This window comes from Pseudomonadota bacterium, from assembly GCA_039033415.1.
GTDB lineage: Bacteria > Pseudomonadota > Gammaproteobacteria > Xanthomonadales > SZUA-38 > JANQOZ01.
In genome coordinates this window covers 57672-221586 of record JBCCCR010000007.1, presented here as the reverse complement: position 1 = coordinate 221586, position 163915 = coordinate 57672, and the positions used below count along the sequence as shown (strand labels likewise).

General features: G+C 60.4%; 147 protein-coding genes, 3 tRNA genes and 1 riboswitch (1 of these 151 running past the window's edge). Of the genes, 82 read left to right on the top strand and 68 right to left on the bottom strand.

What is annotated here, in order from left to right; all coding sequences use genetic code 11:
* Positions 1–394: hypothetical protein (locus AAF358_07970; GenBank protein ID MEM7705470.1), on the top strand; the 394-nt coding region annotated here is incomplete at its 5' end.
* Positions 357–1793: a hypothetical protein gene (locus AAF358_07965; GenBank protein ID MEM7705469.1), complete on the top strand. Its 1437-nt coding sequence runs from the start codon at positions 357–359 to the stop codon at positions 1791–1793. The genes AAF358_07970 and AAF358_07965, both read left to right, overlap by 38 nt.
* Positions 1794–2014: 221 nt before the next feature.
* Here the strand turns inward: AAF358_07965 and AAF358_07960 are convergent, their stop codons facing one another.
* Both AAF358_07960 and AAF358_07955 read right to left on the bottom strand, forming a co-directional pair.
* Positions 2015–4351, bottom strand: coding sequence for a serine/threonine-protein kinase (locus tag AAF358_07960; protein MEM7705468.1), 2337 nt, complete (start codon positions 4349–4351; stop codon positions 2015–2017).
* Positions 4351–4938 (bottom strand): ECF-type sigma factor, encoded by a 588-nt coding sequence (locus AAF358_07955; GenBank protein ID MEM7705467.1) that lies wholly within the window; start codon positions 4936–4938, stop codon positions 4351–4353. The genes AAF358_07960 and AAF358_07955 overlap by 1 nt, the downstream gene beginning before the upstream one ends.
* A gap of 1441 nt (positions 4939–6379) precedes the next feature.
* Between AAF358_07955 and AAF358_07950 the strand changes: the two genes are divergently transcribed.
* From AAF358_07950 to AAF358_07865, 18 genes are all read left to right on the top strand, one after another.
* A complete protein-coding gene (locus AAF358_07950; GenBank protein MEM7705466.1) occupies positions 6380–7240 on the top strand; it encodes a phage integrase N-terminal domain-containing protein in 861 nt (286 codons plus the stop codon).
* 735 nt (positions 7241–7975) lie between these two features.
* Entirely contained in the window at positions 7976–8590 is a 615-nt protein-coding gene (locus AAF358_07945) for a hypothetical protein (protein ID MEM7705465.1), read from the top strand.
* Between the two features lie 10 nt (positions 8591–8600).
* Positions 8601–10061: a zinc-dependent metalloprotease family protein gene (locus AAF358_07940; protein ID MEM7705464.1), complete on the top strand. Its 1461-nt coding sequence runs from the start codon at positions 8601–8603 to the stop codon at positions 10059–10061.
* A 641-nt stretch (positions 10062–10702) separates the two neighbouring features.
* Positions 10703–11404 carry a hypothetical protein gene (locus tag AAF358_07935; GenBank protein MEM7705463.1) on the top strand — a complete coding sequence of 234 codons (702 nt, stop codon included), beginning with the start codon at positions 10703–10705 and terminating at the stop codon, positions 11402–11404.
* Positions 11401–13350: a conjugative transfer system coupling protein TraD gene (gene traD / locus AAF358_07930; GenBank protein MEM7705462.1), complete on the top strand. Its 1950-nt coding sequence runs from the start codon at positions 11401–11403 to the stop codon at positions 13348–13350. The genes AAF358_07935 and traD overlap by 4 nt, the downstream gene beginning before the upstream one ends.
* 79 nt (positions 13351–13429) lie before the next feature.
* A complete protein-coding gene (locus tag AAF358_07925; GenBank protein MEM7705461.1) occupies positions 13430–14023 on the top strand; it encodes a DUF4400 domain-containing protein in 594 nt (197 codons plus the stop codon).
* 10 nt (positions 14024–14033) lie between these two features.
* The gene (locus AAF358_07920) at positions 14034–14273 is read left to right on the top strand and encodes a hypothetical protein (protein MEM7705460.1); all 240 of its coding nucleotides are present in this window, start codon (positions 14034–14036) and stop codon (positions 14271–14273) included.
* Positions 14273–14704 (top strand): hypothetical protein, encoded by a 432-nt coding sequence (locus tag AAF358_07915; protein MEM7705459.1) that lies wholly within the window; start codon positions 14273–14275, stop codon positions 14702–14704. The genes AAF358_07920 and AAF358_07915 overlap by 1 nt, the downstream gene beginning before the upstream one ends.
* Positions 14701–15060 (top strand): DUF3487 family protein, encoded by a 360-nt coding sequence (locus AAF358_07910; protein MEM7705458.1) that lies wholly within the window; start codon positions 14701–14703, stop codon positions 15058–15060. The genes AAF358_07915 and AAF358_07910 overlap by 4 nt, the downstream gene beginning before the upstream one ends.
* Positions 15042–15692 (top strand): TIGR03746 family integrating conjugative element protein, encoded by a 651-nt coding sequence (locus AAF358_07905; protein ID MEM7705457.1) that lies wholly within the window; start codon positions 15042–15044, stop codon positions 15690–15692. The genes AAF358_07910 and AAF358_07905 overlap by 19 nt, the downstream gene beginning before the upstream one ends.
* Complete coding sequence (locus AAF358_07900; protein ID MEM7705456.1) at positions 15685–16449, top strand: DUF3438 family protein; 765 nt, start codon at positions 15685–15687, stop codon at positions 16447–16449. Before AAF358_07905 ends, AAF358_07900 begins: the two co-directional genes overlap by 8 nt.
* 32 nt (positions 16450–16481) lie before the next feature.
* Positions 16482–17756, top strand: a complete 1275-nt coding sequence (locus AAF358_07895; GenBank protein MEM7705455.1) for a TIGR03752 family integrating conjugative element protein — start codon at positions 16482–16484, stop codon at positions 17754–17756.
* Positions 17749–18117 carry a hypothetical protein gene (locus tag AAF358_07890; protein MEM7705454.1) on the top strand — a complete coding sequence of 123 codons (369 nt, stop codon included), beginning with the start codon at positions 17749–17751 and terminating at the stop codon, positions 18115–18117. The genes AAF358_07895 and AAF358_07890 overlap by 8 nt, the downstream gene beginning before the upstream one ends.
* The gene (locus AAF358_07885) at positions 18117–20828 is read left to right on the top strand and encodes a conjugative transfer ATPase (GenBank protein ID MEM7705453.1); all 2712 of its coding nucleotides are present in this window, start codon (positions 18117–18119) and stop codon (positions 20826–20828) included. Before AAF358_07890 ends, AAF358_07885 begins: the two co-directional genes overlap by 1 nt.
* Complete coding sequence (locus tag AAF358_07880; GenBank protein MEM7705452.1) at positions 20825–21238, top strand: DUF1525 domain-containing protein; 414 nt, start codon at positions 20825–20827, stop codon at positions 21236–21238. The genes AAF358_07885 and AAF358_07880 overlap by 4 nt, the downstream gene beginning before the upstream one ends.
* Positions 21210–22139, top strand: a complete 930-nt coding sequence (locus tag AAF358_07875; GenBank protein MEM7705451.1) for a TIGR03756 family integrating conjugative element protein — start codon at positions 21210–21212, stop codon at positions 22137–22139. Before AAF358_07880 ends, AAF358_07875 begins: the two co-directional genes overlap by 29 nt.
* Positions 22136–23476 carry a hypothetical protein gene (locus tag AAF358_07870; protein MEM7705450.1) on the top strand — a complete coding sequence of 447 codons (1341 nt, stop codon included), beginning with the start codon at positions 22136–22138 and terminating at the stop codon, positions 23474–23476. The genes AAF358_07875 and AAF358_07870 overlap by 4 nt, the downstream gene beginning before the upstream one ends.
* On the top strand, positions 23473–25038 hold the full coding sequence (locus AAF358_07865; GenBank protein ID MEM7705449.1) for a conjugal transfer protein TraG N-terminal domain-containing protein: 1566 nt from the start codon (positions 23473–23475) through the stop codon (positions 25036–25038). Before AAF358_07870 ends, AAF358_07865 begins: the two co-directional genes overlap by 4 nt.
* Here the strand turns inward: AAF358_07865 and AAF358_07860 are convergent, their stop codons facing one another.
* On the bottom strand, positions 25039–25227 hold the full coding sequence (locus AAF358_07860) for a hypothetical protein (GenBank protein ID MEM7705448.1): 189 nt from the start codon (positions 25225–25227) through the stop codon (positions 25039–25041).
* 269 nt (positions 25228–25496) lie between these two features.
* Here AAF358_07860 and AAF358_07855 point away from each other — a divergent pair, with 269 nt between their 5' ends.
* Positions 25497–26585, top strand: a complete 1089-nt coding sequence (locus AAF358_07855; protein ID MEM7705447.1) for a tyrosine-type recombinase/integrase — start codon at positions 25497–25499, stop codon at positions 26583–26585.
* Positions 26586–26617: 32 nt separating this feature from the next.
* Here the strand turns inward: AAF358_07855 and AAF358_07850 are convergent.
* The 3 genes from AAF358_07850 to AAF358_07840 form a co-directional block, all read right to left on the bottom strand.
* A tRNA-Asn gene (locus AAF358_07850) sits at positions 26618–26693 on the bottom strand.
* Between the two features lie 41 nt (positions 26694–26734).
* Positions 26735–27280 (bottom strand): GspH/FimT family pseudopilin, encoded by a 546-nt coding sequence (locus AAF358_07845; protein ID MEM7705446.1) that lies wholly within the window; start codon positions 27278–27280, stop codon positions 26735–26737.
* A 111-nt stretch (positions 27281–27391) separates the two neighbouring features.
* Complete coding sequence (locus AAF358_07840; GenBank protein ID MEM7705445.1) at positions 27392–28564, bottom strand: pyridoxal phosphate-dependent aminotransferase; 1173 nt, start codon at positions 28562–28564, stop codon at positions 27392–27394.
* 138 nt (positions 28565–28702) lie between these two features.
* Between AAF358_07840 and uvrB the strand changes: the two genes are divergently transcribed.
* The 10 genes from uvrB (at position 28703) to AAF358_07790 (ending at position 38572) form a co-directional block, all read left to right on the top strand.
* Positions 28703–30727, top strand: a complete 2025-nt coding sequence (gene uvrB / locus AAF358_07835; protein MEM7705444.1) for an excinuclease ABC subunit UvrB — start codon at positions 28703–28705, stop codon at positions 30725–30727.
* Between the two features lie 216 nt (positions 30728–30943).
* Positions 30944–31020, top strand: a tRNA-Val gene (locus AAF358_07830).
* A 141-nt stretch (positions 31021–31161) separates the two neighbouring features.
* On the top strand, positions 31162–33093 hold the full coding sequence (thrS, locus tag AAF358_07825) for a threonine--tRNA ligase (GenBank protein ID MEM7705443.1): 1932 nt from the start codon (positions 31162–31164) through the stop codon (positions 33091–33093).
* Between the two features lie 35 nt (positions 33094–33128).
* Complete coding sequence (infC, locus tag AAF358_07820) at positions 33129–33647, top strand: translation initiation factor IF-3 (GenBank protein MEM7705442.1); 519 nt, start codon at positions 33129–33131, stop codon at positions 33645–33647.
* 275 nt (positions 33648–33922) lie between these two features.
* Positions 33923–34117: a 50S ribosomal protein L35 gene (rpmI, locus tag AAF358_07815; GenBank protein ID MEM7705441.1), complete on the top strand. Its 195-nt coding sequence runs from the start codon at positions 33923–33925 to the stop codon at positions 34115–34117.
* Between the two features lie 12 nt (positions 34118–34129).
* A complete protein-coding gene (gene rplT / locus AAF358_07810; protein MEM7705440.1) occupies positions 34130–34489 on the top strand; it encodes a 50S ribosomal protein L20 in 360 nt (119 codons plus the stop codon).
* Positions 34490–34554: 65 nt separating this feature from the next.
* Positions 34555–35535, top strand: a complete 981-nt coding sequence (pheS, locus tag AAF358_07805) for a phenylalanine--tRNA ligase subunit alpha (protein MEM7705439.1) — start codon at positions 34555–34557, stop codon at positions 35533–35535.
* Positions 35536–35554: 19 nt separating this feature from the next.
* On the top strand, positions 35555–37933 hold the full coding sequence (pheT, locus tag AAF358_07800; protein MEM7705438.1) for a phenylalanine--tRNA ligase subunit beta: 2379 nt from the start codon (positions 35555–35557) through the stop codon (positions 37931–37933).
* A gap of 2 nt (positions 37934–37935) precedes the next feature.
* Entirely contained in the window at positions 37936–38235 is a 300-nt protein-coding gene (locus AAF358_07795; protein ID MEM7705437.1) for an integration host factor subunit alpha, read from the top strand.
* The gene (locus tag AAF358_07790; protein ID MEM7705436.1) at positions 38216–38572 is read left to right on the top strand and encodes a MerR family transcriptional regulator; all 357 of its coding nucleotides are present in this window, start codon (positions 38216–38218) and stop codon (positions 38570–38572) included. The genes AAF358_07795 and AAF358_07790 overlap by 20 nt, the downstream gene beginning before the upstream one ends.
* A 31-nt stretch (positions 38573–38603) precedes the next feature.
* On the opposite strand, the gene AAF358_07785 is transcribed toward AAF358_07790, so the two are convergent.
* The 3 genes from AAF358_07785 to AAF358_07775 all read right to left on the bottom strand — a co-directional run bounded on the left by AAF358_07785 (position 38604) and on the right by AAF358_07775 (position 41448).
* Entirely contained in the window at positions 38604–40277 is a 1674-nt protein-coding gene (locus AAF358_07785) for a D-aminoacylase (protein MEM7705435.1), read from the bottom strand.
* A gap of 106 nt (positions 40278–40383) precedes the next feature.
* A tRNA-Pro gene (locus tag AAF358_07780) sits at positions 40384–40460 on the bottom strand.
* 61 nt (positions 40461–40521) lie between these two features.
* On the bottom strand, positions 40522–41448 hold the full coding sequence (locus AAF358_07775; GenBank protein ID MEM7705434.1) for a hypothetical protein: 927 nt from the start codon (positions 41446–41448) through the stop codon (positions 40522–40524).
* Between the two features lie 71 nt (positions 41449–41519).
* Here AAF358_07775 and AAF358_07770 point away from each other — a divergent pair, with 71 nt between their 5' ends.
* Positions 41520–44681, top strand: a complete 3162-nt coding sequence (locus tag AAF358_07770) for an Ig-like domain-containing protein (GenBank protein ID MEM7705433.1) — start codon at positions 41520–41522, stop codon at positions 44679–44681.
* Positions 44682–44691: 10 nt separating this feature from the next.
* Here the strand turns inward: AAF358_07770 and AAF358_07765 are convergent, their stop codons facing one another.
* The 3 genes from AAF358_07765 to mutS form a co-directional block, all read right to left on the bottom strand.
* The gene (locus AAF358_07765; GenBank protein ID MEM7705432.1) at positions 44692–46374 is read right to left on the bottom strand and encodes a mucoidy inhibitor MuiA family protein; all 1683 of its coding nucleotides are present in this window, start codon (positions 46372–46374) and stop codon (positions 44692–44694) included.
* Between the two features lie 97 nt (positions 46375–46471).
* Complete coding sequence (locus tag AAF358_07760) at positions 46472–47671, bottom strand: toxic anion resistance protein (GenBank protein MEM7705431.1); 1200 nt, start codon at positions 47669–47671, stop codon at positions 46472–46474.
* A gap of 94 nt (positions 47672–47765) precedes the next feature.
* Positions 47766–50384, bottom strand: a complete 2619-nt coding sequence (gene mutS / locus AAF358_07755) for a DNA mismatch repair protein MutS (protein ID MEM7705430.1) — start codon at positions 50382–50384, stop codon at positions 47766–47768.
* Positions 50385–50467: 83 nt separating this feature from the next.
* Here mutS and AAF358_07750 point away from each other — a divergent pair, with 83 nt between their 5' ends.
* From AAF358_07750 to AAF358_07705, 10 genes are all read left to right on the top strand, one after another.
* The gene (locus AAF358_07750; protein ID MEM7705429.1) at positions 50468–50971 is read left to right on the top strand and encodes a nicotinamide-nucleotide amidohydrolase family protein; all 504 of its coding nucleotides are present in this window, start codon (positions 50468–50470) and stop codon (positions 50969–50971) included.
* A gap of 96 nt (positions 50972–51067) precedes the next feature.
* Entirely contained in the window at positions 51068–52102 is a 1035-nt protein-coding gene (gene recA, locus AAF358_07745) for a recombinase RecA (protein ID MEM7705428.1), read from the top strand.
* A gap of 128 nt (positions 52103–52230) precedes the next feature.
* A complete protein-coding gene (locus AAF358_07740; GenBank protein MEM7705427.1) occupies positions 52231–52593 on the top strand; it encodes a regulatory protein RecX in 363 nt (120 codons plus the stop codon).
* A gap of 15 nt (positions 52594–52608) precedes the next feature.
* Entirely contained in the window at positions 52609–55251 is a 2643-nt protein-coding gene (gene alaS / locus AAF358_07735; protein MEM7705426.1) for an alanine--tRNA ligase, read from the top strand.
* A 91-nt stretch (positions 55252–55342) separates the two neighbouring features.
* Positions 55343–55720: a helix-turn-helix transcriptional regulator gene (locus AAF358_07730; protein ID MEM7705425.1), complete on the top strand. Its 378-nt coding sequence runs from the start codon at positions 55343–55345 to the stop codon at positions 55718–55720.
* Positions 55720–56145 carry an ArsI/CadI family heavy metal resistance metalloenzyme gene (locus AAF358_07725; GenBank protein MEM7705424.1) on the top strand — a complete coding sequence of 142 codons (426 nt, stop codon included), beginning with the start codon at positions 55720–55722 and terminating at the stop codon, positions 56143–56145. The genes AAF358_07730 and AAF358_07725 overlap by 1 nt, the downstream gene beginning before the upstream one ends.
* Positions 56146–56192: 47 nt before the next feature.
* Entirely contained in the window at positions 56193–57266 is a 1074-nt protein-coding gene (gene arsB / locus AAF358_07720; GenBank protein MEM7705423.1) for an ACR3 family arsenite efflux transporter, read from the top strand.
* 123 nt (positions 57267–57389) lie between these two features.
* Positions 57390–57713 (top strand): helix-turn-helix transcriptional regulator, encoded by a 324-nt coding sequence (locus AAF358_07715; GenBank protein MEM7705422.1) that lies wholly within the window; start codon positions 57390–57392, stop codon positions 57711–57713.
* A complete protein-coding gene (locus AAF358_07710; protein ID MEM7705421.1) occupies positions 57710–58249 on the top strand; it encodes an SRPBCC domain-containing protein in 540 nt (179 codons plus the stop codon). The genes AAF358_07715 and AAF358_07710 overlap by 4 nt, the downstream gene beginning before the upstream one ends.
* A gap of 9 nt (positions 58250–58258) precedes the next feature.
* A complete protein-coding gene (locus tag AAF358_07705) occupies positions 58259–58801 on the top strand; it encodes a DUF5655 domain-containing protein (protein ID MEM7705420.1) in 543 nt (180 codons plus the stop codon).
* Between the two features lie 32 nt (positions 58802–58833).
* Here the strand turns inward: AAF358_07705 and kbl are convergent, their stop codons facing one another.
* From kbl to AAF358_07670, 7 genes are all read right to left on the bottom strand, one after another.
* Positions 58834–60015 carry a glycine C-acetyltransferase gene (kbl, locus tag AAF358_07700; protein MEM7705419.1) on the bottom strand — a complete coding sequence of 394 codons (1182 nt, stop codon included), beginning with the start codon at positions 60013–60015 and terminating at the stop codon, positions 58834–58836.
* Positions 60012–61043, bottom strand: a complete 1032-nt coding sequence (tdh, locus tag AAF358_07695) for an L-threonine 3-dehydrogenase (GenBank protein MEM7705418.1) — start codon at positions 61041–61043, stop codon at positions 60012–60014. The genes kbl and tdh overlap by 4 nt, the downstream gene beginning before the upstream one ends.
* 33 nt (positions 61044–61076) lie before the next feature.
* The gene (locus AAF358_07690; GenBank protein ID MEM7705417.1) at positions 61077–61820 is read right to left on the bottom strand and encodes an NAD-dependent deacylase; all 744 of its coding nucleotides are present in this window, start codon (positions 61818–61820) and stop codon (positions 61077–61079) included.
* Complete coding sequence (locus AAF358_07685) at positions 61817–62995, bottom strand: VWA domain-containing protein (protein ID MEM7705416.1); 1179 nt, start codon at positions 62993–62995, stop codon at positions 61817–61819. Before AAF358_07685 ends, AAF358_07690 begins: the two co-directional genes overlap by 4 nt.
* Complete coding sequence (locus AAF358_07680) at positions 62995–63846, bottom strand: MoxR family ATPase (GenBank protein MEM7705415.1); 852 nt, start codon at positions 63844–63846, stop codon at positions 62995–62997. The genes AAF358_07685 and AAF358_07680 overlap by 1 nt, the downstream gene beginning before the upstream one ends.
* Before the next feature lie 101 nt (positions 63847–63947).
* Positions 63948–65219 carry an aminotransferase class I/II-fold pyridoxal phosphate-dependent enzyme gene (locus AAF358_07675; protein MEM7705414.1) on the bottom strand — a complete coding sequence of 424 codons (1272 nt, stop codon included), beginning with the start codon at positions 65217–65219 and terminating at the stop codon, positions 63948–63950.
* 9 nt (positions 65220–65228) lie between these two features.
* On the bottom strand, positions 65229–66248 hold the full coding sequence (locus tag AAF358_07670) for a homoserine O-succinyltransferase (GenBank protein ID MEM7705413.1): 1020 nt from the start codon (positions 66246–66248) through the stop codon (positions 65229–65231).
* A riboswitch (SAM riboswitch) is annotated at positions 66242–66348 on the bottom strand. It overlaps the preceding gene by 7 nt.
* Before the next feature lie 209 nt (positions 66349–66557).
* Here AAF358_07670 and AAF358_07665 point away from each other — a divergent pair.
* Positions 66558–67220, top strand: coding sequence for a rhomboid family intramembrane serine protease (locus AAF358_07665; GenBank protein ID MEM7705412.1), 663 nt, complete (start codon positions 66558–66560; stop codon positions 67218–67220).
* An 11-nt stretch (positions 67221–67231) separates the two neighbouring features.
* On the opposite strand, the gene actP is transcribed toward AAF358_07665, so the two are convergent.
* Positions 67232–68857 (bottom strand): cation acetate symporter, encoded by a 1626-nt coding sequence (gene actP / locus AAF358_07660; protein ID MEM7705411.1) that lies wholly within the window; start codon positions 68855–68857, stop codon positions 67232–67234.
* Between the two features lie 35 nt (positions 68858–68892).
* Positions 68893–69216 carry a DUF485 domain-containing protein gene (locus AAF358_07655; GenBank protein MEM7705410.1) on the bottom strand — a complete coding sequence of 108 codons (324 nt, stop codon included), beginning with the start codon at positions 69214–69216 and terminating at the stop codon, positions 68893–68895.
* A 227-nt stretch (positions 69217–69443) separates the two neighbouring features.
* On the opposite strand from AAF358_07655, the gene AAF358_07650 reads away from it, so the two are divergent.
* The 8 genes from AAF358_07650 to AAF358_07615 are packed head-to-tail and all read left to right on the top strand — an operon-like array spanning position 69444 to position 77426.
* On the top strand, positions 69444–69971 hold the full coding sequence (locus AAF358_07650) for a MarR family transcriptional regulator (GenBank protein MEM7705409.1): 528 nt from the start codon (positions 69444–69446) through the stop codon (positions 69969–69971).
* The gene (locus tag AAF358_07645) at positions 69968–71602 is read left to right on the top strand and encodes an AMP-binding protein (protein ID MEM7705408.1); all 1635 of its coding nucleotides are present in this window, start codon (positions 69968–69970) and stop codon (positions 71600–71602) included. Before AAF358_07650 ends, AAF358_07645 begins: the two co-directional genes overlap by 4 nt.
* Positions 71599–72807, top strand: a complete 1209-nt coding sequence (locus AAF358_07640) for a thiolase family protein (GenBank protein ID MEM7705407.1) — start codon at positions 71599–71601, stop codon at positions 72805–72807. The genes AAF358_07645 and AAF358_07640 overlap by 4 nt, the downstream gene beginning before the upstream one ends.
* On the top strand, positions 72804–74057 hold the full coding sequence (locus tag AAF358_07635; GenBank protein MEM7705406.1) for an SDR family oxidoreductase: 1254 nt from the start codon (positions 72804–72806) through the stop codon (positions 74055–74057). Before AAF358_07640 ends, AAF358_07635 begins: the two co-directional genes overlap by 4 nt.
* Entirely contained in the window at positions 74057–74836 is a 780-nt protein-coding gene (locus tag AAF358_07630; protein ID MEM7705405.1) for a cyclase family protein, read from the top strand. Before AAF358_07635 ends, AAF358_07630 begins: the two co-directional genes overlap by 1 nt.
* Positions 74833–75567 (top strand): SDR family oxidoreductase, encoded by a 735-nt coding sequence (locus AAF358_07625; protein MEM7705404.1) that lies wholly within the window; start codon positions 74833–74835, stop codon positions 75565–75567. The genes AAF358_07630 and AAF358_07625 overlap by 4 nt, the downstream gene beginning before the upstream one ends.
* A gap of 40 nt (positions 75568–75607) precedes the next feature.
* Entirely contained in the window at positions 75608–76930 is a 1323-nt protein-coding gene (locus AAF358_07620; protein ID MEM7705403.1) for an aromatic ring-hydroxylating dioxygenase subunit alpha, read from the top strand.
* Between the two features lies 1 nt (position 76931).
* Complete coding sequence (locus AAF358_07615; protein ID MEM7705402.1) at positions 76932–77426, top strand: aromatic-ring-hydroxylating dioxygenase subunit beta; 495 nt, start codon at positions 76932–76934, stop codon at positions 77424–77426.
* A 29-nt stretch (positions 77427–77455) separates the two neighbouring features.
* Here AAF358_07615 and AAF358_07610 read toward each other — a convergent pair whose 3' ends face one another.
* The gene (locus tag AAF358_07610; GenBank protein ID MEM7705401.1) at positions 77456–77896 is read right to left on the bottom strand and encodes a thioesterase family protein; all 441 of its coding nucleotides are present in this window, start codon (positions 77894–77896) and stop codon (positions 77456–77458) included.
* Between the two features lie 204 nt (positions 77897–78100).
* On the opposite strand from AAF358_07610, the gene AAF358_07605 reads away from it, so the two are divergent.
* The 3 genes from AAF358_07605 (at position 78101) to AAF358_07595 (ending at position 82883) form a co-directional block, all read left to right on the top strand.
* The gene (locus AAF358_07605) at positions 78101–79087 is read left to right on the top strand and encodes an FAD-dependent oxidoreductase (protein ID MEM7705400.1); all 987 of its coding nucleotides are present in this window, start codon (positions 78101–78103) and stop codon (positions 79085–79087) included.
* 101 nt (positions 79088–79188) lie between these two features.
* Complete coding sequence (locus AAF358_07600; GenBank protein MEM7705399.1) at positions 79189–81339, top strand: indolepyruvate ferredoxin oxidoreductase subunit alpha; 2151 nt, start codon at positions 79189–79191, stop codon at positions 81337–81339.
* A 5-nt stretch (positions 81340–81344) separates the two neighbouring features.
* Positions 81345–82883 (top strand): indolepyruvate oxidoreductase subunit beta family protein, encoded by a 1539-nt coding sequence (locus AAF358_07595; protein MEM7705398.1) that lies wholly within the window; start codon positions 81345–81347, stop codon positions 82881–82883.
* Between the two features lie 26 nt (positions 82884–82909).
* Here the strand turns inward: AAF358_07595 and AAF358_07590 are convergent, their stop codons facing one another.
* The 9 genes from AAF358_07590 to AAF358_07550 all read right to left on the bottom strand — a co-directional run bounded on the left by AAF358_07590 (position 82910) and on the right by AAF358_07550 (position 91926).
* The gene (locus tag AAF358_07590) at positions 82910–84364 is read right to left on the bottom strand and encodes an NADH:flavin oxidoreductase (protein ID MEM7705397.1); all 1455 of its coding nucleotides are present in this window, start codon (positions 84362–84364) and stop codon (positions 82910–82912) included.
* Between the two features lies 1 nt (position 84365).
* Complete coding sequence (locus AAF358_07585) at positions 84366–86711, bottom strand: bifunctional salicylyl-CoA 5-hydroxylase/oxidoreductase (protein ID MEM7705396.1); 2346 nt, start codon at positions 86709–86711, stop codon at positions 84366–84368.
* The gene (locus AAF358_07580) at positions 86708–87118 is read right to left on the bottom strand and encodes a RidA family protein (GenBank protein ID MEM7705395.1); all 411 of its coding nucleotides are present in this window, start codon (positions 87116–87118) and stop codon (positions 86708–86710) included. The genes AAF358_07585 and AAF358_07580 overlap by 4 nt, the downstream gene beginning before the upstream one ends.
* Positions 87118–88302 (bottom strand): acyl-CoA dehydrogenase family protein, encoded by a 1185-nt coding sequence (locus AAF358_07575; protein MEM7705394.1) that lies wholly within the window; start codon positions 88300–88302, stop codon positions 87118–87120. The genes AAF358_07580 and AAF358_07575 overlap by 1 nt, the downstream gene beginning before the upstream one ends.
* Before the next feature lies 1 nt (position 88303).
* Entirely contained in the window at positions 88304–89119 is an 816-nt protein-coding gene (locus tag AAF358_07570) for an enoyl-CoA hydratase family protein (protein MEM7705393.1), read from the bottom strand.
* Positions 89116–89571, bottom strand: coding sequence for a MarR family transcriptional regulator (locus AAF358_07565; GenBank protein ID MEM7705392.1), 456 nt, complete (start codon positions 89569–89571; stop codon positions 89116–89118). The genes AAF358_07570 and AAF358_07565 overlap by 4 nt, the downstream gene beginning before the upstream one ends.
* Positions 89571–90302 carry an SDR family oxidoreductase gene (locus tag AAF358_07560; GenBank protein ID MEM7705391.1) on the bottom strand — a complete coding sequence of 244 codons (732 nt, stop codon included), beginning with the start codon at positions 90300–90302 and terminating at the stop codon, positions 89571–89573. Before AAF358_07560 ends, AAF358_07565 begins: the two co-directional genes overlap by 1 nt.
* 104 nt (positions 90303–90406) lie before the next feature.
* Entirely contained in the window at positions 90407–91576 is a 1170-nt protein-coding gene (locus AAF358_07555) for a methionine aminotransferase (GenBank protein MEM7705390.1), read from the bottom strand.
* Complete coding sequence (locus AAF358_07550) at positions 91573–91926, bottom strand: MmcQ/YjbR family DNA-binding protein (GenBank protein MEM7705389.1); 354 nt, start codon at positions 91924–91926, stop codon at positions 91573–91575. The genes AAF358_07555 and AAF358_07550 overlap by 4 nt, the downstream gene beginning before the upstream one ends.
* Positions 91927–92116: 190 nt before the next feature.
* Here AAF358_07550 and AAF358_07545 point away from each other — a divergent pair, with 190 nt between their 5' ends.
* Entirely contained in the window at positions 92117–92680 is a 564-nt protein-coding gene (locus AAF358_07545; protein ID MEM7705388.1) for a SprT-like domain-containing protein, read from the top strand.
* 42 nt (positions 92681–92722) lie between these two features.
* Here AAF358_07545 and AAF358_07540 read toward each other — a convergent pair whose 3' ends face one another.
* The 6 genes from AAF358_07540 to AAF358_07515 form a co-directional block, all read right to left on the bottom strand.
* Entirely contained in the window at positions 92723–94096 is a 1374-nt protein-coding gene (locus tag AAF358_07540) for a M24 family metallopeptidase (protein MEM7705387.1), read from the bottom strand.
* Positions 94097–94207: 111 nt separating this feature from the next.
* Positions 94208–94516 carry a hypothetical protein gene (locus tag AAF358_07535; protein MEM7705386.1) on the bottom strand — a complete coding sequence of 103 codons (309 nt, stop codon included), beginning with the start codon at positions 94514–94516 and terminating at the stop codon, positions 94208–94210.
* A 16-nt stretch (positions 94517–94532) separates the two neighbouring features.
* Entirely contained in the window at positions 94533–94841 is a 309-nt protein-coding gene (locus AAF358_07530; GenBank protein ID MEM7705385.1) for a hypothetical protein, read from the bottom strand.
* A gap of 219 nt (positions 94842–95060) precedes the next feature.
* Positions 95061–96659, bottom strand: coding sequence for a response regulator (locus AAF358_07525; protein ID MEM7705384.1), 1599 nt, complete (start codon positions 96657–96659; stop codon positions 95061–95063).
* Positions 96660–96737: 78 nt separating this feature from the next.
* Positions 96738–97778, bottom strand: a complete 1041-nt coding sequence (locus AAF358_07520; GenBank protein MEM7705383.1) for an NAD(P)/FAD-dependent oxidoreductase — start codon at positions 97776–97778, stop codon at positions 96738–96740.
* Between the two features lie 193 nt (positions 97779–97971).
* Positions 97972–98568 carry a DUF998 domain-containing protein gene (locus tag AAF358_07515; protein ID MEM7705382.1) on the bottom strand — a complete coding sequence of 199 codons (597 nt, stop codon included), beginning with the start codon at positions 98566–98568 and terminating at the stop codon, positions 97972–97974.
* 301 nt (positions 98569–98869) lie between these two features.
* On the opposite strand from AAF358_07515, the gene cysQ reads away from it, so the two are divergent.
* From cysQ to AAF358_07500, 3 genes are read left to right on the top strand one after another with little or no spacing between them, the layout of a single operon-like run.
* A complete protein-coding gene (gene cysQ / locus AAF358_07510) occupies positions 98870–99673 on the top strand; it encodes a 3'(2'),5'-bisphosphate nucleotidase CysQ (GenBank protein ID MEM7705381.1) in 804 nt (267 codons plus the stop codon).
* A gap of 33 nt (positions 99674–99706) precedes the next feature.
* The gene (locus AAF358_07505; GenBank protein MEM7705380.1) at positions 99707–100180 is read left to right on the top strand and encodes a DUF2505 domain-containing protein; all 474 of its coding nucleotides are present in this window, start codon (positions 99707–99709) and stop codon (positions 100178–100180) included.
* A gap of 54 nt (positions 100181–100234) precedes the next feature.
* Entirely contained in the window at positions 100235–101170 is a 936-nt protein-coding gene (locus AAF358_07500; GenBank protein ID MEM7705379.1) for a methyltransferase, read from the top strand.
* Positions 101171–101230: 60 nt separating this feature from the next.
* Here the strand turns inward: AAF358_07500 and AAF358_07495 are convergent, their stop codons facing one another.
* From AAF358_07495 to AAF358_07465, 7 genes are all read right to left on the bottom strand, one after another.
* Positions 101231–102487 carry an ABC transporter permease gene (locus tag AAF358_07495; protein ID MEM7705378.1) on the bottom strand — a complete coding sequence of 419 codons (1257 nt, stop codon included), beginning with the start codon at positions 102485–102487 and terminating at the stop codon, positions 101231–101233.
* Positions 102484–103725 carry an HlyD family efflux transporter periplasmic adaptor subunit gene (locus tag AAF358_07490; GenBank protein MEM7705377.1) on the bottom strand — a complete coding sequence of 414 codons (1242 nt, stop codon included), beginning with the start codon at positions 103723–103725 and terminating at the stop codon, positions 102484–102486. Before AAF358_07490 ends, AAF358_07495 begins: the two co-directional genes overlap by 4 nt.
* Positions 103722–104879, bottom strand: coding sequence for an efflux RND transporter periplasmic adaptor subunit (locus AAF358_07485; protein ID MEM7705376.1), 1158 nt, complete (start codon positions 104877–104879; stop codon positions 103722–103724). The genes AAF358_07490 and AAF358_07485 overlap by 4 nt, the downstream gene beginning before the upstream one ends.
* The gene (locus tag AAF358_07480; protein ID MEM7705375.1) at positions 104876–105835 is read right to left on the bottom strand and encodes a hypothetical protein; all 960 of its coding nucleotides are present in this window, start codon (positions 105833–105835) and stop codon (positions 104876–104878) included. Before AAF358_07480 ends, AAF358_07485 begins: the two co-directional genes overlap by 4 nt.
* Complete coding sequence (locus AAF358_07475; GenBank protein ID MEM7705374.1) at positions 105832–106515, bottom strand: ABC transporter ATP-binding protein; 684 nt, start codon at positions 106513–106515, stop codon at positions 105832–105834. Before AAF358_07475 ends, AAF358_07480 begins: the two co-directional genes overlap by 4 nt.
* A 280-nt stretch (positions 106516–106795) precedes the next feature.
* Positions 106796–107062, bottom strand: coding sequence for a YcgL domain-containing protein (locus AAF358_07470; protein ID MEM7705373.1), 267 nt, complete (start codon positions 107060–107062; stop codon positions 106796–106798).
* A 13-nt stretch (positions 107063–107075) separates the two neighbouring features.
* Positions 107076–107522, bottom strand: a complete 447-nt coding sequence (locus AAF358_07465) for a lipocalin-like domain-containing protein (GenBank protein MEM7705372.1) — start codon at positions 107520–107522, stop codon at positions 107076–107078.
* A 179-nt stretch (positions 107523–107701) separates the two neighbouring features.
* Between AAF358_07465 and AAF358_07460 the strand changes: the two genes are divergently transcribed.
* The 8 genes from AAF358_07460 (at position 107702) to AAF358_07425 (ending at position 117579) form a co-directional block, all read left to right on the top strand.
* Complete coding sequence (locus tag AAF358_07460; GenBank protein ID MEM7705371.1) at positions 107702–109396, top strand: class I adenylate-forming enzyme family protein; 1695 nt, start codon at positions 107702–107704, stop codon at positions 109394–109396.
* Positions 109389–110624, top strand: coding sequence for an acetyl-CoA acetyltransferase (locus tag AAF358_07455; GenBank protein MEM7705370.1), 1236 nt, complete (start codon positions 109389–109391; stop codon positions 110622–110624). Before AAF358_07460 ends, AAF358_07455 begins: the two co-directional genes overlap by 8 nt.
* A gap of 65 nt (positions 110625–110689) precedes the next feature.
* Complete coding sequence (locus AAF358_07450; GenBank protein MEM7705369.1) at positions 110690–110989, top strand: autorepressor SdpR family transcription factor; 300 nt, start codon at positions 110690–110692, stop codon at positions 110987–110989.
* Entirely contained in the window at positions 110970–111626 is a 657-nt protein-coding gene (locus tag AAF358_07445) for an SdpI family protein (GenBank protein MEM7705368.1), read from the top strand. The genes AAF358_07450 and AAF358_07445 overlap by 20 nt, the downstream gene beginning before the upstream one ends.
* Positions 111613–112602, top strand: a complete 990-nt coding sequence (locus AAF358_07440) for an alpha/beta fold hydrolase (protein MEM7705367.1) — start codon at positions 111613–111615, stop codon at positions 112600–112602. The genes AAF358_07445 and AAF358_07440 overlap by 14 nt, the downstream gene beginning before the upstream one ends.
* 85 nt (positions 112603–112687) lie before the next feature.
* Entirely contained in the window at positions 112688–113266 is a 579-nt protein-coding gene (locus AAF358_07435; GenBank protein ID MEM7705366.1) for an ECF-type sigma factor, read from the top strand.
* Positions 113266–116127, top strand: coding sequence for a protein kinase (locus AAF358_07430; protein MEM7705365.1), 2862 nt, complete (start codon positions 113266–113268; stop codon positions 116125–116127). The genes AAF358_07435 and AAF358_07430 overlap by 1 nt, the downstream gene beginning before the upstream one ends.
* Before the next feature lie 54 nt (positions 116128–116181).
* Positions 116182–117579: a diguanylate cyclase gene (locus AAF358_07425; GenBank protein ID MEM7705364.1), complete on the top strand. Its 1398-nt coding sequence runs from the start codon at positions 116182–116184 to the stop codon at positions 117577–117579.
* A gap of 31 nt (positions 117580–117610) precedes the next feature.
* Here AAF358_07425 and AAF358_07420 read toward each other — a convergent pair whose 3' ends face one another.
* The 3 genes from AAF358_07420 to AAF358_07410 all read right to left on the bottom strand — a co-directional run bounded on the left by AAF358_07420 (position 117611) and on the right by AAF358_07410 (position 121549).
* Positions 117611–119359, bottom strand: coding sequence for an NADP-dependent isocitrate dehydrogenase (locus AAF358_07420; protein ID MEM7705363.1), 1749 nt, complete (start codon positions 119357–119359; stop codon positions 117611–117613).
* Positions 119360–119454: 95 nt separating this feature from the next.
* On the bottom strand, positions 119455–121302 hold the full coding sequence (locus AAF358_07415) for a CocE/NonD family hydrolase (protein MEM7705362.1): 1848 nt from the start codon (positions 121300–121302) through the stop codon (positions 119455–119457).
* Entirely contained in the window at positions 121295–121549 is a 255-nt protein-coding gene (locus AAF358_07410) for a hypothetical protein (GenBank protein ID MEM7705361.1), read from the bottom strand. Before AAF358_07410 ends, AAF358_07415 begins: the two co-directional genes overlap by 8 nt.
* Before the next feature lie 237 nt (positions 121550–121786).
* Here AAF358_07410 and AAF358_07405 point away from each other — a divergent pair, with 237 nt between their 5' ends.
* Positions 121787–122422, top strand: a complete 636-nt coding sequence (locus AAF358_07405) for a DUF3313 domain-containing protein (GenBank protein MEM7705360.1) — start codon at positions 121787–121789, stop codon at positions 122420–122422.
* Position 122423: 1 nt separating this feature from the next.
* Here the strand turns inward: AAF358_07405 and AAF358_07400 are convergent, their stop codons facing one another.
* Genes AAF358_07400 through msrA form a run of 3 tightly spaced genes read right to left on the bottom strand, consistent with a single transcriptional unit; the run spans position 122424 to position 124589 of the window.
* Positions 122424–123716: a dipeptidase gene (locus AAF358_07400; protein MEM7705359.1), complete on the bottom strand. Its 1293-nt coding sequence runs from the start codon at positions 123714–123716 to the stop codon at positions 122424–122426.
* Between the two features lie 43 nt (positions 123717–123759).
* Positions 123760–124077, bottom strand: a complete 318-nt coding sequence (locus tag AAF358_07395) for a Rho-binding antiterminator (GenBank protein ID MEM7705358.1) — start codon at positions 124075–124077, stop codon at positions 123760–123762.
* The gene (msrA, locus tag AAF358_07390) at positions 124074–124589 is read right to left on the bottom strand and encodes a peptide-methionine (S)-S-oxide reductase MsrA (GenBank protein ID MEM7705357.1); all 516 of its coding nucleotides are present in this window, start codon (positions 124587–124589) and stop codon (positions 124074–124076) included. Before msrA ends, AAF358_07395 begins: the two co-directional genes overlap by 4 nt.
* A 172-nt stretch (positions 124590–124761) precedes the next feature.
* On the opposite strand from msrA, the gene AAF358_07385 reads away from it, so the two are divergent.
* Positions 124762–125202 carry a DUF393 domain-containing protein gene (locus tag AAF358_07385; protein ID MEM7705356.1) on the top strand — a complete coding sequence of 147 codons (441 nt, stop codon included), beginning with the start codon at positions 124762–124764 and terminating at the stop codon, positions 125200–125202.
* Positions 125203–125216: 14 nt separating this feature from the next.
* On the opposite strand, the gene AAF358_07380 is transcribed toward AAF358_07385, so the two are convergent.
* Positions 125217–127226 (bottom strand): autotransporter domain-containing protein, encoded by a 2010-nt coding sequence (locus tag AAF358_07380; protein MEM7705355.1) that lies wholly within the window; start codon positions 127224–127226, stop codon positions 125217–125219.
* A gap of 371 nt (positions 127227–127597) precedes the next feature.
* On the opposite strand from AAF358_07380, the gene AAF358_07375 reads away from it, so the two are divergent.
* Positions 127598–128344 (top strand): glutaminyl-peptide cyclotransferase, encoded by a 747-nt coding sequence (locus tag AAF358_07375; protein MEM7705354.1) that lies wholly within the window; start codon positions 127598–127600, stop codon positions 128342–128344.
* A 21-nt stretch (positions 128345–128365) separates the two neighbouring features.
* On the opposite strand, the gene AAF358_07370 is transcribed toward AAF358_07375, so the two are convergent.
* The 4 genes from AAF358_07370 to AAF358_07355 form a co-directional block, all read right to left on the bottom strand.
* Positions 128366–130513, bottom strand: coding sequence for an acetyl-CoA hydrolase/transferase C-terminal domain-containing protein (locus tag AAF358_07370; GenBank protein ID MEM7705353.1), 2148 nt, complete (start codon positions 130511–130513; stop codon positions 128366–128368).
* Between the two features lie 116 nt (positions 130514–130629).
* Positions 130630–131058 (bottom strand): CBS domain-containing protein, encoded by a 429-nt coding sequence (locus AAF358_07365; protein ID MEM7705352.1) that lies wholly within the window; start codon positions 131056–131058, stop codon positions 130630–130632.
* 97 nt (positions 131059–131155) lie between these two features.
* Positions 131156–132040 (bottom strand): ribose-phosphate diphosphokinase, encoded by an 885-nt coding sequence (locus tag AAF358_07360; GenBank protein MEM7705351.1) that lies wholly within the window; start codon positions 132038–132040, stop codon positions 131156–131158.
* Complete coding sequence (locus tag AAF358_07355) at positions 132040–132177, bottom strand: hypothetical protein (GenBank protein ID MEM7705350.1); 138 nt, start codon at positions 132175–132177, stop codon at positions 132040–132042. Before AAF358_07355 ends, AAF358_07360 begins: the two co-directional genes overlap by 1 nt.
* Positions 132178–132314: 137 nt before the next feature.
* Here AAF358_07355 and AAF358_07350 point away from each other — a divergent pair, with 137 nt between their 5' ends.
* On the top strand, positions 132315–133214 hold the full coding sequence (locus AAF358_07350; protein MEM7705349.1) for an SDR family NAD(P)-dependent oxidoreductase: 900 nt from the start codon (positions 132315–132317) through the stop codon (positions 133212–133214).
* A 30-nt stretch (positions 133215–133244) separates the two neighbouring features.
* Here AAF358_07350 and AAF358_07345 read toward each other — a convergent pair whose 3' ends face one another.
* From AAF358_07345 to AAF358_07335, 3 genes are read right to left on the bottom strand one after another with little or no spacing between them, the layout of a single operon-like run.
* Positions 133245–133832 carry a cysteine dioxygenase gene (locus AAF358_07345; GenBank protein ID MEM7705348.1) on the bottom strand — a complete coding sequence of 196 codons (588 nt, stop codon included), beginning with the start codon at positions 133830–133832 and terminating at the stop codon, positions 133245–133247.
* Positions 133829–135001 carry a CoA transferase gene (locus AAF358_07340; protein MEM7705347.1) on the bottom strand — a complete coding sequence of 391 codons (1173 nt, stop codon included), beginning with the start codon at positions 134999–135001 and terminating at the stop codon, positions 133829–133831. The genes AAF358_07345 and AAF358_07340 overlap by 4 nt, the downstream gene beginning before the upstream one ends.
* Positions 135001–135381, bottom strand: coding sequence for a helix-turn-helix domain-containing protein (locus tag AAF358_07335; GenBank protein MEM7705346.1), 381 nt, complete (start codon positions 135379–135381; stop codon positions 135001–135003). The genes AAF358_07340 and AAF358_07335 overlap by 1 nt, the downstream gene beginning before the upstream one ends.
* 178 nt (positions 135382–135559) lie before the next feature.
* On the opposite strand from AAF358_07335, the gene AAF358_07330 reads away from it, so the two are divergent.
* Genes AAF358_07330 through AAF358_07320 form a run of 3 tightly spaced genes read left to right on the top strand, consistent with a single transcriptional unit; the run spans position 135560 to position 137642 of the window.
* Positions 135560–136408: a phytanoyl-CoA dioxygenase family protein gene (locus tag AAF358_07330; protein MEM7705345.1), complete on the top strand. Its 849-nt coding sequence runs from the start codon at positions 135560–135562 to the stop codon at positions 136406–136408.
* The gene (locus AAF358_07325) at positions 136405–137238 is read left to right on the top strand and encodes an alpha/beta fold hydrolase (protein ID MEM7705344.1); all 834 of its coding nucleotides are present in this window, start codon (positions 136405–136407) and stop codon (positions 137236–137238) included. The genes AAF358_07330 and AAF358_07325 overlap by 4 nt, the downstream gene beginning before the upstream one ends.
* Before the next feature lie 17 nt (positions 137239–137255).
* Positions 137256–137642, top strand: coding sequence for a phosphate-starvation-inducible PsiE family protein (locus AAF358_07320; GenBank protein ID MEM7705343.1), 387 nt, complete (start codon positions 137256–137258; stop codon positions 137640–137642).
* A gap of 36 nt (positions 137643–137678) precedes the next feature.
* Here AAF358_07320 and AAF358_07315 read toward each other — a convergent pair whose 3' ends face one another.
* The gene (locus tag AAF358_07315; GenBank protein ID MEM7705342.1) at positions 137679–139238 is read right to left on the bottom strand and encodes an MFS transporter; all 1560 of its coding nucleotides are present in this window, start codon (positions 139236–139238) and stop codon (positions 137679–137681) included.
* A 172-nt stretch (positions 139239–139410) separates the two neighbouring features.
* On the opposite strand from AAF358_07315, the gene AAF358_07310 reads away from it, so the two are divergent.
* The 3 genes from AAF358_07310 (at position 139411) to AAF358_07300 (ending at position 146903) form a co-directional block, all read left to right on the top strand.
* Positions 139411–140055: a DUF6151 family protein gene (locus AAF358_07310; GenBank protein ID MEM7705341.1), complete on the top strand. Its 645-nt coding sequence runs from the start codon at positions 139411–139413 to the stop codon at positions 140053–140055.
* Between the two features lie 204 nt (positions 140056–140259).
* Complete coding sequence (locus AAF358_07305; protein MEM7705340.1) at positions 140260–142362, top strand: FG-GAP repeat protein; 2103 nt, start codon at positions 140260–140262, stop codon at positions 142360–142362.
* A 188-nt stretch (positions 142363–142550) separates the two neighbouring features.
* Entirely contained in the window at positions 142551–146903 is a 4353-nt protein-coding gene (locus AAF358_07300; GenBank protein MEM7705339.1) for an Ig-like domain-containing protein, read from the top strand.
* Between the two features lie 10 nt (positions 146904–146913).
* Here the strand turns inward: AAF358_07300 and AAF358_07295 are convergent, their stop codons facing one another.
* Positions 146914–147822 (bottom strand): NAD(P)-dependent oxidoreductase, encoded by a 909-nt coding sequence (locus AAF358_07295; protein MEM7705338.1) that lies wholly within the window; start codon positions 147820–147822, stop codon positions 146914–146916.
* Positions 147823–148015: 193 nt separating this feature from the next.
* Between AAF358_07295 and AAF358_07290 the strand changes: the two genes are divergently transcribed.
* Both AAF358_07290 and AAF358_07285 read left to right on the top strand, forming a co-directional pair.
* Complete coding sequence (locus AAF358_07290; GenBank protein MEM7705337.1) at positions 148016–148192, top strand: hypothetical protein; 177 nt, start codon at positions 148016–148018, stop codon at positions 148190–148192.
* A 125-nt stretch (positions 148193–148317) separates the two neighbouring features.
* Positions 148318–150207, top strand: a complete 1890-nt coding sequence (locus AAF358_07285) for a winged helix-turn-helix domain-containing protein (protein ID MEM7705336.1) — start codon at positions 148318–148320, stop codon at positions 150205–150207.
* A gap of 192 nt (positions 150208–150399) precedes the next feature.
* Here the strand turns inward: AAF358_07285 and AAF358_07280 are convergent, their stop codons facing one another.
* The 4 genes from AAF358_07280 to AAF358_07265 are packed head-to-tail and all read right to left on the bottom strand — an operon-like array spanning position 150400 to position 154254.
* The gene (locus AAF358_07280; GenBank protein MEM7705335.1) at positions 150400–151377 is read right to left on the bottom strand and encodes a dipeptide epimerase; all 978 of its coding nucleotides are present in this window, start codon (positions 151375–151377) and stop codon (positions 150400–150402) included.
* A 42-nt stretch (positions 151378–151419) separates the two neighbouring features.
* Entirely contained in the window at positions 151420–151971 is a 552-nt protein-coding gene (locus AAF358_07275; GenBank protein ID MEM7705334.1) for a TRAP transporter small permease subunit, read from the bottom strand.
* Positions 151968–152969, bottom strand: a complete 1002-nt coding sequence (locus AAF358_07270) for a TRAP transporter substrate-binding protein (protein ID MEM7705333.1) — start codon at positions 152967–152969, stop codon at positions 151968–151970. The genes AAF358_07275 and AAF358_07270 overlap by 4 nt, the downstream gene beginning before the upstream one ends.
* Before the next feature lie 4 nt (positions 152970–152973).
* Entirely contained in the window at positions 152974–154254 is a 1281-nt protein-coding gene (locus AAF358_07265; protein MEM7705332.1) for a TRAP transporter large permease, read from the bottom strand.
* Between the two features lie 122 nt (positions 154255–154376).
* Between AAF358_07265 and AAF358_07260 the strand changes: the two genes are divergently transcribed.
* Complete coding sequence (locus AAF358_07260) at positions 154377–155843, top strand: M81 family metallopeptidase (protein ID MEM7705331.1); 1467 nt, start codon at positions 154377–154379, stop codon at positions 155841–155843.
* A gap of 25 nt (positions 155844–155868) precedes the next feature.
* Here AAF358_07260 and AAF358_07255 read toward each other — a convergent pair whose 3' ends face one another.
* The 4 genes from AAF358_07255 to AAF358_07240 form a co-directional block, all read right to left on the bottom strand.
* The gene (locus AAF358_07255) at positions 155869–156408 is read right to left on the bottom strand and encodes a MarR family winged helix-turn-helix transcriptional regulator (protein ID MEM7705330.1); all 540 of its coding nucleotides are present in this window, start codon (positions 156406–156408) and stop codon (positions 155869–155871) included.
* A gap of 212 nt (positions 156409–156620) precedes the next feature.
* Positions 156621–157946 carry an APC family permease gene (locus AAF358_07250; protein MEM7705329.1) on the bottom strand — a complete coding sequence of 442 codons (1326 nt, stop codon included), beginning with the start codon at positions 157944–157946 and terminating at the stop codon, positions 156621–156623.
* Complete coding sequence (locus AAF358_07245; GenBank protein MEM7705328.1) at positions 157943–159211, bottom strand: aminotransferase class III-fold pyridoxal phosphate-dependent enzyme; 1269 nt, start codon at positions 159209–159211, stop codon at positions 157943–157945. The genes AAF358_07250 and AAF358_07245 overlap by 4 nt, the downstream gene beginning before the upstream one ends.
* Before the next feature lie 112 nt (positions 159212–159323).
* Entirely contained in the window at positions 159324–160457 is a 1134-nt protein-coding gene (locus tag AAF358_07240) for a serine hydrolase domain-containing protein (protein ID MEM7705327.1), read from the bottom strand.
* Positions 160458–160538: 81 nt separating this feature from the next.
* Between AAF358_07240 and AAF358_07235 the strand changes: the two genes are divergently transcribed.
* From AAF358_07235 to AAF358_07225, 3 genes are all read left to right on the top strand, one after another.
* Positions 160539–161132 (top strand): TetR/AcrR family transcriptional regulator, encoded by a 594-nt coding sequence (locus AAF358_07235; protein MEM7705326.1) that lies wholly within the window; start codon positions 160539–160541, stop codon positions 161130–161132.
* Positions 161133–161146: 14 nt separating this feature from the next.
* Positions 161147–162274: a dipeptide epimerase gene (locus AAF358_07230; GenBank protein MEM7705325.1), complete on the top strand. Its 1128-nt coding sequence runs from the start codon at positions 161147–161149 to the stop codon at positions 162272–162274.
* A 300-nt stretch (positions 162275–162574) separates the two neighbouring features.
* Positions 162575–163915, top strand: the 5' portion of a protein-coding gene (locus AAF358_07225) for a TonB-dependent receptor (protein MEM7705324.1). 879 nt of this gene lie beyond the right edge of the window; 1341 of the gene's 2220 nt are visible here — the first part of the coding sequence; its start codon is at positions 162575–162577; its stop codon lies off the right edge, out of view.

Here is a 163915-nt window from a genome sequence, read left to right as displayed (position 1 = left end):
GGTGGTCCAGAACGATTTGAGGCGTCCGGCATTTGCCTACCTGGAACGAGTAAGCTGCAACATTGGCGGCGGTAATGTCGCGGCTGGTTCCAACAGCAATTGTCCATCCCTGTCAGACCAGTTTGACGTCAACGCCATCTCCGGCCTGCAGACCCTGCCGCAGGTGATTGCCGACGCGGGTCGGATTTTGGTCGGTCTGGATGACGCTCTGCCCATCGCCTACACACCGACGCTTACGGAGCGGCAATACCTGCCGCTAGAGGACGACGTTGATTCGATGCTGTACGAGGTGGTTTTCGATGCTGTACGAGGTGGTTGTGGTGGGCGCTGGCCTTCAACCGGGCGTATTCAACGAGTTGTCACCAGCACAACAGGAAAAGGCCACCAGTATTAACCGCAACTTCATCGTTCGTGATCTTGTGTTGCCGGTGATCATCAACGTCCTCTTGCCCGGAGAGTCGCAACGAATCGATACCGTTCTCGGCAGCACAGCCGGTGCGGCGCTGGTGCAGGACCTGCTGGGCCTGATCGCCAATGCCGATTTTGAGAATGCGCTGCTCCAGGGCGAATTTGCGGCTGCTGCCCGGATCGGTATCAGTGCGGCGCTGGGGAGCGGCGCTATGCGGCAGCGAATGATCGAGCTACTGTTTGAGGCTCTTCATGTGCGAAATCTGGAAGCTGATGATCTTGAGGGTTATCTCCGGCGCGCGCGCGGCATGCTGCGTGCGTTGGGAATTATTGATGCAGCGCTGACCGGTATCGACGTTACCGTTGCCGGCGCCGCCTTCGGCAACTCCAGCGCCGCCGAACGTTGGAATATTGTTGTCACACCAGCGGACGTCTTTCTAACTGCGCAACAAAGCCGCGCTACCTGCTCAGAAAACGCTGCCTTTACGGCCGGCATCAACGCCGACACAGAGGGTTTGACGGTTCGGTATCGATATCGCGTACCGCCTGACACCGGGCAACTCATTGCTGCTGATGGCAGCGGCCAGTCATCGTTCAGCGAGCTGGTTACCGAGTCAACCATGATTGAGTTTTCGCCCTTCGCTACCGCCGGCAGTGGCTCGGTACCAATTTCGGTGACCGCAGAGGGATTCGATGGGCGCAGATCCGGCCCGCTGGGCGATGCCAGCACCGAAGCTCAAATCGAGGGGCCACTGATCGAGCTCACGCCGCGCGTCAGTAGCGTGCAACCTGGCGCCAGCATTGACCTGACCGGCTCGGTACAGGACTCCCTCAACAGGATGGAAGACTGCACCAATGGTGTTGATCCACGGTTCATTTGGTCATCAACAAGCAGCGTTGGCAACATTGATGTGATCCAGGGGCTGTTGCTGGATCGGGAAACTGTCACCTACACCGGAGACATCAGTCAACAGGGTTCGGACACGGTGACGGTGGAGGTCTACCTGAGCAATATCCTGATTGGCAGCGATACCGCCGAGGTGCGTGTTGAGCAGGATCCCACCATCGTTTTCGGTACTTACACCATCGACACGGAGCCCCGGGATGGCGGCGGGTTCTGCGCTAATGCCACGGTCATAGTGCCGGTGGTACAGGGTGCTACGGGATTCCAGCTCAATGCCTACAACGGTTACGACCCATTTTTCTGGGGGACACGAATCTCCAACAGTGCCCCGCCTTTTGACACGGGCTTCGGAGTACCACTTACACAGGCAGATCGCCGACTGGGGTTATCCGGTCGGTGTGGCGATCTGGAAACCAGCTTGTCCTGGTTCGAGGAACGATTCGGCTCTGGCTGGATCTGGGAGATAGAAGTGACCCGGTAGCAGTCAATCAACGATTCATCCAACGCCCGGGTGGTGCAAAAAGCCGCTCGTCGTGGCAAGCAGTGCCATGTCGTTATCAACACTTTCGAGCGTGAGGGCGAAGGTCGTGCTGCAAATCAGTGTGACCTACGCGGGGCCATAGATCAGCTGGAGTCTCCGGACAACGTTTCCAAGCTGGCGAGAAATAAGGAGTCGTTGGAGGCCAACTGAATGCCCAACCTCTATGGGTTAACGGGTTTCTTTTCTTCGGCCGGCGCGGCTGCCTGCCGGACCTCAGTGATTTCCGTCAGCCAATAGTCGTTGTTGCCCTCAAGTTCTTCGAGCATCATCTCTGCCTCGCTAAGCATGGTTACATAGTCCTGCGCCGATCCTGACTCCTGCAGCCTGGCGGACTCGCGAATCAAAGAAATAGCCAAGTTCAGATGCGCTTCGGGGTAAAGCCTTCGAGCCATCGCTGTCGCCTCCCGGGCCAGAGTCAGCGCGCGATCCGATCTTTCCGCTTTAGCCGACAAAGTAGACAAATTCAGCAAGCCCAGCCAGACGCTAGGGTGGTCGCCCGAGAAACTGACCCGGCGCATGGCCAGAGATTCCTCCATCAGCTCAAGCCCTTCGCGCTGTTGACCCTTGTTAAAGACCAGCTGCCCTCGGTTGTTCAGGTAGGAAGCAAGGTTTGGGTGGGTAGGCGGCAATACCTTGACCGCAAGTGCATACCCCTCCTCATAAAGCGCAAGAGCCTCGTCCACATTGCCTAGGAGGTCATTGCTTCTGGCGAGATTGTTGATGATCGAAGACAGCTCTGTCTCTGGCGTCTTGCTTCCAGGCGACAGCGCGAATCGGCGCGCCTTCTCAAACAACTCAAGAGCACGCTGCGGCTGCTCGTCGTGGGTTAACAGCATCAACCCGTAATCATTGAGCGCCGTCACATAAATCCTGTCGTCGGTGCCCCCAGCGCGCTCTATGTCCGCCAGTGTCTGCTGGTAGCGTTGTCTGGCGGCGCCGTATTTACCTTGATTGACACTCAGCCAAGCCAGAGCGTTGCTGCTGGCGGCGCGCTGCGGCGCTCCCGGCGGAAGCTCCTGCCGCCTAAGCTGATCGGCGCGACTCAGCAACCGTTCAGCCTGCTCCAGGTCGTTGCGGCTCAGGGCTGCGTAGCCAATCGTGTGCCTGACCTCAGCTTCGAGTAATGGGCGATCCGCAAAGCGCTGGTCAATTTCAGTTTCGGCTGCGTACAGAGCCTCTTTTAGGGTGGTTTCACGGCCGGCAGTGAACGGGTCGGCGTTAGCCAGCACATCAATCAAGAACGCGTTCATCTGTTGTGCCGAACTGGCGGAATCAGCCACAGCTTGGTTCTGCCGCCACGTATTCCAGGTTGCGCCCGCGAGCGTTAGCACGACGGCGGCAGACGAAAATACGGCCAACTTGTTGCGGGCAACAAATTTTCGCAGTCGGTACGCCAGAGAATCCCCTCGGGCCTGCACCGGGCGGCCGGCCAGAAACTGCATCAGATCCTGTGCGAAGGCTGTAGCGCTGGCATAGCGATGCTGGGGGTCCTTGTGCATCGCCTTCAGAACAATCTTGTCCAGCTCACCTTTCAGCCGGCGAGGAGGCGCGGCCCGATCAACAGCAGGGGTCCGCATGATAGCCACACTCGGTCGTGGCGGTGCCGTGTCGCAGACCATCCGCTGGGCATCCACTGGGTTGAGTCCGCGTAACTCGTAGGGCCGCTGTCCGCTAAGCAGTTCGTACAGCAATACACCCAGCGAATAGATGTCGCTGGCGGTGGTAATCGGTTCCAGTCTGACTTGCTCGGGGCTAGCGTAAGCCGGCGTCATGGCGCCCATAGCGGTGACTGTCGAGGTTCGGGGTTCGGTGAGCTCGTCCGAAAGAATTTTCGCGATTCCAAAATCCAGCAGCTTGGGCTCCCCGCTTTCGGCTACCAGAATGTTCTCCGGTTTGAGATCCCGGTGCACAATCAGGTTTCGATGCGCTTCGGCCACAGCACCGATGACCTTGATCATGAGACGGAGTACCGCCTCCAAACCTAGCTTGCGGGTTCTCACGTAGCGGGCTAGGTCAGGCCCGTCCACATATTCCATCACCAAGTACGGCTCCTGATCAGAGGTCTGCCCGCCGTCCAGGATGCGGGCAATATTGGGATGGTCGAGGCGCGCCAGAATTTGCCGCTCAGCCTCAAAGCGCTGTACCAGGTTTCGTTTAATTGTGGGCGAGCCTGCCGCCTGTTCCATCCGAATCAGCTTGATGGCCACCCGCTGCTGATAGGTGTCGTCGGCCCTTTGGGCCAGGAACACTGCACCCATTCCGCCTTCGGACAGACGTTCTAACAGACGCCAGGGCCCCAGCAGGTCCGGCATGACTAATGGGGCCTTAGGGGCCAAGAAACCCTGCGATTGCTGGTGAGCATTCAATAATTCGGTCACCGCGCGATTGATCGCCGGGGAGGCGCCCTGTTGTTCCAACCAGGCGAGAAAGTCGGCCGGTTGTGTCTGAAGACCATGCTCGAAGAGGGCCAGCGCCGCGGATTCCAGCTCCAGATCCATCAGCCAGGGCTTGCTGGTAGTTGCGTTGCCTCGGCCCCTTGCCTGCTAAGCTGGCGAAACAACCAGGCCCGGGCGGCCTGCCACTGTCGTTTGGCGGTGGTCGGCGAAATCTCCAGGACCGCCGCGGTTTCGTCGTTGGTCAGGCCACCAAAGAACCGCAACTCCACAAGCTGGCATTTGGTGGCATCAATTTTTGCTAGACGAGTCATGGCGTCATCGAGATCCAGCAAATCCAGCTGACCACCAGTCTCGGGAGACAGCTGTCCCGTTAAGGTTACCCGATACCCCCAGTCCCGCTTTGCAGCGCCCCGACGGCGAGCGTGATCAATCAATACTTCGCGCATGATTCGGGCGCCCATGGCGACAAAGTGAGCCCGGTCCTGCCACTGGATCTGGTCCAGTCGGTAAAGGCGTTCCAGCGCTTCGCTAACCAATGCCGTGGGCTGGAGCGTGTGACCTGGACGTTCATCGACAAACTGACGGCCTGCGATCTGCCGCAGTTCGGCGTATACCTGCTTCCAAAGATCTTCACCAGCCTGCTGGTCGCCGGCCTGCCAGCGGCGAATTAGACTCGCAATATCGTTCAATGCGTGGATCCTATGATCGCTTTCGTTTCTAGTAGCGGACTAAGACTATCTCAACTTAGCTGCAGCGAGCGACGTAGGATGGAAACGCGGAGACAGGAAGAGTAACTCTCAACTCAACTGTCCGAATCAATGGTTGTGATTTAGCATTTCGCTAAATAATTGTTTTCTAAAGGTATTGAAGCAAAACACGCTTCGATGTACTGTAAAGAGGTCGTGGTCGTTCGACCGCGTTCCCTTTTCCCATGTCACGACCCTCAAGCGGGGGAATAGGGACCCGGTCTCATTGAGACCGCTAAGTCCGGTGAGACGTTTTCGGAGTTTTTCCTACCCAAGATGGCCCGCAAGCCTTAAAGAGATCGTGCAGTGGCGCCGCCGATTTTTTTGATGCTGACGACCCATAGGACAGCGGCATCTTGAACGCCGGAAGAGTTTCTAGCATTCTGCTAAATAACTGATTTAATTGAACATATTGACTCCAGATCGGTTTCAATATAGTCTCGTTCCCTTGTGGTCGTCCGACCGCTCCCTTCCCCTTTTTCTGTTCCCGATCCCACGACGGGAGGATATACACCTGTTCTCAATGAGAACAGTAACGCCGTAAACGCCTTCCCTGAGTTTTTTCTCGCCTAAAAGACCTGAAAAAAACTCGATCGGCTCGTTACCGGGCTTTTCGTCGCAGTTTTCGCAACACAGAAAAGATGGACGCGGACCTTAGGCAACCAAAATCTGCCGCTCGCTGAGTCTCCGTCGCCCGGCCCTTACCCGACCAAAATGTGCTTCCCCCGTTAGCTGAGCTTTCTTGGTTCGGTCGCGTTGGTCTCGCTCCCCGATTTCTGTTCGATCTAGACACCCAAACGAATCACACTAGGTTTTGCGGCTGCTAGCCCGCTCGCCGTTCCGCAGATGATTGAGTTCGATTCCCTCGATTCACCGCAGTGACTCGTCAGACTTACCCCTGGTTTGCGAAGACGACGACCTCAACTCTGGCCCGCGTCACTACGCGCGCAGCGTGTAGTGACGCGGGCCGCAACCTTAACAACTGCGTGACATTCGGCCCGGATTTTTCCGGTACGGGCGAGTGATCTGGTCGTATAGTCAATCCCACAACCGGCTCCTCAGCGGCTCTGAGGAACGCTTCGGGCTCATGCCCTATACGGCTTCGGTCGTATCCCAATCGCGCAGATTTTTTGTGCACCTACTATCAAATCGACTTCGGTCTACGTAAAAGGAGGTGATCATTTGTGATGCCAAATTTAACAACTGTGTCCGCAAGGACGCGTGGTTCGCGCCGGAACCATCCTCTACGAGGAGAGCCGGCGTTGCCTGATACTCAGGCACTGTCAGATGGAAGGGGAGTGGTGTCCCCAGACCTTGTCCCATTGGGGTTCGTTCGCTAAGGCGACGGATAGGTCAGAAACACTAACCCAATACTTCTACACCATTGAGAAATCTGAACTACCAATTGAAACAGCTGTGCCGCCGGAATCGAGACGGTAGCCGCTCAACCCAGGTGGGTCGCGAACGCATATTGACCCTCGTCGCCAATGATTTGCACCAGCTGGGTTTTCGAGGACTTCAGGCTAAATCGCTGAAGCCGAAACACGTGGAAGCGCTGACCAAGCACTGGCTGACGTCGAGCGTTTCCGCTGGGACGATTAAGAACCGAATGTCGGCGGTGCGCTGGTGGGCGGAGAAAATCGATAAGCGAAATGTGGTCGCAAGAGAGAACGTCTACTACGGAATTCCTGAACGGAAGACTGGCCGACGGTCGCCGGTGCCAAAACTGGACGACTCAGCACTCAGGCGAATTCCTAACCCGATGGTTCGAATGAGCCTGAGGTTGCAAGCCGCTTTCGGATTGAGGAGGGAAGAAGCCATCAAAATCCGCCCTGCAATGGCGGATCGTGGTGACTGTCTTTGGCTAAAATCGACGTGGACGAAGGGCGGTAGGTCAAGAACCGTTCCTATCGTTTCTCCTGATCAACGAGTTGTTCTTGATGAGGCCAAGTCAATGGCGGGATTGGGCTCTTTGATCCCCTCAGAAGGTAATTACGTAAGACAGCTCCGACGGTATGAACATCAGACTGCCCAGTCGGGGTTTTCGAAACTACACGGACTTCGCCACGCCTACGCGCATGGAAGGTACCGCGAGCTGACGGGTTGGCTCTGTCCTGCTGCTGGCGGATGTAGATCGGCAGAGCTTTCGCCGTCAAAAAAGTCCCGTGATCAGGCGGCAAGATTGATCATTAGTCAGGAGCTTGGGCACAGCCGTATTGCGGTTACACGTATCTACTTAGATTAACGCTATGCCTCTGCAATTGGAGTCGTTTTAGGCACGTCCATTCGTTGGACCAGCGATTGCAGCAGCCAGGACGGCGCAAGGCGAGGTTGTTGCGCGAGTTTTTGACAGGCAGCCCGATTCGCGTGGTCTTTCAGGTAGGTCCCAAATAGTGGGGTAGATTCTGGATGCTGAAGAAACCCCAGAACAGCCTCTTTGCAATTGATCATAGGTTGTGGAATGGGGCTGAGCCGTTCGGCTCAGCCCCGTTCCTGTTGCTTCTTTTACCTCGTATGACAGGCGCTGGCACAGTAATAGCACCCATCCACGTTGGAGTAGTACTGTCTCGCTGCAAGAACAGCACCGTGACACGATGCATGATTACCCAAGGGCTGTCGGTTGTGAGGTGCGGGTAGCCGATTGCAATTGGCTTCCAGGTTATGCACCTCGTGTTCGCCCGAGGGCTGGGCATTTCGATTTACGCAGAATTGCGGCATAAGAACCTTCCTCCGGTTCACTCAATCGGCCGCTGGTCCGCTTCTCCCATCTAACGATTTGTAGGCAAATTCTCCATATTCAAGGGGAAACGCTTTCTCGAGCGTCTTAACAAATGAAATAGATTTCCGATGCTTAGCGACAAATTTGATCAATTATGTACGGCATAAGGACCGGGCTAAAAAACCCTTGGATGGAGGAAAAAAAACCGAAAATGCGTGACGTAAGCACGATCCCGAAGTACATTGAAGTAAAGCACATCGGTTGCTCAGCGTGGCTTCTTTGAGAATCAAAGCCTGCCTCATCTTCTTAGCCGCATTCTTTCCCCTCTTTGCTTCAGCGCAGGGGGATCTCTCTATCGAGGTTATTCCAGACGAGACGTCTCTCAGACCAGCGGGATCTACTGGTTCCGTAATCGTCAGGCTTACTAATCTTGGACCGGAACCAGTAACGGTACCGGCCTCGCGTGTCGAAGTCCCAAACTTCGGTATTTTGCCGGTTGATTTTTTCCAGATACCGGGAGAAAACTGCACCGTTGCGCTTGGCGTGCTCGAACCCTTCGACGTCAACGATCCCATCATCTTCGTCTACACATTCAGCTCACCTGATCTCCCGGCAGGCTCATCAAGTGATTGCCGCGCCAATAATGCCGTCAATCCAAACTTTGAGGGAGAAATCGCCCTAACCTGGGTGATCCGCTCGCTACCGATACAGCCGATCGACCCAGACATTTCAAACAACAGAGCAACTCTAGCTTTCGGTACCCCGTTACCGGTTCAGGTTCCAGCGCTCTTTCCAATGTCTGTGGCATTGATGGTGACCCTTTTTTGTTTGATTGCGACGACCAAAAAAGTCATGAGGAGGCCAACCGGTGACTAGAGGCTCACATTTGCAGTTACGTTTTTTGCTGTTCCATTCACTCGTTCAGGCGGAGTCCAAGCCTGTGTTAAACGAGGCAAGCCCGTTGCGGGTTCCCAACCCAGAGTTTTCTACACTAAACGGCCCCAACTCTCGCGAATTCGACGCAGAAGTAGATTTCCGTGCACTCATTGATTCCGTTGACAATTTGGTGGAACTAGACGCGCGCCGCACAGTCACCCTAAACCTCCCAGGAGAGCAACCGTTCGAGACGTCGTTTAAAGATTTCATCGCTGCTGACTGTTGTTTTGACGAAGATGCCCTTCGCCGCCTGATTGTTCGAGCCGACCCGGACGCACCATTGGAGGATTTCAATTTTACTTGGCGAGGTAAGGGAGAATTTGATGAAGATGTAGTCATTGCAGTGAGAAACGGCCAAGCATCCGGATTCATAACAACGAAAGCCGGAATGTGGCGGGTCTATTACAACCAAGGTTCCGAACGCCATATAGTCCGCTATATCGACGAAACTAACTACCCAAGTGACGGCGTGGGACAGGTGACAATTGGGCGCGGAACAGGGAAGCGATTAGCGTCTCCTATTCTTGCCAATCCAATAAAGGGGAGGCCGTCCCAGAAGGGTACAACGGATCAGAGGCAGATTGACTTGCCGGTGCTGTACACCAATGCAGCCCGGATCGAAGCCGCCACCTTGATCGGTAGTCCTGTTCCCCCGCCAGGAAACACCGCCGCCATCGATGCTGTGATTGATGATTCACTTAATCAAATCAACACTGCGTTTGACAATAGCTTGGTCACATTTGCAAGAGCGAGCATCGCTTCCTCTCAACAGACCGGTTACGTGGAGGGAACGAACTCCTACCCCGACCATTTGGAGATTACGCGAGACGACCCAGGAGTCATTGGGTTGCGCAACGCCAACGAAGCGGACGTAGTTATGCTTGTCGTCAGTGAAGTGGTAGATACCAGCTGCGGATTTGCCTACGTCCAGAGAACCAATAACTGTGGGCAAGGGCTAGTAACGTTTCCCGAAGTTGAGTGTAACGGGATCGGACCCCAATTTGAGTCCTATGCATTCGCTGTTGTAAACGTACAATGCGCTGCTGATCGGGCGGATTTTGCACACGAGCTTGGCCATGTTCTCGGATTGGAGCATGACCCTCAGTCTTTTGCACCGCCGCCAGCGGATGCCTCCTTTCCATGGTCTTTTGGAGCATGCTTTCCCGGAGCGGCACAAGGCGATTTTCGCACCATTCTCGGGAACTTCACGGTAACGCCCTGTGGTGCGCCTAATACTCCAAGGCAATTGTATTTCTCTAGCAACGATCCCAACGTGACGTTTAACGGATTCATGACCGGGGATGCCAATCAGGACAACGCGAGGACGCTGATGATCTCCACTGAGGTGGTATCGCAATACCGTGGCCCCGTGGGGGTTATCTTCAGAGACAGCTTCGAGCAAGACCTCTGATGCCGTTGATCTTCAGTCCAGCGCCGTTCGCTCGGCGCTGGGCTGAAGCCGCTAAGGCGCTCTGCTAACAATTCCAGAGCGGAATATCGAGCAACCGAATCGAAATCGACACAAATGGCGTCGGTCTAAACCTGATTAGTAATGCCTAGCGCCACATGTACTACCGCTCAATGACCTAGTTCACGTTGAACGCAAGCTGTGCTTTGTACTACCACCATTCTCGCGAATGGCTGAAGCTGTCGCTTCATATACAACGCCTAGCTTGGCAAGGGGTCCCGCCGCGCGCCCCCGTTGCATCCCTCGGCTTGTGGCAAAGCCTCGGCATTGAGCCTCATTTCGCCATTAACCGTATCGCCGGTTAACCATTCGCCGTCGTTTGGTCGCTGCCCACTATTCGGGAGGGCCTTCGAGCTTGTCGGCGGTCATCAAATTTTCCCCGATGGCAACTTGTCCGGGCGAAAAAGAGCACCATTGCCCTGGGGTTGGTCCCGCGTTCAGTAGGAAGTGTTCCAATCACCACGGTCCCCTTACTATGGCATAGTTTCTGTTTTTTTAAGTCCGTAACGAAGAATCCGGACTTTTCCGTTCTTCCGCCGAAGAAAGCCTGTTGAAATCCTCCGCGACACCAAAGGTCGCATTCCATGTTTTCAGCTGCTCTGGTCAATCTGTTCTTTTCTCTTGCGTCTCTACAAACGGATGCCGATTCTGAATTGGTCTATTGGCGAGAGCTGGGTCTTCAAGAACAGGATCTTGTGACCTTCGAGAGACTGAAATCCACTCCTGGTCTCGTTTCTTCGAAAATTGTTGATGATCCGATTCTCGTCCTTGGTGTGTTTTCTCAGTCGGACGCAGCGCGTTTAAGATTTGCCCGGCTGTACCTGCGTCGGGAACTTGATCGCGCGGAGCGAGAGCTCGCCTTCTTCCGAGCTTATTCAGAGGTCTATGACAAGGAAGTCGGTCAAAAATCGCTAATCGATCTGTCGACTTTCCGCACCAAACGTGGGGCGGATACACCATCCTCACGCTTAGTGTTGGTCATGGAGACTGACTGCGCTCCCTGCGATCAACTCGTTGACTGGATACAACTTTCTGCGGACCGCAAGCAGATTGCTGGCGCTGACCTGTATTTTCCAAAGGAGCCAGAACCTGACGGGATCCAAGCATGGGCTAAGGCGGTCTCGCTTGATCGCTCTTTAGTCGCGGATGGACGGTTGACCCTCAACGTTGGTGGACCGATCGACTCTCCATCGATAAATTCCAGAGTTCCGCAGATGTTCTGGCGACGTGGCAACGAACTCCAGCCGCTGACGTTGTCTGAACGCCTAAAGCTGGGATCGCCATGAGAGCCTATCCCATCGAAGCGCTGCTGCGTCCCGCGGTTGAATGGCAGTCTGCTATGGTTGCCCTCGCGAGCGCGGCCTTGGTTGCCGTGTATCCCCACTATTTTTTTGTTGAAGCGGTTCCCAGCGCCGTGCTCGCACTCCTCTTGCTCGCTCTTGCGGCGACCCGCGCTTTCCAGTCATGGAAAATCCTTCGATATCGGCATTGCCTAATCGCCCGGCGCGCTTGGCAAATCATGGGGTTTCAATTCGCTCCGCAGGATCCTGTGGATATCGGTCGAGGATTCGACTGGGGCGCCAAACACGTAGCGCGCCTCGCCGACGCACGCTCGGAACGCGGATCCCGCCAGCTTGGACCGGCCGTGGCATCCGATCGCGGCGGTTCCCCGTTCCTCCACGGTGTCGGACTGTTCGAATTCCGGTCCGAAATGCTGATTTCCCTATCAGACGCTGCCAGAGCGGGCAACATGCTAGTGCTGGGCACGACGGGAACCGGCAAAAGCACAGCACTTCAGTACTGGGCCACCCAAGACATCCTCCGAGGCGATGCCGTCATCATCTTCGACCCTAAAAATGACCCCGATGTACTGATATCGGTCTACCAGGCCTGTCAAATCGCCGATCGAGAAGAAGACCTAAGAATCCTCCACCTCGGACATCCCGAGGGGTCTGATCGCTACAACCCTGTAGGCCGCTTCGAGCGAGTCACCGAAGTGGCCAATCGCGTCACCGGAAGACTCTCGTCTGAGGGTGAGAGCGCCGTGTTTCGGGAGTTTGCCTGGGTCTATATCAATACCATCACTCGGGCGATTCAGGACCTGAAACAACCGTTGGACTATTCGGCGTTGCTGGACCACGCTCGCGACATTGGCCCGCTCGCCGAAGAGTACCTGCTAAGTGTTGGCGGCGTAAAACTCAAAGCTCGTCGAAACGACCTGCTTGAGCTCAAGCGCAACGAGCTCGCCGCAGGCGAGCGGGCAGGGCTTCGGGAGTACACCAGCGAGATCCTGGCAACCGTCAAGGCCTACCGAGAAACCAAAACCCAACCAAACGCAGTCGCGGAGAGCCTTATCCGCCTTCTGAACGTGGGTCCTTCTCACCTGGACAAGTTGATTCAGTCGCTCTTTCCGTTTCTGGAACGTTTGTGTACGGGACCTGCGGCCTGGCTGCTTAGCAGCGAGACAGATTCAGGTAGATCTTTTGATTGGGAATCGATCATCCAGGCACGCGGCGTTGTCTACGTCGGTCTGGATGCGCTCACGGACGCTGACGTAGCCAGCGCCGTTGGCGCTGCTATGTTTGCAGACCTGACGGCATTAGCGGGCAAACGTTACAACGCTGCAGCCGCAACGGGTTCACCCCTCAACCAGCCCATCCGTATCTACGCCGACGAGCTCTCCGAGCTGCTCGGCAAGGAGTTTATCCAGTTGGTCAACAAAGGGCGCGGCGCCGGGCTGTCGATTACCGCTTTCGCTCAATCGTTTTTTGATGTGGAAAGCGCGATTGGCAGTCCCGCCCGCGCCCGGGTGGTACTGGAGAACTTCAACAACCTGCTGATGTTTCGGGTTCGCAACGAACAGACTGCCGCCGCCATCACCGATGGTCTGCCTCAGGTCACGATTCAGACGCAAATGGTGGTGTCGTCCACGCAGGATAACCCCAGTCCTGAGACCGACATCGACTTCACAAGCAGCACGCAAATACGGCTCGGCCAGGAACGCATTCCGCTTCTGTCCTCGGCCGACATCAAGCAGCTGCCGCGCGGCGAATGTTTTGGGGACCTGGAGGGCGGTCGCATCGTCAAGCTAAGGCTGCCCTGGCTGAATCGCACTCAAGCCGACCTGCCGCGGTCCCTGAATGAGATGACCGCGCAGATGCGCAAACGCTACCGATCCAGCGAGGCGTGGGCCAATTTTTCCATCGATATTCCGGTTCCCACCAGTGAATAAGCAAAAGCCCAGGGATCCGCGAACACAGGCTCCGGGCCTTGCCCCCAGGCTGGTACGTCTCGCTGTTGGTGTTCCCCTGATGCTCGCCGCGAGTCTGCTTCTATCAATTCTGATCGAAAGCACCGGCATTGCATTGGGCTGGTGGGGTAACGGCCACGCCGCCGAGATGCTGGCGCGCGAGGTTCAACACTTACAGTTTGACCAGCAGCGAGACTTGATCGGTATTCCAGCGCCCGGCAAGACCGCGTTGCGCGTCGTCGAGTTTCTTCAGTCATCAGGTTTATCGCAGGGGCAGTGGCAGTCCCGTTTGACCGCACGAGGCATCAACGAACCCTGGCGGTCTTGGCTATGTGTGCCCGTCGGCGTATTGGGCGTGTTCTCCCTACGCCTTGTGGTGTGTCTCTACTCCGCCGGACTCATGGTGCTTTGCGCCACGGTCGGCCTGCAAGAGGGACTCATGCGCCGTGAGCTCCGCAAATGGGGCGGCGGCGCAGAAAGCGCCTTTCTTTATCACCACCTCAAGCGTTGGCTGCGCCCCTTGCTGATCACTGGCTGGCTGACCTATCTCGCTTTGCCGATTAGCGTTCATCCGAACTGGATTTGGATGCCCCTGGCAGTAGGCCTGGGTCTGGTGCTGATGGCCACCGCCTCGCTGTGGAAACGCCTGACATGAGATTAGCCCAATGAATGAAGCCTTCGAACGAGCTGCCGGTTTTTCGATGGGCTATCTGCAGACCCTGCTGTTTTCCCTGGCCTTGGCGCTCGCCGTCGCCTGGCTGTTTTGGGTGATTCGTCATGCCGGAGAGGCACTCATCAATGACGAAATCGACAACGGCCGCTTTGTCATTGTCGTCAGCCGCGCGTTTTTAGTTTGGACCGCCCTGCTGGCGTTTTCCCTGCCCCTGCTTAATGGAGGAAGTTGATGTTGCTTGATCGTCGTACCCGCTGGACCTTGTTTTTCCTTTTTCTCTCGGTGACTGGCCTCGCTTTTGGCCAGGAGATCGAATTTGATGTGCCGCCAGGCATTGAGGCCGATCCAGAAACCGATCCCATCGGATTCTGGGTCGCCTTGGGCATCTGGATCATCCAGATCGCGCTTTGGCTCGCGGTTGCCTGGGCGCTGCTCTACTTTGTCGCCAAGCTCGCAGACGGCATCCGCATGTGGTGGGCCGACCGTGATGGCGCGGCCGAGACCGTCGGCCGGATCGGCGGCAGCGTCGTGGTCATCGTGATGATTCTGGCGGCGGCCGTATTTGCCAACGGCTTTTTGAACCAGATGCGCGAGAACATCGATGAAGCGGTGGCCATGGCACCGGCGGAGAGCTCGCCAACCGCCACGGGTCAACATGCGTGATTCAGCCTCCGCAACGTCTCGACGTCCCGCCGCCCGTGTTGTTTGGCTGCACCCGCACCGAAATCGGCGTAATCCTGGCGCTGGTGATCGGCAGCGGCCTTGCGCTTCTGCTCCTGACCTGGCCACTGCTGTGGCAGGTCATGGACAGCGGCCTGAGCGCTTTCGTAGTAGCCCTGTTTGTGGCGGTGATGGGAACGCTTCTGAGCGGCTGGCTGGGCATTCGGACCCTGGGGGCACTCAAGAGCCGTCGATCTCCGGAGTGGTTCGATCAACGCCTGGAGCGGATCAAACAGCAGATCGGCTTGGGACATCCCAAGCTGGTCGTGAGGAGCGGTCCATGGCACAACCTTCGCTAGTCGCGCACCCGTTTAAGCGGCAGCTGGATGAAAAAATCCGGCAGATTCTGTTGCGAGAGCGCTTGATCGCCATCTTGCTGGTTCTGTTGACTGGCACGCTCAGCCTTGCCGCCTACCTATCAAAACACATCACGATTCACGTGCAGCCGGGGCTGAACGCGGTGACCACGGTGCAGCGGGATGTGGTGCCGTTGGTGAATGTCTATGGGTTCGCTGAGCGGGTGATGCAGGAGCTGTTTCGGTGGCCTGCAGATGGGGCGCAGGACTATCCACGCCGGATCGCTGGCCTGGCGGCCTACCTCACGCCCCGTTGCCACGAATGGCTGGAGCGTGATGCCGAGTACCGCCAGAACGCAGGCGAATTGCGCGGGCGGCAGCGATCGGTCCAGCCCGCCGCCTGGGCCGACCCCACGGCTCAGGTGACGGTATCGGCCGCGGGGCACTGGTTGGTCGATCTTCAGTTCGACCTTGAGGAGACCAGCAGGGGTCTGGCCGTGAAAGACAGCGGATTTTTGTGGCGCGTGCCCGTGGTCCACCGAGACGTGGATATGGCCAGCAATCCCTACGGCCTGGCGCTGGACTGCCCCTTTGCTGATGGCACACCGATCCGGAGAAAGCCCGCCAATGCGTAGTGTTTTCATGGTCCTCTTGATGGTGTGGCAAGCGGCGACCACCGCCGCAGAACATACCGAGACATTGATCGACACGCAGCGACCGTTGCGCGTCGTACTGGGGCAAGCGGAGCGGTTGATCCGGTTTGACGGGCCGGTCGCGTTCGCGTCCAGGGACGTCAGCGGTCAATACCGCTTAGGTGACTACTTTCATCTAAACAACCTGGGTGCCAATGTGCTGGTCGACGCCAAAAAACCGTTTCCGGCGATGCGCGTGGAAGTGATGCGTCGTGATATCGAGCATCGTTATCTACTCGATCTAGCGTTCGCCCAATCGGCAGCGCCCATGGCGGATTTGGTGATCACGCAGCGGACGCCGGAGCCGCCGGCTCAGCAACCCGTGTCCTGTAAGACGGCATCCTGCCTGTCTGACCCGAGGGCAAGGCTCATACGGTTTGCGGCGCAGTGGTTTTATGGGCCGCAGTCCCTGGTGACTCCGTTACCGGGGATTTCTGCGCAGCTGACTCCAGCATATGCCAACCTACGCATGCCCGATGGACTGCAGCTCAAGGCCGTTGGGCGCTGGTACTGGCGAGGATTCGAGCTTGACGTGATGCGCGTACAGAACGTTCAACAGACGCCTATCCAGCTGGACCCTCGTGAGTTTCGGGGGCTTAAGCCCGGTTCGATGGTCTCGGCGCAGCGTTGGGCCTTGGACCCAACGGATCGTCCGGGTAGCAGCACACTGGTATATCACGCACGTCCGGAGTCTCGCTGATGTACGGGCTAGCCGGTAACCGGCTGATTGTCGTGATCACCGCCGTTGTACTGTTCGTCGCGGGGCTGGGTGCGTTTTCGCTGTTGCAAGCACCATCGGAAACCCAACGTCCCGTTCAGGCACCGAGGCAACCACTGATTCCCACGCAGGATGCCGACACCTACGCCGACACCGTTCAATCCATGGCCATAGAAGTTCAGGGCGTCAAAAACGAGTTCAGCGATGTGGAAGAGACGCTTCGTCGTCAGCAGGTTGCGCTTGAGGAACTTTCGGAGGCAATAAGCCACGGCGACGAGACTGCCAAAGATGATTACGCATCGCTGATGACCGCAGTCGAGGAATTGATCGGTGAGCGGGTAGAGGAGGTGAAAAGCAATCTGCCGGCCGCAGTCCCAGTTATCACTCGACAAACGACCCCCGCTAAGCCAGCCGAACCGCTGTGGATTTTGCCCCGTGAAGAGTCGGTCTTCGAACGTGCCTCGGAGCTTCCTGCCGAAGATGACGATACGCAACAGTGGTTTGGCCAACTGGATGAGCTTATTGACCGTACGACCCGCGGGTTTGAGCCCATCGAAGGCGCGGCGCAGTCGTCGGGCGATGAGTTTTCTACATCGCGCACAGAAGACGACACGACCCCGATTTACACCATTCCTAAGAATGCGACTGCATTCGCCGCCAAAGCAGCCACCGCTCTTATTGGCCGTGTACCGAGGAGCGGCCAGGTCAGCGATCCCTATCGCTTTAAGGTCGTAACCGGTCCCGACCTGCTGGCCACCACCGGCATCATGCTGCCGGGTGTCGTTGCTGGGATGGTCTGGTCGGGCACGGCCGTGGGGGACTGGGGGCTGGGCTGCGTCCGTGGCCGACTCGATTCGGTCACGTTTACTTTCAGTGATAGCCGCATCGTCACGCATGATCAAACGGGCAATCGCGGTATCGGCTGGATTTCTGATGCTTTCGGCAATCCGTGTATTGAAGGGACGCGCGTCTCAAATGCGGGCGCCACATTGTCAGCCAGGGCCATTGGCGCAGGTCTGGAAAGCGGCGCTAGAGCCTATGCAGCGGGGCAAACGGATCAACTGCTCAGCAACGGCGTGGTGGTGAACCGCATTGACGATGCGGGCGCCCTGGCGGCCTTGGATTCGATCGGTGAGGGCGCGCGCGAGCTCAATCGATTTCTGGATCAGCGGCTGCGAGCCATTTTTGATGCGGTTTACGCGCCTAACGGGACGGAAGTGCTGATTCATCTCGAAACAGCCATTCCGATCGACCATGTCCCCAACCAACGACGAGTGTCCTATGAATAAGTGTTTTTTCAGCCTTGGGGTTGCCGGCACGCTCCTGCTGGGCTGTGCCAGCCAGCCAGAGCTGCCGCGAAGCGATCTTACCGTCAAAGCGGTTTTTGAGTCGGTGGCGCCCATCGAGCCGCAGCCTATTGAGGTCTCTTCGGGCGCCACTGACCTTCGTGGGTTCACCCGCAATGCAGCCAATGAACTCCAACAGCTGTTTCCGAAGCTTCCTAACCCCACGCTGCTGATTTATGTGGTGCCGCATCGCTCGGGCGGTTTGCCGGTTCCTGGCTATATGACCGCGATCTCGATGTATACGGCCGATCCCTTTGGATTGCCGGGTGAATGGGTTGGAGTGAGTGGCGAGGTTCAACCCTGATGGGTTTGCGATCGCTGTTCAAGCCACTACCCGCTGGGCTGACCCCGCAGCCTGATGCCTTGAGCCTCAAGGAGTACCGTGCACGGCTGAAGGAGCCGCGATCGGTGGTTCCCTATCTCCCGTTTCAGACCTTCAGCCAGTCAAACCAGCTGTTTCTCTTTGAGGACGGCTGCAACTGCGGCCTGCTGCTCGAATTGACACCGGTGCCTTGCGAAGCGCGAAACGCCGAGCGCATGGCGGAAATCCATGAGCAGATCCACCAGGCGCTGATTCACGGCGTCGATGAGTCTGACCCTCCCTGGGTCCTGCAACTGATCACACAAGCCGAACCGTCCTTGGATCAACTTAGCCGCCATATTGCGGGTTACCCGAACACCAGCCGTTTTGGTCGCGCCTGGAAGCAGGTGCTATTTCGTCATTGCCGGCAGGTGACGCAGCCGAACGGAATCTTTTACGACGACAAGAGCGAACGGATCTGGCGCGGTCAGCAGCAGCGGACGTTTTTGGCGGCGTGGCAAACGGTTCCGAAAAGACCTCTCGTGGAGTCGATTGATGCAACTGAGGCCGCAGCGACGCGAATTCAGGCGGCGCTGTCTGCTGCGGGGATTCAAGTGCGGCGCTGCGACTCTCGAGACGTAATCTCGCTCGTGTTGCCTTGGGTGTCCGCTCGGCCCAATGGCGTCAGTCCCTACGACTATCTCGAAACGCTGCCGCTCCCCGAGGAAGGAGAGGATCTGGCCGGCCACGACCTCGCCGAGATCTGCCTACCGATGTCACCGCGTTCGATGTCTGACGGCAGTTGGCAGGTCGGCCAGGAACATCAGATCTGTTTGCCGGTTCGGGTCCTCACGCGCATGCCAGGACCCGGGCACCTCACAGCAGAGCGCGATTTCGGAGACCGAAAGGGGAGTCTGTTTGAACGATTGCCAACGGGCACCCGATGGGTCACCACGATCGTGTATGCGTCCCAAGCCTCGATTCAAAGACACCTGGGTCATATTGTTGAAACCGCGATCGGCGCCGGGTACGAAGCGGAAATCGCTGCGGAAGAGGCCCAAACAGCGCTCAAACATCTCGCCGGCAAAGAAAAGCTTTACCGCGTCAGCCAAGCCGTCTACCTGAGAGCCGATGCCCCCTCTGAATTGCGCCGCGCCTGTCGCCAGGCCGCCAGCGTGCTGAGGCCAGAAGGCTTGCAGTTGGTCGATCCCGCTGACGACCAGTTACTGATGGACGCCTGGCTGCGTCACTTGCCGTTCGCCTTTGATGCAAAGCTCGACCGGTCGATCACCCGCCGCGCTCGATTGACCTATGGCAGCCATCTTGCCGCTTTGGCGCCGCTCTACGGTCGATCCACGGGTACCGGTCACCCGGCGATCACGTTCTTCAACGCCGGCGGGGAGCCGTTCTGCTGGGACCCCATCCGGGACCGAACGCGGAACGCTCACTTGACACTGTTAGGTCCAAGCGGCAGCGGTAAATCCGCGATTCTGAACTACATGCTGGCGTCCATGATGTGGGCACACAAACCGCGACTCTTCATCATTGATATGAAATGGCCTTACCCATCGTTTGGCCTGCTGGTGGACTACTTTCAATCGCAAGGACTCTCTGTCAACCGTATCCGCTTGATGCCCAATGACGCGCAAGCCTTACCGCCGTTCAGGGATGCCATGCGCCTCCTCGACGACCGGGGCCAACCGATCGCTGACGCTACAGAAACGGATACTGACGACGGATCAGAACAGCGGGATTTGCTTGGAGAGATGGTTTTGTTGGCCGAAACCATGGTCACCGGCGGTGACGCCAGCGCACGGCGCAAATTCACCCGTCCGGATCGACTGCTCCTCAGCCAGGCGATTCTCCACGCCGCAAAAAGCGTATTTGGCCGGCAGGAATACCCACTCACAGAACACGTCGTCGAGGCGCTACGCGATCTGGCCAATCAAGGCGCGGAAGGCATCGATCCGCCGCGTGCTCGATGGATGGCGGCCAATCTGCAGTACTACACCGTGGGCTTGGCTGGCCAACTGTTTAATCGCTATGGCGATCCGTTTCCCGAAGCGGACGTCACCTTGATTGAGCCGGCGGTGATTGGTCAGGAAGGGCATCAAGATGAGCTAACGGTCGCCTTCATGGCCATCTTGCAAAACATCCAGGCGGTGATTACTCGCGATGCGTCCGACAACCGACAAACGATCGTGTTGGCGGATGAAAAACACGTCGTTGCTGCCAACCCTTACCTCGGTCCCTACACCGTGAAAATCGTCAAGGTCTGGCGCTCGGCCGGCACCTGGTACTGGCAGGCGACACAGGACCTGGAGGACTACACCGAGTCCATGCGACCGCTGATCAACAACTCCGATTGGTTTATTGGCATGTCGATGGAGAAAGAGCAGCTGCAACAGCTAAGAGCCTTTAAGTCGCTGACCGACGAGCAGATCGGGCTGATTGAGCAGTGTCGGATCGATCCCGGCAACTATGCCGAGGGAACGCTGATTCACCGAAACTTTTCGTCGATCTTCAGAGCCGTCCTTCCGCCGCTATCGCTAGCGCTAGCCCAATCCGAGCGGGAAGAACGGGCGCACCGGTATGACCTGATGAAGCGCTATGGCTACAAGACCCAGCTGGAGGCCGCGCTACACGTGGCCCGAGAAATTGAGCGGGCGAGAAGCCAGAACGTGCAGGAAGACACCACGGAGGCGCCGCGATGATGGGGCCGATGACGCTCACGCTTTGGCTCACGGCCCAATCGGCACCCAATGTTGAGTGTTTCGCCAATGAGCAGACGCTCTTTCAGCGAGGATCCGTGACCGAGCTCGCAGAGTCCCGGGGCCTGACGATCACTCAGTACCGTCTGTACGACCGCTTCCAGATGGAAAGGCTACTGAGCGTAGGTCTTGGCAGCGATCCAACACGAGCCAAGCAGATTCTTCAATCGCGATTGGACGACAACCCACAGTGGCTCGAGCGACTCACGAATGCAGCGGTCGGGGAGTCCCGAGCGCTGATGCTAAATATCGAGCGTTTTCCGGCCATCGCTATCGATGGGTCGGTCTACTACACCGACGACATTGACCAGGCGCTTGTGCGGCATGGGGAGGCCCAGCACCGTGCTCGCTAAGCTATTGGTCTTGTCGCTCGCTCTTCCCGGTAACTTCACCACGGCACGGCTGTACGAGGCCGCGGTGACCAATCTCGATTGTCTGGATTACTGCATCGTTGGCGTCTGTTTCTGGTTGCGGTGTGCACCGCTCTGCACGCTGGAAACCACCCTCCGCGCCTCCCACCGCAGCCCGGACCTGGTGGTGTCGACCTACAACAATCCAGGGGAGAACCCTTGGATCGAAGCCAATGTACTCTCTAGTGCGATTGGGGGTAATGTGGCCCGACGTTTTGGTCTGTCAGGTGGCCATTCAGAGACTGACCGGGCGCATTCGACGCTCCGAGGGGCTGAGACCCACAGTCTGCAATTCAGCGAAGCCGATGTTTTTGGCGGGATCGGGAGCTCATTTATTCAATGGGCCGATGACGCACTCCCAGTATGTGAGGCCGAAACGACGCTTTTGCGCCCCTATTTCTTGGGCCCGGTCAATTGGTACCCGTGGCGCTATGGCCTGACCGAGCTTCGCTACCCGGCGACCTATGTCCCGGGACTGCGGGAAGTGGGCACCTGGGGTCCGGTTCACCCACGCATCGGTTTTCTGGTTCAGGCCGATGAACCCAACGCCTGTGCCGTGATCGCCCAGCGTGCGGCCGACATCACGACCAGGCGTCGCCAGCCGCATATCTATACCCACGCTGGCGGCCCACAGACCAACGAACGCACCGACCAGTGGCAGCGTGTTCACCCCAACGTTGGCCGGATCTGCGGCCCGTTCGGTCGAGACCCCAACCACTCGCATGGTGATGGCGGTGAACGGGGCCGTTTTGCCTGGCAACTGTGGCGACGATATAGCTGCTGCCAAGACAACCCCGGCGCCGTTTTTCTTTTTCATCAGTCCACCTCACGAGTTTGCCAATGAAGTTCTGCTTGCTGACGACGATTGCGTTGTTCTTGATTCTTGCCCTGCCATCAACCGTTGAGGCCGATGACTTCTACTATCGCATCGGTGGCGCTGAGCCGTTCTCAAGACCCACCGTTCGCCCCGCCCGAAATCTGCGCGTTGGCGCGCGATTTAACGCCGGCGTTGCTTATCACTGCGGCAACTTTGATTTTGACGCTTCGCTAGCGGCGCAAATGGCCAATGCCCGTGATCGGCTGCGCACCGGCATTGTGACCTCGGTGCAGTCGCTGTTTGCCGCACTGCCGGAGCTGCTCCTTCAGCGGATTCGCCCGGACCTATACGACCTCTTCCAAAAGCTCATGGTGCGTGCCGAAGCGGATGTCCGATTCGCCTTCCAAAGCTGTGACGACTGGCTGGAAGCAGGCCGAGAATCCGACGGCCTGGGCAAATTGTTTCGGGAAGCGGTATCAGTCAATTGGGAAACCGAAATCGACCGCAACGGTGAAGACATCTATCAGGCCCAACGCAATATCAACGACAACCCTGCGGGACGGGGCATTCGATGGTGTGATGGGCAGTTTCGAGCCGGAAGCTCAGGCGAAGCCCTTAACCCCGTGTCTGACTCAGCAATTGCGGGCTACAACGCCCTTTTGGGCCGTCGGTGCAATGACCGCTCAGAGCCCGTTTCCAACGAGCCATCGGACGAACCCGGTGCGGCTTGGGCGCAGCTCACGCAGCAGTTCGAGTCGCCCGATGACCTAGAGGAATTTGTTCATCAGGCATTGGGAGACAACGCGTTTCAGGCGGATACCGCCGCGGTTGGGGAGGGCAGGGTGCCGCAGGGCCTTCAAGGACTGCTGGAGACTGCCCACTACCGCGACTACAACCTAATCGAACGCGCAGTATTTGACGACTTCGCGCCACACGGCCCCGAGACCTACGAACCATTCTATGCTGGTGGTTCTCGCCTGACGCCAGACCTCATCTCAGCGCTCCGGCAGATCGAACCGGGGCGTCGCCGCGTGCTGTCAGCTCGATTCGCTCGTGAAGTCGCCGCAGCGCGAGTCGTCGATCAAGCGCTGCAGGTCCTGAAATCCCTCGCTGCCGCTCGAACCATACCAGAGCTGCGCTCATCCGATTTTGTGGTCAGTGAGATTGACCGCGCCATGGCCGATCTCAAGCGCCAGATCGAGGAGCTGATGTTCGAGCGACGGGTGAGGCAGTCGCTGGTGACCGACTTGGCGCAGATGATTCTCGCGGAAGCCGACGCGATCACCACGCGCAACACGGACCAGGTGCCCGCCAACGTGTCCCCGCTTCGTGTTGAGGACGGCGGAGTGATCGACCAACGATGATTACTGCGGATTCCTACATGGAGCTCTACGGGACGCTCATCGGCTGGTATTTCTATGACCGTGCCTGGGAGCTGGTGGTGGGATCGGGGCTGATTTTCCTCTTGGCCTTCTACTGGGTGTACATCAACTGGCGTGGGCCAGCGACCTCTCAGGAAGCCAGAGCGGGCTTTGCGACGAGCGTCGCCAAGATGGAATGGGAGGTTTATACAGGCATCATTTTGATTGCGCTGTTTGCCTGGCCCGTTGTACCGCTCAGCGTGACCCAGATCGAGTTTGAGCTGGAAAACGGACAGCGGGTGAACGCTGACAATAACCCTTCGGTCTTTGATGGGTTCTTCCCCGACGGTGAATTCCAAGATATCCGTGTACCGCTGTTCTGGCATGGGGCAATGCAGATTGTCGCGGGCATCAACAGCGCGATCATTGGCGCATCGCCTGACATTCCGAATTTTCGGCGGGCGCTGACCACCTTGGATTACGGATATATTCGGGATCCGAAGCTCCGGCATGAAGTGGACCGGTTCTACGGTGAGTGTTTTCGTCCTGCACTGGCGCGATACCAGAACGCCCAGAACTCGGCGCGGCCTTTCGATTTAGCCTCCAGTGACGGCAATGAGCCGTTTTGGCCGGGCTCGCTGTCGATGCGTGTGCTCTATGGCCGGCCGAACTGCCGCAACTCTACCTGTCTGCCCGTTCTCCGCGCAGACGAACCGGTGAGCGGATTTCCGATTGATGCGGCGCGTGACGTGGAGCCGGAGTTTCGGGGAAGTGATGCGCAGCGGCGAAGCGCTCATGGGCGCCCATTTTGCGGGGAATGGTGGAGTGATGCGGACAACGGCCTTCGGAGCCGATTGCTCGAAGTTGGAGAAATACAGGGGATGGGACCAGGCTTCCTGTCCTCGGTCTTTACCGACATCGATCCCGAGGAGGAAGCGGACATCACCGTTAGGCGGCTACTGGAAAACCGTCCCGTCCTTGCGGCCACGAACTCACAGGTTGGCTATGCCAATACCGATCGCAGTTTTATTGGCGGAATACTGAATCGCGCGACGGCGATTGTGGGCATTGAGGTCTCGACGTTTTTCAAAAGCACTGGGCTGTATGGATGGATTCGGGCGCTGCCGATTGTTCAGGGATTGATGCTGATGCTGCTGTATGCGACAGCAGCATTTTTGATGCTGCTTCCCGGCATGCGGCTACAGACCCTCGTGGCGCTGTTTGTGGGGTTTTTCACAATCAAGTTCATCTCAGTGCTGTGGCATTTTGCTTACTGGATTGAGCAGTTCTTTATTGGAACCGTGATCGACGAGGATGTGCTTGCGGTGCGCGTGCATGGGCAGGCACTGGATAGTCAGATACTCAACTACCTGCTGCTGTTTTCCTACGCAGCAATTCCTGCTGCATTTACAGTCTTGATGGGGTTTGTGGGGTTTCGGGCCGCGTCGGGAGTAAGTGGCGCCGTCGGTAGCAGTGCAAACTCGATGAGAGAGGCTGGCGACGTCGGGGCCCGCATCAGCGCGCGCGCCGGCGTCAGGGTGGCGGGAACTGGGCCAAGGCAGTGATCAGAGCGGACTATCTTTTTGCTCGAAGTCTAAGCCGAGGTTGAAATCTTCATCTCGCGCGAAAGGCGCATTCCAATCAGACCGTTTCGGAAATACCTCGAATGGTGACCGGCCAGCAAAGAGCGCCAGGTCAACAATGTCCACTAACTCAGACTCGCAGGGGTTGTGTGCGAACAGGTCTTTGTCCATGGGACTAGGATCTCACATATCGTTGGTCGGAGCACTATGAAGAAATCTCTATGCCGCCCAATTACGCCAAGGCTTTTGCGGTGTCGCGATGCCCCCGCTTACTTAGGGATGGACCGAAATCGCTTCAACCGAGAAGTCCGACCGAGCATTACAGAGATTCCGATCGGTCGCCAAGGGCTCGCCTTCGACCGGCTTGAACTAGACGCGTGGGTGGAGGAGTATAAGAGCCGCAACGGGCGTCCCGCCAACCCGAAAGGAGGAAAGAAGTTATGGGACGCAAACGAATACCAGGGTTGCGGCAGAGAAACGGAATCTGGCACATCGAGAAACAAATCCTCGGCCAGGCAATTCGCCAAAGCACTGGAACAAGTAGCCTCAAGAAAGCGGAGCTGATTCTCGCCCGCAAGATTGAGGAAGTACGGAATTCGCTTACATTCGGGATGAGGCCGCAGCGGCTGTTTCGACAAGCGGCGGCACGCTATTTGGAGGAAAGCCTCCATTTGGCGTCGATCCGCGACATCGCGAGACATTTGAAGCAGCTCGACCCGTTTATTGGCGATCTTCCGCTCGATAAGGTTCATCTAGGCACGTTGCAGGGCTTCATTGCTGCCAGGAAGGCGCAAGGGGTCAAAACTAAAAGCATCAATCTGGCGCTGGCAGTAGTCAGGCGAATCCTGAACTTAGCGGCCCGTTTGTGGCGCGATGAGCAGGGGCTAACCTGGTTGGAATCCCCGCCGCTGATTCAGATGCTCCCAGTTTATGACGCCAGAAAGCCCTACCCAATGTCTTGGGACGAGGAACGGCTGCTTTTCGAAGCCCTTCCGGGTCATTTGGCGCAGATGTGCTTATTTAAGGTGAATACGGGTTGCAGGGAACAAGAAGTTTGCAAACTTAAGTGGGACTGGGAAATTCATGTCCCGGAGCTTGAGACTTCCGTGTTTATCGTTCCTGGAGTGCACGTGAAAAACCGGGAGGACCGATTGGTGGTGCTTAACCGCACCGCAAGATCTGTCGTCGATGGGATGCGAGGCCGACACGCCAAGTATGTTTTCACGTACCAGGGAAACCCGGTAGCGAGAATTAACAACAGTTCGTGGAAACGAGTCCGCCGGGAAGTAGGTCTGGAACAGGTTCGCGTACATGATCTGAAACACACTTTCGGCCGCCGCTTGAGAGCTGCGGGGGTACCTCTGGAAACGAGAAAGGTACTACTGGGGCATCGCAATGGTGACATCACAACTCACTATTCCGGACCCGAAATCGAAGAGTTGATAGAGGCTGCCAATCGTGTGTGTAGGCAAGAGTCCGGCAAAAGTCCGTCACTGGTTTTGCTGAGACAAAAAGCCGCTGCGGTGTGATGTCGCAAATGTTTGAAAGTAAAGAAGAAAATTGGCTCCCCGGGACGGGCTCGAACCGCCGACCCGCTGGTTAACAGCCAGCTGCTCTACCAACTGAGCTACCGGGGAACACAGGAGGGACGCGATTCTGCGCTGTTTGTTGGCGGGCGTCAAGCGCAGATCAACGGTGATCCATCGGGCCGCGTGCGGCTGCTGCGGGCCCGGCCGACGTTGGACAGGATGATGGCCCGTGGCAGCCCACCGTGGACCTGACAAATGGTGAACGTCAGGTTGCTGCCCGGTGAGGCGCCGCTCGGCAAAAACCGTATCGCTCGGCGGGCTCGGGAGCTGACCACCGAGATATGTTCCGGCAGTCGCCCGAAGCCTAGCCCGCGTTCGTCGGGGTCGCGCAGGCGGTTGCGATTGCTGTCTACGAACGTCAGCCAGCCAGACTGCCACTGGGTCGATCCGGAGCACTGCAGCCCGTCTGAGCTGGGGCATAGCACCGTCTGCTTGCCCTCGGTGATCGCCGTTGTTCGGGCCAGACTTAAATGACTGAAAAGGCGGCTGTGTGCGCTACGAGTCTCCTGCGCCGCCACCAGCTCTCCAAAAGCCGGGATACCGGCGCCTAGCAGCAGGCCCAGAATGCTTAACGTGACGAGAAACTCGATCAGACTCAGGCCGCTTTCGGCGGCAAAACTACGCAGGGGTTCCAACAGTCTACTTCCGGCTACAGGACGTCCTTATCCTGCTTCCAGCCTGCTATGGAGTGGTCACCCTGTCAGCGGCTGCTTGACCCGGCAGACCGTAAGAAGGGTTTGGGCACGTCAGCTAAGAAACTTGCTCAGCCGGCGTAAGGCTTCGTTCAGCAGTTCGTCTGAGGTCGCATAGGCCACCCGGATATGCCCAGGAGCTCCGAAGGGGGTGCCCGGAACCATGGCCACTTCAGCCTCTTCCAGAATCTGGGTTGCCAGCTCGATGTCGTTGCCCACCGCAAGCCTGGCCGCGGCTGACGAGAAGTCCGGCAACAGATAAAAGGCGCCCTCACCGGGAAGGCAGGTCACGCCGGGTAGGTCGTTGAGTCCGGCAAGCATAAGATCGTGTCGTCGGCGATACGCCGCGGTCATCTCCGCCACGCACGACTGGTCGCCGTTCAGCGCTGCCACCGCGGCCGCCTGGGAAATTGAGCAGGCGTTGGAGGTGCTTTGGCCCTGGATCTTGCGCATCGCGGTGATCAGCTCCACCGGCCCGGCGCCATAGCCGATACGCCAACCGGTCATGGCGTAGGCTTTGGAAACGCCGTTGACCACCAACGTCCGGTCGGTCAGCTCGGGACACGCACCGAGGAATGGGGTGATGGCCTCGTCTCCCCAGTAGATGGCGTCATAGATCTCGTCGCTCAGAATCCAGACGCGGGGGTAGCGCTGTAGCACCTCACCCAGAGCCTGATATTCCGCTCGGCTGTAGGCCCGGCCGGTCGGATTACCCGGGGAGTTCAGGATCAGCATTCGGGTCTTGGTCGTCAGCGCGCCTTCGAGCGCGCCGGCGGTCAGCTTGAAGCCGTTTTCGGCGGGGCAGGGCACAATCACCGCCTCGCCATCGCCCAGCCTGACCATGTCGGGATAGGACACCCAGTAGGGAGCGGGAACAATCGCTTCGTCCCCCGGATTCAGGAGCGCCAGCATCGCGTTGAACAGCGCCTGTTTGGCCCCGCTTGTTACCAGAATCTGATCGGTTCCAATGCTCATGCCGTCGCGGGCCAGCCGGTCGCTGATCGCCTGCTTCAGCTCAGCGGTGCCGTCGACCGCCGTATAGCGGGTTTTCCCGTCGGCGATCGCCAGCCGAGCGGCGTCGAGGATATGATCCGGCGTGTCAAAGTCCGGCTCTCCGGCGCTTAAGGAGATGACTTGGCGCCCGGCCTCTTTCATGGCCAGCGCTTTGCGCGTGAAGGCGATGGTGGCGGAGGGCTGAATGCGGTCGATTCGGGAGCTTAAGTCCAAAGTGGTAATCCGGCGTTCGAGGAATCCGCAAAATAGCACAGCCAATCGCTTTCAGGTGCTTGCGCTGCAGCAATGGAGTGCACGCCAAAATGACGCTCGGTTCGCTAGACTGGCACATTGTTTTTTAGGGTCTATCCGGTGGAAGAAAGCAAGAAATTTGAGCTGGTGTCGAACTACGCTCCCGCAGGCGACCAGCCGGAGGCAATTCGCCGGCTCATCGAGGGCTTCGAGTCCGGCCTGCAGGCGCAGACGCTGCTGGGCGTCACGGGCTCCGGCAAAACTTACACCATGGCCAATGTCGTTGCGGCGGTGCAACGCCCGACCCTCGTGATGGCGCCTAACAAAACGCTCGCAGCGCAGCTTTACGGAGAGTTTAAAGAGTTCTTTCCCAACAACGCCGTGGAATACTTCGTCTCTTATTACGATTACTACCAGCCCGAGGCCTACATTCCGTCGAGCGATACCTTTATTGAGAAAGATGCGTCGATCAACGAACACATCGAGCAAATGCGGCTGTCGGCCACCAAGGCGATGCTGGAGCGAAAGGACGCACTCGTCGTGGCGACCGTGTCAGCGATCTACGGCCTGGGTGACCCCCAGCAATACTTCTCTATGGTGCTACACCTGAATCGAGGCACCCGCATCGACCAGCGAACGATTCTTCGACGACTGGCGGAGATGCAGTACACCCGCAACGATATGGAATTGCGACGGGGGACCTACCGGGCTCGCGGGGAGATCATTGACATCTTCCCAGCCGATTCGGACAAGGAAGGAGTCCGGGTGGAGCTATTCGATGACGAAGTCGAGAACCTCGCCATCTTCGACCCGCTGACCGGGGAGGTGCTACGGCGCCTGCCGCGGCTCACCGTCTATCCAAAGTCGCACTATGTCACCAGTCGCCAGACGGTGCTGGACGCGGTCGACACGATTCGCGCGGAGCTGAAAGAGCGACTCGAGCAGCTGCGGGGCAACCACAAACTGCTGGAGGCGCAGCGGCTCGAGCAGCGCACGCAGTTTGATCTGGAGATGATGCATGAGCTGGGCTACTGCCAGGGGATCGAAAACTACTCACGCCATCTGACCGGACGGGAGCCGGGCGCGCCACCGCCGACCCTGTTCGACTACCTTCCGGCTGACGCGCTGCTGGTGCTGGATGAGAGCCATGTCGGCGTGCCGCAGATCGGCGCGATGTTCCGCGGCGACCGGTCGCGCAAGGAGAACCTCGTGGAATACGGGTTCCGTCTGCCCTCAGCGCTGGACAACCGCCCGCTGACCTTCGAGGAATGGGAGGCGCGCGCGCCGCGGATGGTGTTTGTCTCGGCTACGCCGCGGGCGTACGAGCTGGAGCGCTCCGGCGAGGTGGTGGAGCAGGTGGTTCGCCCGACCGGCCTGGTGGACCCGGAGGTGGAGATTCGCCCTGTCGACACGCAGGTGGATGATCTGCTGTCCGAGATCAACGAGCGGACGTCCTGGGGTGACCGCGTTCTGGTCACCACGCTGACCAAAAAGATGGCCGAGAACCTGACGGACTACCTGATCGATCACGGGGTCAAGGTGCGCTACCTGCATTCCGACATCGATACGGTGGAACGGGTTGAGATCATCCGCGATCTGCGCCTGGGAGAATTTGACGTGCTGGTGGGTATCAACCTGCTGCGAGAGGGCCTGGACATGCCGGAGGTGTCGCTGGTTGCGGTGCTGGATGCCGACAAAGAGGGTTTTCTGCGCTCCGAAGGGTCGCTCATCCAGACCATCGGGCGGGCCGCCCGCAACGTGCGGGGCAAAGCTATTCTCTACGCCGACAAGGTCACTAACTCCATCCAGGCCGCGATGAGCGAAACCGATCGGCGCCGAGAAAAGCAGGTCGCCCACAACAAAGCGCACGGCATCAAGCCGCAGACGGTCCAGACCAAAATCGCGGACATTATGGAGGGCGCGCGCAGCAGCGCACCCACGCCAGGGCGCGGCAAAGATCGCCGGGCGAAGCGGGTGGCTGAACCCGCCGGTAACTACGACGGTCTGTCGCCGGAAGAGGGCGCCAAGAAGATTAAGGCGCTGGAAAACCAGATGTACGAGCACGCCTCCAACCTGGAGTTTGAGGAAGCGGCGAAGGTGAGAGACGAAATCGAGGCCATTCGAGCTGCCACGCTGGGCAGCTAGTGGAAAAAAAGCGCGCCGACAAAAGAGTCACGAAATCAGGCGAACAGTGGGCCGTTTCCGCTCAGGCGCGTCCGAGCCAAGGATGGCGAGGCCGAGCGCACACGGACGTGTTCACAGCGACGCCTGAGCGGAAACGGGCCGCTGGTCGCCGGCAACGAAGACAAAGAAACGATTGGCCCCCGCCAACCTTTGTGATACCTTTCCGCGCCTTCCTGGGGGCGATTAGCTCAGTTGGTTAGAGCGCCGTCTTGACATGGCGGAGGTCACTGGTTCAACTCCAGTATCGCCCACCACTCCCATTCGAGCCGCCAAACGGTTAAACTGCCCTCATGGCATCGACACTCACTACCGTCGACTAAACCCCCGTCGCCCAGATCGAAGTATCAGAGGGCGCTGGGCGCCCTTTTTTGTGCGCGAGAGAAACTGACAAGATCATGATCACAATTACGCTTCCAGACGGCAGCCAGCGGCAGTTTGACCATCCGGTCAGCGTGCTGGACGTGGCTTCCGACATCGGGCCGGGGCTGGCGAAAGCAGCGCTGGCGGGCAGGGTAGACGGCAAGATGGTTGACACCTCTTATACCGTCGACACCGATGCGGAGCTGGCCATTGTGACCGCGCGGGACGAAGAGGGTCTTGAGGTGATCCGCCACTCGACGGCTCACCTTTTGGCTCAGGCGGTGAAGCGGCTGTTTCCGGAGGCGCAGGTCACGATTGGGCCGGTGATCGACGATGGGTTCTTCTACGACTTTTCCTATCCGCCCGGTTTCAGCGAGGATGACCTGGAGAAAATCGAAGCGGAGATGGCACGAATTGCCAAAGAGGCGTTGCCGGTGACACGGCAGGAAATGGGCCGGGACGAAGCGGTCGAGTTTTTCTCCCAGATGGGGGAAAAATATAAGGCCGAGATCATCGCCGACATACCCAGTGACGAAACGCTCTCGCTTTACGGCCAGGGAGACTTCATCGACCTGTGCCGCGGCCCGCACGTTCCCGATACGGGCAAACTCAAGGCGTTTAAGCTGACGAAGCTCGCCGGAGCTTACTGGCGCGGCAACTCGGACAACGAGATGCTGCAGCGGATTTACGGCACGGCCTGGGGTACGCCCAAGGAACTCAAGGCGCATCTCCACCGGCTGGAAGAAGCGGCCAAGCGAGATCATCGCCGGCTGGGAACGCAGCTCGACCTGTTTCATATGCAGGAAGAAGCCCCCGGCATGGTGTTCTGGCACGATCACGGCTGGCGGATCTGGCAGGAGGTCGAGAGCTATATGCGCGGCCGACTGCGCCGGGAAGGCTACCAGGAGATCAAGACGCCGCAGATTATCGATCGGTCGCTGTGGGAGAAGTCCGGCCATTGGGACAAGTTTCGCGAGCACATGTTTACGACCGAGTCGGAGAACCGGACGTACGCGGTGAAGCCGATGAACTGCCCCGGCGGCGTTCAGGTGTTTAATCGGAACCTGCACAGCTATCGCGACCTGCCGCTGCGCATCGCCGAATTTGGGTCCTGCCACCGCAACGAGCCGTCGGGTGCGCTGCACGGGCTGATGCGCGTGCGCAACTTCACGCAGGATGATGCCCACATCTTCTGTACGGAAGACCAGATCGCGGAGGAGGTCGCGCGATCTCATGACCTCGTCGAATCGATCTACCGCGATTTTGGCTTCGACGAGATCATCGTCCGGCTCTCTACGCGGCCTGAGCAGCGGGTGGGAGACGACGCCATCTGGGACAAAGCCGAGGCCGCGCTCGAAGCTGTCCTCAACGATAAGGGTGTCAACTGGGAGCTGCAGCCTGGCGAAGGGGCATTCTACGGGCCGAAGATCGAGTACAGCCTGAAAGACTGTCTGGATCGCGTGTGGCAATGCGGCACCATGCAGGTGGATTTCTCGATGCCTGACCGGTTGGGGGCCTACTACATCGACGAGTCCAGCGAGCGGGTGGTGCCGGTAATGCTCCACCGCGCGATCCTCGGCTCGATGGAGCGGTTTATCGGGATTTTGATTGAGCAATATGCCGGCGCCATGCCGGTCTGGCTGAGTCCGCTGCAGGCCGTGGTGATGAATATTACGGACCGGCAGGCAGAATATTGCGAAAAGGTCATAAAAACCCTTGAATCACAAGGGTTTCGGGTCGAAAGTGACTTGAGAAACGAAAAAATCGGCTTTAAAATCCGCGAGCGCACTTTGCAGAAGGTGCCTTATCTGTTGGTCATCGGCGACCGCGAGGTGGAGAACGGCGCCGTTGCCGTCCGCCAGCGAGATGGAACTGACCTGGGAGCGATGCCCCTAGAGCAGTTCTGCGCGTTGTTGAAAGAGCAAGTAGATGCCCGCGGTACGGGGCTTGAGAAAGACACTGAGTAACGCGGCCGGAGCCGCGCCATTTGGAGGAATAGCTAATCGCCCAACATAAACAGACTCGGCGTAACGAGAAAATCATCGCCCCGGAAGTGCGAGTCATTGCAGAGGACGGTGAACAGGTGGGCATCAAGTCCATCGAAGAAGCCCAGGCGCTGGCCAAGGAGGCCGGGCTGGATCTCGTAGAGGTAGTGCCCAACGCCGAACCGCCCGTGTGCCGCATCATGGACTACGGTAAATACCGTTTTGAGATGTCCAAGAAGGCGCAGGCGGCCAAGAAGAAACAAAAACAGACCCAGGTGAAGGAAATTAAATTCCGGCCGGGGACCGAAGAAGCCGACTATCAGGTCAAGATGCGGAACCTGCGGCGCTTCATTGAACAGGGCGATAAGGTCAAAGTCAGTCTGCGATTCCGGGGTCGGGAGATGGCCCACCAGGAGCTTGGAACCAAGCTGCTGCAGCGGATTGAAGAGGACTTGACCGACGAAGTGGTGGTGGAACAGCGGCCGTCGATGGAAGGCCGGGTCATGGTGATGATGCTCTCACCGCCGAAAACTTAAGAAATTGCAGAGACGCTGACGGCGAGCCTGCACTTCAGGCTGTCGCCAGCCTTCACACTTTGCAGGCCCTCGGGCCGGAAAATGGCGGCAGCTGGATTTGTCGCCATTTTGTTTCTGGGCCGTTAGGCCAGGCGACAGCAAGAACTAGCCTCACCGGCCCCATGGGCCGGCGGCAAAAAGCATCCCGCGAGGGACTATACGCGGCGGCGAGTACGGACAGAAAGCGCCTTTGGGCCACTTGTCGACGTCAAATAAATGAAAAATGGAGAAGACCCATGCCAAAGATGAAAACGAATCGTGGCGCGGCAAAACGCTTCAAGAAGACGGCTTCCGGCTTCAAGCGTGGACACGCGTTCACCTCACACATCCTGACCAAAATGAGTCAGAAGCGTAAGCGCAACCTGCGCGGCACCACCCAGGTGGACGCCGCCGACGTAAAATCCGTGAAGCGCATGCTTCCGTACGCCTGAGGAGTGTGAGCAATGGCTAGAGTAAAGCGCGGTGTTGTCGCTCGGCGGCGACACAAGAAAGTACTGAAGCAGGCCAAGGGCTACTATAACGCCCGGCGTAAGGTCTATCGTGTTGCCTATCAGGCGGTCACCAAAGCCGCTCAATATGCCTACCGCGATCGGCGGGTGCGCAAGCGCGAATTCCGCGCGCTGTGGATCGTCCGGATCAATGCAGCGGCGCGTGAGTGTGGCTTGTCCTACAGCCGGTTCATGAATGGCCTGAAGCGCGCCAACATCAGCCTGGACCGCAAGGTGCTGGCCGACATGGCGGTGCGTGACAAAGCCGCTTTTGCCGCCGTGGCGGAAAAAGCCAAAGCCGTTCTCAGCGCCTGATCAGGCCTGATCCCGCGGCCTGAGCCGCGGGATCAGAATCCATCTCCGTGGAAGAACTCTCTGAACTGCTGGGCGACGCCCAGTCACAGGTAGCCGCTGCTGCTGATGAAGCTCAGCTTGACGCGGTGCGGGTGGCTTTCCTGGGCAAGTCGGGCAGTTTGACCGGACTGCTCAAGTCGCTGGGTAAGGCGGCGCCCGAGGAACGAAGGGAACGCGGCCAAGCGATCAACCGGGCCAAGGGCGAACTACAGCAGGCGTTAAACGCACGACGCGAGGCGCTAGCGACGGCGGCGCTGGAGGCCCAGCTCGCGGCCGAAAAAGTCGACGTGACCATGCCGGGTCGCCAAGGCGCTGTCGGGACACTCCACCCCGTCACCCGAACCCTCAACCGGATCACCGCGGTGCTGGCCCAGATGGGCTTTGAGGTGGCAGACGGGCCCGAAGTTGAGGATGACTACTACAACTTCGAAGCGCTCAATTTCCCGGCTCATCACCCGGCCCGGGCCATGCACGACACCTTTTACTTCGCGGACGGCAGGCTGCTGCGCACGCACACCTCACCGGTACAGATTCGGGCGATGCAGCGAATGGAACCCCCGATACGGGTGATTGCACCGGGCAAGGTTTACCGCAGCGACTCTGATCAAACACACTCACCGATGTTCCATCAGGTGGAAGGTCTGCTGGTGGGCGAAAACGTCTCGATGGCGAACCTGAAAGGTGATCTCCACAGCTTCGCCAATGCGTTCTTTGAGCGCGATCTGCCGATCCGGTTTCGGCCGTCTTACTTCCCCTTTACCGAGCCGTCGGCTGAGCTGGACGTGCTCTGGGATCAGGGGGACGGTAGCGAGCCGCGCTGGCTGGAGGTGCTCGGCTGCGGGATGGTTCACCCCAACGTGCTCAAGGCCGGTGGAATCGACCCCGACCGCTATACCGGGTACGCCTTTGGGATGGGGGTGGAGCGGTTTGCGATGCTGCGGTACGGAATCCGCGATCTGCGCGAGCTGTTCGACAACGATCTGAAGCTGCTGAATCAGTTTGTCTGAGTCAGGGCGGGACTGACACATGAAATTTAGCGTGAACTGGCTGAGAGAGTGGGTTGAGGTAGACCTCGACCCCACCGCTTTGGCTGAGCGGCTCACCATGGGTGGTCTGGAGGTGGACGAGGTCAGCCCGGCCGGCGCCACCCTGGATGGCGTTGTAGTGGCTCGGATCACGGGCACCCAACCGCATCCGGACGCAGATAAGCTGCAGGTATGTGCGGTGGACTGCGGCGACGAACAGCCGGTCACGATTGTTTGTGGCGCGGCCAACGCCCGGCCGGGGCTGGTTGCGCCACTGGCCACTGTCGGTGCGGTGCTGCCTTCTGGCATGAAGATCAAACCCGCCAAGCTGCGCGGCGTCGCCTCCCAGGGGATGTTGTGTTCGGCCAGCGAACTTGCGCTGGCTGACGACGCGGCTGGCCTGATGGAGCTGCCGGCGGACGCAACGCCTGGTCAGCCGCTGGCTGAGCTGCTGCAGCTGGACGACACCTGCATCGAAATCGATCTGACGCCAAACCGGGGGGACTGTCTGTCGATCGCCGGAATTGCCCAGGACGTAGCGGCTCTGGCGGGTGGCAAGTTCACGCCGAAAACGGCTGCGCCGGTGGCCCCCACGCTCGATGAGCAACGAGGGATCGAGCTGACTCATCCGGATGAATGCCCTCGATACCTCGGGCGGATGGTATGCGGGATCGACAACCGGGCCGAAACGCCCCTCTGGATGGTCGAGAAGCTGCGTCGCTGTGGACTGCGATCGATCCATCCCGTGGTCGACGTTACCAACTATGTGATGCTTGAGCTCGGTCAGCCGATGCACGCTTTTGACGCCAGCGCGATCTCAGGGCCAGTGTCGGTTCGCCGGGCGAGGCAGGGCGAGGCGCTCAAGCTCCTCGACGGTACGGACGTCGACCTCACCGAAAAGCTGCTGGTGATCACCGATGGTGATGAGCCGGTGGCGCTGGCTGGGCTGATGGGCGGCATGGCGTCGGCCGTGACGCCGGATACCACCGACGTGTTCTTTGAAGCCGCCTGGTTCGATCCGGCCAGCATCATCGGCCGAGCCCGCGATCTGGGGGTGCACTCCGACGCAGCTCACCGCTTCGAACGCGGTGTCGACCCGACGGGACAGCATCAGGCGATAGAGCGCGCGACCGCTCTGCTGCTGGAGATTGCGGGCGGTGCCTGCGGTCCGGTCGTCGAAGCGGTTCGCGAGGCCGAAATACCGACGCGTCCTCCGGTCACGCTGCGCCGAAGACGGCTCGACCGGCTTGTCGGTTTGACCGTGGATGACGCACAGGTCAGCCGAACGTTTTCCGATCTCGGTATGGCCGTGAAAACGGTCGAAGGCGGCTGGGAGGTAACGCCTCCCGGACGGCGTTTTGACATCGAGCTGGAAGTCGACCTGATCGAAGAGGTGGCTCGCGTCTACGGCTATGACCGTTTGAACGAGGCGATACCGGGCGGTGACCTGCCGCCGGTATCCATCCCCGAAGCGCAGGTTCCTTTGGCCCGAATTGCTCAGGTGTTGAACGAGGCGGGCGTCAGCGAGGTTGTGTCCTACAGCTTTCGGTCTCCGGACGAACTCCTGCCGATGGGCGTCGACCACCCGCTGATGCTGGCCAATCCGCTTTCGCGGGAGATGTCTGCCATGCGCACCAGCCTGATTCCAGGCCTGCTCAAGGCCCTGGAGCACAACCAGAAACGCCAGCAGAATCGGGTAGCGCTTTTCGAAACGGGACGCTGTTTCCTGCCCGAAGCCGACGGGTCGGTCAGGGAGCGAGATCGTATTGCGGTGGTTGCTGCCGGGCGTCGTGATCCGGAACAGTGGCTGGAGTCTGAACAAACCCTCGACTTTTTTGACGTCAAGGGTTGGCTCCAGGGGCTGATTGCTCTGTCCGGGTTAGCGGGAGAATTTTCGTATGAGGTCGGGAATCGAGCCTGGCTCCATCCCGGGCAGCAGGCGGAGGTTTTGCGCGACGGCGACCCCGTTGGCTGGGTTGGAACGCTCCACCCGAACTGGCAGAAAAAAGCCGACTGTCGGGGCCCTGTGGTGGCGTTTGAGGTCGATCTTGCAGCGATCGTGGGCGGAAGGGTGCCTAAAGCGCTGCCTGTGTCTCGGTACCCGTCGATCCGTCGAGATCTCAATGTGGTTGTGAATAAAAGTGTCAACTGGCGGTCGATTCAACAAATTGTTGAAGAAACCGTGGGTAACTTATTGACAAGTCTTGTGGTTTTTGACGAATATACGGGTAAGGGAATCGACGCTAGCCAGCGCAGTCTGTCCTTCGGGCTGGTAATGCAAGATCAAGATACGACATTGACCGATGAGACGGTCGATGGGGTCATGAGTACGGTAATTACCCGCTTGCATGATCAATTGGGCGCGGAGTTGCGAGGGTAGGGATGGCGCTGACTAAAGCGGATCTGGCCGAAAGGCTGTTTGAAGAAGTGGGACTGAACAAGCGTGAGGCAAAAGAATTTGTCGACGCGTTTTTCGAAACCGTCCGGACCTCACTGGAGGACGGCGAGCAGGTGAAGCTGTCGGGCTTCGGAAACTTCGATCTCCGTAGAAAAAACGAACGGCCGGGGCGAAACCCCAAGACCGGGGAAGAAATCCCGATTTCTGCCCGGACTGTGGTGACCTTCAGGCCGGGACAAAAACTAAAGTCGAGAGTTGAAGCTTATGCTGGATCCGGGCAGTAACAACGAACTGCCGGCCATTCCGGCCAAGCGCTACTTCACCATCGGCGAGGTCAGCGATCTTTGTGGGGTCAAGCCCCACGTGCTGCGATACTGGGAGCAGGAATTTCCTCACCTGAAACCGGTTAAGCGTCGCGGCAACCGGCGGTACTACCAGCGCCACGACGTCATCATGATTCGCCAAATCCGGAGCCTCCTGTACGAGCAGGGTTTCACGATCACCGGCGCGCGCCAGCGGCTGGAGGGCGATCAAGCCAAAAGCGACGTCAGCCGCTCACACCAGATTATTCGCCAGATTCGCGGCGAGCTCGAAGAAGTCCTGCAGATTCTCAAGCGCTAGCGCGACGCGGGCCCAGCTTTCCCGCAAGAGTTTACTCCGTCCAGCCGTCCCAGCCGGGCCCCCTTACCACTCGCCCAGGCGTCTCGCCGGTGTGTTCGCTGTTCTTGAGTACCTGAGTACCGTTGACCCAAACGTCGGTCACACCCGTGGATAGCTGGTGGGGCTCATCGAAAGTTGAGTGGTCGGTGACGGTTTCGGGATCAAAAACCACCAGGTCCGCAAAATAGCCGGGCTTGAGCATTCCTCGCTCGCGCAGCTGCAGGTTTTCCGCTGGCAGCGACGTCAGCTTGCGGACCGCCTCCTCCAGGCTGATCACGCGTTCCTCACGCACATACTTCCCAAGTACTCTCACAAAGTTTCCGTAAGCCCTTGGATGTACGCCAGATTCTAGGAAGATACCTTCGGGCGCAGGTGCTTCCGCGTCCGAGCCAAAGCTGACCCAGGGCAGCGCTACCTGCGTCGCGACGTTTTCCTCTGACATCAGGAAATAGACGGTGCCGACCCGGCTGTTGTCCTCGATGACCAGATCGATCATCGTGTCGGCCGGGCTGGTCCCGCGCTGCGCCGAAACCTCCGCCAGGGTCATCCCGGTCAGTGGCTTGAGCGCCTCGTTCTTAAAAGCGGAGAAGAGCAGGCGCGAAGGGTCGCCGGCCGCGAGGTAGAGGTTTTCCCAATCATTTGTCGGCGTCTCGATTTCCGTCAGAACCCGGGCGCGGATGGCAGGATCCTTGAGGCGTTCAACCCAGGCGTCGTGCCCTCCCTCCTGCACCCATGGCGGCATCGCGGCGTCCAGGCCCGTTGCACCTGCGGTGTAGGTATACATGTTGGCCCGAATGTTGACGCCGGCCGCGCGTGCCGTCTCGATCGTTTCGATGACGGTTGCCATCTTGGGCCAGTTCGACTCACCAGCGGCTTTCAAATGATAGATTTCGACGGCGGACCCGGTGGCCTCAGCGATTTCCAGCACTTCATCGATGCCCTCCAAGAGCCCGTTGCCTTCTGAGCGGAGGTGGGTGACATAACCCCCCCCAAATTGGGCGGCGGCAGCCGTCAGCGCAATCAGTTCGGGCGTCTGGGCGTAAAACGCGGGCGCGTAGATCAATGCCGTGCTAACGCCCATAGCGCCCTCGCGCATGGCGTCTCGAACCAGTTGCTGCATTCGCTTAAGCTCAGCATCCGTCGGGGCCCGATCTTCTTCGCCCAGTTCGTGAACCCGAACCGTTGTGGCACCCACAAACGAGGCGACGTTTGGCGACACCCCCCGCTGTTCAAGGAACTCCAGGTATTCTCCCAGCGTTGTCCAATCGATTGCGTATTTAATGTCCCACTGTTGCGCGAGCGCGTCGGCTTTCATTTGTGGGTTGAGCGGACCCATCGACCATCCTTCGCCCAAAATCTCGAGCGTGACGCCTTGGCGGATATCAGAGAGCGCGCGGCCATCTTCGATCAGGCTCTCGGTGGCCCAGCTGAGCATGTTGATAAAGCCGGGGGCGACGGCTTTGCCCGCTGCGTCGATGACGGTTTTGGCCTGGGTTTCGTCCAGGTCACCGATCGCCACGATGCGGTCGTCGGTGAACGCGAGATCCGCTTGAATCGGGGCGGCGCCGGTTCCGTCATAGATTTGGCCGTTGACGATGATTGTGTCGTAAGCGGTTTCCGGCTCCTGGGAGGTACAGCCGAGCAGCGTTGCCGCGGCCAACAGCATCAGGCATTGCGCGCGCGAGCACATAAGCCCCCCTATTCTCTGCGTCAAAAGAAAAAGGGGCAGGTAACTCTTAAGAAAGAAAGAGTTACCTGCCCCTTTTAAAACTTGGTCGGAGCGGGGAGATTCGAACTCCCGACCCCCACAACCCCATTGTGGTGCGCTACCAGGCTGCGCTACGCTCCGATCAAGGCCGCGCATTGTACTTGATTGTGGTCGGTTGTCACCATTTGGCGTTGCCGCGCAATCAGGTGGGATAGGGACCGGTGTAGCGCGTGTCGCGGATTGTCTTTTGCCACCGCTGCTTGCCGGTAGTCAGGTCCATCGCCCGCAGGGTCAGCCCTTCGCCACGCATAACACCGTCGCCTTGCCGCTCGCTGTACGGCTGCGACACGTACAGAAGGGTTCCGTCGAGCACGACAAACGGCGAAAAAGACATACGGCTGCGGGTTTCGCCGAGCGGATTTCCCGCGGCGTCAAATACCTGCCAACGATACGGCAGCTGCTGTTCGGGCTGATGCAGACTGACCAGCACGTGCGAACCGTTGACGGCAGAAAACTGCCGGCCCTCCACGCCCGCAATGGGTCGGTTTGGCTGGGTCGCCGCCAGGGCCTCCTGAGCCTTGCGGCTTTCCGCGTCACTAATCGGCCGATTTTTCCAGCTTCCTGACTCGGGGCTCAGCAGGCCCGTGTGCCGGGTGGGTTTAGGTGCGTCGGCCATAAAGGCGCCCTGGACCAGGCGCTTTTCGTAGCGCCATACGAGCCCGGCTTTGCTGCCGCTGGACGGCCGCATCGTGAAGGTCTGGCCAAGACCGTCGTCGATTGACGGTCGGACGTCAGCCGGCAGTTCGACCGCAAACGCGCTTTTCTCAGTGCCGGAGTTGGCGTCCAACAGCCTGAGGTCCATGCGGCCGGGGATGGAGGTGTCGACCTGGGCGGTCAGCTCTCCACCGAGCAGCATCACGGGCCGATCGGCGGCATCGCTCACCCAGCTTGCTTTGCCCGAGGCGATATTGACCTGCTCGAGACCTCCACCTTCGCGCATCAATACGACCTGGCCATTAGCCGCGTCCACAAGCAGGCCGTCGCCGAGCGTCAACGCGTCGTTGGCCACCGCGCCTCCCGTGGAAAATAGGCTTGCTGCCGCCAGAGTCAGAACCTTTTTGCTCAGCATTTTTGCGTCACCTGCCGCTTCGGACCTGCCTAGTATAGACTGTGAGTGACCGTTACGGGCTGAAGCCAGCGATGAAAAAACCCCCTGCAGTGATACTCACGGTAGCCTTGGTTTCGGCCGCGGCGTTCGGTAACGAAAGAAGCGGTGAACAAAAGGGGAGCGTCGGGATTTGGATCCCGCTGGGTCCAGCGCCGATCGAGGCGCCCACCGGCGGCAACAACGTGGATAACGTCGGCACCAACAGTCCGGCGAGTGGGGCGATTCACGCGGTGGCTCCGCACCCCACCAATCCGGACATCATCTATGTCGGCAGCGTCAATGGCGGCGTGTGGCGGACGGGAAACGCAACCGCATTGGTACCCCAGTGGACGCAGCAGACGGACGGCCAGCTTACGGGTTCCGTGGGTGATATCGCTTTCGACCCAACCGACGCCACCAGACAGACTTTGATCGCCGGCTATGGCCGGTTCAGCGCCTTCGGCGGCCGGGGCGGCTCGCGATCGGGCGTGATCCGCACCACCAACGGCGGTACCACCTGGACGCCGCTGGGCAACGTGATGCAGGGGCGCAACATCGCCAAGGTGGCGGCTCGCGGCAACGTGCTGCTGGCCGCTAGCGACGCTGACGATGCCTTCAGCTGTGGACCGGGGGGCGGTATCGGCCTGTTCCGCTCTATCGACACCGGGGCAACCTGGAATCTCGTCACCAACGAGCTGTTTGGCAGTCGGGTGGCCGCGCTGGCAGAAGACCCAACGAATAACGCGGTGTTCTACGCCACCATCATCGACTTCAACGGCGGCTGTGGCACCGGAAACGGGGTCTTTCGCAGTACCGATACCGGCGCCACCTGGACCGACATTACCGCACCCATTATCACCAATGTGATCGACAGCGGGGGTTCACACTTCGAGCTGGCCGTGGCCCCAACCGGCACCGTGTTTTTGTCGGTGGTGGCGTCAGGCGAACTGGCCGGCGTGTTTCGGCTGCCCGCGGGGTCCGGCACCTGGCAAGACCTTGGCATACCCGAGACGGTGGAGGGCGCCGGAACCTTTGGCGTGAATCCCGGCCGGCAGGGTGGACTGCATGCGTCGCTGGCTGCCGATCCGACCAATGATAACCTGGTTTATGTTGGCGGCGATCGCCAACCCTTCGGCAACGACGAGACCGGCAACTTCTCTAACCCCAACTCCGTCGGTGCCTGCTCGTTCGCCGGCCGGCTGTTTCGCGGTGATGCGAGCCAATCGCCGGCCAACGTGTGGACACCGATCACGCACGATTTTTCAGACCCTGACGGGGTGGCGGCGACCAGCTGCAACAACGCCAACGGCACGGCACCCCATCCGGACTCTCGCGACATGGCTTTCGACGCCAATGGCAACCTGCTGGAGGTGGACGATGGTGGTATCTACCGGCGCATAGCGCCGCGCAGCAGCACCGGTGTCTGGGTAGACGTCAATGGCAATATGCAGGTGACCGAACAGCACAGCGGCAACTTTGACCGGCTGTCCGCCATCTCTGTGAGCGGAAATCAGGACAATGGGTCAACCCGTCAACAGGCCCTGAATTCTGTGATTTGGCGGTCGTTTGGCGGCGGCGACGGCGGCGATATAGAGATTGATTATCTAGCAAACTCCGGGAACAGCGTGCGCTACGCGAGCTCCCAGAACTTCGGCGGTGCGCGTCGACTCACCTATGATGCGAGCGGTAATTTTCTCGGCCAGACGCAGCTGGCGCTGACTCCACTCGCGGGTGGTGCGCAGCTTGAGGGCCAGTTTGTAACGCCGCTGGCGGTCAATCGGGTGGTTGGCGGGCGGCTGGTAATCGGCGGATCAAACTCCGTTTACGAGTCACTGGATCAGGGAGATACGGTCACGGAACTTCTCCCGACCGGTATCCAGGCATCCCAGGGTGGTAGGCGCTCCCTGGCCTACGGGGCTAGCGGTAATGCTGACCTCTTGTTTGTTGCCGCCAGCGACAACCAGCTCTATCGACGAGAAAATTCCGGCGACAGCCTGGCGTCGGTTTATTCGAGCAGCGACGGGAATCAGCTGCAGGCGGTGGTGATCGACCCCTCCGACGCCAGCCAGGTGTTTGTGCTGGAACTGGGCCGCGTTCTGCGCAGCACCGACGACGGGGACAACGGCACGTTCAACAACATCACCGGGAACCTGCTAACCCTGTTTTCGCCTGGATCGCTGCGGTCGCTAGAATTCATGGAAACGCCGGGCGGCGACGTCCTGGCGGTCGGCACCGACCGCGGCGTCTACCTATCCACCAGCGGCGGCGGCTTCAGCGACTGGGCGCAGTCTGGCACCGAGCTGCCGAACTCGCCGGTCTTTGATCTCGACTACGATCTCAACGCCAATCGCTTGGCGGCGTTTACGCTCGGTCGGGGCACGTTTCTGCTGCAGCTCTCCGGCAGCGCCAACCAGGCGCCGATCGCCGTAAACGACGCTACCACCGTTGATGCGGGAGCGACGACGACGACACTAAACGGAGGCCAGACATCCCTGCTCGCCAACGACTCAGATCCCGAGGGTGGAAATCTGACCCTCCAGCCGACGCCGCTCAGCGGCCCCAGCTCAGGTTCGGTCACCCTCAACGGCAACGGCAGTTTCAGCTATACCCACGATGGGTCGCTGTCCTCGAACGACAGCTTTGTCTACAGCGTGTGTGATGACGGCAGCCCGCAGCGCTGCAGCAGTGCGACGGTGCAGATCAACGTTAATCAGGGCGGGCTGGTATGCGTTAGCCCAAACCTGACGATTCCCGACAATTCGCCCGGCGGCGCCAGCAGCACGCTTAACATTCCCACGGGCGGGTCGCTGATAGAGCTTCAGACCACGGTTGAGATCAGCCACAGCTTCGTCGGTGACCTGATCATCAGTCTGCGCAACGAAAGCACGGGCACCAGCATCACGCTCATGGACCGCCCCGGGATCCCGCCGTCGCTCGTCGGCTGCGCCAACGACAATATCGACGCCGTGTTCAGCGACAGCGCCACGCGACCCGTCGAGGATGTTTGTGATGCGTCGCCGGCGATTGCCGGTAGCGTCTCGCCGCAGGAGCCACTCACTACCTTTAACGGAGAGTCGGCTGCCGGCAACTGGGTGCTGACGGTCAGCGATAACGCCGCGCTTGACACAGGCACACTTGATACCTGGTGCCTGCAGCCCGCAACGGCGGGCAGCGGCGGCGTGCTTATCTTCGAGGATTCTTTCGAAAACCCTTAAGCAGCGCCCGCTAGTTCCGAATGACTCGCCGCACCAGCTCCTGGTCGGCGGGGTAGGTGATGCTGTACTGGTGTCGGATGGTCCACGTTTCGTTTCTGCCCAGCGTTTTGCGCCAAGCCAAAACACCGCCAAGATCATCGATGTCCGTCGCGGCGGGCTCGGTTGCGGTGTCCGGGACGCTCACCTTGACGCTGCGATCCACCGCCACTGGAATTCGGTCAAGTACCTCAACCTGTGACTCACCGTCGCGTCGGTTGACCAATGTGAACAGGTAATCGGTGCTCTCCTGTCGACGTTTGCCGAGCAAACCTTGGTCCCTGCTCGCACCGAACTGGTCGTTGACCTTCAGTTCGATGCTGGGGTCCACGCCCATGGGTAGAACGACATCCGCGTTTCGATTCAGTGCACTGATACGAGTCACCCCACTGTAGCGCCCATCGACGAAGATACGCAGGTCGCCGCCGGCCAGTCTGGCAGGGCCGGTATAGACAAAACGCGCCGTCAAAAAAGCGGTCAGGGACGAACGCGGTACAACGGTGGTGATCAGTTTCGGCTCCACCTCAAACCGCGTCAGCTCGAAAACGCTACTGTCGTCGCGGCGGTTGCCGATGCTCACGCGGCCGGAAAGCCGGTAGCTGGTAGCAAAGTTGCCGGCGTCCATATCAACAGGGGCGCGATCCAGGTCTGGTTTTTGTCTGAGATTCCTTGGGCTCGTTCTCCGGCCCCCCGTTACGGTTACTTCCTCCAATACGGCCGACGGCGCACGTACCGCGGCCATTGGATCTTGTAGCTCAAGTGTCTCACTGCCGACATTCGGCGCCTGAAGCTCGCCGCCCGGACGGCTCGTAGCGAGCGTTAGCGCCACTGAATCCCAGGGCTCGTTGCTGGCCTGGTAAACGCGGGCTTTCTGAATCAGCGCGAGCTCAGGCTGGCTGCTGTCCAGCCTGGCTTCATAGGTCGGTTGCCAGCCAGCTCGTTCGAAAAAATACTGTAGCTCCAGCGTGGTTTCTACCAGTGTTGGGGAGTACAGGCCAACCTCCAGCTGAGCGTACCGGCGCTCCTGTTCCTGCGCTTTGGCCAGGTCGCGTTCCAGCTGATTTTCGCGAGCTTTGAGCTCCCGCTGTTCTCGCTGGTGATCGCGGATAGCCTGATAGGCACGGCTGGCGCCTTCGCCGAGATAATCGACGGTTGCCGCGAGATCTGTTGCGTTGCCTGAGCGCGTCCCGGCTCCCACATCGGAGGGGCCCTTGGCGACACTTTCCAGCAGCTGGAGCTGCAGCCGTGCGGTGGCGATCGCGTCGTTCAGTGCGGCGATGTCGTCTCGAATCGCTGTCAGCTTTGCCTCAAGTCGATTGGCGTCAACGTTTGCGGTATCGACCTGTTCCACGCTGCTGAGCCGGATATCACCCAGCTCAACCCCACTTGTGCTGACCGACATGTTGAGCTGCCGCTCATCAATCAGGGGCGAGAGCCCGACTAATACGATGGTCTGACTGCCGGCCTCCAATCTGACGCTGGCGCGCCGGGTGATCTCCGAGCCCCGCGGATAGACCGTCACCGCGCTGATTGTGCTCTGAACCTGTGACTGAGCCGCAACCGTTATCGGCGCCGCAAGGCACGCGGTTGCTAGGCAGGCGGCAGCGACGACGCGACAAAAAAATGAAAGACTGGCGACAGCGACGGTCTTTGACATGGCAAGGTCCTCCCGGTAGCTACTGAGCTCGACTACTAGGAGACCCCGAGGCCCGCTAATGCGTTGCGGGTATGCCGCGATCCTGGCAGCGCGACGCCTAGAAGTTCTCGTCGTCCGGGATGATCTCGAAGACGTCCTCGGCGGCGATTTCGGCTCGCTCCATCTCCTGAATCTTTTTCTCGCCGGCGGCCGTCATGACGTCCATTTCTTTGATGGTGGCCGCCATCTTGGGCAGCGCTTCCTGGCGATAGGCCGAAATATCATCCAGCGCAGCGTGGATGTCGGTAAAGGCTTTCTTGAGCGCATCCATGTCAATCTGGGATGACGACGCCTGCTTGTGGATTTCGGTGCCCTGCTGGCGCAGCCGCTCGGCCGTGCCCGCAATCAGATCGGAGGTGGTCTCGTTCACCGCCTGCACCTTGTCCAACACAATCTTCTGATTGGCCAGCGCCACCGCGAGCGTGACCGCCACCTGCAGCGCGTTGACGGTGACGTGTCGCGCCCGGTTAACGCCGCGCACCAGCTCCTTGTTATTGCGCATCACCACTTCCAGGGTGACGATGCCCTGCTGGTTGACGGCGAGCTGCTGCTGCAGGTCCATGATCCGTTGACGCAGCGGGAACTGCAGCTCCTCCTGGATGAACCGCGCCCGGTCGGGTGAACCCGTCAGCTCGCGTTCCACGCGGTGCGTCAGCTTGGCGTCCAGCAGCTGAGCCACCTTGATGGCCTTTTCGAGCTTGCGGGTAACGTCCCGCATGAACTTCTGGTCTTCTGCCAGCGTGGTGTTGTCTTTGACCAGCTGTTCCTTACCGTCCTCCATCGACCGGATGATGGCGTCGATGACGGTCTGCGAAGACTCGAACTTGGTGAAATAGCGTTTGATTGGCGTTCCAACGCCTGGAATCATGCCCAGCAGCCGCGCAAACCAGCCGGGCTCCAGGTCGACTTTGCCCGGATCGAGTTCCTCGACCTGCAGCTTCAGATCGACCAGCGCATTGGCCACCTCACCGCCGTCGTCGGCCCGCGCCGTCAGTTTGCGAATGGGCTCCTGCAGCATGGCGCTACGGTTGGATGCTTTCTCCTGGAGATCCATGCCCATGTTCTCGATGGCGTTTTTGGCGTTGGTGGCCGCATCGCTGGCGGGATCCATGGCCAGAATCTTTTCGACCAGAGCGTCGGCCTGTTTTTCGAGTTCGGGGTCGGCCCCGGTTTCCGCCTGCACTGACTCCGGGGGCGTCATCGCCAGTTCTTTCTTGACCTCTTCCGGGTCTGCAAATACCAGAATGTCTTCGCTCATTGCTTGCCTCGAGTGTTGTGGGTGGCGCCCCGGACGGCGGTGTTCGCGTAAGCCCGCTAGTGTATCGCACCGCAAGGGGTTGCGACGTGTCTCGTCAGTCTTTGGCCTGGTCCACAAGCTGGTAGAGCAGCTCCAGGGCCTGCCGCGGGGTGAGCTGATCGGGATCGGTTTCCTGGAGCGTTTCTCGCAGCGGATCGACAGCACGCTTATCCGGCGCTGGCGGTTCTGCGGCCTGCGTGGGCGTCGAGGCAAAAAGCGACAGCTGCTGAGAACGGCCTTGGGCCGCGTCAATGGCGCCCGCTTCCAGCTCCGACAGCAGGGTCCGGGCACGGGCCACCACCGCGGCGTTGATACCGGCGAGCGCCGCAACCTGCAGCCCGTAGCTGCGGTTGGCTGGCCCCTGCTTGACGGTGTGCAGGAACACGATGCTGTCGCCATGTTCAGCGGCGTCGAGGTGGACGTTGACCACGCCCTCAAGCAGCTCGGGCAGGCTGGTGAGCTCGAAGTAATGCGTGGCAAAGAGGGTCAACGCACGGGTCTGGGCGAGAGACTCGGCAACAGCTCGGGCAAGCGCCAGTCCGTCGTAGGTGCTGGTGCCCCGGCCAATCTCATCCATCAGCACCAGGCTGCGATCGGTGGCGTGATGCAGGATGTTGGCGGTTTCGGTCATCTCCACCATAAACGTTGAATGGCCGCGCGTGAGGTCGTCACCCGCGCCGATGCGGGTGAAGATGCGATCCACAGGCCCGAGCTCTGCCCGGGCCGCGGGAACAAAGCTGCCGACGTGGGCGAGCAGCACAATCAGGGCCGTTTGCCGCATATAGGTCGATTTACCGCCCATATTGGGTCCGGTCACAATCTGCATGTGGCGGCCGGGCTCAAGAATCGAATTGTTGGGCTGGAACGGCTTGTCCGAGACCACCTCCACCACCGGGTGTCGGCCATCGACAATATGCAGGCCGGGTTCGTCGACCAACGTCGGCGCGGTGTAGTTGAGGGTTTCAGCCCGCTCAGCAAAGCTGCACAGCACGTCGAGCTCTGCGACGGCTTCGGCACATCCCGCCAGCGCGTGAAGCGCTTCGTTGAGCTGGTCCAGCAGGTTTTCGTAAAGGGCTTTCTCCCGCGCAAGCGCCCGCTCGCGGCTCGACAGCACCTTGTCTTCGAACGATTTCAGCTCCTCGGTGATGTAGCGCTCCGCGGCCTTCAGCGTCTGGCGCCGGGTGTAGTGCGCCGGAATCTGATCGGCATACTGCCGACCGGCCTCCAGGTAATAGCCGTGAACCCGGTTGTAGCCGACCTTCAGCGTGGCGATGCCGGAGGCCTCTCGCTCGCGCTGCTCCAGGTCGTCCAGATACTGGTTGGCGTCACGCGACAGGTTTCGCAGCTCGTCGAGCTCAGCGTCAAAACCTTCCGCCACCACGCCGCCGTCGCGGATCAGCACGGGCGGCGTTTCCACCAGTGCTCGCGTCAGCAAATCCTGAAGCGCCGGCTGGGGTGCGGTGGCGATGGCCAGTTCCGCAATTCTTGGGCTGTCGAGGGCAGCCAGCTGCGGCGCAAGCTCCGGCAGCAAGCCCAGCGCGTCGCGCAGGGTCGCCAGATCGCGCGGCCGCGCGCTCCTGAGACCGATCCGGGTGATGATTCGTTCGATGTCTCCAACCGCCCGCAGAACCTCGCGGAGCGATTCGAAGCGACCGTTGATCAGCAGCACCTCAATGGCCTGATAGCGGAGTTTCAGCGTCTGCTGCCGGCGTATCGGCTGGCCGAGCCAGCGGCGCAGCATCCGGGATCCCATGGGGGTGACGCTGCTGTCCAGGACGCCCGCGAGCGTATGTGCATCGCGTCCTTCCGGGTGCTGGGTCAGCTCGAGATTGCGCCGGGTGGCGGCGTCGATTGCCAGCAGACTGTCGCGCCGTTCAACCCGCAGGCTCGACAGGTGGGGGAGGGCGCTTCGCTGCGTTTGTTTGACGTATTGGAGCAGGGCGCCGGCGGCACCGAGGGCGGCACTCAAGGCATCGCAGCCGAAGCCCGAGAGATCGCGCGTCGCAAAATGCTCACACAGCGCGCGCTCGGCGGCGTCGCGTTCGAAGTGCCATGGCGGCAAGGTGCTGTGGCCGCGGCCCCGGGTCAGCAGCTTCGGCGGGGAAGCGTCTTCGCTGGTGAGCACCTCAGCCGGATCGAGGCGCTCCAGCTCTGCCAGCATCGCCTCCTGATCCGGAACCTCCATCAAATGAAAGCGTCCGCTCGCCATGTCCAGCCAAGCCAGGCCGATTGGGTTGCTCCCCGCAACGGCCAGCAGAAAGTTGTCCTGCCGGTCTGGCAGCAGCGCTTCGTCGGTGACGGTCCCCGGCGTGACGACCCGGACAACCTTGCGCTCGACGGGCCCTTTCGCGGTATTCGGGTCGCCAACCTGTTCGCAGATGGCAGCGGACTCACCCAGACGGATCAGCCGGGCGAGGTAGTTGTCCACCGCGTGATACGGCACGCCTGCCATCGGAATGGGCTGGCCGTCCGGCGATACGCCACGTTTGGTCAGCGTGATATCGAGCAAGCTGGCGGCGCGCCGAGCGTCCTCGAAGAACACCTCGTAGAAGTCCCCCATACGAAAGAGCAGCAGAATGTCGGGAAACTCGGCCTTGATCGCCAGATACTGCTTCATCAGCGGCGTGTGACCGGCGGTGTTCGCGGCCGGTTTTTGGGTCGCTGTGGAGGGCATAGTGGACGTCGGGCGGGGCCTGTCAGTCTTCGGATCGGGGAGGCGAAAGTGTACAGTAAGCGGCCCCCAGGAGGCACCCGATCATGCAGGAACCGTCGCTTTCCGAATATGCCCGCAGGCTCTCCGGCTCGCTGCAAGAGGCGCGCATCCGGCTGATGACCGCCGAATCCTGCACCGGGGGCTGGATGGCCAAGGCCGCCACCGACCTGGCGGGCAGCTCCGACTGGTTTGAGGGCGGGGTGGTCTCCTACAGCAATGCGCTCAAGACGCGCTTGCTGGGTGTGGAGGAAGCGGTGCTAGCCGCGCATGGTGCCGTGAGCGAGCCGGTTGTGCGGGCCATGGCGCAGGGGGCGGCGGCCCTTGGCGCCTGCGATGCCGCCATCGCCGTCAGCGGCGTGGCCGGCCCCGGTGGCGGCAGCGAAGAAAAGCCGGTGGGGCTGGTCTGGTTTGGTTTTTTCCTGGCTGGCCGCTGCTGGGCGGAAAGGTGTCGCTTCGACGGCGACCGAGAACAGGTCAGGCGCCAGTCGGTCGCCTTTGCATTCAATCACTTACAGCAGGCGCTGACCCGGCATCTGAGCGAAAACTGACGTTTTTACCGGAGGTTGACTGATACCCAAAACTGAAGGGCTGTGGGATAATGACACGCTTTCCCGCCAACCCCCCACCACAGTTTCGAGGTATCAATGGAAGACAACAAAAAGCGCGCTCTGGCAGCAGCTCTAGGCCAGATTGAAAAGCAGTTCGGCAAAGGCGCAGTCATGCGCATGGGCGACGAGACCGCGGCTGACATCGACGTCATCTCCAGCGGATCATTGAAGCTCGATGTGGCTCTGGGTATTGGTGGGTACCCGAAAGGCCGCGTCGTCGAGATCTACGGTCCGGAATCCAGCGGTAAGACAACGCTGACTTTGCAGGCGATCGCCGAATGCCAGAAGGCTGGCGGCACCGCGGCATTTATCGACGCGGAGCACGCGCTCGATCCCAGCTATGCAGAGAAGCTCGGTGTCAATATCGACGATCTGCTGGTGTCTCAGCCCGACACCGGCGAGCAGGCGCTCGAAATTGCCGACATGCTGGTGCGGTCCAGCGCTATCGACATCATCGTCGTCGACTCGGTGGCAGCCCTGACGCCGAAGGCGGAGATCGAGGGTGAGATGGGCGACTCGCACGTCGGCCTGCAGGCCCGCCTGATGTCTCAGGCGCTGCGGAAGCTCACCGCGAACATCAAGCGGTCAAACACGCTGGTGATGTTTATCAACCAGATCCGCATGAAGATCGGCGTGATGTTCGGGAGCCCGGAGACCACAACCGGCGGCAACGCGCTGAAATTCTATTCCTCCGTTCGCCTGGACATCCGCCGCATTGGCGCGGTGAAGCGGGGCGATGAGGTGATCGGCAACGACACGCGGGTCAAGGTGGTGAAAAACAAAACCGCCCCGCCGTTCCGCAAAGCCGAATTTGAGATTCTCTACGGAGAGGGCGTGTCGCGCGAGGGTGAGGTGATCGACCTGGGCGTCGAGCACAACATCGTGGACAAGGCCGGCGCATGGTATTCCTACAACGGCGACCGCATTGGCCAGGGTAAAGACAACGTGCGGAACTTCCTCAAGGACAATCCGGATCTGATGGCTGAGATTGAGGGCAGGATCCGCGCTGAGCTGCTGGGCAGCGACGTTGAGATGGATCAGGACGCTGAGCCCACGCCCGAAGAGGCCTGAAGCTGTCGGACGAGGTACCGCAGCAGCGTTCTGAGACCAATCCGGAAGCCGAGTTTGACGAAGCGTTTCGTCAGGCCAGGCATCGGGCGGTCGGTTGGTTATCTCGCCGGGAGTATGCCACCGGCGAGATGCGCCAAAAGCTTGAGCAGCAGGGGGCATTTCCCAGCGACGTGGCGCAGCACACCATGGAATGGCTGCTCCGCAACGATCTGATCAGCAACGAGCGTTTCAGCGAGGCGTTCTGTCGACGGCGGGCGCGGCAGGGTTATGGACCTCAAAGGGTGCGGATGGAGCTTCGGCAGCGGGGCGTCCCGTCAGCGCTGGTGAGCCTGGCGCTGGAGGCGGAAAGCTGGCAGGAAGCGGCGCAGACGGCGTGGCACAAACGGTTTAAGTCCGTGTCGCCGGAGAGCGCCAAAGAGCGGGCCCGGCAGCAAAAATACCTTGCGCAGCGGGGCTTCAGCCACGATATCATCCGCACTGTTATCCGATAAGCCGATCATTGTTCCATGACCAGTAGCTCCGACCTTCGGGCCAGCTTTATTCAATTTTTTGCCGAGCACGAACATCAGGTGGTGGCCAGCAGCCCGCTGGTGCCCGCCAACGACCCTACCTTGCTGTTCACCAACGCCGGCATGGTGCAATTCAAAGACGTGTTTCTGGGCGCGGAGCAGCGACCGTACCAGCGGGCGGTCTCGTCGCAGCGCTGCGTGCGGGCCGGAGGCAAGCACAACGATTTGGACGAGGTGGGCTACACCGCGCGGCATCACACGTTCTTTGAAATGCTGGGCAATTTCAGCTTCGGCGACTATTTCAAAGAGGAAGCGATCGCCTACGCTTGGCAGTTCCTGACGGAGGTGCTCAAGCTTCCGGAAGAAAAGCTGCTGGTCACCGTGTATGAAAGCGATGACGAGGCGTTTGATCTATGGACCGGCAAGATGGGCATATCGCCGGATAAGGTCCTACGCATCGGCGATAAGCCCGGGGGCAAGCCTTTTGAGAGCGACAACTTCTGGGCCATGGGCGACACCGGGCCGTGCGGTCCGTGCTCAGAGATTTTTTATGACCACGGAGATCATGTGGCCGGCGGCCCGCCGGGGTCAGCGGATGAAGACGGCGATCGCTTTATCGAGATCTGGAATCTGGTATTCATGCAGTTCGACCGCGACGCCAGCGGCGAGATGCGGCCGCTGCCCAAACCCTGTGTGGACACGGGCATGGGGCTGGAGCGCCTGGCGGCGATTCTGCAGGGCAAACACTCCAACTACGAAACGGACACCTTTCAGGTCCTGATCACCGCTGCGGCGGAGCTCACCGACACCGATGATCGGGACGACAACTCGCTGAAGGTCATCGCCGACCACATTCGCGCCTGCGCGTTTCTCATTGTCGACGGCGTACTGCCGGCTAACGAGGGTCGCGGCTATGTGCTGCGCCGCATCATCCGGCGCGCGATTCGGCACGGCTATAAGCTGGGTCAGAAAGGGCCCTTCTTTGCCGCGCTGGTGCCAGCGCTCGACGCGCAGATGGGCGAAGCGTACCCGGAACTCCGCGCCAAGGTGGCCTTCGTTCAGCGTGTGCTGACAACCGAAGAAGAGCGCTTCTCCGAAACGCTCGAAAACGGCATGAAGCTGCTGGACGACGCCATTGCTGGGCTCTCGGGCGAGCAGATTCCAGGAGACACCGCCTTCAAACTCTACGACACCTACGGTTTTCCTGTGGACCTGACTGCCGATGTGGCCCGCGAGCGAGGCCTGACGGTGGATCAGCCGGGCTTCGATGCCGCTATGGACGTGCAGCGCAAACAATCCCAGGCCGCCAGCCAGTTTAAGACCGGCGGCGCCGTGGACGGCGAGCTGCTGGCCAACCTACCGGCGCCAGAGTTTTTGGGCTACCAGCACCTGGAAGGGGTTTCCGCGCAGGTGACCGGCTTGATGGTGGACGGTCGGTCGGTGGCACGCGTCGCCGGTGACGTGGAAGCGACGGTCTTTTTGACCCAGACGCCGTTTTATGCCGAATCGGGTGGACAGGTCGGTGATCAGGGCGCTCTGACCGGTGACGGACTGGTTTTTACCGTTGACGACACCCAGAAACTGGCCGGTGTGCACCACGCGCATATCGGCAGGCTGAAATCGGGTGAGCTGTCCGTGGGGCAAGTGGTTAACGCCAGTATCGACGTGGCACGCCGCGAAGCCATTGTCCTGAACCACAGCGGAACGCACCTGCTGCACGCGGCGTTGCGACAGGTGCTGGGGGAGCACGTGGAGCAGAAGGGATCGTTGGTGGCGCCAGACAGGCTCCGCTTTGATTTCTCGCATTTTGAACCGGTGACGCCCGACGAGATCCTGCAGCTTGAACGCATGGTGAATCGGGAGATTCGGGCTAACGCTGCCGCGGACGTCAACCTGATGAGCTTTGACCAGGCGCTCGAAACCGGCGCCATGGCGCTGTTCGGCGAGAAATATGGCGACGAGGTTCGCGTGCTTCGCTTTGGCGATTTCTCCATCGAGCTTTGCGGCGGTACGCACGTCCAGCGGGTGGGGGATATCGGTCTGCTCAAGATCGTGAGCGAATCGGGGATCGCGGCGGGTGTTCGGCGTATCGAGGCGGTGACCGGCGACGGCGCGCTCGACTATGTTGCGAGCCAGGAGGCCGCGCTCAGTGAGGCGGCATCATTGGTTAAAGGCTCCGCGGCGGACGTGCCGGCGAAGGTGCGGCAGATTATGGAGAAGTCGCGCGAGCTGGAAAAAGCGCTGGCTGCCGCTCGTGCGAGTCTGGCGAGCAAAGCGGGCGGTGATCTGTCTGAGCAGGCCGTTGATGTCGGTGGCATCAAGGTTGTGGCAGCCCGGCTGGAGGGGGTTAAGCCGCAGGAGTTACGGCAAATGGTCGACAAGCTGAAAGACAAGCTTCAGACCGCGGCAATTGTGCTCGCCGTGGCTGACGACGCGAAGGTGCAGCTTGCGGCCGGCGTAACCGCTGATACCACCGACCGGGTCAAGGCGGGTGATCTCGTGAATCACGTGGCTGCACAGGTGGGTGGTAAAGGGGGTGGTCGACCGGACATGGCTCAAGCCGGTGGCAGCGAGCCCGGCAATCTCGCCACGGCGCTCGACAGCGTGGTGCCTTGGGTGAAGGCACAAATCGAAGGCTGAGACCCTCTAAGTGGCGCGTTCCGCGTCGCGTTTTTCTATCGAATTAGCAAAGAGCCTTGCTTTATTTCCATATGTCGATTATCGTCGACATATGGATTTATTAAACGCCATCAACGCGCTGGGCGCGCTGGCACAAGAAAGTCGACTCGCGACCTTTCGCCTGCTCGTCAGAGCCGGCGAAACGGGAATGGCCGCTGGTGACATCGCGCGAGAGCTGGGCGTGCCTCACAACACGCTGTCCAGTCATTTGGCCTGCCTGGCGAGGAGCGGCCTGGTGACGTCCCGGCGCCAAAGCCGAAGCATCATCTATCGGGTGGACTTCGCCGGCACGCGGGAGCTGCTGGCGTTTTTGCTTGAGGACTGCTGTCAGGGACAACCGGAGGTGTGTTCGCCGGCCATCGACAGCGTCCTGACCGCCTGCTGTCCAGTTCAAGGCGCTGAGCCCGCACAACAGAAGAGGAATCACTGATGAAACGACTCCACGTACACCTGGACGTAGAAGACCTCCAGACGTCGATCGGGTTTTACACAACCCTTTTTGCGGCGGACCCAGAGGTCATCGAAAAGGACTACGCCAGCTGGATGCTGGACGATCCTCGGATCAATTTTGCGGTCAGCACGCGCGCCAGTAGCCAAGGGGTCAGCCACCTCGGCATTCAGGTTGAAGATGAGAACGAGCTGGAGGAGGTTTACCAGCGACTGGACTCGGCCAACGGCGCCATTCTCGATGAGGGAACCACAACCTGTTGCTATGCCCGATCCACCAAACGATGGATCACCGACCCGCAGGGCGTGGCCTGGGAGACGTTCCTGACCCACGGTCGCACGGCGGTCTATGGGCACGAGCGTCACGAGCTTGATCAAGGTCAGCCTGAGTCAACCCGCTGCTGCTGAGCGCCTGACAGCCTCCACCGCCTAAAATCATACGCAGGGAACAACCGATGAACACGGACGCCTCCCCCATGGGGCTCTTTGAACGCTGGCTTTCCCTGTGGGTTGGCCTCGGCATTGCTGCAGGTATTGCGCTGGGCGCCCAGTTTCCGGGTGTTTTTGAGGCCGTTGCGGGCGTTGAATATGCCAGCGTCAATCTGGTAGTCGCGGTCCTGATCTGGGCCATGATCTACCCGATGATGGTGAACGTAGACTTCGCGTCACTACGCGACGTCGGGCGCCGTCCCCGGGGGCTGTGCATCACGCTGGTGGTCAACTGGCTGATCAAACCCTTTTCCATGGCCGCCCTCGGCGTATTGCTTTTTGAATATTTCTTTGCTGGCCTCGTTGCGCCGGAAACGGCCCGGGAGTACATCGCGGGCATGATCCTGCTGGGTGTTGCGCCCTGTACGGCGATGGTGTTTGTCTGGAGCCAGCTGGTGCGCGGGGATGCCAACTACACGCTGGTTCAGGTGTCGATTAACGATTTGATTATGGTCTTTGCTTTTGCGCCGCTGGCCGCGATGCTGCTTGGTATCACGGAGGTGGTGGTGCCCTGGCAGACGTTGCTGCTGTCGGTGCTGCTTTACGTGGTCACGCCGCTTGTGGCCGGCTACGTCACTCGGCGACTGCTGGGTTCGGCTCAAAAGCCAGAACGGGTCGCTGCATTCACCGATCGGATCAAGCCTTTCTCCGTCGTCGGACTTGTCGCTACGGTAGTGCTGCTGTTTGGTTTTCAGGCCGAGAAAATCCTCGGGCAGCCGGGGGTGATCGCGTTGATCGCTGTGCCGCTCATCATTCAGAGCTATGGCATCTTTGTTGTCGCGTACGGCTGGGCGTACTGGTGGCGCGTGCCTTTTGAGACCGCGGCGCCCGCGGCGCTCATTGGCACGTCCAACTTTTTCGAACTGGCTGTGGCTGTAGCCATCAGTTTGTTTGGCCTTGACTCCGGCGCTGCGCTGGCGACGGTGGTTGGCGTGCTGGTGGAGGTGCCGGTCATGCTGTCCTTGGTTGCTCTGGCCAATCGAACCCGCTCGTACTTCCCCGCGCAGGGTGACCTGCTCGCGGAGACTCAAAACTCCTAAAGAACCCACTCGCCAGGTGTTGTTGTCGGCGGTGCAACTGGCACCGTGATTCGATGCCTCAAGGTCGGGCTTGAACTGTATTTCAATATGTAATAATGTAATTACATGTTGACTAGTAACAGTATGGATTCCATCTTCCAGGCGTTAGCGCATGAAACCCGGCGGACCATTCTGGATTTGCTCCGCGAGCATCCCGGCTTGACCGTTGGCCAGCTGGCGTCTCATTTCGACGTCAGCCGCATTGCCGTCATGAATCACCTTGGTGTCCTGGAAAAAGCGGGCCTGGTTGCCAGCGAAAAAGACCGCCGGTCGCGTCGGCTTTATCTCAACATCATGCCCATCCAGCTGATTTATGACCGCTGGACCGACGACTACAGCGGCCACTGGGCAGAGCGTTTGGCCTCCATCAAATACGCGGCCGAGCAGGCCGCGAAGGAAAAAAAGTGACAACAAGCGACAGCAATAAGGCCATCTACCGGGTTGTGATCAACGCACCGATTGAAACCGTCTGGTCGGAGCTGGTAAAGACGGATCAGGTCCTGGCATTTTTCTTTGGGGCGGTATGCAAGACCCCCGAACAGCTTGAGGTTGGTGCCCCGGTGGCGATGCAGACCACCAACGGGAAATACCGAAGCGTGGTTGGCAAAGTGTTGGACTTCAGCCCGCCGCATCGTTACGCACATACCTTCAAATTCACGAACCATGACGATGCACCGTGCACGGTGACTTATGAACTTAAAGAGGTGGCCGAGGGCGTCGAGTTTTCGCTCATCACTACCAACGTTCCGGTGGGCACCAAAACCGAGAAAGGTATGGCTCAGGGCGGACCCTTCATCGTCAATACATTCAAGTCGGTGGTGGAGAACGGCCGTCCGACGTTCGGAGGCCGCCTGATGCTGGGCATCATCGGACTGGTTCAGCCGCTGACGCCGAAGGTCTGTCGCTCGGAAAACTGGTCGTTCGAAAAGATCATGGAACTTTGAGGAGAAGTCATGTCCAGCGTTGAAAAACAGCTCGAAACAATGTTCAAAAATCTCCCAGTTAAAACCGGTAAGAACCTGGAAGAATGGAAAAAAATGGTTGCCCAAAGCGGTCTGGGGAAACACGGGCAGGTCGTCAAGATGCTCAAGTCAGAACACGGTATCACCCATGGCTTCGCCAATCTGATTGCTTCGGAAAGCCTCAAGGTTGCCGAACCCGTTGACCTGGTTGCGGCCCAGTACGCTGGCCCGAAAGCGGGCCTCAGGCCCCTGCATGACGCCATCGTGAAATTCGCCGCCGCGCTGGGTCCGGACGTGGAGGTGGCGCCCAAGAAGGGCAGCGTCAGCCTGCGGCGAAAAAAGCAGTTTGCGCTGGTTACCCCGGCCACCAAGACCCGGATCGATCTGGGCCTCGCTCTCAAGGGCGACCCTGCCGAAGGTCGCCTGGAGAGCTACAACGCCATGTGCAGCCACCGGGTCCGCCTCGAGTCTGCCTCGGACTTCGACAGGGAAGTCAAAGCTTGGGTGACAGAGGCATACGACAGGTCCGGCTAGCTCCATTCTGGCGTTCGCTTCGCAGGGATTAGCTAAACAACCCCAAGTGCATTACCCACCTTGCCAAAGGCCGCAATAGCCCGATCCAGGTGCTCCCGCGTGTGGGCCGCCGAGATCTGCAGCCGAATGCGGGCCTGACCTTTCGGCACGACGGGGTAGAAGAAGCCAATGCAGTAGATGCCTTCGTCCATTAAGCGGCGGGCCATCTCCTGGGATAGCTCAGCGTCACCCAGCATGACCGGACAAATCGGGTGCTCTCCGGGCAGGATCGTAAACCCGGCGGCCGTCATCTGCTCCCGAAAATAGCGCGTGTTCTCGTTGAGCTGTCGGCGAAGGCCGTCGCTTGAGTCCATAAGCTCAAACACCTTGATGCTGGCACCGACAATCGCGGGTGCAAGGGTGTTGGAGAAGAGGTAAGGGCGCGATCGCTGACGCAGCATGTCGATCACGGGCTGGCGTCCGGTGGTAAACCCGCCGGAGCCTCCCCCAAGCGCTTTGCCCAGGGTGGATGTAAAGATATCGACCCGATCCATGACGCCGTGGTGCTCTGCTGAACCCCGACCTGTCGGACCGACAAAACCGGTGGCGTGACAGTCGTCGATCATCACGAGCGCGTCGTAGCGCTCAGCAAGCTCACAAATCTGGTCCAGCTTGGCGATGTACCCGTCCATCGAAAAGACGCCGTCGGTGGCGATCAGCCGGGTTCGGGCGTCAGCCGCATTCCTGAGCTGCGTTTCCAGATCCGCCATGTCGCTGTTGGCATAGCGGTAGCGCTGGGCCTTGCAAAGCCGTATGCCGTCGATGATTGACGCGTGGTTCAGGGCATCGGAAATGACCGCGTCCTCGGGCCCCAGAATTGTTTCGAAAAGCCCGCCGTTAGCGTCGAAGCACGAGGGATAGAGGATGGTGTCCTCGGTGCCAAAAAACTCGCTGATCTGCCGCTCAAGCTGCTTGTGAAGATCCTGGGTCCCGCAGATAAACCTGACGGAGGCCAGACCGAATCCGTGCTCGTCCAGCGCCTGGTGGGCTGCCGCAATCACCTCGGGATGGTCGGCTAGCCCGAGATAGTTGTTGGCGCAGAAATTCAACACCTCCTGGCCGTCAGCCACAATGGCGACGCGCTGCGGGGTGCTGATCACCCGCTCGGTTTTGTACAGGCCGTCAGCCTGAATCTGTTTTAGTTCGAGTTTCAATCGGTCCTGCGCAGCGCTCATGCCCGTTCACTCCAGTCACAGACCACCTTCCCGCAGCGTCCTTCCAGCATCAGGGCAAAGCCCTGTTCGTAGTCGCTGATGGGGATTTGGTGAGTCAACACTTTTTCCAAGGGAAAGCCGGTCAGCAGCATCTGGGTCATCTTGTACCAGGTCTCGTACATGAGCCGACCGTAGATGCCATGCAGCTCCAGGCCTTTGAAAATCACCTGGTGCCAGTTGACCTGCGATTCGCGTGGCAGGATGCCCAGCATGGCGATTTTGCCGGCGGGGTACATCAGTTCGAGCATGTCGTCGAAGGCCTGACCGTTACCCGACATCTCAAGCCCAACGTCATATCCCTCCAGCTGGAGCTCGCTGGTGGCCTCCTGCAGCGATTCGCGGGTGACGTTCACCGTTCGGTTGGCCCCCATACTGGCCGCCAGCTCCAGCCGGTAGTCGTTGACGTCGCTGACAACCACATTGCGCGCCCCCACGTGGCGGCAGATGCCCGCGGCGATGATGCCGATGGGTCCGGCGCCGGTGATCAAAACATCTTCGCCAACAAGATCGAATCTCAGCGCGCAGTGCGCCGCGTTGCCAAAGGGGTCAAAAAACGCCGCCAGCTCGGAAGGCACCGCTTCTGGAATCCGCCACAGGTTGGATGCCGGTACGGCAACATATTCAGCAAACGCCCCGTTGCGGTTGACGCCGATGCCTTCGGTGTAGGGACACAGATGCTGCTTGCCTCGCTTGCAGTTGCGGCAGACCCCACACGCCACGTGGCCTTCAGCGGAGACCCGCTCCCCGACCTGATAACCCACGACGCCTGGGCCGAGCGCGGCGATGCGGCCGACAAACTCATGGCCGATGACCAGCCCAGGCTTGATGGTTTGGCTGGACCACTCATCCCACGCGTAAATGTGCACGTCGGTGCCGCAGATGGCCGTCTTTTCCAGCTGGATCAGCACATCGTTGGTGCCGACCTCAGGTACAGGAACCTCTTCGAGCCAGATGCCTGGGCCCGCCTCACGCTTGACGAGGGCCTGCATGGTTTGGGGAATGCTCATGGCGTAATTATACCGTCAGGTCGTTGCGAGGGATTCCACCAGCTGAGGCAAAACCTCGCCGGAGGGCCCGAGCAGCGTGGCGTCACAATGGGGGCTCAGTGGCGTCTGCGCGGGATTGATTTCAATCAGGAAAGCGCCGGCGCGCTTGGCCGCAAGCGGCAGAGAAGCGGCGGGCTCAACCACCGTTGACGTGCCGGCAGAGATAAAGACGTCGCTGGCTTCTGCGATATCGAAGGCTCGCTGCAGAGCAACCCCGGGCAGCGCCTCGCCGAACCAGACGACGCCCGGACGGCAGAGTCCGTCAGGGTGATGGGGCGAAGGTGGCGGGAGGGCGGTCTGCTTTGCCAGGTAGTCGTCGTCGACCGGTTCTAACGTTCGGTGACAGAGCGTGCGCATGATGCTCCCGTGCAGCTCAATCACGTCCTTCGCGCCACCCCGCTGATGAAGCCCGTCAACGTTCTGCGTCACGATGTGGGTAGGGCGCAGCTGCTGTAGCTGAGCGAGGGCCCGATGCCCTGGATTGGGGTCAGCTTCCGTCACCTGCTCACGGCGCCAGGCGTACCATTTCCAGACCAGTTCGGGGTCGCGCTCAAAGGCTTCGGGTGTTGCGAGATCCTCGGGACGAAATTGTGACCACAGGCCCGTTTGCGCGTCACGAAAGGTGGCAATACCGCTCTCCGCGGAAACGCCGGCGCCCGTGAGCACGCCGATGCTGCGAGCGTCCTGAAGCGCCCGGGTGACCGCGTCAGGCACCCTCATCGCAGGGCTTTGATGGCGTTATCCAACCCGTTGAGGGTCAGCGGATACATCCGGTCTTCCATGATCTCGCGCGTCATCTTGATCGATGGGGTGTATTCCCAGCGCTGCACGGGTTCGGGGTTCAGCCAGACGGCTTTGCGGTAGTGCTCCAGCAGGCGGCGGATCCACACGGCACCGGCTTCTTCGTTCCAGTGCTCCACCGAGCCGCCGGGATAGCTGATCTCGTAGGGGCTCATGGTGGCGTCGCCGACAAAAATCAGTTTGTAATCGGGACCAAACTTATGGAGAACTTCCATCAGACCGATCCGCTCGTTGTGGCGTCGATGGTTGTCCTTCCAAAAGCTCTCGTAAGTGAAGTTGTGGAAGTAGAAGTACTCCATGTGCTTGAACTCGCTGCGCGCGGCGGAGAAGAGCTCTTCGCAGATGCGCACGTGGTCATCCATCGAGCCGCCCACGTCCAGGCACAGTAGGACTTTGATCGCGTTATGCCGCTCGGGGACCATCTTGATGTCGAGCAGTCCGCCGTTGCGGGCGGTGCTGTGGATCGTATCGTCCAGGTCCAGCTGATCCTGCGCTCCCTCCCGCGCGAACCGTCGGAGCTTGCGCAGTGCCACCTTGATGTTACGCGTGCCCAGCTGAACCGAGTCGTCTAGATTGCGGAACTCGCGTTTGTCCCAGACCTTGACCGCCCGACGGTGGCGGCTGCGGTCCTGCCCAATGCGCACGCCCTCGGGGTTGTAGCCGTAGGCGCCGAAGGGCGAGGTGCCGGCGGTCCCGATCATCTTGCTGCCGCCCTGATGACGCTTCTCCTGCTTCTCCAGCCGTTCGCGCAGCGCCTTCATCAGCTCCTCGAAGCCACCCATCGCTTCGATCTGCCTTCGTTGCTCCTCGGTGAGATCGAGCTCCGCCTGCCGCCGAAGCCACTCCTCGGGCAGCTCCGTGCTGCCGAGCTTGGCGAAGGCTGACTCGATGCCGCGGAAGTGGGCGGCAAACACCTGATCGAAGCGGTCGAAGTGCGTCTCGTCTTTGATCAGGCATGAACGCGCCAGGTAGTAAAAATTGTCAATGCTGTGGCCGGCGACCCCGAGCTTCATGGATTCATGCAGGGTCAGCAATTCCGTGATCGAGCACTTCAGGCCCGCATCGCGCAGCATAAAAAAGAACTTCAGGAGCATCAGGAGCGGTTGCGTCGGTCCAGAAACACCAGCTGTTCAAACAGATGGACGTCCTGCTCGTTTTTCAGCAGCGCACCATACAGCGGCGGGATGGCGCTGCGCTTGTCGTCGGTACGCAGCGCCTCCGGCGGGATGTCCTCGGCCAGCAGCAGCTTGATCCAGTCGAGAAGCTCCGAGGTGCTGGGCTTCTTCTTGAGGCCTGGAACATCGCGCAGCTTGTAGAAGGCGTTTAGCGCTTCGTTGAGCAGCTCCTTTTTCAGCCCCGGATAGTGCAGCTCGACGATCTGCTTCATCGTGTCCTCGTCAGGGAACTGAATGTAGTGGAAGAAGCAGCGGCGCAGGAACGCGTCCGGCAGCTCCTTTTCGTTGTTGCTCGTGATAATCACGATGGGCCGCTGACGGGCTTTGACCGTCTGCTGGGTCTCGTAGACGTAAAATGACATCTGGTCGAGCTCAAGCAAAAGGTCGTTGGGAAACTCGATGTCGGCCTTGTCGATTTCGTCGATCAGCAGCACCGGCTGCGCTTCCGCGTCAAACGCTTCCCATAGCTTGCCCTGCACGATGTAGTTGCTGATGTCGTGAACCTTGTCGTCACCGAGCTGGCTATCGCGCAGGCGGGCGACCGCGTCGTATTCGTACAGCCCCTGCTGGGCCTTGGTGGTGGATTTGATGTGCCACTGGATCAGGTTTTTGCCGAGGGACTGTGCCACCTCGTAAGCGAGCTGGGTTTTGCCGGTGCCGGGTTCGCCTTTGACCAAAATGGGTCGCTCAAGGGTAACCGCGGCGTTGACCGCCATTTTCAGATCTTCGGTGACCACATAGCGGTCGGTGGTTTCAAAACGTTCTGACATGAGGTTGTACGAGCTTCCGGTGGCTTGATCAGTCGGGCATTGGGACACGCCGGCGTGCGGGCCGTCAAGGCCCGCCGCCAGCCGCTGCAACTATGGCTCTGTCAGCAGTGTTCCAGCGCCTGATCGATATCCTGAAGGATGTCGTCGATGTGCTCGATACCCACCGACAGACGCACGAGGTCTTCACTCACGCCCGCCTTCGCCAGCTCCTCCTCATTGAGCTGACGGTGGGTAGTTGAGGCCGGGTGACAGGCCAGCGACTTGGCGTCCCCGATGTTGACCAGCCTGACGATCAGCTTCAGGGCGTCGATGAACTTCGTACCCGCCTCTCGGCCGCCCTTCAGCCCGAAGGTGAGGATGCCCGAAGCTTTGCCGCTGGTGTATTGCTGGGTTCGGCCGTGGTGGGGGTGATCGGGCAGTCCGGCGTAGCGGACCCAGCCCACCTTGTCGTGCGACTTAAGATGGTTGGCAACCGCCACCGCGTTTTCGCAATGTTTGTCCATCCGGAGCGGGAGCGTCTCGATGCCCTGGAGCACCAGGAAACTGTTAAAGGGTGAAATGGCGGCACCCATGTTGCGCAGCGGCACCACGCGGGCGCGGCCGATAAACGCCGCCTCGCCCAGCGCTTCGGCGTAGACCACGCCGTGATAGGACGGATCGGGCTCGTTGAACTTCGGAAAGCGCTCTGCGTGGTCTGCCCAGGGAAATTTACCGGAGTCGATCAGCACGCCGCCGATGGTGGTGCCGTGGCCTCCGAGATACTTGGTCAGCGAGTGGATCACAATATCGGCGCCATGCTCGAAGGGTCGGCACAGGTAAGGCGAGGGGACGGTGTTGTCGACAATCAGGGGCGCGCCGCCACTGTGGGCGATATCCGCCAGCGCTTTGAGGTCCATCACATCACCAGCCGGGTTGCCGATCGATTCACAAAAAACCGCCTTGGTGCGGTTGTCCATCGCTGCCGCCATGCCAGCGTGGTCGTCGGCGTCAACAAACCGCACCTCGATACCAAAGTTCGGCAGCGTGTGGGCGAACAGGTTGTACGTGCCGCCGTAGAGTGACGCGGTCGACACGATGTTGTCGCCACTTTCGGCCACCGTCATGAGTGCAGCCGTGATCGCGGCCATGCCCGAACCGAAGGCCAGTGAGCCGACCCCGCCTTCCATCGCCGCAAGGCGCTGTTCCAGCACGTCGGTGGTGGGGTTCATGATCCGGGTATATATATTCCCCTGGACCTTGAGGTCAAAAAGATCTGCCCCGTGCTGTGTATCGTCAAACGCGTAGGACGTGGTCTGGTAAACAGGCACCGCTACCGCGTTGGTTGTCGGGTCAGGCTGATAGCCACCGTGGACGGCCAGGGTTTCAATCTTCATGTTGGTTTATCACTCCGTTATTGCATCATTGCCGAGCACGTTCTTCAGCCATTGGCTGACGGCGATACTCTCTTTCAAAAAGGCGTCGTGTCCGTAGAGCGTTGGAAGCTCTGTGAGCGTCGAGAGGCCCCCAAGCCGCTCATTGAGTTCCCGCATCAGCGCCGGCGGCGCGACAAAGTCATCCTGAAAGGCGAGCAGCGCAACCGGTAGCTTGACGGCCTCCGGTTCGAGATCCAGCAGATCGATGGAGGTCGACAGGGTGAGGTAGGCGTCGGGATGGAACTCGCTGGCGAACTGATGGCCGCGGGCAAACAGATAGTTTTCGACCTCGAAGCTCACCGGTTGCCCGGGTGTCGGCTTTCGAGAGAAACGCTCCTCGAACTCCCGGTTGGATCGATAGGTGGACATGCCGATCGCTCGGGATAGCCTCAGCCCCGCGGCGCTGTCCCCAAGGTCACTGCAGGCGCGAACCGCCTCGCGCTGGACGCAGCGCAGTGCGGTGGCCATAGCGGTCGGTCGGTGCGCCGCGCCGAGCACCACCGCCTGTTTGCACCGTTCGCCAAAGTGCCGGGCGAACTCGAGGGCGACCATGCCGCCGTAAGAGGCGCCGACGAAGTGGTGCAGTCGGGTAATCTCCAGCTGATCCATCAACCGTGCGATACAGGTGGCCTGGTCGGCAGGCGATACGGTGCGTGGCCAGCCGTCGCTGTTGCGGGGGCCGCTCGTCTGCCCGTTGCCGCCGAGGAAGTCGATCCCAACGACACGGAACTGTGTGGTATCCAGCCCCTTGCCCGGTCCGACCAAGGGTTCCCACCAGCCGGGGGAGGGGTCGCCTTCGTGGCTGCCGGCATGGCGAGTCGCTGAGATTCCCCCCAGCACCACAACAGCCGGCGCGTCCGCGGGGCCTACACACTCAAAGCTGATCTGAAGATCGGGAATTTTCTCGCCGGATTCCAGACGAAGCTCACCCGCATTCACGATCGAAGTGATGACGCCCGGGGCGCGTGATGATAGTTCGGTCTGGCTCATTGCTCGGTGGAAGTTCCCCGCAGGACTTGGCACCAAAGCTACGAAGTAGCAGGTTGCCCCAGCGTCAAAGGGCCTGTCCCTCAGCTGGTCTTAATGAGGACGGGGATCGTGGCAGGAACGAGCAGGGGGGTCAACCCTTATGCACAACGCGCCGCCAACGTCGCGCGGCGAGGGTCCGTTACAGCAACATCACGCGTCATTCGCTAGAGTGTGTGATCACCAAATGGTCCTGTCACCCTGCTTCCGATACGAGACGACAATCCGACCAATCTGACGCCCTTCGTCACGCTGGCGCTCATCGTCGTAAACGTGCTGGTGTGGCTTGGGCTGCAGCAGGCTGGTCGCGAGCCCGGCCTGTCGGTGTCGATCTGCACCCTGGGCCTGATTCCTGCTGATGTACTTAACCTTCGTCCCAGCGGCCCGGTGGTCTGTCCCATCGAAGGCGGTGGCTGGGTGACCGTCATCAGCAGCATGTTTATGCACGGCAGCTGGATGCACATTCTCGGCAACCTGTGGTTTCTCTGGATCTTCGGGAACAACGTCGAAGACGCGATGGGCCACGGACGCTTTCTCGCGTTTTACGTGCTGTGCGGCATTGCTGCCGCCGCTGCCCAGGCGGTCGCCGACCCGGCCTCGGCCGTGCCGATGGTCGGCGCGTCCGGCGCTATCGGCGGTGTGATGGGGGCGTACATTGTGCTCTACCCGCGGGTGAACGTGCATATCCTGTTTTTTGTCACCACCATCGCCGTGCCAGCGGTGCTGATGCTCGGCTATTGGCTGCTGCTGCAGTTGCTGGGAGGGTTCGGCAGCGGGGGCGCCGGCGGCGTAGCGTTCTGGGCGCACGTCGGCGGATTTGTAGCGGGTGCTTTGCTGGTGCTCGCCTTCAAAGACGAGCGCCTGCTGGCACGCCACCCATACTACGGCTGGCGTCAGCAGCGGCTGCCAACGCGCAGCTGGCGGCGGATCCGCTAACGCTTCTTCGACTAGTGACTGGACGCCGCGTCGATGCCGATCCCGAGTTCGGATCGAATGCGCTGGTCTTCGAAGCGTGCGCGCTCCCGGGCCGCGCTGGCGCTTCGGTCTGTGGCTGAGAAAAACCAGATACACAGCGCGGTGACGGGCAGGGTGGCGATCGTTGGGTACGTGTAGGGGAACCACGGCTTCTCAAAGCCGAGGATGCTCACCATCACGCCGGGGCCGGCAACAATCAGCGCCACCGAAAAGACCAGGCCGATGATGCTCGACAACACCACGCCCCGGGTGGTCAGTCCGCGCCAATACATCGCGGCGATCAGCACCGGCGCGTTGACGCTAGCGGATACCGCCAGCGCAAAGGTGGTGACAAACGCAATGTTCTGGTTCTCAAATGCCAGGCCGAGAATCACGCCCAGCACCCCGATCACCACCACGGAGGTGCGCATGATGATGAGCTCGGTCTTTTCAGAATGCGAGCTTGCGGCGAAGGTCTTATAGAGATCGTGCGCAATCGTGGCCGCGCCAGATAACGTCAGCCCAGCCACCACCGCCAGGATGGTGGCGAACGTCACCGCCGCCATAAAGCCAAGCAGCAGGTTGCCGCCCACAAACTGGGCCACGTGGACCGCAACCATGTTGCCGCCGCCAAGCAGGTTCCCCGCCGAGTCGTAGAACGAATCGGGGTTCTCGATCAGGATCGAAACCGCGCCAAAGCCGATCACGATCACCATCAGATAAAACAGGCTCATGATGCAGATCGCCACGAACGACGACTGCCGGGCGGCGGCAGCATCCTTGACGGTGAACATGCGCATCAGCACGTGCGGCAAGCCGATAAAGCCAAACAGCATCGTGAGTCCCAGCGAGAGTCCGCCAAGCGGGTCGGCCATCCAGTTGCCCGGCGCAAGCAGCTGAGTGCCTCGCGGATGGTTCCGGGTGGCCCGCGAGAAGACTTCGGACAGCGAAAAATCGAAGTAGCGCAGGACGAGGATGCAGGTAAGCACGCCGCCGGCGATCAGCAGAATCGCCTTGATCAGCTGAACCCACGTGGTGGCCAGCATGCCCCCCAGGCTGACGTAGATGATCATCAGTGCGCTGACCGTGATGACCGCATACAGATAGTCCAGGCCGAACAGCAGCTGGATGAGCTTGCCGGCGCCGACGAGCTGTCCAATGAGATAAAACAGAATTACCGCTAGGGAGGCGATGCTGATGACAAGCCGCACCGGTTTGGGTGAGAGCCGGAACGATACAACGTCCACCAGGGTAAAACGACCGAGGTTGCGCAGCCGTTCGGCGATGATGAACAGAATCACTGGCCAGCTGCCCATCACGCCGATGATCAGCAGGTTGCCGTCCAGTCCGAACGCGAAGAGCGCGCTGGTGATGCCCAGGAATGAGGCTGCGGAGATAAAATCTCCGGCGATAGCGGTGCCGTTTTGCCAGGCAGAAATACCGCCGCCGGCCACGTACAGATCGCTGGCGGAGCGACTGCGTTTGGCGGCCCATACCGTGATTAGCAGGGTCACCAGAACGAAGGTGAGAAACATGGTGATCGCCGCTTGATTGAGCGGTTGCTTGTCGGCGCTGCCGGTAATCCCTTCCGCTGCCAGGGCCACCTCCGCGGCGACCATGAACCAAAGACCCGCGAGGCTTGCAACCCATCGATTCATGAGCCCTGTTCCCCTAACTCGGCTTCAGCGATCAGCGCCTTCAGGTTCGGGTCGTAGGCTCGATTGGCCCACCAGATGTAGTAACCCGAAATCAGGGGTGCCATAACTACCAGCCCGATGGTGACCAGCAGGCCGACGTTCATTGCGGTGTCCCCAACTGTCGTCGACATGAGCGGTCGTGCGTAGCCCATCATCAATACGTAGACCAGGTAAACGGCGATGTTGAACAGAGTTAGGCCAACAGCAACCCTACGGCGTTTACCCGCAAGCGTCCGGTAGCGGTCGGATTCCATGAGGGCATGGGCGCGAGCGTTATCCATTCTGTCTCCTCAGTGCCGCAGCGGCAGGGCGGCCTTGGTTGTTTTTATGGCTGGGGCGAAGCGGTCTGCGGCGCGGTGTGCGCAAACAATTGAATGAATAATCAATTGAATTGTAAAGCACAAATGCGCTACGCTCTTCGTTGTCAGCAGGTGCCGTCGAACGTCCAGTTCGCTGACACCGTCGGATTGTACCTGTTGTCGCACGACAGTGAGGGAAGGGACGGGAGATGGGAGAAAGCGCAGCACCGCAAAAGATCGGGCCCCTGCACGCTCGCTTTCACCTGGATGACTACGTGCTCTACAACCTCATCCGGCTGTCCTCCACCTACAACGCGGAAATGGAACGCGCGCTCAAGCGTTATGGCCTGAGCACAACCGAATGGCGCATTCTGTCGCTTCTTAAGGACCGCAGCCCCAGCACGGTGGGTGAGCTGGCACGTCGTTCGGTGACCAAACTACCGACCATTACCCGCATGCTGGGGCGCATGGAAAAAGCGGGTCTCGTGCTCCGCGACGCATCCAGCGCCGACCGGCGCGTCGTTGAGGTCACCATGACGCCACAGGCTGAGCAAACGCTTCAGCTGGTCCGCTCGATCGGACAAAACGTCTTTGACAAGGCCTTCGACGGCATCAGCGCTGAGCAGATTGACGAGATGACGCTGCTGCTGAAGCAGATTCGAGAAAACCTGAGCCGCTCGCCTTACGAAGAGATGCGAGAAACTGCCCCGGCCAAAACCAGCCGAGGTGGCGGGTGACCGACCGGGGCACCATTTACGACCGGTTTCTGGCGGTCGTAGGGAATCATCCCTCGCGCCCATTCCTTCACGTTCCTGAGCAGACGGCTGCCGTGTACGAGCTGCCGCGCGCCGACTTCACCTACGCCGAAACTGCCGCAGAGGTAGAAACACTGCTTGCAACCTATCGGGAGCTGGGGTGTGGCCAGGGGCTGCGGGTGGGCGTAGCCCTGCACAACCGGCCTGAGTTCTTTTTTCATCTGCTGGCGCTCAACGCGCTGGGATGCAGCGTGGTCCCGCTGAATACGGCCATGATGGACCGCGAGCTGCGTTATCTCCTCGAGCACAGCGAGGTGGCGCTAGTGGTTGCGCACGCGAGCGTGGCTGAGCAGCTGGCAAGTGTTGCAGGGGATACCCCTCAGAGGCCGCCTGTGGTCACACCAGCGGCGTTGGCCGGTCTTGACTGTCGATGGACCCAAGATTCCGGGGTGCTTCACGAAGACACGGAAGCCGCATTGATCTATACCTCTGGTACCACCGGTACACCCAAGGGCTGCATGCTGAGCAACAGCTACTTCCGCGAGATCGGTCGGTTCTACGCCGGTATCGGCGGTTACTGCAGCTTTCGGCCCGGAGAAGATCGTTTGATCACGCCGCTGCCGGTCTCTCACATGAATGCTCTGGCGACCTCGTTTATGGGGGTGATGGAGACCGCGAGCTGCCTGATTCAGCTGGATCGCTTTCATCCGCGGACTTGGTGGGAGAGCGTGGCTGCGAGCGGCGCCACGGTCATGCATTACCTGGGGGTGATGCCGGCCATGCTGCTCAACGCGCCGGAACAAGACAATGACCGCAGCTTTCATCAGGTGCGTTTCGCCTTCGGCGCCGGCTGTGATCCCCGGCACCACGCTCGGTTTGAAGAGCGGTTTGGCATTCCCCTGACCGAAGCTTGGGCGATGTCCGAAACCGGCGCTGGTGCTTGGATCACGGCATCACACGACTCCCGGCATGTCGGCACACGCTGTTTTGGTAAGGCGCCGGAGGGGCTTGAATACCGGCTGGTTGATGAAGCCGGCAATGACGTGCCGCCAGGCGAAACCGGGGAACTGCTGGTTCGCCGCCACGGCGAGAAGCCTAGGCAGTTTTTCTTCAGCGGCTATCTCAAAGATCCGGACGCGACCGAGGAAGCCTGGGCCGGCGGCTGGTTCCATACGGGCGACGAGGTTCGTGTCGGGGCTGACGGCAGCTTTTACTTTGTGGATCGGCGAAAGAACATTATCCGCCGCAGCGGTGAGAACATCGCTGCCATCGAGGTCGAGAGTGTGATCATCCGTGATCCGGCCGTGCTCAACTGTGTGGTCTGTCCGGTGTCCGATGAGATTCGCGGGGAAGAGGTTGCCGCGCTGCTTGTGGCTGCACCTGGCACTGAAACTGACGCCATCGCCGAGGCGGTTTTTGAGGCCTGCCGCCATGACCTGGCGTACTACAAGGCTCCCGGTTACATCGGCTTTGTCGACGCGATACCGCTAACGGCCTCCGAGAAGGTTCAGCGGGGTGAGGCAAAGCGGCTCGCCGCTGAGGCCGTGAAGGCCGGTCGGTGCATGGACTTCACCACGCGGAAGAAACGCCCGGCAAAGGAGGCGGCCACATGAGCCTGAAGCGCGCCCGTCAGCCCTATAGCGGCGTGGTGGCCGCGGTGCCGGTAACCGTTCCGTACGAGCGTTACTCTCACCAATCCGCACACTGGTGGCTCGGGCGTGCGATGAGAGCGCTGGCAAAGGCCAGTGGCCTGGGAGCTGACGACATCGACGGCTTTTGCGTCTCTTCCTTCTCGCTCCTGCCCGATACGGCGGTTGGACTCACCCAGCATCTGGGCTTGAGTCCGCGTTGGCTTGACCACATTCCGATGGGCGGTGCGAGCGGCGTTGTGGCGCTGCGCCGGGCAGCTCGAGCGGTGCAGGCCGGGGACGCTGAGGTGGTCGCCTGCGTGGCGGGTGACACGAATCAGATCAGTTCGTTCAAAAACATGCTCACCAGCTTTAGCCGTTTTTCCCAGGACGCCTCGTTTCCCTACGGTTCCGGTGGACCGAACGCCAACTTTGCGCTGATGACCAAAGCGTTTATGAACCGCTACGGCACTAGCCGCGAGGCGTTTGGCCAGCTTTGCGTCGACCAGCGGGACAGCGCGCTGGGGATTCCTTTTGCCATGATGAAAAAGCCGCTGACGCTGGAGCAGTATCTCAATGCTCGCGTTATCGCAGACCCGCTGCGGCTGTTTGACTGCGTCATGCCTTGCGCCGGCGCGGAAGGTTTTCTGGTCATGCACGAGGACACGGCTCGCAATCTCTCGCTGCCAGCGGTGCAGATCCTCTCCACAATCGAACGCCACAACGCGTTTAGCGCTGATCCGATCCAGCTGCGCGGCGGCTGGGAGATGGATCGTGACGAGCTGTGGGCCCAGGCGGGCGTCAGTCCGGATGCGGTAGACCTGCTGCAGACCTACGACGACTATCCGGTGATCTGCGCTATGCAGATAGAAGACCTTGGCTTCTGCGAGAAAGGGGGCGCCGATGAATTCATCCGGGGCCACACGATGACCTGCGAGGGTACCTTTCCGCACAACACCTCGGGCGGCCAGCTGTCGACCGGCCAGGCCGGCGCGGCCGGGGGTTACATCGGTCTGGTGGAGGCGTTGCGCCAGGTCACGGGCCAGGCTTTGGGCAAACAGGTTACCGACGCGCGCATTGCCGCCGTGTCCGGCTTTGGCATGATCAACTTTGATCGGGGCGTCTGCACGGCGGCGGCCATTCTCGCCGGGCCTGGCGCTGCATCGGGTGTTGAGGCGGCCGCCGCATGACGGCGCCGCTCGCCAAGCCCCGCCGCAAAAACCCGCAGCTTCGGTCGCGGGTAGCCACCATGCCTCCGCGGCCGCGCAGCCGTGCCGCGCTGGCGTTTAGCGCCCGGGCGGCGCGCGGCGAATTTCAGCTGCAGGTCTGCGGCGACTGTGGCGCGGTGGCGTATCCGCCGCGCGACGCTTGCGCGAGCTGCTGGTCGGTTGACCTACGCTGGCAGCCGGCACAGCCGACGGGTGAGCTGCTGGCGCTCAGCGTGCTGGACAGCAGCACCAACGTGTACTTTCGACAGCGTATGCCGTGGCGAGTGGGGACGGTTCGGCTGGCCGATGGGATCAGTGTTTTGGCGCACGTGCACGGCGACGTGGCCGAAGGAGACACCGTGCGCATGATCGCGCGAACGGATAAAGCCGGGCAGGGCGTATTGATGGCGCTCCCGGAGGAGGAGACCCCCCATATGGACGACGACCCGCAGCTGCGTGAGCTGACCTGTTCCCCCCGTCATCGCCGGGTGCTGCTGACCGATATCCGCAGTCCGGTTGCGCAGACCCTGATCCCGATGCTCAAGGAGTCCGGCGCCGCGATCATTTTTGCCGGCCTGGCAGAGCCCTGGAAAAAAAACGATGTCGTCGCCGAGGCGGTGGCCGATGAGTGTGTGCAGCTCGCGGAACTCAACGTGACCGACACCGGGTCGGTGCGGGAATGCGCGGCATCGATCGGCCATAAGGTGGACATTCTCATCAACACGGCCAGCCACGTTCGCTCCGGCGGTGCGCTCGACCAGCCGCTCGTCGAAGCCAGACGCGAGATGGAAACCAACTACTTTGGCCTGCTGCGGCTGCTTCAGTATTTTGCGCCGGTCATGCGTAGCCGAGGGGCAGACGGCGCTACCAGTGCCACCTGCTGGACCAACCTGCTGTCGGTCTACGCGAGGTCAAACTGGCCGGCCTACGCCACGAGCTCCGCCAGCCAGGCTGCTGCGCTGTCGCTGGCCCAGGCTGCCCGCGCAGAGTTTGTCGGCAGCGGCGTGAAGGTGATGAACGTGTTTCACGGGCCGCTCGAAGACCCTTGGTATGAGCCGGTATCACCCCCGCTGGTCACGCCTGCCAAGCTCGCCAGCGTGACCGTCAAGGGTCTGTGCGAGGGGCTGGAGGAGGCCGTGGCCGGGGATATCGCGACGGATGTCGTCAACCGCTGGCGCGAGGATCCCGGCGTTCTGGAATTCGAGCTGCAGCACGAGCGGGAGGTGGACTGATGGGTGCCCTCGCAACGCTGGCCCAGGCCATGGCCGGCGGGTCAGTCCGAACGGTCGACCTGACCTTTACGCTGGACCCGGACTTCCCGGTGCTGGTACTGCCTCAGGAGCTGGGTCAGTGCGAGCCGTTCCGGGTCGAAGAGGTGTCGCGCTATGACGCGCGGGGCCCCGGCTGGTACTGGCAAAACTTCACCTGCAACGAGCATACCGGGACTCACTTCGACGCGCCGATTCATTGGATCAGCGGCCGCGATCTGCCCAACAACTCGGTAGACACCATTCCCGTCGAGCGGTTTGTTGCGCCGGCGGTTGTCGCGGACTTTTCCGCTGAATGCGCCGCAGACGAAGATTTTGTGCTCACGGCCGCGCATGTTAAGGCCTGGGAGGACAGCCACGGGAAAATTGCGGCGGGCAGCTGGTTTCTGTTTCGCACCGACTGGTCCAAGCGAGAACCCGCCGCTTACATCAATCTGCGCGAAGACGGGGCGCATTCCCCGGGTCCGGATGCGGGAGCGCTCGACTACCTGATCCACGAAGCGGGTATTGTCGGTTTTGGGGTGGAAACCATTGGAACCGATGCGGGCCAGGGGGAACATTTTGATCCGCCTCATCCGGCTCATCTGCTGCTGCATGGCAACAATCGCTACGGCCTGCAGTGTCTGCGCAATCTGGATCAGCTGCCCCCGGTGGGCGCGATGCTCATCTGTGCGCCACTGAAAATCAAGCAGGGTTCAGGCAGTCCGCTGCGGGTCCTGGCGCTGGTGGAGGAAACACCATGAGTCAAGCAACGCAGGGTGTCACCCTGGTGACCGGTGGCAATCGTGGCATTGGCCTGGCGATCACTCAAAGTATTCTCGAAGAAGGCGGTGAGGTGGTGTGCGTGTCGCGCCAGGCACCGGAGCTTCAGCATGAGCGCCTGCACAGCGTCATTGTCGATCTCGGTGATCGGGAGGAAACGAAACAGGCAGTGGCGGAGATCAACGCCAACCACCCGGTGCTCAACATCGTTCACAACGCCGGCGTGATCCGACCAGCGCTAATCGAAGACGTGGCCTTGACCGACCTGGACTACCTCACCGAGCTTCACCTGGCAACGATGGTCACGCTTGTGCAGGCATCGTTGCCCGCGATGAAAGACGCCGGCTACGGCCGGATTGTCGGCATCTCATCGCGAGGCGCGTTGGGGCTTCAGACCCGTACCAACTACGCGGCGACCAAGGCTGGCATGTTCGGCATGCTCCGAACCTGGGCGCTTGAATTGGGGCCGTCGGGTATCACGTCCAACTGCGTGGCCCCGGGGCCGGTGGTGACCGATATGTTCGATGAAATTATGGGTGATGACGCGCAGCGGGTGAACGCTCTCGCGGGCAGCATTCCTGTGCGGCGACTGGGTGCCGCGGATGACATCGCCCACGCCACCCGCTTTTTTCTGAGTCCGGCGGCAGGCTTTGTGACCGGCCAGGTGCTCTACGTTTGCGGCGGTGCCAGCATCGGCACCGTGGTGATTTGAACGATGCGAAGCAAGAAACTTTTTGTGTGAGGGGAACGCTATGAGTGAACTGCGGCCTGCCTACCGGCAATTCGAAATGTCAGAACTGGTTGAGCATGATCGAGTCCATCGCAGCATTTACACCGACCCCGAGATCTTCGATCTGGAAATGGCCCGGATCTGGGGAAAAACGTGGATCTACGTTGGGCATGAGAGTCAGGTCGCCGAACCCGGTGACTACTACACGACGACCGTCGCCAGCCAGCCGGTGATCATGTCACGCGACCACGACGGGCAGCTTCATGTGTTGTTCAACCGATGTGCTCACAAGGGCGCCCAGCTTGTCGGGGATGAGTGCGGCAACCTCAAAGAGTTTCGCTGCTGCTACCACGCGTGGCGCTTTGCGATGGACGGCCGCTGCGTTTCGATACCGCTCGAGGATGGCTACGCCGACGCGGGCCTCACCAAAGACGATCCGGCGGCCAGCGTGCGGAAGGTGCCGCGAGTCGGAAGCTACAGGGGGTTTGTGTTCGCCAGCCTCAGCCAGGAGGGTCCGGATCTGGAAACCTGGCTCGGCGGCGTCGCGTCTTCGATCGACAACATGGTGGACCGTGCGCCAGACGGCGAGCTGGAGGTGGTGCCGGGCGTGATGCGCTACGAGCACGACAGCAACTGGAAGTTTTTTGTCGAAAACCTCAACGACATGATGCATCCGATGATTGTGCATCAGTCTTCGAGCCTGACGGCGCGGGTGGTGGCCAAGCGCGAACTCGGGAAAGACGCGCCGCTGCCGCCGGCACTCGAGATCATTTCGCCATTTACAGAGAGCTACGCGTTCTTCGACGATATGGGGCTCCATGCCTTCGACAATGGGCACGGCTATTCCGGCGGAAAAAACAGCATACACGCGGCCTATTCCGACGTTGAGGCCTACAACGACGCGATGAACGATGCCTACGGTGAGGAGCGAGTGAAGCAGATTTTTGCCGTCAATCGTCACAATACAGTTTTCTATCCGAGTCTGACCATCAAGGGTGCCATTCAAACGATCCGCGTGGTCAAGCCGGTGGCGGTCGACAAAACCATCATCGAGTCATTCACGCTGCGGCTGAAAGGTGCGCCGGATGAGCTGCTCAAGCGCTCGATTCTTTACTGCAACTTGATTAATTCGTCGGCCAACCTCGTCGGCCCGGACGACCAGGAGGCGTACCTCCGCCAGCAGGAGGGCCTCAAGACGCAAGGCAACGACTGGATTCCGCTGAGTCGCGATATCAACAGTGATGAGGAGCTTGAGCCAGGCCACTACTACGCCAAAGGCTCGAGTGATCTGGCCTTCCGCAACCAGCTCAAGGCGTGGAAACAATACATGCTGGCGGAGGACTGACATGGCACTGCCCGATACGCTGCTGCTTCAGCATCAGGTTGAACAGTTCGTCTATGCCGAGGTGCGTCTCCTGGACGAGCGTTGCTGGGAGGCCTGGGAGGCGCTGTTTGCCGAAGAAGGCACCTACTGGGCGCCGGCGGCCCACGACCAGCCCAATCCCGAGGAGCACGTGTCGCTCATCTATGAGAACGCGCTGCTGCGCAAGGTTCGTCAACAGCGCTTCAAACACCCCAACGCGTTTTCGCTGCAGCCCTTTCCCCGGACGTCACACCTGGTCTCCAACGTGATGATCGACCAGGAGTCATCGGACACATCGCCGTTGGTGGTCAGCGCGCGCTTCATCATGCACGAATTCCGGCGCGGCCAGCCCAATAGCTATGCCGGGGCCTATCGCTATGAGCTGCTAGTAGACGATGGTGCGTTTCTGATTCAGCAGAAAAAGGCAACGCTGGTGAACTGCAACGGAACGCTGACCAGCAGCGCCATGTACTTTTGAACGCGCCGATCTGATCCTGCAGAATCGGGCTACGCGCCGCCGGTGGCCGTGCTGTCGCCGGTGACGGCCAGCATGGCGCGGATTTCATCCGGGATCGTCGCCGACTTCAGATTGCCGTCTTCCTGAATTCTCGCGTAGATCCGGGTTGCGACACCCTCGGTGATGAGCTGTCCCGAGTCGATGTTGACGGCTCGACACTGCCACTGGATGGTCGCCCGCCGCATTTCGGTGAGCTCGATCGTTGAGCGCACCCGGTCACCATAGGCCGCGGGTCCGATAAAACGGAAGTTGATTTCGCCCATCACAAAGGCGGTCCGGTCCTGATCGACCATCTTGTTCACCGGATAGCCGACCTGGGCGAACATCTCATGCTCGGTATCGTTGAACCAGGCGAGCATGCGAGGAAAATACACTAAGCCGAACGGGTCGGATTCGCCCCAGTTCACCACCAGATCGCGGGAATAGTTCATGGCCTGAGAAACGGTCCTGTTGGGATTACCGAAGGGAATCCGGCGTTATACGCGCAGTGGCGGTCCGGTTCAAATGCCTTCCTGCGGATTTTGTCGATGGGGGTCTGGCTATCGTCCCGACCAGCGGCGGCGCTGGTTCACACCGCGTTCTCTGACGTTGTCAGACAATAACAGGCTATTTCTCACGCCTAGTAACAGGAGAGAGTGATCGGACAGCGTGTCATCATTATCGGAGCCGGCATCGCCGGGTTGCGGTGTGCGACGGTGCTCAACGAAGCGGGGCTTGAGGTCACCCTCCTCGATAAAGCTCGAGGTCCGGGCGGGCGCTGCAGTACCCGGCGGCACGAGGGATTTCGCTTCGACCACGGTGCCCAGTATTTCACGCCGCGGTCGCCCGAGTTTCGTCGCCAGCTGGACGAGTGGCTGAAGCAGGGCGTTGCCGCACGCTGGGAAGGCCGACTGGTCACCATCGATGCGGCGGGCGGGCGGGTGCCGCTGAGCGATGGGCGGGAGCGTTTCGTCGGTGTTTCGGGCATGAACGGCATTCCCAAAGCGATGGCGGCAGGTCTGGACTGTCGCCTGGGAAATAGGGTGGTCTCGCTTCAGCGAACCCAACGCGTTTGGCGCATCAAAACGGACGGCGACGACGCCTACGAGGCCGAACTGCTGGTGATGACGCCACCACCCCCTCAAACCGCCGAACTGCTTACGGATGTCCAGCCGAACCTCGCGGCGGAGGTGAGTCAGGTGGTCATGCAGCCCGGCTGGGCACTTATGCTGGGATTTGCCAACAATCCCGTTGAGGGGTTTGACGGTGCGATGGTCGCTGACCGGTCGATTGCCTGGATGGCCAGCAGCCGTGGGAAGGCGGGGCGGGAAGGTTGCCACACCTGGATGGTCCACGCGAGCGCTCCGTACAGCGAGCAGCACCTCGAAGCACCTGCCGACGCCGTGGGCGCTGAACTTTTTGCGGAGTTCTGTCGACTGACGAATCAACGAGCGGCGCCGGTGGAGACGGTGGTGCACCGCTGGCGCTACGCTATGGCGGCAGAGCCGCTGGGTCTAGATATGCTTGCGGAGCGTGCCAGTGGGCTGTGGATTGCTGGAGATTGGTGCGTTGATTCGCGGATTGAAGGGGCGTGGCGGTCTGGTCAGGCGGCCGCCGAGGATCTGCTGGCCACGGTGCGGTAATGGCGTCGACTTCCTCAAATTACTTCACAAAATTAATTGAAATGTAAACAAAAATCACGTAGCTTCTGAGGCTCCTCGGGCTCTTCGGTTTTGAGCGAACAATGGCAGAGCGCTCCTTCAGCAACGAAGTAAAAAAGCTGCGTGCGGGCGGCGGTGAGATCTTCCACGGTGAGGGGATCCTCGCGGTGACTAAAGCGTTGCTCCAATCCGGCGTCAGCTACGTTGGAGGCTATCAGGGGGCCCCCATCTCTCACCTCATGGATGTCCTGGCTGACGCTCAGGACATCTTGGAAGAGCTGGGCATTCATTTCGAAGCCAGCGCCAGCGAGGCATCAGCTGCCGCCATGCTTGCGGCCTCGGTGAACTATCCCCTGCGGGGCGCGGTCACCTGGAAGTCTACGGTGGGTACCAACGTTGCCTCCGACGCGCTGGCAAGCGTGGCCTCGAGCGGCGTCAAAGGCGGATGCCTGGTCATCGTCGGCGAAGACTACGGTGAAGGGTCCTCCATCATGCAGGAGCGGACCCATCCGTTTGCGATGAAGTCCCAGATGTGGCTGCTCGATCCTCGGCCCAACCTCACCTCCATCACCGAGATGGTGGAGCGCGGTTTTGAGCTTTCGGAGGCATCCAACACACCGGTCATGCTGGAGCTGCGAATCCGCGCTTGTCACGTACACGGCTCGTTTGTGGCCAAAGACAACATCCAGCCGACGTTCAAGCTGCGCGACGCGATGGAAAACCCGGAGCGCGATTACAGCCGGGTCGTGCTGCCGCCGTCGAACTTCGTACATGAAGTCGAGAAGATCGAGCAGCGGTGGCCGGCGGCCATCGCGTACCTGAAACAGGCTCAGCTGAATGAAATGCTGGGTGGGAGTGGTGGCAAGGTCGGTTTCATCGTGCAGGGTGGTCTCTACAACACGTTGATCAGAGCTCTTGAGCTACTGGGGCTTTCCAACAGCTTCGGAGACACCCCGCTGCCGATCTATTGCCTCAACGTCACATATCCGATGATCGACGACGAGGTGATCGAATTCTGTCAGGACAAAGACGCGGTGCTGATGATCGAAGAGGGCCAGCCGGAATACATAGAGCAGGCCATCAACACGATCCTGAAAAATGCCGACGTGTCCTGTAAAGTCGTAGGGAAGGCGATTTTCCCTCGCGCTGGGGAGTATACTGGCAAGGTGCTGGAGGACGGCGTCAAGGCCTTCCTTCTGAAAAACGACCCTAACCGCCTTCCCGCAAAACACAGCAAGTCACCGTCATCGAAAAAGCTGACGATCCCGGTGAAAACGGTATCACCCACCGTCCCCGCGAGACCTTCAGGATTCTGCACCGGCTGTCCGGAGAGGCCCGTCTTCTCCGCCATGAAGCTGGTGCAGAAAGACATTGGTAAGTTTCACGTCAGCTGTGACATCGGGTGCCACCTTTTCTCCATTTTGCCACCCTTTGATATCGGCAATACCACCATGGGTTATGGCCTGGGCTGGGCTGGTTCCAGCGCGCTGCAGGCAGACAGCCGCCAGCGCACTGTCAGCGTCATGGGTGACGGCGGCTTCTGGCACAACGGGCTCACCAGCGGCGTCGGTAACGCGGTGTTCAACCGCAACGACAACGTGCTGGTGATCGTCGACAACGGCTATTCGGCGGCCACCGGCGGTCAGGACCTTTTGTCGTCCACCGCCACCAACGCCCGCCGAAACACCAACAACCCGATTGCCCGGGCAGTGAAAGGTCTTGGCGTGAAGTGGCTTAAGGAGGTCAACACCTACGACATCAGCCGAATGACGCGGGTGCTCACCGACGCGATGACCACCAAGGTCAAAGGGCCCAAGGTGATCGTCGCCCAGTCGGAGTGCATGCTCAATCGGCAGCGACGGGAAAAGCCCCTGCGCCGAAAGGCGATCCAGGCGGGGCAGCGCGTGGTGAGAAGTCGCTTCGGTGTCGATGAAGATACCTGCACCGGCGACCATGCCTGCATCCGCCTCTCGGGCTGCCCGTCGCTCACCCTCAAAGACAACCCTGATCCGCTGCGCGAAGACCCGGTGGCGCACGTGAACAACGACTGCGTGGGCTGCGGAGTGTGCGGCGGCAACGCGCACGCGGCGGTGCTGTGCCCCTCTTTCTACCGCGCGGATGTCGTCTACAACCCCAATCGCTGGGACCTTTGGTGGCAGCGGCAGCGTGCTCGGGTGATTGGCTATCTGCAACAGCGCCGCGACCGTCAACGTGCGCGCTGCGCTTTCGACTGAAGCTCATGGCAACCGATCAACACTTCAAGGTAGCGATCTCGGCCCTAGGTGGACAGGGCGGGGGCGTGCTGGCCGGCTGGATTGTGGAGCTGGGTCAACTCTGTGGCTACCTTGCGCAATCCACCTCCGTACCGGGTGTGGCGCAGCGTACCGGGGCAACCGTCTACTACATCGAGCTGTTTCCCCAGCAGCGGGCCGACGCGGCCGGCAAAGCGCCGGTGCTTGCGCTCATGCCGGTACCTGGAGACGTGGACATCGTCCTGGCGTCTGAGGTTATGGAGGCGGGACGCGCGCTGGAGCGCGGCATTGTGACCGACCGCACGACGCTGATCGCGTCGACCCACCGCGTTTACGCCATCGGTGAAAAGATACAGATGGGTGACGGCCGTCAGGATCCAACCGAGGTTCTGGACGCAGCCCGTACCGCAGCTAAACAGGTGTTGCTGGCCGACATGGACGCCTGCGCCACGGCGTCGGGCAGCATCATCAGTTCCGTGTTGTTTGGTGCTTTGGCCGGATCGGGCGCGTTGCCGTTTGAGCGGACGCAGTTTGAGCAAGTCATCCGCAACCTGGGTCGTGCCGTTGAGAGCAACCTGGCCGGCTTCTCGGCAGGCTTTGACGCGGTCAGTAACGGACGCGAGGCGTCATCGTCGGCTGAAGGCCTGCCGGCGACAGGCGAGGCGGCGGCCCCTTCGTTCAGCGCAGCCCAGGCGGCGCCGGCGGTTCGCCCGCTCGTGGAGCGGCTGCTGAAGGAGATCCCGGGTCCAGCCCAGGAGATGGCTTACGCCGGGCTGAAAAAAGTGGTGGATCACTCCGATCCTCGCTACGGACGTCAATATCTGGATCGGCTCATCCGCTTTGTCAGCCTGGACGGCAGCGACGGGTACGTCCTGGTGAACGCGGTAGCTCGCTATCTTGCGTTGGCGATGGCTTTCGACGACACCATTCGGGTAGCGGATCTGAAGACCCGCGCATCTCGTTTCGCCCGCTTTCGCAAGGATGTGGTCGCTGAGCCTGAGCAAATCGTCCAAGTGTATGAATATATGCATCCCCGGGTGGAGGAGTTCTGCGATCTGTTGCCGCCGGTGGTGGCTCGGGCGGTGCTTCGATCGACCTGGGCACGCCGGGCGCTGGGACTGGTGCTCGGTAAGGGACGCCGGATTCCCACGACCACGCTGCGTGGCTACCTCCCGCTGTACGTGCTGTCATCGCTCAAGTTCTGGCGGCGCTTCACCTTCAAGTACCAGCAGGAGAACCAGCGGATTGAAAGATGGCTCACGCGGATTGCCGAGACGGCGCAGGGTGATGAGGCGCTGGCTGCTGAGATCGCCGGGCTCCAGCGACTGATCAAGGGTTACGGTGACACGCACGCCCGGGGGCTAGGTAACTATCACCGGCTGCTCGATCTCCTTGATCAGGTAAAGGCTCAGCCCGATCCGGCGGTGGCGCTACGTACACTGAAGCTGGCGGCGCTCGAGGACGAAGAGGGGGTGTCGCTCAAGCGCGCCATCGACGCGCTGACACCAGTTCCCCAGGCGGCCTGAGGCGTTTCGAGTCACGGGAGGGCTTGTCAGTCTCGTTTCCAGGCGGGGGCAGTGGTGCGACGTTTGCCGTCTTGCGTGAGTCGGCTGCCGGGCGCTCCACGATCGATCCGGTCCCAAAGCTGGCAGGTCACCATCTTGTGTTTTGAGTCCAGCCCCTCGCAGTAGTTGGTGTACTCACACAGATTGACCTGATCCCCGCAGCCAGTTTTAACCTTCATAAACCAGTCGGGATCTGCCAGCGCCTGGCGCGCAAAGCCGATGATGTCGGCACTGCCTTCCTCAAGAATCTGTTCAGCCTGCTCAAAGCTGTGAATGCCGCCGGCCACCGCAACGGGCGTTTCGATCCCTCGGGCGCGCAGGTTTTGGGTGATCGTGCGCCCGGGCGTGACGTTGCGACCAAAGGGTCCCTGCGGGTCCGACAGATAGCCCGGCATACATTCGTAGCCAGACGGCCCGGTATACGGATAGATCGCCTGACCGATCCCCGGCTTTTTGGCGTCCTCAAACTTCCCGCCTCGCGACAGTGAAATAAAGTCCATCCCAGCTTCGGCGAACCGCTGGGCAAAGTAGGTGCTGTCATCGATCTTGGAGCCACCCTCGATGCAGTCTTCGGTCAGCATTCGGCAGCCGCAGACGGTCTCCGGCTTCAGCGCCTCTCGCACGGCGGTAAAAACCTCCAGCGGCAGCCGGACCCGGTTTTCTCGCGACCCGCCATAACCGTCGTCCCGGGTATTGAGCGCCGACAGGAACGAAGCCATCGTGTAAGCATGAGCATAGTGCAGCTCAACCCCGTCGAAGCCCGCTTCCTCCGCTCGGCGCGCGGCGTCAGCAAAGAGCCGCGGAAGAGATTTTGGCAGTTCAGCGATGTGGGGCTGCTCCGTATCGGTCACCCGCTCGCGAAAGCCGCGCGTCAGGCTTTCAAAGTCGCGCGCACTGAGTAGCGCCTCGAGCCGTTCGTCGTCTTGTTCACACAGATAGTCGCGAAGCGCGTCGTCCGTGCTCGCGACATCGGCCAGCGAAGACCGGAGCGCATCATCGATCCGCAAAAAATCACGGAGAAATCGCTCTTTCTTGGGCCGGCGTCGAATTGCCAGGAAGTCGATCAGCTGAATAAACAGTCGGGTTTCGCCGCCACTGGCTTCACGGACAACCTCCACGAGTCGCTTCAGCCCCGGCAGGAACCGGTTGTGTCCGATGCGCAGCAGCGGGCCCGAGGGGACATCCCTTATCCCTGTTGCCTCAACCACGATGGCGCCTGGGCGCCCTTCAGCGAAGCGGCGGTACCAATCGAGGACGTGCTCGGTCACCTCACCCTCTTCGGTAGCGCGCCAGGGCACCATCGCAGGGATCCAGGTTCGCTGCGCGAGGTTTAGCCGGTCACGCTGAAACGGACTGAACAGCCGCGAGTCAGCTGCCTCTGCGTGGCTTGGCCAGCGTCCCCCCTCAGCCTTGTACTTGATCCGCTCCGCGGGTTTCCACATGTCAGGTTGCCGCCTGCTGGTAGTGACGTCGATTGGGCCGGGCTTTGCTCGCCAGGTCCAGTGCCTTGGCGTTTTCTTTGGCGGCTGACGAAAAGAGCTGGTAACAGCCTGAGTCGTACTGCAACGGCCACGAAAGCCCCCTGACGCCATAATGCCCCGCGGCCATCCGAGTGAAGTAGGGATTGTTCAGGTGAGGTCGGGCAAGGGCACAGAGGTCCGCCCGTTCGTCGGCGATGATGGTATTGATCTGCGCGCCCGTCGTGATATCGCCCACGGCAATCGTTGGAATCTCGACGTGGTGTTTGACGTGCTCGGCAAACGGCGTTTGCCACATGCGGCCCCAGATCGGCTTCTGCCAGCAAACGGTTTCTCCGGAGGAGACGTGCAGGATGTCGGCACCCGCTGCTTTGAACGCTCTGCCATACTCAACCACGGCATCCAGCGTGACGCCACCGGGCGCCCAGTCGCTGGCGGAGAGGCGAACCGACATCGGCTTATGGCTTGGCCAGACCTCCCGCACGGCGCGAAACACCTCGAGCGGAAAGCGCATGGCATTCTCTGTCGAGCCGCCGTACTCGTCGCTGCGCGCATTGGTCAGCGGCGAAAGAAAGCTGGCCAGCAGATAGCCGTGTGCACAGTGGAGTTCCAGCATGTCGAAGCCGGCTGACTCTGCCAGTTGAGCTGATGCCGTAAATTCGTCGCGTATCCGATCCATGTCCTGGCGAGTCATTTCCTTCGGTACCTGGGATGTCCCCTCGATATATGGGATCGCTGAGGCAGAGATAAGCGGCCAGTTTTTGTCGGGTTTCGGCATATCCATGCCGTCCTCGGGGGTGAGGGTTGAACCCTTGCGTCCGGCGTGGCCGAGCTGCATGCAGATGCGCCCCTCGCTTCTTTGGTGAACAAAATCGACAATGTCCCGCCACTGATCGGCCTGCGCTTCATTCCAGATGCCGGTGCAGGCGTCGGTGATGCGAGCTTCCGGGGCGGTGCAGGTCATTTCCGTGAACACCAGCCCGGCGCCGCCAAGTGCGCGGGTGGTGTAGTGGCTGAAGTGCCACTCCCCCGGCATGCCGTCGACCGCGCTGTATTGCGCCATCGGGGCCACCACCACCCGGTTATTGACCGTCATGTCCCGCAGCGAGAACGGTGTGAACATGGGCGTTGGGCGCTCCCCGTTGAGGGAACGGCCGGTGGATTTCTCATACCGCTCGTAGAAGTCCGTTTCTGCCTTTTCCAGAAATTCAGGATCGCGCAGCCCGAGGTTGTCCCAGTCCACCGACTTCGACCGGGACATGCAGGAGAAGGCGAACGCCGTGTCGGTTTTGTGCCAGTGCAAAGGCATGTTCTCGAACCATCGTAGTGATACCTGGGCGTTGTGCTGGGTGATTTCCACCGGCGTACGGCGAACTTTCTCGTACTCGGCGAAGGCCGCCTGTGCGTTGCCCTCGTGATTGACCACGGCCTCCGACAGCGCGATCGCGCACTCCATCGCCAGCTTGGTGCCCGATCCGATCGACCAGTGCGCGGTCGCCTTGCAGTCGCCGAGGAGCACTATGTTTTTGTGCGACCAGTTCTCGCAGGCGATGGTGGGAAAGTTCCGCCAGACCGAACGGTTGGTAATAAACCTGTGACCCTTGAGCTCTTCGGCAAAGATATCGCTCAGCCGGTCGGCACTCTGCACGTCGTCCAGTTCGCCAAACCCGCTGGCTTCCCAGCACTCCGGCGTGGTCTCCATCACCCAGGTAGAGCGGCCTTTTTCATACTGGTAGGTGTGGGCGCAGATCAGGCCTTGAGGCGTCTCGCGGAAGAAAAAGGTGAACGCATCCAGCGGCGTCTCCGCGCCGAGCCAGGTAAACTTGTTGCGGGTTTCCCCGACGTTGGCCCCGAAGGCCTCGCCAAAGCGCTGCCGGATCGGGCTGTTGACGCCGCCGGCGTCCACGATGATGTCGGAGTCGGGAAACTGGTTTTCCAGCTGGCCTGCCTCGATCCGCGTTTCGAACGTCAGCTTGACCCCAACGTCTCGACAGCGCTGCTGCAGCAGCAAAAGCAGTGTCATCCGGCTGCAGCCGGCAAAGCCGTTTCCGCCGATCACCATGCGTTTGCCATTGCGCTCGACCACCATGTCGGTCCAGTAGGCAAAGCTGTCGCGAATCAGATCATACGATTCCGGGTCAGCGCTTAAAAACTCGTCCAGCGTTTCGTCGGAAAACACGACGCCAAAACCAAACGTGTCGTCGAAACGATTTTGCTCAACAACCTCGATATCGAAGTGCGGACAACGCTTTTTGGTCAGCAGCGCAAAGTACATGCCGCCGGGGCCGCCACCAATTACCGTGATTTTCATGGTGCTGTTTCCTCTTCCGGGATCACCGCCGTGACCTCAATCTCGATTTTTGCCTCGTCTTCCACGAGGGCAACTACCTGCACACACGCCATGCAGGGGAATACCTTGCCCAGGACCCGACGCCAAACGGCACCGACCTCTGGCAAATGCTCTACGTAAGCCGCCTTGTCAGTGATGTACCAGGTCATCCGCACGATGTGTTCCGGCCGGGCGCCCGCCTCGTCCAGAATCGCTACGGTATTGAGCAACGCCTGCTCCAGCTGTCCGGCGAGATCTTTGGCGACAAATACCTCGTCGGCATTCCAGCCGACGATGCCGGCGGTGAATACAAAAGTCCCGCGGGCGGCAATGCCGTTGGCGTAGCCTTTGGGCCGCGGCCAGTCCGGCGGCTGTAGGGTCTGGTGCATCAGCAGCTTCCTCCCTGAAAATCGCTCAGGTGCTGCCTGGCGATCACAATTTTCTGAACTTCTGAAGCGCCTTCGTAGATGCGCAGCGCCCGAACCTCTCGATACAGTTCTTCGACCTTGCTGCCACGCTTGACGCCGAGCCCGCCAAAAAGCTGGACGGCGCGGTCGATCACGCGCTGGGCCTGATCGGTTGCATAAAGCTTGGCCATGGCGGCTTCGCGAGTTACCCGGCGTCCGGTCACATCCCGGGTCCACGCGGAGCGATAGATCAGAAGGGCCGATGCGTCCACCTCAAGCGCCATTTCGGCCAGCTGCTGCTGGGCGATCGGCTGGTCGGAAAGCGTCGCGCCAAACATATTGCGGCTCAGTGCCCGCTCCGTTGCCTCGTCCAGCGCCCGCCGGGCAAAACCGAGCGCCGCGGCCCCGACGGTCGTTCGAAAGATGTCCAGGGTGCCGAGCGCCACCCGCATGCCGGATTCCGGCTCGCCGATCACGTCCTCGGGGTTTACGGCCACGCCGTCAAAACGGATGGTCGCCAGCGGATGGGGCGCAATAACGTCGATTCGTTCCGCGATGGAAAAGCCCGGGCTGTCCGCCCCGACCACGGCCGCGGTCATCTTCCGGCCATCGCGTCCCTCGCGGGCGACTACGGTATAAAAATCGGCAATGCCGCCGTTGGAGATCCAGGTTTTCTCACCCTGCAGACTTCGCGACTCGCCGGTGGCGGTAAAGTGCGTTTGCATGGCCGCGACGTCAGAACCGGCGTCTTTTTCCGATAGCGCAAAGGCGGCGATGCGTTCCCCACTGGCCACCGCAGGCAGATAGCGTTCCTTGAGCGCTTCGCTGCCGAAGGTGCTGATGGCGCCAGAACCCAGCCCCTGCATCGCAAAGGCAAAATCCGCCAGCCCTGAATAGCGGGCAAGGATTTCCCGAATCAGACACAGCGACCGAACGTCGAGGCTCTTATGGATGCCGCCATAAGCTGCGGGCACCGCGTAACGCAGCCAGCCGGCTTCACCCAGCAAGCGCACGAGCTGGCGACAGGTCTCATCGACCTGATCGTGGGACTCGTGGGACTCGGTCAGCGGCGGTATCTCGGCCGCCGCCCACTCGTCGAGCTCTCGCGCAAGACTTCGATGGTGGTCCTCCAGGAATGGCCATCGCAGGTACTTCTGATCACTCACGTCAGTTTCCCTCAAACTGGGGTCGGCGCTTTTCCAGAAATGCCTGGTAAGCCCGCTCAAAGTCTTTGGTCTGCATGCAGATCGCCTGCGCCTGCGCTTCGGCTTCGATCGCCGTATCGAGGCTCATGTCCCACTCCATGTTGAGTTGATTCTTGGTAATGCCGTTCGCAAAGGCCGGGCCGGCGGCAATTTTTTTGGCCAGCGCCGTGGCCTCAGCAGCAAGATCTTCAGCGGGCACCACCCGATTGAAATAGCCCCAGCGCTCGCCTTCCTCGGCGCTCATCGACCGGCCGGTAAACAGCAGTTCGCTGGCTCGCCCCTGACCGATCAGGCGGGGCAGGATGGCGCAGGCACCCATATCGCAGCCTGCGAGTCCAACCCGGTTAAACAGGAAGGCCGTCTTTGACGCCGGTTCGGTCAGGCGGAAGTCTGAGGCCATCGGGATGATGGCGCCGGCACCGGCGCTGACGCCCGCGACTGCAGCGATGATCGGCTGAGGGCAGGCTCGCATGGCCTTGACGAGATCTCCGGTCATGCGGGTGAACTCGAGCAGCTCGGGCATCGCCATCTGGGTCAACGGTCCGATGATGTCGTGTACGTTGCCGCCCGAACTGAAGTTGCCCTGGTTGCTGGCGAATACCACCGCACGGACCTCGCTTGCGTAGACAAGCTGGCGAAAGACGTCACGCAGCTCTGCGTACGAATCAAACGTTAGAGGGTTTTTCTGTTCCGGCGCGTTCAGCGCAACGGTGGCGATATGCTCATCGAACGCCCACAAAAAATGTTTTGCCTGGTACTGGCTGGCGGAAAATTTCATGCGGTTTCCTTCATCGTAAAGGCGGCTGACAGCTGGCCCATCAGCGACTGCAGGTGTGCGGTATCAGCATCCGACAGCTCGTCGAATATGTCTTCGATCCACTGCCGGTGCTCCATCGCCATGGCGTCAAAGAGGACCACACCAGCCTCTGACAGCCGGTATATGACAACCCTCGCGTCGAGCGCGTCCGCCGACTTGGTGACCAGCTGGTCCCGCAACAGCTTCCCCATCAGCTGGGTGATATTGCCTTCGCTGACCACCATCTGACGGCTGAGCTGACCCGCACGGATACCCTCGGGGCCGGCTCGTTGGAGCGCCGAGAGGGCATCAAATCGGGAGATCGACTGACCGAAGCTCGCCTTAAGGCGGGCGTCGATATCCTTTTTGATGCGGTTGGCCGTCCGCAGCAGGCTCAGCCAGGTCAGTAGCGCCTGTTTGCCGCGTCCGTCCATCAGCCCGCCAGCTCACCGCCGTCGATGACCACCGCCTGGCCGTTGGTGGCCGCCGCATCGTCGCTGACGAGGTATTTCACCGCCGCCGCGACCTCAGCGGGATCAACCGCACGCTTCATCGGGTTGTCTTTGAGTAGGGCAGCGAGCGCCTGCTCCTCGTTCATGCCGGTGGTGTTGACGATGTTTTCGACCGATCGCGTGAGCAGGGGCGTATCGCTGAACCCTGGGCATACAGCGTTGACCGTCACCCCGGTTCTGGCCAGCTCGATGGCGAGGGTTTTTACCAGGCCCATGACCCCGTGTTTCGACGCGGTGTAGGCGCCGGTGTATGGATAGGCCTTGAGCGACGATGTCGAGGCGATCACCACCATGCGGCCCCAGCCGCTGTCAATCATCGGGGGCAGCGCAGTGCGAGCGCACAGAAACGCGCCAGTGAGGTTGACGTCGAGCATGGCTTGCCAGGTGGCGAGGGGAGTCTTGAGTAGGGGGGCGGTCTTCGCGGCCCCGGCGTTGCTGATGAGGATGTCCACCGTGCCTAGCTCAGAGAACGCACGGTCGACGGACGCTTCGCTGGTGACGTCCATGACGATATAGGGCAAACCGGCTTCGGTCAGGGTTTCGGCGGATCGCCCGCTGATGGTGACCTGATGGTTATCGGACGCCAGCTGCTGAGCGATGGCCAGGCCGATGCCTGTGCCTCCTCCCGTCACCAACACCCGCTTCTGATTCATGGAGAAACTTTAGTATTAAAGTATTTTGGTGTCAATCAGGGGATGCCGGGACTGGGCACGCCGATGCGAAGAGGATTACGAGGTACTGCCCTCTACGGGCAGCGTCAGGCAGCGTCTGGCAGATACTGCTCGATGCGGTTGAGGCGCTGCGCCGCCTCGGCAAGCGTCGCGTCATCCTTGGCGAAACACAGCCGTAGCCCATGCTGACGCGATTCGGGCGCATAGAAGACCGAGATCGGTATGGTCGCGACGCCGGCGACACGGGTCAGGTGTTCCGCCAGCTCGACGTCGGGCATCTTCGAGAGGTGCCGGTAGTCCACCATCTGGAAGTAGGTACCGCCGCTCGGAATCAACCGAAGCGGGCCTTCTGCCAGGAGGTTCGCAAGCCGATCTCGCCGGGCCTGAAAAAACCCCGGGAGTTCGGTCAGGTGTTCGGGATGCTCCCGGAGAAACTGCGCCAGGCCAAGCTGGACCGGGTTGATCACGCTGAACTGGCAGAACTGGTGCACCTTCCGGAATTCTGCGGTCAGCGCCGGCGGCGCAACCAGGTAACCCACCTTCCAACCCGTAGCGTGAAAGGTCTTGCCAAAGGACGAGACGGCCAGTCCGCGCTCACGCAGCTCAGCGTGCGTCAGCAGACTCAGGTGGGTTTTGCCGTCGTAGACCATGTGTTCATAAACCTCATCACTGAGCACCAGGATGCGGCTGTCGCGCGTGAGCTCGGCGAGCTGGTCGAGGTCGTTCTGGGACAGCACGGTCCCGGTCGGATTGTGCGGAGAGTTAATGATGATCATGCGGGTCCGAGGGTTGATACTCTGCCGCACCTGATCCCAGTCGACCGCGAAGTGGGGCGCTGCCAGCGGGACGTGGCGAACCACGCCGCCGGCCAGCGTCACGGCGGGCTCGTAGCTGTCATAGGCTGGGTCAAAAACGATCACCTCATCATCGCGGCCCACCAGGGCATTAATGGCGCAAAAAAGGGCCTCGGTTGCGCCCGGCGTGACGGTGATTTCGTTCTGCGGATCGAGCGCCTGCCCGAAGCGCTGGTGCAGATTTTCCGCGATGGCTTCCAGGAGCGCCGCCGCTCCCGGCATGGGTGCATATTGATTTGCAGGCCCAGAAAAATGTTCGCGCACCGCCTGGACAAGTGCTGCAGGCGGGTTGAAGTCCGGCACGCCCTGCGACAGGTTTAGCGCCTGACATTCATTGGCCATGCGCGCCATGGTTGTAAAGATGGTCGTGCCGGTGTTCGGAAGCTTGCTGGGAACCTTCATGTGTTCATAATCTCGCTTTGTTTCTTACCGCTGAGTCCGCTGAGCACAAGGGCGTGCGACCCTCGGAGCAGCGCTCGCAGTTCCTGATTGCTTAGCACGCACTCGCCGGGGACGACCTGAACCCAGTGAAAACGAGCCAGGTACGGAGCGGGCCTGATGCCAGGCTGGTCGGTAAGCTCCAGAAACCGGTGCGTCTCCACCTTAAACGAGTACGGCTGGCTTTTATTCAGGCCCGTGCAGGCAAACATCTTGCCGCCGACCTTGAATACACGGTCGTTTTCCCACTGCACCTGATCCGTGCTGCCGGGCAGCGCACGGCAGACTTTCCACACGTCCGCGTTGGTTAACACGACCGTCCCGATCGCTGGCCGTGCGGCCGTGGCAGGCGGCTGGTTGAGCGCAGACGTGAAGGCTTGCGAAATGGCACCGTGCGCGCGATATTCATCGGGTCATGGTAATGCGCTTTCACCCAAAAATCCCTTGTCATTCGATCAGCTCCGGTGTGCCGACAAAATGGGCCAACGTGGCTGAAGCGGCGGCATGACCGAGTCTGAGGTTCTGGCCTTGGTCGAAAGGTGCATGGCGCGAGCCAGACACCTGTTCGGCGAGGCGGTTGGAGTCGCGCCCGAGGTGCGGATGGACCTGCGCGGCCAGAGCGCTGGGCAGGCGAGTGGCGGCGCGTTGATCCGCCTCAATCGTGGCCTGCTCGACGACAATCCGCAACACTGGCCCGCCACCGTGATTCACGAGCTGGCTCATATCATCACCTGGCGGCTACACCCTCGAAGCCGGGCACACGGTTGGCAGTGGCGTCGAATAAACCGGGCACTCGGCGGCGTGGACCAGGTCTGCCACCAAATGGATACGCATGCACACCGGGTCAGAACGCTCGATTATTATGCCTATCGGACCGCGGGCGGAGGTTGCGTCTGGCTGTCGAGTATTCGCCATCGCCGGGCGCAGAAAAACCTGCGCCGGCTCGGTACCACCGGCTACCAGACGGCCGGCGGCGAGCCGATTCTCTATTGGATCGGCGAAAGTCGGCGAGGGGCTCCTGCAGCGCCGCTGCCGCACCATGGTCCCGCCGATCCGCACGGGCCGTGATGCCCGGCAGCACCAAAGCGGGTGGCTGAAGAGCCGCCGGCGTCAGTGCACCACGTGCCATTGGGTCTGTCGCCCGGCCAGGTATCGGACCGTATTTCCGGTAAATACCGCATCCTGCTCCAGCTTGATCTGGATCGGCTCGCCGTCCCACTCCGGCAGCAGCGTCTTGATGTTTCCCTCGATGGCATAAACCGTATTGGGAAATAGCGGCCAATCGCCTCGTACAGGCGTAGGACCCTGGTTGTCCCACATGCCGATGGTCGGCCCGGGCGCGTGACCAAAGTGGCCTAGCGGATGGGTATAGATGCTGCCATCGATGTCCGCTTCTTGCTGGGCCTCACGGGCCGCCGCGAGAATCTCATTGCCGGTTCGTCCGGTGACATAGCTCCCGGTCAAGATATCCTGCCACCGGTTGCCCTCGGCCAGTGCGGTTACCAGTCCCTCCGGCACCGCATCCTCGCCGGCTCTTAACACGTAGCCCATCTCCTGCGTGTCGGTACACAGGCGCAGATAGCAGATACCGACGTCCGTATGCAGCACGTCCCCACGCTCGATGGGCTGGTCGTTGAGCCCGAAGAAGGGCGCGTCGGGGTCGCTGTTGCTGCCCGGCCGCTGCACGTTGACGTACGGCTGAAACCAGGGTGCAAGTTCGAGCTCCTCAAAGCGATGGCGGATATACCAGGCGACGTCCGAGGGCATCGTGACCCCCGGGGTAATCACCCGGTCGGAAAAAGCCTCGCTGATGACCGCGCGAGCGATAGACACCACCTGAGGATAGATTTGTAGTTCCTTCTCGCTGCGGGTTTCGATCCAGCGAATCACGAGATCCTCAGCGCTCACGACCCGGCTTCGATAGCTTTCCGGCAGAGACGTCAGAAACCGATCGTGCAGCGACGCGCTCAATCCGTCAGCCACCGGCCAATCGGCGCTCCGGTTTACGGCAATTTTCTTCGGCTTACGTTTGCTGATGACCTCTGCCAGCCGTTCCCACTGCTGATCGAGGTCGCCACCTTCCCAGGCGGCTTCATAAAAATCCGGAATCGGATAGCGGCTGACCGTGAGACGCTCTACGCTCTTGCGAGGGCCGCGATCAAAAAACACCAGCACCGTTGTCCGACGCGCCGCAAAAACCGGCTCGGGTACCAGCGTCAGATAAACCGGATCCTCGTTGTACTCGCGGTTGATCACAACCCACATGTCGATGCCGGTTTCGCGCATCAGCTTCGGCAGCAGCTGATCGAGTCGATCGGTCAACAGGTTATTGATCACCGCGACACGTTCCCGGTGCGGCAAAATGGCCGGGACCTGGTTTACGACCCGACCCTGGGTCAGCGCCTCTTGGGCTGTAGCGAATTGGAGGGTACCGGGCAGGACCCAAGCAGCAAGGAGACAGACCAGGAGCGGCAGTGCTTTCATCGTAGACTCGCGCTAGCAAAAGTCCGCCATCTTAAGGCTCGGCGGCGCCGCAGAGAAGCGCCGGCCGCAATCAAGTGAGGCCGGCGCTTACGACGTTGCCGGAGAGCCGGCCTACACGATGAACTCAGCGACCACCCAAAGTGCCAGCAAAAACGCGGCCATCAGCTTGATGAACTGGTGACGATCCAGGTGCTCTTCTCGTTCGAGCTTGTCCAGTTCGGCGCCATAGTAGGCCGGCGCGAGGAACAGGTGACACCCGAGTAGAATGATGCCGGCTGCGCCCAGCACGTGTTCAACGCCTTCGTGCTCAGCGATCCAAAACAGCCACAGCGAAGCCGCTATCGCCAGCGTCAGGCCGATGGCTCTTGGATTGAACGGATAGTGGCGCTTTTCGTGCCAGCGGGGCGCAGAGTTGGACATGGTTGGCCGGATCTCCCTAGTGGATGTGTAAACCGAAGAAGTCCTGGATATTGTCCAGGGCGGTGCTGATGGTGCCGCCGATTGTCATCTGGGTGTCGTAGGACATCGCGTCGTAAATTTGCGTGCCAACAAATGCGCCCGTGGCGCCCGAAATGGTGAGGGGCGCACGCAGGACACGAAACGTCTGATAGGTGGCTGAGCTGACGCTCGCGCCGGCGTTCCGGAAATTCTGAAAAATCGCGCCAATCGGCGCATCCCAGATTGGGTTGTTAGGCGTCTCGCCGCCGGCAACCGCATCGAGCTGTTGTTCGTTCAATGTATACACGGTCAATCTCCTTCTTGAGTGAACAGGGAATCCTTCCCTATGCAACAACGCGCAAATCTCCGCCAGATCCGATCAGCGGACTCGGCGAAGACGGTCGCGGCGAGCGCCAGAAAGGCGTGCTAGATGCTTTTTGGGAGAACCCAACGGGCCTTACAGACGCCTTTGGCTAGGTGGGAGGGAATAGCAAGCCGGTGCGCCGGCCAGTCCGGATGCTGAGGGCTACTTGGTTGAGGAGATGCCGGCGAGGCATCGCCGAAGTTGTTTGATCCCGAAAGGCTTTTGGAGAAACTGCCGCACTTGCTGGCCCTTGAATCGTTCTCTGACCTGAGGCAGATCATGGCCGCTCATGACCACCGCCGGGAGGTCGGGCAGTTGTTCGTGGAGCAGCGTCAGCGTCTGTTCGCCGCTGATGGCCGGCATGCTCGTGTCGAGCAGTACCAGGTCGGGCTTCGGCGCCTCTGACGAGAGCATCGCCACCGCTTCGTGGCCGTCGCCTGCTTCCGCCACTTCATACCCCAGGTGGGTGATGGCGGCGACCAGGAAACGCCGTACGTCAGGCTCATCGTCGACGATGAGCACCCTCCCGGCCGGCGCCTGATCTGACTCTGGCTCTGGCACGGCCGGGTCTGTGTTGACGTTTTCAGGTATGGCGCTGCAGGGCAGCGTGAGGGTGCAGCGAGTTCCAGAGCCGATCGAGGAGTCGAGCTCAATGCTTCCCCCGTGATCGCTGATCACCCGCTGAGCGATCGCCAGACCGAGGCCTCGGCGCGGCGTTTTGGTCGAGAAGAACGGGTCGAAGACGCGGGCCCGAGTCTTTGGGTCCATGCCGCAGCCGTGGTCGGTCACGCTGATCGTGGCCAGGTCGCCGACTCGGCCGAGCTGAAGTTCGACTAGGCCGGAGGGTTCGTCGTAACTCTCAGCCGCATTGATGATCAAGCCGAGGAGGACCTGCCGCAGCTGCGTGGCGTCTGCCCGAACCGCAATATCGGCGTCAGCGCCGCGAAGCTGCAGGCTGGCTGAGCGCGGCAGTCCGCTTTTGACCAGGTCGGTTGTGGTCTTCAGCAGCGGCCCTAGCATGATCGTTTCAAGCGAGGGGGTCCGCTCGCCGGCAAAAGTGAGCAGCTCGTGCGCCATCTCCGTGGCACGGCCCGCTGCCGACTGAATATTGCCGAGAAGCTGGGTCGCCTGTGGATTCTGACCGACGGTCTCTTGGAGCAGGCTCAGGTTGCCCAAAACGGCCATCAGGCAGTTATTGAAATCATGCGCGATGCCGCCGGTGAGTTGCGCCAGACTCTCCAGCTTTTGCGATCGCTGCGCTGCCCGCTGCTGGGTCTCCGACAGGCGCTGCTGGCGACGATGTTCCAGCTGGTCGACGACCAGCTGACCCAGCTCTTCCAGGGTGTGTCGCTCGATGTCGTCCAGCGAGCGAGACTCGGTGTGCATGATGCAAAGCGTGCCAACGGCGTGTCCGCTCTCGGTGATCAGCGGGACGCCCGCGTAGAACCGGACATGCGGATCCTGACTGACCATCGGATGATTTTGGGTCAGCGAGTCGACCGTTGCATCTTCGACGACGCTCAGCTTTCCCCGTTCTACCGTGGTGCTGCAGAGTCCTTTGGTCAGCGGGGCGCTGCCGGTCTCTACGCCGATGGCCGATTTAAAGAAATAGCGGTCTTCATCCAGCAGCGTGATGCAGGCGATGGGGACCCGGAACAGACGAGCGGCCATCTCGGTGATCCGATCGAAGGCCGCCTCGGCCGGTGTGTCGAGGATATCGAGTTCCCGTAGCGCCTGAACGCGCTGCGTGGTGTCCGTCATGCTGCCCTATAACTACTTCGACGCTGGGCCGCATTCTGGCGGTTGCCTCAGGGTGGGGCAACGCGGAGAAAGTCCGGGTTAACCGTCGGGATTTACCCCCAGCCGTTCGTGCATCACCGGGCTGGTGGTCGTGTACTGGAGATGCACCTTTTGGTCGGGATAAATCTGTTTTTTGATGGCAAAGGCGGCGAGCGCAGCTTCATGGAATCCGGACAAAATCAGCTTTTTCTTGCCGGGATAGGTATTCACGTCGCCGACCGCGTAGATACCCTCGACGGAGGTTTGGAACTTTTCCGTGTCGACCGGTAACGACTTGCCCTTGATCTCCAGTCCCCAGTTGGCGATGGGGCCAAGCTTTGGCGCCAGGCCAAAAAACGCCAGCGCGCGATCGACCGGAACCTGCGCCAGCTCGTCGCCATCGCGGTTGATGATCGTCGCTGACTTTAGCGCTGAGCCTTCTCCCTCCAGCCGCTGCACTCGAGCGTTTTCGTAAAGATCCATCTTGCCGGCGGCAACCAGCGCTTTCATCTTGTTGACCGACGCATCCACGGCCCGCCAGCCATCCCGGCGATGAACCAGCGTGATGCGCTCGACACGATCAGCCAGCTCCAGGACCCAATCGAGCGCCGAGTCGCCGCCGCCGAGAATCAGCAGTCGGCTGCCGTCGTACTGCTCCGGATTGCGCACGCGATAATGAAGGCTGACGTCTTCAAACGTATCTGCACCGGGTACGCGCAGCCGGCGCGGCTGGAATGAGCCGAGACCACCAGCGATAACCACCGCCTGACAGTCAAAGTGCTGATCTGCCGCGGTAACCACATGAAAGCCGCCCTCGTCACGTGGGGTGACCTCGGTGACCTCTTGGCCGAGATAAAACTGCGCACCGAAAGGCTCGATCTGCTTCATGAGTGAATCGATCAATTCTTGACCGGTGCACTCAGGGACCGCCGGGATGTCGTAGATGGGTTTGTCCGGGTAGAGCTCGACGCACTGACCGCCGGCTTCAGCAATGGAATCCACCACCACCGATTTGAGGTCGAGCAGCCCCAACTCGAAGACCTGAAACAGACCGCAGGGCCCGGCCCCGATGATGACAACATCCGTCGTTACTGTGGACACAAGTATTCCCGCTCAAACTAAACGCGTAGTGTAAACCCCGCCGTCGGCGGATGGTATGGATCGTGGCGGTTGACGCGCCACGGCAGGTTTTAAAGCCTCGTTTCCGGGACGCGGCTTAGGGTAGCCAGACTCAGGATTCAGGCTGTTCGAGGAAGAGTAAGAGGATTGTCCGCAGTTTCATCAAAAGGTTCGGTCAGGTCGCAGCCTTGGTCTGGCCACCACTGCGCAGCAACGCGATTGACGTCAACGCAAACCATCCGAAAACCACGGCAAATACCAGGCGATGCGTCACCGGCATAGGCCACAGCTCGAGGGCCTGTCCAACCATCGGAGCCACAACCAGCGTGGCTGCAAGATTGGCGCTGCGCCGAACCGATTTGGAGAGCGAGGTGAGAGAGGCCAGCCGAGCCAGGCCAAAGCACCAGCCCGCGAGCCCGAGACAAATCGCCACGACATGAGCCTTCGATACGGCTGCCTCGGCACTGCCCAGATCGATGGGTATGGCCGTCGCGGCGAAGCCAAGCCCAAAAAGCGCCAGAAGAAAGCCGATCAAACGATCACGAACGATGTTGCCATAGACCCAGCCGAATGCGGCGAGCATGAGTCCAACCAGGCCGAACCCCACCACGTTCCACCAGACGGCAAACGGCTGGCCCAGCGCCCCGAGCTTGCTCACATAGTCCTGGGTCGGATGGAAATTGGGGTTCAGAAAGGAGAACAACACCAGCGTGCTGGCAAATGCGCCGACGCCAGCCAGCCCGAGCAAAGCGGTGAGCTGGTTGCTGGGCATTGGAACTGGTCCTCCTGGGTGAGCCTTGGTCTGGCGACAAGCAACGGGACGCAAGACATTTCTGATTACGCGAGGCTATTAACCCGGCATAGGGTCGTCAAGGGACACTAGTCGTGGTTTTGATCTCACGCTGGAATAAGACGTGAGGAAACCCGGCGGCACGTGAGTGGGGAAGGCCGCCGCTTACGCGTACAATGGCGCGCCTGGCGAGCGCAGCGTTGTGGTCGACAACCGGTTCCGACACCGAACTGATGACCATTCCGGCGGCTTTGCCTCGTACCGATCAAAGTGACAGAACCCCATGCCGACCGTCGATCTGTTGAATCCTGTTGACTCCCTGTGCCGCCAGGCCGGCGCGCAGATCCTGGAGGTGTTCCGCGACGACATTGAGGTGCAGAAGAAGTCTGACGAGTCGCCTGTTACCGAAGCCGATCTGCGAGCCCATCGCGTGCTGACCGAGGGCCTGCCCACGTTGCTGGATGTGCCGATCCTTTCGGAGGAGGGTGAGCTCCCGAGTTTGACTGAAAGGGCCGCATGGGATCGATACTGGCTGGTTGATCCGCTGGACGGGACGCGGCAGTTCATTCGCGGCAGCAAAGACTTTTCGGTAAATGTGGCGCTGATTGAACGCGGCCGACCGACGCTTGGGGTGGTCTATCTTCCGGCCCGAGGGCTTGGTTATCGGGCGGCTCAGGGACATGGGGCGCAGTCGCAGGTGGATGTGGGCGCGCCTACAGCGATGGCCGTTTCCGCCGCTCGCGACCCGCTGCGCGTCGTGGTGTCTTCGGCGAGAAGCGGGCCGAAACAGAAAAAGCTTCTGGCGCTGCTAGCGCCCACCGACGTGCAGCTGCACGGCAGTTCCTGGAAGTCCTGCCTGGTCGCAGACGGGACCGCCGATCTTTACCCGCGCTTTGGCCCCACCTGTGAATGGGACACCGCGGCCGCTCAGTGCATCGTTGAGGAAGCGGGCGGGACGATGGTCAGCGAAAGCTTTGAACCGCTCACGTATAACCGTCGGGAGTCGTTGATCAACCCGAGTTTTTTTGTTTTTGGGGACCCGGCGCTGAGCGAATCGCTGCGGGCAATACTTCCGCAATTACCGTAGCCCAAGCCAGCGGCGGGCTGGTAGACTGGCGCCATGAGCGTAAAGATGCAGTTCGACGCGTCGCTCGACGCGGTGTTTGAGTATCTGGCAGACCCCGATTTTCTGGTCGAGCGAGCCATGGGTGTGGGTGACGTCGAGGCATCCTATGAGGTCGAAGAGGACGACGAGACGGTGACCGTCATCGCTGAGCGCATCACGCGCACAGAACTCCCCGGTTTTCTGGCCAAGCTGTTTAAGCCCGAGCAAGAGATCACGATCACCGAAACCTGGACCGGCGACGGCGACCTGATGAAGGGTGACTATGAAATGGTGATCCACGGTCAGCCAGCCAGGGTCAACGCCAGCATCACCCTGAAAGCCGACGGTGATGAAGCCTGCAGCTACAGCATCACGCACAAAGCCAAGGTTGATATCCCGCTGATCGGCGCCAAAGCCGCTAAGTTTCTGCTCGGCGAGACCGAGCGTGTGGCTGCACTCGAGCTCGAATACCTCGCAGAGCAGCTTTAAGCCTACCCCCGTCTGATTCCGGACGGGTCTCCCTTCCCGGTTGGAGGATTTGTGATGAAAAAGACCCACTGTTTTGCAGCGACAGTTGTTTTAAGTTCGCTGCTGGCCGGCTGCGGCGGCAGCGAAGAGCCCACGACGAGCGCGGAGGTTGCGCCGCCGGATGAGGCGCCCAAAGAGATGACGATGGTGGATGCGCCGGAGGACTCAAGTCAGATTCTGACACGAGTGCTGGCCGATCAACCAGACGAAGCCAAGGCGCGTTTTGCCTCGCGCCATCCCGAGGAGACCCTGACCTTCTTTGGCATTGAGCCAGGCATGACGGTGGTTGAAGCGCTGCCCGGCGGTGGCTGGTACAGCAAGATTCTGCTGCCTTACCTGGGCGCTGACGGTAAGCTCGTTGGCATCAACTACAGCGCAGAAATGTGGCCGCTCTTCGGGTTTTTTGACGAGGAAGCCGTCGAAGGTTTTAAGGTATGGACCGAGACGTGGCCGAAGCAGGCTGAAGAGTGGCGCACGGAAGACAGCGCTTCCCTCGCGGCTTACGAATTCGGAAAGTTACCGGCCGACGCTGCGGGCACCGCCGACGCGGTGCTGCTGGTTCGCGCGATGCACAACATGCGTCGCTTTGAGGATCAGGGTGGCTACTTCACGGGCGCCATCGCTGACGCGTTTAACGTCCTGAAACCGGGCGGCGTTGTTGGCATTGTCCAGCACCAGGCCCCGGACGACTGGAGCGACGAATGGGCCGGCGGCGGTCGCGGCTATCTGAAGAAAGCTGACGTAATCAGCGCCATGGAGGCCGCGGGCTTCGAATTTGTGGCCGAGTCGGCGATCAATGAAAACCCCAAGGACTCACCGGGTGAAAGCGATGTAGTGTGGCGTTTGCCGCCGACCTTTAACGGCACCGGTGACGATCCTGAAATGCGAGCCAAGGTTGCGGCGATCGGTGAGTCAAACCGCATGACGCTCAAGTTTCGCAAGCCGGCCTAAGAGTCAGCCGCCACAAACAAACCTCAGTCAGCCAGCCCGCTCGGGCTGGCTGGCAGCTCGCTAGTCCGACTGGAGCGCCTGGACCGGATCCAGACGGGCAGCGGACATGGCCGGATAGACACCAAATCCGACCGCAATGGCCATGCATACAATCACTGCGCTGACAATCACCAGCAGCGACCAGGCCACTGCCCAGCCCGCAAACGCGGCAATCGTATAAGCGAGTAGGACCCCAAGCACCACGCCGGCGGCCGCACCCAGTAGCGCAATAACGGTGGCCTCGACGAGAAACTGTCGCACGATGTCGCGCTCGGTGGCTCCGACAGCCCGCAGCAGGCCAATCTCAGACTTACGCTCCATCACGCTTGCCAGCATGATGTTCATGATTCCGATACCGCCGACCAGCAGCGATATACCCGCCACCGCAGACATGACGATGGTAAAGATGCGCTGGGTTTGTCGGTGTTGGGCCAGCAGCCTTGCCGGGACGGTAATCTGGTAGTCGTTCTGCTCGCTGTGGCGGCGGTCCAGCAGATGACGGATCGCCTGAGCGGCTGCCCCGGGTTCGATGCCGTCCCCGATCCGGACCTTCAGCTCATCGAGCTCCTGGCTTAGATCATCGAGCTTAAGGCGGGTCAATCCGGTGCGCAGCGGAACGAGGACCTGGTTTGCCTCTCCGCCGACCTCGCGACCCTCAAACTGCTCGTCCGGCAGCTGGCGGTCCTGGAGAACGCCTACCACCTCAAGCCAGAGGTGGTTGACCTTGATCCGACCGCCGACGGCGCCGCCGTTGGGGAACAGTTCACGGGCGGCGTTGCTGCCCAAGACCGCCACCTGCGCGAACCGACGGTTGGCGTCGTCGTCAAAGAACTCCCCGCGCTGCGCACTGAGACTGGAGAGCCGGAAAAAGGATGGACTGACGGCCAGGACTTCAGCTTTGCTCTGTCCTTCGCGGCTGAACAGACTCCAAGTGCGAAACGCTTTGGCGCCTGACCAGCTCTCCACAAAAGGCAGGGTGCGAGCGATTGACTCGGCGTCCCGAATATTCAGCCCAGCGGAATACTTTCGGACCTCTTTGGCCGTTTCAGAATCCAGCTCCCGGGCTTCGACGATTAAGTTTCTTAGGCCCATGCCCTCGATCAGCTCTAGGGCCTGGCGCTGGCCGCCTTCGCTGACTGCCAGCATGGCGATCACAGCACCTACGCCAAAGATCATGCCGAGTAGCGTCAAGGCGGTGCGCATGCGGTGGTGCGCGAGCTGGCCGGCGGCCTGCCGAACGTCGACCAGCATGCTTGCTAAATTGAGTCCACCACTCATCCGGTTTCCTCCGGTGGTGCCACGAGACTGATCCGTTCGCCGGCTGCAACGCCACTCGTGATTTCCACCCGGTCCGGACTGCGCCGACCTAGTTCCACGGAGCGTCTTTCGCTCGAGTTGCTACCGTTGACCACGTATACCCACGCGTTACTCTGGTCGCCATATACCGCCTGAGCCGGTGCAACGAGCGCATCATCGACCTCGTGAGTGATGACCTCGGCGCGAAGCCGGCTGCCAACCCGCATAAGGTCTGCATCGACTGCGTCGATTTTTGCCTCAACGCTGAAATATTTCTGCGGGTCGGTGCGGTTTCGCGGGCTCGCGACTGGTGAGACGGTGGTGACCGTTGCCGTGAAGTCGCGGCTACTGTCAGCGTCGAGCCGAAAGCGAACTCGCTGGCCGCTTGCTAGGCCGACGGCATCATTCTCCGGCACAAACAATCTGGCTTTCACCTTTCCTCGAACCGGCAGCTGACCGATAGGTCGACCGGGAAACGCCGCTTTGCCTTTACCCAACTTCTCGCCCCAGGGCGTCCGGGCATAGATAAAGGTTCCGTCGGCGGGACTACGCAGTTCCATCATGCCGAGGGCCGTTTCCTGTTTCCGGAGTTTCGAAAGCTCTGCGTCACGTTGGGCGAGAATCAGATTTTCTTCGGCGCTGATCCTTTGATCGAAAGTATTTGACTCCCAGGCGAGGAAGGCTGACTCGACGTCCAGATAGTCGATGTCAGCGAGCGCATCGATGAGCTCGTTGCGGCTGAAAAGTCGTTCGTCGGCACCGGCGAAGGTCTCCGTGTACGCGCGCTCTCCGGTTACGCGTTCGCTATCGTGAGCAATTCGGGTTTTTTCGACTTCGCCGCCGCGCTGCACGTCTGCCAGCTGAAAATCACTCTTGGTGACATTGAGCGCGGTAACGTCCCGATCCTGACGAATCTGAACGTCGTCGAAACGCGCAATAACGTCGCCGGCTTTCACTTCAGAAAATTCCGGCGCCATCCACGCGATATTGAAGCGCATACGCACCGAGCCGGGCAATGAGATCGGAAGAGACTCTGACGCAACCAGCTCTCCCTCCGCGCTGATGGTAAATTCGGTGCTGGCGGACTCCAGCACAACCCCGGGCGTACCTCCGCCGGTTTGCCCGCAACCGCTCAGCAACGGGGCGATAGCGAAGGGTAGCCAAACGCCAAGCAAACGTAGTCGGCGCCGCCAGGTTGGGGTCTGATACTGAAGGGTCATAGCGCCACCTCTGCGCCGGCTTCGACTCCGGCATCGACAATACGTAGACCGCCGCTGGCGGGGCCGAGCGTTACCGGGCTCCAGCCCCGGCCACGGATCTCCACGCCGGGCTGGCCGTCGCGATAGCGAAGCGCCAGATCAGGAATCGCCAGCGCGTCGCTTCGAACGTCCGTTTCGATGACAATTTTTGCGGACATACCTGGCCGGAGCCTCGCCATGGCATCCTCAGGCAGTGAAAGGGTTACGTCCCGCACCATAGCCTGAGAGTAACGAGATTGGCGTCGCACGATACTTGCCACCGCGGTCACTTTGGCTTCGAGCTCGTTGCCACCCGCCGCGTCGATCGTGACGGCAGCCACTTGGCCAACAGCGATACTGGCTGCCGCAAACTCTGGAACCTCTGCCTGTATCAACAGATTCTCACTGTCTGCCAGCTCTGCCACGATCATGCCCGGATTGACGGCATCATTGACGTCCAGCTTCTGACCCTCATTGTTGGTTCCAACAATGACCACACCCGTCTGCGGCGCCCGGATGGTAAATGACTCCAGCTCCCGCTGCGCGCCCGCAAGTTCGCTCTCGAGGCGACGGACATCGGCCTTCAACTCGGCGATTTGTGCCTCGCGTACGCGCTCGGTGAGCACGAGCCGTTGCCGCTGGCGTTCGTGCAGGTCTTTGGCCGACCGGCGCTCTTCAACCAGCTTGCGATACTCCAGGCTGGCGTAGAGATCGGCGCTGACGTTCGCCTTTCGTTCCGCTTTGTCAGCGGCACTTCGTGCGCTGGCCAGCTGAACCTTTTCCTCTTCGATCTGCTGGGCCTGGATCTCGAGCGTCGACTCAAGCTCCGAACGTTTCGCGTTGAGTTCGCCCGTCAGGTTGCGCACTCGATCGTCGGTGCTGCTGGCGTCGAATTTGGCAATCACATCACCCTCAGTGAGTTTGCTGCCCTCCGCAGCCAGCTGGGTGATGGTGACCCGCCAGTTGCGGCTCGGCGGCGGACCAAATCGCTGGGAATTGGCAGAATTCACAATGCCTGACGCTGAAACGGTGATTGGCCTGTCGGCGGGCTCCAGCGTCATCCATTGGTCAGCCTGAACGGCCGCGCAGTACATGACGAGCATCAGGCTCAGCAGCGTTGGCTTGGCACTATTCATGATTCTGCAGCTCCGGCGCGCTCGGCCATGACGCTCATGCCGGGCATGAGCTGTTCGGGCACCTGGCTAACCGGCTCGGCAATCAGCTCAAAATATCCGCCGGCGCTCCAGTCTTGCCGCTCGACTGCCTGGCTGGAGCTATACGTAATCGTCGCTTTAAACGTCTCCAGTCCCTGCGCGTCAGCAGTGACCTGCAGCACCTCGCCTAGCCGGAACTGGCGGATATCCGCTTCGTGGACCCAAAACCGGATCTGTAAATCCTGCCGGCTGGCAACCGAAGCGATTGCAAAACCGCCATACAGCGTCTCGCCTGGGAAGATCTTTTTGCCAGTCCAGGGGTTTTCGCCGTAGATGACAAAGCCAGCCTTCTGGGCTTTGATGACGGTGGCTTCCAACGCTTTGCTGATTCGTTCATAGCTTGCCTGAGCCTGCTCAACCTCAAGCTCGACCCGTTCGCTCACGTCTTTCAGTTCTTCCTGAGCATTCAGAAGCTCCGCCTCGCTCCGTATCCGCTCCCGCTGGGCGATTTCGAGCGCGAGCTGGTATCGGTCGTAGTCTAGCCGCGGGATCGTGCTCGCCGGAATCACCGCGTCAAGTTCAGCCAGCCTAACGCTTGCGTCTGCCTGTGCCACCTGCTGTTCTGCATCCATCACTTTCAGCTTCAGCTCGTCGACCTGGCGGGCAGCGGACAGCTGCTGCTTCTCAAGGTCTGTTCGGGTCTGCTCTTCCTGCGATATGAGGTCGCCGGGATCCAGCGTCACCAGTGGATCACCGATGGCGACCTTACTACCTTCGGTTGCCATCCATTCTATTCGCCGTTGCCAGGCCCCAGGCAGCGATGGCATTTCGACCGTCTGGGCCTCCACATCCTCCACCACACCCGTCAAAAGCGACTGGGCGTTCGCAGAGCCGAGTGACAAAAGGCTCGTGATAAACATTAACCGAGGCATATTCATGCGGCTTCCTCGCGGCGTGTGTCCGTTGCAATCTTCCCGTCCCGCATGGCGATGACTCGGCTGGCGTGGGCGGCAATTTCATCTTCGTGAGTGACCATCACGATGGTCTGCCCTTCTCGATTAAGCTCTTCGAAAAGACTCATGATCTCCTCAGAGGTTCGACTGTCGAGGTTGCCGGTTGGTTCATCAGCGAGCAGCAGCGGCGGTTCGTTGATCAGCGAACGGGCGATGGCGACTCGTTGCCGCTGGCCGCCGGATAGCTGATTCGGCCGATGGCCCATGCGGTCATTGAGGCCGAGCCTTGCCAGCAGATCGCGCGCGCGCTGCTCGCCACCGACGCTGGCCTTGCCGTAGCGCAGCGGCAGCAGCACGTTTTCGAGTGCGCTGAGTCGAGGCAGCAGATGGAAGCTCTGAAAGACGAACCCGATCTGTTCATTGCGGAACTGCGACAGCTCGTCGTCGGAAAGATCGGCGACCTCGTGAGACAGCAGCTGATAGGAGCCAGCGTCGGGGGTGTCGAGGCAGCCCAGGATGTTCATGAGGGTCGATTTCCCCGAACCGGATGGACCCATGACCGCCACAAACTCCTGCGCAGCAACGGCCAGATCCACGTGGTCCAGGGCGTGCACCTCGGTGTCTCCGACCTGGAAAGTGCGGCAAAGCTGGCGCGTTGTAATCATGAGCCCCCCTGTAACGGGCAGAATTTTGGCGCGGAGTATCGTTTAGGCGCCGTCCATGCCTTGTGAAACGGGTCGCCTCAGCCCGCGGTTAGCCTCATGGGCGCACCACGCCATAGTTAGACGAACGTAACCTGCTTCGCGTTTACTTTTTGCGCATTATGACAAACCGCATGGGGTGGGAAGCGTGTCTGAAGCTGGATTGGCCGCTTGCCAACTCCGCGGGCCATGCGATCCACTCCCTACCTCGTCTTGTCCCGAACGCGTCAGGGGTCGGGTCCGGCTAGCGCAGCAGCTGTTCGTTCGGCATCAGCGGCGTTTTGGCTGGCGGCGGCTGAAAAAAATAGCCGGCTTCAGTAAGAGCCTGTCTGACTTTCTCTGGATCTGAGCGAGCCAGCTTGCGGCCGGGCTCCAGGCTGAGCTCCAGCACCAGCGAAAGCTCACCCAGCTGCTGCAGCAGCGCGTCGGGCACGCGAGAGAAGTCGTTTTCTTGCGGCACAAACAGGTAGCCCTCATGCAGCTTCTTGCCGGCATAAACAAAACAGTTCATGGAATGGTTAGGCTCACGGTTCATTTGCCCGCCCAACTGGAGCGGCCTCCGCGCGACGCCACGCGATTTCATGGCGCCGCTCCTGGTCCGCTAAGGTTTCGATCCCGGTGAGCAGCATTCGCTTGCCCTCCAAAGATGCGTGCCGGACCTGAGTTGTGCCCACCATGTTTGGGTTCAGGGCGGCTTCGACCCGGTGGAGCACCTCTTCGCCCTCGACCCACCAGCTGCCCGCGTAATGGAAGTAGCTGACAAACGCGTCCGCCAGCGCTGCCGCCGGCAGCTGACGAGGGCTCGCGCCATCTGTGAATCGCGTACGATCTCCGGCGCTGACGGTAGCGCTCATGTAGCCGTCGGGCGAGTAGATCAGCAGCCCAACGGGCTGCTTGCCGAAGGGGAATTGCGGCGCACCATGGGTCGCGTCAGCCAACCTTTTTCTGGTGACGTTCCAGGTCGCCAGCAACCAGCTCCCGCAAAGCGCTTTCCTGAGGGCGATTCCGCTTAGCAAACTAGACCCCGATGTTTAAGCGTGAGCCCGCATGACCTATGATCGGTCGGAGAAATTGCAGCGCGCGGCGGGCCCGGCAGCGGTCCGTCCTGGACGGCTGGGTCCACGCGATGGCTTTGGAGAATTTCACTGTGATGACGTCGCCTCAACATCGTATCGATGAGTTTACCCGCTCAGGCTGGTGGTCGGACACTCAGCTTCATCAAATGCTCGCTCGGCAGGCGGCCGCCAATCCCGCGATGCTGGCGGTAGCTGATCCGCCTAACCGGCCGGCGCTGACCGGAGAAGACCCCTCCAGATTGACCTATGCGGAGCTCGAGCAGCTGACGCTGCACCTGTCGATCCAGCTGCGGGAGGCCGGTTTGGTTCGCGGTGACACCGTGCTGCTTCAGCTGCCCAACACGGTCGAGCTGGTCGCCCTGTATTTTGCGGCCAGTCGTCTCGGGCTCATCCTTTCGCCGGTGCCGATGCAGTACCGACAGCATGAGCTGAAGGTTGCCCAGAAGACGCTGGGGCCACAGGCGATGATTACCCTTGAGCAATTTCACGAAACCGAACAAGCCGCGCAGGCGCGCGACTGTCTGGACCCGGACGTGCAGGTGCTCGCCTTTGGGGCCAGTTTGCCGGAAGGCTGTGGAATGCTGTGCGCCAATGTTGCCAACCATAGCCCAACGCCTGAACAGCTGGCGAGTCTCAAGGCCGGCGACGATTTGGGTAGCGCCAATGATGTGCTTACGGTGTGCTGGACCTCCGGCACCACCGGCGAGCCAAAGGGTGTTCCGCGGTCCCACAACATGTGGCTTGCTACGGCTAGGAACTCGTCGGCGGCCGGCGAGTACCAACCGGGCGATCGGCTGCTGAATCCGTTTCCGCTGGTCAATATGGCCGGTATTGGCGGTTTCCTGTTCCCGTTTGTTGACATCGGCTGCAGCCTTTATCTGCATCACCCGTTCGATCCGGGCGTATTTCTGCAGCAGATGGCGGAAGAAAAGATCACGTTTACGATTGTGCCGCCGGCGGTGTTGAATCAGCTCGCGGGGTCGCCGGAAACCTGGAACGCGTTCGACTTCACCGAGCTGCGCCGAATCGGATCTGGTTCCGCCCCGCTGGCGCCATGGATGGTCGACACGTTCGACAACACTTACGGCAAGCAGATCGTAAATTTCTACGGGTCCAACGAGGGGATTGCGCTGTTTTCCACGCCGGAAACCTCGCCCGATCCGAAGGTGCGCGCCACCATGTTTCCGCGCATGGGGGTCGGTGGTATGCCCTGGACCGGGATCACCCACGAGATGGTGGGAACCCGGGTGGTCGCCGTAGATACGGAGGTCGACATCACCGAGCCGGGCGAGCCGGGTGAGCTGTTGTTTTTTGGCCCTACCGTGTTCGATGGGTACACCAACAATCTCGGCGATGACGTGTTCACCAGCGACGGCTGGTTTCGCACCGGTGACCTTGTGGAAATCTGCCCCGAGGCGACCGATTACTATCGAATCGTAGGCCGCTGCAAGGACATTATTAATCGAGGCGGCATGAAAATTTCGCCGGCTGAACTGGATATCCTGCTGGAAGCGTTTCCCGGGATTCGCGAAGGGGCGGTCTGCTCGTATCCGGATGAGAACCTCGGGGAGCGGGTTTGCGCCTGCATTGTGCCGCAGGAGCTGCAGCACGTTCCGACGCTGGAGAAAATCTGCGCCTTTTTGACGCAGCAGGGCCTGGCCCGCTTCAAGCTGCCCGAGCGGCTGCTGTTGCTGGACGTATTGCCCCGCAATCCCATGGGAAAGGTTCAGCGCAATCTTCTTGAGCAGGCTGTCGCCGCTGATGAGTGAGGTGTTCATTCTGGGGGGAGCCCAGACCGACTTCGCCCGCAACTGGGCGCGGGAAGGGCTGACGGTTTATGACCTGTTCAGCGAGACCCTCACGGCTGCGGTGACGTCGACACGGTTGGAGCCCAACGGCATCCAGTCCGGGCACGTTGGCAACTTTGCCGGCGACCTGTTTGCCGGTCAGGGCCTGATGGGCGGATTTTTTGGTCATACGTTCCCCGAGCTCGACGACATTCCAACCGCACGGCATGAGGCGGCCTGCGCGTCGGGCTCGATGGCGGTGATTGCGGCCATGAACGATATTCTCGCCGGGCACGTTGAGTGTTCCGCGGTGGTGGGCCTTGAGCTTATGCGCAACGTTCCCGGGCGTCAGGGCGCGGAACATCTCGGTGCGGCGGCCTGGTCTGGGGTCGAGGCGACCGACTGCGACTTTCCATGGCCGTTCCTTTTCGATCGGATCACCCAGGCCTATGAGTCTCGCTACGGGATTGACGATGCGCACCTGCGGGAGATCTCGCGAATCAATTACGACAATGGCCGGCGCAACCCGCTCGCCCAAACGCGTGGCTGGGATATCAGCGAAGCGTTTTTTTCTGATGACCCGGAGACTAATCCGGTGATCGAGGGGCGAGTACGAAAAAGTGACTGCGGCCAGATGACCGACGGCGCCGCGAGCATCATCTTAGCCGGTAAAGCGTTTGCCGAAGATCACGCCCGGCGCCAGGGTATGGCTCTGGACGATCTGCCTCGGATTCGGGGCTGGGGGCATCGATCCGGGCCGCTGCTGCTGGAAGAAAAGCTGCGTCGAAGCCAGGAACAGCCGCTGTTGTTTCCTCACGCGGCAAAAACATTCAGCGACGCGTTGAGTCGATCGGGCTTCAAAGACATTTCCCAACTCGACGGTCTGGAGACGCATGACTGTTTCACCGTAACGGAGTACATGGCCATCGATCACTGTGGCCTGACGCCGCCGGGTGAGAGCTGGCGGGTTATCGAAGACGGCACAATTGGACCGCGGGGCAGCTTTCCGGTCAATGCTAGCGGGGGGCTGATCGGGCTGGGTCATCCGGTCGGGGCCACCGGCGTCAGAATGGTGCTCGACTGCGCTCGTCAGGTCACCGGCCAGGCGGGTGACTCCCAGGTGGAAGGTGCGCGAAACATGATCACCTTCAATCTGGGCGGCAGCGCCACCACGTGCGCCAGCTTTGTGGTGGGTGTGGGCGAAAGCTAGGGTGGTGTCCGGGCCTGTGTCATTGGTTGATTGTATTTAGATATTTATCTAAATATCATACAACCATGATCGGGCAATCGGTTTTTAAGGCGTTGGCGGATCCGACCCGGCGGGAGATCCTGCGGATCCTGCGGGCGGGTTCCATGCCTGCCGGCGACATTGCCGACCATTTCCCGATGACCAAAGCCTCGCTTTCCCACCATTTCAGCCTCTTGAAACAGGCTGATCTAGTTCGAACTGAACGCCGCGGTCAGCAAATTGTTTACTCCCTGAACACCACCGTGATGCAGGACGCTGCCGGGGTGCTGATGGAGCTGCTCAATCCCCCTGCTACGGAGGTCAACGATGACGCAAAAAACCGCTAACCTACTGTCCCTGGTGCTGATCGCTGCCGGGGCGGTGGCCGGTGCCTTGGCCTATCCTCACATGGCGGACACGGTGCCGACCCACTGGAACGCCGCCGGCGAGGTGGATGGCTACTCCAGCAAGCTGACGGGTGTCTTGATCGGGCCGGTTGGTGCTCTGGGTATGTGTCTGCTGATGTGGATCATCCCGAGGATTTCGCCCAAGGGTTTTCGAACTCATGAGTTTGCCGGCGTGATCCATATCTTCCAGGTGGCGCTGGTGCTCTTTATGCTCGCGGTTGGGGGGCTGATCGTGCTGAGCGGCCTCGGTCAGCCCGTTTCCACCGAGCGCGTCATTCCGCTGGCGGTGGGCCTGCTGCTTATTGTCATCGGCAATTACGCCGGGAAACTCCGCAAGAATTTTTTTGTGGGAATTCGCACGCCGTGGACGCTGGCCAGCGACGAGGTCTGGGCCCGAACCCACCGGATGGCCGGCTACTGTTTTGTCGCGGCCGGTGCCGGGCTGATGATCGTCGGCGTCGGGGGGCTGGGGATGGTGCCCATGGTCGCGCTGTCGGTGGCTGCCGGTCTGCTACCGGTCGCATACTCCTTTGTGCTATACCAGCGGCTCGAGGGCTTTGATCATGCGGACGAGTGATCGTAGCGGGAATCTGGCGTTGGGCTACCGATGCACGGTACAAGCGGCTCTGGGGATGGTGCTGCTTGCCTGGACCTGCGGCGTTGTGGCCGTGGAGACCGAGGTATCGATCGATGTCGTGGGCGGAACGCTTGAAGGTTCGCTGCTGGTGCCGGATCTTAAACCCACCGTCGCCTGCGGCCTGATTGTTGCGGGTTCGGGTCCCACGGATCGTAACGGCAACTCAGCGGTGCTTCCCGGCAGCAATAACAGTCTCAAATACCTGGCGCAGGGGCTTCAGGCTCAGGGCGTTGAAACCCTCCGCTACGACAAGCGGATGGTCGCCGCCAGCACGACCGCAAGTCAGTCGGAGTCGTCGCTGCGCTTTGAGCACTACGTGGACGACGCCGTTGCGCTCTACCGATGGCTTGATCAGCGTTGCTCAGCGCCGGTGTTTCTCCTGGGCCACAGCGAAGGAGGGCAGATTGTGCTGTCGGCGGCAGAGAAAGTTCGGCCGGCGGGATTGGTGGTGCTGGCAGGACCAGGGACCCATCCGGCCGACCTGATTGCCACGCAGCTCAGCGCACAGCTAACAGGGAACCCGCTGGCGCAGGCCATCGCGGCGCTCGATACGCTGCGCAACGGGGAGACGGTAGAGGCAGTGCCCACCGGACTCGAGTCGCTGCTGCGCCCCTCCGTGCAGCCCTATCTGATCTCCTGGTTTGCTCATGACCCGGCGCAGCAGATCGAAGGTCTCTCGCTGCCGATACTGCTGCTCTACGGCGACACCGACCTGCAGGTCCCGGTGTCGGAAGGTGAGCTGCTCGCCTCGCGCGCTTCGCAGGCTCGTCTCCAGGTGATCAAGGGGATGAATCACGTGCTCAAAACGGCTGACGGCGGCATGGCGGAGCAGATGGCGAGCTACAGCGATCCGTCGCTGCCTTTGGCAACCGGGCTAATGTCTGCCATCACCGAATTCATGGAGCTGACACCATAAGTTGAGCCCGGCCATTTGACAGGCTTTGCACGACCCTCGACACTGGAATTCACGCGATTTTGGTCAGCCGGCTGCGGAGTCGAACATGTCCAGCCAAAGCCCCGTTTCGCCGGGAGAGGTCACCCAGCTACTGAGAGCCCAGGCCGAAGGCGGGGAGGCGGCGCTCAACCACGTTGTGTCTTTGCTTTACGAAGAACTCAAAACGCTCGCTCAGTCGCAGCTCCGGCGTTCGAGCGTTCGCAACGAACTGCAGACCACGTCGCTGGTCCACGAAGCATTCGAAAAACTGTCGGCAGCCAACAGCGCGGAGTTTCGCAACCGCGGACATTTTTTTGCCGTCGCCTGCCGGGTGATGCGTCAGATTGTCATCGACACGTGGCGTGCCCGAATGGCGTCCAAACGCGGCGGTGGGCTGCAGGTGGAATCGCTGCACAGCAACCTGCTGGCCGACCTGAATGATCCACACCGCGTTCTGCGCCTGGATGAGGCGCTGAACCAGCTGGAGCAGGACAACGAGGAGCTGGCCGAAGTCATCGATCTATCCTGTTTTGGCGGCTTCAGCAGCGCTGAGATTGCCGAGCTTCGGGGCACCAGCGATCGGACGGTCCAGCGGCAGCTCAAGCGCGCCCGCGCCTGGGTAAGCCACATCCTGGAAAACGCCTGATGGCAGATACCCGGGAAACCGGGCCGCTCGATTTCCACAGGCTGGACGAACTGCTCGACCACGCGCTATCCCTGGGCGCCGCAGAGCGCGACGCCTGGCTGACGGAGCTGCCGGCGGTCCATCGAAGCCAGCTCGAGGACTTGCTTCAACGTACCGAGGCTGACGATCTACAGCCCCTCGCCGCCGCTGCGCGGCAGCTGAGCGAAAGCCACGCGGCTAACGCGGTGGTTGAGCCGCCGGGCCAGCCAGGCAACTGGCGTCTGCAGGAACTGATCGGCACCGGCGGCATGGGGCAGGTTTGGCTGGCCGTTCGCGAGGCGCAGGACTTCGCGCAGACGGCGGCCATCAAGATGTTGAAGGCGCAGCGCAGCGGGCAGGACGTGCTGGATCGATTTCTGCGTGAGCGCCGTATCCTGGCGTCGTTGCAGCATCCCGGTATCGCACGGTTCCTTGATGCGGGTGTCCTGGACGACGGCTCTCCGTGGTTCGCCATGGACTACGTTGCCGGTCAAAGCCTGCTCGGTGCGGCGGCGGACCTTTCTCTCACCGCCAAGATCAATCTGTTTCTGAAGATCTGCGACGCGGTGGCTTATGCCCATAACCGCCTGGTGATTCATCGCGACATCAAGCCGGCCAATATCCTGGTCGACGAAGAGGGTCAGCCCAGGCTGCTGGACTTTGGCGTGGCGGCGTTGCTGGAAGACCGGGTCGATGCCTATCAGACCGGCCAGGCGGGCAGCCCGATCACCCTCCAATACGCGAGCCCGGAGCAGGTGAGCGATGCTGAGGTCACGGTGGCCAGCGACGTTTATCAGCTGGGACTGCTGCTGTACGAACTGCTGGCCGAGCGCCCGCCCTACCGGCTGGGCGACCTGTCGCTCGAGCAGGCGCTGGAGACGTTGACGCAGAAAGCGCCGTCGCCGCCAAGCCGTCACCAGCTTCAGCTTCCCCGTGATCTCGACGCGGTTGTGCTCAAGGCGCTGCAAAAAGATCCCGCGGATCGCTATGAGCAGGTTGCGATGCTGGCTGCTGATCTAAGGAGTTACCTCGGCGGATTTCCGGTCGCCGCACGGCCCCCGTCACCCTGGTATCTGGCGAAGCGATTTGTTCAGCGGCACGCCACGCTCGTCACACTTGGGGCACTCTTTGCTGTGGGCCTCACGCTGGCGACGTTGGTGGCGGTCAATCGGTCTCGCGAAGCTAACGCGCAGGCCGAGCGAAGCGCAAAAGCGCAGGAAATTCTGGCCAGCGTCTTTCGGCAGGCGGACCCCTACCGCGAGGGTCAGAGCAATATCGGTCTAACCGACGCGTTACGCCAGGCGCGGGCGTCCATCGATGAGCAGGTGAGGGGGGACCCGCTGCTGGCGACGGAGGTGTATCTAGCGCTGGGGGAAACGTACGCGAAGCTCGGCTTGACCGATGAGGAGCGAGAGGCTTACCAGCAGGCTTATGACGCCTCGCAAAACCTGCCGGCGTCGGCTCGGCGCCTGAATCTCAGTGCGGTGAATGGCCTCGGCAATGCCCTGGTACGAGACGATCCGGCGGAGGCGGAGCGGTTTTTACGAGAATCATTGCCTGATCGTCCTCTGAATAAGCAGGAGAGTCAGACGTGGCTTAGGGCCAGCTACGCCCTAGCCAACGCCTACCTCCGGCTAAGACAGATGGACCGGGCTGACGATACGGTGCGTTCGATGGCCGAAGTGGCTGAGCAATTCGGTCAAGAAAGCGCGCGCGGTCGTGGGCAGCTCAGCCAGCTGCTGGCCGGCGTTGCCCTCCGAGCCGGGAATCGCGAAGCGGCAGACGGACACTGGCGTCAGGCCGTGGCCCACATGCGGGAAACCGAAAACCCGTTTCCGCTGGCGGTCATGCTAAGCAATCAGGGGATCTTTTTGGGCCAGGGAGGGCGCATCGATGAGTCCGACGCCGCGTTTCAGGAGTCCCTCGGTATCTTCCGGCGCCATTCGCCGAGCGATCCAACCCACGCAAGCGTCCTGCGAACCTATTCAGGCCTGCTCATTCGCACCGGTCGATACTCTGAGGCTGTGGATCGCCTCCAGCATGCCCGACGAATCGTTGAGCCCACCAGCGAGCATTACACCCGCTATGTCGTGCTGGTGAACCTGGCCCGCGCGGCGTTCCTTGCCCGCCAAAGTGCCACCAGCGTGGAGGCTGCGATGGCCGGCATGACTCTGGCGCTTGATCGCTACGGCGGCGAAGCCGAGATCAGCCACCGGATGCGGCTGCAGCTCGCTAGGCTGCTGTCCTTTGCCGAGCTGCACAGCGAGGGTCTGCGTTTGCTGCTGCCCTTAGCGGAACGGGAGCAGCCGTCCAGCGATCTGCTAGTGGAACTGGCGGACATCGCGCTGGACGCCGCCGAGCCGGCGACGGCCCGGTGGGCTTTGAATCAGCTCGAACCGGCGAAAACCGCCAAGCAGCGGCGCGTGCTGATTCGAAGTCGCGTGCTGTCCGGCCAGCCGTTGCCGACATTGGAAGAGTTCGAGTGCGGGCCGTCGCCGGCGGCTTATCCTGATGCCTTTACGGTGGCGCTCCGTCGCTGGTTTTTTGTTCTGACCGCTCCCACCGGGTCGGCGGCGGAACGGGCCCTGACGACCTACACTCATCCGCTGTTCGATCCGCTGGATGAGCTGCGTTTATATCGCGTGATTGCTACCGCAACCGTTCTTCCGAAGGGCAGCGCCATCGGAGAGGACAAGGTTGCGGCGCTCGAGGCCCTCAGCAACGAATTTCAGGCCGAACTCACTCGATCATCGCTGCCAGCCCTCCTGGAACGTTTGTCGTCGAACCCGGCAGATCCCCTCCCGACAGCGAACGATCTTCCCGCCTGGGCTTGCGCTGGCTAACCCCCCAGGCCACAGGTTTTCTGCGTTTGGCCGATATTAGGCGTGATGTGCCGGATGAACCCGATGGCCGAAGACTGGAAACAGAAATATTTTGCTGCGCTGGCTGACGCTGAGCGCGACGAGCAGGAGCTCCAGCGAATGGCGGTCCTGCTGCGGCTGACGGCAAGCCGCCTGGCGGCCCCGGCCACCGGTCTCGATCCGCAGCTCGATCGGCAGCTTGACCAGCTGCTGGCCGGCGTGCGCTCGTCGCCGGTTTCGGCATCGGTCGAAGCGCTGCTCGACGACATCTCCAGCAGCGTATCCGCCCTGGACCGCACCGCGTCGCAGCTCGACGGGGCACTTCAGGCGAGCGGCTCGGTTCCGTCGGCTCGGCCGTCGCCCGAATCGCGTTTTCTGGCCATGCTCGATGTCGTAGACCGCGAGATTCTTGATCCGCAGGCGCTTGAGGCGACCCGCGCTGCCCTGATGCAGTCGGTACCTGACAACCGCTGGCCCGCCACCGTCCGGCAGATCGCTGAGCTCATCACCGAAGCGGCCGCCCGTCAGTCGCGTGAGGTTCGCGAGCTCAAGGGGTTTCTGCATCGCTTGACCTCACGGCTCAAGGAAATCGATCGGTCGCTGGCGGGCACCCAGGATCAGTTCGCCGAAAACCTCAAGCGTGGTGAAGCCATGGCCGAGTCGGTGAACAGCCACCTGGGTCTGCTCAGCAGCGACGTGGCACAAGCCACCGATCTACCCGACTTACGGGAACTGGTTGAGCTACGTACCGAGGCGATTCATAGCCGCCTCCAGGGTTTTATCGACCACGAGCGAGAGCGTCACGTTGCGCAGGATGAGGAACTCAACGCGTTGCGGCGCCGGGTGGGCGAGCTGGAGTCCTCGGCGGGCGAGCTGAAGTCAGAGCTGGCGGATGCCCGGCAGGCAGCCACCGTTGATGCACTGACCGGCCTGCTGAACCGCAGGGCATACGATGCTCGGGTGGAAGAGCTGATCGGCGAGAGCCGGGATGCCAATACACCCCTCGGGCTGGTGGTCTGCGACATCGACCACTTTAAGAAGCTTAACGACACGCTCGGCCACCAGGCTGGTGACAAAGTTCTCGAGTCGGTGGCGCGGGTCCTGGCGAACAGCGTTCGTCGGGACGACCTGGTGGCACGCTATGGTGGCGAAGAGTTTGTGGTTGTCCTCCCGGGGAGCACGGGCGCGCACGCGAGGCAGGCCGCCGAGAAAATTCGGGCCGCCATCGAGGCGGCTAATTTCCGGTTTCAAGGCGAAAAGGTTGCCGTGACAATTTCCTGCGGCTGTGCTGAGCTCAGCGGAAGCGAGAGTGCTCTGGCGTTGTTTGAGCGCGCCGACCAGCTTCTGTATCAGGCTAAAGCGGCAGGTCGCAATCGGGTCTGCGGCCCTGAATCGTTAGCGGGTGCTACACCACCCCTGTCGCGCACCGGTTGACGTGGCGGCGATGGGCTCGCCGCCCAATCGATCAGCTGTCTGACTCGTCCAGCACCGACGCCACGGCGTCAAGGAATCCTTGCATGTCGACAATCTGCTCGCCGTCCGGGTCAATCGTTTTGCCTTTGAGGTCACCCGTGATGATGCCCCGGCCAACGGTTTCGATGAGCGCGTTCTTGAGGTTGACCGAGTAAGCCAACAGGGCCTGATTTTCCTCGCGGGTCGCCAGCGCTTCTAGCGCGTTGGCCAGCGCGTAAAGCAGCGCTGAGGAGTTGAACAGCGCCACCTCGCCGTTGGTCTCCAGATACTTGAGGTACAGATCGTGAGCGGTGCCGTGGGGCGCTTCAAACAGCATGGTTCCGTCGGTGCTTTCGATCACCGAGCTGGCCGTTGCCAGGCTGCCGCCAAGGGCGGCCGAGATATCGGAGAAGATATCGCCGTCGAGGTTCTGAGCCGGATACAGGGCGTTGCGCGGCGGGTCGGTCACCATTTTTACGAGCTGGCGCGATGGCCGCATAATCATGAACGAAGGCGGGGGCGTATCCTGCTTGGCGAGCTCCCGCCGCACGTCGGTAATGATCGTGCTGAAGACGTCGTCGTAGGCCATGTACTCGCGTTTGAGACCGAAGTAGACCTCTTTGTCCTTGTGTGAGGCGTCGCGGAACACCTGGCTCACCCAGTCTTTAATTGCCTGCCGGTCATTGGACATGAACAGCATCGGGTCACCCTGACGCACGTGGCGAGCATGTTTTTCGTCGCCGTCCACAATGACCTTGACGATGCCGTCTTCTGGAGCCGGAGCGTTGTAGCTGCCGTACTGATCACCGCCGCCCGCGCTCATGCGGGAGATGGACACGTGGGCCTCCCGATCGGAGATGCCAAATTTTTTCAGCTGTTTCACCAGCTTGTAGAGCTTGCGCCCCGAGGTGTTGTCCGGCACGCCCCAGAGACCGCGTTCCGGTGGATTGGCCACAAGCCGAGCGGCCTGCGCGTCGATCAGCTCGTAGTGATAGCTGAGGCCAAGCTCCTTGAACTTGGCTTCGTAATGTTCTTTGAAAATGTCCTCAATGGCTTCTCGCATCACCCCGTCGTAGCCCGGAATGACGGTATCTTTCAGGCCGAGATAGGTATCGCGTTTTTCCTCGATCGCGAGCTGGAAGAACTCGTGCGCCCAGGTTTCAACCGCTTCCATCTCATTGGTAGCCAGCAGCCAGGGATCACCTTTGTTGATGAAGCGGCGATGCAGCTCTTCGGGGTCGCCGCTGCTGCCGACAAAGACGAGCTTCGCGACGCCGGAGGCGGTCGACAGCGCGTTGGCGCTGTGTTTGATGCCGCCGGTATCCATGGTCGACACGGTGATGTCGCGATCCTGCCAGCCGGGCCGACGAATTTTGAGGTTGGTAAACTGGATATCTTCTCGCGTGATGTTGCCGCCGATGCCTTTTCGGATTGCACCATTGGGCGATTTGGTGGCGAGACGGTCGAGTTCACTTTCTTTGATGGCGGGGTGTTTTTCCAGCAGCTCATCGAGCTGCTGGCGGTTGACCGTCATTCCCGCATTCTTAATCCCCACGCCGTGAGTCTTTAGCGCCTCGATAGCGTCCCGGACCGCCTGGCCGTTGGTCAGCAGCCGGTTCTCCGCCGTCAGGTCGATTTCCACCAGCTTAAGGTCCAGGCGCTGCGCCACAAAACGGTCCAGGATCAGCTCGAAAGCGACCTGCGCCATTTCGTCGCCGTGCAGCACAACCAGCGGTTTTTCCACAGAAATACGAGACGCCATGAAGTCTCCAGAGAGGGGCAGTTGCGGTCGGGGAGCAGAGTATAGGCCAAGCGTCAGACGCTTGCAGCAGCCCTCCGCTCCCTTCCTGCGAGCGGTTAACGAACCAGGGGAAGCGTAAGTCGGCTGGGCGTGTCAGGCCCGATGTGAACTCGGATTCTAGCCGTCTGGGCGTCTTCCGCGGTTTGGCTGGCCACCGGGCCTGCCCCGTTGTAGTGACGCATCTGCGCAACGCCGTTGGCCGGGCGAAGGAACAGCCTGAGCCGGCTCCCTTCCGCCACCTGACGAGAGAACCAGTAGAACCGATTGAAGCTCAGCTTCTCCACCCGGCCGGGCGTCATCAAAACGGGTTCACTTCTCGAGTGCCGGTAGCGGGTTCGCAGCGTTTGACCCGCCAGCGCAATGCTCTGTCCGTCTCGCGTGATCTCGTAGAGCGTCGCGTTGATGTCGGTGTCAGGCACGTCCAGCTCCAGCCATAGCTCCAGCTCGACATAGCCGCTGATTTCCGTCGGCGCCGAAAACGGTTCGCTGTGATAGATGAGCCCGTTTCCCTGCGTCTGAACCACCTCGGTCTGGTCGGTGATGTAAGCGTCGGGCGGATCAAGCTGCGCTTTTCGGGTGTCCAGCGGGTCGTAGCGGTACTGATCGCTATCAACAGCCTTTGCCGGCTCACTCGCCAGCTGCCCGGATTCAAACAGGGTGTCCGCGGTGGCGCCGACCGAGGTGAGGTAGAGCACCTGTTCGTCGTTGCTCACCGCGTCGAGGCTGGCCGCCGATTTCCACCGATCAGCCCCAGCGACAAACCACGTCACCCGGTCTTTGATGAATGCGGGCCGGTCGCCTTTGCCCAGCGTCCAGTTGTACCAGTCTCGATCCAGGCCAAAAGCGTTAAACATCATCGAGTCGCCAAAGGTCAGCCCGCCGAACGTTTGCCGCGGAATCCGCGTCCCGCTGTGATCCCAGGGTCCCAGCAGCAGGAAGTGTTGTGCCTTGCCCGACGGGCTGCCGTGCTTCATGTGCTCGCGGTAGTACTCCATGGCGCCCGGCTGATCGCCGTCGTAATAGCCGGTGATCGTCAGGATCGGCAGGTCGAAGCGGCTAAACGCATCGGCATCGGGAACCCTCGCCGCCCAGTAGTCGTCGCTGTGAGGGTGGGCGACCCACTCATCGAAGTTTGGATTGGGGTGGCCGACAAAGTCGTCGAGCTCAGCAAACGCGATGCCGGCCTCGTGATAGGCGCGGAATTTTCGGTTCCAGAACGCGTTGTCGCCAAAGATGCGGCCCTGTGGCGTGACCCCTGCCGTTAAGGTCAGCCAGCGAATGGAGTAGGGGTAGGGGACGTTGTCGTTCATCGGGAAGTCGACCCCGTGATAGGGAGACGCGATGGGGACAATCGTCGTCAGCTTCGACGGGAAATAGCGTGCCGTCGCCCACTGGTTGTAGCCGCCGTAGGACCCGCCTCGCATCATCACCTTGCCATCCGACCAGGGCTGCTGGGCGATCCACTGGACCACGTCGTGCCCGTCCAGCCCGTCCTCAAGCCCCAGCGGCTTGAACTCGCCCTCACTGTTGCCCCGGCCCCGGGTATCGACCACCAGGAAGTTGAAGCCGTGCCGGGCAAAGTAAAGCGCGTCCGGGTGATAGCGATCGCTGATATAGGGGGTGATCGTGACGATGGTCGGCAGCGGCTCCAGCGCGGAACCGGCCGGTCGATAGTGGGTGGCGCCAAGCTTTACCCCATCGCGCATCGGAAGCTGCAGTCCCCAGCGGAAATCAACGTCGCTGGGCAGCGCTTCCGAGCCCGGGTCAGCCGAGTTGGGCTGCGCATGAGCGTTTAGGCTCAGAAAAATGAGCAGCAAAAACGCCAGCAGCTTGGGAGTCCGCGATGTCAGGGTTGTCGGGCGAAGTGGCCCGGACAACGGCAGCACCGCGCAGCTTTTACTCAAATCCGTTGCTAAACAGGAGGTCGGGGCGCTGGCCCGGAGTCCAGAAGCCGCCAGACAGCGAAAACTGACCGCCCTGTGAGGTGGCGACCACCGGCTGGCCAATGGTCCCGGTGAGGGTGAAGTCTCCCCCCGAGCTGCTTCCGCCAGCCCCGATGACGGAGCGGGTAATTTCAAAATCGCCGCCGGAAGACTGAGCCAGAGCCCCTGGCACAACCGTCAACAGCAAAGCAATGGCTGCTAGTTTCATCGCGAACACCTCATGTTCGTTGAGCAAATTATAGCGCTCGCCCCGGAGTCTGTCCCGGCGCGAATCTCTCCCGGTCGTTCGATCGCAGTCGGCGAAAAAACGACGTTTCATTAACAGATACGTAAAACGCGCACTTTTTGCACCCGGTTTGAGCATTATTGGGTCCATCAAGTCCGGGATACTGCTGAAAAATAGTGGTGTGACCAGTCATGAATTTCCCAACCAGTGAGCCGTCGGGTGGCTCAAGATCCCTATCGTGCCGCCACGGCCGGTCTGCTGATCGCGCTGCTCGCTGCTCTCGCGGGCTGCGCCGCCCCAATCCGGGAGCCTGAGCCCAGCGGCTTTCTTCGAGACTACGGTTCCCTGGAGCGGATTGCGGAAAATCACCTTCGGTCGCTAAATCCCGCTCTGGCCGACTATCGCCGATTCATCGTCGAAAGACCGATCGTGCTGTATCAGCCCGGTGAGAACGACGATGAATTCACTGCAGAAGAGCTCGAGTCGCTCAAAGACTATACCGTCGAACAGTTTTCGGCCCGGCTGGTCGACGAGCCTGGCTATGAAGTGGTCGAGGAAGCCGGGCCGGAAATAGCCCGAGTCCGGTTTGTGGTTACCGACCTCGATGCAACCGACGGCGTGCTGAACGTCTCGCTGCTTACCAAAGCGACCGGTGCGGGTCTTGGCGGTGTTGCCATCGAGATGGAGGTTAGCGACTCGCAAACGGGTGCGGAACTGCTGGCGGTGGTTCGCTGGGGTTCGGGAAGTCGGGTCCTGCGCGCGGGCTTCACACGCCTGGGTGACGCCAAGATTCAGGTCGGTCGATGGGCCCGGGATTTTCGCGATCTGCTGACCAGTTTGCCGCAGGAAACCTGAATCAGCCTGAGTCTTTGACGCCGCCGCGCGCGTGGTGCGTTACCTCGCTAAAGACCCGCAGCCAGTTGCCGCCCCAGATCTTTCTAATGTCGTCTTCCGTGTAGCCGCGCCGCAGAAGCTCCGCGGTCACTTGGTAAGAGTCACCGGCGTTCTTAAACTCCTTGAGCCCGCCACCGTGATTGAAGTCCGTGCCGATGCCCACGTGATCGACGCCCACGAGCTTGACGGCGTAGTCGATGGCGTCGACGTACTGCGCGACGCTGGCCTTCGGCAAGCGTCGAAGGAGGGACAGAATCTCGCCCTGGTAGGCCTTTTTCTGCGCTTCTGGCAACGCGGCCACCTCACTTTCTTCGGCGACGCCAAAACGCGCCTGGACCTTTTCCATTTCGGCATTGAAGTCCATCCCGACGTCGATCAGATAACCACCAAAGGCGACGATGCACACCACGCCGCCCTTATCAGCGATCAGCTTCATGTCCGCGTCAGAGAGGTTTCGGGGGTGTTCGAGCAGCGAGGCAACGGCGGAGTGTGAAGCGATGACCGGCGTTTCGGAGACGGCGACCGCCTGCTGCACGCCCGCCGGCGTTAGCTGGGATACATCCACGATGATTCCCAGCTGGTTCATGCGCCGGACTACCGACTTGCCCAGGTCGGACAGCCCGCCGTGCTCGGCGGGCGCGTCACCGTACCGATCACGAGGTCTCGAGGAGTCCGCCAGCGCGTTGTGCCCGGCGTGGTTGAAGGCGAGCTGGCGCAGGCCTCGCTCAAAGTAGGCGTCCAGCTCCTCGGCCTCCGGCCCCAGCGGAAATCCGTTGAGCATCCCGACAACGGCAAAGTGACGTCCGCTGTCATGTAGCTCTTTGAGCTTTTCGGGCGAGGTGGCAACGCCGACGCGGTCCGGGTACTGCTCGGCCATGCGCCAGATGGCGTCCAGTTTTGTTTGTGCGTCCTGTTTTGCCCGCTGGTAGTTCTCGGCGTTTCTGACGTCCTGCGAGACAAAAACCGCAAACACCGCGCCGCTCAAGCCGCCCCGGTCCATCTTGGGCAGGTCGACCTGGCCTCGGGTTTCTTTGCCGGGGTCCGCCTTCTCGGTGGCGAAGTTGGGGGGAATGTCGACATGAGCGTCGATCGACAGCATCTGCTGGTGCAGCGACTGCGCCTGCGTCTCAAAAGGATCGGTGGCCTCACTTTGAGCCAGCGCGGTCGTCCCCAGGAGCGAGGTGGCGAGCAGGGCCCACGAAAGTAGGGTGACTTTAGGCTGATGGCGAAGCGAACGGGAGACGGAGCGTTTCATGCCGGCATTGTAAGGCATTGACCGCATCGGGTTTGGATTGCGGTCAGGACCGAGCGAAGGTGCGCTCGTGAAAACGGCTGGGTCGGGTGATGACTCTCAGGGTCTCGATCTGATCGAGACGTACCATTTGCTGCTGGCCGGTTTTGTCCGTGAGAACGAGAAACTCGCCGTTTTGGTTCACCTCGGTCGTGATAGCACGCGCAAGCAGCGTGCCCGTGGCAGTCTCGACGGCAACCTCGTAGCGATCAAGGCAGGCGATCTCGACAAAGTCGTAATCTTCGCACGCGATCGGCTGGTAGGGTGCGCCACCCTCGGGCACGTCGCTCAAGGCCTTGTCACCCGATAAGCTGCGCTGATTCAAGAAGCCTTGCGTTTGGGCAGCCGCCAATCAGGTCGAATGAAGTGACACGTGTAGCCGTTGGGAATACGCTGCAGGTAGTCCTGATGTTCCGGTTCTGCTTCCCAGAAGGGGCCGGCCGGCGCCACCTCGGTCACCACCTTGCCTGGCCACAGGCCGGAAGCGTTGACGTCGGCGATCGTGTCCTCCGCGACGGCCCGCTGTTCCTCATCCACATAATAGATGCCCGACCGATAGGAAGTGCCGCGGTCGTTGCCCTGGCGATTCAAGGTGGACGGGTCGTGAATCTGGAAAAAGAACTCCAGCAGTGTGCGGTAGCTCATCTGCTTGGGGTCAAAGATGATCTCGATAGCCTCAGCGTGAGTTCCATGATTACGATAGGTCGCGTTAGGCACATCGCCACCGCTGTAGCCGACGCGCGTGGAAATGACGCCCGGCATGTGCCTGATCAGCTCCTCCATGCCCCAAAAACAGCCTCCGGCAAGGATGGCTCGCTGCTGCGTGGATTCGGTCATCAGTGTCTCCTAGCTTGCTGCCGGACGTCGGCTCTGCTCAACAGTATGCGGGCTGATCGCGCGGGTTCAAGCGCCGGCTGAATCGCTAGTCACCGTCATACGATTGTGCTGCGGGTGTGCAGATACGAAATGTTGGCGTCTCCCTCACGCGCAGGCGTACTAAGATGTTCGTGTGAGCAACGAAAACGCTATCGAAGTCTATTACGACGGGAACTGCCCTATCTGCGTCGCGGAGATCGACGAGTTGAGCCGCGGTGATCGGAACAACGCTCTGTCGATGGTCAACTGCGCCGCCCAGGACTTTGCGGCCGAGTCACCCGACGGCGTGCCGAGGCAAGCGGAACTGATGCAGGCGCTGCACATTCGCGAAAACGGCGAGTGGGTATCGGGACCTGCCGCGTTTGCCCGAATCTACGAGCGCCTGGGTATGACCCGGATGGCGCGCTTCTGGGGCTCGCGAGCGTTCAAACCCGTGGTACACGGGATTTACCGGCTGTTTGTTCTCACCCGGCCGCTCCTGGCGCGCCTGGGCATGGCCCGCCTGGTGCGTTGGTTCGTCCGCCGTGAGCTTCGTCACACCGGCGCCGCGCCAGAAGCTGAGACCCGGCCGTAGCCGAACGGCAGAGGCTACTTCCACTGGTATTGCAAGCTCAGGCCGGCGCTGTAGCCGTCGAGCCGGTTGGCGCCCTCCTCAAGCGTTCCACCCAGCTGAAGGCTCAACCTCTCGCTGAGGCCCGCCTCGAGCGCCAGCGCCAGACGCCAGTAATCGTCATCGGGCGCGTCGATGCTGAATGTCCGCACCACCTCCTGCACGGTCGCCAGCCGGCTGTTGATCTCCTGGCTGCGATTGCCGAGCTGACTGCGGTAGAAGAGGCTGGCGAGCGGACGTAACCGCCAACCCCCGCCGTCCTGTGTCGACCACGCCGACGAGGCGCTGATCCCAACTTCGGCAAAGTTGTTGGTTGCACGCCGGTCACCCACCCGCTGGTTCATGGCCACGGCGCCGGTTTCCAGGTACTCATCCAGCTCGCTTTCGCTGTAGCCCAGGCGCAGGGTTGGCGCCAGTCGCCAGCGGTTCCAATCGTAGTTGCGCTGCATCTGCAGCAGCAGCGAAAGGCTGTCTCCGTCACTTTCTCCGGTGGCAATCTGGCCCGCGACGCCCGTAACGCGGCGAATGTTGTCCAGCTCCTCGTCCGCGAAATGCACCGCTACGCCAATCGACCAGTTTTCGCCATGTCTCGCCAGGAAGGCGCCGAAGCGAAGGCTGTCGACATCGTGGCTTGCGGCGATATCGCGGTGGTCGACTTCTCCTCGGTCGCTGCTCAGCGCGAGCCCCGCGGTCATTTCGCTGCCTATGAACTCGGCGGCGAGTGTGACCCGGTCGAGCTGCGCGTCATAACCGAACGCAAACGTTTCGCCGTCTCGCTGCCAGTCAAACCGATCATAGGCTAAGCGCAGTCGCCAGCCGGCGGGGGCTTGTTCAGCGCCTCGCCGGTCCAGGTCGGAGAGTAGGCTTTGCGCAAATTTTTCGGCCGCGTAGCGGGTTATCTCCGCCTGCGACGCCAGCGTCTTAGGCGCGTTGATGGTGTCAGCCAGCGCCGCTGCGGCTATCGACTGGACGCGAGCGGTGGGGAAAAAGCTGTCCCAGAAAAGAAATTGATCTGCTTGGCCCGGGTCTCCCACACAGCTGGGAACCGCGAGGCAGGGGTTGGTGGTATCGGTCAGCCCGTAGCGTCCCGGGTTTGCGGTGATGTCGTTGAGCAGCGTGAAGCTGTCAAAGACGGTGATAACGGCGCCGCTGTCGGTGGCCAGCTGAGCCGCACCCTGAGCGAGGGCGTCGTTCGCCACCTGGCTGAAGCCGCTGGCAGCGGCGACGCCGGCCAGGCCCCCGGCCGCCGCCGCGGGTGTCGCACCGATGTCCGGCAGGTTGGCCAAAACCACCTGTTGGGCTCCGGCGGCGACCAGCTGACCTGCCGCGGCGACGGTGTTTCTGGCGTTTGCCGTTGCACCCTGGACAATCAGGTTTTGCGCCTCAGCCCCCGTCAGTCCTGTCAGGCCGATCGTATTTAGCGCGAGCGCGCCGTCGTTGGCGCTCATGTAGATGAGCATCAGATCATCCGGCGCAAACTGTGGCCGGCTGCTGAGGTAGGCGTTTACCCGGCTGGTGATGTCAGTTTCGTTGAGCGCGGCCAGTCCCCGGCCGATGGGCCCAGGAATCGAGCTGCCGTTGCCGATCAGCACACCACCGGCCAGGCTGACCGGCAGCTGAGCGGAAAACGCGTTGCCAACCGCCAAATTCACAACGGATTCAGCTTCGATCCCCGGAAGGCTGGGCAGCAGTTCAGCCGCAACCGGTCCGTTGGAGTAGCGATTGCCGAAGTAGGGCGGTGAGGGCGGGAAATTGGTGTCAACCGGGCCGAGTCCTGCCTGGTTGCCGGCCTCCAGGAGCGCTGGGATATTGCCCGGGTCCGCAACGTTGTCGCCAAAGACGGCCAGCTCGCCGATTGTTTGCGCCCGCGCTGCACCGGCCAACGCTAGCAATACTGCCAGCCAGCCAGCCGCGGAAACGCTGCCATGCGTCCCCCGATCGATCCCCAACACCCGTGTCCGTGCCTTTCGCCGAAATGCTTCCATCATTTCCAGTCTCCCTGTTTCCTGGCCTATATCGCGTAACGTTAGTACAAAACTGGACATTGATTTGCCGCATGATCAGATCCAGCACACCGATTTTGCTTCGCGGAACGGTTTTAACCGGAACCTGAGGATCCTGTTTGAGATGCGGCTGACGATCCAAGACTTGCTCCGTAAGCTGCAGCACCGCAATTTAAGTCGCTGAACGGAATTGCTTGAGGTGTGTCATAAGGACAACGCTTGCGGAGTCCGGCCTCTTAATCGAAACTCCGCAGGCCGTTGGCAGTTTAGGAAACCCCATGTACCTGAGCAGGCCCTTGACCCAAACCCACAAGCTGCGTAGGTGGCTGCAATGCGTGTTAGTTGCGGTCGCAGGTGTGGCCGGCTTGAGCGCCCACGCGCAGGGTGTTCCGGTCTTTGGCTACAACCTGCATCAGACCTATCCTCATGATCCGGCCGCGTTCACCCAAGGCCTTTTTTTCAATGATGGGTTCCTGTTTGAAAGCACCGGCATGGTTGGTAAATCGACCATTCGGAAAGTTGATCCTGAGACCGGTCGGGTCATAAGGGTTGAAGACTTTCCCTCAGGCGTGTTCGGCGAGGGCATCGTCTCCTGGCAGAACCGGTTGCTGGGCCTGAGCTGGCGAAAGCGCACCGGATACGTGTGGGCGCTCGAGTCGTTCGCTCTGCAGGAAACCTTCAGCTATGGCGGGGAGGGCTGGGGCCTCACGCATGATGGAACGTCACTGATCATGAGTGACGGCACGTCGGAGCTGCGGTTCCTGGATCCTGAAACCTTTGAGGAGCAACGGCGCATCACGGTGAAGCTGGGCAAGAAGACGCTGCCTTACCTCAACGAGCTTGAATGGGTAAACGACGAGATCCTCGCCAACGTCTGGCAAACGAATTACATTGCCCGTATCGATCCCGCCAGCGGCCAAGTGCGTGGCTTGATCAATCTCACCGGGCTTCTCAAGCCGGAGCATATCGCCGGAAGGCGGGTGGATGTTCTCAATGGCATTGCGCTGGCGGAAGACGGCAGGCTGTGGGTTACCGGCAAGTACTGGCCGCTCATGTTTGTCATTACGCCGGGCCAGGAGCCGATCGGCTACGTGAACCAGTAGCCGCTAACGCTTCCCGCGGCGTTAGCTGACTTTAAGCAGGCCTCGTTCCTCGAGCTCCATCAGCAGCAGCTGCTGCACCAGGAACTCTTTTGTCGTTTCCGGGTGGTCGAGGTGTACTCGTTCCAGGAAAGGTCTTGCGGCCTCCTCGTCGTCTTTATGAAGCAATGCTCGAAACGAGGCCGCGATGAACTGGCCTGGGCGGGTGCTTAGGTCTTTGATCTTTCGCAGGCTGGCGGCCAGCGCAATCTCTTGTTCAGTCAGGTCGGTTCCGAGCGGATAAGCCGGCAGCTGACCGCTCTCTTGAAACGGTTGTAGCGCGTGCCGGACTCGCTCGGGCGTATTTTGGCGGGCCTCGTCAGGGATGAAGTAGTCTCGTTCGATTTTGCCTTGGTCCTTGGCGAAAGCCAGCAGCTGGTGCTGAAACCTGGAGTCCGCGATGTTGATCAGGCGCTTGATGACGGTGGCGTCACTTTGGCCTCGAAGATCAGCAACCCCGTACTCCGTCACGATGACGTCGCGTAGGTGCTTCGGAATGGTGGTGTGGCCGTAGAAGGGCACAACGTTGGATTCGAGATCCCGACCATCGCCTCGCGTGCTGCGGATACACAAGATCGAGCGCGCCCCCGGCAGGTCGTGCGCCATCGCCACAAAATTGTACTGTCCACCGACGCCGCTGATCACGGTTCCGTCTTCGAGAGCGTCCGATGCCACCGAACCATTCAGGGCCACTTTCATACCCGTATTGATAAAGCGGGCGTTGGTGCGCTGAGCACAGTACAGCGGATAGTTCAGCAGCAGCTGATTCGTTCGGCGCACGCCGGTCATACAAATCTGCTCATGACCCGCTGGATCGAGATCCCGAAGCTTTTGATAGAAATCCCCAGGGCCCAGAAAAAAGCCGCCGTGGAGGACGCGCCCGTTTCGCAGGGGTTGGTTCTCGAGCTTGCTCAGCAGCATCTCTCGGGTTTGGGGATCATCCATGTTGTTAGCTGTCGACGTGCCATCGACCGTCAGCTGTCCGCCTTCCAGCCTGGCGCTAGCCGGCATGATTCCCCAGTGCTGGAGTTCAGCCAACGACTCTGCAGAAAGCTCCCGTGGAATCAGTCCGCTTTGCCGGCCGTAGTTGATCAGCCGCCCGTCGACCCGCGGCTCGATGGCTCCGCTGTTAAGGCCCTGCTGGAGCGGCAGGCTGTCGAAGACGGGGCGCTTTACGACCCCTTGCTCGATGAGGTGCATCATGCCGTTGACAAACATTTCGGTCGAGACGTAGAGGCCTTCGTCGAAGGTGCCCAGCGGCTCGCGCAGCGGATTGGCAACGCGGCTCAGGCTGTCGACCATCTGTCGGTATTCGTCGTTTTGGTGCTGCCGGAGGACGCAGGCATGGGTGATAGCGTCACCCAGCGAACCGATGCCAATCTGCAGCGTCCCACCGTCACGAATCATGGTGCTGGCATGCAGTGCGGTTGCGTAGTCGGTCGGAGGCACCGCAGCATTGGGTACGGCAAACAGCCGCCTGTCGTACTGTCGGCTGTTGACGACGAGATCAAATTCTTCGGCCGCAACCTCCGCGTCGTGTTCCATGAAAGGCAGATCCTGGTGAACCTGGGCCAGCATCATGATTGGCAGGTCCGCCTCTTTCTTTCGATCGATCAGCTCGAGCGTCACGTCCGGATTGCAGGAAAGGCTGAGTCGCAGTCCCGCTTTGGTCTCTTTTGCCGCCACGAGCTGAACAAGAATGTTCATCCCGAACGCCAGCATATCCCGGCCGATATGGGTGTAGTTGCTGGAAATGTAGTTCTGCTGGGCAACCGGCAGATTTTTCATCGAGCCGGCTTTGAAGTACACCTCGCTGACTCGGATGTTGTGCGGCAGGCTGCCGTTTCTGAGCGGCTGGACAAAGGCCAGCTCTTCATAATTGCCAAACAAACGCTCCAGGATCGGCTCCGCCAAACCGGCTTCGATATGGCTGCCGGGCTTTGGCACCTCCAGGCACAGTGCCGTGACAAGCTGCAGGGTTAGAGAAGGGTCAGCCTCGACCCGCCGGTAGAACGCATTCAGAAGTTGAACCGGTTTTCCCAGCGCCAGCGGCGCAGCAATCACCAGGTTTTTGCCGACACGGGCGATAGCTTGTTCAACACACTCTTCGACGGTTGGCACGGTGTTGCTCACGGACTGGTCTCCACGCTGGCTTGTACGGCGAGCCAAGATGGCACGTTGCATCTAGTAAAGCGGAAAAAGCTGTTCGGTGTGCTCGTGGATACTACCTAGCCGACGGGAGGGAATGCTCAGCTTTGAATGTAGCGAGTCAGCTGATCGATCATCTCTTTCTGGTCGGCAATCTGACATTTGACCAGGTCACCGATCGACACGACGCCGATCAGGTTGTCGTCGTCTAGCACCGGCAAATGCCTGATCCGGTGCTGGGTCATCAACGTCATACAATCATCGATCGTGTGGTCGGGGGTGACGCAAACCGGTTCTGAAGACATCGCCTCGGTGACTGGCGTGCTGTCCGAGCGACGGCCCGCGAGGATCACGTTACGAGCGTAATGCCGTTCGGTGAGGATGCCGAGCAGCTTTCCGTGTTCCGTCACGAGCACCGATCCGATATCCCGATCCGCCATTTCCCGAACCGCATCGAGCACTGATGAACCGGGGTCAATACAAACGATTTCTCCGGACTTCTGGTCAATCAGCTGTCTTACCGTATTCATCTTGTTCTCCCTCAGGCTGGAAAATTAATCGTCAGCAGTGCACTCATGGGTTCGTCGTGCCCTTAGTGTACTCCTTTAACCGAAGCCTGGCGGCGCTTCAGGTCTTGAGCGCCTCGGCCAGCAGCCGATCGAGATGAATGCGGTTGGTTGTGTGGGGGATCGCGTCGGTGCTCCACACATTTCGGATGCCCGCCGCCGTCAACCGCGGCAGCGCGTCGCCGGCGAACAGCGCGTGCGTGACCAGCACATCAACCGACGCCACCTGCTGCGCTAAGAGCAGCTCGCCCGCTACGCGCAGCGTGCTGCCGGTGCTGGCGACGTCGTCGACCAGCACGGCCTGGCGATCACGATAGTCCATCGACGGTAGTTCGATTTCAACCTCTCGATCGCCGTGCCGGACTTTGCGGCCCACCACAAAATCGAGCTCCTGCTCCCTGGCGATGGCGCCAACCCACTGCTCGGACTCTTCGTCCGGACCCACCAGCAGCGGGTTGTCCAGCTGCTCGCTGAGGAAGCTGGCGAGCACCGGCGCGGTGCTGGGTACTCGGGGCCGACTGACCGGCGAAGCCTCCCCAAGGGTTTGCACCCGATGAAGGTGCGGGTCGACAGTGATCAGCCCGTCGAAATGCTGAGCGAGCAAAGCGCCGACGATGCGCTGACTGACCGCTTCTCCCGGCGTAAAGGCCATGTCCTGGCGCATGTAACACAGATAGGGCGCCACCAGCGTTAGGTCGGTTGCGCCCAGCTGGCGAGCGGTTGTGGCCGCCAGAAACAGCTCGATCAGCTTGTGGTCCGGATCATTCAGCGAGCGGCAAAAAATCACCCGAGCCGGCAACTCAGCCGGGAGCTGCACCCGCCGCTCTCCGTCCGGAAACTGATGCACGCTGATTTCAGCAAAAGGGCAGTCGCTGGCGTCGGCGAAACGTCGACCTGCTTCGGCATACTCAGAAAACCCCAGCACGATAGGAGTGTTTTCAGTCATCAGTTCTCCCGATCTGAATCAGCGACTGGTCGATAGCCGTCGGCCGCGAGCTCAATCGGCCACTGAAAGTCGGGTGAGGCCATGATCGGCAGTTGATGCCGCTCGGCAAAATTCAGCAGAATCTCAGACTCGATCATTGAACCTCCCCGGTGTGCCGTCATCATCGTAGCCGGAATTTTATGCGGCGCGCGAGGTAATCGTAGATTGATGCGAAGCTAACGTTTTGCCAGCCGCACTTGCTGGTGTAGCAGCCTTTGAGCTGGGGGCCTTTGCGATGCAAACCAATGACAATGCGATCGATTTGAGCGGGCAGGTGGCGATTGTCACCGGTGCGGGTCAGGGGCTCGGGCGAGCTCACGCGGTGGCGCTGGCACGGCGAGGGGCCAAAGTGTTGGTGAACGACTTGGGCAAAGGCGGGAGCGCGCCCGACGCCGCCCTCGCGGTGGTAGCAGAAATTGAGGCGGCGGGTGGCGAGGCGGTGGCTGATGGCACCAATGTTGCCGACATCGAGCAGGTCGAAGCGATGGCGGCTGGCGCGACCGCCCGCTGGGGCCGTGTAGATATCTTGGTTAACAACGCAGGAATTCTGCGTGATCGATCGTTCACCAAAATGACGATGAGCGAGTTTCGCGAGGTGATCGAGGTGCACCTAATCGGTTCTGCCAGCTGCGCCAAGGCCGTGTGGGGAACAATGCGCGAACAGGCTTATGGGCGGATTGTTTTCACGACGTCGGGCACCGGGCTGTGGGGGAATTTTGGCCAGGCAAACTATGCCGCAGCAAAAATGGGCATGGTTGGATTGATGAACACGCTGCACATCGAGGGCGCCAAGTACAACATTCGCGTGAACTGTCTTGCCCCGACGGCCGGCACGGCGATGATGGAAGGACTGGTGTCCGACGAAGTCTTCCAAATCCTCACCCCCGAATCTGTGAGCCCGGGGGTGGTGTTTCTGACCGGGCCCGATGCGCCGAGCAAGGCGGTGCTTTGTGCCGGCGGCGGTTCCTACGCGATGTACAAAGGATTTGAAACCCGCGGTGTGACCCTGGGTCGCGACGATAACACCGCAGAACAGCTCGCCGCCGCGTGGAGCTGCGTAGTCGATGAAGAGGGTATGCAGACCAACGACGCGGCGTTTCGGCAGACTGAGCGCTACGTTAACAACCTGAAGTGATCGCCGCAGCGCGGTTGACTGTCCCGGTGCTCAGTATTCCCAGAGGTTTGGCAGGACTCGGTTCGAATAGCCGCTGACAAAGGCTGAAGCGGCTCCGGTGAGCGGATCGTAGACGGAGCGAGTGATCCGGCCGATGTTGGCGCCGTACACGTGGATGCTGATCGCGGTTTCTGGTCCCGGATTAACCACCTGGTGTATGTCCCCGTCCGCCGGCGAAAAGGCGATGACATCACCAGGTGACGTCGACTCTGGCGCCCCGGCGACCAGCTGGCCCCCGTTTTCTCGCTTGTAAGGTGTCGACCGCTCGGTGCCACGGAGCTGGCCGATGGCGCCCCAAACGGTATGGTCGTGGATCGGAGTCTGTTGGCCGGCCGCCCAGACAAAACTCACGACGCTGAACCGCTCAAGGGGGTCGCAGTGGAGCAGGTACTGACAATAGCTCCGGGCCTCAGGCTGTGCGAACGCGTCCGGCAGCCAATTATCGTCCGCTACGAGCCGCTTCAGGGCGTCAGGGAGTGAAGCTGGGTATCCCGCCTTCTGGTTTTCATGCTCGATCGCTTCGGTCACCGCGACGACAAACTGGCGCAAAGCGCCGGACGTTTTGTTTGCGAGCTTCATGGTGACGCGGGTTGCTGTGCCTTGGTCACATCGCCGGAAGTCAACTCCTGCAGTACCTCCTCTGTGTGTTCGCCAAGCGTGGGTGGCGCGCGATAAATCGGCGCATTCTGGCCGTTGATCAGCGCCGGAAAGCCAAAGGTTTGGGTCACGGCACCGGAGGGCAGGGTGAGATCGGTGACCCAGCCTGAATGAGCGACCTGTGGGTCCTGCAGGGCCTCCCGGTAGGCGTTGATCGGTTCGCAGGGCACGCCGCGTTCGCGAAGTCGGTGGATCCATACCGCCGCGTCTTCGTGGGCAAAAATCTCTTCCATTAATGCTTTGAGCTGGGTCTGGTTTCGGGCGCGGGCGGTGGTTGTCAGGTAGTCCGGGTGCTCCGTGAGCTCGGGCCGATCGATGACGTCACATACCGATGCCCACAGCTTGTCGTTGCCGGCCGCCAGCACAAAATGGGTGTCTCGCGCTCGGAACGCCTGATAGGGCGCGTTTCGTGGATGGGCTGAGCCGAGCTTTCTGGGGTTGGAGTCCGTGCCAAAAAACTCACTGGTCTGCAGCGCCGCAATACCCAGGCTTGCGCCCAGCATCGACATATCAACAAAACCACCGGGGCCACCGTCGGCCACACGCTTGAGCAGCGCCGCGATAGCGTAGGCCGCATAGAGACCCGCGCAGAAGTCCGAGACGGGCACCCCCGCTTTGACCGGCTCTCCATCTTCCTCACCCGTGACGCTCATAATTCCCGATGCGGCCTGAACGGTCACGTCGAAGCCGCCATCAGTTGCTCGTGGACCGCTCTGGCCGAAAGCTGAGATAGCGCAGTACACCAGCTTTGGCTGAAGCGCTTTGGCGTCTTCATAAGATAGTCCGAGGCGGGCCATGACGCCGGGACGATTGTTTTCGATTACTACGTCGGCGCCGCTAATAAGCTTGCGGGCGGTTTCTGCGCCCGAGTCTGACTTCAGGTCCAGCACCACCGAACGCTTGTTGCGGTTGAGCGACGCAAAGTTCTCGCTGAAGCCGTCGGTCAAGGGCGGCCAGGCGCGCATGGAGTCACCCTGGCGGGGCTCTACCTTGATGACGTCTGCGCCCAGGTCTGCGAGCAACATACCCGCGTAGGGACCGGCGGCAACCTGGCAGAATTCGATGACGCGGATGTCTGAGAGGGGTTGCACTACGCGGAATCTCCCTGGGTTGGCTCGCCAGGCAAGCTCTCACTCCATTGTCGAAGCTGATCCAGAAATCCCAGCGCTGTCGAACCCAACGGGGTAATGGAGTACTCCACGGAAACGGGAGCGCTGTCGATGACCGTGCGTTCAACCAAACCCTGCGTTTGAAGCAGGCGCAGGCGCTCGGTGATCATTTTCTTGCTGGCCCCGCCAACCATTCGGGCGAGGTCATTGAAGCGCACGGGACCGTCTTTGAGGTGCCACAAAATGGAGCCGGTCCACTTACCACCAATAATGCGCATACCGCGCTCGATCGCACAGGGTTCGAGACACGGATTGCGCGCTTCGCGGCGCCCTTTGCCGTCAACCTCTACCGATGCTCGCATCGCCTGCTCCTATGAATTTGGTTACCAAAAGTGTGCTGGTATGTTTTAGTGCTCATGCCGACAATCTCGGCGAGGTGGCGCTACAAGTCAAGCGACCGGCACGGTGATTGGTCAGCTCGCATTCTGTCTGTACTTCGGTAATCTAGCCGCTGGCTTTTTTCAGCAAAGGCAACGGATCTTGATCACCCAGGCACATATCGATGAATACCAAGAAATTGGCTGCGTCCGCATTGAGGGTGCATTCGGCCAGCAGTGGGTCGATCAACTCACCCAAGGCATCAATCGGGTGAGCGAGACGTTTGTGGCGGGGGAAACTCCCGAGCCGGTATGGGACTGTCCAGTGCCAATTTCTCCGACGCGGTACGAGGTGCCGGGCGGGGAGCAGATGAACGGCATCATGGCGTGCGCGCGGGAATTTCAGGACTGGATGACCCACTCGCCCGCCACGGAGCTTGTGGCGGAGCTGACGGGCGCCGACGATCTACGGTTTTGGGTGGACGCGGTTTTTCGCAAGACAGGCAGCGACGAGCGCCAGGCCACGCCCTGGCACAACGATGAGTGCACCTATGGTTACAAGGGAACGCAGATTCCATCGCTTTGGGTAGCGTTGACCGACGTAGCCGAGGACAACGCGCCGCTGCTGACGCTGGCGGGCTCCAATCACGATCCACACCGATACCACTCCACCTTTGCCCCGCAGGACATTGAGCGTCCACCGGATTATCTGCCCTGGCAGCATCTGCTGGATCGCGTGAATGCCCCGGACGCTGACATCCGCTCATGGCCGGCCCGTGCCGGGGATGCGCTCTTGATCCACCCTAAAACGATCCACGGATCGCGCGCCCGCACTGGCAGCGACCAGGGGAGTAGGCTGTCCTTTTCGACTCGCTGGCTGGGTTCTGACGCCCGCTGGGATCCCAACCCGCTGACCCTCCCGCTCGCGAACCTGCCGGACCAAAACGTTCTGGTGCGCGGTGAGGCGCCGCCGGAGTCGATTTTTCCGGTTGTCTGGCGCCGCGAAGCGTGAGTGCCGTTCGGCTTTCGTACCTCGATACGGAATTTGGCCAGCTTCATGCCCGTACCGCGGGTGAGGGGGAGCCGGTTGTGCTGCTTCATCTCACCCCGGGTAGCGGAGCTCAGTTCGACCACATCCTGCCAGCCCTTGCAGCGCAGGGTTATCAGGCATGGGCGCTTGACGCCCTGGGCAATGGGCGTTCGGCGCCACTGCCTCCTGGTTATTCGTTTGAGATGGCTGCGGCCGCTTTAGGACAGGCGATCGATCAAGCGAACCTGAGTTCGATCAAGCTGGTCGGTGGGCATATGACCGCCCAGATGGCGGTGGAGCTGGTGGTCACGCGTCCGCAGCTGGCGACTCATCTGGTCATCGACGGCCTCCCGCTCTGGGACCGAGAAACCCGTGAAAGAATCATTGGTCTCTTCGACAACAGCGCGCCGGACCCTGATGAAGCTGGCGGACATGTCCTGGAGGCCTGGCGTCGATCGTTGAACCTCCATCGAGCGTGGAACCCGGAACTCACGCTGGATGGGGCCGGCAATCGTCGAGTCATACAGGCTTTGGTCGACAGTCTGCAGCAGGGGCTGGACATGGAGCTCGGAGCCCGCGCCTTTCTGAACTATGACGTGCACCCGCAGCTGGCCAAACTGTCGCTGCCGACACTGGTGACAGCAGCGACCGGGGACACCCTGTTCGATCAGCATGAGGCCACCCTGGGAGCAATTCCTGGAGCCCGGTCGCATGAGTTTGCCGGCACCCATCCACGCCACGTCGACAGCCGTGCTGAAGAATATGCCCGGGTGCTCGTCGATTTCTTTCGGTTTGAGCCCGATTCACCCTAAAAGCTGAGGAAAACGCTTTGGCTGCTAGCCCAAACGGTATCGATGTAGGCAAACTGTTTGTCCTGATCGAGAAGACCATTCTGATCCTGATCGCACTGTTGACGGTGGGGGCGGTGATGATCGAGGTCGGCGTTGTCTGGCGTAACCAGACAATCCAGATCGCCGACATCCTGCTGCTGTTCCTCTATACCGAGGTCGTTTCCATGGTGGGCGTTTTCTATCGAAGCCAGGTGATCCCGGTGATGTACCCGATTTTTATCGCCATTACCGCGCTGGCTCGGCTGATCGTACTGCAGAGTAAGGACATGGCGCCGGAGACGATACTGTTCGAGGCGTCAGCCATTTTGGTGCTGTCGCTGGCGGCGATTGCGCTGCGTCAGGGTCAACACGACCATACCGAATAGGGGGCTGCTGTTGGATCGATTCGTGCGCTGATCACGTCACGATGGCTGCGGTGGACCTTGTCTTATCGTGCTCCAGGCGATGACGGCGGCTGTTGCGGCCAGACCGGCACATAGGAACATGAGCTGGCGAAAGACCGCCACATAGCTCTCCAGGATCGCCTCCCTTAGCGCCACGGTGTCGTCGACGGAAGTCAGGCTGATACCCGCCAGCTCGTGCGCACGGGCCAGCAGCAGAGCGCGGCTGTCGTCGCTCAACGCCAACGTTCCCAAGGCCTGGTTGAGCTCTCCTCGAAACCAGTAAACCGCCAGCGAGGTGAGGGCGGCGATGGCCAGCAGTCCGGCCATTCTCGCCGCCAGGTTGTTGATGCCGGAGGCGACCCCCGACTGGGATTCTTCGACCGAGGTCATTATTACCGTGGTCAAGGGCGCTACGCACAGCGTCATCCCGACGCCAATTGTCGCGATGCCGGGAAGCCAGTGGACCAGGTAGCTCGACGTCGTGGCGGGTATCGCCAGCAGGGCAAAACCGACGCCGGTCAGCCCGGCACCCGCTGTCAAAAGCCGGCGAGGCGACCGTCGCTTCAGCTGCTCCCCAGCCACCACGGATCCAAGGCCGAGCAGCAGCGTCAGCGGCAGAAAAGCCAGACCGGCCTGGAGTGCCGAATAACCCTGGACCTGAATCAGGTTGAACGGAACAAAATACAGCGCGCCGCCCAGCGCGAAGTAAAGCAACACCGTCATGGCGTTGGCACCACCGAACGTGGGTTCGCGAAACAGCGGGAGGGGCAGCATGGGCTCGGCTGTTCGGCTCTCGTAGACGAGAAACCCCGCCAGCGCGACAAGCCCGATCAGCAGCGCGGCAGTCTGGTTGTCGCCGCTTCCGATGCTCGCAAGGACCAGCGTCAAAGGCCCGAGTGCGGCGACGAGCAGCAGAGCGCCAAGCAGATCCAAACGGCGACCGGCGTCACCTGATCGGCCCGGTACTTTGGCCAGAGCCATCGTGCAGGTCAGCGCGGTCAGCGGCAGCATCACAAGAAAGATTGCGCGCCAGCCGATATGGTCGACGAGCGCGCCGCCCAGCAGCGGACCCAAAGCGGTCGTCAAGGCGGATGCGCCGGCCCATATGCCGATAGCGCGGGGCCGCTCCTCCGGGTCGAAGTGCACGTTGAGCAGCGCCAGACTGGTGGGTACCAGCAGGGCGGAGCCAGCGCCCTGGGCAGCCCGCCAAGCGATCAGCCAATGCGGATCGTTGACCAGCCCACAGGCGCCGGAGGACAGGCCAAAAAGGACCAGTCCGAGCACAAAAATTTGGCGGATGCCGAAGCGATCACCCGCTGCCCCGCCCACCAGCACCAGGGACGACAGCGCCAGGAGGTACGCGTTGACAACCCACTGCAGCCCCACGGAATCCAGCTCAAGGTCGACCTGCAGGGCAGGTAGCGCCAGGTTGACGATGGAACCCTCAATGAATGCCAGGCTGGAGCCGAGGACCGACACAATAAGCACCCAGCGCCGGGTGTTCTCAACGCAGGGCTCACATGACCCGCCTACCGGTTCGCCGTCGCAGGGCTGGCGAAGACCGTATGCCAGTGACATGGGTATACCTCTTGCTGTGTTACAGCTTGCTGCAACGATGGGCTCTGACCCCATTCAACACCCGGTTCGGTCGACAAAGCAAACCGGCTGTTCAAGAAACCGGCACTAAAGACCGGTAAACGCCATTTGACCTATGGCTGGATGAGAGTTGGACAACTAAGATGGCGTGTAAATGTCGGGAATCGCCACCATGACCCATGATCTTGAAGTGAGCTGTCGCTGCGGCAAACTGCGGGGTGTCGCTCGTGGAGTGTCGCCGGCCCTGGTCAACCGGGCTAAGTGCTACTGCGACGACTGTCAGCTCTTTGCGTTTTTTCTCGGCGAAACGCAGGACGTGCTCGACGAGTTTGGCGGCAGCGAAATCTGCCAGATGTCGCCGACCCACCTCGAACTCACCGAAGGCTCCGAGAACCTGGCCTGTGTTCGCCTAAGGCCGAAGGGCTTGTACCGGTGGTATGCCGCGTGCTGCAACACCCCGCTGGCCAACACCCTGACCAGCGCGATTCCTTTTGTGGGGATGATTCGTCCCGGCATCAACGGTGTCAGCGATGAGAGTGTCGGGCAGGTTCGGATGAGAATTCACGGTCGTCACGCCAAGGGCGGCGCCGGAGCCGCCAAGGCTCATCCCAAAGCCCCGCTATCAGCCGCCTTTGGCATTCTGCTGAAGCTTCTTCGCCGGCGCTTTGCCGGTGAGCACAAGCGTCACCCGCTGTTCGACCCGGAGTCTGGCAAGGCGATCGTCAAACCCCGCGTGCTTGAGGCTGATGAGCTGGCCGAGGTGCAGCAGGCCAGAGAGCGCTGGCTGCAAGCGGACTGACACCCGTGCCTTAGCGCCGGCTCGCGCGGTGATCTAGGCCGAGCTCGGAGCACCGTTTCGTTTTCCAACGGGTCCTTCCCGGCACCCTCGCAGCGGGGTGTGTGCACTTTTCGCGATTGCGTCGTTATCAGATCAAGTTCAACGCACCGCGAAGGAAGGAGCGCTCTGGTGAATCCTTGGATAAGTCATTTTTTGGTATCGGCCATGCTGCTTACAGCCGGGGCCTCGCAGGCCGGCACGTTGCTCCGTTCTGACAGCGAAAACCTGGTGCCCAACGGCGAGTTTGCACTCTCTCCAACTCAGACGCCGGGTGGCGGATGGACGGCGTCGACGGAGGGCGGAGGTGAGGTGTTCTACCAGGCGAGTACCGGCTTTCCGACGAGCGCGCTGGGAGCCGTTACGATGCGTGTGAGCGCCAGTGGCGACCGCGCAGCGTTGACCTCGGACTGTATCAACTTGCCGGCCACTTCGGGCGGACTCTCGTATCTGGTTACAGCCCGATACTTGCGGAGCGTTGGCAATGCCTCTCCCCGGCTGGCGCTTGAGTCTTTTTCCGGCGCTAGCTGCACCAGCGGCGTTCTAGCGGAGATCGGTGACGGCGGGCCTCGTGAGATTGGCTCGTCGATAAACGGCAATTGGAGTTTGCTTCGCGCGACCACCGGGCAACGGTCGGTGAGAGTCTCCTTGGTCCTGGATTTTGCCGAGACCGGCGAAGCCGTGCAGGTGCTGTGGGATGACGTCTCGCTCCGACAGGTCAACCACATCGAGAACCCCCGTGGCGTGCTGTGGGTGCAGAGCGATCTTGTGAGTGGTGAGGATAACGGGGCAGATGACGGCTTTGGCACTTCGCTAGCCGTCGGTGATTTCAACGGTGACGGCCGCGACGACGCTGCAATCGGGGTCCCGCTGGAAGATACCGCTGCAGGTGTGGATCGGGGCCAGGTGATGGTCGCTTACGGTTCGCTCTCCGGTCTGACGAGTGCCGGCGCGCAAGCCCTGTCGCCGTCGCAGCAGCCCCTGGAGCAGGTCGGTGAAGCGCTGGCAGCGGGCGACTTCAACTGCGATGGCTTTGATGACCTGGCGGTCGGGGCGCCAGCCAGCGACACAACCTTCTTCAACGCGGGCGCTGTATATGTGATCAACGGCTCTGCCGTCGGCCTCGCCCCGACGTCCACGGTCAGAATCGATCGGGACACCGGGGACATCAACGGCAGCTCCGCCGGTGGCGATGGATTTGGCGCCAGCCTGGTGGCGGGAAATTTTGACCGGGACAGTGTTCAGGCAGGCGATCGGTTTCGGCAGTGTATCGACCTGGCGATCGGCACGCCGGGCGCCAGTATCAATGGCCAAAACGGAGCGGGCGCTGTGTTTCTGCTGTTTGGGAGCGCCGGTGGCCTGGAAACCCGTTTCGATAACCCGGGTGGGCGTGTCTGGCATCAGGATCGATCGCTGATTGCCGGCGTGGCGGAAGCCGGGGATCGCTTCGGAGGATCGTTGACGGTGGCATCACGAGGGCCGCAACAGCCAGACCAGCTGTTCATCGGCGCCAATGCGGACGAATTCAATGGCCGCGTCGGCGCCGTTCACCTGTTGCCCGGTGACGCGTTCAGCCAGTTCATGGATCAGGCGAGCAGCGACCACCTGGTGGCTGCAGACATCAGTGAGCCTGGCCTGGAGATTAACGGTTTCGGTAAGGCATTGGCGGTAGGCACCGACTACGACGCGACGGACCAATTTCCCAGCCTCGCGGCGGGGGCGCCCGACAGCGACCTGACTGCTGTGCTCGACCCCGACGTGGGCGCCGCGGTCCAGGTGACCCTGTCGTCCTCTTTCCAGGTTCTCAACGCCATGCTGCCGGAGGTTTTCCTGCCGCCTACCGAGGAGACGCAGGCTAACTTCGGGTGGCAGGTGACCTATGCCGACACGCTCAATCGGGCACTTCGAGGGGAACTCTGGGTAACGGAACCTGGCTTCAATCTCGACCGCGGTAGTCTTCGGCTGACCGGACGAAGTCTCCTGGGGATCGGTCCGAACACCCCGGTCGCGACGACGGACTTTGTGTTGGACGATTTTGGGTTCACCGGCAACCCGGGCGATCGATTTGGGCAGGTCATTGCCCGTGGCAACTTCAACGGGTTTGGTGGAGATGAGCTGCTGATTGCCGTTCCGGGCTGGGATTCGACCGTGCCGTTAAATCCGCCTCAAAACATCGGTGCGGTCCTGGAGGTGTCGTTCGACGCCGGGCTGACGGAGGTAGTGCCCGACTTTTTGTTCAGCGACAGCTTCGAGCTGCTGGTGGTTCGCTGAGCGGCTGAGAGGTCTTGCCGTTGCTGGGTGAGCTGAAGCGCAAATTGGCGGTTCTGACCCGGTGTCTGGTTTCGTCAGCCCGAACCCCGTCAAATCCAAAGGCTAGGGCGATTTGATACAGCTAAAGGACCCAACAGGCCTCGACCTGGGTCACACTTCTAAACAAGCGTTTTTGCTAGGTTTACGGGATGAAAAAGTCTCGTTTTCTGGTCCCGCTGCTTGCGCTGCAGCTTTGCTGCTTGTCCCCAGCTTGGTCGCAAGGGGTCCCGAATATTTCGAGACCTGGGCAGGCCGGCGTGTTGCTGGCAGGTCCTGTGGCTCCGGAGATGGGTCGCCTGGCGGTGATCGCCTGGCACGGCGACTATCTTTTTACCCTCCCTGAGATTCCTGGCGGCCCCCCGGGCGACTGGATTGTGCGCGCTTGGGACCTCTCGGATCCCGCCAATCCTAGCCGCGTGTCGATCACGCCGCTCACGGGTGACAACGACGGCGATTCACTGGTGACCCGCCACGGCTTCATGGCCCACGGGTTTATCAAGACCGGCGACGTTCTCAGCTCAGGGCGGGCATTTCGAGTAGACGGCAACACGCCGGTCGAAACAAACAACGTGAACTTTCGGATGCTCGGCTGGACCCATGGGGGCATGAGCGTCCCGTGGGGCGCGACCAACTACTGGTCCTATGGCGAAACCGACGAGCCGGCAGAGCTGTATCTGGACCTACCCTATGGCGCTACGCCGAATGCCGTCTTCGACCCGGTCGGGCAGACCGGCGTCATCGGGCACCCATTTATCTTTGGCACCACGCTTTACTACGCCTCGGATCAAAGCCGATCTGGCATCGCTTCGTACGATATTTCCGACCCCTCCAACCCGGTGCTGCTGGACGTCCTCACCCAGAACAGCGTCGGCGGATACTGGCCTGACCCGTTTGGGCTGAACGGCCGGCTCTATTTCTTTTTCCCGCACGACAACCCGGTCGGTGGCTTCCAGGTGGTCGACGCCACCGATCCCACCGACCTCCAGCTGGTGGCCTCGGTACCGCTCGCCGGCAATCTGAACTACGCCCAGTTCCAGGATGAGTTTGCGTTCAGCGAGCGCTACAAAATCGATATGCGTACCTTCGACGTGGTGCTGGAACTCGACGAGGAGGCCAACAATCGCAGCGGCGAACGCATCGACACCAGCCAGTGGCAGCTCCCTGTTGGCAACCTGGTGGTCACCGGCGGAATCTATATCAACGGTACCTGTTCGGTGCCCGGGGGTGGAAACCACTGTGGCACCGGCATGTCGATCTGGGTTCATCAGGAGACCCCGGACAACCGTGGTCCGTTCGTCGGCTACCACCGGCCGGCTGACGGCGAGACCGGCTATCCAACCGACTTTCCGATTCAGGTGCTGATCCACGAGACGCTGAAGTCAGAAACCATCAACAGCTCAACCGTCCTTCTCCAGCCGGTCAACGGTGGAAGCCTTGGCTCGCCGCTGGCGACGGAGCTGTGGTTCTCGTCGAACGACATCCTGTCGATTGTTCCTGAACAGCCGCTGGCTGATAACACCACGTACCAGGTCACCCTGGTCGACGATGGCATCGAAGATGCGGTGGGCAACGGCATGCAGGGCTACTCTTTCACCTTCTCGACCGGCAGTGCCCTAAGCGGAAACGCCCGTCCGGTGATCAACAGCGTCAGTACCAGCTCATCACCCGTATCGCCTGGCACCTCACTGCAGGTCAACGTGTCTGCCGTCGATCCCGACGGTGGATCGCTGGAATACCGATTCGACTTCGGTGATGGCTCGACCCCCACCGACTGGGGGTCGGCCGCCCAGGCCAGCCACAGCTATGCGGAGGTTGGTCACTTTGGCATCTCGGTTCAGGTACGTGATGCCCAGTCTGCCGTAGCAACCGGAACAACGGGCGTCGCGGTCCTCAACAACATCACGCCGGGTGACCATCGACGGTCGCGCCATCTCGCACGGGCCCCCGACGGTCGGATCTGGGTGATCAATCCGGACAACAGCACCGTCGCGGTTCTTCGAGACGGCAATCATCAGCGGGTTGCTGAATACCGCACCTGCGCTGACCCGCGAAGCGTTGCGTTCGACGCAGCGGGTCGCGCCTGGATCAGCTGTTTTGATGCCGATCAGCTGATTGTGTTGGAGAGTGACGGCCGGCGTGTCGCCACCGTCGACACCGGCTATGGCTCGGCGCCTTTCGGGGTGGTCGCGCGGTCTCAGAACAACCGTATGCTGGTGTCCCTGTACGGCAGCGGCGAGCTGGCTCTCTTTGACGCGGCCGGGGTCACGGAGCTGGACCGCCTGGCGCTGGGCCCTACAGCTCGAGTCATCGCGTTAGCGGACGGCGGAAATCGGGCGCTGGTCACCCGATTTATATCGCCCGAAGACCGGGCGGAAATCTGGGATGTCTCCGTGTCGGCTAACGGCCTGAATCTGGACCGAACGATCACGCTGGCTCAGCAGTGGGGGCCTGACGAACGTTTTGACGGTCGAGGTGTGCCCAACTATCTGGCCTCGGTCAGCATCACCCCCGACGGCAGCCGGGCCTGGGTGGCGGCGAAGAAGGACAACACCACCCGTGGGGTTTACCTGAGCGGCGAAGATCTCGATCAGGACAATACGGTGCGGGCCATGGTGGCGCAGATCGATCTGGCGAGTGGCACCGAACTGGAGGAGCTGCGGCGCGACCTCGACAACAGCGAGCAGCCCAGCGACATCGAGTTCTCACCGCAGGGTGACTACGCTTGGGTCAGTCTGCAGGGCAGTAACGTGGTGTTGGTGATGGATACGCTGATGATCGACGCTGGCTTTACCGGCGTATCCAGCGTGATCTCCCGTATCGGGGTGGGCCTGGCGCCACAGTCCCTGCTGCTGGAGCCAGGCACAGACATACTGCTGAGCCATAACTTCCTGGACCGTCAGGTCAGCCGGGTCAATGTGGGCAGCTTGCTGAGCACCGGGAGCACGTCTTTCAGCAGTTCTACCCGGGATCTGGTGGGCCGGGAGGCGCTGACGGTCGACGTGAAGCAGGGCAAAGAAATTTTCTACAACGCCGCTGATGAGCGCATGAGCGGCGAAGGCTATATGACCTGCGCAACCTGCCATATCGACGGCGGCCACGACGGCCGTTCGTGGGACTTTAGCGGCCGCGGCGAGGGTGTGCGCAACACCACCGACCTGCGGGGACGAAGCGGTACCGGTCATGGTCTGGTGCACTGGAGCGCCAACTTTGACGAAATCCAGGACTTTGAAAACGATATTCGTGGCGCGTTTGGCGGCACGGGCTTTCTCACCGAACCGCAGTTCAATCAGACCAGCAATACCCTCGGCACACCCAAAGCCGGGTTAAATGCGGAGCTTGACCAGCTGGCCGCGTACGTTGCCTCGCTGACCCCCCAGACCGTGCCCCGATCGCCACAACGCCGCAGCGACGGCGGGCTGACCTCGGCGGCTCAGCGCGGGCGCGACATCTTCGCCAGCCAGGGCTGCGCCAACTGCCACAGCGGTGCCGAGCGGGTGCAGCGGACCGACCTCACGTTGGCGTTGGAAGACCTGGGCACTACCGGCACCGATTCGGGTGGACGTCTGGGCGGCAACCTGGCGGGCATTGACGTGCCCACCCTCAACGGAATCTGGGACACCCCGTCTTACCTCCACGATGGCTCTCAGCCGACGCTCGAGCTGGCGCTGCTGTCGACCGGCGATCGGGCCTGGCAGGCGGAGCAGGGTAGTTTGAGCGGCAGCACCGACATCCGCTTTCAATCGCACTGGGCGGTGGATGACCTGGCGGTGCTCCGCGGCGGTGAGTACGTCAACATGGATGACGGATCGGCGGTGACCTTCGATGTGAATGTTGGGGGTGCGACGGACGCAACCCTCACCATGCGGTATCACGCCAACTACGGCGACGCCAATCTCACCCTCACGATCAATGGTTCCAACCAGTCGGTGCAGGCGCCGCGCACCCTGGCCAACGACTGGATGTTTCGTCAGTGGGGAGAAATGAGCCTCCCGATCCAGCTCAGCGGCGGCAGCAACACGGTCAGGGTTCGGTATGACAACGGCGGATCGTTTGGCCTGGACGAGATCCGAGTCAGCGACACGGCCAGTCAGGTCAGCCGGTCGACGCCTCACAGCCGGGTCGCCGACCTGAGCGGCGGCGATTTCAGCGACCTGCTGGCTTTCCTTCGCCAGCTGGATGCGCGCCCGGATAACCCGCTGACTGTGCAGATCAGCACGCCTGGTGCTGATTTTGGAGTCAGCGGAACCGTCAGCGTCACGGGAACCGCCAGCGGGGCCGTGGATCGGGTCGATGTCGCGCTGGCGAACGGCCACTTTGTGGCCGCCAGCGGCACGGACAGCTGGTCCGCGGACGTGAGCGCTCAGGGTGTGGAACAGGGCTGGCAGGTGATTACGGTGCGGGCGCATGACACCTTGACCGGCACCTGGGTAGAAACCCAGCGCCAGATCAATCTGGGCGCCAGCGGACCGCCGGCGTTGATCTTCATCAACGGATTCGAATAACCGGCTTCGCCTATTCCTGGGCCTGCGTCAGGCTCCAGGACTCCGCCGCGCGTGGCGGCAGAACCTCGCAGATCTGGCTGTCCAGCAGCGACAGGACCGAATCAAACCCATAGCGTGGTTGCCAGCGGAGTTCGTTCTGCGCCTGCGTGGAATCGTAAACCCTGTCGATCGACGCGGGCAGGGACCAGCCCCGCTTGTCGAAGGCGTCACCGAGCTCCGGGCACCGCTGTCGCAGGATGGTCGGCGCGTCGGAACGGAGCCCTTCACCATCCGCCGGCTCGAAGGGTGTTCTGCCGGAGAGGATAAAGGTTCGATATGGTTTGCCGGGCTTTATGATCGCCAGTCGGTGCCCATCAGCGACGTCCCGCGCGTCGACGCCGCGGTGAAGTCGATAGGCCGCCATGAGGGGCGCGGGTTCGGGAAAACATCGCGACATGCGTAGCGTGGTGATTCGAAACCGGTCGCTGGCCTCCGAGGCGAGGTAGGACTCCGCCGTCAGCTTGGTTCGGTGGTAGATCGACTTGGGTAGCGGGTGCGTCGCTTCGTCGATCCATGCGGCTCGTTTCAGATCTTCGTCCACCGCGTGGCCGTAAAGCGCGGTTGTGCTGGTAAAAACCAGCGTCTCAACGCCAGCGCGTTTCGCCGCCCTAACTACGTTCCTGGTTCCTTCAATGTTAGTCAAAAGGAAATCCTCGTCCGGCACAATGCCGACGTGCGGCGCGTGCAGGGCGGCGGTGTGCACCACGGCCTGGGCGCCCTCGAAGGAGCGTTCGAGCAGCCCGACGTCATGGATATCGCCGACCACCGAGGTTGCTGACGACAGCGCGCGATCGATACCGATCACCTCATGGTCGCTGCTCAGGCAGAAATGAATCGCCCGTCCGATTCGGCCGCTGGTTCCCGTTACGGCGATACGCATGGCTTCGACCTCAATCACTCATCCCGCGGAGTGTGCGAAAGCCTGCAGCCTAAGCGAGCGGCTGGTGAACTGCCAGGGTAACCGGATTGTCGCGTCCCGCGGGTCGGCGCTGAAAGACACCCGGAATATGCGCCGTAAGCGACCGTAAGAAATCGATAAGGACTCCTGGGCCTGGCTATTCCAGGCTCCGGGAATGAAGTTATTACGTCTGTTCGTCCTCACCTTTGGGCTTTGGATGGCCAGCGAGCTCGCGGGTCAGGCTGAAGGGTCGGTGCCTGCGGAGCGCCCGCAAGAAAGAGCGGCCGTTGGCTCCGAAGTGATTCAATCCGGTGAAGAACCGGCCAAAACCGAGTGCTGCATGCCCTGGTAGCGAGCGGAGGTTGACACCTTGCCGGTGTTGCTGAGGACACCGAACTGTGGATCGGCTAATGGAATGGCGTCTCGGGCGAGGTAAACTTGTGGGTCATCCAGCAGATCCGGCCCCGGCTCCTTTCGTTGACAAAGCAGTATCAAATCCGTTCCTGGCGGGTGGACGTTCAGGCACTTCGCCTCTACGGGTCCAGCGAGGAGGTGACGCTCGAGCCTCGCACCATGGCGCTGCTGGAGTATTTCTGTCGACATCCAGGGGGCACCGTCAGCAAAGACACGCTGCTGGACGAGGTATGGGGAAGCGAGCACTTCTCTGATTCCGTAGTCACACGGGCCATCTCGCTGCTGCGCACCGCGCTCCGCGATTCGCGAGAAAACAGCGAATATATTCAAACCGTTCCTCGGCGTGGTTACCGCTTTATTGCCCCGGTGGAGGCGCTTGAAACAGCCCAACCTGAGGCGCCAAACATTCAGACGGCCAATCGCCTTTCACGCAGACGCTGGCCCTGGGCCGCTGCGGTGATGCTGGCGGTAACGCTTGCTGGCTGGATTCTTTTCGAGTCGCCTGACAGCGCGGGGCCGGCGCTCCAAGCCCACCCGCTACAGGGGCTGAGGTCAATGGCGGTAGCGCCCTTTGAACTACCGATTGAGGATGGCCCCGAGCAACCGCTGGCTGGCCTGCATTTCGATGTGGCCGCGCAGCTGGCGCGGCTCGAGTCTCCTCGGATTTATCTGTTATCCCAGGAAGAGATCGGGCAGGGGGTCGCAACGGCTGCCGGTCAAGCCGGTGCAGACGCGGTGCTCAGCGGTCGGCTCTACCGCCAGGTCGACAAGATGTCGATTGAACTCAGGCTGCTGAGGATCGCCACAAAAGAACTGATCTGGTCATCAGAATACAGAATCGATCAGTCGCAGACCTTCATCACGCGACAGCAGATGATCCGGGATCTGGCGTCACTGACCCGTGCCGGTCTGGCGCGTTGGGAGTCGCGCGAACAGGACGCGATGATCAATGCCGAGGCTTTTGAATCGTATCTCAGAGCACTGTGGTTTTGGCGCCAGCGCACTCCAGAAAGTCTTGTGCAGGGACAGCAGCTCTTCGAAAAAGCGGTGCGGATCGACACGGGTTTCGCTGACGCTTATGCCGGGCTGGCGCTCAGCCACCTGGCCCGCGTTAGCTACGGTTATGAGGATCGCGAGCGAGGTTACAAAGCCGCTGCGGACGCGGCACGGGACGCCATCGCGCTGGACCCTGAAAACCCTTGGGCCCTGACGGCTCAAGGCGAAATTGCTTTCCAGCGTGACTGGGATTTTGAACGTGCGGGCAAGCTTTTTCAGGCCGCGATAGACGCTTCGCCCAGCGCTGTTGATGCACATCAGTACCTCGCGGAAATTCAAAGCATTCTGGGACGACACTCCCAGGCGCTGCAGACGATTGAAGCCGGGCTTTCGCTGCGTCCCGCCAGTCCACTGCTTCTGGGAATCAAAGGCATGGTTCAAACCGCTGCGGGTGAATACGGCAGCGCTAATGCGACCATGGAGACACTGGAGGACAAGGGTCCAGGGTTTGACTGGTTCTATTGGTATTGGTCGTTTGCACAGCAGCGCAGTGGCGATAGCAAACGTGCGCTGCTGTTGCGCCTACAGCGATATAAGGAGCGAGTGTCAGCGGAGAAGTATTCCAGGATGGTCAGTGGCATTGAGCGTGATCGGGGTGATATTTTTTGGGAGTTTCAGGTCAATCGACTTCAGGCTGGGGAAGGACCTACCTTTGCGGCCAGCGCCTGTCTGTTGGCAGAGGCATTGAGCGCTCTGGGCCGCGCGGACGAGGCGATGAATGCGCTGCGCCTGGCGGTATCACTGCGCGGAGAAGCGTTTCCGATGTTCCGCATCAGCCCCCAGTTTGATTCGCTGCGCGACCGTCCAGATTTTCAGAAGATCCTGCGTCAGTATCAGCTCCCAGCCTCCGGCGCAAAGGGCCCTCAGGATTCTGCCGCGGCTCAAATTCGTCACTGAAGGTACGATCGGATTCGGTAAACGGGCAGATCGAGTTCCAGGTCGCTTCGGAAAGCCGATGTCGCCTTCGTGTAAGCGTTCATCCCAGAGAGCGCGGCGAGTTGGCGCGCGGTCCAAACAGCACCAAAACACGACGTTTGAGAATCCCCTTTCTTCTCCGCGAATTTGATCCGATGGAATGAAAACAGCCTGTCAGCCCCAGAGTGCTGCGGCGGGTGGTTGTACCAAGCCACCCTTGCCGTAGGTGAGGCCATGATCAATATCGTCGGCGAGCAGAAGGGGGCCATCGATGTCGACAAAGTCGCTCAGTAAACCAACGATGAAACTTGGCGCCATTGACAGGGAACTGCCCATCATGTTGCCGACCATCACCTGCATGGCAGACCGTTTCGCCGCTTCGACAAGAGCCAGACCTTCGGACAGACCACCGCACTTGTCGAGCTTGATGTTCAGAACCTGATAGCGCTGCGCTGCCTCAGAAAACTCGCCAAGGTGCAGGCAAGATTCATCTGCGCCGAGCCGGACCGGTGACCGAAAGTCTTCCAGCTCCTGGTCTTTGCCTCGCGGCAGTGGCTGCTCGATCATAGCCACACCAAGGCGGGCACAGTGTGGTGCGTATTCCTTGAGTTCCTCAAAGGTCCACCCTTGATTGACGTCTACGATGAGGCTGGCATCCGGCCGGGCCGCGCGAATGATTTCCAGTCGTTCGATTGGGCGATCTGAATTGAGTTTGATTTTTAGGTGCGAGAAAACTTGTGCCGCCTCAGCCTGCTGGGCCATGGTTTCGACACTGTCTATCCCCAGCGTAAATACCGTCCTAAGTGCCCGTGGGGTAATAGCCAGCAGCTCCCAAACCCGCTTACCGGCGGCTTTGGCCTGATAATCCCAAAGCGCACAGTCAAGTGCGTTGCGGGCTCCACCGGGTGGCAAAAGTGTCTGCACCCGGGATTCTGCCAGTCCCCCGTCGATTTCTTCGGCGGCTATCTCCAGCTGTTGGGTCATGGTCTCAGGTGTTTCGTCGAGATAGTAGGAGCCCACGGCCTCGCCGCGCCCGACAACGCCATCCTTTGCCAAGGTCACCCTTACGGTTTCCGTGCTCCTGAATTCGCGACCAGTGATAGCAAACGGCTTTTGCAATGGGAATCGAACGATTTCTGTATGAATCTTCATCAGGGCCTCAGATGCGATTGCTGAAGACGGCTAGTGAATAACCTAAGGATTGCTGCCAGAGGACCCACCCTCAACCGTCGCTTTGCGTCTCATCCCCACTCCGTCCAGGGCTCTTGCCGATATTCGAGCGAGCAGATGAAACAGTATGACGGCCGAAAATATCGGCACGATCGCAAACACGTATCCGCTGGTGATACCCAAGCTTTCGGTTAGCCGCATCATGTGGTGCGCCAGAATCGTCGGGCTGAAAACGAGTACGGGGAGCAGGAATAGGATCACGGCCGCATCGCGCACCAGTGACAAAAGCGCGCTCAGTGTTTTGGACGAGAGTTCTGGGCGCGTCACAAGGACGGGATCTTCCTCCCGGTAAAACGCGACGGTTGCGCCAAGCAGTCCTCCCCAGACCATACAATATCTTGCCAGTTCTTCGGTCCAAGGCGGCGCCGCGAAGACCAGGTACCGCCCAATTACCTGAAGGCCAACGCTCAGGAGCATGGCGACAAAGCATAGGCCACCCACCCACCAGCAGGCTTGATTGACCAACGCGCTCGCGCTACGCAGAAGCTTCGCCACGTGGATAGCGAATTGTTTCACCGGCTCGCCTTTGCTTTGCTGAGTAGTTCCCGCATCTTCGCGACAACATGCTCAGACGCCATCGTGCTGTACAGGGGCATTACCCGTCGTTTGAACCGTTCTCTTTCCTCGGGCGAGAGCTCGATGATCTCAATGCCGATATCACGAAGCATCTGAAACTCGGTGGCTTCCGTCGTCTTATTCCAATCACGCATGGCGGCTCTTGCATGCTGGATTGCACGCTCGACGACTTGCTGCTGCGCCGGATCCAGGCCTTGGTACCACTTTTCTGAGACCACGACGGTGCGCATAGAAGGCTGAAACCGAAGGTCGGTGTAGTAGTTGAGCTGACCACCATGGCCGAACTGAACAGCAACGATCGGGGGATTCAGGTAGCCATGCGCGATGCCGGTCTGCAGGGCTTGCGGTACCTCCTCCCAGGCAACCTGGGTTCCGGCGCTGCCCCAGTTTTGCAGGTACTCAAGCTGCTGAGCACTCATCGCACGGAGTCGCAGCGGGGCCACGTCTTCCAAACGCCTGACGGCAGAATGGGTTGTGAAGAGTCCGGACATACCGCCCAGACTGGCGAAGTCGACAACGCGCATTCCAAGGTCCAGTGCTGACGCATTGACTTGATCCAGAAAATCCGTTTGATCGACCAGTGCATTGATTTCGTCCACAGACTCAAAAAGAAACGGAAGTTCCAGGCTCGCGAACAGTTCAGAAAACATTTCGACTTCGTGATTGCCCGTGACGTTGACCTCCAGCAAACCCAACAGAATTTGCTCGGTGCGAACGATCTCATTGCCCAGCGTGCTGCTCGGATAGATCGTCGTTTTCATACCGGCGCGATTGAGTTCGCTGGCAAAAGCCTGCGCCCAGACGAAGGGGCCGGATCTCTGGCTGTCGGCGGTGCTGGAGAGGGCGATCTTTACCTGGGCGCTACTAAGTGCCGGCGCCAACGTCAGGTACAGAGCAATTAGTACCAAATTTGAAATGGGTGGTTTTCGTTTAGTCATCTAGCTAGAGCAGCCCCAATAGCCGGGGCAGAAACAGGGTGAGTTCAGGCAGCAGCACCACAGCCAACAATACGAAGACCTCAAACGCTAAGAATGGCAGCACGCCACCGAAGAGTTTCCAGTACTTCTCGCCAGTCACCGCTGAGACGACCAGTACAGAGCCGCCAAGCGGAGGGCTGACCAGCCCCATGGCAAGAGTCAGGCAAACGACAATTCCCACGTGTATCGGGTCTGCGCCCTGGGCGATGGCGACAGGGACCAGCACCGGCGCAACAAGTGCCAGACCGAGTAGGGTGTCCAGCACCATCCCCAGCACCAGAAACACGACCATCATGAGCAGCAGGTAAGCGGTGCCGGACACGCCCGATGCAACGACCCATTCCGCAATTGCCTGGGGCGTGTTGGTAAGTGCTGCGAGATAGATGACCAGAGCTGCTGCAACGAAGAGCATAAAGATTGAGCCGGTTATGACCACCGTGCGTTTCACACACTCACGCAGAGCCTCCATGGAGAGACTCCGATAAAGCAGTCCGACGCCAACCGCAGCAGCCACGGCCACGGCGGCAGCTTCGGTTGGTGTCATAACGCCAAGAACGATTCCCGCAACGATAATTAGGGGAAGCATGAGTGCTGGCGTTGCGCGCTGAAGGCTGGAAAGAAACGGTTGGATATCTTGCGGTCCGCCGCCAGGATGATCGTAGCGTCTCGCAAAAAAGCCATTGGCCAGCATGAGAATCCCCGCAAGCAACAGACCGGGCACGATACCTGCGGCAAAAAGTGCCGCGATGTCTACGCCCATGATTGCACCATAGAAAATGAGAATGATGCTGGGCGGAATGATTGGGCCAATGATCGACGACGCGGCGGTAATAGCGCCCGCATAGGTTTTCCGGTATCCCTTTTCCTCCATAGCCGGCACTAATGTTCCGCTCAATGCGGCTGCGTCTGCCATCGCCGAACCCGAAATGCCCGCAAAGAATACGGAGGTGAGGATGTTGACGTGCGCCAGTCCACCCTTGGACCAGCCGATCAGCGACATCGCAAAGTCGACCAGCACGTGTGTAATTCGCCCGCGATTCATGATCTCCCCAACAAGCATGAAGAGCGGCATTGCCATCAGTGCGAAGACGTCCAATTGGCTGAATACCAGTTGCGGTGCGAGTGCGAGGTATCGCTCTAGATCTAGCGCGAAGTAAGCAAGCACAGCGGCGGCACCGGTGATATAGGCGAGTGCCGTGCCGGCGAAAATTGCTAGGGCAATAAAGACGACGATCAGGCCGACCAACAAAACAGGTGACTCCCCTGATATGCCAGATTCGCAAAATGGTAGGATACGCAACTAATGGGAGTATAGCTCGTGGTATTTGACTTGATCCTGAGAGCCGCTTTTCTGGAGGCTCCACACGAATGAAGGTGTTTGTTGCAGCACTGGGAACCGAGACCAATACGTTCTCGCCAATTCCGACGTCACTGAGCAGTTTCGAAGAATTCTGCCTGTATCGACCAGGTGAACACCCCAGCCACCCACTCTCGTTTGCTGCGCCGACATGGATTGCGCGGCAGAGGGCTTCAGCACGAGACTGGGCGGTCGTCGAAGGTACCTGTGCATTTGCACTTCCGGCAGGCGTTACAACCAGGGCGACCTACGAGGCGTTGCGGGACGAAATCCTTGGGCAGCTTGAAGATGCGCTTCCCGTTGATGTCGTCGCCATGAGCATGCATGGGGCCATGGTGGCCGATGGCTATGACGATTGTGAGGGCGATATGATGCGCCGCATCCGAGTCATGGTTGGCGACAACGTAGCCGTGGGGCTGGAGCTGGACCCCCATTGTCATTTGACCGCGCAAATGGTCGACGCAACAGATGCGGTGATCACTTTCAAGGAGTATCCCCACACCGATTTCCTGGAACGCGGTGAAGAGCTGTTTGACATCCTGGAGGGTATTGCCAGCGGCGAGATCAAAACCTGCAGCGCTGTCTATGACTGCCAAATGATCGGCGTTTACCACACGACCGATGGACCGATGAAGCAATTTGTTGAAGAGGTGAAAGCCCTCGAAGGCAAGGACAACGTTCTTTCGGTCTCAATCGTGCATGGCTTCCCCTGGGGTGATGTTCGGGATATCGGAACCCGCATACTCGTCATCACCAACGACGCTCGTAGCACGGGAGAAGCGCTTGCAAAAACGCTGGGGCGCCGACTGTTTGCGATGCGCGGCGAGACGTCCGCAAAACTCCTAAGTCTCGACGCCTGTCTCAGGCGACTGCAATTCTCAGCCGCCGGGCCAATCGTGATTGCGGATACGTCGGATAACCCTGGGGGAGGAGCGCCCGGGGATTCGACCTATGCACTTCGAGAGCTCCTTGGGCGCGAACCGATCCGGGTTTGCCTCGGTCCGCTCTGGGACCCTGTTGCGGTCCAGCTCTGCAAGGCTGCAGGGTTGGGGGCAACTCTGCAGCTGCGCGTTGGCGGCAAAATGGGTCCAACGTCCGGACACCCGCTGGACGTCAAGGCGAAAGTTTGCGGTCTGTGCGTGTACGCAGAGCAGGCTGGAGAAGCGTCGCAGCGGCTTGGCGACTGTGTCGCGATCGAGGTAGGTAACGTCAAGGTTGTACTGGCAAGTCTGCGATGTCAGGCGTTCAGCGTCGAGGTCTTCACCAACGTCGGAATCAATCCGACTGATCAGGACGTGGTTGTGGTGAAATCCAGTCAGCACTTTTACAGCGGGTTTGCACCCATCGCCAGCGAGATCCTTTACGCCGATGGCCCTGGCGCTCTGACGCAGGATTTCCGTCGCGTGCCTTATGTCAAGCAGGATCGCGAACTATGGCCGATGAACGATCGACCTGCCTTATCGCTTCACGAGCAATGATGCCGACCCGGTTGCCCGAGATGAGCTACGTACGATCATCTGCGCTGCCCCGTGAGACGCCTTCAACGGCAGCCAGCTGCTTGTTTAGCTTCTCAAGCAGGTGGTCCAGCTGACGGCGCTCTGCGTCGTCCAGCGTCGCCGTGCTGATCTCATTGCGAAGCATCGCATATGGAACAATCTCGTCGTGAAGGCGAGCGCCACTTTCCGTTAGCCAAAGGAGTGATTTTCTCGCGTCGGAAGGATCTTCTTTTGCCACCACCAGGTTAACCGATATCAATCGCTGTACTGCGCGCGCCACTCGGGTTTTCTCGAACATGGAAGACTTAGCGATATCGATAGCCGTCAGCGGAGCCTGATGACCGAGAGCGGCGATAATGGGCCACTCGGTGACGCTACGGAGTCCAAACGCGCCGCCATAGAGGCGCATCGCGCTAGCCCCAAGCGAATTTGACAGAACGGTCAAGCGGTACGGTACGAGTTTCTCGAGGTTGAGGGATGCTGCGGGCTCTGCCGCTTCGGCAGGGGGCAGCACCCCCTTGCTTGACGCGCCGGTACGCTCTTCCATTCACGAAACTCCTGTGCCCGTAACTTCAGGCTGGTAAATCTTGATGTTACGAGTATCGCGCCGGATGAATGATAACGCACGTGGTTTGATCAAAAACGGGCTAATGTACCGATAGATGTAAATGCAACATATTTATGGCCGCTGAGGCGTTATTGCCGCGAGCGGCTCATGAGGCGTTATTGCGACCAAGCGTGGCCAATAAAATTCCGCGCTCAGCGCGGGTCTCTGTTGGGCAGAGAGTCCGCGCGAGTGAGCGTGCTGCGGACAAGCTGATAGACCGCGCCGGCGAGTAAATAAGCGAGGCCAATGATCAGTAACGTAGGTTTCTCGCGAGCAAGCGTAATCAGAAAAAACGCAGAGAGTGCGATATAAACTGCGGCGATAACCCTAAGCGAGCCGATGGACAGTCTGAACGCGGAACCCCTGTAGGCGTCGGGTAGTGCCGTCGGAAGTTTGATCAGGGCGATCCCCGTCATGATTTGTATGACCATGAGTCCAATGAGCGCAAGCTGTGCATAACTCGTGATGGCCCCACCGATCGCTACTCCGATCAAAGACAGCAATCCAACCAATACAACCGCGTTGGCAGGTGTGCCAGTCCTCTTATTGACCGAGGCGAACCTGGCGGAAAAAAGCCCATAATTCGCCCCTTGGAAAAGATCACGGCTTAGGCCCATCAGCACGCTGTTGATCGTAGTTGCTGCCGCAAACAGGGCTGCTAAGCCGACTGCCATTACCAGAGGTTTCGGCAAAAACAGCGTTGAAGCGGTGACGACCGCCACCGGATCACCGCGAATCTCTCGCCAGTCAATCAGCATCGTGAGAGCCAGCGGAACGACGGCGTACAAAAAGATGATGACGATAAACGCCAACAGAATCGCTCGAGGCAAGTTGCGGCCTGGGTCTCTCACTTCCCCGGCGATTTCTGCAATGACAAAAACACCGGCATAAGAAAAGTAGGCGGTCACTGCCGCAATCGTAAGCGCGGAGTATCCTTTGGGAAATAAAGGCTGAAGGTTGCCAGGGTCTCCCGCGATGATTCCACCTACGCCGAAGACCGCCAGGGCGGCCAGAAAACTAACGACCATGATGTTCTGAGCGGTTGCGGCAACCTTTAAGCCCATCCAGTTCAACGCAATGAACAGCAGGACCAGCGCGGCCGCGACAGTTCTCGCATCTAAGCCGGGAACGAACACGTCGAGAAAATCGGCGAATCCATAGGCAATCAGCGGAATCACGACCGCACCCATGGACAACATGATCCACTGGTAAACGAACCCGGCGTGTGGCGATAGCGCCTCACGAAGCAGCACAAAGATTGAACCGCATACGGGTAAAGCAGATCCTAGCTGCGCCATGACGAAGCCGGCGATGATGGCCGGCAGTGCAGCGAGGAGATAAGCAATAAAGACGGCGGGCCCGACATCCGGCGCCAGACTGCCCGGAAGAATGAAAATTGTTGCGCCGACAACGTATCCGATGACGATAAAGGTTGCCGAAGGCAGGCCAATCGATCTTGCTAAGCCCGGCGCACTCAACTCGTACAGGCTTCCGTAATGGCTTCGTTAAGGGCGGTGACAATGGTGTCCATATCACTTTCCTCGAGGATAAACGGAGGGGCGATACACACCACATCTCGCACCGTGCCGGTTCCTCCGAAATAGGTAAACACGCCTCGTTTGACGGTTGCCTCCATGATCTTGAATGTCACGCCGGCATGCATGGGAAACATCTCGAGCGTTTCTTTGTCTTTCACGACCTCAATTCCGTAGAGAAATCCGCGACCCCGTACGTCAGCTACAAACGGGTTCTGTTGCAATACCTCGAGCTTTGAATCAAGCGTAGGACCAAGCTGCGCCACACGTTCGACAAGCCCTTCGGTTTTCATGATTTCGAGCGTTTTGTTGGCGGCCGCACACTGGCTCGGGTGCCCGCCATAGGTATGGAACATGGGCGCAATACCGGCCGCCTGCATGGCCTCAGGAATATGCCCTTGCGTTGCAACCGCCGACATTGCGGCGTAGCCGCCACTCATGCCCTTGCCAAGCACAATGATGTCAGGCTCGATGCTCCAGTGGTCAACAGCCATACGTTTGCCGGTGCGGCCAAACCCCGTCAGCACTTCGTCGGCGATCAGAAGGATGTCGTGCTCGCGGCAAATCCGGGCGATTGTGGGCAGGTATTCGTCGGGAGGCACCAGTCCGCCGCCGCTTGTTCCGGTGATAGGTTCAGCGTGAAAGGCGGCGATGGTATCCGCACCCTCGCGCTCAATGATCGCTTCCAGTGCAGTGGCGCATGCCACCTCGCAGGAGGGGTAGGCTTTGCCCAGTGGACACCGCAAGCAGTAGCAAGCCGGCGCGTGGGGCATCTCTCGCATCATCGGACCGAAACCCTTGCGCCTGGCGTCATGCCCTCCAACCGCGAGCGTAGCGAGCGTTGTACCGTTGTAAGAAACGTCGCGACCGATGATCTTCCAGCGATTTTTCCGGCCCATGGCGAGTTGATATTGGCGAGCCAGCCGCATGGCGGCCTCGTTCGCCTCAGAACCGCTGCCGAAAAAACTGATGCCCCGCATTTCGCCAGGCAGCCAGTCGGTGCGGAGCCGCTCAGCTAACTCCAGCCGTTCAGGCGTTGCAAAGGGGGGTAGGGCGTAAGTCAGCCGGGAAAGCGACTCGGCGGCGGCCTCGGCGACTTCCTGTCTGCCCCAGCCAATGTTGCCAACCGCCGCACCGGCGGAGGCATCTAAAATCTGCTGTCCATTGGCGGTTTTTAGGTAAGCGCCCTCGGCCGAAACGATTTCCATCTGGTCGAAAACGGCGCTGTTCAGTTTTACGAACGGCCATGATCGTGGTGAGGTTTCCGGCATGATTTCTACCCCCTTACGCATCAGCTATACGGCGTATAGTCAGTCAACGCTAACGCCGTGTGTCCGCCGATGCAACCGGTACCTGATCAAGCGCATGGGCCACTACGTCTTCCACGGCCGCAATAATTCCATCGGATTCATCGTGTCTGTTGGTCAATAGCTGAACAATCGTTCCAGACGATGGATCGATTAGCGTCAGCGTCACGTAACCGTGTATGAACCCGCCGTGCCCCCACAGCGATCGACCCTGAATCTCTCGTTTCATGAATCCAAGGCCGTAGCCCACAAGATTGCCGGTTTCCGTTAAGGCAATAGCGTCTGCGGTAAAGTCTTCGAGACCGACGCCGATCGGGTTGCTGTCGCTGAGCAGCGCCTGGGCCCACTTCCGCAAATCCCCCGCACTGGACACCATGTCTCCCGCTGACGACGCCCAGGTCAAGTTGGGCAGCGTTGTGTCGACCGCCAATCCAGACTTCTTATCCTTAAAATATCCGCGCGCCATGCGGCTCTCCGGATAGGGTTCCATGCTGCCAAGGTACGTATCGTTCATCTCAAGAGGCTCGAGGATGGAACGTCTAACGAATTGAGAAAGTGATTGCCCGGATGCGGCTTCGATGACTTTGCCCAGAATGACAAAGCCGAGATTGTTGTATTCCCATCGCTCTCCGGGTGGGAACTGCTCTCCGGCAACGCGCCCAAGGAACAGATGGTTCTCAAAACTGACTTCGAAGTCCGGCCGCGTCCCTTTGGGGGGATCGAAGTAGACGATGCTGTCACCGATCCCCCCGGTATGCTGCAGCAGCTGGCGGATAGTGAGTTCTCCAGCTCGCGGCGCGCCGGCAACGTAATCAGACACGGCGTCGTCGAGCTTCAACTTACCGCGATTTCGCAGTATCAGTAGCGCCGCGGCAGTGAACATCTTCGTCTGGCTGCCGACCTGGTAGAGACGATCTGCGGAGGCTCTTTCTCGTTTCTCGATATCGGCATAACCATAGGTTGCGATGAGCGGCTCATTGCCTTGTGTGGTAATCGACAGAACACTGCCGAGCACCCCAACTTCCTCAAGTTTCCGAAGATCCGTCTCCCGTCGGGCCTGGAAATTCTCTTGCTCGCTGCCCGCGACCGATGATCCCACCAACATGGTGAGGAGGAATACCAAAAAGAGGAAGCCATGCTTTTTCACAGATCCGATTCGCCTTGCTGATCATTTGCGCACTATAACCGTACATTGTACAGTTCCTGAAAATCACTTTATGAGCTAAAAATGGCTGAGCAAAAGGCCAAGCGAAACTTACGCCAAGACCTGATCGAAGCCGCCAACAGCAGAATTCAGAAGGGCGGGATCGGTGATTTGAGCTTGCGCAAGCTCGCAAAAGATACGGGTGTCTCGACCATGGCAACGTATCACCACTTCAAGAACAAAGAAGCGTTGCTGGTGCAGATTGCTGTCGAGGGTTATGAGCAGCTGGCGGAGGAATTACAGCAGGCTTCGGCATCTGAGTCTGACCCTCAGCAGGGACTTCGCGCGATTATGCGGGCTTATTTTCATTTTGCGCTGAAGCAACCTGAAATCTATCACCTCATGTTCGGTCGCGAGATCCAGGGCAAGTCACTTATTCCGGAATTCAAGGCGGCGGCCAACAGTTCTTTTTACGTCTTCGCCGCGGCCCTGAAGAAGCAGTTTGACGCGAGTGGCCGCGAAGCCGATGCGGATACGATCGGGATGACATTTTGGGGTACTTTGCACGGCCTGGTGTGCCTCGTCAGCGATGGCACGATCTTGTACAACTCAAAAAGCAGCGAGAAGCTCGATCGGATGATCGAGATCGCGGCCAAAGGCCTGGTGTATATCCAATAGCATTGGTCTAAGCACTGACTCATCCGACGCAAATCACTTCGATCGATGTCTTTGCGGTCAATATCGAACTGGCGCACGCCATTCGAACGCCGATCGGGATGCTCGATGCCGCGCGCAACGTCTTTATCCGCATTAACACTGATGCTGGAATAAGGGGGTGGGGCGAGGCGAGCCCTTTTTTGCCGATCACGGGCGACTCGCAGGAATCGAACCTCGACACGGCGATAATCGTCGGCAGGAGTCTGCTGGGCCTTGATCCGTTGGCGCTCGATGACCGTATTGAGCAGCTCAGGTCTTTAACTCAGGGGCAGCCATCAATCAGGTCCGCCTTTGATATTGCCTTTTATGATATTGCCGGCCGGGCCAAGGGGTTACCGGTTTATGCGCTTCTCGGTGGCAAAAAGAGTCCGCTGCGGAGCGATTTTACGATTGGAATGCAGGACTCCGTGGCGGCAACCTTGGCGCGTCTGGAAGCGGGACTGGCTCAGGGGTTTAACGCGGTAAAGCTGAAGGTTGGCAGACCGGGGCTGCATGATGTGGACCACGTCAAGGCCGTCATCGACCGCGTCGGACAGGCGATGTCGGTGAAAATTGATGCCAACCAGGGATGGGACTACGAAACAGCCCGCGACTGTTTAGCCGCCATGGAGGAAATGAACCTTCTCTACTGCGAACAGCCCACGCCCGCGAATGACTATCAGAGCCTGAAACGACTGCGCGAAGATGGTTTCGTCGCAATTTGTGCTGATGAGTCTCTTTTTGATGAACACGACGCACAAAATTTGCTGTCAATGGAAGCCGTGGACTACCTCAACATCAAGCTTGGCAAGTCGGGCGGCATCTCCACGGGGCTCAGAATCAACGCTCTGGCTGAGGCGGCGGGTTGCCGATGCATGGTTGGATGTTTTGCGGAGTCTCGGCTCGGCCTCACGGCTGCGGCACATCTGGCAATGGCACAACCGAACATCGCGTTCGTAGATCTGGACTCAGCTTTTGGGTTTATCGAGGATCCTGTCCACGGCGGTGGTACTTTTCGAAAAGACGACGGCGGTGTCATCCGGCTTACCGATGAGCCGGGATTCGGTGCTTCGCTTAGGCCCGAGTTCGCTGACTCCTGTCATTGGGCGAGCGTTCAGCTCTAGCGCGTCTCAGGCTTGCCCGCGTGTATGTCGCCGTGCGCCGACTGACGGGGAAGATTGGGTTCTGGTGTTGTGAAAGCTTTTTCGGACGGTTTGGCCGATAGCCATGATCAATTCGCATGAAACTATACATCGTACAGGTGTGCTGCTAGTATCGCCTATACGCTGTATAGATGAAGTCAGGAGGGTGACGGCATGCGAACTCACAAACACTGGTGTTCAGGAGCATTTTCACTGACGGCGATGGCACTGGTTTTTCCAGTTCCTTCAGCTTATGCCCAAGACGACGCAACCGAGCCTGGATTGATTGAGGAGGTAGTCGTTACAGCAACCCGTCGGGCCGCATCGGTTCAGGATATCTCGCTCTCGGTCACCGCCGTAACCGGCGCCCAGCTGGAAAACATCGGCGCCGATAATATTCAAGATTACTATCGGATTATTCCCAATATGGCAGTCGTCGATCGAGGGCCCGGCGGACGTCAGTACTCAATCCGAGGGATTTCGTCCGGGATCGTCAGTCAGGGGGCCGCTACTGTCGGCGTCTATATTGATGAAATGCCCATATCTGCGACTGGGTTTCAGCCGGACCTTTCGGTATACGACCTCGAGAGGGTCGAAGTATTGCGCGGACCGCAGGGTACGTTGTTCGGGGAGGGCTCGCTAGGCGGCACCGTGAGAATGATTACACCCTCGCCAAGTACCGAAGGCTTCGACGCTGATATCTCGCTGGATTTCTCGTCGACGAGCGAGGGCGGAAACAACAGCGCCGTAAACGGAATGGTCAATCTACCGCTGTCTGACAACGCGGCACTGCGATTTATCGGTTACTACCGTGATCTCGATGGCTTTATCGACCGTGTCCCAAACCCTGTGGGTATCGACTTCGATTTCGGCGCAGCCATTGGTGCCCCCGGGGCCTTCCAGCCTCTGCTGAACACGGGACCGATCAGTGGTGAGGAGGACATCAACGGTGAACAGACGACCGGCGGCCGCCTGTCATTGCTCTGGATGCCGACCGACGATCTCGAGGTGAAGCTCAGCTACCTCGATCAGCAGTCGGAGTTCGACGGTCGAAACGTGGAGAACGCGGCGCTGGGTGAATTGGAGTCGAATTTTATTCTCGACGAGCGGGTTGACGATGACCTCGACCTGACAAATCTGACGATCACCTACGACCTGGGATGGGCTTCGCTACTGTCGTCGACCTCCGTGTATGACCGCGAACGAACGATCGTTGCTGACACCAATTTCCTTGGTCTTAGCCTACCCATACCCGTTCAGCTCGCGGGTACCGCAACGGTCACAACCGAATTGCAGGATCAAGTGAGCCAGGAACTGAGGCTAACCTCCTCGAGTGATGGCCGGGTCAACTGGACGGTCGGAGCCTTCTATCTCGACAAGGACAACGGCTTCGAACAGATTGTCGTCGATGAATTCGATTACTTCGTTAACTGGACCAATATCTTCTTTGAGAGCATTGTCGGCTTTTTCCCTTCGCCGCCGTTTCCCATCACCAGCCCTAATCAGATTCTGGATCAGACTGGGTCAAACGAGGAAACGCAGTTTGCCTTCTATGGCGAGGTTGACTACCAGCTTAACGACGCATGGACGGCAACGGTCGGCGCTCGATACTACGACTATGAA

Excerpts from the sequence above, each read along its gene's own strand:
- AAF358_07960 (MEM7705468.1), bottom strand. The coding sequence starts at position 4,351 with ATGGATCTGGAGCTGGAATCCGCGGCGCTGGCCCTCTTCGAGCATGGT.
- AAF358_07935 (MEM7705463.1), top strand. The coding sequence starts at position 10,703 with ATGTTTTCAGCTGCTCTGGTCAATCTGTTCTTTTCTCTTGCGTCTCTA.
- traD (MEM7705462.1), top strand. The coding sequence starts at position 11,401 with ATGAGAGCCTATCCCATCGAAGCGCTGCTGCGTCCCGCGGTTGAATGG.
- AAF358_07925 (MEM7705461.1), top strand. The coding sequence starts at position 13,430 with ATGCTCGCCGCGAGTCTGCTTCTATCAATTCTGATCGAAAGCACCGGC.
- AAF358_07920 (MEM7705460.1), top strand. The coding sequence starts at position 14,034 with ATGAATGAAGCCTTCGAACGAGCTGCCGGTTTTTCGATGGGCTATCTG.
- AAF358_07915 (MEM7705459.1), top strand. The coding sequence starts at position 14,273 with ATGTTGCTTGATCGTCGTACCCGCTGGACCTTGTTTTTCCTTTTTCTC.
- AAF358_07905 (MEM7705457.1), top strand. The coding sequence starts at position 15,042 with ATGGCACAACCTTCGCTAGTCGCGCACCCGTTTAAGCGGCAGCTGGAT.
- AAF358_07900 (MEM7705456.1), top strand. The coding sequence starts at position 15,685 with ATGCGTAGTGTTTTCATGGTCCTCTTGATGGTGTGGCAAGCGGCGACC.
- AAF358_07890 (MEM7705454.1), top strand. The coding sequence starts at position 17,749 with ATGAATAAGTGTTTTTTCAGCCTTGGGGTTGCCGGCACGCTCCTGCTG.
- AAF358_07885 (MEM7705453.1), top strand. The coding sequence starts at position 18,117 with ATGGGTTTGCGATCGCTGTTCAAGCCACTACCCGCTGGGCTGACCCCG.
- AAF358_07880 (MEM7705452.1), top strand. The coding sequence starts at position 20,825 with ATGATGGGGCCGATGACGCTCACGCTTTGGCTCACGGCCCAATCGGCA.
- AAF358_07875 (MEM7705451.1), top strand. The coding sequence starts at position 21,210 with ATGGGGAGGCCCAGCACCGTGCTCGCTAAGCTATTGGTCTTGTCGCTC.
- AAF358_07870 (MEM7705450.1), top strand. The coding sequence starts at position 22,136 with ATGAAGTTCTGCTTGCTGACGACGATTGCGTTGTTCTTGATTCTTGCC.
- AAF358_07865 (MEM7705449.1), top strand. The coding sequence starts at position 23,473 with ATGATTACTGCGGATTCCTACATGGAGCTCTACGGGACGCTCATCGGC.
- AAF358_07860 (MEM7705448.1), bottom strand. The coding sequence starts at position 25,227 with ATGGACAAAGACCTGTTCGCACACAACCCCTGCGAGTCTGAGTTAGTG.
- AAF358_07855 (MEM7705447.1), top strand. The coding sequence starts at position 25,497 with ATGGGACGCAAACGAATACCAGGGTTGCGGCAGAGAAACGGAATCTGG.
- thrS (MEM7705443.1), top strand. The coding sequence starts at position 31,162 with ATGATCACAATTACGCTTCCAGACGGCAGCCAGCGGCAGTTTGACCAT.
- rpmI (MEM7705441.1), top strand. The coding sequence starts at position 33,923 with ATGCCAAAGATGAAAACGAATCGTGGCGCGGCAAAACGCTTCAAGAAG.
- rplT (MEM7705440.1), top strand. The coding sequence starts at position 34,130 with ATGGCTAGAGTAAAGCGCGGTGTTGTCGCTCGGCGGCGACACAAGAAA.
- pheT (MEM7705438.1), top strand. The coding sequence starts at position 35,555 with ATGAAATTTAGCGTGAACTGGCTGAGAGAGTGGGTTGAGGTAGACCTC.
- AAF358_07795 (MEM7705437.1), top strand. The coding sequence starts at position 37,936 with ATGGCGCTGACTAAAGCGGATCTGGCCGAAAGGCTGTTTGAAGAAGTG.
- AAF358_07790 (MEM7705436.1), top strand. The coding sequence starts at position 38,216 with ATGCTGGATCCGGGCAGTAACAACGAACTGCCGGCCATTCCGGCCAAG.
- AAF358_07785 (MEM7705435.1), bottom strand. The coding sequence starts at position 40,277 with ATGCTGTTGGCCGCGGCAACGCTGCTCGGCTGTACCTCCCAGGAGCCG.
- AAF358_07775 (MEM7705434.1), bottom strand. The coding sequence starts at position 41,448 with ATGCTGAGCAAAAAGGTTCTGACTCTGGCGGCAGCAAGCCTATTTTCC.
- AAF358_07770 (MEM7705433.1), top strand. The coding sequence starts at position 41,520 with ATGAAAAAACCCCCTGCAGTGATACTCACGGTAGCCTTGGTTTCGGCC.
- AAF358_07765 (MEM7705432.1), bottom strand. The coding sequence starts at position 46,374 with ATGTCAAAGACCGTCGCTGTCGCCAGTCTTTCATTTTTTTGTCGCGTC.
- AAF358_07760 (MEM7705431.1), bottom strand. The coding sequence starts at position 47,671 with ATGAGCGAAGACATTCTGGTATTTGCAGACCCGGAAGAGGTCAAGAAA.
- mutS (MEM7705430.1), bottom strand. The coding sequence starts at position 50,384 with ATGCCCTCCACAGCGACCCAAAAACCGGCCGCGAACACCGCCGGTCAC.
- AAF358_07750 (MEM7705429.1), top strand. The coding sequence starts at position 50,468 with ATGCAGGAACCGTCGCTTTCCGAATATGCCCGCAGGCTCTCCGGCTCG.
- recA (MEM7705428.1), top strand. The coding sequence starts at position 51,068 with ATGGAAGACAACAAAAAGCGCGCTCTGGCAGCAGCTCTAGGCCAGATT.
- AAF358_07740 (MEM7705427.1), top strand. The coding sequence starts at position 52,231 with ATGCGCCAAAAGCTTGAGCAGCAGGGGGCATTTCCCAGCGACGTGGCG.
- alaS (MEM7705426.1), top strand. The coding sequence starts at position 52,609 with ATGACCAGTAGCTCCGACCTTCGGGCCAGCTTTATTCAATTTTTTGCC.
- AAF358_07730 (MEM7705425.1), top strand. The coding sequence starts at position 55,343 with ATGGATTTATTAAACGCCATCAACGCGCTGGGCGCGCTGGCACAAGAA.
- AAF358_07725 (MEM7705424.1), top strand. The coding sequence starts at position 55,720 with ATGAAACGACTCCACGTACACCTGGACGTAGAAGACCTCCAGACGTCG.
- arsB (MEM7705423.1), top strand. The coding sequence starts at position 56,193 with ATGAACACGGACGCCTCCCCCATGGGGCTCTTTGAACGCTGGCTTTCC.
- AAF358_07715 (MEM7705422.1), top strand. The coding sequence starts at position 57,390 with ATGGATTCCATCTTCCAGGCGTTAGCGCATGAAACCCGGCGGACCATT.
- AAF358_07705 (MEM7705420.1), top strand. The coding sequence starts at position 58,259 with ATGTCCAGCGTTGAAAAACAGCTCGAAACAATGTTCAAAAATCTCCCA.
- kbl (MEM7705419.1), bottom strand. The coding sequence starts at position 60,015 with ATGAGCGCTGCGCAGGACCGATTGAAACTCGAACTAAAACAGATTCAG.
- tdh (MEM7705418.1), bottom strand. The coding sequence starts at position 61,043 with ATGCAGGCCCTCGTCAAGCGTGAGGCGGGCCCAGGCATCTGGCTCGAA.
- AAF358_07690 (MEM7705417.1), bottom strand. The coding sequence starts at position 61,820 with ATGAGGGTGCCTGACGCGGTCACCCGGGCGCTTCAGGACGCTCGCAGC.
- AAF358_07685 (MEM7705416.1), bottom strand. The coding sequence starts at position 62,995 with ATGCTCCTGAAGTTCTTTTTTATGCTGCGCGATGCGGGCCTGAAGTGC.
- AAF358_07680 (MEM7705415.1), bottom strand. The coding sequence starts at position 63,846 with ATGTCAGAACGTTTTGAAACCACCGACCGCTATGTGGTCACCGAAGAT.
- AAF358_07675 (MEM7705414.1), bottom strand. The coding sequence starts at position 65,219 with ATGAAGATTGAAACCCTGGCCGTCCACGGTGGCTATCAGCCTGACCCG.
- AAF358_07670 (MEM7705413.1), bottom strand. The coding sequence starts at position 66,248 with ATGAGCCAGACCGAACTATCATCACGCGCCCCGGGCGTCATCACTTCG.
- actP (MEM7705411.1), bottom strand. The coding sequence starts at position 68,857 with ATGGTCGCCGCGGAGGTGGCCCTGGCAGCGGAAGGGATTACCGGCAGC.
- AAF358_07655 (MEM7705410.1), bottom strand. The coding sequence starts at position 69,216 with ATGGATAACGCTCGCGCCCATGCCCTCATGGAATCCGACCGCTACCGG.
- AAF358_07650 (MEM7705409.1), top strand. The coding sequence starts at position 69,444 with ATGGGAGAAAGCGCAGCACCGCAAAAGATCGGGCCCCTGCACGCTCGC.
- AAF358_07640 (MEM7705407.1), top strand. The coding sequence starts at position 71,599 with ATGAGCCTGAAGCGCGCCCGTCAGCCCTATAGCGGCGTGGTGGCCGCG.
- AAF358_07635 (MEM7705406.1), top strand. The coding sequence starts at position 72,804 with ATGACGGCGCCGCTCGCCAAGCCCCGCCGCAAAAACCCGCAGCTTCGG.
- AAF358_07630 (MEM7705405.1), top strand. The coding sequence starts at position 74,057 with ATGGGTGCCCTCGCAACGCTGGCCCAGGCCATGGCCGGCGGGTCAGTC.
- AAF358_07625 (MEM7705404.1), top strand. The coding sequence starts at position 74,833 with ATGAGTCAAGCAACGCAGGGTGTCACCCTGGTGACCGGTGGCAATCGT.
- AAF358_07620 (MEM7705403.1), top strand. The coding sequence starts at position 75,608 with ATGAGTGAACTGCGGCCTGCCTACCGGCAATTCGAAATGTCAGAACTG.
- AAF358_07615 (MEM7705402.1), top strand. The coding sequence starts at position 76,932 with ATGGCACTGCCCGATACGCTGCTGCTTCAGCATCAGGTTGAACAGTTC.
- AAF358_07610 (MEM7705401.1), bottom strand. The coding sequence starts at position 77,896 with ATGAACTATTCCCGCGATCTGGTGGTGAACTGGGGCGAATCCGACCCG.
- AAF358_07600 (MEM7705399.1), top strand. The coding sequence starts at position 79,189 with ATGGCAGAGCGCTCCTTCAGCAACGAAGTAAAAAAGCTGCGTGCGGGC.
- AAF358_07595 (MEM7705398.1), top strand. The coding sequence starts at position 81,345 with ATGGCAACCGATCAACACTTCAAGGTAGCGATCTCGGCCCTAGGTGGA.
- AAF358_07590 (MEM7705397.1), bottom strand. The coding sequence starts at position 84,364 with ATGTGGAAACCCGCGGAGCGGATCAAGTACAAGGCTGAGGGGGGACGC.
- AAF358_07585 (MEM7705396.1), bottom strand. The coding sequence starts at position 86,711 with ATGAAAATCACGGTAATTGGTGGCGGCCCCGGCGGCATGTACTTTGCG.
- AAF358_07580 (MEM7705395.1), bottom strand. The coding sequence starts at position 87,118 with ATGCACCAGACCCTACAGCCGCCGGACTGGCCGCGGCCCAAAGGCTAC.
- AAF358_07570 (MEM7705393.1), bottom strand. The coding sequence starts at position 89,119 with ATGAAATTTTCCGCCAGCCAGTACCAGGCAAAACATTTTTTGTGGGCG.
- AAF358_07565 (MEM7705392.1), bottom strand. The coding sequence starts at position 89,571 with ATGGACGGACGCGGCAAACAGGCGCTACTGACCTGGCTGAGCCTGCTG.
- AAF358_07560 (MEM7705391.1), bottom strand. The coding sequence starts at position 90,302 with ATGAATCAGAAGCGGGTGTTGGTGACGGGAGGAGGCACAGGCATCGGC.
- AAF358_07555 (MEM7705390.1), bottom strand. The coding sequence starts at position 91,576 with ATGAAGGTTCCCAGCAAGCTTCCGAACACCGGCACGACCATCTTTACA.
- AAF358_07545 (MEM7705388.1), top strand. The coding sequence starts at position 92,117 with ATGACCGAGTCTGAGGTTCTGGCCTTGGTCGAAAGGTGCATGGCGCGA.
- AAF358_07540 (MEM7705387.1), bottom strand. The coding sequence starts at position 94,096 with ATGAAAGCACTGCCGCTCCTGGTCTGTCTCCTTGCTGCTTGGGTCCTG.
- AAF358_07535 (MEM7705386.1), bottom strand. The coding sequence starts at position 94,516 with ATGTCCAACTCTGCGCCCCGCTGGCACGAAAAGCGCCACTATCCGTTC.
- AAF358_07525 (MEM7705384.1), bottom strand. The coding sequence starts at position 96,659 with ATGACGGACACCACGCAGCGCGTTCAGGCGCTACGGGAACTCGATATC.
- AAF358_07515 (MEM7705382.1), bottom strand. The coding sequence starts at position 98,568 with ATGCCCAGCAACCAGCTCACCGCTTTGCTCGGGCTGGCTGGCGTCGGC.
- cysQ (MEM7705381.1), top strand. The coding sequence starts at position 98,870 with ATGCCGACCGTCGATCTGTTGAATCCTGTTGACTCCCTGTGCCGCCAG.
- AAF358_07505 (MEM7705380.1), top strand. The coding sequence starts at position 99,707 with ATGAGCGTAAAGATGCAGTTCGACGCGTCGCTCGACGCGGTGTTTGAG.
- AAF358_07500 (MEM7705379.1), top strand. The coding sequence starts at position 100,235 with ATGAAAAAGACCCACTGTTTTGCAGCGACAGTTGTTTTAAGTTCGCTG.
- AAF358_07495 (MEM7705378.1), bottom strand. The coding sequence starts at position 102,487 with ATGAGTGGTGGACTCAATTTAGCAAGCATGCTGGTCGACGTTCGGCAG.
- AAF358_07490 (MEM7705377.1), bottom strand. The coding sequence starts at position 103,725 with ATGACCCTTCAGTATCAGACCCCAACCTGGCGGCGCCGACTACGTTTG.
- AAF358_07485 (MEM7705376.1), bottom strand. The coding sequence starts at position 104,879 with ATGAATAGTGCCAAGCCAACGCTGCTGAGCCTGATGCTCGTCATGTAC.
- AAF358_07480 (MEM7705375.1), bottom strand. The coding sequence starts at position 105,835 with ATGAATATGCCTCGGTTAATGTTTATCACGAGCCTTTTGTCACTCGGC.
- AAF358_07475 (MEM7705374.1), bottom strand. The coding sequence starts at position 106,515 with ATGATTACAACGCGCCAGCTTTGCCGCACTTTCCAGGTCGGAGACACC.
- AAF358_07470 (MEM7705373.1), bottom strand. The coding sequence starts at position 107,062 with ATGAACTGTTTTGTTTATGCCGGCAAGAAGCTGCATGAGGGCTACCTG.
- AAF358_07460 (MEM7705371.1), top strand. The coding sequence starts at position 107,702 with ATGACGTCGCCTCAACATCGTATCGATGAGTTTACCCGCTCAGGCTGG.
- AAF358_07455 (MEM7705370.1), top strand. The coding sequence starts at position 109,389 with ATGAGTGAGGTGTTCATTCTGGGGGGAGCCCAGACCGACTTCGCCCGC.
- AAF358_07450 (MEM7705369.1), top strand. The coding sequence starts at position 110,690 with ATGATCGGGCAATCGGTTTTTAAGGCGTTGGCGGATCCGACCCGGCGG.
- AAF358_07445 (MEM7705368.1), top strand. The coding sequence starts at position 110,970 with ATGACGCAAAAAACCGCTAACCTACTGTCCCTGGTGCTGATCGCTGCC.
- AAF358_07440 (MEM7705367.1), top strand. The coding sequence starts at position 111,613 with ATGCGGACGAGTGATCGTAGCGGGAATCTGGCGTTGGGCTACCGATGC.
- AAF358_07435 (MEM7705366.1), top strand. The coding sequence starts at position 112,688 with ATGTCCAGCCAAAGCCCCGTTTCGCCGGGAGAGGTCACCCAGCTACTG.
- AAF358_07430 (MEM7705365.1), top strand. The coding sequence starts at position 113,266 with ATGGCAGATACCCGGGAAACCGGGCCGCTCGATTTCCACAGGCTGGAC.
- AAF358_07425 (MEM7705364.1), top strand. The coding sequence starts at position 116,182 with ATGAACCCGATGGCCGAAGACTGGAAACAGAAATATTTTGCTGCGCTG.
- AAF358_07420 (MEM7705363.1), bottom strand. The coding sequence starts at position 119,359 with ATGGCGTCTCGTATTTCTGTGGAAAAACCGCTGGTTGTGCTGCACGGC.
- AAF358_07410 (MEM7705361.1), bottom strand. The coding sequence starts at position 121,549 with ATGAAACTAGCAGCCATTGCTTTGCTGTTGACGGTTGTGCCAGGGGCT.
- AAF358_07400 (MEM7705359.1), bottom strand. The coding sequence starts at position 123,716 with ATGAAACGCTCCGTCTCCCGTTCGCTTCGCCATCAGCCTAAAGTCACC.
- msrA (MEM7705357.1), bottom strand. The coding sequence starts at position 124,589 with ATGACCGAATCCACGCAGCAGCGAGCCATCCTTGCCGGAGGCTGTTTT.
- AAF358_07380 (MEM7705355.1), bottom strand. The coding sequence starts at position 127,226 with ATGATGGAAGCATTTCGGCGAAAGGCACGGACACGGGTGTTGGGGATC.
- AAF358_07365 (MEM7705352.1), bottom strand. The coding sequence starts at position 131,058 with ATGAATACGGTAAGACAGCTGATTGACCAGAAGTCCGGAGAAATCGTT.
- AAF358_07360 (MEM7705351.1), bottom strand. The coding sequence starts at position 132,040 with ATGACTGAAAACACTCCTATCGTGCTGGGGTTTTCTGAGTATGCCGAA.
- AAF358_07355 (MEM7705350.1), bottom strand. The coding sequence starts at position 132,177 with ATGATCGAGTCTGAGATTCTGCTGAATTTTGCCGAGCGGCATCAACTG.
- AAF358_07350 (MEM7705349.1), top strand. The coding sequence starts at position 132,315 with ATGCAAACCAATGACAATGCGATCGATTTGAGCGGGCAGGTGGCGATT.
- AAF358_07345 (MEM7705348.1), bottom strand. The coding sequence starts at position 133,832 with ATGAAGCTCGCAAACAAAACGTCCGGCGCTTTGCGCCAGTTTGTCGTC.
- AAF358_07335 (MEM7705346.1), bottom strand. The coding sequence starts at position 135,381 with ATGCGAGCATCGGTAGAGGTTGACGGCAAAGGGCGCCGCGAAGCGCGC.
- AAF358_07315 (MEM7705342.1), bottom strand. The coding sequence starts at position 139,238 with ATGTCACTGGCATACGGTCTTCGCCAGCCCTGCGACGGCGAACCGGTA.
- AAF358_07310 (MEM7705341.1), top strand. The coding sequence starts at position 139,411 with ATGTCGGGAATCGCCACCATGACCCATGATCTTGAAGTGAGCTGTCGC.
- AAF358_07305 (MEM7705340.1), top strand. The coding sequence starts at position 140,260 with ATGCTGCTTACAGCCGGGGCCTCGCAGGCCGGCACGTTGCTCCGTTCT.
- AAF358_07300 (MEM7705339.1), top strand. The coding sequence starts at position 142,551 with ATGAAAAAGTCTCGTTTTCTGGTCCCGCTGCTTGCGCTGCAGCTTTGC.
- AAF358_07295 (MEM7705338.1), bottom strand. The coding sequence starts at position 147,822 with ATGCGTATCGCCGTAACGGGAACCAGCGGCCGAATCGGACGGGCGATT.
- AAF358_07290 (MEM7705337.1), top strand. The coding sequence starts at position 148,016 with ATGAAGTTATTACGTCTGTTCGTCCTCACCTTTGGGCTTTGGATGGCC.
- AAF358_07280 (MEM7705335.1), bottom strand. The coding sequence starts at position 151,377 with ATGAAGATTCATACAGAAATCGTTCGATTCCCATTGCAAAAGCCGTTT.
- AAF358_07270 (MEM7705333.1), bottom strand. The coding sequence starts at position 152,969 with ATGACTAAACGAAAACCACCCATTTCAAATTTGGTACTAATTGCTCTG.
- AAF358_07260 (MEM7705331.1), top strand. The coding sequence starts at position 154,377 with ATGAAGGTGTTTGTTGCAGCACTGGGAACCGAGACCAATACGTTCTCG.
- AAF358_07255 (MEM7705330.1), bottom strand. The coding sequence starts at position 156,408 with ATGGAAGAGCGTACCGGCGCGTCAAGCAAGGGGGTGCTGCCCCCTGCC.
- AAF358_07245 (MEM7705328.1), bottom strand. The coding sequence starts at position 159,211 with ATGGAAATCGTTTCGGCCGAGGGCGCTTACCTAAAAACCGCCAATGGA.
- AAF358_07235 (MEM7705326.1), top strand. The coding sequence starts at position 160,539 with ATGGCTGAGCAAAAGGCCAAGCGAAACTTACGCCAAGACCTGATCGAA.